Consider the following 183365-nt stretch of genomic DNA (forward strand, 5'->3'; position numbering starts at 1 on the left):
GAGAAACTCGTTCAACTTCAACCACTTGACGCGCTGCGATCTCTCGTCAGCGGGAGGCGAATCATACAGCGTTGAAAACCGCTGTCAACCACCTTTTTCACCGCTGTCGATCTGTCGATCGAAGCCCCCGCTACTGCATCGCTGCGGGAGGCGAATAATACGCCATTCAAATCCTGTGTCAACTCCTGTACCAGAAATAATTACGCCCTCCTTATAAACGTGAGGCAACTAATCGAGAGAGCGTCGATCTGTAGAGAATATCTACCCCACAGCGGATCTGGTCATGAGTGAAACCTCCAACGAGAAGACCCCCGGCCTATCGGTCGACGAAGAACAGGAAGTCAATGAGAACCAGCCACCCCGCGCCGCCGTCCTTCACGAGACCATCCGCGCCCAAGGCGACCAGGAGCTGGAGCGCACCCTCGCTGCACTTTGGTGGTCGGCACTGGCCGCCGGCCTGACCATGGGGCTGTCATTGATGGCCGTAGGGCTGCTGTATGCGCGCCTTCCTGATGGCGAGAGCAGTCAGGTCATTGCCAGTCTTGGCTACAGCGCAGGCTTTCTCGCGGTGATCCTGGCGCGCCAGCAGCTGTTCACGGAGAACACCTTGACCGCTGTTCTCCCTATCATGACCACGCCGACGCTTTCCAACTTCGGCCGATTGTTGCGCTTGTGGTCCGTTGTACTGGCCGGCAACCTGGCAGGCACGCTGCTGGTGGCCTGGGTGATGCTGGAGCTGCCAATCTTCGACGCCAAGACCGATGTCGCTTTCCTCGAAGTGGGTCGCAAGGTCATGGAAAATGACATCAGTCAGATGTTCGCCAAAGGCATCGTTTCGGGTTGGATGATTGCAACGATGGTGTGGATGATCCCCTCGATGGAACATGCCAAGATGTGGATCATCCTGGTGATCACTTACCTGATGGCGCTGGGCGACTTCACTCACATCGTCGTCGGCTCGGTAGAGGTGTCTTACTTGGTATGGGCGGGCGACGAGACGTGGAGTACCTTCTGGCTCGACTTCGCCCTTCCCACGCTCGCCGGTAACATCATTGGCGGAAGTTTCATCTTTGCCTTGATCAGCCATGCGCAGGTGCGCAGTGACAGCGGCAAGTCACCTTCGAAGCTGCTCGAAGATGAAGACAAGGAGTCGCCCCAAACGCACAAGCGCGAGCAATAATGGTGCGCATCTATATAGAAGCGCAGCATTGAGCCCCCCCTTCCGGCCAGAGCCATCGAACTGCGGCAACAAACGTGCTCGACGACTGGCACTGATCCATGTCACGGCGGCCTCGCTCTCGACCGCCTAAGCTGGTCCTTGTATCAGCATGGACTACGCCGCGCGACGATCTCTGGCAGATCCGCGCGGCGCGGGTAGACCCGTAGCGGTTGAAGGACATGCCGCAGCTCGCTTTGAATGCATCACGCCGGATGCCGGAAAAAGGAGTACGCACGCAGGAAGGCTACAGCTGCCTCTGTCGGGCAACGCGCCATGACAGCCTATTGCAGGTCGCGAGCCCCTCGCCAGGGTTTTCTCCAGCCGCCATCATGGCCGCTAGACTGAAGTACCCACCCTGTCCTTTTTGCCGAAGCATGGGAGTCTCATGAGCCATAGAGTCAGCGCCGACATTGCCACCATTGGCCGCATCAACGCCGTTCCGGCCATCCTCCAGGTCATCTGCGAGACCACGGGATTGCGCTTTGCCGCCGTGGCGCGGGTCAATGAAAGCAGCTGGACCGCGTGCGCCGTGCTCGACACCCTCGGCTTTGGCCTGGAGGTGGGCGGCGAACTGGACGTGAATACTACCCTTTGCCATGACATCCGGACCTCGCACAAGACCATCGTGATCGACAAGGCCAGTGAAGACGAGCAGTACTGTCACCATCACAGCCCACGCATATACAAGTTCGAAAGCTATATCTCGGTGCCGGTGTTTCGCACCAATGGCAGCTTTTTCGGCACCATCAGCGCGTTGGACTCACGCCCCGCGTCGCTCAAGGGCAGTGCGATCCAGCCGATGATGGAGTCCTTCGCCCGCCTGCTGGCGATTCAGATCGAAAGCGAAGAAAATGCCCAGAAGACCGAGCAGGCTCTGCAGAAAGAGCGCGCCATGGCAGAAGTGCGCGAACAGTTCATTGCCGTACTGGGTCATGACTTGCGCAACCCGCTCTTTGCCATCACCGCCGGAGCGGAACTGCTGGTCCAGCGTCTGCAGGACGACAAGAGTCGCGCGATCGCGCGCCATATCCACACCTGTGGTCGACGTGCCTCGCAGCTGGTCCGTGACGTACTGGACTTTGCTCGTGGCCGGCTTGGCGCCGGCATCCCCGTCAGCCTACAGCCTTGCTCTGACCTGCACGAAGCCCTCGGGCACGTAGCCTCGGAGCTGCAGCGTGTTCATCCGCATCGACAGATTTGCCTTCATATCGGCAATATCGCGGGAGTCCGCTGCGACCGCGAGCGCATCACCCAGCTAGCCTCCAACCTGATCGCCAATGCCCTGACCCATGGCGCGACGAATGAACCGGTTACTGTCAGCGCGGACATTCACGACGACGTGTTCATCCTAGGCGTGCACAACCTTGGCGATGCCATCGATCCACATACCATGGCTCAGCTGTTCTTGCCCTTTTCCCGCCCACTGGATAGCAAGCCTCAGCAAGGACTGGGCTTGGGATTGTATATCGCCAATCAGATCGCCCTAGCCCATGGCGGACACATGGAAGTCATGTCTACCCTAGAGGCCGGCACGCTCTTCAGCTTTCGCCTGCCGCTGCGCCAGCGCGCAAGCCATGCGGCACCGGGCGACTAAGGAGTTGACTCATCGCGGTCTTCGTGGACCTGCACACTGGCCGTCATGCCCGCGCTCAGGTTCATGCCTACAGGGATTTCATCGAGATGGATACGCACCGGGATCCGCTGGGCCAGGCGTACCCAGTTGAAGGTCGGCTCCACCTCGGCCAGCAATTGCCCATCAGGCGTAGTGTTGCTATCGGTGATACCACGACTGATGCTCTGTACATGACCTTGCAATGGCTCTCCAGCGCTCATCAGCCACACCTTGACCGAGTCGCCGGCATGAATGCGCGGCAGCTTGGTTTCCTCGAAGTAGGCTTGCACATAGAAAGTGGAATCGTCCACCAGAGCCATCACGGCCTCCCCGGCATTGGCGTAGTTACCCTCGGCCAGGCGAAGGTTGGTGATGTGGCCATCGCGAGGCGCACGCACTTCGCTACGTGCCAGGTTGATCCTGGCCACCTGGACATCGGCCTGGGCTTCATGTAACTCCCCTCGAGCGATGGCGGCGTTGATCAGTGAGTTCTCGCGCAGCTCGGCACTGATCGCCTCCGGCCCAAGCGCCACGCGCCGCGCCGCTTCATGCTCGCGCAAACGCACCTGCTGGGCGCGGGTTTCAGCTATCGCGTTGGCCTTGTCCAGCGCAGCCTGGAAGCGATCCTTGTCGATGGACATCAGCAAGTCGCCAGCCTTGACCCGCTGATTGTCATGAACCTTGAGCTCGCGTACCCAGCCGGACACGTCCGGGGCGATGACGACCACATCCGCGCGGATCCGCGCATCTCGGGTCCATGGCGTCAGCATGTAGTACTGCCAAAGACGGTATCCAGCAAAGATCGCCACGGCTACCACGCACAACGTGACTGCAATACGTACGGCTGCACGCATGGTCATACTCCTTACAAAGCCCCCAGCAGGTGCACTACCACGCAGAGGATACATACGAATAAAGCCACGTCGAACAAGGCTTCATGCCATATCCAGCGACCTAACGGAGTGGCTTGCACCAGCAACCGCACCAGGCCCGTGAGCAACAGCGCCATCAATACATAGATCAGAAAGGGACTTAACAGCACCCCGCCCATTGCCCATTCACGCAGTCCCATTGATTTCCTCCTGCCAGCGACACCATTTGCGCCAGCTCTTCTGCAACTGCAACACCGCACCCTCGGCCAAACGCAGTGAATCATTCGAGGGTTCGTTACGCAGGGCCTGGAGGAATTGGGTGCTCGCCACATCCAGGCGGTCGCCGCGTCCAGGCCCCGGCCCTTGCGCAAGCACGGTCTCGAGCTGCCGCAGATATTCACGCTCGGCGCCAGCGAGCGGTCGACGGGCCAAGGCCAGGCACATGCGCAGGTGAACCAGTTCATCGCCAATGTCCAAGCCAAGCAACCCATCGTCCCAGCGTTCACGCTGCGCTGGCGGTAACTGGGCAGCATGTCGCGCAAGCTGTATAAGGCGGTCGGCCATGCGTCCACCGAACCAGCTATCGGCTCCGCGAAGGTCGCGCCTGGTCAGACGCACCAGATCATCCTGTGTCGCGGCACGCAGGCGCCCGCCAAGCCAACCTCGGTGGCCGAAGACCAGCAGCTTGAACGCCATCACCGCCGCCCCTACGCCCACCAGCATGGCCAAGGCGCTGTTGAGCATGTTCGCTACATCGAAGCGCATGGCATTGAGTGGTGCCACCAGAACGATGAAATGCAGACAGTAGGAGGTCGCCGTGGCACCGATGCGTGGATGCGCCATGCCCAGCGCGCCGAAAAACAAGGGCACCCCCATCGCCAGGCAGAGCATGGCGAAACTGTTCCACTGCGGCAAAAGGAGCTGCCCGACCAGAAACGCTGTCGGCACGGCCAGCAGGATGCCGCGCAAGAAGCTCAGGCCGATTTGCGCCCCGTTCTCGCGGCTGGCAAAAAGGCTGCAGACCACGCAGGTCAGCACCAGCCCCCCAAGCGCGGAGGGCCAGGCAGTGGCCAGCCAGAAACCGCTCATGACCAGAAAAGCCAGGGCACTGCGCGAGCCGAACAGCAGGGCGAGCTGCACATCGCGGTGCACCGCCAAGCCCTGAGGGACGTCCTTGGGGGGCGTACCTGTTCCAACATTCTTCAACGCCTGAGTAACAGCCATTGCCATGTCCAGTAGCAAGGCCAGACGCGCCAGGCAGAAATGCTCTTCGGAGCTGAGCTCTTGGTCGTGCGCGGCATCCCAGATGCGTTGGCGCAGCAAGACCAGATTCGGCTCATCAGGCTGTGCCAGTTGCGCGCGCACCTCATCGAGCCAGGGCGCCAGTTGCCTGGCCTGGTCTACATCGAGTTGGCGCCACTGGCGCCCCACTGATCGAGAAATCCGCAACAGCACCATGAGCTTCTGGCTCAAGCCACGTATGGCGCGAGCGCGCTGGCGGCCACGCCTGCCTTCGAACCAGGCATGCTCACGCTGGGTATCTATGGCCACGATGCGCCCGAGGATTTCCAGCAGCCCCTGACGCTCCCCCTCCTCCCCACCGAGCATGGCGCTGGCTGCCTGCAACCCGTGCTGCCAAGCCTGGCGCGCTTGCTCTCCCAGCTGTTGCTCGACCCGCATCGGCCAGAGCAACGCGCTGCTGGCGGTCGCACAGACGATACCCAAGGAAATCTCCGTGCAGCGGGCAATGGCTTGGTCGAACACTTGCAACGGCTGGCCGATGGCCGGTAGCGCGATGATCGCCGCGGTGTAGCCCGCCAATACGAAAGCGTAGGCCCAGGCGCTGCGCAGTTGGGTCGAAGCCGCCGTGCACAACGCCAGCCACAGCGCCAGCGAGAGCAGGAACAACCACGGAGCCTGGGCAAACAGAGCAATGAATACAACCGCCATCAAGGTACCCACCAGGGTACCTGCCAGGCGGGCCAGCCCTTTCTGAAGGACCATGCCGGACAAGGGTTGCGCGACGATGAACGCGGTCATCAAGGCCCATGCAGGTTGCTCGAGTCCCCAGCGCAACGCCAACCACAACGCCAGCCCTGCGCCGAGCAAGGTCTTGATGGCGAATTTGAGGGCAAGGCTGCCGGGCGCGAACAGGGCCTGGAAAGTGATAGGCACGAATCGGACCTTACGGAGGGTGATGATGGAACGATAGACAACACCGGAGAGGATAAAGCGTAAAGGATTAATTAGCTAGCTAATCATCTATTCAGGAATGGACACTTTTCTTGCAAAAGGCCCGAGCACCGCGGCGCGCACAAAAAAAAACGGGCGACCGAAGTCGCCCTAAATGCCTTGCGTGCCCTTGCAATCCAAAAGGATCAGCGCTGTTTGCGCTTGCTTGAATCCCTCCAGATGAAAAATCCGAGGCCGGCAAAGAAGGCAAACATCAATCCGACTGTCATCACACCCGCGATAACCACGTTGTCGAAAAACATGCTGGCCCCCGATTCATCTGCCGTTGTCCGATGGATGCAAGGTAACGAAGATGGGGAACGAGGAAATTGATCGAAATCAATGTTGTCGGAAGCCGCCCCCCGTTGGAAGGAGACTGGTTGACCTGCGTCAAGGATCAACGCTTCTTGGGCTTGCCTTTGGACTTCTTCTTCGGCTTGCCCAACGGCATCGCCTGCTCGAAAGCCTGGCGCATTTCATTCAGGCGCTTGTCGTTGAGGTCATGGACACGCTTGGCGCGTTCGGCGCCGAAGTCGATCAGTTTGTCTTGGCTCATGGAATGGCTCGAGGACTGGCAGTAAGGCTCTCATAATGACGGCAGGCACAACGCCTGACCAGTCCCGGTTCAGACCTCGATGTCTACCAGCAAGCCCTGGCGCGGGTGCTCTCCGATCAACGGCGCCACTGGCACGGTATTGTCCGCGTTGAGCTCGTCTCCGGGCAGGGCACTGTAACGCTCCTCCTGCTCCTGCTGGCGTCTCTGCTGCTGACGGCGCTGCTCACCACTCAGCAACAATGCCTGCTCCTGAGGGTCGCGCTGATGCTTGAGGTCGATGCTACCCTCGCTCGACGCAGGCTGCGCCGGTACTACCGGGGGAACGGGTGGCGTCTGCTTGACCGGATCGTGTTGCGTGGTCACCGGCGCGGCACTGAGTGGAATGATGGGCGGCAGCATGGATATCTCTCCTGTAGCCAGGGTATCGGCCTGTTCTCGATACCCTTGAGCCTGGCTACTCAAATCGGGCGAGAGTTTATCCTGGCACGGCTACCGTCTGGACATCGATCATTCGACTTCGTCACCGCTCGAGTCTTCCGCGGTCGGGCCCGCCTCGCTCCAAGGACGCTTGTAGACCGCTTGCCAGACCACATCCAGATGATCACGCAAAACCTGAGGAGCATTTTTCAACGAGGCGCTGTCTTCACGTCGGCCACCGATAGGCTCTTCGCCGGCTGGAGTGATCAGCGATTCACCCGAGACCGTATAGATGGCCTGGCCCTCGCGCATTTCGATGGCGATGTCGTGGGAGTCAATGCCACCGCCGCAGAAAGCATGGCTAGCGACGGTCATCTCCGCCACGCCATCCTGGTCCAGATCGGTGACATCGCTGACGTCGCCATAGAAGTCGACATCCAGGTCCAGGCCAGGGCACGTGGTCTCCTGCTCGATCTGCCAGCGTGGGGCGAACGCCGCCTTGTCGTCGTTGCGGGCATACAAGGCAGCCTTGAGCTCCACCTTGTCCACTTCCTGCTCGGTTTCCGCATCGGTGGCCTGCCCGTCGACGCGACTGAGCACCAGAAGGCCCTCGCCGTCCCGGTCGCGAAAATGCACGCTCTTGAGCGGCGTCCTCACACCGAGTACCTCGAGCTGCTCCACGGGGATCGGCGACAGTATCTCGAAAGCCTTGCGCTCACAGGCGGCAAGCAAGACGCTGCCCGTTACCAGAACGACGCTCAACCAGTGGTGCTTTGCAGGCATGTCGGATCGAACCCCTCGTTGGCAATGCGGAATTCGTCGATGAAGTGGCTAGACTCTTTGGTCTGCACGGCCTATCCGTTAAGATAGTCCGCTTTTTCATCGCGGGAGTCAGGCAGTATGGCGCAGCAGTATCAACCGGGGCAACGCTGGATCAGCGACAGCGAAGCCGAGCTCGGCCTGGGCACCGTCCTGGCACAAGACGGCCGTTTGCTCACCGTGCTCTACCCGGCAACCGGCGAGACCCGTCAGTATTCCTTGCGCAACGCGCCTCTGACTCGCGTGCGCTTCTCGCCAGGCGATCAGATCACCCATTTCGAAGGCTGGAAATTGACCGTGCGCGAGGTCGAGGACCACGAAGGCCTGCTGGTCTACCATGGCCTCGACGCGCAGAGCCAGCCCCGCACCCTGCCCGAAACCCAACTGTCCAACTTCATCCAGTTCCGCCTGGCCAGCGATCGACTGTTCGCCGGGCAGATCGACCCGCTGTCCTGGTTCTCCCTGCGCTACAACACCCTCGAGCACACCAGCAAGCAGATGCAGTCCGCGCTCTGGGGCCTGGGGGGTTGCCGCGCCCAGCCCATTGCCCACCAATTGCACATCGCCCGGGAAGTGGCCGACCGAATCGCGCCCCGAGTCCTGTTGGCGGACGAAGTGGGTCTGGGCAAGACCATCGAGGCCGGCCTGATCATCCACCGACAACTGCTCTGTGGACGCGCCAATCGCGTGTTGATCCTGGTACCGGAAAACCTCCAGCACCAGTGGCTGGTGGAAATGCGTCGCCGCTTCAACCTGGAAGTCGCCCTGTTCGATGCCGAGCGCTTCATCGAGAGCGACGCCAGCAATCCCTTCGAGGATGCCCAGCTGGCGCTGGTCGCGCTTGAATGGCTGACCGAGGATGAAAAGGCACAGGATGCACTGTTTGCCGCCGGCTGGGACTTGATGGTGGTCGACGAAGCCCATCACCTGGTCTGGCACGAGGAACGCGCAAGCCCCGAATACGCCTTGATCGAGCAGCTCTCCCAAGTGATCCCTGGCGTGCTGCTGCTTACCGCCACGCCCGAGCAGCTGGGGCAGGACAGCCACTTCGCCCGCTTGCGCCTGCTCGACCCCAACCGCTTCCACGACCTGACCGCCTTCCGCGCCGAGAGCGAGCACTATCGCCCCGTCGCGGAAGCGGTACAGGAGCTGCTCGATGAAGGTCGCCTGTCGCCCGAGGCACGAACCACCATAGAAGGCTTCCTGGGTGCCGAAGGCGACGCCTTGCTGGCAGCCGTCAGCGATGGCGATAGCCAGGCCAGCGCACGCCTGATCCGGGAACTGCTCGACCGCCACGGTACCGGTCGCGTGCTGTTCCGTAATACCCGTGCCGCGGTCCGGGGTTTCCCGGAGCGTCACCTGCACCCCTACCCGCTGGCCAATCCGGACCAATACCGCGACCTGCCCGCCGGCGAACACGCGGAGCTCTACCCGGAAGTCACCTTCCAGGCCCAGGGCGAGACCAGCGAAGAAGAACGTTGGTGGCAATTCGACCCTCGCGCGGGCTGGCTCGTCGATACGCTGAAAATGCTCAAGCGCACCAAGGTTCTGGTCATCTGCGCCCACGCCGAGACCGCCATGGACCTTGAAGATGCCCTGCGCGTGCGTTCAGGGATTCCGGCCACGGTGTTCCATGAAGGCATGAGCATTCTCGAACGTGACCGGGCGGCCGCCTACTTCGCCGATGAGGAATTCGGCGCCCAGGTCCTTATCTGTTCGGAAATCGGCAGTGAAGGTCGCAACTTCCAGTTTGCTCATCACCTGGTGTTGTTCGACCTGCCGGCGCATCCCGACCTGCTCGAGCAGCGTATCGGCCGTCTCGACCGGATCGGCCAGAAGCACACGATCGAACTGCACGTGCCCTACCTGCAGGACAGCCCGCAGGAGCGCCTGTTCCAGTGGTACCACCAGGCCTTGAACGCCTTCCTCGCCACTTGCCCCACCGGTAACGCCCTGCAGCATCAGTTCGGCCCTCGTCTGCTCCCACTGCTCGAAGGCACCAAGGCATCCGACTGGGATGCGCTGGTCGAGGAGGCCCGCCAGGAACGCGAGCGTCTGGAAGCGGAACTGCACAGCGGACGCGACCGTCTGCTCGAACTCAATTCCGGCGGTGCCGGCGAGGGCGAGGCACTGGTCGAAGCGATCCACGAGCAGGACGATCAATTCGCGCTTCCGATCTACATGGAAACCCTGTTCGACGCCTTCGGTATCGACAGCGAGGACCATTCGGAAAACGCCCTGATTCTCAAGCCAAGCGAGAAGATGCTCGACGCCAGCTTCCCTCTGGGCGACGACGAAGGGGTGACCATCACCTATGATCGCGCCCAGGCCCTGTCGCGCGAAGACATGCAGTTCATCACCTGGGAACACCCCATGGTACAGGGCGGCATGGACCTGGTCCTGTCCGGCTCGATGGGCAATACCGCCGTGGCACTGATCAAGAACAAGGCGCTCAAGCCCGGTACGGTACTGCTGGAACTGCTCTACGTCAGCGAAGTGGTGGCGCCACGCAGCCTCCAGCTGGGCCGTTACCTGCCACCCGCGGCGCTGCGCTGCCTGCTGGACGCCAACGGCAACGACCTGGCATCTCGAGTATCCTTCGAGACCCTCAATGACCAATTGGAAAGCGTGCCACGGGCAAGCGCCAACAAGTTCATCCAGGCCCAGCGCGACGTGTTGTCGAGGCGCATTGCCGATGGGGAAGCCAAGATCCTGCCCCGCCACACCGAACGGGTCGACGAGGCGCAACGCCGTCTTGCGGCGGAATCCGATGAGGAACTGGCTCGTCTGACCGCTTTGCAGGCAGTCAACTCCAGCGTTCGGGACAGCGAGATAGAAACCCTGCGCAAACATCGCGAAGACGGTCTGGCCATGCTTGGCAAGTCGGCGCTGCGACTCGAGGCAATTCGAGTACTCGTCGCCGGCTAAGCCAATTCGAGCAACGAGACCGCCTGGCCTCGTTGCTCGCGCCAAGGCCGAAACTGCTCGCCAGGCAACCTGCCGCCTTATAGCTATTTGCTATACATCCAATACCCAAATGATTGATCCCAAAGTGCCATTAATCAGGAAGGCTTAACACTCCTTTCCTATACTCCTGCCGAACTGTTTCTCGTCCAGCGGATGGGGGACGCGCGCGGAATCGATGGAGTGGTAAGCAATGGAGTGGTTGGGGCTGCAGCTGTTCGCCGATCTGCCGACATCGGGACAGATCGTCCTTGATCGTCATCATGACCCTTTGCTCATCCTGCTCGCTTACGCAGTAGCATGCGTAGGCTGCTTTGCGACCTTCGATATGGCCGAGCGGCAGCGCCACAGCGAACCGGGGGCCGCGCAGCGCCAATGGCGGCTTTTGGGAGCGTGCTGCCTGGCCAGTGCCATATGGGCCATCCACTTCGTCAACACGCTGGCCTTACAGGCTTCGGTAGAGATTCACTACGATGTCTCACTGACGGCCCTGTCCTTGTTGATCGCATTGCTGGCAGCATGGTTGGCCATGACCCGCCTGGACAATACTGCGACACGGCCTCGGCAGATCCTTCAGGCCGCGCTGTTCCTGGGCCTGGGCATCGTTCTCATGCACTACGTCGGCATGGCTGCCCTGCAGATCGGTGCACACCAGCATTATCAGGGTGGACTGCTACTGGCTTCCGTGATCATCGCCATTGTTACCAGCCTGTTGTCCTTGCTACTTGCCCATTACCTGCGCAGCGGCACCGGCATCTTGCACCTGGTCAAGAAGTGTGGCGCCAGTCTGCTGATGGCAGCCGGCGTTCTTTGCACCCATCTCACGGGCATGTCGGCCATGACCCTGGTAATCCCGGCCGATGCAGCATTGCAGTTGCCTACCGAAGACAACAGCCTGCAATTGAGCCTGACCATCGCCTTCATCACCCTGCTGATCAGCGCCAGCAGCATCAGCGCGGCGCTCGCCGACAAGAAGTTGCAGAGCAAGGAGCATGACCTGCGCCGAGTCAACCTACTGCTCGGCCAGTTGGATCAGGCCCGGATATCCCTGCAGCAGGCGGCTCACTACGATGCGTTGACCAACCTGATCAACCGCCGCGGCTTCAACTTGATCTTCGACGAGCGATTGGCCGAGCAGGCGGCCAACCAAGGCATGCTTGCGGTAATGTTCCTCGACATCGATCACTTCAAACGCATCAATGACAGCCTTGGCCATGCCGCGGGCGACGAACTGCTCAAGGTGATCGCCGGCCATATCATGAGTGCTACCCGCAACGAGGATGTGGTTGCACGTTTCGGTGGCGATGAGTTCTGCATCCTCACCCGTCTCAACAGCCACGACGAAGCGCGGCACCTGGCTCAGCGGATCATGCAGCGCATGAAGGAGCCCATCGACCTTGCGGGGCGCCGCATGGTCATGACTACCAGCATCGGCATCAGTATCTTCCCGGACGACGGCTGCACCAGCGAAGAGCTGCTCAAGCATGCCGATCTTGCCCTTTACCAATCCAAGGGCACCGGGCGCAACAACCTCAACTTTTTCGACAGCGGTCTCAAGATCCGCGCCACTCTGGAATTGCAACTGGAGGAAGAGCTGCGCGCTGCCCTGCTTGAGGAACGCGGTCTGTGCGTGCACTACCAGCCTATCGTGGATCTGCGCACGGGAAAGGTGTCCAAGCTGGAGGCCTTGGTACGCTGGCAGCATCCACAACATGGCCTGCTGGGTCCCGATCGGTTCATCGGCATCGCCCAAGCCAACGGGCTGATCACCGACCTGGACCTGTGGGTACTGCGCCGGGCTTGCAGCGACCTGGCCCAACTCAGCCGCCATGGGCAAGCCGACCTGCGCCTGACGGTCAATTGCTCGGCCCAGACGCTTGGCCGCGAGGAGCTGGCCAGCGAAATCGAGATGGCCCTGCTGCAGCTGGGCCTGGACCCGCACCACCTCGAGCTGGAAGTCACCGAACATGCGCTGATGGGCGATATCCACAGCACCATCGACCTGCTCAGAGCGATCCGCGCCATGGGCGTGGCGCTGTCGATCGACGATTTCGGCACAGGCTATTCGTCCCTGGCCTATCTGAAACGCCTACCGCTGGACATCCTCAAGATAGACCGCTCATTCATCAAAGACGTCCCGACCTGCCAGGAGGATCGTGAAATCGTTCAGGCCATTATCGTCATGGCGCATGCGCTCCACCTGAAGGTAGTGAGCGAGGGCGTCGAAACCGCGGCGCAACGCGAATTCCTCACTGCCCAGGGGTGCGACTACATGCAGGGGTATCTGCTCAGTCATCCGGTTCCGCTGACAGATCTGTACAGGATCCTGGAACGACTCGACACGCCCCTGCGCGAGCTCAATCCTTGCTGCGATATAGCCCTACCAGAGTCGCTGGATCTTGTTGCAGAAAACCTTGGCTTCCATGCAAGCGCATCAATTGCGCGGCAAGCCCACTGACAGGCGTGGCAGTACCCTGCTCCCGGGAAAACTTCACTGCCGCGTCGAGATCCTTGAGGAGTGTGCGCACATGCCACTTGACAGGTTCGAAGCGGCTCTGCGCCATCTGCGGAGCCAGGATTTGCAGTGGCTTGGAATCCGCGAACCCACCAGCCAGGGCCTCGGCGATCAGCCTCGCGTCCACACCCGAACGTTCAGCCAACGCGACAACCTCCGCGATGACCAGGGCGTTGCAGGCAACGATCATCTGATTGCACGCCTTGGTAACCTGCCCGGCACCCACGCTGCCCATATGGGTCACCCGCTGGCCGAGATTCAGCAGTACGGGGCGAGCACGCTCCAGATCCGCCGCGTCTCCCCCCGCCATGATCGCCAGGGTACCCGCCTCGGCCCCTGGGGTCCCGCCGGAAACCGGTGCGTCCAACCAGGCCATGCCGCACAGGGCGGCAAGCTCGGCCGCCATTTCGCGGGTCGCGGTCGGCTCCAGGCTGGAAAGGTCTATCAGCAGCTGTTCGCTACCGCCTCGCTGGGCGATGCCATCTGCCCCAAAGACCACTTCACGAACTACCGCGGTATCGGCCAGACATAGCAAGACCATGTCCGTTCCCTCACACAATTCGGAAGGATCAGCCGCCAACCGCGCGCCCGCAGCGACCAGTTCGGCGCATTTTTCGGGCGAGCGGTTCCAGACGATCAGCGGATAGCCCGCAGTCAACAAGCGTCGGCACATCGGTAGGCCCATCAGACCGATACCGGCAAATCCAAGCGAAGGGAGTGGAAGGTTCATGATGTCTCCTGAGGATGATCCCGGACCGGGATCACCTGGATAGTGGGTGCTCGTGGGCAAGCTCCATAACTGTTACCGGCTCTTCGGATCCTGGCGACAACTGTTACTAAAGAGCCACATGAGCAGAATGCTTCTCGCACCGTTGAGCATCAGGCAAACAATTAACGCACCAAGATGGTGCCTTTTAGGCCGTCTTCTTTTCCTGAATGAGTATGAAGGGCGAAACTACCACTGCCCAGATCTTCGGATCACGCTGCTGAAGGTCTAGCGCCTGCTCTGCGCTAACGGTCGCGACAGTGCCATCATTACGCCACCCGGCAAAGGTTTCGCTATGGTTTTCGGCCATTGCCTGGGCTACGGATATCAGATCAAGACCGGCATCGACCCAAATCAGGTCACCCTTTGCCCAAAAACGCTCCAAAGCTTTCCACTCGATAATCGCCGTCTCACCGAGCAGCTTGGCATAGAGGGTGCTTGTTTGATCAGTCATGGGTTGTCACCAGCGGAAAATCGTCATTTAAAGGGGCGATATTTTTGCAGAAAAACCCGGTTTCAAATACGTAAATGCTTCAAATGCCCCGCAAATACGGGAATCCGAGAGAAATACAGGCACTTTAATGGCGCCTTTCCATATGTTTGTGTCGATCAAGCGACATCCCTGGATCGAGTGAAGTTTGCGGTGCTTTCCAAGCGCGCGAGCGGCGCTCTACACTGTACCGGTACAGTTCCGGGACATGTTCCGGGGGAAGGCGAGGTTACGGTATGGCGTGACCATGCCAGGAATCCCGCCCGGTCTGTAGCCCTGGCCGCCAGGACTATAAGAATTACAACAGAATGAGTGGAGCACTATGATCAAGATTTCCAAGCTGTTCGCCGCAATGGTCCTGGCTGGGGTTGCCAGCCATTCGTTTGCCGCCGACACCATCAAGATCGGCATCGCCGGTCCCAAGACCGGCCCGGTTACCCAGTACGGCGACATGCAGTTCATCGGCGCCAAGCAAGCCATCAAGGACATCAATGCCAAAGGCGGTGTCGACGGCAAGATGCTCGAAGCCAAGGAATACGACGACGCCTGCGATCCTAAACAGGCCGTGGCAGTCGCCAACAAAGTGGTCAACGACGGCGTCAAGTTCGTCATCGGCCATCTGTGCTCCAGCTCTACTCAGCCTGCGTCCGACATCTACGAAGACGAAGGCGTGATCATGATCACGCCCGCCGCCACCAGCCCGGAAATCACCTCGCGTGGTTACAAGCTGATCTTCCGTACCATTGGTCTGGACAGCGCCCAGGGCCCAGCGGCCGGCAACTACATCGCCGACCACGTCAAGCCGAAGGTCGTCGCCGTTCTGCACGACAAGCAGCAGTACGGTGAAGGCATCGCTACCGCGGTCAAGCAGACCCTGGAGAGCAAAGGCACCAAGGTTGCCGTCTTCGAAGGCCTCAACGCTGGTGACAAGGACTTCTCCTCCATCATCCAGAAGCTCAAGCAGAACAACGTGGACTTCGTCTACTATGGCGGCTACCACCCTGAACTGGGCCTGATCCTGCGCCAGGCACAGGAAAAAGGCCTGAGCGCCAAGTTCATGGGGCCAGAGGGTGTCGGCAACGACTCGATCTCGCAGATCGCTCAGAAAGCTTCCGAAGGCCTGCTGGTGACCCTGCCGAAGTCGTTCGACGCCGAACCCGAGAACAAGGCCATCGTTGACGCCATCAAGGCCGACGGCAAAGACCCGAGTGGTCCGTTCGTGTTCCCGGCCTACTCGGCTGTCGCGCTGATCGCCGAAGGCATCAAGGCCGCCAAGTCCGAAGACACCGACAAGGTGGCGGCCGCCATCCACGCCGGTTCCTTCAAGACCCCGACCGGTACCCTCTCGTACGACGAGAAAGGCGACCTGAAGGACTTCAAGTTCGTGGTCTACGAATGGCACTTCGGCAAGCCGAAGACCGAAGTCTCCCCTCAGTAACTGCGTGACTAAATGACCAGAAAGCCCACTGTGCGAGCAGTGGGCTTTGTTTTACGAGGTTCATGGACCTGATTCCCGCGATCCGGGAGCCAGTCCACCTGAAAATCTTAAAACCGTCACCCGCGGTTCTCTGGCCGTGCCCAGGCAAAGTGGCTCCATACCACCATGCCGGGTCGGGGTACCCCCCGCCAGCGAATGCACATCAGGTTTTTAGGAGCGCTGTAAATGCCTGAGATCTACCACTTCTTCCAACAGCTGGTTAATGGCCTGACCATTGGCAGCACCTATGCCTTGATAGCCATTGGCTACACAATGGTTTACGGCATCATTGGAATGATCAACTTCGCCCACGGCGAGGTGTACATGATCGGTTCCTACGTGGCCTTCATCGCCCTTGCCGGGCTGGCCATGATGGGCATCGATTCGCTGCCGATCCTGATGACAGTCGCCTTTGTCGCGACAATCTTCGTGACCAGTGCCTACGGCTACAGCATCGAACGGGTGGCCTACCGTCCCTTGCGCAACAGTAACCGACTGATCCCGCTGATCTCCGCCATCGGCATGTCGATCTTCCTGCAGAACACTGTACTGCTCTCGCAGGATTCCAAGGACAAGTCCATCCCCAACCTGATCCCTGGGAGCATTTCCTTCGGCCCCGGTGGCGCGGAGGAAGTCCTGGTCTCCTACATGCAGATCCTGGTGTTCGTCGTCACCCTGGTGGCGATGACCTGCCTGACGCTGTTCATCTCGCGATCTCGTCTGGGACGCGCCTGCCGCGCCTGTGCCGAGGACATCAAGATGGCCAACCTGCTGGGCATCAACACCAACAACATCATTGCCCTGACCTTTGTCATCGGTGCCGCCCTTGCAGCCGTGGCAGCTGTCCTGCTGAGCATGCAGTACGGCGTGATCAACCCCAACGCGGGCTTCCTGGTGGGCCTGAAGGCCTTTACCGCAGCGGTACTGGGCGGCATCGGCAGCATTCCGGGCGCGATGCTCGGCGGGTTGGTCCTGGGCGTGGCCGAAGCCTTCGGCGCCGACATCTTCGGCGACCAGTACAAGGATGTGGTGGCATTCGGTCTCTTGGTTCTCGTGCTGTTGTTCCGGCCGACCGGCATCCTGGGCCGTCCGGAGGTTGAAAAAGTATGAACAGAAATCTCAAACAGGCGTTCTTCAGCGCCTTGCTGGTCTGGGCCGTGGCCTTCCCGGTACTGGGCCTGAAGCTCAGCATCGATGGCATCAACCTGATCGTTCACACCCAAGGCGCGTACACCATCACCATCATCGCCGTGTGCTCGGTGCTGATGTTCCTGCGCGTCCTGTTCGACCGCCAGTGGAGCGCCATGATGGGCAGCCGCTCCGGACGCAAGCTGGTCTCTCCGGCGGTGAGCAATTTCCTGACCCTGCCCAGGACCCAGCGCTGGATCATCATGGGGCTGATCGTGGTAGCGCTGGTCTGGCCGTTCTTCGGCTCGCGCGGTGCGGTCGATATCGCCACGCTGATCCTGATCTACGTGATGCTCGGCCTGGGCCTGAATATCGTGGTCGGCCTGGCAGGCCTGCTCGATCTGGGTTACGTCGGCTTCTATGCCGTGGGCGCCTACAGCTATGCGTTACTGTCGCACTACTACGGCCTGAGCTTCTGGATCTGTCTGCCGATTGCCGGTCTGATGGCGGCGACCTTCGGCTTCCTGCTGGGCTTCCCGGTATTGCGACTGCGCGGTGACTACCTGGCGATCGTGACCCTGGGCTTCGGCGAGATCATCCGGCTGTTCTTGCGCAACCTCACCGACCTTACAGGCGGTCCGAATGGCATCAGCAACATCGAGAAGCCGACCTTCTTCGGCCTGAGCTTCGAACGCCGCGCCGCCGAGGGCATGCAGACTTTCCACGAATACTTCGGCCTGCCGTACAACTCGATCAACAAGGTCATCTTCCTGTATCTGGTGGCGTTGTTATTGGCATTGCTGGCCCTGTTCGTGATCAATCGACTGCTGCGCATGCCGATCGGACGTGCCTGGGAAGCCTTGCGAGAAGACGAGATCGCCTGCCGCGCGCTGGGGCTCAACCCCACCGTGATCAAGCTTTCGGCGTTCACGCTCGGCGCCGCCTTCGCCGGTTTCGCCGGCAGCTTCTTCGCCGCGCGCCAAGGCCTGGTAACGCCGGAGTCCTTCACTTTCATCGAATCGGCGATCATTCTCGCCATCGTCGTGCTGGGTGGCATGGGCTCGCAGCTCGGGGTGATCCTCGCAGCCATCGTGATGATCCTGCTGCCCGAACTCATGCGTGAGTTCAGCGAGTATCGCATGCTGATGTTCGGCGCATTGATGGTGCTGATGATGATCTGGCGTCCGCAGGGCCTGCTGCCCATGCAACGCCCCCACCTGGAGCTGCGTCGATGAGCCGTGAAATTCTGCAAGTCAGCGGCCTGAGCATGCGCTTCGGCGGCTTGTTGGCGGTCAACGGCGTGGCCTTGACCGTCAAGGAAAAACAGGTGGTCGCGTTGATCGGTCCGAACGGCGCCGGCAAGACCACGGTGTTCAACTGCCTGACCGGCTTCTACAAGCCCACAGGCGGGACCATCCTGCTCGATGGCCAACCGATCCAGGGCCTGGCCGGTCATCAGATTGCCCGCAAGGGTGTGGTGCGCACGTTCCAGAACGTCCGTCTGTTCAAGGAGATGACCGCGCTGGAAAACCTGCTGATCGCCCAGCACCGTCATCTCAATACCAACTTCTTCGCGGGCCTGTTCAAGACCCCGAGCTTCCGTCGCAGCGAGCAGGAAGCCATGGAGCGCGCGCAATACTGGCTCGAAAAGGTCAACCTCACCGAGTTCGCCAACCGCACCGCTGGCACACTCGCCTATGGCCAGCAACGTCGCCTGGAAATCGCCCGCTGCATGATGACGCAGCCGCGCGTCATCATGCTCGACGAACCCGCTGCGGGCCTGAACCCGCGAGAGACAGACGACCTCAAGGCCTTGATCGGCTACCTGCGCCAGGAGCATGACCTCACGGTACTGTTGATCGAGCATGACATGAAACTGGTGATGAGCATTTCCGACCACATCGTGGTGATCAACCAGGGTACGCCCCTGGCCGACGGCACACCCGAGCAGATTCGCGGCAATGCCGATGTGATCAAAGCCTACCTGGGGGAAGCGTAAATGCTGCAGTTCGAGAACGTTTCCACTTTCTACGGCAAGATCCAGGCGCTGCACGGCGTCAGCGTCGAGATCCGCCAGGGCGAGATCGTCACGCTGATCGGCGCCAACGGTGCCGGCAAGTCGACCCTGCTCATGACCCTGTGCGGCTCACCACAAGCACACAGTGGCAGCATCCGCTACCTGGGGGAAGAGTTGGTCGGCCAGCCGTCTTCGCACATCATGCGCAAGAGCATTGCCGTGGTTCCGGAAGGTCGCCGCGTCTTCGCCCGCCTGACGGTCGAGGAAAACCTGGCCATGGGCGGGTTCTTCACCGACAAGGGCGACTATCAGGAGCAACTGGACAAGGTGCTGCAACTGTTCCCGCGGCTCAAGGAGCGGTACAACCAGCGTGGCGGCACCATGTCCGGCGGCGAACAACAGATGCTTGCCATCGGACGCGCACTGATGAGCAAACCCAAGTTGTTGCTGCTCGACGAGCCATCGCTTGGACTTGCGCCCATCATCATCCAGCAGATCTTCGACATCATCGAGCAGTTGCGCCGGGACGGCGTGACGGTGTTCCTGGTCGAGCAGAACGCCAACCAGGCGCTCAAGGCCGCGGACCGTGCATATGTCCTGGAAAACGGGCATGTGGTGATGCAGGGGACTGGTGAGGCATTGCTGAACGATCCCAAGGTACGGGACGCTTACCTGGGCGGTTGAAACCTGCAGTGGATGCACGGGCGGGCCCGGCCGCGATGAGCTCAGGCAGTGCGAATCGAATGCACAGCCTGGGAACATCGCGGTCGGGCCCGCCTGCCTTGCGACGCCCATCGACGGTAACGTCCTTGTGATCACCGCCCAGGCTGGGTAACGTGGCGCTCTTCCATCTGCCGTCCCTTGGAGCTTCTCCGATGCGCCTTACCCCTCCCCTGTTGCTCGCCGCCCTGCTGCCATTGCTCGGAGGTTGCCAGATGCTGGCGGACAAGCCCGTCGATCCACTGGTAGGCACCATCAGGATGCAAGGTGTATTGAGCGCTGCCGGCGGCCAGCTGCTGTTCACGCCTTGCACCGAGAGTCGCCGCTTCGTGGTGAACGATGCAGGCGATACCGGCGTGCTGCAGGAAGCTGCCAACCTCGCCGACAAAGGCGGCGACAGTCTCTTCGCCGACCTGCGTGGCAAGCTGGGCGGCGGCAGCCAGGCAGGTAGCGACGGGCAATTCGATGTGCAGCGGCTGTACCGGATCGAAACGTCCGCCAGCGCCTGCAGCGATCCCAACTTCAAGCAGCTCACCCTGCACGCCAGTGGTCATGGTCCCGATTGGGACGTCAAGGCCAGCGGCAAGGGCATGGTCCTCGAGCGCGCAGGCCAGGCGCCTCTGGCCCTGCCCTTCCTCGAAGAGCAGATGCCCGGCGGCCGCCTGAGCCTGTCCAGCGAAGCCAATGAACAGCGCATCGAATTATGGTTGGCCCCGCAACGCTGCGTCGACTCGGCCAGCGGTGCTGTACACCACCTGCAAGCCGAACTGCGTGTCGACGGCCAGACCTTGCACGGTTGCGGTTATTACGGCGGTTCGCGGGTCGACTGATCACCGGCCGCTTTTCTCCTGCCAGTCCATGCGGCGAAAAGTTTATACTTCGTGGTTTGAGTAAAGCCGCCGGCCGCCCATGGCCGGGATACTGGACCCTGCCATGCTACGAATCAACGAACTGAAGCTGCCACTGGATCATTCCGACGAAGCCCTGCGCGAAGCCATCGTCCAGCGCCTGGGCATCGCCGATGAACAACTGCTCGGCTTCACCCTGTTCAAGCGCAGCTACGACGCCCGCAAGAAGAACACCGAGTTGCTGTTCATCTACACCATCGATCTTGAAACCAGCAACGAAGCAGAACTGCTGAGCAAATTCGCCGAAGACCGCAATATCGGCGTGGCGCCGGACGTCAGCTATCGTTATGTCGGGCAGGCACCGGGAGGTCTGCAAGAACGGCCGATCGTGGTCGGTTTCGGCCCTTGCGGCATCTTTGCCGGCCTGTTGCTGGCGCAGATGGGTTTTCGTCCGATCGTGCTGGAGCGGGGCAAGGAAGTACGCCAACGTACCAAGGACACCTGGGGCCTGTGGCGCAAGAGCGTGCTGAACCCCGAGTCCAACGTGCAGTTCGGCGAAGGCGGTGCCGGTACCTTCTCCGATGGCAAGCTCTACAGCCAGATCAAGGATCCTCTGCACCATGGCCGCAAGGTCCTGCATGAATTCGTCAGGGCAGGGGCACCGGACGAGATCCTCTACATCAACAAGCCGCACATCGGTACCTTCAGGTTGACCGGCATGGTCGAGACCATGCGCAAGGAGATCATCGCGCTCGGAGGCGAGGTGCGTTTCGAGGAGAAGGTCACCGATCTGCTGGTCGATGGCGAACAGCTGCATGGCGTGGTGCTGGCAAGCGGCGAGGAGCTGCACTCGCGCCACGTGGTCCTGGCCTTGGGCCACAGTGCCCGTGACACCTTCCGCATGCTGCATGCCAAGGGCGTTTATATGGAGGCCAAGCCTTTCTCCATCGGCTTCCGCATCGAACACCCGCAAACCCTGATCGACAAGGCACGCCTGGGCAAGTACGCCGGCCACCCCAAACTCGGCGCCGCCGACTACAAGCTGGTCTACCACGCCAAGAACGGCCGCTCGGTCTACAGCTTCTGCATGTGCCCGGGTGGCACCGTGGTCGCGGCCACCAGCGAACCCGGACGCGTCGTCACCAACGGGATGAGCCAATACTCGCGCAACGAGCGCAACGCCAACTCGGGTATCGTCGTGGGCATCGACCCAGAGCGAGATTTCCCGGGTGGACCATTGGCCGGGATCGAGTTGCAGGAGCGCCTGGAGGCCGAGGCCTATGTACTCGGCGGCAGCAACTACCAGGCCCCGGGTCAGTTGGTCGGGGATTTCGTCGCCGGTCGTCCATCGACTGCGCTGGGAAGTGTCGAGCCTTCCTACAAGCCAGGCGTAACGCTCGTCGATCTCGCCCCAAGCCTGCCAGCCTTCGCCATCGAGGCCATCCGTGAGGCGCTTCCCGCATTCGACCGCCAGATCAAAGGCTACAACCTTCCCGATGCTGTTCTGACGGGTATCGAGACTCGAACTTCTTCTCCTTTGCGCATCACCCGCGGTGATGACTTCCAGAGCCTGAACCTCAAAGGCCTGTTCCCGGCCGGTGAAGGCGCAGGGTATGCCGGTGGCATTCTGTCAGCAGGCGTGGACGGCGTACGCATCGCCGAAGCCGTGGCGCGCGACATGCTGGGGCTGAACGCCTGATCACTTGACCCGTGTGACAGCGGAGCAAAAAAAACCCGACCGGCCTGAGCCGTGTCGGGTTTTTTTATCGTTGGGCGAATCAGTGGCTGACGCGACTGGTCCCGTCCACGGTCATGATCCGGACACGCTCGCCGACACGGAACACTTCGTTTTCCTGTACCTGCTGCACATAGGCACGCATGCTGCCATCGTCTTCGCGCACGGTGATTTCAACACCCTGGGTACGGGTGATGCCTTCTTCTGCAGCCGATCCGGCCAGGCCGCCCGCGACCGCGCCGATCACCGCCGCCACGATGCTGCCACGGCCACCGCCGATGGCGCTGCCCGCCACGCCACCGACGACCGCGCCGGTACCGCCGCCGATAGGTGTCTTGGTCCCTTCGATCTTGACCGGGCGCAGGGATTCGATGGTGCCCATACGTACGGTCTGCACACGACGCGCCTCGTCACGGGAGTAGGAATCACCGCTCAGGTTGGATGCACAGCCGCCGAGCAGCAACGTAGAGGTGGTAAAGCAGGCCACCAGCAAAGCAGATTTACGCATGGGGAAATTCTCCATAAGTCAGGTATTCATTAGACGCCTCGCCTTGACGGCTGTCACGACCCAAAAGCCTGGAATCAACATTCATTCAGCATTGGTACAGCCTGTAGGCTGTGACGATTAATGGTTAAGACAAGCGAGGGACGAGGATTGCTGCACTCTCGTTGGGAGAAGGTATTTCGCGAGATGATAGAGAGGGGGCAAAGACCAATGCCGGTCAGTAAAGGAAATGCCTTCGACTTCAAAAGTCGAAGTTTATCTCTTTTGGCCTCTGAGCTCTGTTGTGCACTTGATGCCTCACCTAGAGGAAAGCCCTCTCGCAGAACAGCTTTTTCCACTGGATTCTGAATGGTTTTGGCACCGCCGCCGTCCCTGTGGGAGCGGGTTTACCCGCGAACAAGGGCACAGCCCTTGCCGCACGCAGAGTGTGGCAAGGCGACCTTTTCGCGGGTAAACCCGCTCCCACAGGGACGGCAGCGGCTCCAGGGGCAAAGGACGGCGCATGGCTACCGCCGCTGTCTGTTGTATCAGGGAGCCAGTCGCTCGCGCTGCCACGCGTCAGCGACCAAGCGGTAGTTGAGTCGATCATGCAGGCGACTCGACCGCCCTTGCCAGAACTCGATGCGCTCGGGCAGCAGGCGATAACCTCCCCAGTGTTCCGGGCAATGCGGCTGGGTGGCACTGAATCGGGCTTCGGTGGCCCTGACCATATCCTCGAGTGCTTCGCGATTGGCGATCACCTGGCTCTGTGGTGATGCCCAGGCGCCCAGGCGACTACCCAGGGGCCGTACCTGGTAGTAATCGTCAGACTCCTTGGCCGTCACTTTCTCCACCCGACCTTCGATTCGCACCTGACGTTCGAGCGCGGGCCAGAAGAAGGTCATGGCAGAGAATGGGTTGACCTGCAGTTGCCTGCCCTTGGCGCTCTCGTAATTGCTGAAGAACGTAAAGCCCTTTTCATCGAGCCCCTTGAGCAACAGGACCCGACAATGCGGACGACCCTCACCATCGACCGTGGCAAGGGTCATGGCGTTGGCTTCGACTGGCGCCTGCTCGGTCTTTACCGCGTCCCCGAACCACTGACGAAACAGGGCAAAGGGCTCATCCGGAGCCTGGGCTTCGGCCAGGCCATCGCGGGTATAGTCGCGGCGCATTTCGGCCAGAGTCTGGGTCATCGCTCTTTTCCTTGCCGATCAGTTGGACTTCGAAGTGCTGTTGGCAGCTACTTTCTTGTCAGCCGAAGCGACCTTCTTGGCCGCAGGCTTGGCGGGGGTGGCTTTCTTCTTCGCTGCGGTCTTCACCGGCGCCTTGGCCTTGGCCTTGGCGACAGGCTTCTTCGCAGCCGGCTTGGCAGCGGCCTTGGCGGTGGGCTTGGCGGCAGCGGCAGCGGCAGCGGCAGCGACGACTGGAGCCTTGGCGTCCTGAACAGCGACCATGGCCACTGGCGCCGGAGTAGCCTGCTGGTATTTGGCAAGCAGTGCCATCATGGTGTTCTGCGGTGTCAGCAGCATTTCTACACGGCGGTTCAGGGCGCGTCCCTCGACGCTGTCGTTGGCCGCCCGCGGCATGACCGAACCCATGCCTTTCAGGATCAGCCGGTCACGTTGCAGGCCGCTCAGGCGGAAGATCGCGGAAACCGAAGCGGCACGTTCCAGGCTGAGTTTCTGGTTGACCGCGACCGCACCGCTGCTGTCGGCATGGCCAAGGACCAGTACAGCGGTCTTCGGGTCGACCTCGACAGTCTTGGCCACGCGGGTGATCGGACCCAGGGTCATTGGCAGCAACATGTTCGGTCGGTCAGGGTTATAGGAACCATCCACCGGAATGGTTACTGCCAAGAGGTCTTCCCGACGCTCGAGTTCGAACTGGCTATCCTTGATGGCTTCGCGCAGTTTCGGCTCGTACTCGTCCAGCCAGGCCTGAGTGGCCTTGTGGTCGATCTTGGGTACGGCAGCCACTGGCGCTTTCTTTTCCTCGGTACCAAACGGCCACCACCATTTGCTGCCGCTTTCGGACCTGGCTTCGGCTTTGGCTACCTTCTCGGTGACCGCTTCTTTCACTTCCTTGTCGGCGACCTTGTCCGAACCGAAGGGCCACCAGGCATTGCCGCCATCGTTCGAGGCGTTCTGCGGATGCTGGGCGCAGCCGGTCACGGCCAGGCACAGGGCGAGTGCTAAGGTTTTATGTGAAGACATCAGCGATACACCATGAAATAGAAAGAATTTTGCCCGTTCCAGCCGAGCGTTGTGATCAGAATAGTCAAAGCGTCGGAGCAATACTCGGGTTACCCGATCAAAGGCATCCGGCCAGCACCTTTACCAGCTTCTGAGCGCGCGGGTCCATCAGGATGTAAGGGCCCAGGGTATTGGTCACGAAGCCGAAGGCTACATCGTGTTCCGGATCGGCGAAGCCCACCGAACCGCCTGCTCCCGGGTGGCCGAACGCCTTGGCGCCCAGTCCGAAGGTAGCATTGGCGACGGTAGGCTGGTCCAGCATGCAACCCAGGCCGAAGCGGGTCTGGGTCAGCAAGGTACGGTCCTGACCAAGACTGTGTTCGCGCGTCAGCTCGTCGAGCAGTTCGGATTCGAGCAGGCTGCCATCGAGCAGGCCGGTATAGAAGCCCGCGAGGCTGCGGGCATTGCCATGGCCGTTCGCTGCGGGTTGCTGCATGCGGCGCCACTCAGGCTTGTTGGTACTGGTAAGGATGGCCGGCGGGTTGGTGAACGCGCGGGTGGACAAGGCTTGCGGCTCGCGCAGAGTGACCTGGAGCAAGCGTTGCGCGGCCTCGTCGCCCAGGTTGCCCTTGCCTCGCGCAATGTGCGCCACGCGGTGGAACTCTTCGTCAGGCAAGCCGACATGGAAATCCAGGCCCAAGGGACGTGCGGTACGGGCAACGATCGACTCACCTGGCCCGCGTCCATCGGCGCGCCGAATCAGTTCGCCGACCAGCCAGCCGTAGGTGATGGCGGCGTAGCCGTGTTCGGTACCCGGCGTCCACCAGGGCCGCTCGGCGACCAGGGCGCCGACCATGGTCTCCCAGTCATAGAGTGCTTCAGCGGGCAACAGGTCACGGATGGCCGGCAGGCCGGCACGATGGCTGAGGAGCTGACGCAAGGTCACGCCGTCCTTACCAGCCTGGGCGAACTCGGGCCAGTAGCGGGCCACGGGTACATCCAGCGCCAGCTTGCCCTCGTCCACCAGTTGCAAGGCGGTCACGGCAGTAAAAGTCTTGGTGCAGGAAAAAAGGTTGGCGATGGTATCGCTGTGCCAAGCCTGCTGACCGTCCTTGTCGGCGCTACCGGCCCACAGGTCGATCACGGTTTCCCCGCCAACCTGGATGCACAGCGCAGCGCCACGCTCCTGGGGATCTTCGAACAACGCGGCGAACGCTTCGCGCACCGCCTCGAACTTCAGCTCATAGTGACCCTGGATCTGCACCCCACCGCTCCCCGTCTGACCTGCTTGCAAAGGAAGGCATTGTTTCAGTACCTGAAGGTTTTGCAAACAGATTGTGGCCAGGTGGTCCACCTGAAGCCGCCAAGACAGGCTTCAAGCGGCAGTGTCGGTCAGGGCGCTGGCGTGTTCGGCGTCCTGGCAAGCTGGCCTGTAGCCTCCAGGTTGCTCTTGCGTACCGCTTCGACGAACCCAGCATATGGGACGTCGGTGATGGCCGTAAGGCCCAGGTGACCGTTTTCTCCGTCCAGCAGGCGACCGCTGGCGGGCTGATCGAGGTACTGGAACCAGTGCACGCCGACGATGATCGGCTGGGCCAGCGCCGCCTTCACGAAGGTGGCATAGGCCGGGCCGCGGTCCTCCTCACGAGCGAGTTCCACCGGCCCGGGCCAGAACGGGCCGCGGTCGCGGGAGCCGAACTGGAATTCGGAGACCAGCACCGGTTTGTCCAGTTCGGCCAGGCGCTTGAAGTCTTGCCCGTCCTCGGGCTTGAGCGCATAAAGGTTGAAACTCAGGACGTCGCAGAACTCGGCACAGGCCCTGACTGCTTCCGGCGTCGTGACCGCATAGCGTCCACCCAGGAGCAGATGATTGGGTGCGTGCCATTTCAACGAGTCCGAGATGGTCTTGAAGTAGGTTCGGGCGAAGACCTCCTGGAAATGCCGGAAGTCCTCCTCTATCTGCGGGAATTCGGGGCTTGGCAACGGCGCCTCGAAGCCTGGATCCTCCATCAGCTCCCATGCCTGCAGATCGATCCCCCAGGCCTTGGACAGCCCTTGCTGGTTACGGTACTTGTCGCGCAGTTGCTTGAGGAAGGCACGCTTGGCCGGCACGTCGGTGGTCAGGCGCAGGGTGCCATAGGCCAGGCCGTAACGGGCTCTCGGATCATCGCCGGGCGCGGCCCAGGCCAGTTCGTTGTCGGCAAAGTAGCCGATCAGCCACGGGTCGTCCCGGTGATCGCGAGCAGTGATGGCCACGGCGCGTTCGGTGGCCATGGCGAAGCGCGGGTCGAACGGGTCGGGCATGCGCCCCCACCAGTCCATGCCGGTACTGATGCTGGCATAGTCGCCGACGATCGACAGCGGCAAGGTATAAGCCACCCGTTTGGCCTGGCCGAGCGCCGGGTCACTCCAGTTGCCTACCGTGTTGAAGCCCCAGGCCTGCAGGCGATCGAGGGCATGCGCCCGCCAGCGTGAAGCGTCCGTGACTGGCGCTGGGCAAGGTACTGGAGGCTGGTCCTGCGCGACCGCCGCACAAGGCACGGCGTAGGTACGCTCGAGATTGGCGGCATAGAAATCGAACCAGCGACCCTGCTTGAAGTTGCGTCCGCGCGAGGAAGCATTGCCATCGTCGTTGTTGCCTTCGCCATAGAAGGCGGCCAGCGGCTCACCTTCGGTCGGAAGTGCATTGAACATGCCCTCACGACCGGCGACATAGGTACGGCCGCCATCGGCAGCCACGGCGTTCACGCCCAAAGAGAAGAACGGATGCCCCTCGGGCGTCACCAGGTACCAGCGGCCCTCGCGCTTTTCGGTCCGGAAAAAACCCTTGGCCTCGAAAGTGGGGCCGTCCAACAGCCCGCCATAGGCGTCCAGTGGTTGCTTGCCGCGCTCGGCCAGCCAGCCCTTGAGCTGCTGCTGCTCGTGTTCAGCCGCAGCCTTGAGCTGATCGTCGCTGGCGATCTTCTCCGGCCAGCGTCCACGGGTGGATTGGCCATAGCCGTCGATCAGCCCGGCGTACGCGGCCTTGAAAGCATCGTCGTCATCCTGGATACCGACCTTTTCGATCAACAGACTCTGGGCGACCTTCGGACCGGGAATGCTCAGGCTGATGGACGTGACCTGCCCGAGGTCGACCTCGCCTTCACTCTGGGTAAGCAGAAGGCGCTGACCTTCATGGTTCCAGGGCATCGGCGGTCCCGCGCGCATGCCGTGGCCGAGGGGAGAGCTGGCTTTGAGCGGCACCATGACGGTCTGTGCGGGGCCGGCCGGCAAATCGATGCGACTGGTGAGCGTGCGGCCATCGCTGCTCTGCACCACTACGTCGACGGTAATCGCCCAGTCCATGGCGCTTTGCATACGCAGGGTCAAGGCCTGCCCGCTCGACCAATCCCAAGTATCTGTTTGCGGTGTCAGGCGCAAGGTCGGCCGCTGCGCCGGGTTGAACACTACACGCCGCAGCACTTCGCCTTCGGCCGTCTGCTCTGCGTTGTATTGCGGCAGGTTGCTGTCCTGAGTCACCACATTGACCACGGAAGCTGGTCGCACGAAGCTGAACAGGGTCTGCTGACCGGCGAGCAACGGGGCACTGAACAGCAGGGCGAGTACAGCAGGCAAGGTGCGACGGAACATAGGCAGGTGCTCTCTTCCAGGGTCACCGTGGGCCAGCGACTGGGTGATAGACAACCGCCCGGAGCATTGCTCCGGGCGTCAGGAAATTTCCCGGCGAAACGGTGGCAGCGCATTGAGGATAGCCTTGCCATAACGCTGTGTGACCACGCGCCGGTCGAGCAAGGTGATGGTGCCGCGGTCCTCCTCGGTGCGCAGCAAGCGGCCACAGGCCTGGATCAGACGCAGCGAGGCATCCGGCACGGCGATTTCCATGAATGGATTGCCGCCGCGGGCCTCGATCCATTCGGCCAGGGCCGCCTCCACCGGATCGTCCGGTACGGCGAAGGGTATCTTGGCGATGACCACATGCTCGCAGTAGGCTCCCGGCAAGTCGACGCCCTCGGCAAAGCTGGCCAGGCCGAACAGTACGCTGGACTGCCCGTCATCGACACGCGCCTTGTGCTTGTTGAGGGTTTCCTGCTTGGACAGATTGCCCTGTATGAGCACCAGCTTGCGCCAGTCTCGCTCCAGACCATCGAAGACGTCCTGCATCTGCTTGCGCGAGGAGAACAGCACCAGCGAGCCGCGCGAGCCGTCCACCAGCTGCGGCAGGTCGCGAATGATCGCCGCGGTATGCGCGGCCACGTCGCGAGGGTCCGCACGCAGGTCCGGGACCCGCAGTACCCCGGCATCGACATGATGGAACGGGCTGGGAACCACGGCCGTGACCGCATCGCGTGGCAGACCGGAACGCATGCGGAAGCGATCGAACTTGCCCAGCGCGGTCAAGGTGGCCGAGGTCACCAAGGCACCGTGGGCGACGTTCCAGAGGTTGCGACGGAGCATCTCGGCTGCCAGGATCGGGCTGGCGTTGACCTCGATATCGAACAGCGCGCCGCTTTCGGCGAGGGTCAGCCAGCGTGCCATGGGCGGGCTGTCTTCCGGGTCTTCGGCGGTAAAGGCGGTCCACAGCTCCCAGTTGCCTTCGGCACGGGTCACGAGACTGCCGAACAGTGGATACCACTCTTCGGCCTGATGGCTGGCGATACCGATGTTGACCTCACCATCCATGCCTTCCTTGAGCAGGTCGGTCAGACGGCTGAACAGATCGTTCAGACGGGAGAAGCCTTTCTTCAATTCGATCCCGACCTCACGCATCTCCTGGGGAACCACCCCGCCCTCGAAACGGTAGCGAGGCCGTTCGCGGCCTTCCATGTCTTCGCCAGGGCGGAAATCGGCGACTTGTTCGCACAGGGTGAACATGAATTGCTGCTGCGTCTTGATCTCGCGCGCCAGCTCGGGAACCTGTTCGATGAGCTTGCCCAGGTCACCGGGTAACGGATGCTGCGCCAGCAGCTTGGTCAGGTTCTTGGCGGTCTGCTCCAGCCAGTCGGCGGTGGAACGCAGGCGTGAATAATGAGCGAAGTGACCGATGGCCTTGTCTGGCAGATGATGGCCTTCGTCGAACACGTAAATGGTGTCGCGGGGATCGGGCAACACGGCGCCGCCGCCCAGGGCCAGATCAGCCAGCACCATGTCGTGGTTGGTGACGATCACGTCCACCTTGCCCATGCCTTCGCGGGCCTTGTAGAACACGCATTGCTGGAAATTGGGGCAGTGGCGGCCCGTGCACTGGCTGTGATCGGTGGTCAGCCGTGCCCAGTCCTGATCTTCGATAGCCTGGTGCCAACTGTCACGATCGCCATCCCAGCGGTTGCCCGCGAGCTTTTCGATCATGCTGTTGAAGAGCTTCTGGCTGGCCTCGTCGACCTCTATGTGGAAGCCTTCTTCCTCGAACAGCTGAGCGGTAGCCGATTGCGCGTTGCCCTCCTGCAGCAGCATGTCGAGCTTGGACAGGCACAGATAGCGGCCACGCCCCTTGGCCAGGGCGAAGCTGAAGTTGAGCCCGCTGTTGCGTATCAGGTCGGGCAGGTCCTTGAAGACGATCTGCTCCTGCAGCGCCACGGTCGCGGTCGCGATGACCAGGCGCTTGCCGGCCGCCTTGGCGGCGGGGATCGAGGCCAGGCTGTAGGCCACGGTCTTGCCGGTACCGGTGCCGGCCTCTACCGCGACCACGGCGGGATCGCCCGAGCGGCGGCCCTCGTCGTCGCAGGCGATATCGCCGAGTACCTTCGCCACTTCGGCGATCATCAGTCGCTGGCCATAACGAGGCTTGAGGCTCTTGGCTTCGAGAAAACGCGTGTAGGCGCCCTGGATAGTAGTCTTGAGTTCGTTGCTGATCATGGTCTGCGGGCGCCCGAAGGGCTGGATAAATTTTCAGTGTTTCGCATGGGCGGCTATCATAACCCGCTATTGCCCTTTGCGCCGCATGGAGATCCCGATGCTTGCCTTTGCCCTGCCCTATACCTTGCATGTTCTCGCTTCGCTGATATGGGTCGGCGGCATGTTCTTCGCCTGGCTGGTACTGCGTCCCGCAACGGTTGCGGCGCTTGAAGGGCCAGCTCGATTGAAGCTCTGGGTAGAAGTGTTTCAGCGTTTTTTCACATGGGTCTGGCTCGCTGTCGGGGTCTTGGCGATCACTGGGATCGGCATGCTCCATGTGCGTTTCTCGGGCTTCGAGACGGCACCGCGTTATGTTCAGGTGATGATCGGCGGAGGAATCGTCATGTTTGCCCTGTTCATGCGCGTCCAATCGCTGCTGCTTCCCGAACTGCGCACGGCGGTACAGGCCGAGGACTGGCCAGTCGGCGCCGCTGTACTGGCACGTATTCGACGAATGGTCGGCGCCAACCTGCTGCTGGGTATCGCGGTCGTGGTGGTGGCCAGCTCACGCTGGCTGGTCTGAGCTCAAGCAATCGGTGCCGCTTTCAACGGCCTGGGAATGGACATGACGTGGAAAATGCCGGTCAGCAGGATCTGCAGTCGATCGAACCAGCGATGACTGCGTCCACGCAGGCTGGCATTGAAGAACAGTATCTCGAGCACATGCAGCCCCAGCAACGCGATGCCGGCCGCGTTGATCATCAGGCTGAACGGCATGGGCTGCGGGATCAGCAGGTTGACCACCACTACCCCCCAGAACGCCACGGTCAGTGCCTTGCCCAGGCCCAGGACGAATCTCATGTACGACCTCCGCTTCTGCCCTTCAACCCGATCTCATCATGCCGACCGCGCCGACAGCTCTTCGGTTCAGACGTAACTCTGTCCGAGGATTCGTTTACAGCCCACGTCAGGGCAGCAACGACCTTGCGCCTGTGTCACCGACCACTACCGGTCACACAGGCGCGAAGACCGCTCCCGCGCCAGCTCTCAAGCCGGGTACCGCCCTCAACGCTGGATCTTGATCTCGGTGCGACGGTTCATGGCGCGACCTTCGGCGGTGGCGTTGTCGGCTTCGGGCTGCGTTTCGCCTGCGCCCACGACCGAGACGAAGCTGTTGCGCGGCACACCGCTTTGCACCAGGTAATCGGTCACCGAATGCGCCCGGCGATCCGACAGTTTCTGGTTGTAGACATCGGAGCCGACGCTGTCGGTATGGCCGGTCACGCTCAGGCGCGCCGTGGGGGCTTCGCTCTTCAGCCGCGTGGCTATCGTGTTCAGTCGCTCCTTGTCGGACGCGGTCAGGCGCGCGGAATCGAATTCGAAGTGCACATCACGAATGACGATGACTTCCTCTTTCTCGACCACGACCACCTCTTCCTCGACCACAGCGACCGGCTGTTCTGGCGGGCAGCCGTTGGCATCGACCTGAACCCCGGCCGGCGTGCCCGGGCACTTGTCACGGCTGTCCGGCACGCCGTCACCGTCTTCGTCGCCATCGCCGTGGGCCCAGCAGTAGCCCGCGGCCAGGCTCCCGCCAAGCAGCGCACCCCAGCCGGTCCAGCTGGAACTTTCGATGGCGCCCAAGGCTGCGCCACCAACGCCCCCGACGGCAGCGCATTTGGGCCAGTCGGTTTTCTGCAAACCTGCACAACCAGTCAACACGCTGGTGAGCAGAACCAGGGGTATCGCCGTGCGTACTATGCTCATCTCGTCGCTTCTCCTCAGGGGAACGGTGCAAGACCGATGCTCTGGGAGTAAAGACCGCGCAATCCATCCGTGCCAGCGATAAGCCACGATTGCCGTGCCCTGCCTCTATGCCGACGCCTCGAGGCCCGCTAGTCTTGGACGACCTGAGTGAGGATTGGCAATGACCGACGGTGTCTCCCAACGTACCCCGCAGCAGGCCCTTGCGGCGCTGCTCGAACAATTCACGCCCCGGCGCCTGTTGCTGGTCGGTAGCCGCTTCCCGGCCCTGGACGCGTTCGCCGAGGCCCACCCGGATGTGAGCATCGACGTAGTGGCGCCAGGCCCGTTACCGCGGCAAGTGGCAGCGCAACGTTTCGATCTGGCGTTGCTGGTCGATTGCCTCGAGCACCTGCCCAAACGCGGCGGTCTGGAACTGCTGGGCGGTATCCGCAATCTCAATGCAAGCAGAGTCGCGGTGTTGGCCGACCTGGCGGCCTGCGGCTGGCAGGAAACTGACTTCTTCGCGCTGGCCCTGTCGGCGAGCGAGAAATTCCAACGTGACGAGCAGGTGCTGAGCCTGTTCACCTATGATCTACACGATTACAAGCAAGTCCCTGACTGGCTGAATGCCAGGTTCTGGGCCAATCCGGAAAACTATGGGAAGTACTGGTGGTGAACTCATGAGTGTCTCGGTCTGCCCGTGTGGCAGTGGCAACCTGCTCGATGCCTGCTGCGGGCATTTCCACCAAGGTACACCGGCGCCGGACGCTCAGGCGTTGATGCGCTCACGCTACAGTGCGTATGTGCTGGGGCTGGTGGACTACCTCGTCGAGACTACCCTGCCCGCCCAGCAGAGCGGCTTGGACCGTGCCGCCATGTCGAGCTGGAGCGCCCAGAGCACCTGGCTGGGGCTGGAGGTGGAAGGAGCCGAGGTGCTGGGCGGTCAGCCCGAACATGCCTTCGTCACCTTCACCGCGCGCTGGCACGATCTGGAAGGCGATCATCAACACCGGGAGCGCTCGGCGTTCGTCCAGCACGAGGGCCGTTGGTACTTCATCGATCCCACCGTCGAGCTCAAGGCCGGGCGCAACGACCCCTGCCCTTGCGCCAGCGGGCAGAAATTCAAGAAATGCTGCTCAAGCTATATCGGTAACTGAGCATGACCGCCACAGCCCGCCTTCTCATTCTCAGCGTCGTGCTGACATGGCTGGCGGGCTGCGCCGGCTGGGGCGGTGATGAGTGGCGAGAGCCCCAGGTGCACCTGGTCAAGGTCGAGACCGTCAAGGCACGCCTGCTCCAGCAGGAATTCGTCCTGCACCTGCGCGTGGACAACCCCAACGACAGTCGCCTGTTCATTCGCGGCCTGGTGTATTCGGTGCGCCTCAACGACCTGTTGCTGGTCGATGACGAAGCCAGTATCTGGCGCAGCGTCGGCGGTCATGATCGGCGCACCTTCAAGATCACCGCCCGCACCAACCTGTGGAAGCAGCTCAAGCCCCTGGCCAAGCTGCTCAAGAGCCAGGTGCCGCTGCAGTATCGACTGGAGGGCGAGCTGAATACCGGATTATTCTTTCATGACGACCTGCACTTGATGCGCAGTGGTGAGATAATTCCCGGCGATTACTTACCGGAGTAGACCGAAATGACCCAACAGCCCCATGTCCATGGCCCTGACTGCAACCACGAGCATGAGCATGAGCATGGCCACGTTCACGGCCCGCATTGCAACCACGCCCACCAGGAGCCGGTACGCAACGCCTTGAAGGATGTCGGCCGCAACGATCCCTGCCCCTGTGGAAGCAGCAAGAAGTTCAAGAAGTGCCACGGCGCCTGATGTAACGCTGGCGGCCTTGGCTGTCTCCTGCTGCCAGGATATGAAGGTGCCAATGTTGATTGCGTGATGGCCGCCAGGTGCATGTCGTTGGGTTTTCAGCGTCCTTGAGATCGAGGGCCGCCTGCGCGGCGCTTCGCGCTGTGCCTGTCATGGCATTTTCAGCGCCCTCGAGATCGAGCGCCGCCCGCGCGGCTTCGCGCTGTGTCTGTCATGGCACTTTCAGCGCCCTTGAGATCGAGCGCCGCCCGCGCGGCGCTTCGCGGGTAAACCGCATCGGCGAACCGCCGCTCCCACATTTGTTGCACCGTGCCATGGCCTGTGAGATTGGGGTTGTCAGCCTTGGTGCATGGCTGAAGACTGCATCAAGGCTGTTGTTGGCACCTCATTATCCTTGCCATACAAACAAAGGCTAAGACCTCGGTCTATCAGGCCATGGCACGGTGCAACAAATGTGGGAGCGGCGGTTCGCCGATGCGATTTACTCGCGAAGCGCCGCGCGGGCGGCGCTCGATCTCAAGAGCGCTAAAAATCCAACGACATGCGCCTAGCAGCCCTCATGCAGTTACCAACCCGATACCCCCAATCCGACCAACAGCCAAATAAAGCCGCAAGCTGCCTTGCAAGCGACGGTCGCCCTCACTAACGTAGCGCCTTTCACGATCCCGCCTCGTCTTGCAGGAACCTTGTCATGGCTGCCCCCGCTCTCGTTTCCGTTCGTCCACGTTTCGGTACCGCCGCCGCGCTGCTCGGCCTGCTGGGCCTTGGCGGCTGCCAAGTGGGAGGCCAGGTCGACAATCTATCGCCAAGCACCGGCGTGCAGCCGCTCAAGGGTCTCGCGCAGAATGTCTCGGTGCGCCGCAGTGCCATGGGCGCCCCGTTGATCGAAAGCAGCAGTTTCCACGATGCGCTGTTCAGCCTGGGTTACGTGCATGCAGGCGATCGTATCGAGCAGATGCTGACCATGCGCCTGCTGGCTCAGGGTCGCCTGGCCGAGCTGGTCGGCCCGGATGTGCTAGAGGTCGATCGGCTGATGCGCGCAGCCAATCTCAAACAGCAGGCAGGCCAGCTGTATGCCGACGCCTCGCCTCGCCTCAAGCGTTTCTTCGATGTCTATGCCCGAGGCGTCAACGCCTACCTGTTCCGCTACCGCGACAAGTTGCCCGGCGAGCTGGCACGCAGCGGCTACCGCCCCGAATACTGGAAACCCGAAGACTGCGCGCTGATCTTCAGCCTTTATGCGTTCAACCAGTCGGTCAACCTGCAGGAAGAGCTCGCGGCCCTGGCGTTGGCACAGAAGATCGGCAGCGACAAACTGGCCTGGCTGCTGCCGGGCGCGCCGGACGAACCGCTGGCCGAGGCTGAACTCGACAAGCTCAAGGGCCTGGACCTGTCTCGACAACTGCCCGGACTCGCCCCGCTGGTCGCGGTCAGCCAGCGACTGGCCGATCTGCACCTGCTCGGCACGCCGGGTTCGGCCAACCTGGCACTGTCCCCGCTACGCAGTCGCAGCGGCAAGAGCCTGCTCGCCAGCGATACACGCGCTGCCTGGGCCTTGAGCCCGGTCCAGATTCATACCGGCAAGTATCAGGTGGCGGGCCTCTCGTTGCCTGGCCTGCCGATCGTACTCGCCGGCTATAACGGCAAGCTGGCCTGGAGCAGCAGCGCGGTCATGGCCGATGACCAGGACCTGTACCTGGAACAGTTGCGTCGCCAGGGCAGCCAGTTGACCTACCTGGCCGATGGCAAATGGCAGCCGGCCCGCGGGCGCAGCGAAACCTTCTTCGTACGCGGCCAACGTCCGCTGCGCGAAGTGATGTACGACACTCGACACGGGACCTTGCTGGGCCAGGTCGACGGATCGGGCCTCGGGCTTGCCTTGCATCTGCCCCGGCTCAAGGACGACAAGAGCCTTGACGCGCTGTTCGACCTTACCCGCGCTGGCACTTTGGAGCGGGCCTTCGACAGCACCCGGGAAATCGGCGCCGCCGCTCTCAATTTCGTGTTTGCCGACCCAGGCCACATAGGCTGGCAGGTCAGTGGACGCTACCCCAACCGTCGAGAAGGTCAGGGCCTGCTACCCTCGCCAGGCTGGGAGGGCCGCTATGACTGGGACGGTTTTGCCGATCCGATGCTGCACCCCTATGACCAGGATCCGCCTGCAGGCTGGCTTGGCCATGCCAACCAGCGCAGCCTACCCCGTGGCTACGGCATGCAGCTGTCCAATACCTGGTACTACCCGGAACGGGCCGAGCGCCTGGCTCAGTTGGCCGGCAATGGTCGCCACGACAGTCGCAGCCTGATGGCCCTGCAGAACGACCAGGTCACCCTGTTGGCCGACAAGCTGAAACAGATGTTCGAGGCGCCGGGCATGGCCCAGTCGCTCAAGCAGGCGATCGACGCCTTGCCCGCCGAGCAGCGCGGCAAGGCCAACGAGGCGCTGGCCCGGCTCAAGGCGTTCGACGGTCGCATGAGCCCGGTATCGGCGGATGCAGCGCTGTACGCCCTGTTTCTTCAGGAAGTGGCGCGCCAGACCTTCCTCGACGAACTGGGCCCCGAGTCGAGCCCGACCTGGCAGGCGTTCGTCGGCAACGCCAGACTGTCCTACTCGGCCCAGGCCGACCATCTGCTGGGTCGCGAGGACAGCCCGTTCTGGGATGACCGCAGCACCGCGCAGAAGGAAGACAAACCCGCGATTCTGGCGCGTAGCCTTGCGGCCGCGGTAGACAGCGGTATCGCCCGACTGGGTCCGGACCGTCGCGCCTGGCAATGGGGGCAACTCCACCAGTACCACTGGCCGACGCCGGGGCTGCAAGGCCTGGGCGATGCCATCACCCGTGCCCCCATGGCCGCCGGCGGCGACTTCGCCACTCTGGCGCTGACGCCTTACGCCTGGGGCAGCAATTTCGATACGAGCCTGCCGCCTTCGGCACGCCTGGTGGTGGACTTCGGCCAGGCGGAGCCCTTGCAGGTGCTGACCAGCAACGGGCAGTCCGGCAACTCGGCCAGCCCTCATTACAGCGATGGCCTGGACGCCTGGTTCAAGGCTCGCTTCATGACCCTGCCGATGCAGCCGCAGAATTTCGTCCGCGCCTATGGCAACCAACGGATGACTCTGGTCCCCTCCAAGTAGCGCGCACCGATGAGCGCATGGACGCGCGCCTGTGTCACCCTCATCTGCGCCGCTATCGGTCCAGGACGATGCACTGCCGGCAGGCTCGCCGCTCTACCAGGAGCGACGGCCCTCACCACCGCCCTCGCTTGCCGCGGCATCGAGGCGTCACGGGCGCCTTCGTCGATCCGCTGGCATTTCGCTTCGAACTTCCCCTTCGCGGGCGCGTTCCTAAGGGGTAACTCCCTGCCAGCGCCCATACCATGGATCTTGTCATTGCTCGCCCCGAAGGCTTGTACTGTCCGCCCGGAGACTTCTACATCGATCCGTGGCGGCCGGTAGAGCGCTCGGTCATCACGCACGGTCATGGCGACCACGCACGCACCGGCAACGGTCACTACCTGACGGCAGCACCGGGCGCGGGCATCCTGCGCAGTCGACTGGGCCAGGATATCAATCTGCAGACCTTGCCCTACGGCGAGCGCCTCGTGCACCAAGGCGTGACCTTGAGCTTGCACCCCGCCGGCCATGTGCTCGGTTCGGCCCAGGTGCGGCTGGAGTACCAAGGCGAGGTCTGGGTCGCCTCGGGGGACTACAAGGTCGAACCCGACGGCACGTGCGAGCCGTTCGAGCCGGTACGCTGCCATACCTTCATCACCGAATCGACCTTCGGCCTGCCTATCTACCGCTGGGCACCCCAGGCCGAGATCTTTGCCGAGGTCAACGAGTGGTGGCGCGGCAATCGTGAACAGGGCAAGGCCAGCGTGCTGTTCTGCTATTCCTTCGGCAAGGCCCAGCGCATCCTGCATGGCCTGGATGAGAGCATCGGGCCGATTCTGGTACACGGGGCAGTGGAGCCGTTGAACCGGGTCTATCGCGAAGCTGGCGTGCGCCTGCCCGAAACGCGCTATGCAGGCGAAGTGCCGCGCAACGATCCACTGCTACGCGAAGCGCTCATCCTTGCACCGCCGTCGGCAGGTGGCAGCAGCTGGATGCGTCGCTTCGGCGATTACAGCGACGCCTTTGCCAGTGGATGGATGCGCCTGCGGGGTACGCGTCGCCGGCGGGGCGTGGACCGGGGCTTCGTCCTCTCGGATCACGCCGATTGGTCAGGGTTGCTCTGGGCCATCGCCCAGACCGGCGCCGAGCGAGTCATGGTCACCCATGGTTCGGTCAATGTCCTGGTCCGCTACCTCAATGAACAGGGGCTGGATGCACGCTCCTTCGTCACGGAGTACGGCGATGAGGACGATGCCCCAGCCGAGGTGGAATCATGAGGGCATTCGCCGATCTTTACATGCGCCTGGATGCCACCACATCGAGCAATGCCAAGCTGGCCGCCTTGCAGGCCTATTTCAGCCAGGCACCCGCCGAGGACGCCGCTTGGGCGGTGTATTTCCTGGCGGGCGGTCGTCCTCGGCAATTGGTACCTACGCGTATGCTGCGCGAGCTGGCCATCGCCTTGTCTGGCCTGCCGGAGTGGCTGTTCGAGGAAAGCTATCAATCCGTCGGCGATCTGGCCGAGACCGTGTCGCTGCTCCTTCCCGAGTCCAGCCATGCTACCGACGAAGGGTTGGCGCAGTGGGTCGAGGCGTATCTGCTGCCCTTGCGTGGACAGGCGCCGGAGATGGTGCAGCAGCGCCTGCCGGAGCTCTGGGCACAGCTGGATCGACAAAGCCTGATGCTCTGCCTCAAGCTGATCACCGGCAGCTTCCGTGTCGGGGTATCCAAGCTTCTGGTGACCCGCGCACTGGCCCTGATGTGTGACCTGGATGCCAAGCGGGTGGCTCAGCGCTTGGTTGGCTATACCGATCTCAGCCACCGCCCCACAGCCGCCAGTTACCTCAAACTGATCGCTGCCGAGTCCGCCGACGAGCATGCCCAGCGCGGCGGCCAGCCTTATCCCTTCTTTCTCGCTCACGCCCTGCAGGCCCCGACCGAACAGTTCGACGCCCTGCTCGGCTCGCCCAGTAAATGGCAAGTGGAATGGAAGTGGGATGGCATTCGCGCTCAAGTGGTCAAGCGCGATGGGCAGCTGTGGATCTGGTCTCGTGGCGAGGAACTGGTGACCGACCGTTTCCCCGAATTGCACAGCCTTGCAAATACGCTGCCTGACGGGGTCGTGCTTGATGGCGAGATCCTGGTCTGGAAGACCGATGCCGCTGCCGATGCCCTTGCCGTGCAGCCCTTCGCCCTGCTGCAGCAACGCATCGGGCGCAAGACCTTGGGCAAGAAGCTGCTGGCGGATGCGCCCGTCGTACTGCAGGCATACGACCTGCTCGAATGGCAAGGCGAGGACTGGCGCAGCCGCCCGCAACACGAGCGACGCCGACAACTGGAGCAGGTGCTGGAGGCGTATCCGCTGACGCCGGTGCTGTTATCGCCGCTGGTCGAGGGAGACAGCTGGGAGGATCTGGCCCGTCAACGCGAGGCCTCTCGCAGCCTGGGCGTCGAAGGCATGATGCTCAAGGCACGCGACGCGCTCTATGGCGTGGGCCGGACCAAGGACATGGGGCTGTGGTGGAAATGGAAGATCGACCCCTTCAGTGTCGATGCCGTACTCATCTATGCCCAGCGTGGGCATGGCCGCCGCGCCAGCCTCTACAGCGACTACACCTTCGCGGTCTGGGACAGCCCACCCGGTACGCCGCAACGTACCCTGGTTCCCTTCGCCAAGGCTTATTCAGGACTGAGCGATGCCGAGATGCGCAAGGTGGACACCATTATCCGCAAGACCACGGTGGAGACCTTCGGCCCAGTGCGCAGCGTCACTCCGACCTTGGTGTTCGAGCTCGGTTTCGAAGGCATCGCCTTGTCGAAACGGCACAAGAGCGGTATTGCCGTACGCTTCCCGCGCATGCTGCGCTGGCGCGACGACAAGCCCGTGGAAGAGGCGGATGACCTGGGCACCCTGCAAGCACTCCTGGCCTGACGCCCTGTCGACCTTATCGTGCAGGGCTGCATGATCGGCAAAATTATGCTTGTATCATTGTGCCCTCAAGCCGAAGACAGGCGCCGCCAGGCCAACCAGGACCAGCATGCACCACTCGACCCATGACCTCCTTGCCCCCGTTCCGGGCATCGCCCGCCAGATCCATAGCTTTCACTTTGGTCCTCGAGGTGGCGCCAAGGTCTATATCCAGGCTTCCCTGCATGCCGACGAACTGCCTGGAATGCTGGTCGCATGGCACCTCAAGCAGCAGTTGCTCGCGCTTGAAAGCCAAGGCCGCCTGCGCCGTGAAATCATCCTGGTTCCCATCGCCAATCCCGTTGGCCTGGAGCAGGTGTTGCTGGATGCGCCGCTGGGCCGTTTCGAATTGCAGAGCGGCGAAAACTTCAATCGCAACTTCGTCGACCTGTCGGATTGCATCGGCGATCAGGTCGAAGCCCATCTGACCCAGGACCCGCTGCACAACGTCGAGCTGATCCGTGCATCCCTGCGCCGCGCCCTGGATGCCCATCCCGTGCACACGCCATTGCAGTCGCAACGCCGCGTTCTGCAACGCCTGGCCTGCGATGCCGACATGGTGCTGGACCTGCACTGCGATTTCGAGGCCGTCGAGCATCTCTATACCACGCCGGAAGCCTGGCCTCAGGTCGAGCCCCTGGCCCGTTACCTGGGCGCGCAGGCCAGCCTGCTGGCCACCGATTCGGGCGGTCAGTCGTTCGACGAGTCCTTCACACTGGTCTGGTGGCAACTGCAGCAACGCTTCGGCAAGCGCTTCCCGATTCCGCTTGGCAGCTTTTCGGTGACTGTCGAGCTGCGTGGCCAGGCGGACGTCAGCCATGAGTTGGCGCGACAGGACTGCCAGGCGATCCTCGACTTCCTGACGCGAGCCGACGTGATCGAGGGAGAGCTCACTCCACTTCCGGCTCTGACATATCCCGCCACGCCGCTGGCCGCCGTGGAACTGGTGTCTGCACCGTTGGGCGGGCTGCTGGTGTTTCATGCCAAGCCAGGGCAGTACCTGGAAGCCGGGCAGTTGATCGCCGAAGTGATCGACCCACTGACCGACCGGGTCATTCCCCTGCGCAACGCCCAGGCAGGTCTGCTCTATGCCCGTACATTGAGGCGCATGGCCACGGCTGGCATGGTGGTCGCTCATATCGCGGGCGAGCAGGTCTGTCGCAGCGGTTACCTGCTCGGGGCGTGATTCGGTAAAACCAATAGCGGCGATCGACGGTCTGAGAAGCACGCTTCGTAGACTAACGGTCGTCGCATGCCACCACCCTCCGACCTCGCCAGTTCCTGGTTCGCCGCTCGCGGTTGGGCACCTTTCGCCTTCCAGCGGCGCGTATGGGCCGCTGTCGGGCGGGGAGAATCGGGCCTGCTGCATGCCAGCACCGGGGCAGGCAAGACCTACGCCGTATGGCTGGCAGCCCTGCGCGCGTTCGCCCGTCCGCTCCCGCCCGTGACCTCCAAGCGCGCGCCACCGATGGCCCCGCTGCAGGTGCTATGGATCACCCCCATGCGTGCGCTGGCCGCCGACACCGCCCGTGCCTTGCAAGCCCCGCTCGACGAGTTGGCCCTGGGCTGGAGCGTCGGCGTTCGTAGCGGCGACACCGGCAGTGCCGAACGGGCCCGTCAGGCCAGACGCCTGCCCAGCACCTTGATCACCACGCCGGAGAGTCTGACCCTGCTGCTGACTCGCGAGAACGCCGCGCAGGACTTCGCAGAGCTGCGCATGGTCGTGGTGGACGAATGGCATGAACTGTTGGGCAACAAGCGCGGCGTGCAACTGCAATTGGCCTTGGCACGGCTGCGGCGCTGGCATCCCGGGCTGATCGTCTGGGGGCTGTCGGCCACGCTGGGCAATCTGGAACATGCGCTCAACGTCTTGCTGCCCGAGGGCGGGCTGCAGGTCAAGGGACGCCAGGACAAGCAGATTCTCGTCGACACCCTGCTCCCGGCGCAGATCGAGCGGTTTCCGTGGGCCGGTCACATGGGACTGAAGATGCTTGACCAAGTCCGTGACGAGATCGATGCCAGCCGCAGCAGCCTGGTGTTCACCAACACCCGTGCGCAGGCGGAACTCTGGTACCAGGCCCTTCTGGATGCCCGCCCGGACTGGGCGGGGCTGATTGCCCTGCACCACGCTTCGCTCGCCCGCCATACCCGCGACTGGGTCGAGCGCAGCCTGAAGGAGGGCGCGCTCAAATCGGTCATCTGCACGTCCAGCCTCGACCTGGGCGTGGACTTCCTGCCGGTGGAACGGGTGCTGCAAATCGGCTCGGCAAAGGGCATCGCTCGCCTGCTGCAGCGCGCCGGACGTTCCGGCCATGCGCCGGGGCGCGCGTCTCGCGTTACCCTGGTGCCGACCCATAGCCTGGAGCTGGTGGAAGCGGCAGCCGCTCGGCATGCCCTGCAAGCAGGTCAGATCGAAGCGCGTCGTTCGCCGCAGCTGTGTCTGGATGTGCTGGTTCAACACTTGGTGAGCATGGCCCTGGGCAGCGGTTTCCGACCCGCCGAACTGCTCGCCGAGGTGCGCAGCACCTGGGCCTTCCGCGACCTGCGCGACAGTCAGTGGCAATGGGCCCTGGCATTCGTGCGCCATGGCGGCACCTCGCTTACCGCCTATCCCGACTACCAGCGGGTAGACGAACATCCCGACGGGGTCTGGCGCGTGGCCAACGAACGATTGGCTCGGCGCCATCGCATGGGCATCGGCACGATCGTCAGCGATGCCAGCATTCAGCTCAAGTATTGGAGCAAGGGCGGCGGTGGCAAGAGCCTCGGCAGCGTCGAAGAAGCCTTCATTTCTCGACTTCGGCCCGGTGATACGCTGGTGTTCGCCGGACGGGTACTGGAGCTGGTGCGGGTCGAGAACATGACGGCCTATGTACGCCGCAGCACATCGCGCAAGGCCGCGGTAGCCCGCTGGAACGGTGGACGCATGCCACTTTCCAGCGAGCTGGCCGATGCGCTGGTGACTCAGCTCGATGACGCCGCGCACGGCCGTTTCGAAGGGCCGGAGATGCGTGCCGCGCGTTCGCTGCTGGAGCTGCAGGCCGCCTGGTCGGCCCTACCCACGCGGCACACGCTGCTGGCCGAAACCTTCGTCTCGCGCCAAGGCTCGCACCTGTTCCTTTATCCTTTCGCCGGGAGAATGGCCAATCTGGGATTGGCCAATCTGCTGGCCTGGCGGGTGAGTCGCGAACGACCGATCAGCGTGTCCATTGCCGTCAACGATTATGGATTCGAACTGCTCAGCCCGAGCGACGTGGACTGGGCAACCTACCTGCCCGAGGCGCTGTCGGCCGACGACCTGCTGGAAGATGTGCTGGCCAGCCTCAACGCCGGCGAGATGGCCCTCAGGCGCTTTCGCGAGATCGCGCAGATTTCAGGTCTGGTATTCGGTGGCTATCCCGCCGCGCAGAAAAGCATGCGCCAGATCCAGGCTTCGAGCGGTCTTTTCTATGAAGTCTTTCGCAAACACGACGCCGACAACCTGTTGCTCGGGCAAGCCCGGGACGAAGTGCTGCGCGAGGAGCTTGAAATCGATCGCTTGTATCGGCATCTGTCGAAGATGGCGGATCTACGATTGGACCTGCACGTATTGCGTCGCCCGGGTCCTTTGGCTTTTGCATTATTGGTGGAAGGCATGCGAGAAACCCTGACGACGGAAAAACTGGCGGATCGTATCGCGAGGATGGTGGCCGACCTGGAAAAGGCAGCGACCCGTGGCCGATGAGATGAATGGCGCACTGCCGATCGAACACTGTGGCGAGACCCTGTGGTTGCTGGCCGACAGAGCTGTCTACTGGCCAGCTCGCCGCGCCTTGCTGGTCGCTGACGTGCACATCGGCAAGGCCGCCAGCTATCGCGCTCTGCATCAGCCGGTTCCCAGAGGGACCACTGCGGTTACCCTGGCGCGTCTCGACAGCCTGATCGCTGCCTACCCATGCGATCAACTGATCGTGCTGGGTGATTTCCTGCATGCGCGCACCGGCCGCGCACCGGCGACCCTGGCTCGACTCAAGGCGTGGCGAGAGCACCACCGTGCACTGCGTATCCACCTGATCCGCGGTAACCATGACCTCCATGCGGGGGACCCGCCCGCGGAGCTGATGATCGACGTCGTGGACGAACCCTGGCTCGTAGGACCGTTCGCCCTGCAACACGAACCTACGCCTCATCCGACCCACGCGGTGATCGCCGGGCATGTGCATCCGGTCTTCACCTTGCGCGGCAAGGCGCGTCAGCGCCTGCGCCTGCCGTGTTTTCTGGTCGATGGAAAGGTGAGCCTGCTACCCGCCTTTGGCGAGTTCACAGGTGGCTGGGCCGTGACCCCTGAACCGGGAGCACGGCTGTTCGTAACCGGCGCAGAAAGTGTCTGGCCGGTTCGGCTGTGATCAGGCGACCGGAGCGGGTGGTGGCTCGTCGGGCAAGGTCGGCTCGCCGGGCTCCGTCGGTTGCGGGGTATCGGGATCGGGCTGGCCGGGCACACCGCCCGCCTGCATGGGCACTTGCGGATGCGCCAACAGCGACCAGGCCAGAAGCCCGATCTGGTTGGGTTGCAGCACGGCCAGCTTGGCATTGATTGCGGGATCGATTTTCATAAGCTGCTCCTGACTGGAGCCGGCACGCGTCATGCGCGCCGGTACTGTTCTAATTCTTGGAGTGCTTTTGGCGAAAGTAATTCCCGCGCTTCGTCGTCTCAGGTACGCGGCAAGGTCACGCCACGCTGACCCTGGTACTTGCCGCCGCGGTCCTTGTACGAGACTTCGCACTCTTCATCGGACTCGAGGAAAAGCATCTGCGCCACGCCTTCATTGGCGTAGATCTTGGCCGGCAGGGTGGTCGTGTTGGAGAACTCGAGCGTCACGTGGCCCTCCCACTCGGGTTCGAGCGGCGTCACGTTGACGATGATGCCGCAACGAGCATAGGTGCTCTTGCCCAGGCAAATGGTCAGCACATTGCGCGGAATGCGGAAGTACTCGACGGTGCGAGCGAGGGCGAACGAGTTCGGGGGAATGATGCAGACATCGCTCTTGACATCGACGAAACTGCCGGCATCGAAGTTCTTCGGATCGACGGTCGCCGAATTGATGTTGGTGAACACCTTGAATTCGTCCGCGCAGCGTACGTCATAGCCATAGCTGGACACGCCGAAGGAAATCACCCGGCTGTCCTGCTCGCCGCGCACCTGACGCTCGACGAAGGGTTCGATCATGCCGTGTTCCTGCGCCATGCGGCGAATCCACTTGTCCGATTTGATGCTCATGGCGGGTGTCCTGAGAGTACGAGGTGAAATAAACAGAGCCGCATCTTACCGGTCCCGGAGCCAGCGGCAAAGTTTCATCCTTCAGGTAAGCTGCAATCCGCGCCGGACAAGGCCTGGGACCGCCGTCGATCCGATTTGCGGCAAAGCGCATTCTGGGCATTGGCAGGTACGGGAAAGTGGGGTAAGGTGACGCCACTGTGCTGCACGTGACACCGAGAATCTCTAGTTTGATGCACGATCCTGATCGGCCCATCGCTGAATTTTCCTACTCTTTGCACTCAGTCCCGGCTGGGGTTTTTCCCGTGCCGTAATCAACTTTGTCCAAGGAGACATACCATGTCCAATCGCCAAAACGGCACCGTCAAGTGGTTCAACGATGAGAAAGGCTACGGCTTCATCACCCCTCAATCGGGTGACGACCTGTTCGTGCACTTCAAGGCTATCCAGGCTGACGGCTTCAAAACCCTGAAAGAAGGCCAGGCTGTTACTTTCGTCGCTACCCGCGGCCAGAAAGGCATGCAGGCTGAAGAAGTACAACTGGGCTAAGCCTGGCTGTCTTCACGCTTCACAAGAAACCCGCCTGATGGCGGGTTTTTTGTGCCTGTGCCATGAGCCTGCGGCACAGGCACCGCAGGCATTCACCTGCGGTCCACGGTCGCTTCAGTCTTCGCTGATGGTGATACTCGGCATTGCCGGCGCGGCAGCGGCTTGCAGAACGATACGCGCGCCTACCTGGCGAGCAAGCTCCTGATAGACCATCGCGATCTGGCTTTCAGGCTCGGCGATGGCGGTCGGCTTGCCGCTGTCGGCCTGCTCGCGGATCGACATCGATAGAGGCAGTGAAGCGAGCACCTCTACGCCGTACTGCGTGGCCAACTTCTCGCCACCGCCCTCACCGAACAGATGCTCGGCGTGACCACAGTTCGAGCAGATGTGCACGGCCATGTTTTCCACGACGCCCAGCACCGGAATATTGACCTTGCGGAACATCTCCACGCCTTTTCTCGCGTCCAGCAAGGCCAGGTCCTGGGGTGTGGTGACGATCACCGAACCGACCACGGGCACCTTCTGCGCCAGGGTCAGCTGTATGTCACCGGTTCCGGGCGGCATGTCGATCACCAGGTAATCCAGGTCGTCCCAGGCAGTCTGCGTCACCAACTGCAGCAGCGCTCCGGAAACCATTGGCCCACGCCAGACCATGGGTGTGTTGTCATCGGTCAGGAAGGCCATGGACATCACTTCAACCCCATGGGCCTTGAGCGGCACGAACCATTTCTGCTCGCGCACCTGTGGACGAGTACCTTCAGGGATGCCGAACATCACGCCTTGGCTGGGCCCGTAGATATCGGCGTCGAGAATTCCCACGCGCGCGCCTTCACGGGCCAGGGCCAACGCCAGGTTGGCCGCTGTGGTCGACTTGCCGACGCCGCCCTTGCCCGACGCCACGGCAATGATGTTCTTCACGTTGGCCATGCCCGGCACCTGGGCTTGAGCCTTGTGCGCCGCGATCACGCACTCGATGGCTACCGTCGCGGCAGTGACGCCGTCGATGCCTTCGATGGCTGTCTGCAGCACCTGAGCCCAGCCGTTCTTGAACAGTCCCGCGGCATAACCCAGTCGCAGGCGCACGGTGACTTGTCCGGCCTGGATATCGATGGCCTGTACACAACCAGCGCTGACCGGGTCCTGGTTCAGGTAGGGGTCGGTGTACTGGCGAAGGACAGCTTCGATGGCGGCACGCGTAACGGCACTCATGGACACTCCCATTGACATACTGAGACAAAACGGAGCCTATGCTAACCCGTCAGCCATCCCCTGACGCGCGCATGGGGTGAAATATATTTGCTGGCGCTTTATAGTGGCCGATCACCTTTCTTCACCCATGTAGCGATAAGTAGCCGAGCCACCATGTCCGAGCCACGTCAGATTCTCGTCACCAGCGCCCTGCCCTATGCCAATGGTTCCATTCACCTTGGTCACATGCTCGAGTATATCCAGACGGACATGTGGGTGCGCTTCCAGAAACTGCGCGGCAACCAATGCATCTATGTCTGCGCCGACGATGCCCACGGCTCGGCGATCATGCTGCGCGCCGAAAAGGAAGGCATCACGCCGGAGCAGCTCATCGCCAATGTCCAGACTGAGCACAGCACCGACTTTGCCGATTTTCTTGTGGACTTCGACAACTTCCATTCGACCCATGCCGAAGAAAACCGCGAGCTCGCCAGCCAGATCTACCTGAAACTGCGCGATGCCGGCCATATCGCCAACCGTTCCGTGACCCAGTACTTCGACCCCGAGAAGGGCATGTTCCTGGCGGATCGCTTCATCAAAGGCACGTGCCCCAAATGTGCGGCCGATGACCAGTACGGCGACAACTGCGAAAAATGCGGCGCCACCTACGCGCCGACCGAGCTGAAGAACCCCAAGTCGGCCATTTCAGGCGCGACGCCGGTGCTGCGCGACTCCAAGCACTTCTTCTTCAAGCTGCCGGACTTCCAGGCCATGTTGCAGCAGTGGACCCGTAGCGGCACCCTCCAGGACGCAGTGGCCAACAAGCTGGCCGAGTGGCTGGATTCCGGCCTTCAGGAATGGGACATCTCCCGCGACGCGCCGTACTTCGGCTTCGAGATCCCGGATGAACCAGGCAAGTACTTCTACGTCTGGCTCGATGCGCCCATCGGCTACATGGCCAGTTTCAAGAACCTCTGCGAGCGCCGCCCGGAACTGGATTTCGATGCCTTCTGGAACAAGGACTCCACCACCGAGCTGTACCACTTCATCGGCAAGGACATCGTCAATTTCCATGCCTTGTTCTGGCCAGCCATGCTGGAGGGCGCGGGCTACCGCAAGCCGACCGCCATCAACGTGCACGGCTACCTGACCGTCAACGGCGCCAAGATGTCCAAGTCGCGCGGTACCTTCATCAAGGCCCGCACCTACCTCGATCACCTGGCGCCGGAATACCTGCGTTACTACTATGCAGCCAAGCTGGGCCGCGGGGTCGACGACCTGGACCTGAACCTCGAAGACTTCGTGCAGAAGGTCAACTCCGACCTGGTCGGCAAGGTAGTGAACATCGCCAGCCGCTGCGCAGGCTTCATTCACAAGGGCAATGACGGCGTGCTGGTCGGCGGTGACGCCGCCCCGGAACTGACTCAAGCGTTTCTGGCCGCCGCGCCTTCCATCGCCGATGCCTACGAGGGTCGCGACTTCGCTCGTGCCATGCGCGAGATCATGGCCCTGGCCGACCGCGCCAACGCCTGGATCGCCGACAAAGCACCCTGGTCGCTAGCCAAGCAGGAAGGCAAGCAGGATGAAGTCCAGGCTATCTGCGCCCAGGGCATCAATCTCTTCCGCCAGCTGGTAATTTTCCTCAAGCCGGTCTTGCCACTGCTGGCCGCCGATGCCGAAGCGTTTCTCAATGTCGCGCCACTGGCTTGGAACGACCACCTGACGCGCCTGGAAAACCATCGACTGAACCCGTTCAAGGTACTCATGAGCCGGATCGAACCGGCCAAGGTCGAAGCCATGGTCACCGCCAGCCAGGAAGATCTCGCCGCTGCCCAGGAAACCGCGCCCGCAGGTAACGGCGAGCTGGCGAAGGACCCTCTGTCCGCGGAGATCGAGTTCGATACCTTTGCCGCCGTGGACCTGCGTGTTGCGCTGATCCTCAAGGCCGAAGCCGTCGAAGGCGCCGACAAGCTCCTGCGCCTCACCCTGGACATCGGTGACGAGCAGCGCAATGTCTTCTCGGGCATCAAGTCCGCCTATCCGGATCCGTCCATGCTCGAAGGTCGCCTGACGATGATGGTAGCCAACCTCAAGCCACGGAAAATGCGTTTCGGCGTTTCCGAAGGCATGGTGATGGCGGCTGGCCCCGGCGGCGAGGAAATCTACCTGCTCAGCCCGGACAGCGGTGCCAAGCCAGGCCAGCGCATCAAGTAATGTCTCAGCCTCGTCGGCAATGACGGGGCTGGCTCCTCTCCCCGCACGCCGGATCACTCATCCAGCCTGCGGGGCGCCTTCTGATCTGGCGTCCGAGGCTCGGATGGGTCTCGCCTGTCACGCCTTCTAGGAATGCTCCGACTCATGAACGCCGCCAAACGCCTGGAGATCTTTCGCAGGCTGCATGAAGACAATCCCGAACCCAAGACCGAGCTGGCCTATACCACGCCCTTCGAGCTGCTGATCGCCGTGATTCTCTCGGCCCAGGCCACCGACGTCGGGGTCAACAAGGCCACCGCGCGCCTCTACCCGGTCGCCAATACGCCCGAGGCGATCTACGCGCTAGGGGTCGAGGGGCTCAGCGAGTACATCAAGACCATCGGCCTGTACAACAGCAAGGCCAAGAACGTGATCGAAACCTGTCGATTGCTCATCGAACTGCATGGCAGCCAGGTACCGCAGTCCCGTGAGGCCCTCGAAGCATTGCCGGGCGTAGGCCGCAAGACCGCCAACGTCGTGCTCAACACCGCCTTTCGACAACTGACCATGGCGGTCGATACGCATATTTTCCGAGTCAGCAACCGCACGGGCATAGCCCCAGGCAAGACCGTGCTGGATGTGGAAAAGAAGCTGCTCAAGTTCGTGCCGAAGGATTACCTGCTGGACGCCCACCATTGGCTTATTCTCCACGGCCGCTATGTATGCCAGGCGCGCAGACCTCGTTGCGGCAGTTGTCGGATCGAGGATCTGTGCGAGTATCGGGCAAAAACTTCCGACGATTGATGCAGTAAAGGCAGATGCATCGTTTCGATTGAAAAAATCTTTTTTACCGAATGCATGATTCTCGCTATAAGGACGGCCAATGGCCCTCTTGGCTTGGAGTGACTCATGAGCACCGATAAAGAAGACTTGGTAGTAGACGATGATTTCAGTGCGGACGAGGATGCGGAGCCTCAGGTGGAGGTCGCCAAGACCAATCTGAGCAAACGCCGCACTATCGATAACCTGCTCGAAGAACGCCGCCTGCAACGACAATTGAACGACTACGACTTCGACCTCTAATCGAAGCCCTGCCTGCACGGCTGTCGGCGTCGTGCGCACAGTCGGCTATCGAGACTTCCGATGCCAACACGCTGGCATCGGATCCCAGCAGGCCCTCAAGTATGACGTTGAACTGATCGGCGAGATTTCGGTGATGACGGTGTTCGCCTAGACCAATCCGTGGCGTTGGGCAAGTTCGATGAGGTCTACCAGCGAACGCGCATTGAGCTTGGCGAGAAGGCGAGTCTTGTAGGTGCTGACGGTCTTGTTGCTGAGAAACATGCCATCGGCGATTTCCTTGTTGCTTTTGCCAAGCGCAAGCTGTTGCAGGACCATCATCTCCCGGCCGGACAGACGCTCGACCATCTCGGCCTCGCTGCCACCATTGAGAACGGTACGAGCCTTGTGCAGCGCCTGATTGGGGAAATAGCTGTATCCCGATAGAACCGCCTTGATGGCACTGAGCAGCTCGGTAAGCTCCTGCTGCTTGCACACGTAGCCCGCGGCGCCTGCCTGCATGCAACGCATGGAAAAGTGACCCGGCGCCTGGGATGTCAGGACCAGTACCTTGGTGTTCGCGCTGATACCAGTCAGTCGCGCGATCACTTCCAGGCCATCGAGCTTTGGAATTCCGATGTCAAGGATGACGATATCAGGAAGATGTTCCCGAGCCAGTTGCAAAGCGTCCACTCCGTTGTCCGTTTCTGCCATGACCTCGTACCCATGCCGCTCCATCAGCATGCGTACGGCCAAACGAATAACAGGATGATCATCCACGATCAGCACTCTATTCATGCGATATCCAACTGTCGTTGTTCTAGTTTTAAAGGGCCACAATAACCGACTACAACGTCCCGAGGCGTGATGATTCCCTTAACACTCACACGCCAGGATGGAACCCACATAAGTAGAAGACATTTCCTACAGCTGAGCTTTTTAAGCCTCTGTCTACAGACGGCCTGTGTTCGGCCCAGATGGAAAAATTAGCACTGGAGACACGTACGCTCAAAGTGGTTGAAGGTGATGCGCACTGACGGATAATTCCATTCCGAACCCTGAATGAAAGAATCTCTTGGGCAACACTTCCTCAATGCGAAACAACGCAGATTCCAAGGCGTCGGCAAGTCATGATACATCCGGCCTAACACACAGACAGGCAGCCGCCATGAGCCACGTAGAACCCCGAAGCCCACTGACGATCATCGCCATCTTCGCCGGCATCATCGAAGCTTCCGCCCTCGCCTCCCTGCCATTCCTGAGCGAGGACAGCCAGACTATCTACACCTGGTTCCTGGTCGGCTTTCCGTTCTTCCTCACGATTCTTTTTTTCCTTACCCTGAACTTCAACTACAAGTCGCTCTATTCTCCCTTGACCAGCAGCAAGCACGACCCACCGCCCGGCCAGACGTCAGCCTCACTGCACTCTACCGTGGAGGAACGGGAGCATAACGCCGGGCAACGCGAGGGACATCGCAACACCATGCGGCCCAGGCAAATCGAGGAAAATGAACGAGAGGGCGTCATGATCATCGCGCTGTCTGGTCCTGAAACCCGAAAGATGATCGAGAACCATGTCCTGCGAATAGCGGCCGCGCCCACCGCCAGAGAGCGCCGTTGGATCATTCATAACCTGGACACTCGGACCAGCATCCACCTGGCGATACGTCCCTCGTCCTACTCGGCAGACGCACCCTGAAACCGAGCGACAGGCACGCAAAAAAAACCCCGGCAGCGGGCCGGGGTTTTCCGCAGTCACTACCGATCAGAGCAGGGAGCGGCCCTTGTTGGCAGCGATGCGCATGCGCAGGGCATTGAGCTTGATGAAGCCCGCCGCGTCGGCCTGATCATAGGCGCCGCCATCTTCCTCGAAGGTCGCGATGTTGGCGTCGAACAGCGAGTCGTCGGACTTGCGGCCCACGACCATGACATTGCCCTTGTACAGCTTCAGGCGGACGACACCGTTCACGCTGGCCTGGGAAGCGTCGATCATCTGCTGCAGCATCAGACGCTCCGGGCTCCACCAGTAGCCGGTGTAGATCAGGCTGGCGTACTTGGGCATCAGCTCATCTTTCAGGTGAGCGACTTCGCGGTCCAAGGTGATCGATTCGATGGCGCGGTGACCCTTGAGCATGATGGTGCCGCCCGGGGTTTCGTAGCAGCCCCGGGACTTCATGCCGACGTAGCGGTTCTCGACGATATCCAGGCGACCGATGCCATTCTCGCCGCCGATGCGGTTGAGCGTGGCCAGCACGGTAGCCGGGGACATCTCGACGCCGTCGATGGCAGTGATGTCACCGTTGCGGTAGGACAGCTCGATGTAGGTGGCCTTGTCCGGAGCGTTTTCCGGCGAGACGCTCCAGCGCCACATGTCTTCCTCGTGCTCGGTCCAGGTATCTTCCAGGACACCGCCTTCGTAGGAGATGTGCAGCAGGTTGGCATCCATCGAGTACGGCGACTTCTTCTTGCCGTGGCGCTCGATCGGGATAGCGTGCTTCTCGGCATAGTCCATCAGCTTCTCGCGCGAGAGCAGATCCCACTCGCGCCATGGAGCGATGACCTTGACACCTGGCTTGAGCGCATAGGCACCGAGCTCGAAACGCACCTGATCGTTGCCCTTGCCGGTAGCGCCATGGGAAATGGCATCGGCGCCGGTTTCGTTGGCGATCTCGATCAGACGCTTGGCAATCAACGGGCGGGCGATGGAAGTACCGAGCAGGTACTCACCTTCGTAGACGGTGTTGGCGCGGAACATCGGGAACACGAAATCGCGCACGAACTCTTCGCGCAGATCGTCGATGTAGATTTCTTTCACGCCCAGGGCCTGTGCCTTGGCGCGGGCCGGCTCGACCTCCTCGCCCTGACCCAGATCAGCGGTGAAGGTCACCACTTCGCAGTTGTAGGTATCCTGCAGCCACTTGAGAATCACCGAAGTATCAAGGCCGCCGGAATACGCCAGTACGACCTTTTTTACGTCCGCCATGCCATCACTCCACGGGTTGTACGGAAAGCCGTCGATTCTACCGGGCTTGCTACCAGATTTACAGTGGCGCGACAGCTTGTGACGACAAAGCGACAGGATCTGTCGAGAGGGCGACCATCGGTCGTGCTCAAAGCTGTTTGGGCACAGAGGTCGCAGCCGGTGCGGCAAGTGGTGCTGGAGTAGCGGCGATCCCGGAGGATGTTTCCGGCGGTTTCTCGGCCAATGGTTTCTCGGCCGTTTTTTCTGGGGGTTTTTCGATCGGCGCAACGCGTTCCAATTGCAGACTCACCCGACGATTGCGTGCGCGATTTGCAGGGCTGTTGTTTCTTGCCAGAGGATAACGCTCGCCATGGAAACGCACGGTGATCTGGTCCTCGGCAACACCATGGGCCTTGAGGTAGTCGGCAACGGCCAGGGCCCTGCGCCGTGACAGGTCACGGTTGGTCAACCGGTTGCCGCTGTTGTCGGAATGCCCGTCGAGCTCGATGTGATTGACCGTGGGATCGGCCTTCAGGTAGTCCAGGACCATATCCAGCCGCGCCTTCGCCACGCTGTCCAGATCGATACCGTTCCCCGGGAAGCCAACCTGGGTCTGGCGGATCTGATCGTAATTCATCGGCAGCAGCTTGGCGGCGCAGGCCTGATAATCGTTATAGGCCTTGTTGAAGCTCACGGGCAGTACACGGACTTCCATCACCCGGCCACCCTCGCCGGACTGGTTGCGCACGACGGTACTGCGACCATCGAGCAGACCACTGATCAAGCGGCTGGCCTGGCCCTGGGTGGTGGTGAACAATACCCCGGTACGCGCCAGTCGCACCGCTCCCAGGTTGATATCGCCACGCCCGGGCTGCCACGGCGCCGCGGCCGCCAGCAAGGTGGCCGGGCCCGCACCAAGCAGATTGCCCGCCGAGCGCAGCTGGAAAGTCGCCTGCTCACCGGCGCGGCGCACGAACTCGCCCGCTCCGAAGCCGTCGACAGGCTGGATCAGCCGGCATTCGAACTGATCCCCCTCGATCTTCCACTCGATGTTTTCCACTCGGGTCTGCAAGGTCAATGCCGCCGCCGGGAGGCTGACCAACAGACTGAACAGGGCTAGATAATGCTGGCGCACGGGCGGCTCCACTGATTCTCGCTGCATACCTGCAAGCTATCGGTCCGTTTCGCTAAAACTTGATAGCCAGTGCTCGCCCTCGGCTTTTCCGGTAGCATTCACGCTTGAGTTCGACCCGCCTGGAATCCCCAATGTCCGATCGCCTGACCCTCCTGCGTCCCGATGACTGGCATATCCATCTGCGCGATGGTGCCGTCCTGCCTCACACCGTCGGCGACGTGGCGCGCACCTTCGCCCGCGCCATCATCATGCCCAACCTGGTCCCGCCGGTACGCACCGCCACCGAAGCCGGCGCCTACCGCGAGCGCATCCTTGCCGCGCGCGCGCCCGGCAGCCGCTTCGAGCCGCTGATGGTGCTGTACCTTACTGACCGTACCAGCCCCGAGGACATCCGCGCGGCCAAGGCCAGCGGCATCGTGTACGCGGCCAAGCTCTACCCTGCCGGCGCCACGACCAACTCCGACTCCGGGGTAACCAGCATCGACAACATCTTCCCGGCGCTCGAAGCGCTGGCCGAGACAGGCATGCCGCTGCTGGTACATGGCGAAGTGACGCGCAGCGAGATCGACGTCTTCGATCGCGAGAAACTGTTCATCGACGAGCACCTGCGCCGCGTTGTCGAACGCTTCCCGACACTGAAGGTGGTGTTCGAGCACATCACCACGGCCGATGCCGTGCAGTTCGTCATGCAGGCACCGGCCAACGTCGGCGCGACCATCACCGCGCAGCACCTGCTGTACAACCGCAACCACATGCTGGTCGGCGGGATTCGCCCGCATTTCTACTGCCTGCCGATCCTCAAGCGCAACACGCACCAGGTGGCATTGCTGGATGCCGCAACCAGCGGCAACAAAAAGTTCTTCCTCGGCACCGATTCCGCGCCGCATGCGCGCCACGCCAAGGAAGCCGCCTGCGGCTGCGCGGGTTGCTACACGGCCTATGCCGCGATCGAGCTGTACGCCGAGGCATTCGAGCAACGCAACGCGCTGGACAAGCTCGAAGGCTTTGCCAGCCTGCACGGCCCTGCCTTCTATGGCCTGCCGAGCAACACCGATACCATCACCCTGGTCCGCGAAGAGTGGACCGCCCCTGACAGCCTGCCGTTTGGCGAGCAAAACGTCGTCCCGCTGCGCGCTGGTGAAAAGCTGCGCTGGCGCCTGCTGGAGAACAATGCGTGAGCGAAGACCTTTACGAAGACGACCAGGAAGGTCAGGCGAGCGGCTCTCGTCATCCGATGGCAGAACGCTTTCGTGGTTATCTGCCGGTAGTCGTGGACGTCGAGACGGGTGGATTCAACAGCGCCACCGACGCCCTGCTGGAAATTGCGGCCGTTACCATTGGCATGGACGACAAGGGTTTCCTGTTCCCGGAACACACCTACTTCCATCGGGTCGAACCGTTCGAAGGCGCGAACATCGAACAGGCGGCACTCGAGTTCACCGGCATCAAGCTCGATCATCCGCTACGCATGGCAGTGAGCGAAGAGACTGCTCTCACCGATATCTTCCGCGGCGTGCGCAAGGCGCTCAAGGCCAATGGCTGCAAGCGTGCGGTTCTGGTCGGGCACAACAGCAGTTTCGACCTGAATTTCCTCAATGCAGCGGTAGCGCGCAACGACGTCAAGCGCAATCCGTTCCATCCGTTCTCCAGCTTCGACACGGCTACCCTGGCCGGCCTGGCGTACGGCCAGACCGTCCTGGCCCGTGCCTGCCAGAGTGCCGACATCGACTTCGATGGCCGCGAAGCGCACTCAGCCCGCTACGACACCGAGAAGACCGCCGAGCTGTTCTGCGGCATCGTCAATCGCTGGAAGGAACTGGGCGGCTGGCGAGACTTCGACAATTGAGCCTGACGCGCTAGCGACCTAAAAAAAACCGGCCATGAAGGCCGGTTTTTTTAAGTCTGGCAGATTACAGCTTGCCAGCGTTCTCGCTCAGGTAAGCGGCAACGCCTTCTGGCGAAGCGGTCATGCCCTTGTCGCCTTTCTTCCAGTTGGCAGGGCACACTTCGCCGTGCTCCTCGTGGAACTGCAGGGCATCGACCAGACGCAGCAGCTCGTCCATGTTACGGCCCAGCGGCAGGTCATTGATGATCTGCGAACGGACAACGCCGTTGTGGTCGATCAGGAACGCGCCACGGAAGGCCACGCCGCCTTCGGACTCGACGTCGTAGGCCTTGCAGATCTCGTGCGAGATGTCAGCCGCCAGGGTGTACTTGACCTGGCCGATGCCGCCTTTTTCGACTGGAGTGTTACGCCAGGCATTGTGGGTGAAGTGCGAATCGATCGAAACGCCGATCACTTCAACGTCGCGCGCTTGGAATTCCGGAATGCGGTTGTCCAGTGCGATCAGTTCGGATGGGCAGACGAAGGTGAAGTCCAGTGGATAGAAGAACACCAGGCCGTACTTGCCTTTGATGGCCGAGGCCAGGTTGAAGCTGTCGACGATCTCGCCATTGCCCAGCACGGCAGCGACGGTGAAATCCGGGGCTTTTTTACCAACGAGCACGCTCATTCGATATCTCCTGATGGTGTCAAAACAGTGTCCGGGATGAACGCGTCAGCCCGGGATCACACAAGGCTGCCCACTATACACTGCCCGCACGAACAGGCCGAATTTAACCGCCTGTCGCGCAAAGGCCAGTAGTCCGGCAGGTGGTTTGACAAGCATTCTCATTACCATTAATCTCCAGAACATCTTGCCGCAACCAGCGATGGGCTGACCCTATGTATGTGTGTCTTTGTGTTGGTGTGACCGACGGACAGATCCGCGATGCGATCTATGAAGGATGCTGCAGCTACAAGGAAGTCAGAGCCGCCACCAACGTGGCCAGCCAATGTGGCAAATGTGCATGCCTGGCCAAGGAAGTGGTTCGCGAAACCCTCACCAAATTGCAGGTCAGCCAGCACCCGGCCCTGCCCTATCCCGTGGAATTTTCAGCGGCATAAACTACCTCTTTCGGAGAACCGGACTCAGTGTCCGGTTTTTTTATGCCTGCAATTCAATTAGTTATGGCCTAGACGCGGTTCACAAACATTCTTATTCCTATTAATTTTCATTTATTATTCAATAACTTAGGTTTGACAGGAAAACTTACCGAGCTCAAACTCCTGCTTATTGGCACACTTCTACAAGGCAGGCACCGGTCATGAAAGGCGACATCAGCGTCATCCAGCATCTCAACAAGGTCCTCGGAAACGAGCTGGTCGCGATCAATCAGTACTTCCTGCATGCGCGCATGTATGAAGACTGGGGCCTGAACAAGCTCGGCAAGCACGAGTACAAAGAATCCATCGACGAGATGAAGCACGCTGACAAACTGATCAAGCGGATTCTCTTCCTCGAAGGCATCCCTAACGTGCAGGACCTCGGCAAGCTGCTGATCGGCGAGCACACGCGGGAAATGCTCGAGTGCGACCTGAAGCTTGAACAGAAGGGCCTGGCCGATCTCAAGGCGGCAATCGCACACTGCGAGACTGTCGGTGATTTCGGTAGCCGCGAGATGCTCGAAGACATCCTCGAGGCCGAGGAAGAACACATCGACTGGCTGGAAACCCAGTTGGGCCTGATCGACAAGATCAGCCTGGAAAACTACCTGCAATCGCAGATGGGCGAAGAGTAAATCTCTGCTTAAAAACAAAGCCCCGCATTCGCGGGGCTTTTGTTTTGCAGCATCGGGTACAGCAATTGTGTCAGGCTTCGGAAGCCTTGGCATTGGCTGCGTCCTTGATCAGGGTCTGCAGCTCGCCCTTCTCGAACATTTCCAGAACGATATCGCTACCGCCGACCAATTCGCCGCCGACCCACAGCTGCGGGAACGTCGGCCAGTTGGCGTACTTGGGCAGGTTGGCTCGAATTTCCGGATTCTGCAGGATATCGACATAGGCGAATTTCTCGCCGCACCCCATCACTGCTTGCGAAGCACGCGCCGAGAAGCCGCACTGCGGGGCATTTGGCGAGCCTTTCATGTAAAGCAGAACGGTATTGTTGGCAATCTGCTCTTTGATTGTTTCGATAATATCCATGTCACACACCTCGGCTGGACTTTCCGACCTTATCGTCGGCACGGTGCCGCATTGTATCGGAAAGCCGAGCAGCGTGCTCGGTCTTGCCCGGAGTCAAGCCGCTTCAACTTCCACAGGGACGCCGTTCAACGCCGCGTTACCTGATACGCCATCGCGTAGACACTCGTCGGTCAAGTCGTTGGCGCTGCCCCCTGGCTGGGCATTGGCGACGCCGAGCCGGACGCCCTGGCGCTGGTGGCCGTAGCCATGAGGCAGGCTAACCACGCCTGGCATGACCTCTTCGCTGGCCAGCACCTGCACCTCCAGGCTCCCTACCCGGGAGCGCACGCGCACCTGCTGGCCATCTATCAGCCCGCGGGCCCGCAAGTCCTGGGGGTGCATGAGCAATTGATGGCGGGGCTTGCCTTTGACCAAGCGGTGAAAGTTGTGCATCCATGAATTGTTGCTACGGACATGGCGCCGGCCGATCAACAACAGTTGCGCGGGGTCGGCGGGTGCCTGACCGGCCAGACGCCGCAGGTCGTCGAGCATGCACTGTGGCGCCGCGTCGACAACCTGACCCGGCGTTTTCAGCCGCGCCGCGAGGTTGGCCCGCAAAGGCCCCAGATCGAGGCCATGGGGATGCAGGTCGAGCGTCTCCAGTGAAAGATGCCACGGCGAGCCATCGCCATAACGCCCTGCGCGCAGGCCCAGGTCGATCATCTGCGCAGGAGCGAGGGTCGGTTTCAGCGCTACCTGCGCCCGCGCCGCGAAAGCCTTGGCCAGCCCGACGAAAATCTCCCAGTCATGCAGCGCGCCGGCAGGCCGAGGCAGGAGGGCACGATTGAACCGCGAGACATTACGCACGGCCAGCAGGTTGAAGGTCGTGTCGTAATGGTCGTTTTCCATGGCGCAGGTGGATGGCAGGATCAAGTCGGCGTGACAGGTCGTTTCATTGATATACAGGTCGATGCTGAGCATGAAGTCGAGCCCTTCGAGCGCCTGTTCCAGCTGACCTCCGTTGGGCGTGGAAAGGACCGGATTCCCCGCCACCGTCACCAGCGCTCGGACCTGCCCTTCTCCCGGCACCAGGATCTCTTCGGCCAGCGCGGCCACCGGCAGCTCGCCGCCATATTCCGGTAGGCCGGACACGCGGCTTTGCCAGGCATTGAAATGGCCGCCCGCCGTATTGGCTACCAGATCCACCGCAGGCTCGGTACAGAGTGCACCACCCGGCCGATCGAGATTACCGGTCACCAGATTGATCAGTTGCACCAACCAGTGGCACAGAGTCCCGAACGCTTGCGTGGAGATGCCCATCCGCCCATAGCACACAGCGCGCTCGGCAGCGGCGAAGTCACGGGCCAACTGGCGGATTTCGCGAGCACCGATTCCGCACAAGGGGCTCATGGCTTCGGCACTGAACGAGGAAAGCGCATCGCGAACGGCATCCAGGCCTTGGACGGGCAAGTGGGAAGCTCGACCCAGCTTCTCGTCGAACAGCGTATGCAACAGCCCGCTCAGCAGCGCGGCATCGCCACCAGGACGAATGAACAAGTGCTGGTCGGCCATCGCCGCCGTTTCGGTACGCCGCGGATCCACCACGACCAGCCGACCGCCTCTGGCCTGCAGGGCCTTGAGACGCTTCGTGACGTCCGGGACGGTCATGATGCTGCCGTTCGAGGCAAGCGGATTGGCACCCAGTACCAGCATGAAGTCGGTGTGATCGATATCGGGAATCGGTAACAGCAGGCCGTGGCCATACATCAGGTAGCTGGTCAGGTGCTGCGGTAGCTGATCGACCGATGTGGCGGAGAAACGATTTCGGGTCTTGAGCAGACCGAGAAAATAATTCGCATGAGTCATCAGCCCATAGTTGTGCACGCTCGGGTTGCCCTGGTAGACCGCCACGGCATTGCGCCCGTGGGCCTGCTGCACGGTCCAGAGTCGCTCAGCGGCAAGAGCGAATGCCTCATCCCAACCGATCGGCTCCCAGCGATCGCCAATACGCCGATGAGGTTGACGCAGACGGTCCGGGTCATCCTGGATATCCTGCAGGGCAATTGCCTTGGGACAGATATGGCCACGACTGAACGGATCCTCGGGGTCGCCCTTGATCGAGCTGATCCACTGGCGATCGGGCTCGTGGGTGACTTCGATGGTCAGGCCGCAGATGGCCTCGCACAGGTGACAGGCTCGGTGATGCAAGGTCTTGGTCATGGCCGCCTCTGCCGTGTTCCTTTCCCACCAGACTATGCCCCACCCGAGTTACCAGCTACCTCGCTTCGCAGGATGAATCGCCCGACATCAATGATGGCGATTACGACTCCAGGTTTGCCAGGCAAGGCGCAGGCAGTGTAAAAACGGCCTGTAGCAAATAAAAAACAGCTGTCCCTCAACGAGTTACGACATCCGCTGCTAGAGTCATGCATCGGCCCCTCTTGGTTTCAGGCGACATTTAAATATAGTATTGCGCCTTTCCTATTTTCGTCGCCCCGTGCGGCTTTCGCTGCGGGTCGTCGTCGTTGTCAACAAAAACCATACGGTCAAGCTGCAGTCCGTTGCAGATAAAGGTAGTCAATCATGAGCGCTAGGCACTTTCTCTCCCTGATGGATCTCAACGCTGAAGAATTGCTCGGCGTGATCCGTCGTGGCGTCGAGCTGAAGGACCTGCGTAACCGAGGCGTGCTATTCGAGCCACTGAAGAACCGCGTGCTGGGCATGATCTTCGAGAAATCGTCCACGCGTACCCGAGTGTCGTTCGAGGCGGGCATGATCCAGCTCGGCGGCCAGGCCATCTTCCTGTCGCCACGTGATACCCAGCTGGGTCGCGGCGAACCGATCGGCGACAGCGCCATCGTCATGTCGCGCATGCTCGATGCGGTGATGATCCGGACCTTCGCCCACAGCACATTGACCGACTTTGCCGCGCAATCGCGCGTTCCGGTGATCAACGGCCTGTCCGACGACCTGCACCCCTGCCAGCTGCTGGCCGACATGCAGACCTTCCTCGAGCACCGCGGCTCCATCCAGGGCAAGACAGTGGCCTGGATCGGTGACGGCAACAACATGTGCAACACCTATATAGAAGCGGCCATCCAGTTCGATTTCCAGCTGCGCATCGCCTGCCCGGAAGGCTATGAGCCCGAATCCCGCTTCCTGGCCCAGGCCGGTGACCGTGTACAACTCGTGCGTGATCCAAAGATCGCGGCCCGCGACGCGCACTTGATCAGTACGGATGTCTGGACTTCCATGGGCCAGGAGGAGGAAACTGCACGGCGCCTGGCGCACTTCGCGCCTTATCAGGTCACGCGCGAAATGCTCGACCTGGCGGCACCCGATGCCCTGTTCATGCACTGCCTGCCCGCCCATCGTGGCGAGGAGATCAGCCTGGACCTGCTAGACGACCCCCGATCGGTCGCCTGGGACCAGGCCGAGAACCGCTTGCATGCGCAGAAGGCCCTTCTCGAATTCCTTGTAGATCCGGCTTACCACCACGCATGAGTCAACCCCTACTGCTCAACCTGCGCGACCTGGCCTGCGGCTATGGCGACCAGCGCATCGTCCAGAACCTCAACCTGCACCTCAACGCAGGCGACATCGGTTGCCTGCTGGGTTCCTCGGGCTGCGGCAAGACCACCACCCTGCGCGCCATCGCCGGCTTCGAACCCATCCACGAGGGCGAGATCCAGCTGGCGGGCGAGGTCATTTCCCGCGCAGGGTTCACCCTGTCGCCGGAAAAGCGGCGGATCGGCATGGTCTTTCAGGACTATGCCCTCTTTCCTCACTTGACCGTGGCTCAGAACATCGCTTTCGGTATTGCCAAGCATCCCCGGCAGCAGGCCGTGGTCGAGGAAATGCTCGATCTGGTCAAGCTCGGTGGCCTGGGTGGCCGCTATCCTCACGAGTTGTCCGGAGGCCAGCAGCAACGTGTTGCACTGGCCCGGGCACTGGCGCCGGAGCCGCAACTGCTGTTGCTCGACGAGCCGTTCTCCAACCTGGATGTGGAGCTGCGCCGACGCCTTAGTCATGAGGTACGCGATATCCTCAAGAGCCGTGGCACCAGCGCGATCCTGGTGACCCATGACCAGGAGGAAGCCTTCGCGGTCAGCGACCACGTCGGTGTGTTCAAGGAGGGCCGGCTGGAACAATGGGACACGCCGTACAACCTCTACCACGAGCCGCTGACGCCTTTCGTGGCGAGCTTCATTGGCCAGGGTTATTTCATCCGCGGCCAACTGATCAGTCATGAAGCGGTCAGTACCGAGCTGGGCGAACTGCAAGGCAACCGCGCCTATACCCTGACGCCGGGGAGCGCGGTGGACGTCCTGCTGCGCCCGGACGACATCGTGTACGCCCCGAACAGCGCCCTGCGCGCCCTGATCAACGGCAAGAGCTTCCTGGGCGCTTCGATCCTGTACCGTCTGAAGCTGCCTACCGGCAGCCAGCTGGAGGCCATCTTCCCCAGCCATATCGACCTTCAGATCGGACATGACGTCGGTATCGATGTAGCCGCTGATCACTTGGTCGTGTTTCCGGCGGCTGGAACCGTGGCAGCGCAATTGCCGCATCAGGAGCTTGGGGTCAGGCGTTACGACCAGCAGGCATGAGCCTCGGAGTGTTCTTGAGATCGAACGCCGCACGGGCGGCGCTCGATCCCTAGGCCGCCGAAAACAATCAGCATGCGCCCGGCAGTCATTACGCTACCCCGGTCCACGACCGATCGGGGCGAACTGCCCCTGGGTATGCGCCGCCAACACCGTCGCGGCCAGTTCGACTTCGAGTCCGCGTCGCCCGGCGCTGACATGAATGCTTTCAAATTGCTGCGCCGACTGGTCGATAAAGGTGCGCAGCCGCTTCTTCTGCCCCAAAGGGCTGATCCCGCCCACCAGATAGCCCGTGGCTCGCTGGGCCATGGCAGGATCGGCCATCTCGCACTTCTTGACCTTGGCCGCCTGGGCAAGGGCCTTGAGATCCAAGGTTCCTACCACCGGAACGACAGCTACCAGCAGTTCGCCCTTTTCGCTGGAGGCCAGCAGCGTCTTGAACACACGCAATGGGTCGAGACCAAGCTTTTGCGCCGCTTCCAGCCCATAAGACGCAACGCCGGGATCATGTTCGTAGCTATGGATTCGGTGTTCGGCACGAACCTTCTTCAGCAGATCCAAGGCAGGTGTCATGGGTGCTCCAGTGCGAAATGGTCGGCGGTTACTGTAGGACAAAAGCGCCGACCTCACCAGAAGTGCAGGTGACCGAGAGGTGCAATCACAGGCATAGGCGCCTCCTGGGGTCAGAATGTGGCCAGGCGTTCATTATCGACCTTTGACATCAGCGTTTCTTGTCTATATTTTTTCGTTTATGAATAAATGATGCCCTATAAAGGTTCATTATTCTTCCCGCCTGGCCTCACAGGATCGAAGCCAGGCCTTGCTGTCGAGCGCAACCAGCGCCTTACAACAACAAGAATCGAGGTCATACATGACGAACGCACTACGACAACCTACGCTGGCCGGCCAATGCACGGCCGAGTTTCTTGGTACTGCCCTGCTTATCTTCTTCGGCACCGGTTGTGTCGCGGCGCTCAAGGTCGCCGGCGCCAGTTTCGGTCTCTGGGAGATCAGTATCATCTGGGGTATCGGGGTGAGCATGGCGATCTACTTGACCGCGGGAACCTCCGGAGCTCACCTCAATCCCGCCGTGAGCATCGCCCTGACCCTGTTCGGCGGGTTCGAAAAACGCAAGCTGCCTTTCTATATCATCGCCCAGATCTTCGGCGCCTTTTGTGGAGCGGCACTGGTCTACACCTTGTACAGCAGCCTGTTCTTCGATTTCGAACAAAGCCATTCCATGCTCCGTGGCAGCGAGGCAAGCCTTGAGCTTGCCGCTGTATTCTCGACCTACCCGCATCCGGCGCTCGCCATCGGCCAGGCCTTCCTGGTCGAGATGGTCATCACCGCCATTCTGATGGCCGTGATCATGGCCCTGACCGATGACAACAACGGTCTACCTCGCGGTGCGCTGGCACCTTTGCTGATCGGCTTGCTGATCGCGGTCATCGGCAGTGCCATGGGCCCACTTACCGGATTCGCCATGAACCCTGCCCGCGATTTCGGACCAAAGCTGATGACTTTCCTGGCCGGCTGGGGCGAGATTGCCTTTACCGGCGGCCGGGATATTCCCTATTTCCTGGTTCCAGTATGCGCGCCCATCGTCGGCGCCTGCCTGGGCGCCGGCCTCTATCGTGGAGCGATCGCTCGCCATCTGCCGATCACGCCGGCCGCAGCTCGCCAGACAGACGATAATCCTGAGGGCGACACCCAGATTTCCTGATGCAGGTGTCGAGTCTTGGCTCGACCACGCCCCTGAACTACAGCCAATTTCGCGCAAGGCCACCTCCATGACAGACACCCAGGACAAGAACTACATCATTGCCCTCGACCAAGGCACGACCAGTTCGCGGGCCATCATCTTCGATCGTGACGCCAACGTGGTCGGCACATCCCAGCGTGAGTTCGCCCAGCATTATCCGCAGGCCGGCTGGGTCGAGCACGACCCTATGGAAATCTTCGCCACGCAAAGCGCAACCATGGTCGAAGCCTTGGCGCAGGCAGGCCTTAGCCACGCACAGGTGGCGGCCATCGGCATCACCAACCAGCGCGAGACCACCGTTGTCTGGGACAAGGAAACCGGCCGACCGGTGTACAACGCCATCGTCTGGCAGTGCCGCCGCAGTACCGAAATCTGCGAGCAGCTCAAGCGCGACGGCCACGAAGACTATATTCGCGAAACCACTGGCCTGGTCACCGACCCGTACTTTTCCGGCACCAAGCTCAAATGGATCCTCGACAATGTCGAAGGGTCCCGCGAGCGCGCCGAGCGTGGCGAGCTGCTGTTCGGCACCATCGACACCTGGCTGATCTGGAAATTCTCCGGCGGCAAGGTGCATGTCACCGACTACACCAACGCCTCGCGCACTCTGCTTTTCAACATCCATACCTTGGAATGGGACGAGAAGATGCTCGATGTACTGGGCATTCCTCGACAGATGTTGCCCGAGGTGCGCTCCTCCTCCGAGACATATGGCCATACCAAAAGCGGCATCGCCATCGCTGGTATCGCGGGCGACCAGCAGGCCGCCCTGTTCGGCCAGATGTGCGTGGAGCCAGGCCAGGCGAAGAACACCTATGGGACCGGCTGCTTCCTGTTGATGAACACTGGCGTCCAGGCGGTGAAATCCTCCCACGGCCTGCTGACCACCATCGCTTGCGGACCGCGCGGCGAAGTGGCATATGCCCTGGAAGGCGCGGTGTTCAACGGCGGTTCGACCGTGCAGTGGCTGCGCGACGAGCTGAAGATCGTCAATGACGCCTTGGATACCGAGTATTTCGCCAGCAAGGTCAAGGACAGCAACGGCGTCTACCTGGTACCGGCATTCACCGGCCTGGGCGCGCCCTACTGGGATCCGTATGCTCGCGGCGCACTGTTCGGCCTGACCCGCGGCGTCAAGGTGGATCACATCATTCGTGCGGCCCTGGAGTCGATCGCCTACCAGACCCGTGATGTCCTCGATGCCATGCAACAGGACTGCGGCCAGCGCCTCAGCGAGCTGCGCGTGGATGGTGGCGCGGTAGCCAACAACTTCCTCATGCAGTTCCAGGCAGATATCCTCGGCACTTGCGTGGAGCGCCCGAAGATGCGCGAGACAACGGCGTTGGGCGCAGCCTTCCTGGCCGGCCTGGCGTGCGGTTTCTGGAGCAGCCTGGACGAATTGCGTAACAAGGCGATCATCGAGCGCGAATTCACCCCGCAGCTGGACGAGGCCCAGAAGGAAAAGCTCTACGCCGGCTGGCAGAAGGCAGTCGATCGTACCCGCGATTGGGAGCCGCACGAAGAGTAAACCAAGGCTCCAAGCTACGACTTTCAAGCGGCACTGGCTGGCCAACGCGCAGCAGCATACTGCTTGAAGCTTGTAGCTTGGGCCGCTTTTCAACATCATTGCAGAATTTGTCCGGCAGCCCCTAAGGACCGCCCATGAATCTGCCTCCTCGCCAACAACAAATCATCGAACTGGTGCGTGACCGCGGCTACGTCAGCATCGAAGAAATGGCGCAGCTGTTCGTCGTCACACCGCAAACCATCCGCAGGGACATCAATCAGCTCGCCGAGCTCACCCTGCTGCGCCGCTACCACGGTGGCGCGGCCTACGATTCGAGCATCGAAAACACGGCCTATGCCATGCGTGCCGACCAGATGCGCGACGAGAAGCAGCGTATCGCTGACGCCGTGGCGCGGCAAATACCCGACAGCGCCTCGCTGTTCATCAACATCGGCACCACCACCGAGTCGATTGCCCGCGCGCTGCTCAATCACAGCCACTTGAAGATCATTACCAACAACCTGCACGTCGCATCCATTCTCAGCGCCAAGGACGATTTCGAGGTGCTGGTGGCCGGCGGTACGGTGCGTCGAGACGGGGGAGTGGTCGGCCAGGCAAGCGTCGACTTCATCAATCAGTTCAAGGTCGACTTCGCAGTGGTCGGCATCAGCGGTATCGATGAGGATGGCAGCCTGCTCGACTTCGACTATCAGGAAGTGCGGGTTTCCCAGGCGATCATCGCCAATGCCCGCCAGGTGATCCTTGCCGCGGACTCCAGCAAGTTTGGCCGTAATGCCATGGTTCGCCTGGGCTCGATCAGCTTGGTCGACTGGCTGGTGACCGACCAGGCACCTTCGCCAGGATTGACCCAGCTGTTGAACGACCACAAGGTTCGCCTCGAGGTCGTTTGATCGATCAGGGCCATCGCACCATGGCCCTGATGTTCACTTTAGTTCGATCCATGCCATCTGATCAGTTATTTCTATGAGAACTGACTGGAAAGCAGCGTTTTGTTGCGCTAGTATTTTCGAAAACGAACATCGATGTTCATATTCGATTAGCGCCTTCAGGAGGCCTTGCCGTGACCCAGTCCGTTTCGTCCCAGCCGCCCCTCGCCCAATGCTATGACCTTGCCGTGATCGGCGGTGGCATCAATGGCGTCGGCATTGCCGCCGACGCAGCGGGACGGGGCCTGTCCGTGTTCCTGTGCGAAAAGGACGACCTGGCAAGCCATACCTCTTCGGCCAGCAGCAAGCTTATCCACGGTGGCCTGCGTTACCTCGAACACTACGAATTCCGGCTGGTGCGTGAGGCGCTCGCCGAACGCGAGGTCTTGCTGGCCAAGGCCCCCCATATCGTCAAGCCGATGCGTTTCGTGCTGCCTCACCGTCCGCATTTGCGTCCGGCCTGGATGATCCGCGCGGGGCTGTTCCTCTACGATCACCTGGGCAAGCGCAAGCGCCTGGGCGCTTCGCGCAGCCTGCGCTTCGGCCCAGGCAACCCGCTGAAGCCCGTTATCACACGCGGTTTCGAATATGCCGATTGCGCCGTGGACGACGCCCGCCTGGTGGTGCTCAATGCCATGAATGCCGCTGAGCAAGGCGCTCATATCCGTACTCGTACACGCTGCCTGCGTGCTCGACGCGTCGATGGTCTGTGGGAAGTGGAACTGCAGCATCCGGACGGCAGCCAGCAGAGCATCCGTGCCCGCGCGCTGGTCAATGCGGGTGGCCCATGGGTGGCGAGCTTCATCAAGGACCACCTGCAGCTGGACGCCCCTTACGGCATCCGCCTGATCCAGGGCAGCCACCTGATCGTGCCGCGGCTGTACGAGGGCGAGCACGCCTATATCCTGCAGAATGAAGACCAGCGCATCGTCTTCGCCATCCCCTATCTGGAACGCTTCACGCTGATCGGTACCACCGATCGCGAGTACACCGGCGACCCGGCCAAGGTCGCCATCACCGAGGTGGAGACCGACTACATCCTCAAGGTGGTCAACGCCCATTTCAATCACCAGCTCAGCCGCGCCGATATTCTCCACACCTATTCCGGCGTGCGTCCGCTGTGCAATGACGAATCGGACAATCCGTCGGCCGTGACGCGGGACTACACCCTTGCGCTGTCGGCAAGCGAAGGGCAAGCCCCTTTGCTGTCTGTATTCGGTGGCAAGCTGACGACCTACCGCAAGCTGGCCGAATCGGCCATGGCCGAGCTCAAGCCATTCTTCAAACAGATGCGCGGAAGCTGGACAGCCAGCACACCGCTGCCGGGTGGCGAGCAGATGACCACTGTCACGGCACTGGTCGATGCGCTTCTAGCGCGCCACGGCTGGCTGCCGGTGGATATCGCGCGTCGCTGGGCACAGACCTACGGCACCCGCGCCTGGCGGCTGCTCGAAGGTGTCCAGGGCCCTGCTGACCTTGGCCAGGCCATTGGCGGCGGCCTGTTCACCCGCGAAGTGGATTACCTGCGCAGTGAAGAATGGGCCATCGAAGCGGATGACATCCTCTGGCGTCGCAGCAAGCTTGGACTGTCCACCAGCACAGCGGAGCAGCAGGCGCTGCGGGACTACCTGTCACAGCCCGGGACGGACCGCTTCCAGGCTGCTTGAGACATCTGATTCGGCAACTCCCGTAATGGCACTTAGCCAGAATTTCATTCGGATTTCCGAACAGAGCCTTGACCGCTGTTCGGAAATCCGTTCCAACCTGCCCTTCCCTCACCCGTAAAAAAAGATTAATCCCCAGCTTTTTCACGGCGTTATGATGGTGCGTGAGGCTTGGCACGAGTCATGCTCTACACTCCATCACTCGAATACACCTACTTCTCACTGTGTTCGTTGAACGAAGAGTCCGCCAACGGCTCCATAAAAAAAACAACCGTCGAGGAATTATTGATGCGCATCGTTCGTCATCTGTTGGGCGCCGCCATCGCGGCAGCAGTCATCAGTTCCCCCGTCATGGCCGCGGAACTGACCGGCACTCTGAAGAAGGTCAAGGATTCCGGGACCATCACCCTGGGCCACCGTGACTCATCCATTCCGTTCTCCTACTTCGCCGATGCTTCGGGCAAACCGGTCGGCTACTCGCATGACATCCAAGTGGCCATCGTCGAGCACTTGAAGAAGGAGCTTGGTGCTCCAGATCTCAAGGTCCGCTACAACCTGGTCACTTCGCAGACTCGAATCCCATTGGTGCAGAACGGCACCGTCGACGTGGAATGTGGCTCTACCACCAACAACGTCGAGCGTCAGCAACAGGTCGACTTCTCGGTCGGCATCTTCGAAGTGGGTACTCGCCTGCTGGCCAAGAAGAACTCCGCGTACAAGGACTTCCCTGACCTGAAGGGCAAGAACGTGGTCACCACCGCTGGCACCACGTCCGAGCGTCTGCTCAAGAGCATGAATGCCGACAAGCAGATGGGAATGAATGTCATCTCGGCCAAGGATCATGGCGAATCCTTCAACATGCTTGAATCCGGTCGCGCGGTTGCCTTCATGATGGACGACGCCCTGCTCGCCGGCGAAATGGCCAAGGCCAAGAAGCCCACCGACTGGGAAGTCACCGGCACGCCACAGTCGTACGAGATCTACGGCTGCATGGTGCGAAAGGGCGATGCTCCGTTCAAGAAGGCCGTCGATGACGCCATCGTCGCGCTGTACAAGTCGGGCGAGATCAACAAGATCTACGACAAATGGTTCACCCAGCCTATTCCTCCGAAGGGCCTGAACCTGCAGTTCCCGATGAGCGAAGAACTGAAGGAGCTGATCGCCAACCCTACCGACAAAGCGGCAGACGAAAAGAAGTCCTGACCCTCAAGCCCGTTAGTGTCTAACCTTCCATCCGAGGGCGCTTGCGTCCTCGGGTGCTCGAAGGTGCCTGTGGAACAACCGATCTGAGGGAACATCCCGATGAATTACAACTGGGACTGGGGCGTATTCTTCAAGTCCACCGGCGTGGGTAGCGAAACCTACCTGGACTGGTACATCACCGGTCTGGGCTGGACCATCGCCATTGCCATCGCCGCCTGGATCATCGCCCTGCTGCTGGGCTCGCTGCTCGGCGTCATGCGCACCGTGCCGAACCGCCTGGTATCGGGCATCGCCACCGCTTATGTCGAACTGTTCCGCAACGTGCCGTTGCTGGTGCAGTTGTTCATCTGGTACTTCCTGATTCCCGACCTGCTGCCCGAGGGGCTGCAGGAGTGGTACAAGCAGGACCTCGACCCGACGACTTCGGCACTGATCAGCGTGGTCGTCTGCCTGGGCCTGTTCACCGCCGCACGGGTCTGCGAACAGGTACGTACCGGCATTCAGGCCCTGCCTCGGGGCCAGGAAGCCGCTGCTCGCGCAATGGGCTTCAGCCTGTCGCAGATCTACACCAACGTGCTGCTGCCGCAAGCCTACCGGATCATCATTCCGCCACTCACCTCGGAATTCCTGAACGTGTTCAAGAACTCCTCGGTGGCGTCGCTGATCGGCCTCATGGAGCTGCTGGCCCAGACCAAGCAGACCGCCGAGTTTTCCGCCAACCTGTTCGAGGCTTTTACCTTGGCAACGCTGATCTACTTCACCCTGAACATGGGCCTCATGCTGCTCATGCGCCTGGTCGAGAAGAAAGTGTCGGTGCCAGGCCTGATCTCCGTGGGGGGTAAATGATGGAGCTGGACTTCTCAAGCATCGGCCCTGCACTGCCCGCCTTGTGGAACGGCATGGCCATGACCCTGCAACTGATGGTCATGGGCGTGATCGGCGGCATCGTCCTGGGTACGCTCCTGGCGCTGATGCGACTGTCGTCGAACAAGTTGATGTCCAACGTGGCGGGTGCCTACGTCAACTACTTCCGTTCGATCCCGCTGCTGTTGGTCATCACCTGGTTCTACCTGGCGGTGCCGTTCGTCTTGCGCTGGATCACCGGCGAAGACACCCCGGTGGGGGCCTTCACCTCCTGCGTGGTGGCCTTCATGATGTTCGAGGCCGCGTATTTCTGCGAAATCGTCCGCGCGGGGGTACAGTCGATCTCCAAAGGCCAGATGGGCGCCGCCCAGGCCCTGGGCATGACCTACAGCCAGACCATGCGCCTGATCATCCTGCCACAGGCCTTTCGCAAGATGACTCCGCTGCTGCTGCAACAGAGCATCATCCTGTTCCAGGACACTTCGCTGGTGTACACCGTGGGACTCGTCGATTTCCTCAACTCGGCACGTGCCAGTGGCGACATCATCGGCCGCTCCCATGAATTCCTGCTGTTCGCCGGGGCTGTCTACTTCCTCATCAGCTTCTCCGCTTCCTGGTTGGTCAAGCGCCTGCAAAAAAGGATCACCGTATGATTTCCATCAAGAACGTCAACAAGTGGTACGGGGACTTCCAGGTACTGACCGACTGCAGCACTGAAGTGAAGAAGGGCGAAGTGGTCGTCGTATGTGGTCCGTCGGGCTCGGGCAAGTCCACCCTGATCAAGTGCGTCAATGCCCTGGAGCCTTTCCAGAAAGGTGACATCGTGGTCGACGGTACTTCGATCTCCGATCCCAAGACCAACCTGCCCAAGCTGCGCTCGCGGGTCGGCATGGTGTTCCAGCACTTCGAACTGTTTCCGCACCTGAGCATCACCGAGAACCTGACCATCGCGCAGCGCAAGGTCCTGGGGCGCAGCGAAGCCGAGGCGACCAAGAAAGGCCTGGCCCTGCTCGACCGCGTCGGCCTTGCCGCTCAGGCCAAGAAGCACCCTGGCCAGCTGTCCGGCGGCCAGCAGCAGCGCGTGGCCATTGCCCGCGCCCTGTCGATGGACCCGATCGTCATGCTGTTCGACGAACCGACCTCGGCACTGGACCCGGAGATGGTCAACGAGGTGCTCGACGTCATGGTCGAACTGGCCCATGAAGGCATGACCATGATGTGCGTGACCCACGAGATGGGCTTCGCCCGCAAGGTCGCCAATCGCGTGATCTTCATGGACAAGGGCAACATCATCGAAGACTGCCAGAAGGAGGCCTTCTTCGGCGATCCGAGTGCACGGCACGAGCGTACCCAGCATTTCCTCAGCAAGATCCTGCAACACTAAGCCCTGTCCTGCCCATTGCCCGGTCCACCGGGCAGTGGGCGCTGGTCCAGACAAGGCCACTGTGATGAAATGCGACCCCACGCTCCTTCGCCTTGCCCAGCCTGCCTTCGTGAAATCCACTCTGATCCGCCAATTGCTCCTTCCGCCCCTGATCATCCTTCTGGTGGTGGGCCTGGGCCTGGCCGGTTATCTGGTCAGCGAGAGCAGCGGCATCCGCACGCTGAGTGAAACCGGCGAACGCCAACTCGAACTGCATGCCCGCACGGTCGAGAGCGAAATCAGCAAGTACACCTACCTGCCCAGCCTGCTGGAACTCGAAGACAGTGTCTCGAGCCTGTTGAGCAGTGTCGGCGACGAGCACCGCCAAGGCGTCAACGAATACCTCGAAGGCCTGAATCGACGGAGCCGCAGCCGCGTCATCTTCGTCCTCGACACGACCGGCCGCGTGCAAGCCACCAGCAACTGGCGCGATGCCGACTCTTTTCTGGGTGAAGACCTGTCGTTCCGCGCCTATTTCCAGGACGCCGTGCGCGGTGAACCGGGACGCTTCTATGGCATCGGCAGCACCACCGGCGAGCCTGGCTACTTCCTCGCCCATGGCCTGGAAGAGCACGGCAAGATCATCGGCGTAGCCGTGATCAAGGTCGGTCTGGATACCTTGGAGGAACGGTGGCAGCGCGCGCGACTGGAAGCTTTCGTCAGTGACGAAAACGGCATCATCATTCTCTCCAGCGATCCCGCTCGACGCTTGAAGTCGGTGCGCCCGCTGACGCCGCAGATCAAGGAGCGTCTGGCGCGCAGCCTGCAGTACTACTGGTGGCCGCTGAACGAACTCGAACCCCTGGCCCGCGAAACCCTCGCCGACGGCATGGAGAAGCTGACCTTTCCGGCCAACAGCGAGACCGATCAGGGGCATCAGCATGAGGTCACCTATCTGGCGCAGACCCGGCGCCTGGCCGATACGCCTTGGCACTTCACCCTGCTGACGCCGCTGCAGGACCTGCGCCGCGAAGCCATGGTCCAGGGTGTGCTGGTAGGCGTCGCCTTCTCCCTGCTGGCCATCTTGCTGATCGCCTGGAACGAGCGGCGCAAGGTCATTGCCACGCGCCTGGCCGCCCGCGAGGCCTTGCAAGAAGCCAACAGTCAGCTGGAGCGCAAGATTACCGAGCGCACGGCGGACCTGCGCGCCAGCAATGAGCGGCTCAAGGGCCAGATCCGTGAACGTCGGCATGCCGAGCAGACCCTGCGCCATGCCCAGGACGAATTGGTCCAGGCCGGCAAGCTGGCTGCCATCGGACAGATGTCGACCAGCATTGCCCATGAGCTGAATCAGCCCTTGGCGGCCTTGCGCACCTTGTCCGGCAACACCGTGCGCTTTCTCGAGCGCGGCGCCCTGGAAACGGCCAGTACCAATCTGCGCACCATGAATGACCTGATCGATCGCATGGGCCGCATTACCGCGAGCCTGCGCTCTTTCGCCCGCCGTGGCGACGACAGCGGCCAGGCCTCGCTGGCCAAGGCGGTCGATGCGAGCCTGCAGGTACTGGCCAATCGCATCAGCGAGTGCCAACTGCAACTGCATCGCCAATTCGATGACCAGCAACTGGCCATCGATCAGACCCGCCTGGAACAGATCCTGGTCAACCTGGTCGGTAATGCACTCGATGCCATGGCCAGCGAACCTTTGCCCCAACTCTGGCTGGAAGGCGAACGACAAGGCGACAGGTACCGCCTGCAGGTACGCGACAACGGCCACGGCATCGATGCCGAGACCCGCAAGCACCTGTTCGAACCCTTCTTCACGACCAAGCCAGGAGAGCATGGCCTGGGCTTGGGCCTGACCCTCTCTGCAAGCCTCGCAGCCGCCGCCAAGGGCACTTTGAATGTCGAGCATCCCGCCAATGGCGGAACTGTCTTCATCCTTGTCCTGCCCCTAGCTTTTTCCTCGACAACCACGGCCGACCCCCTATGACCCACGCGCCTCTTACCGTACTCATCGTCGAAGACGACCCGCATGTGCTGCTGGGCTGCCAGCAGGCCCTGGCCCTGGAAGACATCGCATGCGAAGGCGTCGGTAGCGCCGAGCAGGCACTTGAGCGAGTCAATGAAGATTTTCCCGGTATCGTGGTCAGCGACATTCGCCTGCCGGGCATCGATGGTCTGGAACTGCTCAACCGCCTCAAGGCCCGCGATCGCAGCCTGCCGGTGGTGCTGATCACCGGGCACGGTGACATCGACATGGCCGTCGGCGCCATGCGCAACGGCGCCTACGACTTCATGGAAAAGCCCTTCTCCCCGGAACGCCTGGTGGATGTAGTGCGCCGCGCCCTCGAACAGCGCGAGCTGTCCCGCGAGGTGTTCACGCTGCGGCGTCGCCTGGCGGGCCAGAGCACGCTCGAAGGCCGGATCATCGGCCGCTCGCCGGCCATGCACAACCTGCGCGAACTGATCGCCAACGTAGCCGACACCTCGGCCAACGTGTTGATCGAGGGCGAGACCGGGACCGGCAAGGAGCTGGTCGCGCGCTGCCTTCACGACTTCAGCCGACGTCAGGCCGGTCCCTTCGTGGCCTTGAACTGCGGCGGTCTGCCGGAAAACCTGTTCGAGAGCGAAATCTTCGGGCACGAGGCCAATGCGTTCACTGGGGCGGGCAAGCGGCGCATCGGCAAGATCGAGCATGCCAACGGCGGCACGCTGTTCCTCGACGAGGTCGAGAGCATGCCGGTGAACCTGCAGATCAAGCTGCTGCGCGTATTGCAGGAGCGGACCCTCGAACGCCTGGGTTCCAACCAGAACATTCCCGTGGACTGTCGGGTGATCGCTGCCACCAAGTCCGACCTGGGTGCCCTGGGTCAGACAGGTCAGTTCCGCAGCGATCTGTATTACCGGCTCAACGTGGTCACCCTCGAGCTGCCACCCTTGCGCGAGCGCCGGGAGGATATCCTGCAATTATTCGAGCATTTCCTGCAGCAGTCGGCGCTGCGCTTCGATCGCGAAGTTCCAGAGCTGGACAGCCAGACGCTGTCGTTGCTCATGGCTCATGACTGGCCCGGCAATGTGCGAGAACTGCGCAATGTCGCCGAACGCCATGCGCTCGGTCTGCCGGCTTTCAAGAAGAGCGGCAGCAGTGCGGGTCAGGGCCTGGGGTTCGCCGAGGCGGTGGAAGCCTTCGAGCGCAACCTGCTGGGCGATGCCTTGCAGCGCACGGGCGGCAATCTCAGCCAGGCCAGCCAGGAGCTTGGGATGGCCAAGACCACACTGTTCGACAAAGTGAAAAAGTACGGCCTCGGCTGACCCCCAACCTACCTGGAAGATCAAAGTGGACCTGCTATTGAAAGCCAGCCTGGGAGCCGCCGTCGTGGTGCTCCTGGCGATACTCGCCAAGACGCGCAATTACTACATCGCCGGGCTGGTCCCGCTGTTTCCGACCTTTGCCCTGATCGCCCACTACATCGTCGGCAAGGGCCGATCGGTCGCCGACCTGAAGACCACCATCGTCTTCGGCATGTGGTCGATCATCCCCTACTTCGTCTATCTGACGGCGCTCTACCTGCTGGTCGATCGACTTCGCCTGGAGCTCTCGCTGGCCCTGGCCACGGCCGCCTGGCTGGTCGCCGCCACGCTGCTGGTCATGGCGTGGGTGCGTTTTCACTAGAGCCGAGCCAGACGCGCGCCTTCGCCACGATGAGCTTTCAGGTAAGGCAACACAGCGGCCAGCAAGGGTGCCTTGAAGGGCTCCTGGAAACGATGGGCCAGCCCCGGGATCAGCCGCAACTGGCTGCCACGCAAGTGCGCGGCCAGGTGCACGCCATGCATGACCGGCAACAGTGGGTCGGCCGTACCGTGGATCACCAGGCTGGGCAGGCGAAGCCGGTTGAGCAGCTCGACCCGGCTGGGCTCGGCCAGGATGGCCATGATCTGACGCTTGGCGCCTTCGGGATTGAAGGCCCGGTCGTAAGCCGTCGCCGCCTGCTGCAGCAAGGCGGCACGATCATCAGTGACCTGGGGACTTCCCAAGGCGGCCAGCAGATCGGCCTGTTGCTCGAGGGCCACCGCGCGCGTGGGTGCGCTGCGTCGGGCCAGCAGGTCCACCAGGGCGGGACTGGGCGCAGGTAGTCCGGCCGCGCCGGAACTGGACATCACCAAGGTCATGCTTTGCACACGTTGGGGGGCCAGGGCCGCCATATGCTGAGCGATCATGCCGCCCATGCTCACCCCCAGCACATGAAAGCTGTCCACACCCAGTGCATCCATCAGGCGCAAGCCGTCATCGGCCATATCGGTCAGCGTATAAGGCGCTGCCACCGGCAAGCCGATCCGGTAGCGCAGCACTTCCACCGTGAGGTTGGCGGACTCGGGCGCGCGGTTCCAGCGTGACAGTCCGACATCGCGATTGTCATAGCGAACCACTCGAAACCCCTGGCTGCACAAGGCCTCGACTACATCGTCGGGCCAATGGATCAGTTGCCCGCCCAGGCCCATCACTAGCAACAGTGTGGGATCAGAAGGTTTGCCAACACTCTGATACACCAAGCTCAACTCGCCCAGCTCAGCGCGTTGAACAACCGCTTGAGCATTGCAGGAAGCGTCGGCCAAGGCGGCCGGTACATGAAACAGAACAACGAGAAAAATCAGTAAAGCCCGCATGAGCGAAACACCAGAATGCAGATCCCCAATAGAGCGCGAGTCTGATGAAATTGATGCAAGCGCGCTGCCACAGTTACGTGACAATTTGATGAAGTTCGCCGAGCGGTCGCCAGGGCGCAGTCGACATTCGACCCCAACATGAGCGAAACTCACCGCCTTCTGATTTTCATCAAGTCTGATTCATGGAGTTTGCTGTGCTGGAGATCCGCCACCTGAGAACACTTCACGCCCTGCGCGAGGCCGATAGCCTGGTGGAGGCCGCCGAACGCCTGCACCTGACTCAATCGGCCCTGTCGCATCAGTTCAAGGAACTGGAGGAACGGCTGGGCATGCAACTGTTCACGCGCAAGACCAAGCCGATCCGCTTCACCAGCGCCGGACTGCGCCTGTTGCAGTTGGCGGACGCCACGATGCCGCTGTTGCGTGGCGCCGAGCGTGATATCGCACGCCTGGCCGGTGGCACCGCCGGACGGCTGCACATGGCGATCGAATGTCACAGCTGCTTCCAGTGGTTGATGCCGACCATCGACCAGTTCCGCGATGCCTGGCCGGAAGTGGAGCTGGACCTGGCATCGGGCTTTGCCTTCGCTCCGTTGCCCGCGCTGGCGCGTGGCGACCTGGACCTGGTGGTCACCTCGGATCCGCTCGACCTGGCGGGCATCACCTATGTCCCCCTGTTCACTTACGAAGCGATGCTTGCCGTGGCCAACCAGCATCCCTTGGCCAGCAAATCCCACATCGTGCCTCAGGACCTGATCGATCAGACATTGATCACCTACCCGGTCGAACGTGATCGCCTGGATATCTTCACTCGCTTCCTGGAACCTGCCGACATCGAGCCCGCGGCCGTGCGCACGTCAGAGCTGACGGTGATGATGATGCAATTGGTGGCCAGCGGTCGCGGCGTATGCGGCATGCCGCATTGGGCACTACACGAGTACAGCTCGCGCGGCTATGTGAAGGGTAAGCGACTGGGCGAAAAAGGGCTGTTCGCCACGCTTTATGCGGCCGTGCGCACCGACATGCTCGATGCGCCCTACATGCGCGACTTCCTGCTGACCGCCAAGGACACCTCCTTCGCGACGCTCGAGGGTGTCAGCGCCGTGCGTTGAGGCCTTCGCGGTACAGCGGCAGGAGCTGGTCACGTGTCAGCGGCGCCAGGTCCAGATGAGGATGCTCGTCGGCGCTCAGCCAGACGACTTCCTCGATCTCCGCCGCGGGCGCGACGGAGGCATCGGTGCGAACACTGAAGACATGCGCCTGGACCTTGAACCCGGGTTCGTTTGCCGCAGGCGCCTCGAACAGGCCGAGATAGCGGGCCTGGGCCGGGTCCATGCGCAGCCCCAGCTCTTCGTGCAGCTCGCGGGCAAGCGCCTGCAGCGGCGATTCGCCTGTATCGATCTTGCCGCCAGGCTGCATGAAAGCCTTGGTGCCACGCTTGCGCACCAGCAGGGTTCGTCCTTGAGGGTCGAGCAGCAGAGCCGCGGCGATATGGAGGGTCTGAGGCATGGCGGACTCGCTGGCTGGAGAAAGGGCGTAAGGATCACATGCAGGCCGGCGTCCATCAAGGCAAGGTCCTCTTGGCGGAAGCGGGTCATGTCGGACTGCCCCTCAGGCCTGCGTCTATCTTTCGTCTGACGAACGCCCCTTGCCATTCATGGCACTGCCCTCCATAAACACTCCATGAACCTGCCTGCCCAACAACATCCGGTGCTCGACCTGTTCCACTCCGCCGTGGGTGACTGGTTCCGCCAGAGTTTCGCCACGGTTACCAGTGCCCAGGCGCAGGCCTGGCCGTTGATCCATACCGGGCAATCGACGCTGCTTGCCGCGCCCACCGGATCCGGCAAGACCCTGAGCGCCTTCCTCGCCGTGCTCGACGAGCTGTTTCGCCAAGGCCTGGAACATGATGGTGACTTGCCCGCGCAGACTCAGGTGGTCTACGTCTCGCCGCTGAAGGCGTTGTCCAACGATATCCGTATCAATCTCCAGGCACCGCTGGAAGGCATCAGCGACGCTTTGCGCGCACGCGGCCTGAAGCCACCGCGCATCACCACTGCCGTGCGCAGTGGCGATACGCCGCAGAAAGAGCGCGCGGCGATGCGCAAGCTGGCGCCACACATCCTGGTGACCACGCCGGAGTCGCTCTACGTACTGCTGGGCTCGGCGTCCGGCCGACGGGGCCTGGCCACTGTGCACACAGTCATCGTCGATGAGATCCATGCCCTGGCGGGCAACAAGCGCGGCTGCCACCTGGCCTTGAGCCTGGAGCGCCTGCAGGTTCTGTGCGGACGACCTCTGCGGCGTATCGGCCTGTCTGCCACGCAGCGGCCGATCGAGCGTGTGGCGCAGTTCCTGGTCGGCCACCAGCGGCCATGTGCAATCGTCGACGTCGGTCATGCGCGCACCCGTGATCTGGCCATCGAAGTACCCCGGGTGCCGCTGGGCGCGGTGATGGCCACGGATGTATGGAACCTGGTCTACGATCGTCTCGCCGACCTGGCGCGCGAGCATCGCACCACGCTGGTGTTCGTCAATACCCGCAGGCTCGCCGAACGGCTGACCCGCCATCTTGGCGATCGCCTCGGCAAGGAGGCCGTCGCGGCGCACCACGGCAGCCTGGCCAAGGAATACCGCCTCGATGCCGAACAACGCCTCAAGCGCGGTGCGCTTCAGGTGCTCGTGGCTACCGCGTCGCTGGAATTGGGGATCGACATCGGTGATATCGACCTGGTCTGCCAGATCGCTTCACCGGGCTCCATCGCCGCGCTCCTGCAGCGGGTCGGGCGCTCGGGTCACCAGGTCAGCGGGATACCGAAAGGCCGCCTGTTCGCCACTTCTCGTGACGACCTGATCGAATGCGTGGCCTTGCTCGACTGCGTAAGGCGGGGCGAACTCGATACCCTGCACATCCCTCAAGCACCGCTGGATGTACTCGCCCAGCAGATCGTCGCCGAGGTCAGCAACCAACCGTGGCCGGAACAGGCACTGTTCGATTGCCTGCGTCAGGCCGAGCCCTATGCCCGACTCGATGAAGGTCACTACCAGGCTCTGCTGCGCATGCTTGCCGAAGGCTATAACGGTCGCCAAGGCATACGCAGCGCCTATCTGCACCGCGATGCCGTGAGCGGCACCCTGCGCGGGCGGCGCGGCAGCCAGCTGACCGCCCTGACCAGCGGTGGCACCATTCCCGAGAGCGCCGACTATGCGGTCTCGCTCGAGCCGCAGGGCTTGAACATCGGCAGTGTCAACGAGGATTTCGCGGTCGAGAGTATCGCGGGAGATATCTTCCAGCTCGGCAATGCCTCGTATCGAATCCTGCGCGTCGAAGCAGGGCGGGTGCGGGTGGAGGATGCTCACGGGCTACCGCCGACCATCCCGTTCTGGCTCGGCGAGGCACCGGGGCGCAGCGATGAGCTTTCGGCCGGGGTCGCTCGGCTACAAGCGCACATCGACGAGCAGCTGCACATCAGTCAGGGGGATTTCGGGCCGGTCCTGGCCTGGTTGCAAGCGGTCTATTCGCTCGGGGAGGACAGCGCCAGTCAGTTGCTCGATTACCTGGGTCGCACCCGCGCGGTTTTCGGCGCCCTGCCCTCCCAGCAGACACTGGTGATGGAACGGTTCTTCGACGAGTCCGGGGGCACTCAACTGATCGTTCACTCCCCGTTCGGCAGCCGCATCAATCGAGCCTGGGGCCTGGCCTTGCGCAAGCGCTTCTGTCGTACCTTCAATTTCGAACTGCAGGCAGCCGCCAGCGAAGACGCTATCGTGCTGTCGCTGTCGACCAGTCACAGCTTCGAGCTCGATGAAGTCTGGCGGTACCTGTCGAGCCGCACCGCAGAACAGATCCTGATCCAGGCGCTGCTCGATGCTCCGTTGTTCGGCGTGCGCTGGCGCTGGAACGCGGGTGTCGCCATGGCGCTGCCGCGTTTCATCGGCGGGCGCAAGGTGGCGCCCCAGTTGCAACGCATGAAGAGCGAGGACCTGATCGCCGCCGTTTTTCCCGACCAGATCGCATGCCTCGAGAACATTGCCGGGGAACGCCAGGTTCCGGATCACCCCCTGGTAGAGCAGACGATCGATGACTGCCTGCACGAGGCCATGGACAGCGAGGGTTGGCTGGCGCTGCTGCGGCGCATGGAAAAGGGTGAAGTACGCCTGATCAGCCGCGATCTGCCGGCGCCCTCGCCGCTGGCCGCGGCGATCCTGAATGCTCGCCCCTATGCTTTCCTGGACGACGCGCCGCTGGAGGAGCGGCGTACCCAGGCAGTGCTCAACCGTCGCTGGAGCGAGGCGCGGAGCAGTGACGATCTGGGCGCGCTGGATGCGGACGCCATCGCCGCTGTCGAGGCCGAGGCCTGGCCACAGCCGACCAATAGTGACGAGATGCACGAGGCGCTTATGAGCCTTGGGGCCATTACCGAAGACGAAGTAGGGGCCAACGCGGGCTGGAAGGACCTGCTCAAGCCATTGGCCAAGGCAGGACGGGCTTGCCGCCTGCAGACCTCGAGCGCATCCCTCTGGCTGGCACGCGAGCGTATGCCCATGCTCCTGGCGATCCATCCCGATGCCAGGATGCGACCGCCCGTCAAGCCACTGGCAGGCTTCGATCTGCCTGTCGAGCGAGAGGCCGCCGTCCTCGAGGTGCTGCGCGCCCGCCTCAGCGGCTTCGGTCCGCTGAGCATGGCGCAAATCGCCGCGCCGTTGGGTCTGACCGAGCTGGAGGTCGAACAGGCCCTGGCCCGCCTCGAAAGCGAAGGCTATGTGATGCGCGGCCTTTTCAGCCCCGGTGCGGGCTCGCCGCAATGGTGCGAACGTCACCTGCTGGCGCGTATCCACCGCTATACGGTCAAGCGCCTGCGCAGGGAAATCGAGCCGGTGAGCCTGCAGGACTTCATGCGTTTCCTGTTCGACTGGCAGCACGCCTCGAGCGAGGAACGGTTGCGCGGGCCGTTGGCTGTCGGCGAAGTGCTGGACCAGTTGCAAGGTTTTCCAGCGGCAGCCAGCGCCTGGGAAACGGACGTGCTACCGACCCGGATCCTCGACTACAGCGCCCAGTGGCTGGACGAGGCCTGCCGCAGCGGCCTTTGGACCTGGACACGGCTGGCTACCACGGCAGCGGCAAGTACCTTGCCGAGCACACCGCTGGTACTGCTGCCCCGGCAATGGCTGGGGCTGTGGCGCAGCTTGGCCACGGTGCCCGCCACGGACAGCCTCGGCGCGCGCGCGCAGCGGGTGCACGCTGCCCTGCAGACACAAGGGGCGCTTTTCTTCGACGAGCTGACCCGCGAAGCGCACCTGCTGCCCAGCGAGCTGGAAACCGCCCTGCAGGAGCTGGTCGGGGCCGGACTGGTCAACGCCGATAGTTTCACCGGCCTGCGCAGCCTGATCACTCCGGCGACGAAACGCTCGTCCCGCGGCAGCCGCCGTGGCTATCCGCTGTCAAGCGGCATGGCCCATGCCGGACGCTGGGCTTTGCTACGCGGTGGCGCGGACGCAACGGCCCCGGACGCCCGGCTGGAACACGTCGCTCGCAGCCTGCTGCGCCGCTACGGGGTAATGTGCTGGCGCCTGCTGGAGCGTGAAAGCGATGTCCTGCCGCCATGGCGTGAACTGCTGCGTTGCTATCACCGGCTGGAAGCACGCGGCGAGATTCGCGGTGGCCGCTTCATCGCCGGCCTGGCCGGTGAACAGTTCGCCCTGCCCGAGGCGATCGGCCTGCTGCGTCAGGTCCGCCGCCGGCCGCTGGACGGCAGCCTGGTGATGATCAGCGCGAGCGATCCGCTCAATCTCGCGGGAACCCTGCTACCGGGCAGCAAGGTCCCTGCCGTCAGCGGCAACCGCCTGTTGTATCAGGATGGCGTGCCCGTTGCCGCGCGCATTGGCGGGCGCCACCAGTTCTGGGTCGAGACATCGGTGGTCGAACAGCAAGCCTGGCGCCAGCGCCTGCTGCGCGATGTACCCAGGTTCATTTGATCGTGGTGTGTTTGAGCGCAGGGCGTCAGGTTTCTGCTGACCTTGAGATTGAGCGCAGGGCGTTAGGTTTCTGCTGACCTTGAGATCGAGCGCCGCCCGCGCGGCGCTTCGCGAGTAAACTCGCTCCCACATTTGTTGCAGTGTGCCATGGCCTGATAGGCCGAGTTCTTAGCCTTGTGTGTACAACAAAGAGATCGAGGGGGTAGCAACAGCCTTTATGCAATCTTCAGCCAAGCATTAAAGGCTGACAACTCCTCTCTCACAGGCCATGGCGCGTTGCAACAAATGTGGGAGCGAGTTTACTCGCGAAGCGCCGCGCGGGCGGCGCTCGATTTCAAGAGCGCCGAAGATCTACCGACAAGCATCGCGCGAAGCGCCGCGCGGGCAGCGCTTGCTATCAGGGCTCCAAAACCTGGTGGTATGCGCAAGCCCCTTCCCAGCAGCCCAACCATCCCCTAGACAATCCATGAAGACCACCGACCCGTCGCCCCTTGGCAAAGGAACCGTACCGCGGGACGACGATCTGCTGTACATATCCAGGCCCGAGGCCCGTCATCATGATCAACGGTCGTGACCATCGCATCGATTTCTTCCGCGGACTGGCACTGGTGTTCATCTTCTGGGATCACATCCCTGGCAATCCCCTGGCCAACCTTACGGTGCGCAACTTCGGCTTCAGCGACGCAGCGGAGATCTTCGTCTTCCTCGCCGGATACGCGGCTGTCCTGGCCTACGGCAGGATCTCCCGTCGCGATGGCTGGCTGGTGGCAATCGTACGGATCCTGCGCAGGGCTTGGGTGCTGTATGTGGTGCACATTTTTCTGCTGGTGCTGCTGATGGGGATCGTGTTTTTCGCCAATACGCATATCCAGGCCCGCGACATGATCGAGGAAATGGGGCTCTATTATTTCCTCGACCACCCTCAACAGGCTCTGCTCGACGAGTTGCTGTTGCGCTTCAAGCCCAACCTGATGGACCCACTGCCGCTGTATATCCTGCTGTTGCTTGGCCTGCCGCTGGCTTTGCCGCTGTTGCTGCGCCATACCCGGCTGGCGGTCGCTTCGTCGCTAGGCGCGTACCTGCTGGCCCAGCGGTTCGGCTGGAACCTGCCCGCACAGGAAGGCAGCGTATGGTTCTTCAATCCACTGGCCTGGCAATTGCTGTTCATTCTCGGCGGCGCCGCTGCGCTGCAGGCGGATCGTAGCTCCGGCGAGACACGCCAGCCCGTCTGGCGCCAACCTTTGTTCCTGGCCGCCGCAGCGTACGTGCTGGTGTGCACGGCTATCGCTCTGACCTGGCGCTGGCCCGCACTGCACGATGCGCTCATGCCTGCCTCGGTCCGCGAGTGGCTGTATCCGATCAGCAAGACCAACCTGTCACCCGTGCGCCTGCTGCACTTCCTGGCCTTGGCATACTGCACCGCGTGCCTGGTGACCAACGGACCGTGGTTGCGCCACTGGCTGGCTCGGCAAAGCTGTCGAATGGGCCGCTACTCATTGGAGGTGTTCTGCCTGGGCGTGCTTCTGGCACCGCTGGCGGACATGGGCAACGCCTTGAGTGGCGAGCATTGGCTGGTAGAAGTGCTGACGGCCATGCTGGGTCTGGGCCTGATGATGGTGATGGCCGCCTGGCTGGAGTTGAATAAACGGTTGGAGAGACCCCAGGTGCTTCCAGCGACATCATAGATTTCGCCAGGCCAATTGCCGCTCAGGAATGACCACTGGGCCTCAAAAACCGCACATGGCGCACATTTGACAAAAATTTCACCGAACTCGGTCACCGTCTAAGCTTCAGACAAGCAAGACGAGATTATTGGCTGGATTGATGACTATGGGTGCACAGTGGCAATCGGAACCAAGCAGGATGCAAGCTCCCGAAACGACTCCGCCTGAGGCACCCTTGCCGAATGCTCCCCGCCAGCGCCGCCTGTGGTGGCGACTACTGGCCTTGATCCTGGTGGTGGCGATCGTTGCCATCGGGTTTGCCGCCTATGACGAGATGCAGACATCGCAGTTGCAGTCTCGCGAATTCAGCCGCCTGGCCAGTTCCTTGACTTACACGCTCGAACCGGGTCCGAGCGATGCCATCCTCTACCCAGGCGAAGGTCCTTTCGACAAGCGCCTGGGCTACAGCTCCCTGGGCGAGTTCCTGCCGCGCCTGCTCAAGCGCGATTACCTGATCCATGACCAGGTGCGCTTCTCCCCGGCATTGATGAGGTATGTCGATCACGGCCTGTTCGTCCCCTATGTGGAAAAGATCCAGGCCGGCTTGTCGATCACCGATTGTCGTGGCGATTCGTTGTACCAGTACACCTACCCGCAACATATCTATCCCGACTTCTCCTCGATTCCTCCAGTCATGGTCAACAGCCTGCTGTTCATCGAGAACCGTGACCTGCTCGACCCAAACGACCCCCGCAACAATCCGGCAGTGGATTGGCCACGCTTCGCCAAGGCGGCCTACTCGCAGATTGCGAAATATCTGGCCTTGCCCGGGCAATCGGCAGGCGGCAGCACCTTGGCCACCCAGCTGGAAAAATACCGTCATTCGCCCGATGGCCTGACCGTCTCAGGCGCCGAGAAGCTGCGCCAGATGTTTTCCGCCAGCGTGCGTGCCTATCAAGGCGGGCCTGACACTACGGTGGCGCGCCAACGCATCGTGCGCGACTATCTCAACAGCGTGCCGCTTTCGGCAGTTCCAGGGCACGGCGAGGTGCACGGCATGGCCGAAGGCCTGAGGGTCTGGTACGGCGCCGACTTCGATCAGGTCAATCAGGCGCTTTCTTCCACCGCCAACGATCCGGCCAGCATGGCCGCGCGTGGTCTTGCCCTACGCCAGGTGCTGTCGCTGATGATCGCCCAGCGCAGGCCTTCTCATTACCTCTCCAAGGGACGCGTGGAGCTGGCCCAGCTGACCGATGCCCACATTCGCGTCCTGGTCGCCAATCAGGTCATCGACAACTCGCTGGCGCAAGCGGCTTTGGCCAGCAAGGCGGTATACCGCGACTGGGTGGCGCAACCGACTATCCAGCCGATCATCACCAACAAAGGCATCAGCCTGGCGCGTAACCGCCTGGCCGGTATGCTCAACCGCCCGCTGTACGACCTCGACCGGCTCGATCTTTCCGTTACCAGCACCCTGAAAGCCGACCTGCAGACGCAGGTCAGCAAGTACTTGCGGGACTTGTCCGACCCTGCCTATGCCGCTGAAATCGGCCTGATAGGTGAGCGCCTGCTTACCCCCAAGACCACCGATCAGGTGCGCTACAGCTTCACCCTGTTCGAACGCACCGCCGACGGTTCGCGCGTACGGGTGCAGACCGACAGTACCGATCAGCCATTCGATATCAACGAAGGCAGCAAGCTGGAGCTGGGCTCGACCGCCAAGTTGCGGGTACTGACCACTTACCTGCAGATCATCGCCGAGCTGCACGATCAGTACGCAAGCAAATCGGTCAACGAGCTGAGAAAGGTCGAAGTGGCGGAACTCGATCGCCTTTCTCGCTGGTCGCTCGACTGGCTGATACAGAATCCCAAGGATCGAAACCTCGATGCCATGCTCGATGCAGCGCTCGATCGCAAGTATTCGGCAAGCACGGGCGAGGCATTCTTCACCGGCGGTGGCATGCACACCTTCAACAACTTCCGCAAGGAAGACAATGGCCGCAACCCGACACTCAAGGAGGCGCTGCGCGAATCGATCAACCTGCCCTTCATCAGGCTCATGCGCGACGTGGTGCGTTATGTCACCTACCAGCAGCCCTACAATCGCGAGCCCCTGCTGCGCAACGATGCCGACCCGCGCCGCCAGGAGTACCTGGCGCGGTTCGCCGATCGCGAAGGCACCAATTACCTCATGCGGTTCTGGAAGAAGTACCAGCGCAAGACCTCCCAGCAACGCCTGGACACCTTCCTCGACAGCATGCGTGTCACTCCACAACGCCTGGCCGCCGTGCACCGCTACCTGTTCCCCGAAGCCAGCCAGGAAACCTTCAATGCATTCGTGCGCGCGCATGGCTCGAAGGAAAAGGCCGCGATGGCCAAGCTGACCGAAACGCGCCTGGTGAACATGTACGACAGCTATGGCCCCGGCAAATACGACCTGCCGGACCAAGGCTACATCGCCAAGGTCCACCCGCTGGACCTGTGGTTGCTAGGTTATCTGCTGAAAAACCCCAGCGCCTCGCGCAGCGATGCCGTCAACGCCAGTCGCTTCGAGCGCCAGGAGGTCTATGGCTGGCTGTTCAAGAGTCGCCATCAGGGTGCTCGCGACAGCCGGGTCCGCACCATGGTCGAGATCGAAGCCTTCCTCGACATCCATCAGCGCTGGAAGCGCGTAGGCTATCCGTTCGATCACCTGGTGCCTTCGCTGGCCACGGCGATCGGTAGTTCCGGCGACCGTCCGGCTGCCCTGTCCGAGCTGGTCGGGATCATCCAGAACGATGGCGTACGTTTGCCGACCCTGCGAATCGACACCCTGAATTTCGCCACCGATACCCCCTATGAAACTCACTTGGTGAGTGATCCTGACCGTGGACAGCGGATTCTTCAGGTAGAGGTGGCGCGAGCCTTGCGCGGTGCCTTGTCGCAAGTGGTCGAGGCTGGTACGGCGCGTCGTGTGTCCGGCACTTTCAAGCTTAAGGATGGCTCCACGCTGGTGATGGGCGGCAAGACCGGGACCGGTGACAACCGTATCGAAAGCTACGGCGCTGGCGGCCGCCTGCTGGGCTCGCGCTCCTTGAATCGCACGGCGACCTTCGTGTTCTTCCTCGGCGACAACCATTTCGGAACGCTCACCGCCTTCGTACCGGGGCGTGCCGCCGAAGCCTTCAAGTTCACGTCGGCGTTGCCTGTCCAGGTGTTCAAGGGCATGGCGCCTATCCTGTCGCCTTATCTGGAACCGGGGACTGCGACCCAATGCAACGCGCCGCAGACACCGGCGCCTGTCGCATCAGGCGAGGCACGGGCGACTTAGGAGGGTGAGAGCGAGGATGCGGCAAAAATAATGCATCGAAATTCTGGATGATAATCATCACTATTACGGACTTGCCTTAAGATATATCTTGAGTAATATCTCAAGCCATATCGAAAAGGCAGTGCCCATGCGAAACCATGATCCTTTCGAACGCCGCTCCGGCCGGGGCGAACGCGGACCGCGCGTCTTCGCGCCAGGCGATCTCAAGCTCCTGCTGCTGTCCATGCTGGCCGATCAACCTGGCCACGGTTACGACCTGATTCGCCAGATCGAAACCCTCTTCGACGGTAACTACAGCCCAAGCCCTGGAGTGATCTATCCGACGCTCAACTTCCTTGAAGAGGCGGAACTCATCGTCGGACAGGCCCATGGCAGCAAGCGCTTGTACGTCATCACCGAGGCGGGCCGAGCGTCACTTGCGGAACAGGCCGTCGCTCTGGATGGCGTGCGCATGCGTATCGAAGTCAGCAAGCGCGCGCTGCGAGGCCACGATCGGCCACCGGAAATCCACGAGGCTGTCGGCAACCTGCGCCACGCGCTTCACATGCACAGTGGCCACTGGACCCAGGAAGAAATCCTGCGCGTCCGCGACCTGCTCAACGATACCGCCAAGGCCATCGCCTTCGGGCCGGCCACCCCCGTTCAGGAGAACGACCAATGAGCGAGACCATCCACCGCGTCAACCACGAGATCAAGCAGCGTCGCCTGACAGTCTTGCGCGTCACCGACCTGACCCCGCGCATGCGCCGTATCACGCTCGGAGGGCCCGAACTGCAAGGCTTCACCAGCCTGGGCAGCGACGATCACATCAAGCTGCTGTTCGCCTGCTCGCCTGAAGAGCAACAGACCATCGATGCCCGCGGCATGGGTCGGGATGGCGGTGTGCGTCCCACCATGCGCGAGTACACGCCGCGTCGTATCGATCTGGTCGCCAACGAGCTGGACATCGATTTCGTGCTGCACGGCGATGGCCCCGCCTCGACCTGGGCTGCCCAGGCCACGCCCGGCCAGACCCTCGATATCGCCGGTCCCCGTGCGTCGTTGGTCGTACCGGACATCTTCGACAGCTACCTGCTGATCGGCGACGAGACTGCAATTCCAGCCATCGCCCGACGCCTGGAAGAACTACCCGCAGGTCGCCAGGTGGTGGCTGTCATCCAGATCGAGGATGAGCAGGAGCGCCAGCTCTTGTCGAGCCAGGCTGAGCTGGAAGTGATCTGGGTCCAGCGTCATGAGCAGGATCTGCTCGATCTGCTGGGCAACCTGGCGCTGCCGCCAGGCCAGTTGTATGGATGGGTTGCCCTGGAGAAATCCCTGACCCGCCAGGCCAAGGCCCTGCTGCTGGCCAAGGGAGTCAAGGAAGACGCGCTCAAGGCCGCCGCCTACTGGCGTCGGGACGGCGATACCGACGACGAGTGATCGGCGTCAGGGATGCGACCTGGCCGTTGCCAGGCGCCTGCCCTGCCAGTGGTCCAGGCCAAGGACCAGCATGCCGACGCCCAGGAAAGCCGCCAGCATCGCCAAGGCGTTGAGCATGACGCGGGCATGCCCGAGCGAGGCAACGTCGATGAAGGGATAGGGATAAACCCCGATGACATGACCGCGCAGCAGGGAAAAGGCGAAATACGCTATCGGAACCAACGCCCATAGCGGCAGATGACGCCAGCGCAAGGTGCCCTTCGGCACCTGGAACCACCAGTACAGGACGTACAGCAGCGGCATGATGTCGTGCAGCAGGCCATCGGCCAACCGCTGCCAGCCTTGGGGTTGCCATAAGTGGCGCAATAGCAGGCTGTAAGTGATGGCCACCAGCACGATACAAGTGGCGATTCCCGAGCTTGTCGCGGGTGAAAGAAACCAGCGCCTGGCCGCCCCTTCGCGCCCGAAGGCGGCATAGCTGAGCACTGTCGCGACCAGGGTGTTGCTCAACACCGTGAAATAGCTGAAGGCATTGACCAACCCGCCGATCAGGCTGGCCTGCTCCTGCCAGCGCATCAGCAATATCAGGTAGAGCTGCACCGAAAGACCGGCCCATCCAAGCAGTGCGGACAGCGTCAACCAGGGATGACGCATGCCTTCATCCAGCCCGTTGCAGCTTGACGTAAAGCTGCTCCACCTTTTCCCGAGCCCAGGGCGTCTTGCGCAGGAAAGCCAGGCTCGACTTGATGCTCGGATCGCTCTTGAAGCAGCGCACATCGATACGCTCGGCCAGGCCTCCCCACTGGTAATGCTCCACCAGGGTGGTAAGGATCTGTTCCAGGGTCTTGCCATGCAACGCGTCGTGCTTGACCGTGCTCATGCCTGTACTCCAACGAAATGAAACCGCGCACCTTACACGACTTTTCACGGTAATCAGGGCCTTCAGATCAGTCTAGTGGGTAGAAAAGCGCTAGCCGGAGACAATCTAACGTGATGCAATAGTGATGTTATACTGTAACAGTAAATACCTTAATCAAGGAACATCACGCCACATGCATCACTTGCCCTTACCGCTATCTCCCTTGGCCATCGCGCTCTGGCTGGCCTCTTCGCCTACTCAGGCGGTCGAGCTGGAGCCCCAGGTGATCACGGCCAATCCGCTGGCTAACAGCCAACTGGCTACACCCAGCACAGTGCTCGAAGGCGATGACCTGCGCCAGCAACTGCATGGCAGCTTGGGAGAAACCCTCAACAAGCAACCCGGAGTTGCCTCCAGCTGGTTCGGTCCGGGCGCCAGCCGCCCCGTCATCCGTGGTCTCGACGGTGACCGCATACGCATTCTGCGCAACGGCGTAGGTGCCTTGGACGCCTCATCGCTTTCCTATGATCATGCAGTGCCGCTGGACCCCAGTACCGTCGAGCGGATCGAGATCGTTCGTGGCCCCGCTGCGCTGCTCTATGGAGGCAACGCTATCGGCGGAGTGGTCAACACCTTCGACAACCGTATTCCCACCTCCCCTATCGATGGCATTCATGGCGCGGGCGAGCTGCGCTATGGTGGTGCCGATACCACGCGCAGCAGCGCGGGCAAGCTTGAAGCGGGCAACGGCAACTTCGCCTTGCACCTGGACGCCAACAGCCGTCAGTTCAACGACCTGCGTATTCCTGGCTACGCTCGCAGCGCCAAGGTCCGTGATGCCGACGAGCCAGGCGCCCATGGTCGCCTGAAGAACAGCGATGGCCGTCAGGACGGCGCAGCGATCGGTGGCGCCTATCACTGGGATCACGGTTACGCCGGACTTTCCTACAGCCGCTACGACAGTAACTACGGCTCGGTAGCCGAGCCCGGCGTACGCCTGGACATGCAGCAGGATCACTATGCGTTCGCCTCGGAACTGCGCGATCTGCAAGGCCCGTTCACCTCGTTCAAGATCGACGCGGGCTACACCGACTACCAGCACCGCGAGATCGAAGAAGGCGAGGTGAATACCATCTTCAAGAACAAGGGTTACGAAGCCCGGATCGAGGCCCGCCATCAGCCGCTGGGCCCCGTCGAAGGGGTGATCGGCGCACAGGTCAGTCGCAACGAATTCTCCGCCCTTGGGGAAGAAGCCTTCGTTCCCCACACCGATACCGACAGTGCGGCACTGTTCATGCTCGAGCAATGGAAGGCGACCGAGCGCCTGGACCTGAGCCTCGGCGCACGTCTGGAACACACACGTGTCGACCCCGATGCCAAGGGCAACGAAAACTTCATCGATGCGAATAGCGCCAGCAGCTTCACGGCAGCCAGCCTGTCCTCGGGTGCGGTGTACCAGCTCGATCCGGTCTGGTCCCTGGCCGCCAACCTTGGCTACACCGAACGCGCGCCGACCTTCTACGAGCTGTATGCCAATGGCGCGCATGTGGCGACTGGTGCCTATGAAATAGGTGATCCAGGGCTGAACAAGGAGAAAGCCATCTCCGGCGATCTGGCCCTGCGTTTCGACAACACGACCCACAAAGGCAGCATTGGGCTGTTCTACAGCCACTTGCGCAATTACATCGGCCAGACGAACACCGGTAGCTTGCGCGAAGGCGAGGATGGCGATCTCCCCGAATATCTCTATCAAGGTGTGCGGGCGCGCTTCTACGGCATCGAAGCCCAGGATCGCTGGCAGTTGTCCGAGAACCGCCTCGGCAGCTTCGCCCTCGAGTTGTCCGGCGACTACACCCGTGCCAAGAATCTCGACAGCGGCGAGCCTCTGCCGCGCATTTCGCCTTTGCGCCTGAACAGTGCCCTGCTCTGGAAACGAGATCGCTGGCAGGCGCGCATGGATGTCCAGCATGCCGCCTCGCAGCATCGCAAGCCCACCAACGAAACCAGCACCGATGGCTATACCACGCTGGGCGCCAGCCTGGGCTATCGCTTCGATATCGACGCAAGCGAATGGCTGGCATTCGTGCGCGGAGAAAACCTGACCGATCAGAAGGTGCGCTACGCCAGTTCGATCCTGCGTGATGTCGCGCCAGCACCCGGGCGCAGTCTGGAAGTAGGCCTGCGTACGTCATTTTGACACACCCCCTTGCCGGACCATTACGAATCCGGCAAGGGTGACTCTTCATTTACAGCTTTTTTTCTTTACACATCCTGTATATCCTCCCGCCGCAAGCTGAAACGCTTCAGCTCTCGACCTGTCGCCTATCCCATCGCTGAGCCCTGCTCACCGATGCATTCGCGTTTCCCGATCATCAGAAGATAGCGCTATCTCATGCTCCAGTTGCTTTCGCCACGCCCTCTTGCCACGGCCCTCGCTCTCTCGCTTTGCAGCCTGCCCGCCCTCACCTTCGCCAGCGAAATGTTTGCCTCCGACTCACCCTGGATGCTGGGCGACTGGGGCGGCGAGCGAGAGGCTTTGCGCAGCCAGGGCTATGACTTCACCTTTGGCTATACCGGGGAAATGGGCAGCAACCTGCACGGCGGATACGACTCGGACCGTACCGCGCGCTACAGCGACCAGTTCACCTTTGGTAGCCATCTTGACCTGGAAAAGATCCTGGGCTGGCAGGGCACCGAGTTCCAGCTGACCGTCACCGAGCGCCACGGCAGCAATATCAGCAACGACCGTATCAACGACCCGCGCGTCGGCGGTTTCACCTCCGCCCAGGAAGTCTGGGGACGTGGCCAGACATGGCGACTGACGCAACTGTGGATCAAGCAGCAGTACCTCGACGGCGCACTGGACGTGAAAGTCGGTCGCTTCGGCGAGGGCGAAGACTTCAACAGCTTCCCCTGCGACTTCCAGAACCTGGCGTTCTGCGGCTCTCAGGTCGGTAACTGGGTCGGCGGCATCTGGTACAACTGGCCGGTCAGCCAGTGGGCAATGCGTGTCAGATACTTCTTACACGATGACCTGTATGCCCAGATCGGTGTGTTCGAGCAGAACCCTTCGAACCTGGAATCGGGAAATGGCTTCAAACTCAGCGGTAGCGGGACCCAAGGCGCGCTCATGCCGATAGAACTGGTGTGGAGTCCGCGGGTCAATGGCCTGAAGGGGGAATATCGCGCCGGGTACTACTACAGTAATGCCAAGGCACAAGATGTTTACAAGGACGACAGCGGCCAGGCGGCAGCACTGAGCGGTCAAGCGTACCGCAGCAGCTCCAGCAAGCACGGCCTCTGGCTCGGGGCCCAGCAGCAGGTCACTTCGCTGGCTTCGGACCAGTCGCGTGGGCTGAGCCTGTTCGCCAATGCCACATTGCATGACAAAAAGACCAATGCCATCGACAACTACGTACAGGCAGGTGTGGTGTTCAAAGGGCCATTCGATGCCCGCGTCAAGGACGATATCGGTTTCGCCCTCGCGCGCGTGCACGTCAACCCCGCCTACCGCAAGAATGCCCGCCTGGCCAATCAGGCCGCCGGCCTTCATGACTATGACAATCCCGCCTACCTGCCGGTCCAGGACACCGAGTACAGCGCCGAGCTGTATTACGGCATTCACCTGGCCGACTGGCTCACCGTGCGTCCGAACCTGCAGTACATCCGCCACCCCGGTGGCGTCGGGCAGGTCGATGACACCGTGGTCGGCGGGCTCAAGATCCAGAGCAGTTTCTAAACCATCCCTTGAATTGACGGAGAACATACGATGAGCACTGACGGTGCCAAGAATGGAACCCGCTGGCTACCGCGCCTGTTGGGCGTGCTGCTGCTGCTGATGGGCCTGGCCCTGGTAGCGGGCGGCATCAAGCTGAGCCAGCTGGGGGGTTCCTTGTACTACCTGATCGCCGGCCTGGGCTTTGCCCTGTCCGGTGTGCTGTTGCTGTCCCTGCGCCGTATCGGGCTGGGGCTGTATGGCGTGGTGCTGCTGGGCAGCACGGTCTGGGCCCTGTGGGAAGTCGGCCTGGACTGGTGGCAACTGGTTCCGCGCCTGGCCATCTGGTTCGCCATCGGCGTGATTCTGCTGCTGCCGTGGGCGCGGCGTCCGCTGATCGGTCCGGTTTCACGCATCAACACCGCATTGCTGGGTGTCGCAGTCGTTGCATCCGGTGCTACCGCCATTGGCAGCCAGTTCACTCACCCGGGCGAGATCCTGGGTGAAGTGGGTCGCGACAGCAGCGAAATGGCCAGCGCGGCACCGGCCATGCCCGACGGCGAATGGCAGGCCTATGGCCGTACCGAACACGGTGACCGCTACTCGCCGCTACGCCAGATCACCCCGCAAAACGCCTATCGCCTGGAAGAAGCCTGGCGCATTCGGACGGGCGACCTGCCGACCGATAACGACCCGGTGGAGCTAACCAACCAGAACACGCCGCTGAAGGTCAACGGCATGCTGTACGCCTGCACCGCTCACAGCAAGGTGCTGGCTTTGGACCCCGACACCGGCGCCGAAATCTGGCGCTACGATCCGCAGATCAAGAGCCCAGTCGGGTTCAAGGGCTTCGCCCACATGACCTGCCGCGGTGTTTCCTATTATGACGAGAACAACTACGTCAGCCGTGACGGCAGCCCGGCCCCGATTGTCTCGGAGCCTGGGCGAGCCGTGGCGCAAAGCTGCCCGCGTCGCCTGTACCTGCCTACCGCCGATGCCCGCCTGATCGCGCTGAATGCCGACACCGGCAAGGTCTGCGAGGAGTTCGCCAACCAGGGCGTGATCGACCTGAAGACCGGTATCGGCCCGTTCACCGCAGGCGGCTACTACTCCACTTCGCCCGCGGCCATCACCCGCGACCTGATCATCATCGGGGGGCATGTCACCGACAACGAGTCGACCAACGAGCCCTCCGGCGTGATTCGCGCCTACGATGTGCACGATGGTCGCCTGGTATGGAACTGGGACAGCAACAACCCGGACGAAACCGCGCCGCTTGCCCCAGGCAAGACCTACAGCCGCAATTCGGCGAACATGTGGTCGCTGGCCAGCGTCGACGAGAAGCTGGGCATGGTCTACCTGCCGCTGGGCAACCAGACGCCTGACCAATGGGGCGCCGCCCGCACGCCGGGTGCCGAGAAGTTCAGCGCGGGTATCGTTGCCTTGGACCTGGCGACCGGCAAGGTCCGCTGGAACTATCAGTTCACTCACCACGATCTGTGGGACATGGATGTCGGTAGCCAGCCGACTCTGGTCCACCTCAAGACCGACGACGGCATCAAGCCTGCGCTTATCGCGCCGACCAAACAGGGCAGCCTGTACGTGCTCGATCGCCGCGACGGCACCCCGATCGTCCCGATCCGTGAAATCCCGGTTCCACAGGGCGCCGTCAAGGGCGATCACACCGCGCCGACCCAAGCCCGATCGGACCTCAACCTGCTGGGCCCGGACCTGACCGAGCAAGTCATGTGGGGCGCAACGCCGTTCGACCAGATGCTCTGCCGCATCCAGTTCCGCGAACTGCGCTACGAGGGCCAGTACACGCCGCCTTCGGAACAGGGCAGCCTGATCTATCCGGGTAACGTCGGTGTGTTCAACTGGGGCAGCGTCTCGGTCGACCCGGTCCGCCAGCTGCTGTTCACCTCGCCCAACTACATGGCCTTCGTTTCGAAGATGGTGCCGCGTGAGCAGGTCGAAGCGGGCAGCAAGCGCGAGAGCGAGACCAGTGGCGTACAGCCCAACACCGGTGCGCCGTACGCGGTCATCATGCACCCGTTCATGTCGCCACTTGGCGTGCCCTGCCAGGCGCCCGCCTGGGGTTACGTCGCGGCCATCGACCTGTTCACCAACAAGGTCGTCTGGAAACACAAGAACGGCACCACCCGTGACAGCACACCTGTACCGATCGGCCTGCCGGTAGGTGTACCGAGCATGGGCGGCTCGATAGTGACCGCGGGCGGGGTCGGCTTCCTCAGCGGCACTCTCGACCAGTACCTGCGTGCCTACGACACCAACGACGGCAAGGAACTCTGGAAATCCCGCCTCCCCGCGGGCGGCCAGGCTACTCCCATGACCTACACCGGCAAGGATGGCAAGCAGTACGTCCTGGTGACCGCCGGCGGCCACGGTTCGCTGGGTACCAAGATGGGCGACTACATCATCGCTTACAAACTCGCGGACTGAGGCCGCGTGCCCCAGGGGGCTGGAAGGGCCGGCTGATCCCGGTTCCTTCCCGCCGCTTGCGGCCCGAAAGAAAGCGCCCTTGCAGCATGACAAGGGCGCGCGGGTTGAAACCCTTGGCCCCCTGCCCCATCTAAGCACCATAGCCATTCACGCAGGTGCCCCATGAGCGATCAGCAGGATCTTCCGGAACAGCCCGACGAACACAGTGAAGTCGAACACCTCGAAGCTGCTTCGGCCGCCGGACACCACCTGGCGCTGCCCGGCCAACAGTTGCCGGACAAGGTCTATGTGATCCCGATCCACAACCGTCCTTTCTTCCCGGCACAGGTATTGCCCGTCATCGTCAATGAGGAGCCCTGGGCGGAAACCCTCGACCTCGTGGCCAAGACGCCGCATCACTCCCTGGCCCTGTTCTTCATGGACACCCCGGCCGAAGACCACCGACACTTCGACACCTCGGCCTTGCCGCTGTATGGCACCCTGGTCAAGGTACATCATGCCAGCCGTGAAAACGGCAAACTGCAGTTCGTGGCCCAGGGCCTGACCCGGGTACGCATCCGTACCTGGCTCAAGCACCATCGCCCGCCCTATCTGGTCGAGGTCGAATACCCGCGCCAGCCCGCGGATCCGACTGACGAGGTCAAGGCCTATGGCATGGCCCTGATCAACGCGATCAAGGAACTGTTGCCGCTCAACCCGCTGTACAGCGAAGAACTGAAGAATTATCTCAATCGTTTCAGTCCCAACGACCCCTCGCCCCTGACCGATTTCGCCGCGGCGCTGACATCGGCCACAGGTGGCCAGCTGCAGGAAGTGCTGGACTGTGTGCCGATGCTCAAGCGCATGGAAAAAGTTCTGCCGATGTTGCGCAAGGAAGTCGAGGTCGCGCGCTTGCAGAACGAGATTTCCGCCGAGGTCAATCGGCAGATCGGCGAGCACCAGCGCGAGTTCTTCCTCAAGGAACAGCTCAAGGTGATTCAGCAAGAGCTGGGGCTGACCAAGGACGATCGTAGCGCCGACATCGAACAGTTCGAACAACGCTTGAATGGCAAGACCCTGCCCGCCGCCGCGAAGAAGCGGATCAACGACGAAATGGGCAAGCTGGCGATCCTGGAGACCGGCTCGCCCGAATACGCGGTGACCCGCAATTACCTCGAGTGGGCCACGGCGCTGCCATGGGGCCTTTATGGCGAGGACAAGCTGGATCTCAAGCACGCCCGCAAGGTACTGGACCAGCACCATGCCGGGCTCGACGATATCAAGGACCGTATTCTCGAGTTCCTCGCCGTAGGGGCCTGGAAAGGAGAGATCAGCGGCTCCATCATCCTGCTGGTCGGGCCTCCCGGTGTCGGCAAGACCAGCATCGGCAAGTCCATTGCCGAATCACTGGGTCGGCCTTTCTACCGCTTCAGCGTCGGCGGTATGCGCGACGAGGCCGAGATCAAGGGCCATCGCCGGACCTATATTGGCGCGCAGCCCGGCAAGCTCGTGCAGGCACTCAAGGATGTGGAGGTGATGAATCCAGTCATCATGCTCGACGAGATCGACAAGATGGGCCAGAGCTATCAGGGCGATCCGGCATCAGCGCTGCTCGAAACGCTCGACCCGGAGCAGAATGTCGACTTCCTCGACCATTACCTGGACCTGCGCCTGGATCTGTCCAAGGTATTGTTCGTCTGCACCGCCAACACCCTCGACTCTATCCCGAGCGCATTGCTCGACCGCATGGAAGTGATCCGCCTGTCGGGTTACATCACCGAAGAAAAACTGGCCATCGCCAAGCGCCACCTGTGGCCCAAGCAGTTGCAGAAAGCCGGCGTGGCCAAGACCAGCCTGAGTATCAGCGACAGTGCGCTACGTCTGGTCATCGAGGGTTATGCTCGCGAAGCCGGAGTTCGCCAACTGGAGAAACAGTTGGGCAAGCTGGTACGCAAGGCGGTGGTGAAGCTTCTGGAAAACCCCGATAGCAAGATCAGGATCGGTCCCAAGGACCTGGAGGCGTCGCTTGGCACTCCAGTGTTCCGCAGCGAGCAGGTACTGGCTGGCAAGGGCGTGATCACAGGGCTTGCCTGGACCAGCATGGGCGGCGCCACCTTGCCGATCGAAGCCACGCGCATCCATACCCTCAACCGCGGCTTCAAGCTGACCGGCAAGCTGGGCGATGTGATGAAGGAGTCGGCGGAAATCGCTTACAGTTTCGTCAGTTCCAACCTTGCGCAGTACGGTGGCGATCCGAGCTTCTTCAACGAGGCGTTCATTCACCTGCATGTCCCTGAAGGAGCCACGCCGAAAGACGGCCCCAGCGCAGGCATCACCATGGCCAGCGCCTTGCTGTCACTGGCGCGCGACATGGCGCCCAAGAAGGGTGTTGCCATGACTGGCGAATTGACGCTCACCGGTCAGGTGCTGCCGATCGGGGGGGTACGGGAAAAAGTGATAGCCGCACGGCGCCAGAAGATATTCGAACTGGTATTGCCGGAAGCCAATCGAGGCGATTTCGAGGAGCTTCCGGATTACCTGCGCGATGGCCTGACGGTGCATTTCGCCAAGCGTTTCAGTGATGTCGCCAAGGTGCTGTTCAATTGATCGTGTCCGCGGGGTTTCCGACCCGCGGATTTCTCTCCTGGCGCAAGCCTCGTTGCATCTGCAGAGCTTCTTCCCGGATGGAAGTCCATTGGCCGAGGAACTGGTTGAAACGTATGACCAAGGTTCTGAGCTCTTGAGCGGACTTGGCTTTTAACAGCCTGTCGCGCGAGGCATCAATGTATGTTTCGACCGTCTGCCAGGTGCTTTGCAGATGCGCGCACGAAGTGACGACGTCCAGCAATTCCAGTTCCAGCTGCTCTAATTCACCCCGGAGCATCTGTATGCGCCCTTCCAAGGTATAAAAATGAATCAACAGGCGACCTATGCGGATTCGGCGGTCCTCCAAGGCGTGATACTGATTTCGGGCCTCGCGGGCTTTGTTGCTGTAAATGGATCGCTGGATGATCGGGTCGAGCGGACCTCCGGCCCAGGCAACCATCGACAGACTCGCATAACGCTTGTACTGACGGCGCAGCCCCGACAGCTCCGTGTCCAGCCATGAAACTTCCCAGCGCAGATTGTCAGCGTCACCATTGCCTTGATAGCGCTCGGCCGCTCGATTCTTTTCATGTACCTCAGGCACCAGTGTAAAGCGCGCGTGATCACGTAGATATTCGCATTGCGCTCGCACCATGCCGACCTTTTGATCGAAGCGGTCCACGTCCGAGTTCATCCGGTCAAGGCTGTCGGCCATCCGCCTGACGCTCTGTAAATCCTTCTCCCCCAGCGTCGCCTGACCCTGTGACTCGTCCCGCTGTATTCGCAGGCTTTCGAATTGCCCACGAAAGCGTTCGCCGGCCAGTTCGATCGCCGAGCAGGCTGTCGCGAGCTCCCCCGCGAGTGCATGACACTGTTCATGCAAGACGGGCCAGCGCTGGGCATGCTGCCTAAGGTCCATGAACAACAGTCTCATACAGGCAGGTGTCAGTTCAGGCTCGCTGATGGTCTTGTAACCCAGCCAGGCGACAATCTGGTCGAGGTCCGTCGGCAGAGTGCCGACGTAGGCGGCATAGCGGCTAAGTACCCGGACATATTCGGGAGTCAGGACCAACCCGCCAGGCCTTGAACCTTCCCGATGATTCATTGCCTTGATCAATCCCAGTGGGAACGTCGTCGCCTGCTCATGCAGACGCTCGAATGTCAGTCCTTGCGCGATCATGTGGTTTCCTTGCCATGCCTATGTCCATGCTTGAAGGCGTGCGTATCCTCCTGGATACGCACGCTTATCAGGTTCTATCCTCGGACACGTTCCTGGTTCAACAGCTCGTACTCATAGGCAAGCAACTCACGCAGCGATGCATCGAGCTGGCGAACGTGTTCGCGATCCTGGATCCGCTGCTGCTCGAACTGGCCAGCGAAGCTTTCGAGCACCACTCGGACTCGCTCCAACCCGCTTGTCCATTCGTTGCGGCGCTCCAGCAACTCAGGCAATGCGTCGAGGCTTTCGAGGTTGTTCTGGCCTTGCTTGATCGCCCCTGACACCTCGTCCAGTTGCTTGCGCAGGTCACGGACACGGTTGCGCCTCGAGCGTCGCTCTTTCTGCAGTTGGCTATAGCGCATGCCTTCGACAAGATCGCCAAGAAGCGTTTTCAACTCTTCGACTGCCTTGGAAACGGCTTGCGCAGTAACTACGACCTCGCCGCCTGGGGCGGCCAAGGCGCTGAGCTGTTCCAAGCTAGGAACCACCCCTTCGAACCGGGTTTCGATACCGTTGGCTTCGAGTGTCGTGAGCGATTGCTCGAGGGCGGTCAGCTTTTGCTGTTCGTGCTCCAGCAGAAGCGCCACCTGTCGCTGACTCTCGCGCTGAGCGACCAGTCCCCCGGTCAGGTGGGTCTTGCCGGAGGTGGCGTCGTAGAAGGGCAGGCTGGACAACGCACGTTGTTCGCAAGCCAGATGCGCTACTTGCTCCCTCAGCTTCCTGAGTATGCCATCGAGCGTATCCTGCGCGATTCCCAGGATCTCGGGGTCATCGCCCTCCTGCTGCAGAATCTCGAGCAGATCCCGCAAGGGTTCCGACCGCAGTTGCGCGACGACGCGCAGCGCATTGTGCGCCATGTTCTGGCGACAGTTGAGAAACAGTTTCATATGACGCTCGAGGGACTCCTGCAGCACGGGCAGGAATTTGAACGTACCTTGCTGCCACACCTGCGTATAGGCGTTGGTTGCCGCAAGCACCTTGCTCAGGTCCAGGGTTTCAGGTTGTGCATGCAAAAAGGTAACTTTATTAGTCATGATGGCTACTCTCATTGGGCCGAAATGGCTACGTCGAAGATGTGGGTCAGACGCAGGGCGGTCGTTTCGATGTAGGCCCACTGCGAGAGAAACTGGGAAAAATAGAAGATGAACCTGGCCAACTCCTGGCCCGTGGTGATTTTCCCGAGTTTCTCCATCGAGGCTTCGATGTAGCTGCCGACCGTCTGCCAGGCGGTGTGCAAGTGGGAAGCCGCGGTCACGACATCCTGCAACCGCGTATCCAGTTCGCTCATGGAAGTCCCCAGTTCCTCCATGCGCCCTTCCAGGCTCAGCTGATCACGCAACTGCTCGGCAAACGTACGTCGTTGCGCCTGGCACTTCTTGCGCTCCTTGCGTACTTCCTCGGCTTTCGCGCCATAGATGCCGCCCGTGATGGCAACGCCGATAGGGCCTGCGGCAAGCCCGGACAACGCCGCCGTCACATACTGGTCATACTCCTTGCTCAACTGTTCGATTTCTTTATCGACGTCTGCGATCGACTCTCGCAACCGCTCCACGGCACCACTACCCCTGGTTCTGTCGATGGCGACAGCCTTTTGCCTGACCGCTGGAATCAACTTGAAACGTGCCTCGTCGCGGAAGGTCTCGGTTTCCTTGAGCACTGCCGCGACGCGGCCGGCATAGTGATTGACGTCCTCCTTGAGGATCATCATGTAATCCACCAGCGTCGATACCGTTCTCTTGTCTTGCGCATCGAGCGCGACGGGCGCGCCGAACATGATCTGCTCCCACTTCTTCTTGTCGGGTCCCAGCGCACGGACCCTCCGGCATTCGTCAATAATGACCTTGCCACCGGCATTGATGGAGTTGGCCACCGAGGCCAGCTCGATCGACAGGCCCTTGCTCTGGTCGGACAACGAGCCCCAACGGCGCGCGTGCGCGCGCAGGGCACCGAACAACAACAGCATTTCTTCAGGCGTGAGCTCAGCTTCGGCGATGCTCGTGTAGCCCAGCCAGCGCACCATGTTGTCCTGGCCGGCAGGCAGGCTGGTCACGTAATTGGCATACTTGTTGAGCGTGATGATGTGTTCACGCGTCAGGGTCAGCCCGCCTTCATCCGGCCCATCACGCTCGCTCATGCCCTTTAGCAGCGCACTGGGTAAAGTGGCCGCTTGCTCTTGCAACTGGTCATACTCACGGGATTGAATATTCATGATCTTCGTCCTTGGCAACGAGCCCTCGATGGCTCGGCCCGCTGAACTTACGATCAATGGCACACTGACCAGCAGTTGGCAGTGATTCCTCGAAGCCCGGGCCTGCATCGGGCTGTCTACCCGGAGTTAACGTGAAAACCACTCGACTGCTTGTTGCCCTTGGCCTGCCCTTGATAGCTGCCTGCTCGCACACACCTGACGAGCCTATGATGTTGGAGCAGGCCAGCCAGTGCCCGATCGACCTGGTCAGTGGGCAGATCCTTACGCTGCGGCTACCCAGCAACCCCACCACGGGTTACCGCTGGCTGGTTCAGCACCCAGCGGCCAATATCCTGCGCAGCCTGGGGCCGGAGGTGTACACCGACCCCGAAGAGGCCGGGCTGGTCGGCAGCGCCGGGCGGTCACTGTGGAGATTTCAGGCCAAGGCTCCAGGAGAGAGCCACCTGATCCTGGTCTACCAGCAGCCTTGGGCACCGGAGGTAAAGCCTGTGAAGACTTTCGACTGCGCCGTGACCGTGCGTTAGCCGCAAGTTGGCAAGCCGTTCGCGCGGCGCAATCGATGCACGTGAGACCGGGCTGCGTTAAAATGCCGGCTTTTCTTCTCCCCTGCTGGAATTGCCGTGAGCAAAGAACCCGACCGTCTATTCGCCCAAGCCCTGGAGCAGGTTCCCGACTTCGTCTTCAACGAAGACGTGGTGAGGGTCTTCCCGGACATGATCAAACGGTCGGTTCCGGGCTATCCCACTATCGTCGAGAACATTGGCGTACTGGCGGCGCGATTCGCCCAGCCCGGTACTGCCCTCTATGACCTCGGCGCGTCGCTGGGCGCAGTGACCCAGGCCCTGCGTCGACACGTGCGCAGCGAGGAGTGCCGGGTCATTGCCGTTGACAACTCCGCGGCCATGGTCGAGCGATGCCGCCAGTACCTTACGGCCCAGGACTCGATGTTCCAGGAACTGCTCCCGGTGCACGTGCTCGAGGCCGATATCCTGGACCTTGCCCTGGAGCCGGCGTCCGTGGTGGCGATGAACTTCACCTTGCAGTTCGTCGCTCCCGAACAGCGCCTGGCGTTGCTTACCCGCATACGCCAGGCCCTGCTGCCAGGGGGCGCGCTGATATTGTCGGAAAAACTGTGCTTCGAAAATGCGCAGGAACAGGCGTTGCTGACCGAGCTCCACCTGGGCTTCAAGCGCGCCAATGGCTACAGCGACCTGGAGATCGCCCAGAAGCGTAGCGCCATCGAAAACGTGATGAAACCCGATACCCTGGAAACTCACCGCGAGCGCCTGCGCGCCGCCGGCTTCTCCCAGGTCGTGCCCTGGTTCCAATGCCTGAACTTCACTTCGCTGATAGCCTTGCCATGATCGATCTGTCTCCTCTCGTCCGTCGTCTGGCGGCTACCCCTCTGGCCTCCTGGTCCCGGGGCCTGCAAGCACAACTCGAAGCCAAGCTGGAAAAAGGCCATGGCGACCTCGAACGCTGGCAGAGTGCACTCGACGCTCTGCCACCACTGCAGCCCAGCGAAATCGACCTGGTCGAAGGACTGCGCCTGGACACCCCATGTGACGAGGCTACCCGCGTGCAGATGCGCCAGGCCCTCATGGGGCTGTCGCCATGGCGCAAGGGGCCCTTCGATCTGTTCGGCGTGCACGTGGACACCGAATGGCGCTCGGACTGGAAGTGGTCAAGGGTCAGTCCGCATCTGGACCTCAAGGGCAAACGCATCCTCGATGTCGGCTGCGGCAATGGCTATTACCAATGGCGCATGCTCGGCGCCGGAGCCGAGATGGTCATCGGCGTCGATCCCAACTGGCTGTTCTTCTGTCAGTTTCAGGCAGTGCGGCGTTACCTGCCGGACATGCCGGCGTGGCACCTGCCGTTCACCCTGGAAGACTTGCCGGCGGAGCTTGAAGGCTTCGATACGGTGTTTTCGATGGGCGTGTTCTACCACCGTCGTTCGCCCATAGAACATTTGCTGGCGCTCAAGGACTGCCTGGTACGCGGCGGGGAACTGGTGCTGGAAACCCTGGTGATCGAGGGTGACGAGCATCAGGTACTGGTGCCGGAAGACCGCTATGCACAGATGCGCAATATCTGGTTCCTGCCGTCGGTACCCGCATTGGAGCGCTGGCTGCGACGCGCGGGTTTCCGAGACGTGCGGTGCGTCGATGTCAGTGTCACCACTGTCGAAGAACAGCGCAGCACCGAGTGGATGCGTTATCAGTCCCTGAGCGACTTTCTCGATCCAGCGGATCATGACCGTACGATCGAAGGGCTGCCAGCGCCCCGCCGCGCGACACTGGTCGCGCGCAAGTAAAGGCAGTTCTCACCCGGTCGGCACGCGCGCCGCGATGGCGAACGTGCCCGGCAGGGTTTTCAGCGGACAGCGGACGCCAGAATCAGCGCCTTCATTTCCGCCACCGCCGCCTTGAAGCCGACGAACAGGGCATGGGCTACCAGGGCATGGCCGATGTTCAGTTCGTTGATGCCCTTGATCGCCGCCACAGACTGGACGTTGTGATAATGCAGGCCGTGACCTGCATTGACGACAAGGCCCTGCCCAACTCCGAATGCCACGCCATCGACGATGCGCTTGAGCTCATCGGCTACATCGGTCGGACTCTGGGCATCGGCATAACGCCCCGTGTGCAATTCGATGGCCGGGGCACCCACACGACGGGCCGCCTCGATCTGCCGCTCTTCGGCATCGATGAACAACGAGACCTCGGCGCCCGTGCGCGCCAGACGCTCGACCGCCGCCTTGATCCGCGCCTCCTGGCCCGCGACATCGAGGCCACCTTCGGTCGTCAGCTCCTGACGGGTTTCGGGGACCAGGCAGATGTGCGCCGGACGAATCTTCTCGGCGAAACCCATCATTTCCTCGGTGACGCCCATCTCGAAGTTCATGCGTGTCTGGAGGACATCCCTGAGCAGCAGCACGTCGCGATCCTGGATATGCCGACGGTCTTCGCGCAAATGTACGGTGATACCGTCCGCGCCCGCTTCCTCGGCATCCAGCGCAGCCTTGACCGGATCAGGGTAGCGCGTGCCCCTGGCCTGGCGCAGAGTCGCCACGTGATCGATGTTGACGCCTAGAAGCATGCGGTTGCTGTGAGTCACGGAACGCTCTCCTGAAGATTGAGCGCTACAGCATACGTCGTGATCAACGCTTGCGAAACAGCTCGCGACTCACCAGCGGCTTGGGTCCCAGGTGCGCGGCCAAGGCCTGACGCATCAGGCGCTTGGCCGCGAGCAAGGCACCCGGCGCCTGCCAATCGGCCTGGGCCAGTGCCATCAGCTCGACGCCGGTGAACAGCCCAGGCTGCAACAGGTGTACCCGCTCCAGGCCGGCCTCGACCTGCAGACGGTAAAGCCCCTCGGCCTCGAGCGAATCGTCGTTGATGTCCCGATCGAGCGAGAAGGCGTAACCCAGCTCGTCCAGCAGACGCCACTCGAACGCGCGCAGCAGCGGCTCCAGTGCCCGTCCCTCGGCGAGGGCGCGCAGGGTCAGGGTATAGTGCTCGAACATGGCCGGATGCGGAACTTCCGCCGGCAGCAGCCGCATCAGCAGCTCGTTCAGGTAAAGGCCGCTGAACAACGCATCGCCGCTCAACCAGGTAGCGATACCCACGCTGTCGAGACGACCGACGTTCTTCAACTCACCGCGTCCGCGCAGTTCGACTTCGAGTGGCACGAAAGGCCGTACCAGGCTGCCGCCCTTGCCTCGCGCCCGACGCAGTACCGCGCGCACGAGCCCCTGTGGCGTAAGGAAGTCCACCAAGGCACTCGTTTCGCGATAGGCGCGGCTGTGCAGCACAAAGGCTGGCTGGCCGACGGGTTGTTCCATGAGGATGGCCCGGAAGGCAAGGCGGCCCGGAAGATCCGGGCCGCAAGGGGTTACAGGTCGCCGTAGCCCAGGGAACGCAAAGCGCGCTCATCGTCGGACCAGCCGCCCTTGACCTTGACCCAGAGGTTGAGCATGACCTTGGAATCGAACAGCAGCTCCATGTCCTTGCGCGCCTCGGAGCCGATGCGCTTGATGCGCTCGCCCTTGTCGCCAATGATGATCTTCTTCTGGCCATCGCGCTCGACCAGGATCAGCGCATGGATATGCAACACGTGCCCCTGCTGCTTGAACTCCTCGATCTCCACGGTGATCTGGTACGGCAGCTCGGCGCCGAGCTGACGCATGATCTTCTCGCGGACGAGTTCCGCGGCCAGGAAACGGCTGCTGCGATCGGTGATCTGGTCTTCCGGGAAGAAATGCTCGTTCTCGGGAAGCTGCTTGGCGATCAACGCCTCGAGGGCGTCCAGATTATGCCCCTGCTGAGCGGAGATCGGCACGACCTCGGCGTTGGGCAACTGCTCCTGCAGCCACTGCAAGTGCGGTATCAGCTCGGCCTTTTCCTCGATGCGGTCGGTCTTGTTGACCGCGAGGATGACCGGGCCCTGGACGTATTGAACGCGTTCGAGCACCAGTTGATCCTCGTCGGTCCAACGGGTGCGGTCGACCACGAAGATCACCACGTCCACGTCCTTGAGGGCAGCCGAGGCGGTCCTGTTCATGTAGCGGTTCAAGGCCTTGTCATTGGCCTTGTGCATGCCTGGCGTGTCGACATAGATCGCCTGGACATCGCCCTCGGTCTTGATACCGAGCATGTTGTGACGCGTAGTCTGAGGCTTGCGCGAGGTGATCGCCAGCTTCTGGCCGAGGATATGGTTGAGCAAGGTCGACTTGCCGACGTTGGGTCGGCCGACGATGGCCACATAGCCACAGCGGGTCGGATTGTTCTCAGTCATTGCCATTCTCCACGCCCAGGGCGATCAATGCGGCGGCGGCGGCGACCTGCTCGGCGATACGCCGGCTCACGCCCTGGCCACGGCTCTTGTTGTTCAGCAGGACCACTTCGCATTCGACGAAGAAGGTACGGCAATGGGGCTCGCCCTGGATGTCCACCACCTCGTAACGCGGCAGTTCGCAACCACGCGACTGCAGAAACTCCTGCAGGCGGGTCTTGGGGTCCTTGTTGGTGTCGACCAGGGTCAGGCCCTCGAACTCGTCGGTCAGCCAGGCCAGGATACGCTCGCGAGCGGCCTCCATGTCGGCATCCAGATAGATCGCACCGATCAGCGCCTCGAGCGCATCGGCAAGGATCGACTCGCGGCGATAGCCACCGCTCTTGAGCTCGCCCGAGCCCAGACGAAGGTATTCGCCCAGGTCGAAACCGCGCGCCAGGCGTGCAAGTGTCTCACCCTTGACCAGCCGCGCCCGCAGGCGCGACAGCTGGCCTTCGCGCGCTTGCGGGAAGCGCTCGTAAAGGGCCTCGCCGGCGACGAAGTTGAGGATGGCATCGCCCAGGAACTCCAGGCGCTCGTTATTGCGCCCCGCGTAGCTGCGATGGGTCAGGGCCAGCAACATGTGGTCCTGATTCTTGAAGGTGTAGCCGAGCTTGCGCTCCAGGCGGCTCAGGGAAGCACTCATGCACCCACCCGCTCGTTACGCTTGGCCACTCGATGCGGCATCCCACTTGGAGAGACCGCCGAATTCAACACATTATTCAAATCAACATCCTGAAAGACTGTTTGACTGTGTCACGACGCAACGGGTGCGGCGCAATCCTTCGGTCCCTGAAAGCACAGCCTATGTCAGAAAAGCATTCGGCGCTGCCTGGGTGGCAACGCCGTTTGGTTGTTACTGGATCAGGCCAACCCGCGACAGGTTGGGCAGGTGGCTGAGCTTGGGCTCGGGCCAGCTCATCCAGACCGCAAAGGCCTTGCCGACGATGTTCCGGTCCGGAACCATGCCGTGCAGCTCCTTCGGGATGTTCGGATCGTCCCAGTAACGGCTGTCGTTGGAGTTGTCGCGGTTGTCGCCCATCATGAAGTAGTGACCCGCCGGCACGGTCCATTGCTGGTCCGGCGGCATGCGGTAGCGGGCCATCTCCTTGCGGATCAGGTGCTCCACCTCACCGAGTTTTTCCTTGTACAGCTCGGCGCTGCCCAAGGTGCCCGGTTCGGTACCGACCAGTCGCTCGGCAATCGGCTGTCCGTTCACGTACAGGCGCTTGTCGTTGGTGTAGCGGATCTGGTCGCCCGGCAGGCCGATCACCCGCTTGATGTAGTTGACGTTCGGGTCGCTGGGATAGCGGAACACCATGACGTCGCCGCGCTGCGGCTCGCCGACTTCGATGATCTTCTTGTCGATCACTGGCAAGCGAATGCCATAGGAGAACTTGTTCACCAGGATGAAATCACCCACCTCGAGGGTCGGTTTCATCGACCCCGAGGGGATCTGGAACGGCTCGACCAGAAACGAACGCAGTACCAGCACGATGAACAGCACCGGGAAGAACGACTTGCCGTATTCGACCAGCAAGGGCTCCTTGTTCAGGCGTTCGACCACCGCCACTTCGGGCTGGCTGACGCTACCCTGGTAGTTGGTGATCGCCGTCCGCCGGCGAGGCGCCAGGAATAGAAGGTCGACCAGGGCCAACAGACCGCACACGGCAACGGCAATGACGAGCAACAGCGGGAAATTTAGCGACATAGGACCTAGCTATCCAACCTGAGCACGGCAAGGAAGGCTTCCTGTGGAATCTCCACGTTACCCACCTGCTTCATGCGTTTCTTACCGGCCTTCTGTTTCTCCAACAGCTTGCGCTTGCGGCTGACGTCGCCGCCGTAGCATTTGGCCAGTACGTTCTTTCTGAGTGCCTTGACAGTGGTCCGGGCAACGATCTGGCCACCGATGGCGGCCTGGATCGCGACGTCGAACATCTGCCGAGGAATCAGTTCCTTCATCTTCTCGGTCAACGCGCGTCCTTTGTAGTGCGCGTTGTCACGGTGCACGATCAACGCCAGGGCATCGACCTTGTCGCCGTTGATCAGCACATCCAGCTTGACCAGGTTGGCCGACTGGTAGCGATCGAAATGATAGTCCAGCGAAGCGTATCCGCGACTGGTCGACTTCAGGCGATCGAAGAAGTCCAGTACCACTTCGTTCATCGGCAGGTCGTAACGCACCTGCACCTGGGCGCCGAGGAACTGCATGTCGCGCTGGACGCCGCGCTTCTCGATACACAGGGTGATGACGTTGCCCAGGTGCTCCTGTGGCACGAGGATGTTCGCCGAAACGATCGGCTCGCGGAAATCCTCCACCGAGGAGACGTCCGGCAACTTCGAGGGGTTGTCGACGTAAATGGTTTCGCCGGTCTTGAGCTTGACCTCGAAGATTACGCTAGGCGCGGTGGTGATCAGGTCCAGGTCGTATTCGCGCTCCAGGCGCTCCTGGATGATCTCCATGTGCAGCATGCCGAGGAAACCGCAGCGGAAACCGAAACCCAGGGCATCGGAGCTTTCCGGCAGGTATTGCAGCGACGAATCGTTCAGGGTCAGCTTCTGCAGGGCGTCGCGGAAGTCCTCGAAATCCTCGGAGCTGACCGGGAACAGACCGGCGTAGACCTGCGGCTGGATTCTCTTGAAGCCTGGCAGGACCTCGACTTCGGGCGTCGAGCTGAGGGTCAGGGTATCGCCGACGGGGGCGCCAAGGATTTCCTTGATGCTGGCGATGATGAAGCCCACCTCGCCCGCCTTGAGGTCGGCGGTCTGGGTATGCTTTGGAGCGAAGACGCCGACGCTGTCGACCAGGTGCACCTTGCCGGTGGACTTGACCAGGATCTTGTCGCCCTTCTTGACGCGACCATGGCGCACGCGCACCAGGGACACCACGCCAAGGTAGTTGTCGAACCAGGAGTCGATGATCAGCGCTTGCAACGGCGCATCGATATCGCCCGTAGGGGCAGGGATGGTCTGGACCAGGCGCTCGAGCACCTCGTCGACACCCAAGCCGCTCTTGGCGCTGCAGGCCACGGCATCGGTCGCATCGATACCGATGATCTTCTCGATCTCGTCCTTGACGCGGTCCGGGTCGGCCTGGGGCAGGTCCATCTTGTTGAGGACCGGCATGACTTCCAAGCCCTGCTCGATGGCGGTGTAGCAGTTGGCTACCGACTGCGCCTCGACGCCCTGGCCGGCGTCCACGACCAGCAGCGCGCCTTCGCACGCGGCCAGGGAACGGCTGACTTCGTAGGTGAAGTCGACATGGCCTGGGGTGTCGATGAAGTTGAGCTGGTAGGTCTTGCCGTCCCGCGCATTGTAATGGAGCGTGACGCTGTGGGCCTTGATGGTGATCCCGCGCTCGCGCTCAAGGTCCATGGAGTCGAGGACTTGGGCTTCCATTTCGCGCGCGGTCAAGCCACCGCACATCTGGATGAAACGGTCGGCCAGCGTCGACTTGCCATGGTCGATGTGGGCGATGATGGAGAAATTGCGGATATGACTCAAATCACTCACGGGTCAACACTCGAAAAGGCTGCGAGCCGGACGCCCGCCGAAAAATAGCCGGGAATTGTACCTCAAGCAGCAGGGTTATGGGAGATTCCTGATGGGCCGTCGCCCGGCGATTTAGCCCCGGCCCTCATTCCATCACGGCATCGCCGCCACCAGATACGAAAAAGGGCAGCCTGAGCTGCCCTTTCCTACATCACGACGAGCTTACTCCGCGAGCTTGAAGGTAATGAAGCTTGCACGCCCTTGACGCAGCACACGCATGGATACCGAACGATTCTTCGGCAGATCCTTGGCGATCTCGGTGAACTGCTTGGCCGAAACGATCGCCTGATTGTTCAGGTGGCTGATGACATCGCCCGGGCGTAGCCCGATCAGTGCCGCCGGACCATCCTGGACTTCCTTGATGACCACGCCACCCTTGAGCTCGAGACTCTTCTTCTGCTCATCGTTCAGGTCGGCCACGGCAACGCCCAGGCGGTTGCTGCTGCGTTCGACACCCTTGCCAGCACCCGTGCCGATGTCCTGGTCTTCATCCGGCAACGCACCAACAGCGACATCCAGGTTTTGACGCTTGCCGTTGCGAATGATCTCCAGCTTGGCCTTGTCGCCATCCTTGAGGCTGCCGACCAGATGAGGAAGATCGGCCGACATGACGATCGGCTGGCCATTCATGCTGAGGATCACGTCGCCCACCTGCAGACCGCCCTTGGCAGCCGGACCATCTTCAAGCACCTGGGCCACCAGGGCACCTGCGGGCCTGTCGAGACCGAAGGATTCGGCCAGGTCCTTGTTGACCTCCTGAATCACGACGCCCAGGTAGCCACGGCTGACCTTGCCGTCCTTCTTCAGCTGGTTGGAAACATCCAAGGCCACATCGATCGGAATGGCGAAGGACAGGCCCATGAATCCGCCGGAGCGCGTGAAGATCTGCGAGTTGATACCGACCACTTCGCCCTTCATGTTGAACAGCGGACCACCGGAGTTGCCGGGGTTGATGGCCACATCGGTCTGGATGAACGGTACGTAGGTGTCGTTTGGCAGGGTACGCCCCTTGGCACTGACGATCCCTTTGGTGACCGAATGGTCGAAGCCGAACGGGGAACCGATGGCCAGCACCCACTCGCCGACCTTCAGCCGCTCGGAATCACCCAGCTTGACCATTGGCAGGTTCTTGCCCTCAACCTTGAGCAAGGCTACGTCAGTGCGTGGATCGGTACCGACCAGCTTGGCCTGCAACTCGCTTCGATCGGACAGGCGGACGATGATCTCGTCGGCATCGGCGACCACATGGTTGTTGGTCAGCACATAGCCATCATCCGAAATGATGAAACCCGAACCAAGCGACTGCGCCTCGCGCTGGCGATCGCCACGGGGAGAACGCGGCTGCTGCGGGATGTTGCGCTCGAAGAACTCGCGGAACATCGGTGGCAGGCCTTCGAGATCCGGCATCTGGCCTGCGGCGATACGCCGGTCCGGCAGCTTCTGCTTGGTACTGATATTCACCACCGCGGGCGAGGCCTGCTCGACAAGGCTGGTGAAATCCGGCAAGGCTTCTTCAGCCTGCGCGGTGAGCACCTGCCCGAGCATGAGCACGGCGGCGAACATCGACAGATAGGGTTTCAAGCGTGGTATTGACATACGGCTCCCGTCACAACGAGCGTAGTTAGCAGTAAGGTCCCTGCAGACGCAGCAAAGGCCAGACTCCAGGAAGCCTGACCTATAGAAAATTTACGGCGATTTTGCAAATGACAATACTTAAATTTCATTTCAGCCGTTTCGCGCCGACTACCGCGAGAGCGGCATTCCGTCATTGTCGCGCCTGTACATCCTGGGCTCTCATGGAAAGGGCCACGCGTTCGGCGGTGCCCAAGGGAATTTCCCCAACCACGGTAACCATCACCTTGCCCTTGGGCGTGGTGAAATGACGCGACACAGCCACAGTAGGCCCTAATTGGGCGCGTGTGTCAGTGCCTGCGTTATCCTTGACCGGCTCCAGGAAGACTGAAAAGCGTGCCAGGCCATCATCGTACATGAGACTACTGACGGCGCTCTTGCGCTCGGGATCACGCCGGATCGAGCTACCGACCAGTTCGAAACCTGGTGGTAACCAGTCGGAACGCCAGCCGACAACTGCATCCGCAGCACCGACAGGGGAACGCTGGACAGGCTTGCACGCGGCACTGGCCTTGAGGTCAGCATCGGTGGGCAAGTCCTGGGTATCGAGGCGAGTCATCTGGAAACGCTCCAGCAACTGCCCCTTGGCATTGAGCATCAGGGAGCGCAACGGCAAGCCGGTCTGCTTGTCCAGATGCAGTTCGAACGCATAGCGATGCTGGTCACGAGGTGTAAGCGTAACGATCACCGCATTGCGATCGGCGACGCGGGCTTCACCCGCGATCTTCAGATCGTACCAGCTCATCAGCTTCAGAGGATCGAGTACACGCGGCGCGGAATCAGGTGGGGCACCCACTCCGCTGACCAGGGACCGACTTACGCATTGGACCTTGCCATCCACTCGCACTACCTCCTGCGCCACGCCGTCGAGCTGCAAGAGTCGCTCATGGACCTTGCCGCCCTGGACGCGATGCCAGATGTCGTGGGAGGAGAAGCTGCCGTTACGCTCGTAGACGAAAGATCCCTGGTAACTCTGTCCTTGCTCGGCCTGTGCCAGCTTGTTCAACCAATCGGTCGCCTGGGGCGATGAATTGGCTGCCAATGCCGGCACCGTCATGCAGCTGCTTAACAGCAGCGGCAGGAGAGGAAGCGCGCGCATGATCCTCCTTACTCAGCGATTTTCCAGGCTGGCTGCACGTGCGTAAGGCAGAGCGGTTTCAGTGCCCTTGAGCGCCGATTCCTGAGCATGCTGGCGCAGATAGCCAGGCAGACGCTGGTCCCAACCGGCCTGGTTCTGCAAGACACCATTAGCCATCGGGCCAGTCGTTGGCTCGCTGCTTTCGGTGTAGCCCGCCAGCACCGCCGGACCTTGGGTCTGCGGCATGCTCAAGCCTTGCTGAACAGGCTGCTGAACAGCCAGTTCCGCACCGCTGATCTCGTCCTGGTTGTACAGGCGAACACCTGCCAGCACAGCCACGGTCACCGAAGCGGCAACTGCCAGACGTCCCAGGCTGCGCCATGGACCTGCCTTGGCCTTGGCCGGGGCAGCTTCTTCTTCAAGCGCCGCGGAAACGGCCGAGGCGATATCCAGATTCGGCAGCAGCAATTCCTTGTGCATGGCTGCACGGGCTACCTGGTAACGCGACCAGGTAGCACGAGTTTCGGTGTCGTCGATGGCGTTGAGCACTCGACGCAGTTCCAGTTGGTCCGCTTCGTTATCCATCACCGCGGACAGCGATTCCTGCAAAGCTTCACGACTCATGGCGGTTCCTCTTTTGGCTGTCGCCGCTGTCTCAGGTTTCCTGCAACAAAGGTTGCAAGGCTTTATCGATGGCCTCCCGAGCGCGGAAGATTCGAGAGCGCACGGTACCCACCGGACACTGCATGACGCTCGCAATGTCCTCATAACTCAGACCATCGAATTCACGCAAAGTCAGGGCCGTGCGCAAATCTTCTGGCAGTTGCTGGATGGTGCGATGGACGGTGCCCTCGATTTCATCCCGCAACAACGAACGCTCTGGGGACTCGAGATCCTTGAGACCATGATCGCCGTCGTAGAATTCCGCATCCTCGGAACTCACATCACTGTCAGGTGGCCGCCTTCCGCGAGACACCAGATAATTCTTCGCCGTGTTGATGGCGATTCGGTAGAGCCAGGTGTAGAACGCACTGTCCCCGCGAAAATTTCCCAGCGCTCGGTACGCCTTGATAAAGGCTTCCTGCGCTACATCCTGGGCCTCATGGGTGTCGTGTACGAACCGCACGATCAACCCGAGAATCTTGTGCTGATACTTCAACACCAACAGATCAAACGCTCGCCTGTCACCACGCTGCACACGCTCGACAAGCTGCTGATCCTCTTCCTGGGTTAGCATGAACACTCCTCAGTGAGCTCGAAAGAGCGTTGCGAGGGCCATCGTTCAGGCTTGCAACCATAGACTCGGGCTTTGCGCAAAAGTTCTCCCCTCCAAGCAAGTTTCCTGCGGCCATCAAGGTGGGCTCGCACGAAAGATGCTGCGTGGCCATGGCCCGCCGCATCAATAATCTGGTCTCGAATACGTAGGGTCCAGCCCGAATCGAGCTGCCGCCCCGCGTCGCCTTGGCTACTGTGACGTACGGGCAGCCTTCTATTGATTTCCGTGCCACACGGAAAGTTCCCGAAGAATGCGTATACCAGCAAGCGCCATTGGATCAGGCGCCTGAGACTGCTATAAAGACAGTCGGTCTGGTTTCACGATAGTTTCACAATGCCATCTGCGCATGACTATTGTGCCGTTCCCTTTCTCTAGATTACTAGTGTCCTGACATGACCCAACAATTCCAACATGATGTCCTGGTGATCGGCAGCGGTGCCGCCGGTCTCAGTCTGGCACTGAACCTTCCCGACCACCTGCGCATCGCGGTGCTGAGCAAGGGCGACCTGGCCAACGGCTCCACCTACTGGGCGCAGGGTGGCGTTGCTGCCGTGCTGGACAATGCCGATACAGTCCAGTCCCATGTAGAGGATACCCTCAACGCGGGCGGCGGCCTATGCGACGAGGGGGCCGTACGCTTTACCGTCGAACACAGTCGCGAGGCCATCCAGTGGCTGATCGACCAAGGCGTGCCCTTTACCCGTGACGAGCATCATGCCGTGGAAGACGGCGGTTTCGAGTTCCACCTGACCCGCGAGGGCGGGCATAGCCATCGACGGATCATCCACGCCGCCGATGCCACCGGCGCCGCCATCTTCAAGACCCTGCTGGAACAGGCGCGCAAGCGACCGAACATCGAATTGCTCGAGCAACGTGTCGCCGTCGACCTGATCACCCAGCTTCGCCTTGGCCAGGACGGCGAACGCTGCTTGGGGGCCTATGTGCTCAACCGCACGAGCGGCGAAGTAGACACCTACGGCGCGCGCTTCACTGTCCTGGCCACGGGCGGCGCGGCCAAGGTCTATCTCTACACCAGCAATCCGGACGGCGCCTGCGGAGACGGGATCGCAATGGCCTGGCGGGCCGGTTGCCGGGTGGCCAATCTGGAGTTCAACCAGTTCCATCCGACCTGCCTGTACCACCCGCAGGCCAAGAGCTTTCTGATTACCGAAGCGCTGCGCGGTGAAGGCGCCCTGCTGCGCCTGCCCAACGGCGAGCGCTTCATGCCACGCTTCGACCCACGGGAGGAGCTGGCGCCCCGCGATATCGTCGCCAGGGCCATCGACCACGAGATGAAGCGCCTCGGCGTAGACTGTGTGTATCTGGACATCAGCCACAAGCCTAAGGACTTCATTACCAGCCACTTCCCTACCGTCTACGAACGCTGCCTGACCTTCGGCATCGACATTACTCGCCAGCCCATTCCGGTGGTACCGGCCGCGCATTACACCTGCGGCGGCGTCATGGTGGACGATCGTGGCCACACCGACGTGCCGGGCCTGTACGCGATCGGCGAGACCAGCTTCACCGGCCTGCACGGTGCCAATCGCATGGCCAGCAACTCGTTGCTCGAATGCTTCGTCTACGGGCGCTCCGCCGCGGCCGACATCGAAGCGCACCTGGATGAGGTAAGCATGCCCACGGCGCTGCCGAGCTGGGATGCCAGCCAGGTGACCGATTCCGACGAAGACGTGATCATCGCGCACAACTGGGACGAGTTGCGGCGATTCATGTGGGACTATGTGGGTATCGTGCGCACCAGCAAGCGCCTGCAGCGGGCCGAGCATCGAATCCGCCTGCTCCTCGACGAGATCGACGAGTTCTACAGCAACTACAAGGTCAGTCGCGACCTGATCGAACTGCGCAACCTGGCGCAGGTAGCCGAGCTCATGATCCGCTCGGCCATGCAGCGCAAGGAAAGCCGAGGACTGCATTACACGCTCGACTACCCGGGGATGCTGGCGCAAGCCCGTGACACTATCCTGCAGCCGCCCACCTACGCCGACTGAACTTCAGGCGCGCGCGCAGCCGGCGATGCTCGACCGCGGCCAGCGCGTCCCTCGGGATGCACTGGCTCTCCCCCGCCCACTGTTCATCGCGCACGAATCGCAACACCACCAGTCCCGGCAGGGCAACACTGTCTCGGCACAAACGAGCCGTCTGCCAGCCTTCGGCGCGGCAGAACAGTTGCCAGCCGCCAGGATCGCGGCGAAGGCCGGTGACAGCACGAGGATGGGTCAGGAGGATATGCCGAGGGATCGTCCAGCAGCCATGGAGTATGCACGCCGCGAAAAAAACCAGGGCCAGCCATACAGGCAGCGCGCTGACCCACAATGTCGCCAGCGCCAGAACCTGGCAACCGACATAGGCCATCAGCAGCAGGCGCGAGCCTTGCCAACGGCACTCGAAATGCTCACTTGGGCTGGACACGGTCCAGGATGATGCGGACCATGCGCTGCAGCTCCGGATCGGCGGACTCGTTGCGTTCCATGAACCAGCCGAACAGGTCCTGGTCTTCGCATCTCAGTAGGCGCTGGTAGAGTTCGCGATCCGCTTCGCCAAGGTCGGGATAGACCTCCTGCGAGAAAGGCACCAGCAGCACGTCCAGTTCCAGCATGCCGCGGCGACTGTTCCAGAACAGCCGATTGAGTTCAGTTTGTTCGACCATGGGGCCCTCCTCGAATGGTCGGCCAGTATACAGCGCTCCGATCCAAGCGGTACAAGGCGTTGGTCGAGGGACTGTTACCGTGTCCTTCCCATCACCGCCAGCGGGCAAGAATCCTTGCTCACCTACCTATTTTGTTAGCGGCGTTCTATCATGGCCCCCAGTCTCCAACACTTGCGATGACCCATGGCCGATACCGCTTTCTTCTGTTCGCTGTCCCACGAAGGCATTCTTGCCGTTCGGGGCTCCGATGCCGGCAAGTTCCTGCAAGGGCAGCTCACTTGCAACCTCAACTACCTCGACCAGGCGCATGCCGGCCTTGGCGCCCGCTGCATGGTCAAGGGCCGCATGCAATCCAGCTTCCGCATCGTTCCCGAGGACAATGGCTTCCTCCTGGCGATGGCCAGTGAATTGCTCGAGCCGCAACTGGCCGATCTGAAGAAGTACGCGGTCTTTTCCAAGGCCACGCTGACCGATGAAAGCCAGGCCTGGATCCGCTTCGGTCTGCAGCAGGGCGATACGGCGCTGCAGGCCCTGGGACTTTCGGTGCCGCAAGCGGACGGCAACACCTGCCGTCATGAAGGCCTCATCGCCATCCGTGCCTCGGCTGAACGTGTCGAGCTCTGGGCCCCTGTCGAACAGGCCGAGGCCGTGCGCGAGCATCTCGCCGGCCATCTGACCGAAGGCACGCTCAACGATTGGCTGCTTGGCCAGGTACGGGCGGGGATCGGGCAGGTGATGGGGCCGACCCGGGAGCTGTTCATCCCGCAGATGATCAATCTGCAGGCCGTGGGCGGGGTCAGTTTCAAGAAGGGCTGCTATACCGGTCAGGAAATCGTTGCGCGCATGCAGTACCTGGGCAAGCTCAAGCGCCGACAATACCGCCTGTCCCTCGAGCATGACCAGGTACCTGCCCCTGGTAGCGAAATCTTCTCGCCTGTCCACGCCTCGTCGGTTGGTGAAGTGGTCATCGCCGCCAGCACCGGCCAAGGTTGCGAATTGCTTGCCGTGCTCAGCGCCGATGCTGTCGAGGACGACAACCTGCACCTGGGCAGCCTTGAAGGCCCGCGCCTGACGCTGTTGAGCCTGCCTTACGAACTGGACCGCGACCGGGAGATCCAGCGCTGACCAGCCTGCCCCGCCGACATGGCGGGGCTGCCCCACCCTTGCTGTAGAGAATTCCATGAACAAGCTGGCCGAGATGGTCCAAGCGCAGCTGCTCGTTGCCATCGAGAACGACGACCTGGTCCTGCCGACCCTGCCGGAAGTCGCCTTGAGCATTCGCGAGGCAGCCGAAGACAGCGAGATCAGCGTTGCCGATCTGAGCAAGGTGATCGGCCGGGACGCCGCGCTGTCGGCGCGACTGATCAAGGTCGTGAACAGCCCACTGCTGCGCGGCTACGTCGAGGTCACCGACCTGCACACCGCCATTACCCGGCTGGGTGTCAACTACAGTTGCAACCTGGCCATCGGTCTGGTGATCGAACAGATCTTCCATACTCGCTCGCCCGCCGTGGAGCAGACGCTTCGCCAGATATGGGCACACAGCCTGGAAGTGGCGGGCGTCAGCTACGAGCTGACGCGACGCTACACCTCGCTCAAGCCCGATCAAGCCACGCTCGGGGGCCTGGTTCACCAGATCGGCGCCCTCCCCGTGCTGATCTACGCCGAGGAGCACAATGAGCTGCTGTCGGACCCGGTGTGCCTGCATTTCGTGATCGAAAGAATCCAGCCGGTGCTGGGCGACAAGATTCTCAGTGCCTGGGAGTTCCCCGAGCAGTTGGTGATGCTGCCAGGCAAGGTCAAGGATCTGGAGCGGCGAACAGAGAAGGTGGATTACATCGATATCGTGCAGATCGCCAGCCACCTGTGCCAACGCATGCCACAGCAAACCCTGATCGATCTGCCCGCCTACCGCCATCTCAAGCTACCTCACGGCACCCAGCTCGATGCCGTGAACCTGCTCGCAGGCCGGGACATGTTCCGCTAATCGGCGATGAAGCTGACCCGTACCTTGAGTCCGCCACCCTCGCCGTCATGCAGGCTGATCTGTGCAAGATGGGCACGACAGATCTCGCCCACGATGGCCAGGCCGAGCCCTGTGCCCTGCGCACCGCGCCGGTAGAAACGCTCGAATACCCGCTCGCGCTCGTCCTCGGGGATGCCCGGCCCATCGTCCTCGACTTCCAGCACCGCCGGGGCGAGCACCCGCAGGATCACATTACCTCCAATCGGCGTGTGCGCCAGGGCGTTGTCCACCAGGTTGCTCAGCAGCTCGTGAAGCAGCGTCGGCTCGCCTTTGAGCCAGACGGGTGCTTCGGCTTCCAGCGCCAGCGCCACGCCCCGTGCATGAGCCAAAGGCGCCATGGCCATGCCCAGTTCGCGGCTGAGCTGGCTCAGATCGAGGCGCTGCGCACCGCCCTCGGCAATGGCCCGCGCGCCGTTTTCCACCCGCGCCAGCGACAACAATTGATTGGCCAGGTGCGTCAGCCGATCGGTGCCCTGCACGGTGGAGTCCAGGGTCTGGCGCCATTCCTGTGGGTCGTGCGAGCGCATCCCCAGTTCGACCCGCGCCTTGAGGGCGGCCAGCGGCGTGCGCAACTCGTGGGCGGCTTCGGCGATGAATTGCGCCTGGCGCTCGAACTGGCCACGCAGGCGTTCGGTGAAATGGTTCAAGGCTCGTACCAGAGGCCTGAGTTCGCGCTGCACCTGAACCACGGGCAAAGCGCGCAGGTCGTCAGGCTGGCGCTCCTCGACCGCCGTGCGCAGACGCTCGAGTGGACGCAGCGCGGCACTGACCGCGAACCACACCATGAGCAATGCCCCGAGCGCAAGCATCCCCAGGCGCAGCAGCGTGTCGGCCATCAGGCCCTGAGCCATACGCACCCGCGCTTCCTCGGTCTCGGCAACGCGGATCTCGGCCATGCCGTTCATGTTCGGCTCGCTGACCGCCTTCAACAGGCTGACCACACGCACGTCCTGCCCCAGGTAGGTGGCATCGTAGAAGCTCGCCAGGGCTGGATAGTCGTCCGTGCGCGGGGTCCCGGGCGGTGGCGGTGGCAGATGTTCGTAGCCGGAGATCAGTTGCTGATGGATATCCAGGACTTGGTAATAGATCCGTCCCGCACTGTCATAGGCAAAGGTATCCAGCGCCACATAGGGCACCTCGGCGCTGAGCGTGCCATCACGTTGCGAAAGCCCGGCGGCGATGGTCCGCGCCGAGGCCAGCAAGGTGCGGTCGTAGGCTGTGTCGGCCGCTTCCCGGCCATTCCAGTAGGCGCTCAGGCCGCTGGCCAGCATCAGCACCACCAGCAGCACCGCCAGGTTCCACAGCAGCCTGGCGCGCAGACTGCCGTCATCACGCATTGCGGTGCTCGAGCAGGTAACCGAGCCCCCTGAAGGTGACGATGGCCACCGCGTGACCGTCGAGCTTCTTGCGCAGGCGATGGATATAGATTTCGATGGCATCGGGGCTGGCCTCTTCATCCAGACCGAACACCTGGGACGCGAGCTGCTCCTTGCTCATCACCCGGCCAGGCCGAGCGATCAGGGCCTGGAGCACGCTCTGTTCGCGGGAAGTCAGCGCCAGCAGATCCTCGCCCAGGCTGAAGCGTCGGGTATCGAGGTCGTAGACCAGGGTTCCGCAACGCTGCTGGCGCTCCCCGCCCAGCACGCTGCGCCGCAGCAGCGCCTTGACCCGCGCCTCCAGTTCGCTCAGCTCGAACGGCTTGGCCAGGTAATCGTCGGCGCCTAGGTTGAGTCCATGCACGCGATCCTTCACATCGCTACGGGCGGTCAGCATCAGCACCGGCAAGGTCTTGCCCCGGCCACGCAGGCGGGCGAGCACTTCGAAGCCGTCCATGCGCGGCAGGCCCACGTCGAGCACGGCCACGGCATAGTCCTCGCTGGCCAGGGCCAGGTCGGCGGCCACGCCGTCGTGCAGCACATCCACGGTCAAACCTGTGCTTTTCAGGGCCTGGGCCACGCTTTCGGCCAGTTGCAGATGGTCTTCGACCAGCAGCACACGCATCGATTTCTCCCTGCTTGGTTGTGGAACTGTGGCGCGGAGTGTAACGCCGGCAGACGCCCTGTGAAGCCCTCGGCCACATTCCTTTCACATTGAAAGGTTGGCGAAAGGTTCGTTACCTAGCATTTCGCCAAGGCTGCCCCGAGCGCCAGAAATGCACCTCGACGTGCATGACCAATAAGAACAATAACGGAGTCTATCGACGATGCTGTCAAAACAGCCGCAGGCGTTCGTGCCTATTCGATCCTTTTTCACTCGTCCCTCTGCCATTGCCAGCAGTCTTGCCCTGGCCGGCGTCGCTCCGATGAGCCAGGCCGCCTTCCTCGAAGACAGCACGGCCACCTTCGAAACCCGCAACATGTACTTCAATCGCGACTTTCGGGACGGCACCAGCAGCCAGCAGTCCAAGCGCGATGAATGGGCGCAGGGTTTCATGCTCAACCTCGAGTCGGGGTATACCGACGGCACCGTTGGCTTTGGCCTGGATGCCCTGGGCATGCTCGGCATCAAGCTCGACTCCAGCCCGGACCGCACCGACTCCGGCCTGCTGCCGACCCATGACGACGGCCGCGCGGCCGACGAGTACTCCAAGCTCGGCCTGACCGGCAAGGTCAGGATCTCCGCGACCGAGCTGAAGATCGGCACCCTCATCCCGGAACTACCGACACTGCAGCCCAACGACGGCCGCATCTTGCCGCAGACTTTCGAGGGCGCCCTGCTGACTTCCCAGGAGATCAAGGGCCTGACCTTCACAGGTGGGCGCCTGGAGAAAGCCAAGGATCGCAACGATACCGACAAGCAGGATATTGCCCTCAACAACAAGAATAGCCGCTTCCTCGGCACGGTCGCCGGCGAGCATTACGACGTGGCCGGGTTGGACTACAGGTTCACCGACCGCATCACCGGCAGCTATCACTTCGCCCAGCTCGATGAAGTCTATCGCCAGCATTTCGTCGGCATGATCGCCAGCCAACCGTGGGGGCCAGGCACGCTGGGCGCCGACCTGCGACTGTCGATGAGTGACGACCAGGGTCAGGCGCGTGGAGGCAGGATCGACAACACCACCGCCAACGGCATGTTCAGCTATGCGCTCGGTGGTCACAAGTTCAGCGCTGCCTACCAGCATCTGTCCGGCGACAGTGCCTTCCCCTATGTCGACGGCGCCGATCCCTACCTGGTCAACTTCGTGCAGATCAACGACTTCGCCGGTGCCGACGAGCACTCCTGGCAAGTGCGCTACGACTACAACTTCGCCACGCTGGGCATCCCCGGCCTGACATTCATGACCCGCTATTTGAGCGGCGACAACGTCAGCCTGGCCGATGGCGGCGAAGGGAAGGAGTGGGAACGCAACACCGAGTTCAAGTACGTAGTGCAAAGCGGCGCGCTGAAGAACGTCGCCGTGCGCCTGCGTAACGCCACCTTCCGCTCGAATTTTGCCCGCGATGCCGATGAAGTACGGCTGCTGGTGAGCTACAGCGTGGCCCTCTGGTAACCGATAACAACAATACTCACGGAGATAGACGATGAACTTTTCCCTGCGCCGCCTCGTCCTCGCCACCGGCTGCCTGCTGCTGGCCGGTAACGCCCTCGCTGCCGAGCCGAAACGCCCCGAATGTATCGCACCGGCTTCGCCCGGCGGCGGCTTCGACCTGACCTGCAAGCTGGTTCAGAGCGCGTTGGTCAACGAGAAGATCCTCAGCAAGCCCATGCGCGTCACCTATATGCCTGGCGGTGTCGGCGCGGTAGCGTACAACGCCGTGGTCGCCCAGCGTCCGGGCGATGCCGGTACGCTCGTGGCCTGGTCCAGTGGCTCGCTGCTGAACCTGGCGCAAGGCAAGTTCGGTCGCTTCGACGAGAATGCCGTGCGTTGGCTGGCGGCGGTCGGCACCAGCTACGGCGCCATCGCGGTGAAGAACGATTCGCCCTACAAGACCCTCGACGATCTGGTCGCGGCACTGAAGAAAGACCCCAGCAAGGTCGTGATCGGCTCCGGCGGCACGGTCGGCAGCCAGGACTGGATGCAAACCGCCTTGATCGCCAAGGCCGCCGGCATCAACCCGCGCGACCTGCGTTACGTCGCCCTCGAAGGTGGCGGCGAAATCGCCACGGCCCTGCTTGGCGGACACATCCAGGTCGGCTCGACCGACATCTCCGACTCCATGCCGCACATTCAGAGCGGCAACATGCGCATCCTCGCGGTGTTCTCCGAAAGCCGCCTGGACGAGCCCGAGATGAAAGACATCCCGACCGCCAAGGAGCAGGGCTACGACATCGTCTGGCCGGTGGTGCGCGGCTTCTACCTCGGGCCGAAGGTCAGCGATGAAGACTATGCCTGGTGGAAAGGCTCCTTCGACAAGCTGCTGGCCTCCGAAGACTTCGCCAAGCTGCGCGACCAGCGCGAGCTGTTCCCCTTCGCCATGACCGGTGAAGAACTCGATGGCTACGTCAAGAAACAGGTCGCCGACTACAAGGCCCTGGCCAAGGAATTCGGGCTGATCCAATAAGCCCTGGCCACCCTGCAACGGTCCGCGCCGCCACCCCGAGGCACGGGCTTGCCTGACACCATCGCCAGGCAAGCCCGCGCCCGCGAAAAGGGCGGCGCCGCCCTTCCCGAGAGGATTCGCCCCATGATCCTGCAACGCATCTTCGCCCTGCTTCTGCTGGCGGTCTGCGCCGCCCTGGCCGTGATGGCCTGGCCCTACCAGGCGGCTTTCTCCTACGAACCGGTCGGCCCTCGCGCCTACCCGCTGCTGATGCTGGGCCTGATGGGCCTGGCACTGCTCTACCTGGTCGTGCGGCCGACGCCCATCGCGCGCAAGGACGACGAGCCCGAGCTGGACCGCGCGACCCTGACCAAGATCGGTCTTTGCATCGCTCTGCTGCTGGTATTCGCCAGCACCTTCGAGTCGCTGGGCTTCATCCTCAGCAGCATCCTGATCGGCGTGCCGATGGCGCGACTGTATGGCGGACGCTGGCTGCACAGCGTGGTCATCGTCGTGGCCATGAGCCTGTTCCTGTACTGGCTGTTCGACCGCGTGATGGACGTACCCCTGCCCCTTGGCCTGCTTGACGTTCTGGAGAACTGATACATGGATACCTTGAGCTACCTGGGTCAGGGCTTCGGCGTCGCCCTGACCCCTTACAACCTGGTCACGGCCCTCAGCGGCACGCTGATCGGAACCGTGGTCGGCCTGCTGCCAGGCCTTGGCCCCATCAACGGCGTGGCGCTGCTGATCCCCATCGCCTTTGCCCTGGGCCTGCCGCCGGAATCGGCGCTGATCCTGCTGGCGGCGGTCTACCTGGGCTGCGAATACGGCGGGCGGATCAGTTCGATCCTGCTCAACATCCCCGGCGAAGCCTCTACCGTGATGACCACCCTCGACGGCTATCCCATGGCCCGCCAGGGCCTGGCCGGCGTGGCCCTGTCGCTGTCGGCCTGGAGTTCGTTCATCGGTGCCTTCATCGCTACCTGCGGCATGGTGCTGTTCGCGCCACTGTTGGCGAAATGGGCGATTGCCTTCGGTCCCGCGGAATACTTCGTGCTGATGGTGTTTGCCATCGTCTGCCTGGGCGGGATGGCCGGCGACAAGCCACTGAAGACGTTCATCGCGGCGCTGATCGGCCTGTTCCTCTCCAGTGTCGGCATCGATGCCAACAGCGGTGTGTACCGCTTCACTGGCGACAGCGTCCACCTGGCCGACGGTATTCAGTTCGTCGTCCTGGTGCTGGGCCTGTTCTCCATCAGCGAGATCCTGCTGCTGCTAGAGAAGACCCACCATGGCCATCAGGCCGTCAAGGCCACCGGGCGCATGCTGTTCAACTTCAAGGAAGCGGCGTCGGTCTTCGCTGTCAACATCCGCTGCGGGCTGCTCGGCTTCATCATGGGTGTATTGCCCGGGGCCGGCGCGACCCTGGCCAGCGCCGTGGCCTACATGACCGAAAAGCGCATGGCGGGAGCCTCCGGGACCTTCGGCAAAGGCGACAAGCGCGGCCTCGCCGCGCCTGAGACCGCCATCGGCGCTTCCTGCTGCGGAGCCCTGGTGCCGATGCTGACACTCGGCGTACCTGGCTCAGGCACCACGGCCGTGATGATCGGTGCCTTGACCCTGTACAACATCACGCCCGGTCCGATGCTGTTCGAGCAGCAGCCCGACATCGTCTGGGGTCTGATCGCTTCGTTGTTCGTCGCCAACATCATGCTGGTGATCCTCAACATTCCGATGATCCGAATCTTTACTCGTATTCTGGCCGTACCAAACTGGGCTCTCGTGCCGGTAATCGCGATCATCACCGGTATCGGTGTGTACGCGGTACACGCCACCACCTTCGACCTGTTCCTGATGGTCGGTATCGGGATCATGGGTTACATCCTGCGCAAGCTGGACTTCCCGCTGTCTCCCATCCTGCTCGGGTTCATCCTCGGCGGCCTGATGGAGCAGAACCTGCGCCGCGCGCTGTCGATCTCCAACGGTGAGCTGGGTATCCTCTGGTCGAGCCCAATCAGCCTGTCCGTCTGGGCCTTGACGATCTGCATGCTGTGCCTGCCCCTGCTGCGCATCTGGCGTCGTCGCAGCCAGCAACGGCGCGCCCTGGCCGATGTCTGACCGATCCGTGCCGTTGTTCTGGGCGACCGGGCTGGTCGGTCTTGCCGGTGGTTTTCTCGCCAGCAAGGTCGGCTGGCCGCTGCCCTGGATGGTCGGCTCGCTGCTGGCCATCATCCTCGTGCGCTGCCTGACGCCCTGGCAGCTCACGGAGATCCCGGGTGGACGCAAGTGCGGCCAGTGGATCATCGGCATCGGTATCGGCCTGCACTTCACCCCGGCGGTGATCGAGCAGGTCGCCAGTCACTTCGGCCTGATCTTCTTCGGCGCGCTGTTCACCAGCCTCTCGGCCCTCTTCGGCATATGGCTGTTGCGCCGGACCGGTGAAGACCGTGCCACCGCCTTTTTCGCCAGCATGCCCGGCGGATCGGGAGAAATGGTCAACCTCGGCGCTCGCAATGGCGCGGTCCTGAGCCAGGTCGCCGCGGCCCAGAGCCTGCGGGTGCTGGCGGTGGTGCTGTTCGTACCAGTGGTATTCAAGTTCCTGTTGGGTAACGGCGTACCGCTGAACCATGCGGGCAGTGTCGACTGGAGCTGGCTGGCGCTGATTGCACCCTTGGGTGTACTCGTGGCGCTCGGCTGGCAACGTCTGCGCCAGCCCAATCCATGGTTGTTCGGCCCGCTGCTGGTCGCCGCCAGTATCAGCCTGGCGGGCAACCTGCAGATCGCCTTGCCAAATGGCGCCAGTCAGATCGGGCAGTGGCTGATCGGCAGCGGCCTGGCATGCCATTTCAACCGCGCCTTCTTCCGCCGCGCGCCGTCGTTCCTCGGCCGGACATTGTTGGCCACCGCATTGAGCATGCTCATCGCGGCCAGCGCAGCCTGGGTCCTGAGCAGCCTGACTCGGCTGGACCTTCGTTCCTTGACCCTCGGCATGATGCCCGGAGGCATCGCCGAGATGAGCCTGACCGCTGAAACCCTGCAACTGTCGGTACCGCTGGTCACGGCAATGCAGGTGATGCGCTTGTTGTTCGTGCTGTTCCTTGCCGAGCCGTTGTTCCGGTACTGGGTCAAGGCTGGAGAGGAAAACTGAGACCGGGCGGCGCTATCGAATGGCCGCCCTGCCTTGCGAATCAGACCTGCGGCAATTCCCAGTTGATCGGTGTCAAACCACGTTGCTCGAGAAACGCGTTGGCCCGGCTGAAATGCCCACAACCCAGGAAACCACGATAGGCCGACAACGGCGAAGGATGCACCGACTTGAGGATCAGGTGCTTGGTACCGTCGATGAGCTTCTGCTTGCTCTGGGCATGCGCTCCCCACAGCAGGAATACCACGTTCTCGCACTGCTCACTGACCACCTGGATAACGCGATCGGTGAAGAACTGCCAGCCTTTGTTGGCATGGGACGCGGCATTGCCACGCTCCACGGTCAAGGTGGTGTTGAGCAGCAGTACCCCCTGGTCGGCCCAGCTTTGCAGGCACCCGTGTCGCGGAATCGGGATATTGAGGTCGCGCTGCAGTTCCTTGTAGATGTTCACCAGCGACGGCGGCGTCGGGATACCCGGCTGCACCGAGAAACACAGCCCATGGGCCTGCCCCGGGCCGTGGTAGGGATCCTGGCCGAGGATGACCACCTTGACCTTGTCCAGCGGCGTGGAGTTCAGGGCGTTGAAGATCAGCGGCCCTGGCGGATAGATCTCCTTGCCTGCCGCATGTTCGTGACGCAGGAATTCGCGCAGCTCGCGCATGTAGGGCTGTTCGAATTCGGCGCGCAAGGCAGCCTTCCAGCTAGGTTCGAGTTTGATCCGATCGTCGTCAGTCATGAGGTCATCCATAAGCAATATCGCGACACTAGGAAAGCTGCCCAGGCTTGTCAATGATACGACCCGCGACGGGCATGATCGTGCAAGCGGGCCATACTTGTGCGATTGACAGAAGCGAGGTAAACCATGTCCATTCACTGCGAGGTACTCACCGGAGTCGACGGAGCCGGTATCGGCATCGCCACGCTGGATGCCCCCCAGGCACTCAATGCGCTAACCCTGCCGATGATCGAACGACTCGATGAGCAATTACGCGCCTGGGCCGCCGATCCCGGGGTAGTCTGCGTGTTGTTGCGCGGCAATGGAGCCAAGGCGTTCTGTGCCGGCGGCGACGTGCGAGGGCTGGTCGATGCCTGCCGCGAAAACCCTGGCAACGTCCCGCCGCTCGCCGCGGCCTTCTTCGCCAGCGAGTACCGGCTCGACTATCGTCTGCATACCTATCCCAAGCCGGTGCTGTGCTGGGGTCACGGGCACGTGCTCGGCGGTGGCATGGGTCTGCTGCAGGGTGTCGGCGTGCGCATCGTCACGCCGAGCAGTCGCTTGGCCATGCCGGAAATCGGCATCGGCCTGTTCCCCGACGTCGGCGCCAGCTGGTTTCTAAGCCGCCTGCCGGGGAAACTCGGCCTGTTCCTTGGGCTCACCGGCGCTCCGCTCAATGCCCGCGACGCTTTGGACCTGGGCCTGGCGGACCGCTTTCTGGGCGAGGACCAGCAAGACGAGCTGATCAGCGAACTGCTGCAACTCAACTGGCAGGAACAGACCGCCTTGCAATTGAACAGCCTGTTCAAATGCGCGCAGCACCGTGTCCGCGACGAATTGCCCGAAGCCCAGTGGCTACCGCGCAGGGCGGTGATAGACGAATTGCTCGATGTGGCCGATCCGGTCGCTGCCTGGCGCGCCCTCACCGGCCTTATCGACCATACCGACCCACTCCTGGCCGAAGCGGGCCGCCGCCTGCAACAGGGCTGCCCGGTCACTGCCTGGCTGGTCTGGGAGCAGTTGCGCAGGGCTCGTCACCTGTCGTTGTCACAGGTGCTGCAGATGGAATACGCGATGAGCCTGAACTGTTGTCGTCATCCTGATTTCAGCGAAGGAGTGCGCGCACGGCTGATCGACAAGGACAACCATCCACGCTGGCACTGGCCGGACATTGCCCAAGTGCCCTTGGCCGTGGTGGAGGCGCATTTCAGCAAGGCCTGGGAGGGCCGCCATCCATTGGCGGACCTGGCCTGACGAGAACGTGACGGGAAAGAGCGCTAGCGCTGCCAGCTGCCCTGGCGTCGCGGCGCTTCATGACGCGGATGGCGCTGGCTGCGCTGGTCGAGATAGCGGCGATTGTCCTGGAGACGACGCTCATTGCGATAGTCGTTCCGGTCCCTGTCCCTGCCATAGTCGTAGCGCTGGCGGTCCCCATAGTAGCGGTGGTCGTTACGAGGATTGTTGTGCCATTTCGGGTTCAGCCCCGGTGGCTGGTGCGGCCTGAAATGCGGTGCGGGCGCGGCGCGGTGGTAGCGCACGGGTGGGTTGTAATAATAGCGAGGCTGAGGCGCGACCCGATAACCGCGGTCATAGCCGTAATTGCCTGGATAGACCTGGCGATCGGCGCTGTAGTACTCGGTGCGATAATAGCCTCCCCCTCCGTAGGGAACGCACGCGGTGGTCAGCAGGCCTAACAGTGCGACAAGCACGGCACGGCGAAATCTGAATAAGTGCATGGCGGCCTCCTCGACCGCTGGAGTGCCCGGACCAGCGGCGCTGGTGAGCGCCAATCGACAAACGTTGATTGGCATGGATTCAGACCTCGCACCTGACGTGCAGTGCCATTGCCGTAATACCTTGAAACAAGCTGCAACGTGCCAAAAAACATGCGGTCATTTTCTAGCCATCTCACTAGAATGCAGCCCCTTGGCACACATCATGGGAAGATCATGCCGCCACCTTCCGTCCTGTTTTCGCGACGCTCGCTGATCCTGGCCCTGCTGCTGTTACTGGCATGCGGCTTCCTCGCGACCTCGCTGATCAGCTACTTCTCTTCGCGCAGCGCGATTCGCGACGGCATCCTCAATACCGAGCTGCCGCTGACCTCGGACAACGTCTATTCGGAGATCCAGAAAGACCTGATCCGGCCAGTATTGATCTCCTCGATGATGGCCCAGGATATCTTTCTGCGCGACTGGGTCCTGGCAGGCGAACGCGACACGCAACAGATCACCCGTTATCTCGACGAGGTGATGGGCAGGCAGGAGACCTTCACCGCCTTCTTCGTCTCAGACCGCACTCGTACCTATTACCAGGCCAAGGGCAAGCTCAAGCAGGTCGAGCCTCATGAATGGCGTGACGAATGGTTCTTCCGCCTTCGTGAGTTGAACACGCCCTACGAGATCAACGTCGACCTGGACATGGCCAATCAGGACAAGCTGGCGGTGTTCATCAACTATCGGGTCGTGGACTACCAGCAACGTTTCCTGGGTGCGACCGGGGTCGGCCTGAGTGTCGAGGCGGTGGTCCGCCTGATCGACGAGTATCAGCGCCGCTACCACCGCACGGTGTATTTCACCGACACGCAGGGCAAGGTCCTGCTCACCGGCTCCAAGGGCGGGCCCCAGGGCGTGCGCGTGGGCGAACGCCTGGCCGATCGTGAACACCTGCGCGAGCTCCTGGCCGACAGGCCGACGCCAAGCGAAGGCAGCCATGAGTACCGCGACAGCGAAGGTCGCAGCCATTTCCTCAATGCACGGGCCATACCCGAACTGGACTGGATGCTACTGGTCGACAAGCGCGAAGATGGCGCCCTGGACCGGGTCCGCCAGTCGCTGTACCTCAACCTGGCGATCTGCGCCATGATCACCCTGGTGGTGCTGTCGCTGCTCAACGCCATGATCAAGCGCCACCAGGACAACACCGAAGCGTTGGCGACACTCGACAGCCTTACCGGCCTGCCCAACCGGCGCAGCTTCGATCTGCTTGCCGGCCAGGCGCTGCACGAAGCCCCGCGCAGCACGGCGGCACTGGTTGCCCTGCTGATCGACCTGGACCATTTCAAGTCGCTCAATGACACCCATGGTCACCTGGCGGGTGACGAGGTACTGCGTCAGTTCGCCGAAGTGCTGCGAGGCAGTCTGCGTCAGTCCGATATACTCTGCCGCTGGGGCGGCGAAGAGTTCATCGTCCTGCTACGCGAAGCCGATGCCCAGGGAGCGCTGGAGGTGGCCGAGAAGATCCGTCGTCGGACCGAGCAGAAAGTCTTCAACTTCGATGGACGAGCCTTGCGCCTGACCACCAGTATCGGGCTAAGCACCCTGCGGTCCGGAGATACCTTGGATGGCCTGCTGACGCGGGCCGACCATGCGCTCTACCGCGCCAAACAGGGAGGCCGCAACCGCGTCTGTGCGCAGACGCCTGGAAACGATCATGACTGACACCTTGCACTGCCCCGCCTGTGGGGCGCTCAACCACTGCAGCCTGGCCGACCCCCGCACTGCCACTCAAGACTGCTGGTGCTACGGCGTGAGCATCGACCCGGCCGTGCTGCAGGCATTGCCCGAAGCATTGCGTGACTTGGCCTGCCTGTGCCCGCGTTGCGCGGCGGTGGAAGATCAACTGCGCGCCGCGGGCAACTCGCCGATCCGCTAGACTGCCCGCCCCTGCCGCCAATGACCTTTCCATGCGCCTCGATCGATTCCTCGGTAACCTGCCCCGTTACAACCGCCTGCAAGTACGTCTGCTGCTCGTGGAGCGGCGAGTGCGCGTCGATGGCCGGGTCGTGACCGATCCGCGCCACGAAGTTCGCGTCTTCAGTCATATCGAGGTCGATGCAGAGGTCCTGCAAGCCGGGCGGCCGGCGTGTTACCTGATGCTGCACAAGCCGACCGGCTGCGTGAGCGCTACCCAAGATCCGCAGCACCCCACCGTACTCGACCTGCTGCCGCCGCCGCTGCGTGAAGACCTGCACATCGCTGGACGTCTGGACTACAACACCACGGGCCTGATGATCCTGACCAACGACGGCCAATGGTCACGTCGCCTGACCCAGCCGAGCACCAAGCTGCCCAAGTACTACCTCGTCGAGACCGAAGACGAGATCGGCGCGCATTACATCGAAAAGTTTCGCCAAGGCTTCTACTTCGCCTTCGAGGACCTAACCACCCTGCCCGCCGAGCTCACGCTCCTGGGCCCGCGTCAGGCGCGGCTGGGCATCGTCGAAGGCCGCTATCACCAGGTCAAGCGCATGTTCGGCCACTTCGACAACAAGGTCGTGGGCTTGCACCGGGAAAGCATGGGACCGATCCGCCTGGATCCGACCCTGGCGCCGGGCGAGTACCGGCTGCTGACCGAGCAGGAAGTCGCCCTGGTCTGACGCAAGCGCTCCCCTTTTTTTCCTTCGCTGATCACCCACTGCGGAAAAGACCACTTCGGCGCTGCGTCTTTTTACCCAACGGCACTTGCGGGTTGTCCATCCCACTGCTTGAATCCAATTCATAAGTCTGCATGTGACTCATCGGTCACACTTGTGGGCTGGATGCATTCACTGGCCACCCAAGACCCAGAATCATGGGATCCGGCGGATCGTCCATCGATAACAATACCCGTCGACCATCGTCGTCAAGGATCGACAAAGGGCACCGGTTTCTCTTCAGGCGTATGCCTACCTGTCATACAGAACGCGCACCCTTGGTGCCGCGAACGCCCTTTTTTTTTGCGCCAGGAGTCGAAAGATGAGGCCAGAAATAGCTGTGCTTGATATCCAAGGTCAGTATCGGGTTTACACGGAGATGCATCGGTCAGAGGTCGCGGACAAGACCATCATCATGGTCAACGGCTCACTGGCCACCACCGCCTCGTTTGCCCAGACGGTGCGCAGCCTGCATCCCCAGTTCAATGTCGTCCTCTACGATCAGCCCTATGCGGGCAAATCCAAGCCGCACAACCATCCGGAGCGTTTGCTGACCGAGGAAACGGAGGCGCATATCCTGCTGGAGCTGATCGAGCACTTCGGTGCGGACCACGTCATGTCGTTTTCCTGGGGGGGCGCCTGCACGCTGCTGGCGTTGGGGTACAAGCCACGGCATGTGAAGAAAGCTATCGTCAGCTCTTTCTCGCCGGTGATCAACCAGCCCATGCGCGATTATCTCGAGCGCGGCTGCGAGTACCTGGCAGCCTGGGACCGCTATCAGATGGGCAATCTGGTCAACGACACCATCGGCAAGCATCTGCCTTCGCTGTTCAAGCGTTTCAACTATCGACATGTGAGCAGTCTTGACAGCCATGAATACGCGCAGATGCTGCTCAACATCCAACAGGTGCTGCGAAACGGCATCGACCGGGCGCTCGAGAATGCCCGCAACATCGACATTCCGATCCTGTTCATGAACGGCCATCGCGACGAATACACCACGGTCGAGGACGCTCGCCAGTTCGGCAGGCATGTGCGCAACAGCCACTTCACGACGATCGACGATGCCGGGCACTTCCTCGACATGGAGCACAAGAACGCTTGCGCTGCCACCCGCGCGGCCTTGCTGAACTTCCTCAAGCCTCATGGCCGCGATGCCCGGCCACGCAGTCATTTCATACAGGGCCACCATGCACTGGCCATCTGAAGCATCGGCGGCCTGCCAATGCTGCAATGCGCAGCCACAGGCCGCCGATCAGGCTTTTTTCGACACTAGGGTTTCCATCCGAGAGGGGTTCTGGTAAAACATCGGGCTGCAAAGCGGGTGTCGTATAATGGCATTACTCCAGCTTCCCAAGCTGATAACGAGGGTTCGATTCCCTTCACCCGCTCCACTTCCGCTTCACTGGATACTCCCCCGTCCAGCAGCCGCTGAAACAGGATTCTCCCACCTTTCAGTTCGGCACCTTTCATTCAAAGCTGATGATGTGAGCGGCTCCACTTCTGGACGTCCGTGACTGGCTCCATGCTTGATGCTGAATCAGATAATGACATTGATAGCTTCCCTCAACGACCTGAAGGTCGCCCTTGCCCGTAGAGCATGAGGCGATGGGCAGCCTGCCGCTCCCTTTCAAGAAACCGGTCTTGATACAGTCAATACGTATCACGAAGCACCGAAAGGTTCTGGCACGCCTACTTCAATTCGCCTGGCACCAGAATCGAACGGCGCCTCGATTTCCTGGCGAGCAGTACAGGCCGCACCAAAGCGTATACCTGCGCGAATTCATTGACCAAGGTCTCACCGACCTGGAGGCCTACTATCTCGCGGCAGAAGTCCTGGAGCGAGTACGTAAAGGACAGGAATCCGTGCATTCGGCGGCCGAGGTAAGGAAAGACCTTGGCCTGGACGATTGAGTCCACCAACACAGCTGTAAGCCAGTTACGCAAGCTCGACAGACAAGCAGCCAAACGCATCCTGGATTTCATGGATGAGCGGACTGGTAAACGGAAAGATCCTCGCAGTATTGGAAAGGCGCTTGGCGGACCGCAAGGTGGGCTCTGGCGTTATCGAGTGGGGGATTTCCGGGTCATTTACGACATTCAGGACGGGGCATTACGGGTACTTGTAGTGCAGCCAGGTCATCGTAGTGAGATCTACAGATGATGGCTGAGAACAATATAGAAACCGGTTCTACCGCCAAGAGTCATGACCTTGGCGGTAGAACACCCATGATTGCCGAGCGAAATGCCCGGCGCGCTACAAGACTCACTCCTGGGTCGTCCTGAGCCAGTGCTGCCGCCATCGAACGCCTCCCTCTCTGCAAACCCCGCTCGCGAAAAAACCTTCGCGCTACCCGATCCTGCGCGGCATTCGGAATTCGCGCACGTGTTGAACCAATTGGTCGCTTAAACGCTCTGCTAGCACGCAGATGTCGCGCCTTGGGACAAAACATCTGCGCAGGATGAGCATTGACGGGAGAAACCATCGCCAGCTTTCGTTCATTCGAGAGGTTCGATGGCGTGACTCGAATACCTGCGACGTTGCGGGTTTCGCGGCAAGGTTTGCTAGGATAGGACCACACTCATCTCGTTTTACCATAGGAACAGCGGGGCTAAACACCACTGCACGCTACCGTGCCAGCATCCAGGAGGCACCAATGGGTAAAAAACCCACGGACGATCTGTCAGCCAATACTCAACCTGTCAGCGAAGATGGCATTCCCGCGCCAAGTGGAGCAGCCAACCTGATCGACACTGATTACGTCATCGGGCAAGACAACATCAAAGGCGAGTTTTCATTCTCGCTCGATATCCATGGCAAGGTCTTCATCATCTCGGCGGCGACCATTCTGCTGTTCGTCATCCTGACGCTGGCGCTCCAGAATGAAGTCGAACCACTCTTCAGTTCGATCCGCACCTGGCTGACCAGCAACCTCGCCTGGTTCTTCATGAGCGTGGCCAACATCTTCGTCGTGCTATGCCTGGTGCTGATCGTCTCGCCGCTGGGCAAGGTGCGTCTGGGTGGCAGGGACGCCACGCCCGACCATACCTATCTTGGCTGGTTCTCGATGCTGTTCGCCGCGGGCATGGGCATCGGCCTGATGTTCTACGGCGTGGCGGAACCCATGTCGCACTATGCCGCCTCGATGGGTGGCGTGACCGTCGATCCCAGCGGAGTGCGCACCGATTGGGCGCCGCTTGGCGGCGCGGCTGGCGACATGAAGACATCCGCCGACCTGGCGATGGCCTCGACGATCTTCCATTGGGGCCTGCACCCTTGGGCGATCTACGCCATTGTCGCCTTGTCCCTGGCGCTGTTTTCGTTCAACAAAGGCTTGCCGCTTTCGATACGCTCGATCTTTCATCCACTGTTGGGCGAGCGTGTCTGGGGATGGCCTGGGCACATCATCGATATTCTGGCCGTATTCGCCACCTTGTTCGGGTTGGCGACTTCTCTAGGGATCGGTGCGGAGCAAGCCGCCGCCGGGATCGAATACCTGTTTGGCATAGAGTCGAATAACCTGAGCAAAGTAGTGCTGATCATCGGCATCACACTGGTTGCTCTATGGTCCGTCGTGGCGGGCCTGGAAAAGGGTGTCAAGTTTCTGTCCCAGGTCAACATGGGGCTCGCCCTGCTCCTGCTGGTGTTCATCATCGTCGTAGGGCCCACCCTGGCGATCTTCACCGGATTCTTCAAGAATCTGGTGACTTACGCCGAATATCTGCCCTCCCTGTCCAATCCGTTCGGACGAACCGATGTCGAGTTCATCCAGGGTTGGACGGCGTTCTACTGGGCCTGGTGGATCAGCTGGTCCCCCTTTGTCGGGATGTTCATCGCCCGGGTCAGCCGGGGCCGAACCGTGCGAGAGTTCCTGATCTCCGTCCTGCTGGTGCCTTCCCTGGTTTCGGTCCTGTGGATGACGACCTTCGGCGGTACTGCCATTGATCAGGCGACGGTTCAAGGCCTGATCGGCGTCAAGGATGCCGTCCTGGAGCTCAAGCTGTTTGCCATGTTGAGCGAACTGCCGCTGAAGGAGATTTCTTCCTTCCTGGGAATCGTTCTGGTTGCCGTCTTCTTCATCACTTCGTCGGATTCCGGCTCCCTGGTAATCGATACGATCACAGCGGGCGGCAAAGTCGACGCGCCGGTGCCACAACGAGTGTTCTGGGCCGTGATCGAAGGCGTCATTGCGATCGCCTTGCTGCTCGGGGGCGGCCTGATAGCGTTGCAGGCGATGGCGGTTTCCACTGGTTTGCCTTTCGCCATAGTCCTGTTGCTAGGCTGCATTTCCCTGGTGAAAGGGCTGATGTCCGAGCCGCGATCCTGAGACGCTGCGCATAGACAGGCCGACTACGCCTGTCGGCCTTGGTGGGTATTCAGCTGTACCCACCAAGGCCAACCTCCGGAACGACTTCAATCGCCGATCAGTCCCATAACGCCGCGATTGGGGTGGACGGTAGATAGTGGCTGGCAATCTGCGCTTGCAACAATTCGGCGGTAGCCAGTGCATCGGTCAGCGCGTGGTGGGCATGGTAAGGAGGAAGGTTATAGCGGGCGCGACTGTCCGCCAGTCTTATCGACAGCTGAGGCCGACGCAGCAACCTGTCGAGCCAGCTCCGCTTCTGCCTGTGCATGCGCGCTTCCAGTTGCATGGTGTCGATCACCGGAAACTGCAGCCCCTCTCCCAAGTGACGATGAAACGCCCGGTCCAGGAAACCCCGCTCGATGTTCCGGTAGTGTACGACCATCACCCTCCCCGCCATGGCGTCCAGCAGCGCCTCCACCACCTCGGTCAGCGCGGGAGCGTTCCGGATATCCGTGTGGGTGATGTGGTGAAAGGTCACCGACTTTTCATTCAATTCCGACTGCGGTTTCACCACCCAGTACAAGGCCTGGCCACAGCGTATCCGCTGCAAGGTGAACGGTATCAGGCCGATGCTGACGATGCTGTGAGCCTGGGCGTCGAGGCCGGTGGTTTCCACGTCCATTGCCAGTAATTGAACCTGTTCGATAGGCGTCTGCGCTGCAATGACCCCGGCTCGATAGAACTTTTGCAGCGCAGGATGTCTGGCCTCTTTCGCCAGCGCCTCGAACCTGGCTGCCCATTCCGATTTGCCCGCCATGCGCTCTGTGCCGGCGCCCTTCATGGCAATTGCCGCGCCTTGGCGGGATAGCGAAATCGCAGGAAGTTCTGAGCGTTGCTCAAGACCTGGAACGCTTCCTTGAGGTTATGCCGCTCACTGGTAGAAAAACGCTCCGGCTCGATGTAGTTGTCCGGACTCATGCCCTGCTCCAGGGCATCTGCCTGATGCCGAATCCGCACCATCGAGAGGAACTCGAGCGCATACCTCAGGTGCTTCAACGCTTCAGGCTGCATGAGTTTGGTGTTGCTGATCGCGTCCAGGCGATCGAAGGAGTTTTGCGCGGTACTGGCACAGGCCAGGGCGTGAATGCGGATCAGGTCGGTCAGTGGCGCGGTGCCACGGCCCTTGAGGTTGATGATGCGTTTCTGTCGGCCATCCGTCTCCACCACGAACGTACGGAAGAAGCCCAGAGGGGGTGTCCGATTGAGCGCGATTCGCGCCATGGCATTGAGGAACCCAGGGTTGGCGCTGGATTTGCGCGCGCACAACGTCTTGAGCTCCTGCACCAGCTCGAGCTGTCCATAGACCCCATCCAGGTCGAAAAAGATGCAGCTGTTGAGCAGGGTCGCGGCATTCGGCTTTTCGATCCAGTCATTGAAATAGCCCCGCCATACCCGCAAAGGCTGACGCCACTGATCGTTGGTCGCCATGATGCCGCCCTTGCAGTAGCTGTACCCGCACGCGGCGAGACCATCGCTGACAAAGGTCGCCAGACTGCGGAAGTAGTCATCGTGCAGGGTCGGGTCGAACGCGTCGTCCAATACCAGGGCATTGTCCTGATCGGTGAGCAGCAACTGCTCGTCCCGCGCCATCGACCCCAGCGCCATGAAACAGTAAGGCACCGGAGGCGGACCCAGTTTCTTCTCCGCCAGCTCGAGCAGACGCTGGGTGAACGCGCGACCGATGCCCGAGATCGCGCTACCGATCATGTGCGCCGTCGCACCCTCGCGAACCATGCGGATGTAGGTTCCACGCAGATCACGAAGCAAAGCCCGCAGGCCCTCGACCGAAGTCTGGTTGGAGATGCGATTGACCAGGTACAGGCTGCTCTGGGACTCGTAGCGAATGATGTCCGACAGGTTGATCAGCCCGACCGTCCGACCTTTGTACATGACCGGCAGATGATGAATATTGCGGCGCAACATCACCAGCATGGCCTCGAAGAGCGAGTCATCCGCCTCGATCGCCACTGGATCGACCGACATGATCTGGCCGATGGTCGTCGCGCTGTCGCTGCGCCCGGCGGCGACGACCCGGGTACGCAGATCCCTGTCGGTCACGATCCCTACCATTCTGTGCGCGGGCCGCGGCTCCGGGTCCATGACCACGACGCACGAGACGCTCTGCTCGGTCATCACCTTGGCGGCTTCATGCACCGAGGTATCGGAGGTCACCCAGACCAGCGAGCGCGAGACCAGTACGCGACATTTGAGCTGGATCAGCTCGCTCGCCCGGCCCTGTGCCTCTACGGCCGACTTGAGCCTGGAATGGCCTTCGGCTTCGACGAACTCGGCGAAGGCGTCATGTTGCGCGCACAGTTCGGCGAAGACCTCGGCGGGGATGAAATAGATCAGGCTGTCTTCCAGGGCCTTGGCCGGAAAGCGGACCTTGTTGCTGCGCAACAGACCGGCCTGGCCGAAGATATCGCCCTCGACCAGCCGGTTGTAAAGCTCGCCGTTGCGCCGATAGATTTCCACGGCGCCGCTGCGCACATAGTGCAGGTCCCGGATCACCGCGCCTGCCTCGAGGATATCGCTGCCGGCCTTGAAATAACTGACCTCGACCCGTTGGGCTATCCCATCCAGCGTCTCCAGTGGCAACGCATCGAAGGGGGGGAAACGATGGAGGTGATCACGAATCTCCTGTAACTCGATCTGCATGGAACCTCGAATGCGATGGCTGGCGAGAATGGCAGGCTGATGGCCAATGCCAGCCAGTTAAGGAAGAACATTCGATCCAAATACTTGTGCTTAGCCTTCGGCTTTTGCAACTTCTGCGCTGCTGCCGGCCTATCGCGGGACAAGCCCGCTCGCCACCAGGTGCGCGGGGAGCACGGTACAGGTGGCGAGCGGGCTTGTCCCGCGATAGGCCGTCAGCTTCACAAAGCTCTAGAGCTGCCATACAAGCTCAGCATGCGAAATCGACTATTTCCTTAACTGACCGGCATTAGGCCGATGGCCGGGTTCTGAGCGAGCCACGGGAGGAATTTGCATCCCCCGTCGCGGGCTCTTATCATCCGGCCTGGGTGTACTGTTGCATAAAGCGCGGTGCAGGTTAAATCTTGAGCGTTGGTCGGGCCGCCAACGGAGAGAATTTGTGCCCGAAAACAAGTCAGCCCCGCCGTCCATTCCACGTCCTCAAGTACTGACCGAGCGGGCGCTCTCTGCCCTGGAGCGGTTTTCGCATATCGAAGCCGTCAGTGGCATCGCCCTTCTGATAGCGGCGCTGGCAGCTCTGGCATGGGCCAACAGCCCTTACGCCGAAAGCTACGAGCATCTCTGGCACACGCGTATCACCCTTGGCGTCGGAGCGTTCAGCGTTTCCCAGTCCCTTCACTTCCTGGTGAACGACGGCTTGATGACGATCTTCTTCCTGGTGGTGGGGGCCGAGATACGTCAGGAAATACACGACGGGGCACTGTCCAGCTTCAAGATGGCCCTGCTGCCGCTGGGGGCAGCCCTGGGTGGCGTGATGATGCCGGCGTTGATCTACCTGGCCATCAACCATGGCACCGTGGCCAGCAACGGCTGGGCCGTGCCGACCGCCACGGATATCGCCTTCGCCGTAGGCGTCCTGGCGCTGCTGGGCAGATCGATACCGGGAGGCGTCAGGGTCCTGCTGCTTGCGCTGGCGATCATCGACGACATCGTGGCCATCCTGATCATCGCCTTGTTCTATACCTCCAGCCTCGACTACACCGGCCTAGCGATTGCGCTTGGCGGCGTCCTGCTGATCTTCATGTTCCAACGCATGGGGATCGGCAAGATGGCGCTGTACATCATCCCGGGGGCAATCATCTGGTATGGCCTGTTCAAGACCGGCGTGCACCCGACCCTGGCCGGCGTGCTTCTCGGCCTGCTGAGCCCGGTACGTTCCATTCCCATGCGCGAACGACCGCTGGAAACCATCCAGCGAAGCTTTCACGAGCTGGTGGAGCGGTATGCTTCGAAAGGCAACGACGGGCACTCGGTGACCAAACCGTTGAAGCAGATACGCAAGGCCGAGAGGGAGATGCTCTCGCCCGTGCAACGCATCCAGGCCGCGCTTCATCCATGGGTCGCTTTCGCCATCATGCCGCTCTTCGCCCTGGCCAACGCAGGCGTGAGCCTGGCTGGCGCGAACCTTGAAAATGCCTTGTCCCTGCATGTGTTCGTGGCCGTGATCCTGGCATTGGTCCTGGGCAAGCCCGTGGGGGTGATCCTCGCCTGCTTCGTCCTGGTCAAGACGAAGGTATGCGAGCTGCCCAGTGGCGTGACCTGGGGTGGAGTGAGTCTGGTCGGTTTGCTGGCGGGGATCGGCTTTACCATGTCGATCTTTATCGCATCGCTTGCATTCGACGACGCCAGCCTGCTGTCCGCGGCAAAACTGAGCGTGCTCTGTGCGTCAGGGATCGCAGCGGTCGTGGGATTGACCTGGGGTTGGGTCCACCTGGCATCGACACGCAAGTCGCTCACTGCCGATTGACGAGCTAGCGGGGCCACCGGGATACGTCCCCGACAGCCGCTAGCCACAAGAAAGCCCCGGGGTTCACGCCCCGGGGCTTTTCGCTGTATCGCTTGGCTTAACTGGACGTGGGCACGCACGCCTGCGGCACTGCCTGCGTCCCCTTGCCGATCAGGCTGATCAACCCGCATGGCAAGCTGCCACGCCATTGCAGGTAGTCATGCCCGGCCGGGTATTCCACCTGTTCCAGTTCGTACCCCTTCGCCTGCAAGACATCGCGCAGGTGCCGAGTGGTGTCGAGGATCTTCGGCCCTTCGAACAGCCCCGAGTGCAGGTAGAAATGCAGCGGCTGGCGCGGCGCCTTGACGTATTCCCGGGTCAGCCAGCCAGGTTCGACGCCTTCCGGCGACCACCAGTAGGAACCCGACAGGCTGAGTACGTTGCCGAACAGCTCCGGGTGCCTGAGGCCCAGGTACGCCGAGGCCAGGCCGCCGTAGCTGGAGCCGGCGATCACCGTTCGCGAGGCTGGCGCGGCAAGGCCCTGTTGGCGGGCCCAAGGCATCAGCTCTTCGGCCATGAAGCGCGCGAACAGCGGATTGGGCGGCAGCTCCTGCTGACGACTGAGGTCGGTCGGATTGGCGATGATCAGCGCGGCGGTAGGCGGAATCAGTCCATCGGCGATCAGGTTATCGAGAATCGTCGGCGTCGGCACCTGGCGTGTATAGGCGTGGGCATCGAACAGAACCAGCAGATCCTGTCCGGCCTTGCCCGCTTGCCAGCCTGCTGGGCGATACAGATACACGTCCCGCTCGTTACCCAGCAATCGGCTTGCCACACGCTGGCGCTCGAGGGCGCCGCGGGCGACGTTTTCGCGCCTGGCAATCCAAGGTTGCGGCGCGGCATCGGGCAGCTCAAGGCTCGAACGTGACAGCCATGGATCACCGCTGGCGTCGGCGAAGGCGTGAGGATTGAGTGGGTTGCTCCTGGAAGTGGCAAGGAGTACGCGGCGGTCGCTGGACGCGGGCACGTCCGGGGCGATCTGGTAGCTCAGGCGGGCGCTGGAAGGCACCCCGAAGCTGCGGTACCAGACGTCGCTGTCGCCGAGCCGGTGCAGCGGATCGTGATTGCCCGATGGGGCGCCGAAGACCCGTACATTGTCCTTGGCGCCTTGCCAGAGGAAGGTCACCAGCCGCCGATCGGGCTTGCCTGGTATGAGCTCCACCAAGGGAGTGCCCTGCTCTGCGCGGGCTTTCCAGAAGGCTTGGGTATCCTTGCCCACCGCCAGCTGGCCGGCCAGCTCTCGCAATACCGGGCTTGCCAGGGGCTCGGCACGGCGGCGTTGCTCGCCAACAGGCTGGATCTGGTTCAGGCTCAGTTTGAAACCGGCTCCCGGCCGCGTGTCGATGGCCTCGGCACGCAAAGCGTAGCGGCCATCTTGCGGGGCAACGAACATGAAGTCCCGCACTTGATCCAGGCCATCGACCAACAGCCGTAACGGTCGCCCGCTCTCATCGAGCAGACGCAGGCTGATGTCTCCCTCGATGCGGCCACGGACGAAGTCTCCTGCCTTGAGCGTCAGGCGCCAGGTTGGCTGGCTTGCCTGGGCAAGGCTGCCTTCCACGGTCTGGCCCAGGGGCAACGCCGGAACACCGGCCGCCATGGCGCCACCGATACAGGCGGCGGCCATGAGCAAGGCGCAGCTCAAACGTGTGAGTCGATGCATGGTCACCTCAGAAATCGACACTGGCGGAGAGCTTCAGGGTGCGTGGTTCGCTGACGGTCGCGAAGCCGGTGTTGAACACCCCGGTCCAGTAAGCGCGGTTCTCGACGTGTTCCAGGCTGGCGCGCAAGGTCACGTCCTTGCTCATCCGGGTCGAATAGCGAGCGCCCAGGTCGTAACGCGTCCATTGCAACTGCTGCAACTGCGCGCGCGATCATGATTTCTTCCACGCTCAGGCTCAGCAGGTCAGCCCGTGCCAGCCAATCCTCGAGCGCCGCCAGCTCGGTGCTGCGCCGACGATATTGATCGATGCACAGGTTGCGCGCGGCCTGAAACAGTAACGTGCGGGCGTTGATGACCGGGCCGTCGAGCGCGTGCGCATAGGCCTGGGCGAAGCTGGACTGAGCGATATCGGTGGCATCGTCCGGGTTGCGCAAACGGCCACACAGGTAACGACGCAGGTCGCTGTAGTGGGCCAGCAGATCATGGACGGCCGCCTGGAAGGCCGGCGCGGTGCCGGTCCAAGGCGTGAAAAGGGATGTCATTGCGCGTGGACTGCATAGGAAATCATTAATAGGAATTCCTATCATTCTCACACAGGTCATCCCGCCGCGACCAGTGCCTCAATAGCCATGCGCATGCAGCAACTGCTCCTCGCTCTGTCCGGGAGGCCGCCCGTAGTAGCGCAGCAGCGCGCCGGCGCGGTTGGTGAAGATACCGTCGACGCCCGCCGACATGGCCTTGCGAAAGTCCACCGGGCTGTCGAGGGTATAGACATGCACCAGCAGGCCACGGTCGTGACTGAGCCGGTTCATCCAAGGTCGGATCAGATCGGCGTAACTCTGCTCGTCTCTGGCGCTTCGAGCGGCAGAGGGTCCGATCCCGATGGCGCCACCTTCGCGGGCATGGTCCAGCCAGCGGCTGAATTCATCACGATCCCTGGGCTGCTGCCTGGCGTAGAAAGCCGCCCTGTCGTGCTCGCCGGATTCGGCGAAGGTCTGGCCGGAGGCCGGCTCGATGCTGCCCTTGCCTACCCAGAGCAAGAGGATCTTCGGCACCTGCGGCATGGCCTTGTGCAGCAGCGCGAGGCTACCGCGATCGAAGGTCTGCAGCACGACCCTGCCCGGCCGGTCGAGCCAACCGCGCGCTTGCAGTCGTGCCTGCAGGTCCGCTTCGATCCCTGGGAACTGATGGGGTACCTTGGTCTCGATGTACAGCCCCAGATTGCGCTCGGGATTGCCTTCGGCAATGTCGATGACCTCGTCCAGGGTGAGTATCTGCAGTTTCCTGAAGGATGCGCGAGCGCGATCCGGGTAAGCCTTGTTGAACCAGCTGCCGGCATCCAACGATTTCAGCTCTGCCAGACTAAAGGCGCTCACCGGGCTGTCGTGCCGCTGCGGAAAGCGTTGCGCGACATCGCTGGTTCGCGACAGCTCGTCATCGTGGACCACTACCAGCACGCCATCGCGGGTACGTTGCACATCCAGCTCCAGGTAGTCGGCGCCCAGATCGCGGGCCAACAGGTAGGCGGGCGTGGTGGATTCCGGAGCGTCATGGGACGCGCCGCGGTGAGCGATGACAGCCGGATGGGGAATACCCTGAGCGCTGGCGAGGGCACGCCCGTCGCTGGCCTGGGATGAAACGGTCGACAACAGCGTGATCAGGCCAAGTGCCTGAACGATCCATGAATGCATTCGATCTCCTCCGAACTGAGCGTGTGTCATTGCCGACGTCCAGCCTCGCACACAGGCCATGACATGCTAAAGTCGCGGCGTTCTTGCCTTATCCACGGATCGCCCGATGCCCCACGCCACTCTCGACGCCAGCCTGCTCACTTGGACAGCGCTGAACGACCGCCACCCCTGCGATGCTTTGGTCCTGGGCAACGGCGCCAGCCGCGCGCTGTGGAAGCCGTTCGGCTATTTTTCCCTGTTCGAAGAAGCCCAGCGGGTCCGCTACAAGGCACTGGGCGTCAGCGACCAGGCGCTGTTCAAGTCCCTGGGAACCGAACTGTTCGAACCCGTGCTCAGCGCGCTCAACACGACAGTACGCGCCAATGCCGCCTTGGCGATCGGCTCGACCGCGCCGCTGAACCGCTACTATTCGATCAAGGAAGCGCTGATCCATGCCATGCGCGCGGTGCACGTGCCCCATGCGCTGCTGCCGACCGCCACGCTGAACGTCATCAACCAGGAGTTGCGCCGCTACCGCAGCGTCTACACCAGCAACTATGACCTGATCTGCCCCTGGGCTGTCGAGCACGCGCCGCAAGGCTTCGCCGACCTCTTCGACGAGCAGGGCTTCTTCGACATCCGCCGCACCCGCGCCGAGGGCACCCGCATCCTTCACCTGCACGGCGGCCTGCACCTGCTCAAGCTCGCCGATGGCACTACCCGCTCGCGCCGCGCCGAAGGCAGCGAACTGCTCGACGGGTTCGCCGTCAACAACCCGGGAGAAGTGCCGCTGTTCATCAACGAAAGCCGTAGCGAAGACAAGCTGCGCGCTATTCGCGCGTCCGACTACCTGTCCTGGTGCCTGGGCGAGCTCGCGCGCGAGCGCCAAGGGCTTTGCCTGCTGGGGCAGCATCTGGATGCCAGTGATGGGCATTTGCTCGAGGCGATCAAGCAGGCGCGTCCGGCGTATCTGGCGGTCGGGATTCGGCCGCTGGGTGAAGCGTCGGTGATCAGTCAGAAGCGCCGGTATGTGGAGCTGTTTGCCGATACGCAGGACATCCCGCTGCATTTCTTCGATGCCAGCAGCCATCCGCTGGGACGTGCGGATTTGGGTATTGCAGTGCCGGCTGGGCATGGGGTGAGGCGCTGACAGGCTTGCAAATACGTGAGATCAGGGCAGCTCTCCATCGTTATCGGGTGACGTTTACGGGGGTTGTCTGATGTCGCCGAGCTGGTTCGATTAAACGAAGTGTTCCTCTGTTGGGGTAGTTGCAAATCAGCAATTACCGAGGAACCCCTCTCGACAAAGACCTATAACCACCAAATTTCTAGTGCGTTTATTTAAATCGCTAATTGTAAGACTCATCCTACAGAAACAGAGGTTTTACCCGATGGGACACGCGATATCCTGGGGCTCTGGATCGAGAGTACCGAGGGTGCGAAGTTTTGGATGAAGGTGTTCAACGACCTCAAGACGCGCGGCGTCGAAGGTATCCTGATCGCCGTGACCGACGGCCTTAAAGGCATGCCGAAGGCCCTCAGCGCGGTGTTTCCGGACACGACCCTGCAGACCTGCATTTTTCACCTGATTCGCAACAGCCGTGAGTATGCGGCCTGGGACAAATGCCGAGAGCTGGCCAAGGTTCTGAAGCCGGACTATCAGGCGGTTAACGCCGAAGCGGCTGAACAGGCATCGGATACACAAAAAAACTGACAGTCCCTGTGAAGCTGATGGCCTATCGCGGGACAAGCCCGCTCACCACCAGTGCGCGAGGCAGGAAGGCACGTCCTCCAAAACCGGCTGCACGCACCTGGAGGCCATTGCTCAATTCGCCCTACCCGCCAATCAACCCATCCCCGCGCAACAACGTCTCCAGGCAATGCTCCTTCACCCCATAGAACGCCTTCAACGCCTCGATCTTCTCCAACAGCGCCGCAGGATCGATCGCCTGGCTGCGTTTCACCGCCAATATCATCTTGTTCTTGTTGGTGTGCTCCAACGAGATGAACTCGAAGACCTTGGTCTCATAACCGCACGCGTCCAGGTAAAGGGCGCGCAGGCTGTCGGTGAGCATTTCGGCCTGTTGGCCGAGGTGCAGGCCGTATTGCAGCATGGGCTGCAGCAGGCCCGGGCTGTGCAGTTGCGGGCGAACCTGCTTGTGGCAGCATGGGGAACACATGATGATCGCCGCGCCGCAGCGGATACCGGTGTGGATGGCGTAGTCGGTGGCGACATCGCAGGCATGCAGGGCGATCATCACGTCGATGGCATCGGGCACGACGCTGCGCACGTCGCCGCATTGGAATTCCAGGCCAGGATGTTCCAGGCGCGCGGCCGCGGTGTTGCACAGGTCGACCATGTCCTGGCGTAGCTCGACACCAGTGACCTGTGCCTCGCGCCCCAGGCTGTTGCGCAGATAGTCGTGCATGGCGAAGGTCAGATAGCCCTTGCCCGAGCCGAAATCGGCGACACGCAAGGTTTGCTCGGCTGCGACGGGCGCACCGCCCAAGGCATGGTCGAACACTTCGATGAACTTGTTGATCTGCTTCCACTTGCGCGACATGGACGGAATCAACGCGCCGTGCTGATCGGTGACGCCCAGGTCTTGCAGGAAAGGCCGCGACAGCTCCAGGTAGCGTTTCTTCTCCCGATCATGTCCGGCCGGCTGGGCCTCTCGCACGGGCTGCGCGGCGTGGCGCTGGAGCATGGGCTTGCCTTTCTTGCTGAAGCTCAGCTGCACTTCCCCGTCCTGGCTGAACAGGTGGGCATTGCGGAAAGCCTCCGGCAGCAATTCGGCGACCAGCGCCTGGGCCTGGTCCACGGGCAGGTTACGGGTGATGTCGCGGGTCTGGTGGCGATAGACCAGCGACAGGCAGGGCTGCCCCTTGACCTTCAGCGGCTTGGCGATGATGCGCTGCAGGGTCTCGTCGCTGCCGACGTGACGCGCCAGGACCAGCTTGACCAGCGTTTCGGTCTGCAAGGTCTCGGCCAGCAGGCCCAGGAACTGGGCACGCGCATCGGGCGTGGTGGAAGCAGAAGGAGTAGCGGACATGGGGAGTTCGGGTGCCTCGGGTGACGGAAGCGCTGGTGCGCAATGCCGGGCATTCTACGTCCATGCCCGGCCCGGGCGAAGGATTTATCGATGGCCGTGGGTCAGTCGAGAATCACCAGGCGGTTCGGCAGCTCGTTGCGCGCATGGGTCACCGGGACATGGGCGCCAAGCAATTCTCCACAAGCTTCGATGCAGGTGATGAACCCTTGCAGCGTCTGGCCTTGGTGGACCTGTTCGGTAAAGCGCGCGACGATCTCGCCCCAGACCTGGTTGTCCAGCCGCCTGGCGATGCCTTCGTCGACCAGGATCTCCACGTAGCGCTCGGCCTCGCTGACGAAGATCAATACACCGGTACCTCCTGCCGTATGGTGCAGGTTCTGTTCGAGGAACTGACGTCGCGCCAGGTTGGAGGCGCGCCAGTGGCGCACCGCGCGAGGGATCAGGCGGGTGGTCAGTTGCGGAATCCGAAACACCAGGCACAGGACGATGAACGTCGACCATTGGGCCAGCAGCAGGCCGTTGATGCTGAGCCAGCCAACTACATAATGCAGCAGACCAGGTACCAGCAACGCCACCAGGCTGGCCCAGAGCAAAGGGATGTAGGCGTAGTCGTCGGCGCGTCGCGCGAGGACGGTCACCAGCTCGGCGTCGGTGTGCCGTTCGACCTCGGCGATCGCCTGCGCGACCTGGCGCTGTTCGTATTCACTGAGCAATGTCATGCAATCGGATCTCGTTCGTTATCGTTCTACCAGCCACCCGATGAGCCTCCGCCACCGAATCCGCCACCGCCGCCGCCAAAACCACCGCCGCCGCCACCGCCGAAGCCGCCTCCTCCGAAACCACCGCCCAGGCCACCACCAAAGCCGCCGCCCATTCCACGGCCACCTCGCCCCCGACCACCCAAGCCGAGCCCCTGGAGGACGAAGACTGCGATCACCATCAGCACGAACAGGCCGAACGCCCAGGCGGGCATGTGCTCCTCGCCGCGCCCTCCTGCCGCGCGCTGGGGTTCGGCCAGTGGTTCGCCGCCCAGCACCTGCAGCATGGCGCTGACGCCCGCGACTATGCCTTCGCCGTAGGCGCCGCGGCGGAACGCCGGGGTGATGACGCTGTTGATGATGACCGCTGACTGGGCATCGGTCAGACGGTCTTCCAGGCCATAGCCCACTTCGATTCTCAGGCGCCGCTCCGAAGGGACCACGATCAGCAGGGCACCGTTATCCTTGCCCTTCTGGCCGATGCCCCAATGTCGCCCGAGCTGGTAGCCGAAATCTTCGATGGCCTGGCCCTGCAGGTCCGGCAGGGTGACGACCACGATCTGGTCGGTGGTGGCCTGCTCATGGGCGGTGAGCAACCGCTCGAGCTGCTGCCGACTGGAAGCGTCGAGCAGGTTGGCATTGTCGACCACCCGCCCCGTCAATGCCGGGAATGCCGGTTCGGCGTGGGCGGGACCGCTGGCCAGCCCGAGGGCCAACCAGAAGACCAGGATCAACGCACGCATCAGAATTTCACTTCAGGCGCCCGGTCGGCGTTCTCGCTGGTGGCCTCGAAGTTTTCGCGCACCTTGAGGTCGCTGTACATCACGCTGTGCCAGAGCCGACCGGGGAAGGTGCGGATCTCGGTGTTGTAGCGCTGGACAGCGGCGATGAAGTCCTTGCGCGCCACGGCGATACGGTTCTCGGTGCCTTCGAGTTGAGACTGCAAGGCCAGGAAGTTCTGGTTGGACTTGAGGTCCGGATAACGCTCGGAAACCACCATCAGACGACTCAAGGCACCGGTCAGCTGGCTTTGCGCCTGCTGAAATTGTTGCAATTTTTGTGGGTCATCGAGCGTGCTGGCATCCACCTGGATGGACGTGGCCTTGGCCCGCGCCTCGATCACCGCGGTCAGCGTCTCCTGCTCCTGGCGAGCGTAACCCTTGACCGTTTCCACCAGGTTGGGAATCAGGTCCGCGCGGCGCTGGTACTGGTTCTGGACCTGGCCCCAGGCCGCCTTGACCTGCTCGTCATACTGGGGAATGTTGTTGATCCCGCACCCTGCCAGGAGGCTGCCAAGCATCAACAGCATCCACAGCCGTACTGCCCTGAACTCGATCACCTGCATGTTCAACGTGCTCCCTGTTCTCTCTCGGATAGGTCTGGATAAGGCATAATCCGCGCAGTCGCTGGATCGAGCGAGCCTGATGGGCCAGTCGACGCTCCAGCGAACTCTACAACAATAGTCGTTCCCTTACTTCGGCCTGCGCGTATCGATTGTGATACCGACAGCGGCCTAGAGACAGAATTCATGAAGAAGCTGTGTTTGCTGGGTCTCGCGATCGGCCTGATCAGTCAGACGGTACTTGCCGCCGCCCCTCCCTTGCAGGACAAGCAGGCATTCATCGAGCACCTGATCGGCCAGATGAGCGTCGAGGAAAAGATCGGTCAGTTGCGGCTGATCAGCATCAGTCCGGAGATGCCCCGCGAGACCATCCGCGAGGAAATCGCCGCCGGGCGCATCGGCGGTACCTTCAATTCCATCACCCGCGACGAGAACCGGCCGATGCAGGACGCCGCCCAGCGCAGTCGTCTGAAGATTCCGATGTTCTTTGCCTACGACGTGATCCACGGCCATCGTACGATCTTCCCGATCAGCCTCGGCCTCGCCGCGACCTGGGACATGGACGCGATCGCCAAGGTAGGACGTATCTCGGCCATCGAAGCGGCCGCCGACAGTATCGACATGACCTTCGCGCCCATGGTCGACATCGCCCGGGATCCGCGCTGGGGCAGGACCAGCGAAGGTTTTGGCGAAGACACCTACCTGACCTCGCGCATTTCCGACGTCATGGTCCGCTCGCTCCAGGGCGGCGACCCGGCCAAGGCCGACAGCATCATGGCCATCGTCAAGCATTTCGCCCTGTATGGCGCGGTGGAAGGGGGACGCGACTACAACACGGTCGATATGAGCCCCGTGAAGATGTACAACGATTACCTGCCGCCCTATCGCAGCGGCCTCGACGCCGGGGCCGGCGGGGTAATGGTCGCGCTCAACTCGATCAATGGCGTCCCAGCCACCTCCAATACCTGGCTGATGAACGACCTGCTGCGCAAGGAGTGGGGCTTCAAGGGGGTGACCATCAGCGACCACGGCGCCATCAAGGAGCTGATTCGTCACGGTGTCGCGCGTGACGGTCGCGGGGCTGCCAAGCTGGCAATCAAGGCCGGCATCGACATGAGCATGAACGACTCGCTCTATGGCAAGGAGCTTCCCGGACTGCTCGCCTCCGGCGAGGTCAGCCAGGCGGAAGTGGACCAGGCGGTCCGCGAAGTCCTGGGCGCGAAATACGACATGGGTCTGTTCAAGGACCCCTACCTGCGCATCGGCAAGGCCGAGGACGATCCACAGGATGTCTATGCACCGGAACGCCTGCACCGCGAGGCCGCTCGCGATGTGGCACGGCGCAGCCTGGTGCTGCTGGAAAACCGCAATCAGGTCCTGCCGCTGAAGAAGGCCGGGACCATTGCGCTGGTCGGTCCGCTGGCCGATGCGCCGGTAGACATAATGGGCAGTTGGGAGGCCGCGGGGCGTCCGCAGCACTCCGTCACTGTTCGCGAGGGCATGCGTCGCGCGCTCGGTGATCAAGCCAGGCTGGTGTATGCCAAGGGCTCCAATGTCATCGATGACCAGGTGATCGTCGATTATCTGAATTTCTTCAACTCCGAAGCGCTGCGAATCGTCAAAGATCCACGTCCGCCGGCGGTCCTGATCGACGAGGCGGTCAAGGCGGCCGAGGCCGCGGATGTGGTGGTCGCCGTGGTCGGCGAATCACGCGGCATGTCCCATGAGTCATCCAGCCGCACGACATTGGAGATTCCGGCCAATCAGCGCGCGCTGATCAAGGCGCTCAAGGCCACCGGCAAGCCGCTGGTTCTGGTTCTGATGAATGGACGCCCGCTGTCGCTGGCGTGGGAGCGCGAACAGGCCGACGCCATCCTCGAGACCTGGTTCAGTGGTACCGAGGGCGGCAATGCCATCGCTGACGTACTGTTCGGAGACTACAATCCCTCCGGCAAGCTGGCCATTACCTTCCCGCGTTCGGTCGGGCAGATTCCCCTGTACTACAACCACCTGAGCATCGGTCGCCCCTATACACCGGGCAAGCCGGGCAACTACACCTCGCAGTACTTCGAAGAGCCCAACGGCCCGTTGTATCCCTTCGGTCATGGCTTGAGCTATACCCGCTTCGAACTCTCGGGACTGAAGCTGTCCACCCCCGAGCTCAAGCGCGGCGAGACCCTGCAGGCCGAGGTAAACGTGAAGAATACCGGTCAGCGCGACGGCGAGACCGTGGTCCAGCTGTACGTGCAGGATGTCAGCGCGAGCATGAGCCGCCCGATCAAGGAGCTGAAGCGGTTCCAGAAGATCATGCTCAAGGCGGGCGAGGCACGGACCCTGACCCTGGCCCTCGGCGAAGACGATCTCAAGTTCTACAACGCACAACTGCAACAAGTGGCCGAACCGGGTGAGTTCAACGTCCAGGTCGGCCTCGACTCCCAGACTGTCCAAGAGCAGCGCTTCGAGCTGCGTTGATCAAGTGTCCACCGGAGGGCCCGTCCGGCCCTCCTCGCTCGTCAGGATCCGCTGCATGCCAAAATCCATTCGCGCCTTGCGCCTGGGGTCGATCGTCCTGCTGATCCTGCTTGGCACCGCGCTCAGCGCGGGCTGGGCCATGCACCAGGCCAAGCGGCAATCTATGGAAACCGATGCGCAGCGGGCCAGCCAGAAGTTGGGCTTGTATGCCAACTCGCTGCACACCCTCATCGAACGTTACCGAGCCCTTCCCGCTGTACTGGCGTTGGACCCGCAGCTGATCGAGGCACTACGCAACCCTGTCACTCCTCGGGTGCAGGATGATCTCAACCGCAAGCTCGAGCGCATCAATGACGCCGCCAGCTCCTCTACCCTGGAGCTGCTCGACCGCACCGGCCTGGCGATCGCTGCCAGCAACTGGCGCCAACCCACCAGCTACGTAGGCTCCAACTACGGCTTTCGGCCTTATTTCAAGCAGACCCGCAGCCTTGGCAGTGGACGCTTCTATGCAATCGGTGTCACCAGCGGCGTGCCGGGCTACTTCCTTTCCAGCGCGGTCAATGACGAGCAAGGGCGCTTTCTCGGCGCCATGGTGGTCAAGCTGGAATTTCCCGAGCTGGAGCGTGAATGGCGCCAGGGCAACGATACCCTGCTGATCAGCGACGCGCGCGGCATCATTTTCTTCGCCAACCAGAAGGGCTGGCGCTATCGCGAATTGCGTCCTTTGACCGACGCTGATCGCGCCGTGCTTGCCGAGACCCGCCAGTACGACAAACAGACGCTGACTCCCTTGCAGCATCGCACGCTCATCGAATTCGCCACCCATAGTCGACTCAGTCGCGTGCAGGGACCCGGCGGTACGCTCGACTATCTTTGGGAGAGCCTGCCATTGGAGACCGAAGGATGGACGCTGCATCTGCTACGCAGGCCGCAGGTCGAAGACGACAGCCGCAATGCTGCCCTGGCTGCCGCGGCCCTGTGGCTGACCCTGGTGTTTGCCGCGCTGTTCGTCAGCCAACGCTTGCGCCTGGCACGTTTGCGCCAGCGCAGCCGCGTACAGTTGAAGCGCCTGGTCGAAGAGCGCACCCGTGAGTTGCGAACCGCGCAAGAAAGCCTGGTGCAGGCGGCCAAGCTGGCGGCGCTGGGGCAGATGTCGGCGGCCCTGGCTCACGAGATCAACCAGCCTCTGACCACCCAGCGTATGCAGATCGAAACCTTGCGCCTGTTGCTCGACAACGACCGCGTGGCCGAGGCTCGGCAGGCTCTGGAGCCTTTGGAGCAGATGCTCACGCGCATGGCGGCGCTGACCGGTCATCTCAAGACCTTCGCCCGCAATAGCCCAAGCGGCCTGCGCGAACGGCTCGACCTGGCCACGGTGGTCGAGCATGCATTACACCTGCTCGACACTAGAATCCGTAACGAAGGCATCAGCGTCGCTCTTTATCTGGCGCGTCCCGCGTGGGTACGTGGCGATGCGATCAGGCTGGAGCAGGTGTTGATCAACCTGCTGCACAATGCGCTCGATGCCATGGCCGCGAAGTCCTACAAACGTCTGGAAATCCGTATCGAAAGTGACCAGGCGCAGTGGCGACTCAGCGTGCTGGACAGCGGTGGCGGAATCGCCGAAGACGTGTTGGCCAAGGTCTTCGACCCCTTCTTTACCACCAAGCCCGTGGGCGAAGGGCTGGGGCTGGGCCTGGCGATTTCCTACGGTATCGTCCATGAGGCGGGTGGCCAGCTGCAGGTCGAGAACCTGCCTGGCGGGGCCCGCTTTACCCTTACCTTGCCTCGCGATCTGGAGCCTGTATGTTGAATTCGGTGATCGTCATCGATGATGAAGCCAGTATCCGCACGGCGATAGAGCAGTGGTTGAGCCTCTCGGGCTTCGACGTCCAGCTGTTCAGCCGCGCGGACGAATGCCTGGCGAAGCTGCCGAGGGATTTTCCCGGCGTGATCATCAGTGACGTGCGCATGCCCGGCATGGACGGCCTGCAGCTGCTCGGCCAGCTACAGGCAAGCGATCGAGAGCTGCCGGTGATCCTACTGACCGGCCATGGCGATGTGCCTATGGCCGTGGATGCCATGCGCCAAGGTGCCTACGATTTCCTGGAGAAGCCGTTCAGCCCGCGGAGCCTGCTCGACAGTCTGCGCCGAGCCCTGGAAAAACGTCGGCTGGTATTGGAGAACCGACGCCTGCACGAGCAGGCCGACCTCAAGGCGCGGCTGCAGGACACCTTGCTGGGGATGTCGCAAGGCCTGCAGCAGCTGCGGCGGCAGGTGATGGACCTGGCCAACCTGCCAGTCAATGTGCTCCTGCGTGGCGAGACGGGCAGCGGCAAGGAGCGTGTGGCGCGCTGTCTGCACGATTTCGGCCCCCGCGCGGCCAAGCCCTTCGTCGCGCTCAACTGTGCCGCCATCCCCGAGTCGCTGTTCGAGGCCGAGCTGTTCGGGCATGAGAGCGGGGCCTTCACGGGCGCTCAAGGCAAACGCATCGGCAAGCTCGAATACGCCAACGGCGGCACGGTGTTTCTCGATGAAATCGAAAGCATGCCGCTGGCCCAGCAGGCCAAGCTGTTGCGGGTGATCCAAGAGCAGAAACTCGAAAGGCTCGGCGCCAACCAGAGCATCAGCGTCGATCTGCGGATCATCGCCGCCACCAAGCCCGACCTGCTGGAGGAGGCCCGCGCCGGGCGCTTTCGCGAGGACCTCGCCTATCGCCTGAACGTGGCCGAGCTGCGTCTCTCGCCCTTGCGTGAGCGACGCGAGGACATCCCTCTCCTGTTCGAGCACTTCGCGCGTGCCGCGGCCGAACGCCTGGGGCGCGAGGTTGCGCCTCTGACCGGCGCGCAGCTGGCGCGGCTACTGGCCCATGACTGGCCTGGCAATGTCCGTGAACTGGCCAATGCCGCCGAACGCCATGCCCTGGGTCTCGATTCGCCAGGCATCGAGACGTCTCCCGCTGGGCAATCGCTGGTCGAGCAGATGGAGGCCTTCGAAGCCCAATGCCTGCGCACTGCCCTGCGCCAGCACCGCGGAGAGATCAAGGCCGTGATGGAAACCCTGCAACTGCCTCGTCGGACCTTGAACGAGAAGATGCAGCGGCATGGCTTGGCACGTGAAGATTTCACGGATCGCCAATAAGCGAGTATTCGCTCATCTTTATCCATAGATAGGCGGATTTCCGCTTATTTCCAGAGCTTGACCTCTCTATTTAGGGCGTTTGCGGGTTGGCACATCTCCTGCAAAAGCCCTGGCAAGCTGCGCTCTGGCGCGCTCCACAAAAACAACGAGAAGGTTACCTCCGATGGATAACGCCACTTCCCTGCCTGCCGGGGCGGCCTCTGCGCCCGCCACCGGGAAAACGACCGCCAGCCGCCTGAAGTCGATCTTCAGTGGCTCGATCGGCAACATGGTCGAATGGTACGACTGGTACGTCTACGCTGCATTTTCACTCTATTTCGCCAAGGCCTTCTTCCCGGCCGGCGACACCACCGCGCAATTGCTCAACACGGCCGCTATCTTCGCGGTGGGCTTCCTGATGCGTCCGATTGGTGGCTGGCTCATGGGCCTGTACGCCGACCGCAAGGGACGCAAGGCGGCACTGATGGCTTCGGTGCTGCTGATGTGCGCCGGCTCCCTGGTCATTGCCCTGACGCCGGGCTATGAGACCATCGGCGTTGCCGCGCCCATTCTGCTGGTGTTGGCGCGCCTGCTGCAGGGGCTGTCGGTCGGTGGCGAATACGGCACCTCGGCGACCTATCTCAGCGAGATGGCCAGCAAGGAACGTCGCGGGTTCTTCTCCAGCTTCCAGTATGTGACCCTGATTTCCGGCCAGCTCATTGCCTTGGCGGTATTGATCGTTCTGCAGAACGTTCTTACCACCGAGCAGCTGTATAGCTGGGGCTGGCGCGTACCTTTCGTGATCGGGGCGCTGTGTGCCGTGGTCGCGCTGTACCTGCGTCGCGGCATGGAAGAGACCACTTCCTTCACCAAGAAGGAAAAGGCCAAGGAAAGCCTGATGCGCACCCTGATGCGCCATCCGAAAGAGCTGATGACCGTTGTCGGCCTGACCATGGGCGGCACCCTGGCCTTCTACACCTACACCACCTACATGCAGAAGTATCTGGTCAACACCGTGGGCATGAGCATCACCGACTCGACCAGCATCTCGGCGGCCACGCTGTTCCTGTTCATGTGCTTGCAACCCGTGATCGGCGCCCTGTCCGACAAGATCGGTCGACGCCCGATCCTGATTGCCTTCGGCGTATTGGGAACCGTGTTCACCGTACCGATCCTCACCACTCTGCATACCATCGAAAGCTGGTGGGGTGCTTTCTTCCTGATCATGGCCGCGCTGATCATCGTCAGCGGTTACACCTCGATCAACGCCGTGGTAAAAGCCGAGCTCTTCCCCACCGAAATCCGCGCCTTGGGTGTCGGCCTGCCCTATGCATTGACCGTGTCGATCTTCGGCGGCACCGCCGAATATGTCGCGCTGTGGTTCAAGAGCGCGGGGATGGAGACAGGTTACTACTGGTACGTGACTGCCTGCATCGCCTGCTCGCTGCTGGTATACGTCACCATGAAGGACACGCGTACACACTCGCGCATCACTACCGACTGATCGGACTTCAGGAAAGTGCAGGAGGGGCGACCGCCAGGCGGTCGCCCCTTTTTCTTGGGTGTGCGAAAGGCATGCAAGGGATAGAGCATCCGGGTCGTGATCATCGCAACCCACGTAACCCGGCAGTAATCCAATTGCAGCACGCTGCCAGGGCAATGAACCCAGCTTGTGCAGTCTCGATCTGCTGCGTCAATCCCAGGTCCTGCCGAACTCCGAGAAAAGCTCTCGAGCAAATATATCTAAAAATACGATTTATATACCCGGATAATTGCGCTTTTTAATCGGATTTATCGGAGTAGCATCTAGCCTATGCAAGCACTATTCACCTCCTCAGGAACCACGACCATGAAAAGCACAATCGCCCTCACCCTCGCCCTTTCGATAATCGCTACCGGCGCCCTCGCTGAAGATGGCTTCGATCGCACCAACGCTCACGCGCTTACCAGTACACCTACCCAGTCGGCTTATGCAGAAGACGGCTTCGATCGCACCAATGGCGCCCGCTTCGCCGAGGATGGCTTCGACCGCACTCAGGCTCACTCTATCGGCTGATCACGTGTACAGGGCGAATCGGTCTGGCAACGACGCCAATCGTTTCCACCGAGCTCGAGCCTTGGCACACTAGGCACCTTTCCCACTGTCGAGGAAGGCCATCCGGCCAGCGAAGATGTATTACTACGAACCCGCGAAGGGCCACGGCCTGCCCCATGATCCCTTCAACGCCATCGTCGGGCCTCGGCCCATCGGCTGGATCTCTTCTCACGACAGGGAAGGCCGTCTCAACCTGGCGCCATACAGCTTCTTCAACGCCTTCAACTACATCCCGCCGATCATCGGCTTCTGCAGTGTTGGCCGTAAAGACAGCCTGAACAACATCGAGCAGACCGGCGAGTTCGTCTGGAATCTGGCTACTCGCCCCTTGGCCGAAGCGATGAACCAGAGCTGCGCCGCAGTGCCGGCCCAAGTGGATGAGTTCGAGTTGAGCGGCCTGACGCCGTCTCCCTCGCGCGTGATCGGCGTGCCGCGCGTAGGCGAGAGCCCGGTGTCGTTCGAATGCAAGGTGAGCGAGATCGTTCAGCTCAAGCGCGCCGACCAGGAACTGGTTCCGAGCTGGCTGATACTGGGCGAGGTAGTGGCCGTGCACATCGCCGAGCATCTGCTCAAGGACGGTATCTATGACACGGCCGCGGCAGAGCCCATCCTGCGTGGCGGCGGCCCGGCAGACTATTTCGAACTGGGAACCCTGTTCAAGATGGCGCGTCCCAAGGCGGACGGCTGATCACCAGACCAGCTCACCCTCGTCGCCGATATCTTTCAGACGTTGCAACTCACCACTGGCGGCTTCATCGGCCGCCAGCGCGCTTGCGTAGACCTGCCCCTCCAGCACGGTGTGGAAGCGCGGCGCACCTGGAGCGCCCAGGGCTTTCACGGCCAAGGCGGCATTGTAGCCGCCCTCGACCGGGACCACGGCTGAAACTGCCTCGAAGCGGGGGAATTCTCTACGTGCCATCGTTGATGCCAGCTGTCGGAAAAGGGCCGGCATTGTAACCCGTCCTTACCCGCCAAACGTATGCAGATCGCGACCCGCAGCTGCTGGACGCGTTGCTGCGACTGACCCGCCTGCTGGATACGCCCAGGGACATCCCGGTATTGACGCCCTTGATTCGCAGAGAGATTCTTTATCGCCTGCTGCAAGGCCCCCAAGGCTATCGTCTGTACGAAATCACCTTGGCCAACAGCCAGACTCATCGCGTAAGTCAGGCCATTATCTGGCTCAACCAACATTTCAACCAGCCTCTGCGCATCGAGGATCTGGCCCGTGAAGTCCACCTCAGCACTTCATCCCTGCATCACCGATTCAAGGCCATGACCTCCATGAGCCCGCTGCAGTATCAGAAACAACTGCGTCTGCAGGAGGTGCGTCGGCTGATGCTCAACGAAGGACTGGAGGCGGCGATGGCGGGCTACCGGGTCGGCTATGAAAGCCCCTCGCAGTTCAGCCGAGAATACAGCCGCCTGTACGGCGCCCCGCCGGTCCGAGACCTGGTGCGGCTACGGGAAACCGTGCTCTGATCTTGCAAGCTGGACAGCTGAATTTCATTACGCCAGGCAGGACGCCGCGGACTGGCCTAAGCTCTAGTGAACACCTCGATAAGAGGTTCGGAGGCAGGCATCATGAATATAAGATCAAGAAAATGCGCCATCGTCTGTGGTCTGGCCGCAGTGGTCGGGCTCTACGCGACAGCGGCCTGGCGGGTCGAACTGTTGCGCAGCCAACCCAGCAGCGCTGCCATTTGCGCCTGGGCCCACTGTGTTCCGCACAGTGCGACCCTGAGTGCCGTCAGGTAGAGCGACCACCCGGTCGATCACTCCTCGACGCTCATGAATTCCTTGGCCCAGCGGATGTAGTCCTCGGGTTGGGTGTAGGTGTGCGACAGTTCGGTAGCGCTGAGTCCCTCGGACTTGTTCTGCCGGCCACGCTGCTCGCGCAGGCAATCGTAGGTGGCCTTGATCGCTGCGAAGTAGGCGCCATGGCCGTCGACAGCGATTCGTGCGCCAAGGCTGGCCAGACGCGCGTCGTCATGCAGTTTGGGATTGCCATAGGTCACCAGCATCAACGGCACCGTCAGGTGTTCGGCGATCCTTTCCAGTTGCTCGAAATCCTTGATTCCGACCATGCAGATGCCATCGGCGCCCGCACGCTGGTAACTCTGAGTGCGCACGATGATTTCTTCGGTGGACAACACGCCCGCATGGGTCCGCGCAATGATCGACAGCGCCGAATCGACCCGCGCCTCGAGCGCCGCGCGTATCTTGCCGACACCCTCCTCGACGGAGATCAGGTCGGTGGACTTGCGCCCGAACTGTGCGGGCAACAGCGTATCTTCGATGGTAAGCGCTGCTACCCCTGCACGCTCCAGTTCGACCACCGTGCGCATGACGTTCAGAGCATTGCCATAGCCGTGGTCGGCATCGGCGATGACGGGTAATTGGGCGACGCGACCGATGCGAGTCGCCTGCTCGACGAACTCGCTGAGGGTGATCAAGGCGAAATCAGGGGCGGCAAGCACCTGCAACGAGGCTACCGAGCCGCCGAGGATACCCACTTCGAAGCCCAGGTCTGCCGCGATGCGCGCGGACATGGGGTCGAAGACGGAGGCGGTGTGATAGCACGAATCTGAAGCCAGAAGTTCGCGAAAGGCAATACGCAGATCGTGGTGGGAAGCCTTGGGCATGATCACTCCGCAATAACAGTAGATTTGAACGGGCTGACTACCGACCCCTGAATCGGGTCTGCTTGCGCGCATCAAGTCATCGCCAACAGGCGCCATGCTCAATATGCAGGCAGAGGAATATTAGGTGTGGGAAACAGCGACAAAAAATCCCGTGGCATACCAATGCACCATGCTAGTGCAAACCCCGGGATTACGCCTCTGTGGCTTGAACACGATAACATGTTGCCCCTTGCGACAGGCCTGAACGCCTTATGCCGATGCTGCATAGGTGATGCACGTTTTACATAGGAAGCTACCTAAACTCGCTACACTGCAGGCTTTCGACTGAAGGTATCGTTGTGAGCGCCGCCCTGACCCCTGTCGCTTTGCGTAACGTTCTGATCGCCTTGATGCTGGCGATTTTCCTGGGCGCACTTGACCAGACCATCGTTGCAATTTCATTACCCGCCATCTCGACACAGTTCAATGACGTCGGCCTGCTTGCCTGGGTGATTTCGGGATACCTGGTGGCGATGACGGTCGCTGTGCCTATCTATGGCAAGCTGGGCGACCTTTACGGTCGGCGTCGGATGATTCTCATCGGCATTGCCTTGTTCACCTTTGCTTCCATGGGCTGTGCCCTGGCTCAGAACATGCAGCAGTTGGTGTTCGCCAGGGTCCTTCAGGGTATTGGTGCGGGCGGCATGGTGTCGGTAAGCCAGGCAATCATCGGCGACCTGGTGCCACCGCGAGAGCGCGGACGTTATCAAGGCTACTTCAGCAGCATGTACGCGCTGGCCAGCGTTGCCGGGCCGGTGCTGGGTGGATGGCTCACGGCCTATCTGTCATGGCACTGGGTTTTCTGGATCAACCTGCCGCTTGGTCTGTGTGCCTGGTGGGTTGCCTATCGCGTCTTGGGTGGCCTGCCGGTCGTTCGCCGCCAAGCACGGGTGGACTATCTCGGTGCCCTGCTGTTGGTCCTGGGTCTGGGCAGCCTGATGCTGGGCATCACCTTGGTCGGCCAGGGTCATGACTGGGGGTCGCTGGTGGTGACCGGCCTGCTGAGCGGTGGGCTGCTGGGCCTGATCGCTTTCATCGGCCATGAACGCCGGGCCCTGGAGCCACTCTTGCCGCTCGACCTGTTCGGCAATCGCGTCGCGGTGCTGTGCTGGTGCGTGATCTTCTGCGCCAGCTTCCAGTCGATGTCCTTGACCATGCTGATGCCGCTACGTTTTCAGGGCATTACCGGAAGCGGTGCGGACAGTGCCGCGCTGCACCTGCTGCCATTGGCCATGGGCCTGCCGATCGGCGCTTTCACCGGCGGACGCCTGACAAGCCACACCGCTCGCTACAAGCCGCAGATTCTCGCTGGAGCGGTCCTGATGCCTATCGCCATACTGGGCATGGCCTTGTCACCTCCCCAAGCCGGCCTCGCCAGCGCCGTGTTCATGCTGCTGACCGGCATAGCTTGCGGCTTGCAATTTCCGACCACGCTGGTCGCCACGCAGAGCGCGGTCGACAAGCGGGATATCGGTGTGGCGACCAGCACCACCAACCTGTTCCGCTCGATGGGCGGGGCCGTGGGCGTTGCCTGCATGTCGAGCCTGCTACTGGGGATGCTGCAGCACAATGGTCTTGGAACCCCTGCAAACCCCTTATTGGGCAGTCTTTCGACAGGTGGTTCCACTACCGGCGCCCAATCCTTGCAAGAAACCTTCGGTCAGTTGTTAATGATCAGTGCCGGTTTTGCCGGGCTTGCCATAGTAGCCGCCTGGCTGCTGCCGGATCGACAGTTACGAGGGCGGGAATGAGGGGGGAGGAAACACTCCCTCACAAAGCTTCACAAAGTCTCATTTGCGCAAGGCAGGGCTCAGGCGCAGCATATCGAGCCCTGTATCGACCCATTTGCACGCATCGCCAAGCAGGTCAAAGCCGTCCGGCAATAACAGCCAGCGTCCGATCAGCCCATCGATGTAGGCGAATAACGCGAGCGCGGCGCGTTCGGTGTTCAGGTCTGCAGGTAGCTGTTCACGCCGTACAGCATTGTTCATGGCCAGCAGAATGCCGTTGTGGCATTCAAGGGTTGAACTCTGCCGCTGCTGGCGTATCTCGCACATATCATCGGTAAATTCGCACTTGTGATGCAGAATTTCATTGATTCGCCGCGTTCGCGGATCCAGCACCAGTTGATGCACCAGCTGCATCAGCAATTGGCGCATGCAACCCAACGGGTCGAGCTCATCTTCGTTCTCAGTGGCGCGCGCCAGGGGGTCAAGGCCTTCATGCAGGGTATCGAGCAACGCCTGTACCAACTCGGCCTTGTTGTTGAAGTGCCAGTAGATCGCCCCACGGGTCACACCCGCCAGTTCAGCGATATCCGCCAGGGTGGTACGCGCCACTCCACGCTTGTGGAATGCCCTTTCGGCGGCCTCGATGATCTGGGCACGCGTTTCCTGGGCTTCCTCTTTGGTTCGACGGACCATGGCAGTAAAACCTCATCGGGGGCCACACGCATTTATCGCATGCGTGGATCAGGCCGGGCACCTCTATCAGGATGCTTCCGGATAACGGATTCAGTGCGGAGGGGATAACCGACCTGCCCTCTGCGGTATTTACAAACAGACGCGAATGTAAGTATATTCGTTAGTAAGCTACTTATCCACTCGATGACATTTTTTTGTCAGAACATTTTCATTACTCTTGAGCATCTCCCAGCTCTCGCGACCCGAGGATCCTCATGCAACTCAAGCCAGCTGTTACCGCTCTGGTTTCCGCCGTCGCCCTGGCCACTCTGCTAAGCGGCTGCAAGAAAGAAGAAACTGCCCCAGCGGCGCAGGCTCCTCAGGTCGGCGTTGTCACCCTGCAGCCGCAAGCCTTCACGCTGACCTCGGAGCTGCCCGGCCGCACCAGCGCCTACCGTGTCGCCGAGGTGCGCCCGCAGGTCAATGGCATCATTCTCAAGCGCCTGTTCAAGGAAGGCAGCGACGTCAAGGCGGGCCAGCAGCTCTATCAGATCGACCCTGCCGTCTATGAAGCCGCCCTGGCCAACGCCCAGGCGACCCTGCAAGCCAGCCGTTCCCTGGCCGGGCGTTACAAGCAACTGATCGAGGAGCAGGCCGTCAGCAAACAGGAATACGACGATGCCAATGCCAAGCGCCTGCAGGCCGAGGCGGCGCTGCAGACCGCGCAGATCGACTTGCGCTATACTAAGGTCCTGGCACCGATCAGTGGCCGGATCGGGCGCTCCAATGTCACCGAAGGCGCGCTGGTCAGCAACGGCCAGAACAACGCCATGGCAACCATCCAGCAACTCGACCCGATCTATGTCGACGTGACCCAATCTTCCGCCGAGCTGCTCAAGCTGCGCCGCGACCTGGCCAGCGGAAACCTGCAGAAAGTCGGCGACAATGCCGCCAAGGTCCAACTGATTCTCGAGGACGGCAGCACCTTTGGCCAAGAGGGCCGCCTGGAATTCTCCGAAGTGTCCGTGGACGAGACGACCGGATCCGTGACCCTGCGTGCCGTATTCCCCAACCCTGAGCACACGCTCCTGCCGGGCATGTTCGTTCATGCTCGCCTGCAGGCTGGCGTCAATGCCAACGCCATACTGGCACCGCAGCAAGGCGTGACCCGCGACCTCAAGGGCGCACCGACCGCCCTGGTGGTCAATCAGGAGAACAAGGTCGAGCTGCGCCAGCTCAAGGCCAACCGTACCCTGGGCAACGACTGGCTCATCGAGGAAGGCTTGAACCCTGGCGACCGCCTGATCACCGAAGGCCTGCAGTACGTGCGTCCAGGCGTCGAGGTCAAGGTCAGCGAGGCGACCAACATCAAGAAGCCGGCCGATCCAACCCAGGCCAATGCAGTGAAAGCAGACGCCAAAGCGGAGTAAACCATGTCGAAGTTCTTTATTGATCGCCCGATCTTCGCGTGGGTGATCGCTCTGGTGATCATGCTGGTCGGCGCCTTGTCGATCCTGAAGCTGCCGATCAACCAGTACCCCAGCATCGCGCCGCCGGCCATTGCCATCGCCGTGAGCTACCCAGGTGCCTCGGCGCAGACCGTGCAGGACACCGTAGTGCAGGTCATCGAGCAACAGCTCAACGGTATCGACAACCTGCGCTATGTCTCCTCGGAGAGCAACTCCGACGGCAGCATGACCATCACCGCCACCTTCGAGCAGGGCACCAACCCCGATACCGCCCAGGTCCAGGTCCAGAACAAGCTGAACCTGGCGACCCCGTTGCTGCCGCAAGAAGTGCAGCAACAGGGCATCCGCGTGACCAAGGCGGTGAAGAACTTCCTGATGGTGATCGGCCTGGTGTCGGAAGACGGCAGCATGACCAAGGACGACCTGGCCAACTACATCGTCTCCAACATGCAGGATCCGGTTTCCCGGACCGCGGGCGTGGGTGACTTCCAGGTCTTCGGCGCTCAGTACGCCATGCGCATCTGGCTCGATCCGGCCAAGCTGAACAAGTTCCAGCTGACGCCCGTCGATGTGCGTACCGCGGTCACCGCGCAGAACGTCCAGGTATCCTCCGGTCAGCTCGGCGGCCTGCCTGCCGTGCCGGGCACCCAGCTCAACGCCACCATCATCGGCAAGACCCGTCTGCAGACCGCCGAGCAGTTCGAGAAGATACTGCTCAAGGTCAACAATGACGGTTCGCAAGTGCGTCTGGGTGACGTCGCCGAGGTCGGTCTGGGTGGCGAAAACTACGCAATCAGTGCGCAGTTCAACGGCAAGCCGGCCTCGGGCCTGGCGGTCAAGCTGGCAACCGGTGCCAACGCCCTGGATACCGCCAAGGCGCTACGCCAGACCATCAGCGACCTGGAGCCGTTCTTCCCGCCGGGCATGAAGGCGGTGTTCCCTTACGACACCACGCCTGTGGTTACCGAATCGATCAGCGGAGTCGTTCATACCCTGATCGAGGCGGTCGTCCTGGTGTTCCTGGTGATGTACCTGTTCCTGCAGAACTTCCGCGCCACGGTGATCACCACCATGACGGTGCCGGTGGTACTGCTCGGGACCTTCGGCATCCTCGCCGCGTTCGGCTTCAGCATCAACACCCTGACCATGTTCGCCATGGTCCTGGCCATCGGCCTGCTGGTGGACGATGCCATCGTCGTGGTGGAAAACGTCGAGCGGGTAATGGCCGAGGATGGGCTCCCGCCCAAGGAAGCGACAAAACGGTCCATGGAGCAGATCCAGGGTGCGTTGGTCGGTATCGCCCTCGTGCTTTCGGCGGTACTGTTGCCGATGGCCTTCTTCGGTGGCTCCACTGGCGTGATCTACCGGCAGTTCTCGATCACCATCGTCTCGGCGATGGGCCTGTCGGTTCTCGTTGCGCTGATCTTCACCCCGGCACTGTGCGCCACCATGCTCAAGCCGATCACCAAGGGACAGCATCACGAGCCCAAGCGCGGCTTCTTCGGCTGGTTCAACCGCAGCTTCGACCGTAGCGTGCGTGGTTACGAGCGCAGCGTCGGCAGCATCTTGCGCAACAAGGCCCCGTTCCTGCTGGCCTATGCCCTGATCATCGTAGGCATGATCTGGCTGTTCATGCGCATCCCTACCGCGTTCCTGCCTGAAGAAGACCAGGGGGTACTGTTCGCCCAGGTCCAGACGCCTGCCGGATCGAGCGCCGAGCGCACCCAGACAGTGGTCGATCAGATGCGCGAATACCTGCTCAAGGACGAAGCCGATACTGTCTCTTCGGTATTCACCGTCACCGGCTTCAACTTCGCCGGCCGTGGCCAGAGTTCGGGCATGGCGTTCATCATGCTCAAGCCCTGGGAGGAGCGTACCGCGGAAAACAGCGTCTTCAGCTTGGCTACCCGCGCCCAGCAGCACTTCTTCAGCTTCCGCGACGCGATGGTGTTCGCCTTCGCCCCGCCGGCGGTACTGGAACTGGGTAACGCCACCGGTTTCGATGTGTTCCTTCAGGACCGCGCCGGTGTCGGCCATGAAAAGCTGATGGAAGCGCGTGGTGAGTTTCTTGCCAAGGCTTCGCAGAGCAAGATCCTCGCCGGTGTACGTCCGAACGGTCTGAACGACGAGCCGCAGTACCAGTTGATCGTCGATGACGAACGTGCGAGTGCTCTGGGCGTGACCATCGCCGACATCAACAACACCTTGTCGATCGCACTGGGTGGCAGCTACGTCAACGACTTCATCGATCGTGGTCGAGTCAAGAAGGTCTATATCCAGGGTGAATCGAGTGCCCGGATGAGCCCTGAAGACCTGCAGAAGTGGTATGTGCGCAACGGTGCGGGCGAAATGGTTCCGTTCTCTTCGTTCGCCCGTGGCGAGTGGACGTACGGATCGCCGAAGCTGTCGCGTTACAACGGCGTCGAGGCGGTCGAAATCCTGGGTGCTCCGGCGCCTGGCTACAGTACCGGTGAAGCCATGGCCGAAGTCGAGCGTATCGCTGGCGAACTGCCGGACGGTATCGGCTATGCCTGGACCGGCATGTCGTACGAGGAAAAGCTCTCCGGCTCGCAGATGCCGGCGCTGTTCGCCCTCTCGCTGCTGTTCGTGTTCCTGTGCCTGGCGGCGCTGTACGAAAGCTGGTCGATCCCGATCGCGGTCGTACTGGTCGTGCCACTGGGTATCATCGGTGCCCTGATCGCGGCCAGCATGCGTGGCCTGTCCAACGACGTATACTTCCTGGTCGGCCTGTTGACCACCATCGGCCTGGCGGCGAAGAACGCGATCCTGATCGTCGAATTCGCCAAGGAACTGCACGAGCAGGGCCGCAGCCTGGCCGACGCGGCCATCGAGGCCTGTCGCATGCGTCTGCGTCCGATCATCATGACCTCGCTTGCCTTCATTCTCGGCGTGGTACCGTTGACTATCGCTACTGGCGCGGGCTCGGGCAGCCAGCATGCCATCGGTACCGGCGTGATCGGCGGGATGATCACGGCGACCGTGCTGGCCATCTTCTGGGTTCCACTGTTCTTCGTAGTCGTGTCGTCACTGTTCACCAGCAAGAAGCCGGAAACCGACGCCACCCCTGACACTCCACGCTATGAGGCTGGGCAATGAGTAAGTCCCTGTTAACCCTGGCGGTAACCGCGTTCATTCTTGGCGGCTGCTCGCTGATTCCCGACTACCAGACACCCGAAGCGCCGGTGGCTGCGCAGTGGCCGCAAGGCCCTGCGTACTCGCCCGCCGAGTCGGCCGCCGTTGCCGCTGCCGAGCAAGGCTGGCGCCAGGTCTTCAACGATCCTGCCTTGCAGCAGCTGATCCAGACGTCGCTGGTGAATAACCGCGACCTGCGGGTCGCCGCGCTGAACATCGAGGCCTATCGGGCGCAATACCGCATCCAGCGCGCCGACCTGTTCCCGGCGGTCTCGGCGACTGGCAGCGGTACCCGCCAGCGTGTGCCTGCCGACCTGTCCCAAACCGGCGAGTCGGGCATCACCAGCCAGTATTCGGCCACCGTCGGCGTGAGCGCCTACGAGCTCGACCTGTTCGGTCGCGTTCGCAGCCTGAGTCAGCAGGCGCTGGAAATCTACCTGTCCAGCGAGGAAGCACGTCGCTCCACGCAGATCAGCCTGGTCGCCAGCGTCGCCAACGCTTACTACACCTGGCAGGCCGACCAGTCGCTGCTCAAGCTGACCGAGGACACCCTCGAGACGTACGAGCAGAGCTTCGCGCTGACGCGCCGTAGCAACGAGGTCGGGGTCTCTTCGGCGCTCGACCTGAGCCAGGCCCGCACCGCCGTCGAAGGTGCTCGAGTCAAGCTGTCGCAGTATCAGCGTCTGGTCGCCCAGGACCTCAACAACCTGACCGTGCTGCTCGGCACCGGCATTCCGGCCGACCTGCCGGCCTCCCTCAAGCTCGACGCCGACCAACTGGCCGAAGTACCGGCCGGCCTGCCCTCCGACCTGCTGCAGCGGCGTCCGGACATCGTCGAGGCCGAGCACCTGCTCAAGGCAGCCAACGCCAACATCGGCGCCGCGCGGGCCGCGTTCTTCCCAAGCATCAGCCTGACCGCCAATGCCGGGACCCTGAGCCCGGACATGGACGGGCTGTTCAAGGGCGGTTCCGGCACCTGGCTGTTCCAGCCGCAGATCAATCTGCCGATCTTCACCGCGGGCAGCCTGAAGGCCAGCCTGGATTACTCGAAGATTCAGAAAGACATCAACGTCGCCCAGTACGAAAAGACCATCCAGACCGCCTTCCAGGAAGTCTCCGATGGCCTTGCCGCACGCAAGACGTTCAAGGAGCAGCTGCAGGCGCAACGTGACCTGGTGGCCGCCAACCAGGATTACCATCGCCTCGCGGAGCGCCGCTACCGTATCGGTATCGACAGCAACCTGACCTTCCTCGACGCCCAGCGCAACCTGTTCAGTGCCCAGCAGGCCCTGATCAGCGATCGCCTGTCGCAGTTGGTCAGCGAGGTCAACCTGTACAGGGCCCTCGGAGGCGGCTGGTACGAGCGCACCGGTCAAGCCAACCAACAGGCTGCGGTAGACACGCCCAAAGGCTGATCCTGCCGTGCATGCCAAGCCCACCCTTCGCGGTGGGCTTTTTATTGCCCCGTACTTTTCGTTCGATTAACGCCCTGTTCCGCGCTCCGCGAATTGTCTTGGGACTTCCCTCCCCCGCACCATCGACGCGCGATCTTTCTTGCATAGATCCATCCAGCAATCGGACCTTGCTGCGCTGCTATTCGCGTGGCGAACCGGCTCGCCAATAAAAACAAGAGATCCACCTTAGATGAGCACTTTGCAATCCGCCCGATCCCTGCTGCCTGGCCTATTGGCCGCGACATTCGCGTTACCCGTCGTGGCCGCCGAACAAGGTTTCCTAGAAGACGGCAAAGCTACCCTCAACCTGCGCAATTTCTATTTCAACCGCAACTTCGTCGACCCGGCCAATGCCCAGGGCAAGGCCGAAGAATGGACTCAGAGCCTGATTCTCGATGCGCGTTCCGGCTTTACCCAAGGCGCCGTGGGTTTTGGCGTGGATATCCTGGGCCTGTACTCGGTCAAGCTCGATGGCGGTCGGGGAACGGCTGGTACCCAACTGCTGCCGGTACACGACGATGGTCGCCCGGCGCAGGACTTCGGTCGTCTCGGCGTTGCCTTCAAGGCCCGCGTTTCGCAAACCGAACTCAAGGTAGGCGAATGGATGCCCCTGCTGCCGATACTTCGAGCAGACGATGGCCGCTCGCTGCCGCAGACTTTTCGCGGCGGCCAGTTGACTTCACGCCAGATCGAGGGCCTGACCCTGTATGCCGGCCAGTTTCGCGCCAACAGTCCGCGCAATGATGCCAGCATGCAGGACATGTCACTCAACGGGCGCGCGGCCTTTACTTCGGACCGCTTCAACTTTGCCGGCGGCGAGTACAGTTTCAACGACAAGCGCACCCTGATCGGCTTGTGGGACGCGCAACTCAAGGACATCTATCGCCAGCAGTACGTCAACCTGATACACAGCCAGCCTGTGGGCGCATGGACCCTGGGGGCCAACCTCGGTTACTTCATCGGCAAGGAGGACGGCGCCGAACGAGCCGGCGAGCTGGACAACCGCACCGCCTCGGCCATGCTCTCGGCGCGTTTCCAGGGCAACACGTTCTACATCGGCTTGCAGAAGGTCAGCGGCGATGATGCCTGGCTACGGGTCAATGGCACCAGCGGTGGCACGCTGGCCAACGACAGCTACAACGCAAGCTTCGATAATGCGGGCGAGCGCTCCTGGCAGTTGCGACATGACTTCAACTTCGTCAACTTGGGCGTACCTGGTTTGACGCTGATGAACCGCTATATCAAGGGCGACAACGTCCACACCGGCGGCCGTACCGATGGACGAGAGTGGGCGCGTGAATCGGAGTTGGCCTACGTAATACAGAGCGGCACCTTCAAGGATTTGTCGATCAGATGGCGGAACTCGACCATGCGCCGGGATTTCAGCAGCAACGCCTTCGACGAGAATCGTCTTATCGTCAACTATCCGTTGAACCTGTTGTAAGGTCGGCAAGCGTCAGCAAGCGCAATAGCCGCTGGCGCACAGCTGATGCCGATCAGTTAAGGCCAATGGGGCTTGGACCCGTGTAGGAGCTGGCTTGGCGCGCGATTTGGTCAGCCAGTGGCATCCAACCGAGTAAAGGTGCGCTGCACAGCGACGAGCGCATACGGCTCTGCCGCGTTCGAACAGCTATCCTGCTTTGTACGGACGGTCGCGAACCCGAGCCCCAATGGAGGAACAACCATGAAGAGCCTCGTCGAACAGCTGAGCCAATACGCCACTTATCACCGTGACCCCCGGAACATCGCCACGCATTTCGTAGGGATCCCGTTGATCGTGCTGGCAGTGAGCATTCTGCTTTCACGCCCCGGCTGGAGCGTCGGGGGCATGTGGTTGTCGCCCGCGCTGTTGGTCGCGGCAGCCTCCACCTGGTACTACCTGCGCCTGGACCAGCGATTCGGCCTGATCATGGGCGCGCTGCTGGGCCTGTGCCTGTGGGTCGGGCAGATAATGGCAGTCCAGGACACCGGTCTGTGGCTCAGTGCCGGACTGGGAACGTTCGTGATCGGCTGGGTCATCCAGTTCGTCGGTCACTTCTATGAGGGTCGCAAGCCGGCGTTCGTCGATGACATCAGCGGGCTGATCATCGGCCCGCTGTTCGTCGTGGCTGAGCTGGCCTTTCTACTGGGGCTGTGCCCTGCCTTGAAGCGGGCCGTGGAGGCCCACGCCGGTCCTGTCGCGACCCGTAACAGGAAGGTCATGCCCTAGCGCTTGCCAGGGCAGTGGTCGATGTTCAGGCCCGCGATTCCACGCCCAGTTCGTCCCAGACCGACTCGGCCAGGTGGAAGGTCGCGTTGGCAGCCGGAATGCCGCAGTAGATCGCGCTTTGCATGAGCACTTCCTTGATCTCGTCACGCGTCACGCCATTGCTGGCGGCGGCGCGCAGGTGCAGCTTGAGTTCATCGGTGCGGTTCATGCCGATCAGCATGGCGATGGTGATCAGGCTGCGAGTGTGCCGCGGCAGACCGGGACGGGTCCAGATATCGCCCCAGGCGTGACGCGTGATCATCTCCTGGAATTCGCCATTGAAGTCGTTGAGCTTTTCCACGCTGCGGTCCACGTGAGCATCACCGAGCACGGCGCGACGCACCTGCATGCCGGCTTCGTAACGTTGTTTCTCGTCCATGTAGCCTCCTCAGCGCGCCATCAGGAAATCGAGAACGCGACGGCTGAACGGCTCGCCGACCTCGACGTTGGACAAGTGTGCCGCCTGGAACTCGGCATATTCCGCGCCCGACACGCGCTCCTGGACGAACAGCCCACCCGCGGGTGGGGTGACCGCGTCGGCGCTGCCGCTGATGACCAGCAGCGGCACTTGGATCTGGCCGAGCTGGTCACGGAAATCAGCGTCGCGAACCGCGCCACAGTTGGCCGCGTAGCCTTCGGGCGAGGTCGTGGCGAGCATGTCGGTGATGCGCTTGACCTGCTCGGTATGGACCGTCGAGAAACCGGGGGTGAACCAGCGCTCCACGGAGGCGTCGCACAGCTCGCGCATGGCCTCGGCACCGTCGCGCAGGACTGTCTCGATACGCGGGTTCCAAGTATCGGGCGAACCGATCTTGGCGGCGGTGTTGCAGATGACCAGACGCTCCAGGCGCGACCCGGCATTGATACCCAGCCACTGACCGATAAGGCCACCCATCGACAGGCCGCAGAAGTGGGCGCGGGCGATGCCCAGTGCGTCAAGCAGGGCCAGGACATCCTTGCCCAGTTGTTCGATGCTGTAGGGGCCTTCGCTGACCAGCGATTCGCCGTGGCCGCGTGTGTCGTAGCGCAACACCCGGAAATGCTGGGTCCACATCGGAATCTGGGTATCCCACATATGCAGGTTGGTACCCAGAGAGTTGGAGAGGATCAGGACCGGAGCGTGTTCCGGGCCGTCGAGTCGATAATTCAGCACGCCATCGGCCAGTTGCAGTTGAGCCACGGTGATCTCCTTTCAGGAAGTGAAACGTTGATGTTCGGCGACCGCGCGCGCGACCCAGACTCGCGCCTGGCCCAAGTAATGAGCGGGGTCGAGCAGGCGATCGAGTTCTTCCGTGCCCAGTTCGGCGCTGACCTGAGGGTCCTCGCCCAGCACGGTACGCAGGTGGCGCTGTTCGGCGACGGCGCGTTGGCAGCATTGCTCCAGCAAATGATGGGCACGATCGCGCCCCAGGCGCTGGGCCAGGACGATGCTCACGGCTTCAGCGAGCACAAGCCCCTGGGTCAGGTCGAGGTTGCGGCGCATGCGCTCGCTGTCCACTTCCAGCCCCTCGGCAATGATCTGTGCCTGGCGCAAGGCGCCGGAGACCAGGCAGCAGATGTCTGGCAGGGTTTCCCATTCGGCGTGCCACAGGCCAAGACTGCGCTCGTGCTCTTGGGGCATGGCGGCAAACAGTGTGGCTACCAGGCCCGGTACGCGCGTCGCGGCGCTGATCAACACCGCGGCACCTACCGGGTTACGCTTGTGCGGCATGGTCGAGGAGCCACCCTTGCCTGGCGCAGAAGGCTCGAACACCTCCGCGGCCTCGGTCTGCATCAGCAGGCTCATGTCACGGCCTATCTTGCCCAGACTGCCGGCGACCATGCCCAACACCGAGGCGAACTCCACCAACCGATCACGCTGGGTATGCCAAGGTTGCTCCGGCAGTGTGAGGGACAAGTGGCCCGCCAATGCTTCCGCCACGGGCATGGCCTTGCTGCCTAGCGCCGCGAGACTGCCCGAGGCGCCGCCGAACTGCAGGCACAACAGGCGCGGACGCAGTTCTCGCAAGCGTTGGCGATGGCGCGTGAGGGCGCCCAGCCAGCCGGCGAACTTCATGCCCAGTGTCACCGGCGTGGCGTGCTGTAACCAGGTCCGCCCCACCATGGGGGTGTCGGCATGCTGCAAGGCCTGGCGTGCCAATGTGTCGGCCAGACGAGTCAGATCGGCTTCGACCAGGGCAAGCGCATCGCGCAGCTGGAGGACCAGTCCGGTATCCATCGCATCCTGGCTGGTCGCCCCCAGGTGGACGTAGCGTTCCGCCTCGGGCACACCGCTGGCGACGACCTTGCCCAATGCCTTGACCAGCGGAATCGCCGAGTTGCCGGCGATGCTGATGGCCTCGGCCAGTGCCCCAGTGTCGTAGCGCTCGGCGCGACAGGCGGCTTCGATGGCGGGGACCACGCCGTGCGGTACCAACCCCGCATCGGCTTCGGCACGCGCCAGCGCGGCTTCGAAGTCGAGCATGCCTTGCAACCGGCCACGGTCGGAGAAGATCTCGCGCATGGCCGGCGCGGTGAAGTAGGCATCGAACAACTGGTTGTCCGCTCGTTGCGTCATTGCAGCTCCTCAGTGATCGTGGTGCAGGTAGGCTGCCTGTTTCGGCAGGCGCAGGCTGAACAGGAAAGCGACCGCCATCATGACAGTGACATACCAATAGAACGTGTTTTCCATGCCCAGGGTCTTCAGACCCAGGGCGACATACTCGGCCGAGCCGCCAAACATTGCGTTGGCCACCGCGTAGGCCAGCCCGACCCCGAGCGCACGCACCTGCGGCGGGAACATCTCGGCTTTCACCAGGCCGCTGATGGAGGTATAGAGGCTGACGATGCACAGTGCCAAGGTAATCAGCACGAATGCCATGAACGGGCTCTCCACGGTTTTCAGCGCCATCAACAGGGGCACGGTGAACAGCGTACCCAAGGCGCCGAACAACAACATCGAGGTGCGTCGACCGATGCGATCGGAGAGCATGCCGAACAGCGGCTGCAGGCACATGAACACGAACAGCGCACCGGTCATGACATAGCTGGCGTTTTTGGCGTGCATGCCCGCCGTGTTGACCAGGTATTTCTGCATGTAGGTGGTGAAGGTGTAGAAGATCAGCGAGCCGCCCGCGGTGTAGCCCAATACTGTTATGAAAGCCGCCGTGTGATGACGGAACAGACCGCGGATGGTGCCGGCCTCCTTGTCCTGGCGGGTCTCGGCGCTGCTGGTCTCTTCCAGCGAACGACGCAACATCAGCGAGATCAGCGCGGCCACGGCACCGACCACGAAGGGAATGCGCCAGCCCCAGGCCCGCAGCTCTTCCTCGGTCAGTATCTGCTGGAGGATCACGACCACCAGCACCGCCAGCAACTGACCGCCGATCAACGTCACATACTGGAACGATGCGAAGAAGCCGCGCTGGCCGCGCAGTGCCACTTCACTCATGTAGGTCGCCGTGGTGCCGTATTCACCGCCCACCGACAGGCCCTGGATCAGCCGTGCCAAAAGCAGCAATGCCGGTGCCCAGGCCCCGATGCTGGCGTAGGTCGGCAGGCAAGCGATGATCAGGGAACCGAAGCACATCATCAGGACCGAGATCATCAGCGAGTTCTTGCGGCCCCGCCGGTCGGCCAGGCGGCCGAAGATCCAGCCGCCGATCGGGCGCATGAGAAAGCCCGCCGCAAATACCCCTGCGGTATTGAGCAGTTGCACCGTGGGATCGTCGGACGGGAAAAAGGCCGGGGCGAAGTAGATGGCGCAGAAGGCGTAGACATAGAAGTCGAACCATTCCACAAGGTTGCCCGAAGAGGCGCCGACGATGGCGAAGATGCGCTTGCTGCGCTCCTCGCCTGTGTAGTGGATAGAGGTCATGCGATGTGCTCCTGGAGGGATACTGAAGGTCTAATGGCCTGTATTCGAGTTAATCCTACAGGCCACTAGACATACCCAGTAACACTCCCGTTCAACCATTGCCAGCCTGACGGACATTGTTGCCCGCCAGAACTACGGCTCAAACGCGTTCGATAGCCAGTGCCAGGCCTTGTCCGACGCCTACGCACATGGTTGCCAAGCCTTTACGTCCTCCGCTCTTCTCGAGCTGATGCAGGGCGGTCAGTACCAGTCGAGCGCCGCTCATGCCCAGCGGGTGCCCCAAGGCAATCGCGCCACCGTTGGGATTGACCTGCGGGGCATCGTCGGCCACGCCAAGCTCGCGCAGTACGGCCAGACCCTGGCTGGCAAAAGCCTCGTTGAGCTCGATGACATCGAAATCGCTCACCGCCACGCCCAGGCGCTCGGTCAGCTTGCGCACTGCAGGTACCGGGCCGATACCCATCACCCGCGGGGATACCCCGGCGCTGGCCATGCCCAATACACGAGCGCGTGCGGTCAGGCCATGCTTGCGAACGGCGTCCGCGGACGCCAGGATCAGCGCCGCGGCGCCGTCGTTGACACCCGAGGCATTGCCGGCGGTGACAGTCTTGTCTGCGCCGTTGACCGGCTTGAGCCGGGCCAACGCTTCCAGCGTCGTGTCACCACGCGGATGCTCGTCCTGCTCGACCACGGTCTCGCCCTTCTTGTGCGCAATGCGCACCGGGACGATCTCTTCGGCGAAGTAGCCAGCTGCCTGGGCCGCCGCTGTCCGCTGCTGGCTGCGCAGGGCAAACGCGTCCTGGTCGGCTCGCGATACCTGATAGTCATCGGCCACGTTGTCGGCGGTCTGCGGCATGGCATCCACGCCGTATTGCGCCTTCATCAACGGGTTGACGAAACGCCAGCCGATCGTGGTGTCTTCCAGCTTCATGTTGCGCGAGTAGGCATTGTCGGCCTTGCCCATGACAAAGGGCGCACGCGACATCGACTCCACGCCGCCAGCGATGGCCAGTTCCATCTCGCCGCTGGCGATGGCGCGGAACGCCGTGCCGATCGCATCCATGCCCGAGGCACACAGGCGATTGAGTGTCACGCCCGGGACGCTCTCCGGCAGGCCGGCCAGCAACAGCGCCATGCGCGCCACGTTACGGTTGTCCTCGCCTGCCTGGTTGGCGCAGCCGAGGAACACCTCATCGAGCTGATCCCACTGCACCGATGGGTTGCGCTCGATCAATGCCTTGAGCGGCACTGCCGCCAGGTCGTCGGCGCGGACACCGGCCAGGGCTCCACCGAAGCGCCCGATCGGGGTCCGGATGGCGTCGCAGATAAAGACTTCACGCATCATGCTTCTCCAGGTGTCTGGCCATGGGCGACGGCGGTACGGGCTTCAAGGTCGCGCAGGGCAGTCAATTCGACTTCGTTCGGCTCGGCAGTGACCTGGACATCTTCGGCGAAGCGAATCGCCCACCCGGTGGCGGCCACGATCTGTTCGCGAGTGACGCCCGGATGGATGGAGGTGACCACGAATTCGTGGGTATCGGCTTCCGGCTCCATGATGCACAGGTCGGTGATGATTCCTACCGGCCCTTCGCCGGGCAGGCCCAGGCGCTTGCGCGAGTCGCCGCCTTCGCCATGCCCCACCGACGTGATGAAATCGAGTTTATCGACGAACGCTCGTGGCGACTGCTTGAGGATGATCAGTACCTGCTTGGCGGAGCCGGCGATTTCCGGCGCGCCGCCGGCACCTGGCAAGCGGGTGCGGGGCGCGTGGTAATCGCCGACCACGGTGGTGTTGATATTGCCGAAGCGGTCGACCTGAGCGGCGCCGAGGAAGCCCACGTCGATACGCCCCCCTTGCAGCCAGTAGCGGAAGATCTCGCCGGTAGGCACGACGGTATCGGCGGTTTCGGCCAGCTCGCCGTCACCGATCGACAACGGCAGCACGCTCGGTTTGGCGCCGATCGGACCTGATTCGTAGATCAGCACCACATCCGGAGACGAGGTCAGGCGTGCCAGGTTGGCGGCCTTGGACGGCAGGCCGATGCCGACGAAGCAGACAGCGCCGTTGCGCAGGCGACGGGCAGCGGCGACGGTCATCATTTCATTGGTGGAGTAGCTCATTGTGCGGCCTCCGCAGCGCTGGCCAGCTTGGCCTTGAATTCGTTGAAGTCGGCGGTGCCACGAATGAAGGTGTCGATCCAGGCAGTGAACGACTCGCGGCTGCGGGCAATCGGGTCCCATTGTTGATAGAACCGGTTGTCCCGCTCGTAGTAGCCGTGCGCATACGAAGGATGGGCACCGCCCGGCACCAGGCACACGGCACTGAGCGCCCATGTCGGCAGGACGCACGCATTCATCGGAGCCTGCAGGTCGTCGACGATTTCCTCGACGGTGACGATGCAGCGCTTGGCCGCCAGCGCCGCTTCCTTCTGCACACCAAGAATGCCCCAGAGCAGAACGTTGCCCTTGCGATCGGCCTTCTGAGCATGGATCACCGTGACGTCCGGTCGGACCGACGGGACGGCGGCGAGCACTTCACCCGTGAATGGGCAGGTGACCGTCTTGATCAACGGGTTGACCTTCGGCAAGTCGGAACCGGCATAGGCGCGCAGCACGGCAAACGGCAGACCCGAAGCGCCGGCGACATAGGCATTGGCCAGGTCGGCATGGCTGTGCTCTTCGATCTCGATCGAATGGGGCCACTGCTTTTCCACAGCATCGCGCAGGCGATGCAGCGAGCCGACACCAGGATTGCCACCCCAGGAGAAGATCAGTCTGCGGGCGCAACCGGCGCCGATCAGCTGGTCGTAGATCAGGTCCGGCGTCATCCGTACCAAGGTCAGGTCTTTCTTGCCTTGACGGATGATCTCGTGCCCGGCGGCCGTCGGAATCAGGTGGGTAAAACCTTCGAGGGCGACGCTGTCGCCATCCTGGATGAATTGCTTCACGGCGTCGTGAAGCGAAAGGATTGCTGCCATTGAAGACTCCTGGTCAGGCTGAGCCGTGCTCGGAATGCAGGGCCGTGGGTCGCTGCGATGCGCTCAGATTAGAGAATCTGGCGCACCTCGTACAATCCGATAATCGAATACTTGTTCGATAATCGAACGATTGTTGCAGAGCGAAAAGGGCTTCTTTCGAGAGGCCGGAACGGCCTCGCAAGCGATCCTGGTTCGCCTGGGAGCGCTTGCGAGCATGATGTTTCCTATTCAGGTCGCATCGGCATGGCTGACCCAGCCCTTGATGAGCACACCGATTGTCGCCAGGGCCGCGGGAACCACCAACGCTGTCAGCACTTGCTCGAAATTCCACCCTAGTCCCAACAGGGTCGCGCCGATCCAGGCACCCAAGATGGCACCGAAACGGCCGATGCCGAGCATCCATGACACCCCCGTGGCTCGACCTTGAGTGGGATAGAAGCGTGCGGCCAGGGACGGCATGGCCGATTGCGCGCCGTTGACGCACATGCCTGCGATCAGGACCAGAGTCGCCAGTACGGTGATGTTGCCCAGGCTTTGGCCCACCGCATAGGCGAACACGCCAGCCAGCAAATAGAAGATGCCGATGACCTTGTGCGGGTTGAAGCGATCCATGGCCCATCCCACGGCTACGGCACTGAGTACCCCACCAAACTGGAACAAGGCGCCGATGAATGCGGCCTGTTCCATGCTGGCGCCACTGTCGCGCATCAGCGTCGGCAGCCAGCTGGTCAACAGGTAGACGATCACCAGGCCCATGAAATAGGTCAGCCAGAGGAGCAAGGTACCGACGCCATAGGTCCCGGAGAAGATCACGGCGAAGACGCTGCGCGCGGCTACCCCTTTCTGCTCCGGCACACTGAAGCTGTTGGCCTGGGCGACTATGTGCGGCGCAATGGGAGCCAGGGTCTTGCGGACCTTTTCGGTACCTCGATTGCGTACCACCAGATAGCGAGCCGATTCCGGCAGCCAGAGCAACAGCACCACGGCGAGCACCAGAGGCAGCACACCGCCTATCAACAGCAGGCTGTGCCAGCCATAGGCAGGTATGAGCTTGGCGGAGATGAAGCCGCCGCCGGCCATGCCCAGGTTGAAGCCGCAGAACATGCTGGTGACCAGCAGCGACTTGAGGCGCTCGGGGGTGTATTCGGACAGCAGGGTGGTGGCATTGGGCATGCCCGCACCCAGCCCGAGCCCGGTGAGAAAGCGCAATATCATCAGTTCGTTGACATTGCTGGCATAGGCGGATGCCAGACTGAAGCCGCCAAAGAGAATGACAGCACCTATCAGCACCCCTCTGCGACCGAAGCGATCGGCCAGCGGCCCGGAGCCAAGCGCGCCAAATACCATGCCGATCAACGCGGCGCTCATGACCGGACCCAGGCTGGCTCGATCGATGCCCCAGTCCTGGGCCAGCGCCGGCGCGATAAAGCCCATGGCCGCGGTATCGAGGCCATCGAGAAAGACGATCAGGAAACACAGGATGACCACTCGCCACTGAAAGCGTGACAAAGGCTGATCATTGATGAAGGACTGGACGTCGAGGCAGTTTCCGATAACGGTTTGAGGTGTGTTCATTGTTGTCATCCAGAGTGAAGCGCGCAGGCAAGCCCCGTACCCGTGGCGGCACAGGAATCGGCAAACAGTGATTGCTAAGCTGGCGTCAGCCTGAATGCGGCTGCGCGGCGTACGGCCGCAGCAGCGAAGTGATGGAACTCATGGGCAGTGCCTCGTGCGTATTGTTCTTGTCCGGTCGAAAGAGCCGACCGCTTGAAGGACATTAATCAGCAAGGGCACTTGGTGCAATTCAACAAACGCGACACTGTGCGTTTATCGAACAGGAAACCGCGCCGTGTCAGGCGAACAACTGGGTACACAGGTCACGACTGGCCGCGAGCAGGATCGGCAGGAAACGCTGTTCCAGCTCACCTCGGCTGACCCGTCCGACATGAGTGCTCACATTGAGCGCCGCCAGCACTTGGCCCGACGCGTCATAGACAGGCACCGCGATGGACCGCAGTCCTTGCTCGAGTTCCTGGTCGACCACGCACCAGCCTTGCTCGCGCACTTGCTGGATACAGGCAAGCAACGCCACGGGCTCGTGCAACGTACGACTGGTCCGTGGTTTCAGGTCGGCTCGATCCAGATACTCATGAAGACTGGCGTCATCGAGGGCGGCGAGCAGGATCCGTCCCATGGACGTGCAGTAGGCCGGTAGCCGTCCCCCGACGGACAGGTCGACCGAGATCAGCCGCTCGACCGTTGCCGAACGCGCTATATAAAGGATGTCATCGCCTTCCAAGGTCGCCATGTTGGCCGCCTCATGCAATTGATCGCTGATCCGGTCAAGGTAGGGCTGCGACGAGATGGCCAAAGGCGTTGACGAGAGATAGGCGTGGCCCAGGGTCAGCACCTTCGGCAACAAGGAGTACGTACGACCATTGGTCGTCGCATAGCCCAGCTTCATCAACGTATGCAGACAACGTCGCACCGCTGCCCGAGGGATTTCGGTGCGATGACTGATCTGGGCGATGGTCAGGTGGCGCTTGCGTTCCTGAAAGGCCTGGATGACCGCCAGCCCGCGTGCGAGCGAGGTCATGAAATCCGGGTCTCCGGTAAACGCCTGGATGCGCTTTGCCGGGGACGCCACGATCGGCGGCGCCAGCCCGGCAAAACCCGAGCGCTCGGGCTCAGCGGATTCGGGTTCCTTGTGTAGTGTTTCGTCGTTCATGGATCACCTCAAGACAGTCACTTGTGCGATTATCGAACTAACGGCCGATAATCGCAATTGACCGATCGCACATTTGCTTATACCTTTCTCCTGCCACATGTGGCTTCTTTGGAGAGACTGGTCAGGTACCCACCGTAGAAGTCCCTAGGTACGGCCTTGCGAACCAGCGAGGCCGTTTTAATTTCCTTCCGCAGATAGTGAATTTTCACACCCGGTCACTCTCAAACAGTTTAGTTACCGCAGCTGTGAATGCGCTTGTATCAAGACGAACTTCACAGTTCTACCTCGGCAAACTGAAACAGGCGATAGCCAGGCATAAAGCGATTGCTATACTCGTACTTGCTGGCTCGCACTTGATAGTGATGCATGGATCCAATGTCTATCCCTGCGGGCTGCGATTTCAGCTTCATGCGAGCCGCTGAAGTCTATCGGTCGTATCCGAAACATACTGCTCGATTCGAACTGTTGCCACGACAGACCCATCGTCTGGTTGTGTAGCCGTATGCATTCATGTGCGTACCGATACCAGACCAAACTTCGACTGACAGGTATTACTGTGACGAAAGAAGAACTGCGCGCTGAACTGGAGCGCCAGGCTGAACGTTACAAAGACGTTTACGGTGGCGAAGTGACCACATACGCCGCCCAGCCCGACCCTGAACGCAAACCTTGGCGTAAACGCGCCAGCATTCTCGATCAGGCTTTCACTCAGGAACTCGAAAAGATGGAGAAGGACCTGCACAGCGAGAAGCTTTGAGGCTGCGGGAGGAGGCGCCAGCTGTTGATGAAATGGAAATACACAAATTTCATACAGTCGTTTGAAAAGCGTAAAAATCGTTATTTTTGGATCAAGCCTGCACGATCGCGTATTTTCTCTGATTCTGGCGGATTTTACTTTTGGAAGCTCGGCCCACCGTCCCCTCGCATACTCGTCCATCTCGCGCCACCCGTCAGCAGCGGGTGCATCGATTGCCATGGTTTTCTGGCATAATCGCGCCCCCTTATGACCGGGTCAGAAAACCTTCATGATCGATTTATTCAGCGGACTGGATGCCTGGGTGGTCGTGAGCCTTTTGCTCGCCTTGACCTTCGTCCTTGCATTCGAGTTCATCAATGGCTTTCATGACACCGCGAACGCGGTAGCTACAGTCATCTATACCAAAGCCATGCCGCCGCACCTGGCCGTGTTCTTCTCCGGGGTGTTCAATTTCCTGGGAGTGCTGCTCGGTGGTGTCGGGGTGGCTTATGCCATCGTCCACCTGCTGCCGGTCGAACTGCTGATCAATGTGAATACCGGGCATGGCCTGGCCATGGTCTTCTCCCTGCTGGCGGCCGCCATCACCTGGAACCTGGGTACCTGGTATTTCGGGATCCCGGCATCGAGCTCGCACACCCTGATCGGATCGATCCTCGGCGTCGGCCTGGCCAATGCCCTGATCAACGACATTCCGCTGGGCGACGGGGTCAATTGGCAGAAAGCGATCGATATCGCCATGTCCCTGGTGTTCTCGCCCATGGCGGGCTTCGCCGTGGCGGCATTGGTGCTGCTCGGCCTGAAGTGGTGGCGCCCGCTGTCGAAGATGCACAAGACGCCGGAACAGCGCCGCAAGCTCGACGACAAGAAGCACCCACCGTTCTGGAACCGCCTGGTACTGGTGATTTCGGCGATGGGCGTCAGCTTCGTGCATGGCTCCAACGATGGCCAGAAAGGCATCGGTCTGATCATGCTGGTACTGATCGGTATCGTCCCGGCGCAGTTCGTCCTCGACCTGAGCAGCACCACCTACCAGATCGAGCGCACCCGCGACGCGACCTTGCACTTGAGCCAGTTCTACCAGCGCAACGAAGCCACGCTCGGCGAATTCCTGGCGCTTGGCAAAGCCCAGCCGGGCGATCTGCCGGAGCAGTTCAGCTGCAACGCCCAGCAGACCGAGCCGACCATCGCGGCCCTGCAGAAATCGCTCAGGGGTGTTGTCGACTATCACAAGCTGCCTTCGGAAACGCGTGTCGAAGTCCGTCGCTACCTGCTCTGCCTGGATGACACGGCGAAGAAGGTCGGCAAGCTGGCAGGCCTGGACGCCCGTGAAAAGGCTGACCTGGATAAGCTGCGCAAGGACCTCACCGCCACGACCGAATACGCGCCTTTCTGGGTGATCCTGGCGGTCGCGCTGGCCCTCGGCCTGGGTACCATGGTGGGCTGGAAGCGCGTCGTCCTGACCATCGGCGAGAAGATCGGCAAGCAAGGCATGACCTACGCTCAAGGGATGTCGGCGCAGATCACCGCGGCGTGCGCCATCGGCATGGCGAACATCTTCAGCTTGCCGGTCTCGACCACCCACGTCCTGTCTTCCGGTGTCGCCGGTACCATGGTGGCCAACAAGAGCGGTCTGCAGGGCGGTACCGTCAAGACCATCCTGCTCGCCTGGGTCCTGACGCTGCCCGCGTCGATGGGCCTGGCTGCCGGCTTGTTCTGGCTGGCTTCCACGGTCATTGGCTGAGTTGTCGCTCCTACCTGAAAAGGCGCCTTCGGGCTAATGCTGGTCAGTTAAGGCCAATGGGGCTGCTTCGCACCCCTTCGCGGGCAAGCCCGCTCCCACAAGAAGTGCGCAGCTTCTGAATTCAGCGCTCAACTTGTGGG

Annotated in this window: 160 protein-coding genes, 1 tRNA gene and 3 pseudogenes; 93 read left to right on the forward strand and 71 right to left on the reverse strand. The window is 61.8% G+C overall.

All coding sequences use genetic code 11. The features are described from left to right. The first annotated feature begins 283 nt into the window (after positions 1-283). Together G7009_RS16460 and G7009_RS16465 are read left to right on the forward strand one after the other, a co-directional pair. Entirely contained in the window at positions 284-1180 is an 897-nt protein-coding gene (locus G7009_RS16460) for a formate/nitrite transporter family protein (protein ID WP_181131119.1), read from the forward strand. Between the two features lie 424 nt (positions 1181-1604). After that, the gene (locus tag G7009_RS16465; RefSeq protein WP_181131120.1) at positions 1605-2813 is read left to right on the forward strand and encodes a GAF domain-containing sensor histidine kinase; all 1209 of its coding nucleotides are present in this window, start codon (positions 1605-1607) and stop codon (positions 2811-2813) included. Here the strand turns inward: G7009_RS16465 and G7009_RS16470 are convergent. The 7 genes from G7009_RS16470 to G7009_RS16495 all read right to left on the reverse strand — a co-directional run bounded on the left by G7009_RS16470 (position 2810) and on the right by G7009_RS16495 (position 7691). Beyond that, positions 2810-3685 carry an efflux RND transporter periplasmic adaptor subunit gene (locus G7009_RS16470; protein ID WP_181131121.1) on the reverse strand — a complete coding sequence of 292 codons (876 nt, stop codon included), beginning with the start codon at positions 3683-3685 and terminating at the stop codon, positions 2810-2812. The genes G7009_RS16465 and G7009_RS16470 overlap by 4 nt on opposite strands. Positions 3686-3696: 11 nt before the next feature. Continuing rightward, complete coding sequence (locus G7009_RS16475; RefSeq protein WP_181131122.1) at positions 3697-3903, reverse strand: DUF1656 domain-containing protein; 207 nt, start codon at positions 3901-3903, stop codon at positions 3697-3699. Further along, entirely contained in the window at positions 3890-5878 is a 1989-nt protein-coding gene (locus G7009_RS16480) for an FUSC family protein (protein ID WP_181131123.1), read from the reverse strand. The genes G7009_RS16475 and G7009_RS16480 overlap by 14 nt, the downstream gene beginning before the upstream one ends. A gap of 203 nt (positions 5879-6081) precedes the next feature. Continuing rightward, a complete protein-coding gene (gene ccoM, locus G7009_RS28045) occupies positions 6082-6198 on the reverse strand; it encodes a cytochrome c oxidase subunit CcoM (protein WP_308813332.1) in 117 nt (38 codons plus the stop codon). A 134-nt stretch (positions 6199-6332) separates the two neighbouring features. After that, on the reverse strand, positions 6333-6491 hold the full coding sequence (locus tag G7009_RS16485) for a hypothetical protein (protein ID WP_181131124.1): 159 nt from the start codon (positions 6489-6491) through the stop codon (positions 6333-6335). 69 nt (positions 6492-6560) lie between these two features. Next, positions 6561-6890: an aspartate-semialdehyde dehydrogenase gene (locus G7009_RS16490; protein WP_181131125.1), complete on the reverse strand. Its 330-nt coding sequence runs from the start codon at positions 6888-6890 to the stop codon at positions 6561-6563. Positions 6891-6998: 108 nt separating this feature from the next. Beyond that, positions 6999-7691, reverse strand: coding sequence for a M949_RS01915 family surface polysaccharide biosynthesis protein (locus G7009_RS16495; RefSeq protein ID WP_181131126.1), 693 nt, complete (start codon positions 7689-7691; stop codon positions 6999-7001). Positions 7692-7808: 117 nt separating this feature from the next. Here G7009_RS16495 and rapA point away from each other — a divergent pair, with 117 nt between their 5' ends. Together rapA and G7009_RS16505 are read left to right on the forward strand one after the other, a co-directional pair. Then, positions 7809-10655: an RNA polymerase-associated protein RapA gene (gene rapA, locus G7009_RS16500; RefSeq protein WP_181131127.1), complete on the forward strand. Its 2847-nt coding sequence runs from the start codon at positions 7809-7811 to the stop codon at positions 10653-10655. Between the two features lie 229 nt (positions 10656-10884). Continuing rightward, positions 10885-13149, forward strand: coding sequence for a putative bifunctional diguanylate cyclase/phosphodiesterase (locus G7009_RS16505; RefSeq protein ID WP_181131128.1), 2265 nt, complete (start codon positions 10885-10887; stop codon positions 13147-13149). Here G7009_RS16505 and G7009_RS16510 read toward each other — a convergent pair. Both G7009_RS16510 and G7009_RS16515 read right to left on the reverse strand, forming a co-directional pair. Continuing rightward, a complete protein-coding gene (locus G7009_RS16510; RefSeq protein ID WP_181131129.1) occupies positions 13049-13936 on the reverse strand; it encodes an NAD(P)-dependent oxidoreductase in 888 nt (295 codons plus the stop codon). The two genes, G7009_RS16505 and G7009_RS16510, sit on opposite strands and share 101 nt — an antisense overlap. Positions 13937-14120: 184 nt before the next feature. Continuing rightward, a complete protein-coding gene (locus G7009_RS16515; protein WP_181131130.1) occupies positions 14121-14426 on the reverse strand; it encodes a DUF2288 domain-containing protein in 306 nt (101 codons plus the stop codon). Positions 14427-14784: 358 nt separating this feature from the next. Between G7009_RS16515 and G7009_RS16520 the strand changes: the two genes are divergently transcribed. From G7009_RS16520 to G7009_RS16550, 7 genes are all read left to right on the forward strand, one after another. Further along, positions 14785-15900 (forward strand): branched-chain amino acid ABC transporter substrate-binding protein, encoded by a 1116-nt coding sequence (locus tag G7009_RS16520; RefSeq protein ID WP_181131131.1) that lies wholly within the window; start codon positions 14785-14787, stop codon positions 15898-15900. A 225-nt stretch (positions 15901-16125) separates the two neighbouring features. After that, positions 16126-17049: a high-affinity branched-chain amino acid ABC transporter permease LivH gene (livH, locus tag G7009_RS16525; protein WP_181131132.1), complete on the forward strand. Its 924-nt coding sequence runs from the start codon at positions 16126-16128 to the stop codon at positions 17047-17049. Further along, positions 17046-18302 carry a high-affinity branched-chain amino acid ABC transporter permease LivM gene (locus tag G7009_RS16530; RefSeq protein ID WP_181131133.1) on the forward strand — a complete coding sequence of 419 codons (1257 nt, stop codon included), beginning with the start codon at positions 17046-17048 and terminating at the stop codon, positions 18300-18302. Before livH ends, G7009_RS16530 begins: the two co-directional genes overlap by 4 nt. Continuing rightward, positions 18299-19066, forward strand: a complete 768-nt coding sequence (gene livG, locus G7009_RS16535) for a high-affinity branched-chain amino acid ABC transporter ATP-binding protein LivG (protein WP_181131134.1) — start codon at positions 18299-18301, stop codon at positions 19064-19066. The genes G7009_RS16530 and livG overlap by 4 nt, the downstream gene beginning before the upstream one ends. Then, positions 19067-19768, forward strand: coding sequence for an ABC transporter ATP-binding protein (locus G7009_RS16540; protein WP_181131135.1), 702 nt, complete (start codon positions 19067-19069; stop codon positions 19766-19768). Positions 19769-19959: 191 nt separating this feature from the next. Further along, positions 19960-20634, forward strand: a complete 675-nt coding sequence (locus tag G7009_RS16545; protein WP_181131136.1) for a COG3650 family protein — start codon at positions 19960-19962, stop codon at positions 20632-20634. A 103-nt stretch (positions 20635-20737) separates the two neighbouring features. Further along, positions 20738-22351 carry an NAD(P)/FAD-dependent oxidoreductase gene (locus G7009_RS16550; protein ID WP_181131137.1) on the forward strand — a complete coding sequence of 538 codons (1614 nt, stop codon included), beginning with the start codon at positions 20738-20740 and terminating at the stop codon, positions 22349-22351. Between the two features lie 79 nt (positions 22352-22430). Here the strand turns inward: G7009_RS16550 and G7009_RS16555 are convergent, their stop codons facing one another. The 6 genes from G7009_RS16555 to dinG form a co-directional block, all read right to left on the reverse strand. Further along, on the reverse strand, positions 22431-22895 hold the full coding sequence (locus tag G7009_RS16555) for an outer membrane lipoprotein (RefSeq protein ID WP_181131138.1): 465 nt from the start codon (positions 22893-22895) through the stop codon (positions 22431-22433). 524 nt (positions 22896-23419) lie between these two features. Next, positions 23420-24067: a pyridoxamine 5'-phosphate oxidase gene (gene pdxH, locus G7009_RS16560; protein WP_181131139.1), complete on the reverse strand. Its 648-nt coding sequence runs from the start codon at positions 24065-24067 to the stop codon at positions 23420-23422. A gap of 18 nt (positions 24068-24085) precedes the next feature. Next, complete coding sequence (locus G7009_RS16565) at positions 24086-25087, reverse strand: OmpA family protein (protein WP_181131140.1); 1002 nt, start codon at positions 25085-25087, stop codon at positions 24086-24088. Positions 25088-25184: 97 nt separating this feature from the next. Then, positions 25185-26330 carry a serine hydrolase domain-containing protein gene (locus G7009_RS16570; RefSeq protein ID WP_181131141.1) on the reverse strand — a complete coding sequence of 382 codons (1146 nt, stop codon included), beginning with the start codon at positions 26328-26330 and terminating at the stop codon, positions 25185-25187. Positions 26331-26458: 128 nt separating this feature from the next. Next, positions 26459-28696, reverse strand: coding sequence for a beta-galactosidase (locus G7009_RS16575; RefSeq protein WP_181131142.1), 2238 nt, complete (start codon positions 28694-28696; stop codon positions 26459-26461). Between the two features lie 78 nt (positions 28697-28774). Beyond that, positions 28775-30919, reverse strand: coding sequence for an ATP-dependent DNA helicase DinG (dinG, locus tag G7009_RS16580; RefSeq protein ID WP_181131143.1), 2145 nt, complete (start codon positions 30917-30919; stop codon positions 28775-28777). Positions 30920-31016: 97 nt separating this feature from the next. Between dinG and G7009_RS16585 the strand changes: the two genes are divergently transcribed. Then, positions 31017-31481, forward strand: a complete 465-nt coding sequence (locus G7009_RS16585; protein WP_181131144.1) for a CopD family protein — start codon at positions 31017-31019, stop codon at positions 31479-31481. 2 nt (positions 31482-31483) lie between these two features. On the opposite strand, the gene G7009_RS16590 is transcribed toward G7009_RS16585, so the two are convergent. Both G7009_RS16590 and G7009_RS16595 read right to left on the reverse strand, forming a co-directional pair. Beyond that, positions 31484-31759: a DUF1145 domain-containing protein gene (locus G7009_RS16590; protein ID WP_181131145.1), complete on the reverse strand. Its 276-nt coding sequence runs from the start codon at positions 31757-31759 to the stop codon at positions 31484-31486. A gap of 204 nt (positions 31760-31963) precedes the next feature. After that, on the reverse strand, positions 31964-32665 hold the full coding sequence (locus G7009_RS16595; protein WP_181131146.1) for an OmpA family protein: 702 nt from the start codon (positions 32663-32665) through the stop codon (positions 31964-31966). A gap of 160 nt (positions 32666-32825) precedes the next feature. Between G7009_RS16595 and G7009_RS16600 the strand changes: the two genes are divergently transcribed. The 10 genes from G7009_RS16600 to pdeM all read left to right on the forward strand — a co-directional run bounded on the left by G7009_RS16600 (position 32826) and on the right by pdeM (position 44940). Beyond that, positions 32826-33320, forward strand: coding sequence for a DUF6231 family protein (locus tag G7009_RS16600; RefSeq protein WP_181131147.1), 495 nt, complete (start codon positions 32826-32828; stop codon positions 33318-33320). A gap of 4 nt (positions 33321-33324) precedes the next feature. After that, complete coding sequence (locus G7009_RS16605) at positions 33325-33801, forward strand: YchJ family protein (RefSeq protein ID WP_181131148.1); 477 nt, start codon at positions 33325-33327, stop codon at positions 33799-33801. Positions 33802-33803: 2 nt separating this feature from the next. Further along, complete coding sequence (locus G7009_RS16610; RefSeq protein ID WP_181131149.1) at positions 33804-34280, forward strand: LEA type 2 family protein; 477 nt, start codon at positions 33804-33806, stop codon at positions 34278-34280. Between the two features lie 6 nt (positions 34281-34286). Beyond that, on the forward strand, positions 34287-34478 hold the full coding sequence (locus tag G7009_RS16615; protein ID WP_181131150.1) for an SEC-C metal-binding domain-containing protein: 192 nt from the start codon (positions 34287-34289) through the stop codon (positions 34476-34478). A gap of 688 nt (positions 34479-35166) precedes the next feature. Beyond that, positions 35167-37608: a penicillin acylase family protein gene (locus G7009_RS16620; protein ID WP_181131151.1), complete on the forward strand. Its 2442-nt coding sequence runs from the start codon at positions 35167-35169 to the stop codon at positions 37606-37608. A 242-nt stretch (positions 37609-37850) separates the two neighbouring features. Then, positions 37851-38864, forward strand: coding sequence for a ligase-associated DNA damage response exonuclease (locus G7009_RS16625; RefSeq protein WP_181131152.1), 1014 nt, complete (start codon positions 37851-37853; stop codon positions 38862-38864). Continuing rightward, complete coding sequence (locus G7009_RS16630) at positions 38861-40519, forward strand: ATP-dependent DNA ligase (RefSeq protein WP_181131153.1); 1659 nt, start codon at positions 38861-38863, stop codon at positions 40517-40519. Before G7009_RS16625 ends, G7009_RS16630 begins: the two co-directional genes overlap by 4 nt. Before the next feature lie 106 nt (positions 40520-40625). After that, positions 40626-41741, forward strand: coding sequence for a succinylglutamate desuccinylase/aspartoacylase family protein (locus G7009_RS16635; protein WP_181131154.1), 1116 nt, complete (start codon positions 40626-40628; stop codon positions 41739-41741). 66 nt (positions 41742-41807) lie between these two features. Continuing rightward, complete coding sequence (locus tag G7009_RS16640) at positions 41808-44279, forward strand: ligase-associated DNA damage response DEXH box helicase (RefSeq protein WP_181131155.1); 2472 nt, start codon at positions 41808-41810, stop codon at positions 44277-44279. 1 nt (position 44280) lies between these two features. Continuing rightward, positions 44281-44940 (forward strand): ligase-associated DNA damage response endonuclease PdeM, encoded by a 660-nt coding sequence (gene pdeM / locus G7009_RS16645; protein ID WP_181131267.1) that lies wholly within the window; start codon positions 44281-44283, stop codon positions 44938-44940. On the opposite strand, the gene G7009_RS16650 is transcribed toward pdeM, so the two are convergent. Beyond that, a complete protein-coding gene (locus tag G7009_RS16650; protein WP_181131156.1) occupies positions 44941-45147 on the reverse strand; it encodes a hypothetical protein in 207 nt (68 codons plus the stop codon). Between the two features lie 98 nt (positions 45148-45245). Continuing rightward, on the reverse strand, positions 45246-45812 hold the full coding sequence (gene dcd, locus G7009_RS16655) for a dCTP deaminase (RefSeq protein ID WP_008096785.1): 567 nt from the start codon (positions 45810-45812) through the stop codon (positions 45246-45248). A 336-nt stretch (positions 45813-46148) separates the two neighbouring features. Between dcd and G7009_RS16660 the strand changes: the two genes are divergently transcribed. Continuing rightward, positions 46149-46358 (forward strand): cold-shock protein, encoded by a 210-nt coding sequence (locus tag G7009_RS16660; protein WP_101321828.1) that lies wholly within the window; start codon positions 46149-46151, stop codon positions 46356-46358. A 114-nt stretch (positions 46359-46472) separates the two neighbouring features. Here the strand turns inward: G7009_RS16660 and apbC are convergent, their stop codons facing one another. Next, positions 46473-47567, reverse strand: coding sequence for an iron-sulfur cluster carrier protein ApbC (gene apbC / locus G7009_RS16665; RefSeq protein WP_181131157.1), 1095 nt, complete (start codon positions 47565-47567; stop codon positions 46473-46475). Between the two features lie 153 nt (positions 47568-47720). On the opposite strand from apbC, the gene metG reads away from it, so the two are divergent. From metG to G7009_RS16680, 3 genes are all read left to right on the forward strand, one after another. Then, positions 47721-49760, forward strand: coding sequence for a methionine--tRNA ligase (gene metG, locus G7009_RS16670; RefSeq protein ID WP_181131158.1), 2040 nt, complete (start codon positions 47721-47723; stop codon positions 49758-49760). Between the two features lie 144 nt (positions 49761-49904). Beyond that, positions 49905-50543 carry an endonuclease III gene (gene nth / locus G7009_RS16675; RefSeq protein ID WP_181131159.1) on the forward strand — a complete coding sequence of 213 codons (639 nt, stop codon included), beginning with the start codon at positions 49905-49907 and terminating at the stop codon, positions 50541-50543. Between the two features lie 105 nt (positions 50544-50648). Beyond that, on the forward strand, positions 50649-50822 hold the full coding sequence (locus G7009_RS16680; protein WP_181131160.1) for a PA3496 family putative envelope integrity protein: 174 nt from the start codon (positions 50649-50651) through the stop codon (positions 50820-50822). A gap of 147 nt (positions 50823-50969) precedes the next feature. On the opposite strand, the gene G7009_RS16685 is transcribed toward G7009_RS16680, so the two are convergent. Further along, the gene (locus tag G7009_RS16685; protein WP_181131161.1) at positions 50970-51596 is read right to left on the reverse strand and encodes a response regulator transcription factor; all 627 of its coding nucleotides are present in this window, start codon (positions 51594-51596) and stop codon (positions 50970-50972) included. Between the two features lie 370 nt (positions 51597-51966). On the opposite strand from G7009_RS16685, the gene G7009_RS16690 reads away from it, so the two are divergent. Next, entirely contained in the window at positions 51967-52497 is a 531-nt protein-coding gene (locus tag G7009_RS16690) for a hypothetical protein (RefSeq protein WP_181131162.1), read from the forward strand. A 66-nt stretch (positions 52498-52563) separates the two neighbouring features. Here the strand turns inward: G7009_RS16690 and G7009_RS16695 are convergent, their stop codons facing one another. Both G7009_RS16695 and G7009_RS16700 read right to left on the reverse strand, forming a co-directional pair. Continuing rightward, a complete protein-coding gene (locus G7009_RS16695; RefSeq protein ID WP_181131163.1) occupies positions 52564-53781 on the reverse strand; it encodes an argininosuccinate synthase in 1218 nt (405 codons plus the stop codon). A 127-nt stretch (positions 53782-53908) separates the two neighbouring features. After that, entirely contained in the window at positions 53909-54895 is a 987-nt protein-coding gene (locus G7009_RS16700) for a flagellar protein MotY (protein WP_181131164.1), read from the reverse strand. A 131-nt stretch (positions 54896-55026) separates the two neighbouring features. Between G7009_RS16700 and pyrC the strand changes: the two genes are divergently transcribed. After that, the gene (gene pyrC, locus G7009_RS16705) at positions 55027-56073 is read left to right on the forward strand and encodes a dihydroorotase (RefSeq protein ID WP_181131165.1); all 1047 of its coding nucleotides are present in this window, start codon (positions 55027-55029) and stop codon (positions 56071-56073) included. Positions 56074-56129: 56 nt separating this feature from the next. Next, positions 56130-56741: a ribonuclease T gene (gene rnt / locus G7009_RS16710; protein ID WP_219856629.1), complete on the forward strand. Its 612-nt coding sequence runs from the start codon at positions 56130-56132 to the stop codon at positions 56739-56741. A gap of 64 nt (positions 56742-56805) precedes the next feature. Here the strand turns inward: rnt and G7009_RS16715 are convergent, their stop codons facing one another. After that, positions 56806-57408 carry a peroxiredoxin gene (locus tag G7009_RS16715; protein WP_181131167.1) on the reverse strand — a complete coding sequence of 201 codons (603 nt, stop codon included), beginning with the start codon at positions 57406-57408 and terminating at the stop codon, positions 56806-56808. A 212-nt stretch (positions 57409-57620) separates the two neighbouring features. On the opposite strand from G7009_RS16715, the gene G7009_RS16720 reads away from it, so the two are divergent. Together G7009_RS16720 and bfr are read left to right on the forward strand one after the other, a co-directional pair. Next, positions 57621-57842 carry a bacterioferritin-associated ferredoxin gene (locus G7009_RS16720; protein ID WP_181131168.1) on the forward strand — a complete coding sequence of 74 codons (222 nt, stop codon included), beginning with the start codon at positions 57621-57623 and terminating at the stop codon, positions 57840-57842. Between the two features lie 200 nt (positions 57843-58042). Beyond that, entirely contained in the window at positions 58043-58516 is a 474-nt protein-coding gene (gene bfr / locus G7009_RS16725; protein ID WP_181131169.1) for a bacterioferritin, read from the forward strand. Positions 58517-58586: 70 nt separating this feature from the next. Here bfr and grxD read toward each other — a convergent pair whose 3' ends face one another. Continuing rightward, positions 58587-58919: a Grx4 family monothiol glutaredoxin gene (grxD, locus tag G7009_RS16730; RefSeq protein ID WP_181131170.1), complete on the reverse strand. Its 333-nt coding sequence runs from the start codon at positions 58917-58919 to the stop codon at positions 58587-58589. A gap of 93 nt (positions 58920-59012) precedes the next feature. After that, positions 59013-61118, reverse strand: coding sequence for a molybdopterin oxidoreductase family protein (locus tag G7009_RS16735; RefSeq protein WP_181131171.1), 2106 nt, complete (start codon positions 61116-61118; stop codon positions 59013-59015). Positions 61119-61481: 363 nt separating this feature from the next. On the opposite strand from G7009_RS16735, the gene argF reads away from it, so the two are divergent. Together argF and G7009_RS16745 are read left to right on the forward strand one after the other, a co-directional pair. Beyond that, complete coding sequence (argF, locus tag G7009_RS16740) at positions 61482-62402, forward strand: ornithine carbamoyltransferase (RefSeq protein ID WP_181131172.1); 921 nt, start codon at positions 61482-61484, stop codon at positions 62400-62402. Beyond that, positions 62399-63508, forward strand: coding sequence for an ABC transporter ATP-binding protein (locus tag G7009_RS16745; protein WP_181131173.1), 1110 nt, complete (start codon positions 62399-62401; stop codon positions 63506-63508). Before argF ends, G7009_RS16745 begins: the two co-directional genes overlap by 4 nt. 93 nt (positions 63509-63601) lie before the next feature. On the opposite strand, the gene ybaK is transcribed toward G7009_RS16745, so the two are convergent. Beyond that, entirely contained in the window at positions 63602-64078 is a 477-nt protein-coding gene (gene ybaK / locus G7009_RS16750) for a Cys-tRNA(Pro) deacylase (protein WP_181131174.1), read from the reverse strand. Positions 64079-64376: 298 nt separating this feature from the next. Between ybaK and G7009_RS16755 the strand changes: the two genes are divergently transcribed. The 11 genes from G7009_RS16755 (at position 64377) to G7009_RS16805 (ending at position 76491) form a co-directional block, all read left to right on the forward strand. Beyond that, positions 64377-65228, forward strand: a complete 852-nt coding sequence (locus tag G7009_RS16755; protein WP_181131175.1) for an MIP/aquaporin family protein — start codon at positions 64377-64379, stop codon at positions 65226-65228. Positions 65229-65295: 67 nt separating this feature from the next. Further along, positions 65296-66795, forward strand: coding sequence for a glycerol kinase GlpK (gene glpK / locus G7009_RS16760; RefSeq protein ID WP_181131176.1), 1500 nt, complete (start codon positions 65296-65298; stop codon positions 66793-66795). A 134-nt stretch (positions 66796-66929) separates the two neighbouring features. Beyond that, positions 66930-67685: a DeoR/GlpR family transcriptional regulator gene (locus G7009_RS16765; protein ID WP_181131177.1), complete on the forward strand. Its 756-nt coding sequence runs from the start codon at positions 66930-66932 to the stop codon at positions 67683-67685. 170 nt (positions 67686-67855) lie between these two features. Then, a complete protein-coding gene (gene glpD / locus G7009_RS16770) occupies positions 67856-69388 on the forward strand; it encodes a glycerol-3-phosphate dehydrogenase (RefSeq protein ID WP_181131178.1) in 1533 nt (510 codons plus the stop codon). Between the two features lie 285 nt (positions 69389-69673). Further along, positions 69674-70588 (forward strand): glutamate/aspartate ABC transporter substrate-binding protein, encoded by a 915-nt coding sequence (locus tag G7009_RS16775; protein WP_181131179.1) that lies wholly within the window; start codon positions 69674-69676, stop codon positions 70586-70588. Between the two features lie 99 nt (positions 70589-70687). Continuing rightward, on the forward strand, positions 70688-71434 hold the full coding sequence (locus G7009_RS16780) for an amino acid ABC transporter permease (RefSeq protein WP_181131180.1): 747 nt from the start codon (positions 70688-70690) through the stop codon (positions 71432-71434). After that, positions 71434-72105, forward strand: coding sequence for an amino acid ABC transporter permease (locus G7009_RS16785; RefSeq protein WP_181131268.1), 672 nt, complete (start codon positions 71434-71436; stop codon positions 72103-72105). Before G7009_RS16780 ends, G7009_RS16785 begins: the two co-directional genes overlap by 1 nt. After that, positions 72102-72836, forward strand: coding sequence for an amino acid ABC transporter ATP-binding protein (locus G7009_RS16790; protein WP_181131181.1), 735 nt, complete (start codon positions 72102-72104; stop codon positions 72834-72836). Before G7009_RS16785 ends, G7009_RS16790 begins: the two co-directional genes overlap by 4 nt. Before the next feature lie 64 nt (positions 72837-72900). Beyond that, complete coding sequence (locus G7009_RS16795) at positions 72901-74808, forward strand: sensor histidine kinase (RefSeq protein WP_181131182.1); 1908 nt, start codon at positions 72901-72903, stop codon at positions 74806-74808. Then, positions 74805-76130 (forward strand): sigma-54-dependent transcriptional regulator, encoded by a 1326-nt coding sequence (locus tag G7009_RS16800; protein WP_181131183.1) that lies wholly within the window; start codon positions 74805-74807, stop codon positions 76128-76130. Before G7009_RS16795 ends, G7009_RS16800 begins: the two co-directional genes overlap by 4 nt. 25 nt (positions 76131-76155) lie before the next feature. Beyond that, positions 76156-76491, forward strand: coding sequence for a GlpM family protein (locus tag G7009_RS16805; protein WP_181131184.1), 336 nt, complete (start codon positions 76156-76158; stop codon positions 76489-76491). On the opposite strand, the gene G7009_RS16810 is transcribed toward G7009_RS16805, so the two are convergent. Further along, positions 76488-77483 carry an alpha/beta fold hydrolase gene (locus tag G7009_RS16810; RefSeq protein WP_181131185.1) on the reverse strand — a complete coding sequence of 332 codons (996 nt, stop codon included), beginning with the start codon at positions 77481-77483 and terminating at the stop codon, positions 76488-76490. The genes G7009_RS16805 and G7009_RS16810 overlap by 4 nt on opposite strands. A gap of 194 nt (positions 77484-77677) precedes the next feature. On the opposite strand from G7009_RS16810, the gene metR reads away from it, so the two are divergent. After that, a complete protein-coding gene (gene metR, locus G7009_RS16815; RefSeq protein WP_181131269.1) occupies positions 77678-78595 on the forward strand; it encodes a transcriptional regulator MetR in 918 nt (305 codons plus the stop codon). Here metR and G7009_RS16820 read toward each other — a convergent pair. Then, on the reverse strand, positions 78579-78992 hold the full coding sequence (locus tag G7009_RS16820; protein WP_181131186.1) for an NUDIX hydrolase: 414 nt from the start codon (positions 78990-78992) through the stop codon (positions 78579-78581). The two genes, metR and G7009_RS16820, sit on opposite strands and share 17 nt — an antisense overlap. Before the next feature lie 174 nt (positions 78993-79166). Between G7009_RS16820 and G7009_RS16825 the strand changes: the two genes are divergently transcribed. The 5 genes from G7009_RS16825 (at position 79167) to G7009_RS16845 (ending at position 89852) form a co-directional block, all read left to right on the forward strand. Beyond that, on the forward strand, positions 79167-83459 hold the full coding sequence (locus G7009_RS16825; protein WP_181131187.1) for a DEAD/DEAH box helicase: 4293 nt from the start codon (positions 79167-79169) through the stop codon (positions 83457-83459). A gap of 557 nt (positions 83460-84016) precedes the next feature. Continuing rightward, positions 84017-85144, forward strand: a complete 1128-nt coding sequence (locus tag G7009_RS16830) for an OpgC family protein (RefSeq protein WP_181131188.1) — start codon at positions 84017-84019, stop codon at positions 85142-85144. 145 nt (positions 85145-85289) lie between these two features. Beyond that, complete coding sequence (locus G7009_RS16835) at positions 85290-88433, forward strand: transglycosylase domain-containing protein (RefSeq protein ID WP_181131270.1); 3144 nt, start codon at positions 85290-85292, stop codon at positions 88431-88433. 127 nt (positions 88434-88560) lie between these two features. Then, positions 88561-89094 carry a PadR family transcriptional regulator gene (locus G7009_RS16840; RefSeq protein WP_181131189.1) on the forward strand — a complete coding sequence of 178 codons (534 nt, stop codon included), beginning with the start codon at positions 88561-88563 and terminating at the stop codon, positions 89092-89094. Then, positions 89091-89852 (forward strand): siderophore-interacting protein, encoded by a 762-nt coding sequence (locus G7009_RS16845; protein WP_181131190.1) that lies wholly within the window; start codon positions 89091-89093, stop codon positions 89850-89852. Before G7009_RS16840 ends, G7009_RS16845 begins: the two co-directional genes overlap by 4 nt. Positions 89853-89858: 6 nt before the next feature. Here G7009_RS16845 and G7009_RS16850 read toward each other — a convergent pair whose 3' ends face one another. After that, entirely contained in the window at positions 89859-90506 is a 648-nt protein-coding gene (locus tag G7009_RS16850) for a Pr6Pr family membrane protein (protein ID WP_181131191.1), read from the reverse strand. A 4-nt stretch (positions 90507-90510) separates the two neighbouring features. Next, positions 90511-90732 carry a VF530 family protein gene (locus G7009_RS16855; RefSeq protein WP_181131192.1) on the reverse strand — a complete coding sequence of 74 codons (222 nt, stop codon included), beginning with the start codon at positions 90730-90732 and terminating at the stop codon, positions 90511-90513. A 172-nt stretch (positions 90733-90904) separates the two neighbouring features. Here G7009_RS16855 and G7009_RS16860 point away from each other — a divergent pair, with 172 nt between their 5' ends. The 4 genes from G7009_RS16860 to lon all read left to right on the forward strand — a co-directional run bounded on the left by G7009_RS16860 (position 90905) and on the right by lon (position 99475). Continuing rightward, positions 90905-92908 (forward strand): TonB-dependent receptor, encoded by a 2004-nt coding sequence (locus tag G7009_RS16860; RefSeq protein WP_181131193.1) that lies wholly within the window; start codon positions 90905-90907, stop codon positions 92906-92908. Positions 92909-93103: 195 nt separating this feature from the next. Further along, a complete protein-coding gene (locus tag G7009_RS16865; RefSeq protein WP_181131194.1) occupies positions 93104-94450 on the forward strand; it encodes a carbohydrate porin in 1347 nt (448 codons plus the stop codon). A 30-nt stretch (positions 94451-94480) separates the two neighbouring features. Beyond that, positions 94481-96889 (forward strand): glucose/quinate/shikimate family membrane-bound PQQ-dependent dehydrogenase, encoded by a 2409-nt coding sequence (locus G7009_RS16870; protein ID WP_181131195.1) that lies wholly within the window; start codon positions 94481-94483, stop codon positions 96887-96889. Between the two features lie 162 nt (positions 96890-97051). Next, the gene (gene lon / locus G7009_RS16875) at positions 97052-99475 is read left to right on the forward strand and encodes an endopeptidase La (RefSeq protein WP_181131196.1); all 2424 of its coding nucleotides are present in this window, start codon (positions 97052-97054) and stop codon (positions 99473-99475) included. On the opposite strand, the gene G7009_RS16880 is transcribed toward lon, so the two are convergent. From G7009_RS16880 to G7009_RS16890, 3 genes are all read right to left on the reverse strand, one after another. Next, positions 99468-100634: an alpha-xenorhabdolysin family binary toxin subunit A gene (locus tag G7009_RS16880; protein WP_181131197.1), complete on the reverse strand. Its 1167-nt coding sequence runs from the start codon at positions 100632-100634 to the stop codon at positions 99468-99470. The two genes, lon and G7009_RS16880, sit on opposite strands and share 8 nt — an antisense overlap. Positions 100635-100708: 74 nt before the next feature. Then, positions 100709-101707 (reverse strand): alpha-xenorhabdolysin family binary toxin subunit B, encoded by a 999-nt coding sequence (locus G7009_RS16885; RefSeq protein WP_181131198.1) that lies wholly within the window; start codon positions 101705-101707, stop codon positions 100709-100711. 11 nt (positions 101708-101718) lie between these two features. Next, on the reverse strand, positions 101719-102882 hold the full coding sequence (locus G7009_RS16890) for an alpha-xenorhabdolysin family binary toxin subunit A (RefSeq protein ID WP_181131199.1): 1164 nt from the start codon (positions 102880-102882) through the stop codon (positions 101719-101721). A gap of 131 nt (positions 102883-103013) precedes the next feature. Here G7009_RS16890 and G7009_RS16895 point away from each other — a divergent pair, with 131 nt between their 5' ends. The 3 genes from G7009_RS16895 to cmoB all read left to right on the forward strand — a co-directional run bounded on the left by G7009_RS16895 (position 103014) and on the right by cmoB (position 105199). Continuing rightward, the gene (locus G7009_RS16895; protein ID WP_181131200.1) at positions 103014-103406 is read left to right on the forward strand and encodes a protease inhibitor I42 family protein; all 393 of its coding nucleotides are present in this window, start codon (positions 103014-103016) and stop codon (positions 103404-103406) included. Positions 103407-103502: 96 nt separating this feature from the next. Beyond that, positions 103503-104246 carry a carboxy-S-adenosyl-L-methionine synthase CmoA gene (gene cmoA, locus G7009_RS16900; RefSeq protein WP_181131201.1) on the forward strand — a complete coding sequence of 248 codons (744 nt, stop codon included), beginning with the start codon at positions 103503-103505 and terminating at the stop codon, positions 104244-104246. Beyond that, positions 104243-105199 (forward strand): tRNA 5-methoxyuridine(34)/uridine 5-oxyacetic acid(34) synthase CmoB, encoded by a 957-nt coding sequence (gene cmoB / locus G7009_RS16905; protein WP_181131202.1) that lies wholly within the window; start codon positions 104243-104245, stop codon positions 105197-105199. Before cmoA ends, cmoB begins: the two co-directional genes overlap by 4 nt. 59 nt (positions 105200-105258) lie before the next feature. Here the strand turns inward: cmoB and pdxJ are convergent, their stop codons facing one another. From pdxJ to rpoE, 10 genes are all read right to left on the reverse strand, one after another. After that, positions 105259-105984, reverse strand: a complete 726-nt coding sequence (pdxJ, locus tag G7009_RS16910) for a pyridoxine 5'-phosphate synthase (protein WP_219856636.1) — start codon at positions 105982-105984, stop codon at positions 105259-105261. A 61-nt stretch (positions 105985-106045) separates the two neighbouring features. Next, complete coding sequence (recO, locus tag G7009_RS16915) at positions 106046-106729, reverse strand: DNA repair protein RecO (protein ID WP_181131204.1); 684 nt, start codon at positions 106727-106729, stop codon at positions 106046-106048. Between the two features lie 50 nt (positions 106730-106779). Beyond that, the gene (gene era, locus G7009_RS16920) at positions 106780-107682 is read right to left on the reverse strand and encodes a GTPase Era (RefSeq protein ID WP_181131205.1); all 903 of its coding nucleotides are present in this window, start codon (positions 107680-107682) and stop codon (positions 106780-106782) included. Further along, positions 107675-108364: a ribonuclease III gene (rnc, locus tag G7009_RS16925; protein WP_181131206.1), complete on the reverse strand. Its 690-nt coding sequence runs from the start codon at positions 108362-108364 to the stop codon at positions 107675-107677. Before rnc ends, era begins: the two co-directional genes overlap by 8 nt. Positions 108365-108574: 210 nt before the next feature. Beyond that, positions 108575-109429, reverse strand: coding sequence for a signal peptidase I (gene lepB / locus G7009_RS16930; RefSeq protein WP_181131207.1), 855 nt, complete (start codon positions 109427-109429; stop codon positions 108575-108577). Between the two features lie 5 nt (positions 109430-109434). Continuing rightward, entirely contained in the window at positions 109435-111234 is a 1800-nt protein-coding gene (gene lepA / locus G7009_RS16935) for a translation elongation factor 4 (RefSeq protein ID WP_181131208.1), read from the reverse strand. A gap of 201 nt (positions 111235-111435) precedes the next feature. Continuing rightward, the gene (locus G7009_RS16940; protein ID WP_375139563.1) at positions 111436-112836 is read right to left on the reverse strand and encodes a DegQ family serine endoprotease; all 1401 of its coding nucleotides are present in this window, start codon (positions 112834-112836) and stop codon (positions 111436-111438) included. Positions 112837-113038: 202 nt separating this feature from the next. Beyond that, positions 113039-114004, reverse strand: coding sequence for a MucB/RseB C-terminal domain-containing protein (locus G7009_RS16945; RefSeq protein WP_181131210.1), 966 nt, complete (start codon positions 114002-114004; stop codon positions 113039-113041). Positions 114005-114016: 12 nt separating this feature from the next. Then, positions 114017-114607 carry an RseA family anti-sigma factor gene (locus tag G7009_RS16950; RefSeq protein WP_181131211.1) on the reverse strand — a complete coding sequence of 197 codons (591 nt, stop codon included), beginning with the start codon at positions 114605-114607 and terminating at the stop codon, positions 114017-114019. 31 nt (positions 114608-114638) lie between these two features. Beyond that, on the reverse strand, positions 114639-115220 hold the full coding sequence (gene rpoE, locus G7009_RS16955; protein ID WP_003252049.1) for an RNA polymerase sigma factor RpoE: 582 nt from the start codon (positions 115218-115220) through the stop codon (positions 114639-114641). A gap of 431 nt (positions 115221-115651) precedes the next feature. Here rpoE and nadB point away from each other — a divergent pair, with 431 nt between their 5' ends. Next, positions 115652-117268: an L-aspartate oxidase gene (gene nadB / locus G7009_RS16960; RefSeq protein ID WP_181131212.1), complete on the forward strand. Its 1617-nt coding sequence runs from the start codon at positions 115652-115654 to the stop codon at positions 117266-117268. Here the strand turns inward: nadB and G7009_RS16965 are convergent. Both G7009_RS16965 and G7009_RS16970 read right to left on the reverse strand, forming a co-directional pair. Further along, entirely contained in the window at positions 117237-117689 is a 453-nt protein-coding gene (locus G7009_RS16965; protein ID WP_181131213.1) for a protein YgfX, read from the reverse strand. The genes nadB and G7009_RS16965 overlap by 32 nt on opposite strands. Next, the gene (locus tag G7009_RS16970) at positions 117673-117927 is read right to left on the reverse strand and encodes an FAD assembly factor SdhE (protein WP_181131214.1); all 255 of its coding nucleotides are present in this window, start codon (positions 117925-117927) and stop codon (positions 117673-117675) included. Before G7009_RS16970 ends, G7009_RS16965 begins: the two co-directional genes overlap by 17 nt. A 183-nt stretch (positions 117928-118110) precedes the next feature. On the opposite strand from G7009_RS16970, the gene ygfZ reads away from it, so the two are divergent. Together ygfZ and G7009_RS16980 are read left to right on the forward strand one after the other, a co-directional pair. Next, entirely contained in the window at positions 118111-119052 is a 942-nt protein-coding gene (gene ygfZ / locus G7009_RS16975; protein WP_181131215.1) for a CAF17-like 4Fe-4S cluster assembly/insertion protein YgfZ, read from the forward strand. A 55-nt stretch (positions 119053-119107) separates the two neighbouring features. Then, positions 119108-119914, forward strand: coding sequence for an HDOD domain-containing protein (locus G7009_RS16980; RefSeq protein ID WP_181131216.1), 807 nt, complete (start codon positions 119108-119110; stop codon positions 119912-119914). On the opposite strand, the gene G7009_RS16985 is transcribed toward G7009_RS16980, so the two are convergent. Then, a complete protein-coding gene (locus tag G7009_RS16985) occupies positions 119911-121290 on the reverse strand; it encodes a sensor histidine kinase (RefSeq protein WP_181131217.1) in 1380 nt (459 codons plus the stop codon). The genes G7009_RS16980 and G7009_RS16985 overlap by 4 nt on opposite strands. Further along, positions 121283-121954, reverse strand: a complete 672-nt coding sequence (locus G7009_RS16990) for a response regulator (RefSeq protein ID WP_181131218.1) — start codon at positions 121952-121954, stop codon at positions 121283-121285. Before G7009_RS16990 ends, G7009_RS16985 begins: the two co-directional genes overlap by 8 nt. A 202-nt stretch (positions 121955-122156) precedes the next feature. Here G7009_RS16990 and G7009_RS16995 point away from each other — a divergent pair, with 202 nt between their 5' ends. The 5 genes from G7009_RS16995 (at position 122157) to G7009_RS17015 (ending at position 127588) form a co-directional block, all read left to right on the forward strand. After that, positions 122157-123446 (forward strand): OprD family porin, encoded by a 1290-nt coding sequence (locus tag G7009_RS16995; protein ID WP_181131219.1) that lies wholly within the window; start codon positions 122157-122159, stop codon positions 123444-123446. Between the two features lie 31 nt (positions 123447-123477). After that, complete coding sequence (locus tag G7009_RS17000) at positions 123478-124458, forward strand: Bug family tripartite tricarboxylate transporter substrate binding protein (RefSeq protein ID WP_181131220.1); 981 nt, start codon at positions 123478-123480, stop codon at positions 124456-124458. A 123-nt stretch (positions 124459-124581) separates the two neighbouring features. Further along, positions 124582-125040, forward strand: coding sequence for a tripartite tricarboxylate transporter TctB family protein (locus tag G7009_RS17005; RefSeq protein WP_181131221.1), 459 nt, complete (start codon positions 124582-124584; stop codon positions 125038-125040). Positions 125041-125043: 3 nt separating this feature from the next. Further along, positions 125044-126558, forward strand: a complete 1515-nt coding sequence (locus tag G7009_RS17010) for a tripartite tricarboxylate transporter permease (RefSeq protein ID WP_181131222.1) — start codon at positions 125044-125046, stop codon at positions 126556-126558. Continuing rightward, on the forward strand, positions 126551-127588 hold the full coding sequence (locus G7009_RS17015; protein ID WP_181131223.1) for an AbrB family transcriptional regulator: 1038 nt from the start codon (positions 126551-126553) through the stop codon (positions 127586-127588). Before G7009_RS17010 ends, G7009_RS17015 begins: the two co-directional genes overlap by 8 nt. A gap of 40 nt (positions 127589-127628) precedes the next feature. Here G7009_RS17015 and ung read toward each other — a convergent pair whose 3' ends face one another. Further along, positions 127629-128321 carry a uracil-DNA glycosylase gene (gene ung, locus G7009_RS17020; RefSeq protein WP_181131224.1) on the reverse strand — a complete coding sequence of 231 codons (693 nt, stop codon included), beginning with the start codon at positions 128319-128321 and terminating at the stop codon, positions 127629-127631. Positions 128322-128447: 126 nt separating this feature from the next. On the opposite strand from ung, the gene G7009_RS17025 reads away from it, so the two are divergent. Then, a complete protein-coding gene (locus G7009_RS17025; protein ID WP_181131225.1) occupies positions 128448-129554 on the forward strand; it encodes an enoyl-CoA hydratase/isomerase family protein in 1107 nt (368 codons plus the stop codon). A gap of 23 nt (positions 129555-129577) precedes the next feature. On the opposite strand, the gene G7009_RS17030 is transcribed toward G7009_RS17025, so the two are convergent. Continuing rightward, complete coding sequence (locus G7009_RS17030) at positions 129578-130036, reverse strand: hypothetical protein (protein ID WP_181131226.1); 459 nt, start codon at positions 130034-130036, stop codon at positions 129578-129580. Positions 130037-130249: 213 nt separating this feature from the next. Between G7009_RS17030 and G7009_RS17035 the strand changes: the two genes are divergently transcribed. The 8 genes from G7009_RS17035 to G7009_RS17065 all read left to right on the forward strand — a co-directional run bounded on the left by G7009_RS17035 (position 130250) and on the right by G7009_RS17065 (position 137042). Then, a complete protein-coding gene (locus tag G7009_RS17035) occupies positions 130250-131740 on the forward strand; it encodes a sensor domain-containing diguanylate cyclase (protein ID WP_181131227.1) in 1491 nt (496 codons plus the stop codon). Further along, positions 131733-131954, forward strand: coding sequence for a cysteine-rich CWC family protein (locus G7009_RS17040; protein ID WP_181131228.1), 222 nt, complete (start codon positions 131733-131735; stop codon positions 131952-131954). Before G7009_RS17035 ends, G7009_RS17040 begins: the two co-directional genes overlap by 8 nt. 31 nt (positions 131955-131985) lie before the next feature. Then, positions 131986-132678, forward strand: coding sequence for a 16S rRNA pseudouridine(516) synthase (locus G7009_RS17045; RefSeq protein ID WP_181131229.1), 693 nt, complete (start codon positions 131986-131988; stop codon positions 132676-132678). A 358-nt stretch (positions 132679-133036) separates the two neighbouring features. Beyond that, positions 133037-133921 carry an alpha/beta fold hydrolase gene (locus G7009_RS17050; protein ID WP_181131230.1) on the forward strand — a complete coding sequence of 295 codons (885 nt, stop codon included), beginning with the start codon at positions 133037-133039 and terminating at the stop codon, positions 133919-133921. Positions 133922-134034: 113 nt separating this feature from the next. Further along, positions 134035-134108, forward strand: a tRNA-Gly gene (locus tag G7009_RS17055). Positions 134109-134322: 214 nt separating this feature from the next. Continuing rightward, a complete protein-coding gene (gene relB / locus G7009_RS28350; protein WP_445677162.1) occupies positions 134323-134628 on the forward strand; it encodes a type II toxin-antitoxin system RelB family antitoxin in 306 nt (101 codons plus the stop codon). Further along, positions 134612-134878: a type II toxin-antitoxin system RelE family toxin gene (locus tag G7009_RS17060; protein WP_181131231.1), complete on the forward strand. Its 267-nt coding sequence runs from the start codon at positions 134612-134614 to the stop codon at positions 134876-134878. Before relB ends, G7009_RS17060 begins: the two co-directional genes overlap by 17 nt. A 493-nt stretch (positions 134879-135371) precedes the next feature. Continuing rightward, the gene (locus tag G7009_RS17065) at positions 135372-137042 is read left to right on the forward strand and encodes a BCCT family transporter (protein WP_181131232.1); all 1671 of its coding nucleotides are present in this window, start codon (positions 135372-135374) and stop codon (positions 137040-137042) included. A gap of 97 nt (positions 137043-137139) precedes the next feature. Here the strand turns inward: G7009_RS17065 and G7009_RS17070 are convergent, their stop codons facing one another. After that, positions 137140-137862 carry a 3'-5' exonuclease gene (locus G7009_RS17070; RefSeq protein WP_258197962.1) on the reverse strand — a complete coding sequence of 241 codons (723 nt, stop codon included), beginning with the start codon at positions 137860-137862 and terminating at the stop codon, positions 137140-137142. Continuing rightward, positions 137859-139739: a DUF294 nucleotidyltransferase-like domain-containing protein gene (locus G7009_RS17075; protein ID WP_181131233.1), complete on the reverse strand. Its 1881-nt coding sequence runs from the start codon at positions 139737-139739 to the stop codon at positions 137859-137861. The genes G7009_RS17070 and G7009_RS17075 overlap by 4 nt, the downstream gene beginning before the upstream one ends. 436 nt (positions 139740-140175) lie before the next feature. Here G7009_RS17075 and nhaA point away from each other — a divergent pair, with 436 nt between their 5' ends. Further along, a complete protein-coding gene (gene nhaA, locus G7009_RS17080) occupies positions 140176-141543 on the forward strand; it encodes a Na+/H+ antiporter NhaA (protein ID WP_181131234.1) in 1368 nt (455 codons plus the stop codon). Positions 141544-141640: 97 nt separating this feature from the next. Here the strand turns inward: nhaA and G7009_RS17085 are convergent, their stop codons facing one another. The 3 genes from G7009_RS17085 to G7009_RS17095 all read right to left on the reverse strand — a co-directional run bounded on the left by G7009_RS17085 (position 141641) and on the right by G7009_RS17095 (position 144936). Next, positions 141641-143245, reverse strand: coding sequence for an alpha/beta hydrolase (locus G7009_RS17085; RefSeq protein ID WP_258197963.1), 1605 nt, complete (start codon positions 143243-143245; stop codon positions 141641-141643). Positions 143246-143247: 2 nt separating this feature from the next. Then, positions 143248-143787, reverse strand: coding sequence for an RNA polymerase sigma factor (locus G7009_RS27510; protein WP_219856625.1), 540 nt, complete (start codon positions 143785-143787; stop codon positions 143248-143250). A 78-nt stretch (positions 143788-143865) separates the two neighbouring features. Beyond that, positions 143866-144936, reverse strand: a complete 1071-nt coding sequence (locus G7009_RS17095) for a glycerophosphodiester phosphodiesterase (protein WP_181131235.1) — start codon at positions 144934-144936, stop codon at positions 143866-143868. A gap of 106 nt (positions 144937-145042) precedes the next feature. Here G7009_RS17095 and G7009_RS17100 point away from each other — a divergent pair, with 106 nt between their 5' ends. Both G7009_RS17100 and G7009_RS17105 read left to right on the forward strand, forming a co-directional pair. Further along, complete coding sequence (locus G7009_RS17100; RefSeq protein ID WP_181131236.1) at positions 145043-146065, forward strand: DUF4917 family protein; 1023 nt, start codon at positions 145043-145045, stop codon at positions 146063-146065. Positions 146066-146296: 231 nt separating this feature from the next. Then, positions 146297-146608, forward strand: a pseudogene (locus tag G7009_RS17105) (transposase); the annotation flags it as partial. A gap of 142 nt (positions 146609-146750) precedes the next feature. Here G7009_RS17105 and G7009_RS17110 read toward each other — a convergent pair. The 4 genes from G7009_RS17110 to G7009_RS17125 all read right to left on the reverse strand — a co-directional run bounded on the left by G7009_RS17110 (position 146751) and on the right by G7009_RS17125 (position 150071). After that, on the reverse strand, positions 146751-147968 hold the full coding sequence (locus G7009_RS17110) for a class I SAM-dependent methyltransferase (protein ID WP_181131237.1): 1218 nt from the start codon (positions 147966-147968) through the stop codon (positions 146751-146753). Between the two features lie 101 nt (positions 147969-148069). After that, the gene (locus G7009_RS17115) at positions 148070-148687 is read right to left on the reverse strand and encodes a TPM domain-containing protein (RefSeq protein WP_181131238.1); all 618 of its coding nucleotides are present in this window, start codon (positions 148685-148687) and stop codon (positions 148070-148072) included. 26 nt (positions 148688-148713) lie between these two features. Beyond that, positions 148714-149469: a TPM domain-containing protein gene (locus G7009_RS17120; RefSeq protein WP_181131239.1), complete on the reverse strand. Its 756-nt coding sequence runs from the start codon at positions 149467-149469 to the stop codon at positions 148714-148716. Then, positions 149469-150071 (reverse strand): LemA family protein, encoded by a 603-nt coding sequence (locus G7009_RS17125; RefSeq protein ID WP_181131240.1) that lies wholly within the window; start codon positions 150069-150071, stop codon positions 149469-149471. The genes G7009_RS17120 and G7009_RS17125 overlap by 1 nt, the downstream gene beginning before the upstream one ends. A 183-nt stretch (positions 150072-150254) precedes the next feature. On the opposite strand from G7009_RS17125, the gene bglX reads away from it, so the two are divergent. The 6 genes and pseudogenes from bglX (at position 150255) to G7009_RS17155 (ending at position 158443) form a co-directional block, all read left to right on the forward strand. Continuing rightward, entirely contained in the window at positions 150255-152540 is a 2286-nt protein-coding gene (gene bglX, locus G7009_RS17130) for a beta-glucosidase BglX (RefSeq protein WP_181131241.1), read from the forward strand. A gap of 55 nt (positions 152541-152595) precedes the next feature. Further along, entirely contained in the window at positions 152596-154353 is a 1758-nt protein-coding gene (locus tag G7009_RS17135; RefSeq protein WP_181131242.1) for a sensor histidine kinase, read from the forward strand. Next, positions 154347-155681, forward strand: a complete 1335-nt coding sequence (locus tag G7009_RS17140) for a sigma-54-dependent transcriptional regulator (RefSeq protein ID WP_181131243.1) — start codon at positions 154347-154349, stop codon at positions 155679-155681. The genes G7009_RS17135 and G7009_RS17140 overlap by 7 nt, the downstream gene beginning before the upstream one ends. Positions 155682-155844: 163 nt before the next feature. Continuing rightward, positions 155845-157164 carry an MFS transporter gene (locus tag G7009_RS17145; protein ID WP_181131244.1) on the forward strand — a complete coding sequence of 440 codons (1320 nt, stop codon included), beginning with the start codon at positions 155845-155847 and terminating at the stop codon, positions 157162-157164. Between the two features lie 345 nt (positions 157165-157509). Beyond that, positions 157510-157695 (forward strand): annotated as a pseudogene (locus G7009_RS17150) (heme utilization protein); the annotation flags it as partial. Positions 157696-157831: 136 nt separating this feature from the next. Then, entirely contained in the window at positions 157832-158443 is a 612-nt protein-coding gene (locus G7009_RS17155; RefSeq protein WP_181131246.1) for a flavin reductase family protein, read from the forward strand. Here G7009_RS17155 and G7009_RS17160 read toward each other — a convergent pair whose 3' ends face one another. After that, positions 158444-158674: a hypothetical protein gene (locus tag G7009_RS17160; protein ID WP_258197964.1), complete on the reverse strand. Its 231-nt coding sequence runs from the start codon at positions 158672-158674 to the stop codon at positions 158444-158446. It lies immediately after the preceding gene. A gap of 71 nt (positions 158675-158745) precedes the next feature. On the opposite strand from G7009_RS17160, the pseudogene G7009_RS17165 reads away from it, so the two are divergent. Next, positions 158746-159237: pseudogene (locus G7009_RS17165) on the forward strand (helix-turn-helix domain-containing protein); the annotation flags it as partial. Between the two features lie 102 nt (positions 159238-159339). After that, complete coding sequence (locus G7009_RS17170) at positions 159340-159513, forward strand: hypothetical protein (RefSeq protein ID WP_181131248.1); 174 nt, start codon at positions 159340-159342, stop codon at positions 159511-159513. A gap of 17 nt (positions 159514-159530) precedes the next feature. Here G7009_RS17170 and G7009_RS17175 read toward each other — a convergent pair whose 3' ends face one another. Further along, positions 159531-160400, reverse strand: a complete 870-nt coding sequence (locus G7009_RS17175; protein WP_181131249.1) for an isocitrate lyase/PEP mutase family protein — start codon at positions 160398-160400, stop codon at positions 159531-159533. A gap of 338 nt (positions 160401-160738) precedes the next feature. On the opposite strand from G7009_RS17175, the gene G7009_RS17180 reads away from it, so the two are divergent. Then, complete coding sequence (locus G7009_RS17180; protein ID WP_181131250.1) at positions 160739-162190, forward strand: MDR family MFS transporter; 1452 nt, start codon at positions 160739-160741, stop codon at positions 162188-162190. Between the two features lie 39 nt (positions 162191-162229). Here G7009_RS17180 and G7009_RS17185 read toward each other — a convergent pair whose 3' ends face one another. Then, a complete protein-coding gene (locus G7009_RS17185) occupies positions 162230-162862 on the reverse strand; it encodes a TetR family transcriptional regulator (protein ID WP_181131251.1) in 633 nt (210 codons plus the stop codon). 254 nt (positions 162863-163116) lie between these two features. Here G7009_RS17185 and G7009_RS17190 point away from each other — a divergent pair, with 254 nt between their 5' ends. The 5 genes from G7009_RS17190 to G7009_RS17210 all read left to right on the forward strand — a co-directional run bounded on the left by G7009_RS17190 (position 163117) and on the right by G7009_RS17210 (position 171126). Then, entirely contained in the window at positions 163117-164271 is a 1155-nt protein-coding gene (locus G7009_RS17190) for an efflux RND transporter periplasmic adaptor subunit (protein ID WP_181131252.1), read from the forward strand. Between the two features lie 3 nt (positions 164272-164274). Further along, positions 164275-167427, forward strand: coding sequence for a multidrug efflux RND transporter permease subunit TtgB (ttgB, locus tag G7009_RS17195; protein WP_181131253.1), 3153 nt, complete (start codon positions 164275-164277; stop codon positions 167425-167427). Then, a complete protein-coding gene (locus G7009_RS17200; RefSeq protein ID WP_181131254.1) occupies positions 167424-168878 on the forward strand; it encodes an AdeC/AdeK/OprM family multidrug efflux complex outer membrane factor in 1455 nt (484 codons plus the stop codon). Before ttgB ends, G7009_RS17200 begins: the two co-directional genes overlap by 4 nt. Positions 168879-169107: 229 nt before the next feature. Then, a complete protein-coding gene (locus G7009_RS17205) occupies positions 169108-170361 on the forward strand; it encodes an OprD family porin (protein WP_181131255.1) in 1254 nt (417 codons plus the stop codon). Positions 170362-170601: 240 nt separating this feature from the next. After that, on the forward strand, positions 170602-171126 hold the full coding sequence (locus tag G7009_RS17210; RefSeq protein WP_181131256.1) for an Mpo1 family 2-hydroxy fatty acid dioxygenase: 525 nt from the start codon (positions 170602-170604) through the stop codon (positions 171124-171126). A 25-nt stretch (positions 171127-171151) separates the two neighbouring features. Here G7009_RS17210 and pcaC read toward each other — a convergent pair whose 3' ends face one another. The 9 genes from pcaC to pcaR all read right to left on the reverse strand — a co-directional run bounded on the left by pcaC (position 171152) and on the right by pcaR (position 180727). After that, positions 171152-171544 carry a 4-carboxymuconolactone decarboxylase gene (pcaC, locus tag G7009_RS17215; RefSeq protein WP_181131257.1) on the reverse strand — a complete coding sequence of 131 codons (393 nt, stop codon included), beginning with the start codon at positions 171542-171544 and terminating at the stop codon, positions 171152-171154. 9 nt (positions 171545-171553) lie between these two features. Further along, positions 171554-172345 (reverse strand): 3-oxoadipate enol-lactonase, encoded by a 792-nt coding sequence (gene pcaD / locus G7009_RS17220; RefSeq protein ID WP_181131258.1) that lies wholly within the window; start codon positions 172343-172345, stop codon positions 171554-171556. Positions 172346-172357: 12 nt separating this feature from the next. Continuing rightward, positions 172358-173722 carry a 3-carboxy-cis,cis-muconate cycloisomerase gene (locus G7009_RS17225; protein ID WP_181131259.1) on the reverse strand — a complete coding sequence of 455 codons (1365 nt, stop codon included), beginning with the start codon at positions 173720-173722 and terminating at the stop codon, positions 172358-172360. 9 nt (positions 173723-173731) lie between these two features. Continuing rightward, a complete protein-coding gene (locus G7009_RS17230) occupies positions 173732-175021 on the reverse strand; it encodes an MFS family transporter (protein ID WP_181131260.1) in 1290 nt (429 codons plus the stop codon). Between the two features lie 139 nt (positions 175022-175160). Continuing rightward, positions 175161-176366 carry a 3-oxoadipyl-CoA thiolase gene (gene pcaF, locus G7009_RS17235; RefSeq protein ID WP_181131261.1) on the reverse strand — a complete coding sequence of 402 codons (1206 nt, stop codon included), beginning with the start codon at positions 176364-176366 and terminating at the stop codon, positions 175161-175163. Next, positions 176363-177142: a CoA-transferase subunit beta gene (locus G7009_RS17240; RefSeq protein WP_181131262.1), complete on the reverse strand. Its 780-nt coding sequence runs from the start codon at positions 177140-177142 to the stop codon at positions 176363-176365. Before G7009_RS17240 ends, pcaF begins: the two co-directional genes overlap by 4 nt. Further along, positions 177139-177999, reverse strand: coding sequence for a CoA transferase subunit A (locus G7009_RS17245; RefSeq protein ID WP_181131263.1), 861 nt, complete (start codon positions 177997-177999; stop codon positions 177139-177141). The genes G7009_RS17240 and G7009_RS17245 overlap by 4 nt, the downstream gene beginning before the upstream one ends. A gap of 228 nt (positions 178000-178227) precedes the next feature. After that, positions 178228-179574: an MFS transporter gene (locus G7009_RS17250; protein ID WP_181131264.1), complete on the reverse strand. Its 1347-nt coding sequence runs from the start codon at positions 179572-179574 to the stop codon at positions 178228-178230. 277 nt (positions 179575-179851) lie between these two features. Continuing rightward, entirely contained in the window at positions 179852-180727 is an 876-nt protein-coding gene (gene pcaR / locus G7009_RS17255; RefSeq protein WP_219856626.1) for a pca regulon transcriptional regulator PcaR, read from the reverse strand. 556 nt (positions 180728-181283) lie between these two features. On the opposite strand from pcaR, the gene G7009_RS17260 reads away from it, so the two are divergent. Together G7009_RS17260 and G7009_RS17265 are read left to right on the forward strand one after the other, a co-directional pair. Further along, positions 181284-181484 carry a hypothetical protein gene (locus G7009_RS17260; protein ID WP_181131265.1) on the forward strand — a complete coding sequence of 67 codons (201 nt, stop codon included), beginning with the start codon at positions 181284-181286 and terminating at the stop codon, positions 181482-181484. Positions 181485-181752: 268 nt separating this feature from the next. After that, entirely contained in the window at positions 181753-183225 is a 1473-nt protein-coding gene (locus G7009_RS17265) for an inorganic phosphate transporter (protein WP_181131266.1), read from the forward strand. The last annotated feature ends 140 nt before the right edge of the window (positions 183226-183365 follow it).

This window comes from Pseudomonas capeferrum, from assembly GCF_013523055.1.
GTDB lineage: Bacteria > Pseudomonadota > Gammaproteobacteria > Pseudomonadales > Pseudomonadaceae > Aquipseudomonas > Aquipseudomonas capeferrum_A.

Coding starts and splice junctions, on each gene's coding strand:
- G7009_RS16460 (WP_181131119.1), top strand. CDS start 284: ATGAGTGAAACCTCCAACGAGAAGACCCCCGGCCTATCGGTCGACGAA.
- G7009_RS16465 (WP_181131120.1), top strand. CDS start 1,605: ATGAGCCATAGAGTCAGCGCCGACATTGCCACCATTGGCCGCATCAAC.
- G7009_RS16470 (WP_181131121.1), bottom strand. CDS start 3,685: ATGCGTGCAGCCGTACGTATTGCAGTCACGTTGTGCGTGGTAGCCGTG.
- G7009_RS16475 (WP_181131122.1), bottom strand. CDS start 3,903: ATGGGACTGCGTGAATGGGCAATGGGCGGGGTGCTGTTAAGTCCCTTT.
- ccoM (WP_308813332.1), bottom strand. CDS start 6,198: ATGTTTTTCGACAACGTGGTTATCGCGGGTGTGATGACAGTCGGATTG.
- G7009_RS16485 (WP_181131124.1), bottom strand. CDS start 6,491: ATGAGCCAAGACAAACTGATCGACTTCGGCGCCGAACGCGCCAAGCGT.
- G7009_RS16490 (WP_181131125.1), bottom strand. CDS start 6,890: ATGCTGCCGCCCATCATTCCACTCAGTGCCGCGCCGGTGACCACGCAA.
- G7009_RS16495 (WP_181131126.1), bottom strand. CDS start 7,691: ATGCCTGCAAAGCACCACTGGTTGAGCGTCGTTCTGGTAACGGGCAGC.
- rapA (WP_181131127.1), top strand. CDS start 7,809: ATGGCGCAGCAGTATCAACCGGGGCAACGCTGGATCAGCGACAGCGAA.
- G7009_RS16505 (WP_181131128.1), top strand. CDS start 10,885: ATGGAGTGGTTGGGGCTGCAGCTGTTCGCCGATCTGCCGACATCGGGA.
- G7009_RS16510 (WP_181131129.1), bottom strand. CDS start 13,936: ATGAACCTTCCACTCCCTTCGCTTGGATTTGCCGGTATCGGTCTGATG.
- G7009_RS16515 (WP_181131130.1), bottom strand. CDS start 14,426: ATGACTGATCAAACAAGCACCCTCTATGCCAAGCTGCTCGGTGAGACG.
- G7009_RS16520 (WP_181131131.1), top strand. CDS start 14,785: ATGATCAAGATTTCCAAGCTGTTCGCCGCAATGGTCCTGGCTGGGGTT.
- livH (WP_181131132.1), top strand. CDS start 16,126: ATGCCTGAGATCTACCACTTCTTCCAACAGCTGGTTAATGGCCTGACC.
- G7009_RS16530 (WP_181131133.1), top strand. CDS start 17,046: ATGAACAGAAATCTCAAACAGGCGTTCTTCAGCGCCTTGCTGGTCTGG.
- livG (WP_181131134.1), top strand. CDS start 18,299: ATGAGCCGTGAAATTCTGCAAGTCAGCGGCCTGAGCATGCGCTTCGGC.
- G7009_RS16540 (WP_181131135.1), top strand. CDS start 19,067: ATGCTGCAGTTCGAGAACGTTTCCACTTTCTACGGCAAGATCCAGGCG.
- G7009_RS16545 (WP_181131136.1), top strand. CDS start 19,960: ATGCGCCTTACCCCTCCCCTGTTGCTCGCCGCCCTGCTGCCATTGCTC.
- G7009_RS16550 (WP_181131137.1), top strand. CDS start 20,738: ATGCTACGAATCAACGAACTGAAGCTGCCACTGGATCATTCCGACGAA.
- G7009_RS16555 (WP_181131138.1), bottom strand. CDS start 22,895: ATGCGTAAATCTGCTTTGCTGGTGGCCTGCTTTACCACCTCTACGTTG.
- pdxH (WP_181131139.1), bottom strand. CDS start 24,067: ATGACCCAGACTCTGGCCGAAATGCGCCGCGACTATACCCGCGATGGC.
- G7009_RS16565 (WP_181131140.1), bottom strand. CDS start 25,087: ATGTCTTCACATAAAACCTTAGCACTCGCCCTGTGCCTGGCCGTGACC.
- G7009_RS16575 (WP_181131142.1), bottom strand. CDS start 28,696: ATGTTCCGTCGCACCTTGCCTGCTGTACTCGCCCTGCTGTTCAGTGCC.
- dinG (WP_181131143.1), bottom strand. CDS start 30,919: ATGATCAGCAACGAACTCAAGACTACTATCCAGGGCGCCTACACGCGT.
- G7009_RS16585 (WP_181131144.1), top strand. CDS start 31,017: ATGCTTGCCTTTGCCCTGCCCTATACCTTGCATGTTCTCGCTTCGCTG.
- G7009_RS16590 (WP_181131145.1), bottom strand. CDS start 31,759: ATGAGATTCGTCCTGGGCCTGGGCAAGGCACTGACCGTGGCGTTCTGG.
- G7009_RS16595 (WP_181131146.1), bottom strand. CDS start 32,665: ATGAGCATAGTACGCACGGCGATACCCCTGGTTCTGCTCACCAGCGTG.
- G7009_RS16600 (WP_181131147.1), top strand. CDS start 32,826: ATGACCGACGGTGTCTCCCAACGTACCCCGCAGCAGGCCCTTGCGGCG.
- G7009_RS16605 (WP_181131148.1), top strand. CDS start 33,325: ATGAGTGTCTCGGTCTGCCCGTGTGGCAGTGGCAACCTGCTCGATGCC.
- G7009_RS16610 (WP_181131149.1), top strand. CDS start 33,804: ATGACCGCCACAGCCCGCCTTCTCATTCTCAGCGTCGTGCTGACATGG.
- G7009_RS16615 (WP_181131150.1), top strand. CDS start 34,287: ATGACCCAACAGCCCCATGTCCATGGCCCTGACTGCAACCACGAGCAT.
- G7009_RS16620 (WP_181131151.1), top strand. CDS start 35,167: ATGGCTGCCCCCGCTCTCGTTTCCGTTCGTCCACGTTTCGGTACCGCC.
- G7009_RS16625 (WP_181131152.1), top strand. CDS start 37,851: ATGGATCTTGTCATTGCTCGCCCCGAAGGCTTGTACTGTCCGCCCGGA.
- G7009_RS16630 (WP_181131153.1), top strand. CDS start 38,861: ATGAGGGCATTCGCCGATCTTTACATGCGCCTGGATGCCACCACATCG.
- G7009_RS16635 (WP_181131154.1), top strand. CDS start 40,626: ATGCACCACTCGACCCATGACCTCCTTGCCCCCGTTCCGGGCATCGCC.
- G7009_RS16640 (WP_181131155.1), top strand. CDS start 41,808: ATGCCACCACCCTCCGACCTCGCCAGTTCCTGGTTCGCCGCTCGCGGT.
- pdeM (WP_181131267.1), top strand. CDS start 44,281: ATGAATGGCGCACTGCCGATCGAACACTGTGGCGAGACCCTGTGGTTG.
- G7009_RS16650 (WP_181131156.1), bottom strand. CDS start 45,147: ATGAAAATCGATCCCGCAATCAATGCCAAGCTGGCCGTGCTGCAACCC.
- dcd (WP_008096785.1), bottom strand. CDS start 45,812: ATGAGCATCAAATCGGACAAGTGGATTCGCCGCATGGCGCAGGAACAC.
- G7009_RS16660 (WP_101321828.1), top strand. CDS start 46,149: ATGTCCAATCGCCAAAACGGCACCGTCAAGTGGTTCAACGATGAGAAA.
- apbC (WP_181131157.1), bottom strand. CDS start 47,567: ATGAGTGCCGTTACGCGTGCCGCCATCGAAGCTGTCCTTCGCCAGTAC.
- metG (WP_181131158.1), top strand. CDS start 47,721: ATGTCCGAGCCACGTCAGATTCTCGTCACCAGCGCCCTGCCCTATGCC.
- nth (WP_181131159.1), top strand. CDS start 49,905: ATGAACGCCGCCAAACGCCTGGAGATCTTTCGCAGGCTGCATGAAGAC.
- G7009_RS16680 (WP_181131160.1), top strand. CDS start 50,649: ATGAGCACCGATAAAGAAGACTTGGTAGTAGACGATGATTTCAGTGCG.
- G7009_RS16685 (WP_181131161.1), bottom strand. CDS start 51,596: ATGAATAGAGTGCTGATCGTGGATGATCATCCTGTTATTCGTTTGGCC.
- G7009_RS16690 (WP_181131162.1), top strand. CDS start 51,967: ATGAGCCACGTAGAACCCCGAAGCCCACTGACGATCATCGCCATCTTC.
- G7009_RS16695 (WP_181131163.1), bottom strand. CDS start 53,781: ATGGCGGACGTAAAAAAGGTCGTACTGGCGTATTCCGGCGGCCTTGAT.
- pyrC (WP_181131165.1), top strand. CDS start 55,027: ATGTCCGATCGCCTGACCCTCCTGCGTCCCGATGACTGGCATATCCAT.
- rnt (WP_219856629.1), top strand. CDS start 56,130: ATGGCAGAACGCTTTCGTGGTTATCTGCCGGTAGTCGTGGACGTCGAG.
- G7009_RS16715 (WP_181131167.1), bottom strand. CDS start 57,408: ATGAGCGTGCTCGTTGGTAAAAAAGCCCCGGATTTCACCGTCGCTGCC.
- G7009_RS16720 (WP_181131168.1), top strand. CDS start 57,621: ATGTATGTGTGTCTTTGTGTTGGTGTGACCGACGGACAGATCCGCGAT.
- bfr (WP_181131169.1), top strand. CDS start 58,043: ATGAAAGGCGACATCAGCGTCATCCAGCATCTCAACAAGGTCCTCGGA.
- grxD (WP_181131170.1), bottom strand. CDS start 58,919: ATGGATATTATCGAAACAATCAAAGAGCAGATTGCCAACAATACCGTT.
- G7009_RS16735 (WP_181131171.1), bottom strand. CDS start 61,118: ATGACCAAGACCTTGCATCACCGAGCCTGTCACCTGTGCGAGGCCATC.
- argF (WP_181131172.1), top strand. CDS start 61,482: ATGAGCGCTAGGCACTTTCTCTCCCTGATGGATCTCAACGCTGAAGAA.
- G7009_RS16745 (WP_181131173.1), top strand. CDS start 62,399: ATGAGTCAACCCCTACTGCTCAACCTGCGCGACCTGGCCTGCGGCTAT.
- ybaK (WP_181131174.1), bottom strand. CDS start 64,078: ATGACACCTGCCTTGGATCTGCTGAAGAAGGTTCGTGCCGAACACCGA.
- G7009_RS16755 (WP_181131175.1), top strand. CDS start 64,377: ATGACGAACGCACTACGACAACCTACGCTGGCCGGCCAATGCACGGCC.
- glpK (WP_181131176.1), top strand. CDS start 65,296: ATGACAGACACCCAGGACAAGAACTACATCATTGCCCTCGACCAAGGC.
- G7009_RS16765 (WP_181131177.1), top strand. CDS start 66,930: ATGAATCTGCCTCCTCGCCAACAACAAATCATCGAACTGGTGCGTGAC.
- G7009_RS16775 (WP_181131179.1), top strand. CDS start 69,674: ATGCGCATCGTTCGTCATCTGTTGGGCGCCGCCATCGCGGCAGCAGTC.
- G7009_RS16780 (WP_181131180.1), top strand. CDS start 70,688: ATGAATTACAACTGGGACTGGGGCGTATTCTTCAAGTCCACCGGCGTG.
- G7009_RS16785 (WP_181131268.1), top strand. CDS start 71,434: ATGGAGCTGGACTTCTCAAGCATCGGCCCTGCACTGCCCGCCTTGTGG.
- G7009_RS16790 (WP_181131181.1), top strand. CDS start 72,102: ATGATTTCCATCAAGAACGTCAACAAGTGGTACGGGGACTTCCAGGTA.
- G7009_RS16795 (WP_181131182.1), top strand. CDS start 72,901: ATGAAATGCGACCCCACGCTCCTTCGCCTTGCCCAGCCTGCCTTCGTG.
- G7009_RS16800 (WP_181131183.1), top strand. CDS start 74,805: ATGACCCACGCGCCTCTTACCGTACTCATCGTCGAAGACGACCCGCAT.
- G7009_RS16810 (WP_181131185.1), bottom strand. CDS start 77,483: ATGCGGGCTTTACTGATTTTTCTCGTTGTTCTGTTTCATGTACCGGCC.
- G7009_RS16820 (WP_181131186.1), bottom strand. CDS start 78,992: ATGCCTCAGACCCTCCATATCGCCGCGGCTCTGCTGCTCGACCCTCAA.
- G7009_RS16825 (WP_181131187.1), top strand. CDS start 79,167: ATGAACCTGCCTGCCCAACAACATCCGGTGCTCGACCTGTTCCACTCC.
- G7009_RS16830 (WP_181131188.1), top strand. CDS start 84,017: ATGATCAACGGTCGTGACCATCGCATCGATTTCTTCCGCGGACTGGCA.
- G7009_RS16835 (WP_181131270.1), top strand. CDS start 85,290: ATGGGTGCACAGTGGCAATCGGAACCAAGCAGGATGCAAGCTCCCGAA.
- G7009_RS16840 (WP_181131189.1), top strand. CDS start 88,561: ATGCGAAACCATGATCCTTTCGAACGCCGCTCCGGCCGGGGCGAACGC.
- G7009_RS16845 (WP_181131190.1), top strand. CDS start 89,091: ATGAGCGAGACCATCCACCGCGTCAACCACGAGATCAAGCAGCGTCGC.
- G7009_RS16850 (WP_181131191.1), bottom strand. CDS start 90,506: ATGCGTCATCCCTGGTTGACGCTGTCCGCACTGCTTGGATGGGCCGGT.
- G7009_RS16855 (WP_181131192.1), bottom strand. CDS start 90,732: ATGAGCACGGTCAAGCACGACGCGTTGCATGGCAAGACCCTGGAACAG.
- G7009_RS16860 (WP_181131193.1), top strand. CDS start 90,905: ATGCATCACTTGCCCTTACCGCTATCTCCCTTGGCCATCGCGCTCTGG.
- G7009_RS16865 (WP_181131194.1), top strand. CDS start 93,104: ATGCTCCAGTTGCTTTCGCCACGCCCTCTTGCCACGGCCCTCGCTCTC.
- G7009_RS16870 (WP_181131195.1), top strand. CDS start 94,481: ATGAGCACTGACGGTGCCAAGAATGGAACCCGCTGGCTACCGCGCCTG.
- lon (WP_181131196.1), top strand. CDS start 97,052: ATGAGCGATCAGCAGGATCTTCCGGAACAGCCCGACGAACACAGTGAA.
- G7009_RS16880 (WP_181131197.1), bottom strand. CDS start 100,634: ATGATCGCGCAAGGACTGACATTCGAGCGTCTGCATGAGCAGGCGACG.
- G7009_RS16885 (WP_181131198.1), bottom strand. CDS start 101,707: ATGACTAATAAAGTTACCTTTTTGCATGCACAACCTGAAACCCTGGAC.
- G7009_RS16890 (WP_181131199.1), bottom strand. CDS start 102,882: ATGAATATTCAATCCCGTGAGTATGACCAGTTGCAAGAGCAAGCGGCC.
- cmoB (WP_181131202.1), top strand. CDS start 104,243: ATGATCGATCTGTCTCCTCTCGTCCGTCGTCTGGCGGCTACCCCTCTG.
- pdxJ (WP_219856636.1), bottom strand. CDS start 105,984: ATGCTTCTAGGCGTCAACATCGATCACGTGGCGACTCTGCGCCAGGCC.
- recO (WP_181131204.1), bottom strand. CDS start 106,729: ATGGAACAACCCGTCGGCCAGCCAGCCTTTGTGCTGCACAGCCGCGCC.
- era (WP_181131205.1), bottom strand. CDS start 107,682: ATGACTGAGAACAATCCGACCCGCTGTGGCTATGTGGCCATCGTCGGC.
- rnc (WP_181131206.1), bottom strand. CDS start 108,364: ATGAGTGCTTCCCTGAGCCGCCTGGAGCGCAAGCTCGGCTACACCTTC.
- lepB (WP_181131207.1), bottom strand. CDS start 109,429: ATGTCGCTAAATTTCCCGCTGTTGCTCGTCATTGCCGTTGCCGTGTGC.
- G7009_RS16940 (WP_375139563.1), bottom strand. CDS start 112,836: ATGTTCGCCGCCGTGCTCATGCTCGGGCAGGTGCTCACCGCGCAGGCT.
- G7009_RS16945 (WP_181131210.1), bottom strand. CDS start 114,004: ATGCGCGCGCTTCCTCTCCTGCCGCTGCTGTTAAGCAGCTGCATGACG.
- G7009_RS16950 (WP_181131211.1), bottom strand. CDS start 114,607: ATGAGTCGTGAAGCTTTGCAGGAATCGCTGTCCGCGGTGATGGATAAC.
- rpoE (WP_003252049.1), bottom strand. CDS start 115,220: ATGCTAACCCAGGAAGAGGATCAGCAGCTTGTCGAGCGTGTGCAGCGT.
- nadB (WP_181131212.1), top strand. CDS start 115,652: ATGACCCAACAATTCCAACATGATGTCCTGGTGATCGGCAGCGGTGCC.
- G7009_RS16970 (WP_181131214.1), bottom strand. CDS start 117,927: ATGGTCGAACAAACTGAACTCAATCGGCTGTTCTGGAACAGTCGCCGC.
- ygfZ (WP_181131215.1), top strand. CDS start 118,111: ATGGCCGATACCGCTTTCTTCTGTTCGCTGTCCCACGAAGGCATTCTT.
- G7009_RS16980 (WP_181131216.1), top strand. CDS start 119,108: ATGAACAAGCTGGCCGAGATGGTCCAAGCGCAGCTGCTCGTTGCCATC.
- G7009_RS16985 (WP_181131217.1), bottom strand. CDS start 121,290: ATGCGTGATGACGGCAGTCTGCGCGCCAGGCTGCTGTGGAACCTGGCG.
- G7009_RS16990 (WP_181131218.1), bottom strand. CDS start 121,954: ATGCGTGTGCTGCTGGTCGAAGACCATCTGCAACTGGCCGAAAGCGTG.
- G7009_RS16995 (WP_181131219.1), top strand. CDS start 122,157: ATGCTGTCAAAACAGCCGCAGGCGTTCGTGCCTATTCGATCCTTTTTC.
- G7009_RS17000 (WP_181131220.1), top strand. CDS start 123,478: ATGAACTTTTCCCTGCGCCGCCTCGTCCTCGCCACCGGCTGCCTGCTG.
- G7009_RS17005 (WP_181131221.1), top strand. CDS start 124,582: ATGATCCTGCAACGCATCTTCGCCCTGCTTCTGCTGGCGGTCTGCGCC.
- G7009_RS17010 (WP_181131222.1), top strand. CDS start 125,044: ATGGATACCTTGAGCTACCTGGGTCAGGGCTTCGGCGTCGCCCTGACC.
- G7009_RS17015 (WP_181131223.1), top strand. CDS start 126,551: ATGTCTGACCGATCCGTGCCGTTGTTCTGGGCGACCGGGCTGGTCGGT.
- ung (WP_181131224.1), bottom strand. CDS start 128,321: ATGACTGACGACGATCGGATCAAACTCGAACCTAGCTGGAAGGCTGCC.
- G7009_RS17025 (WP_181131225.1), top strand. CDS start 128,448: ATGTCCATTCACTGCGAGGTACTCACCGGAGTCGACGGAGCCGGTATC.
- G7009_RS17030 (WP_181131226.1), bottom strand. CDS start 130,036: ATGCACTTATTCAGATTTCGCCGTGCCGTGCTTGTCGCACTGTTAGGC.
- G7009_RS17035 (WP_181131227.1), top strand. CDS start 130,250: ATGCCGCCACCTTCCGTCCTGTTTTCGCGACGCTCGCTGATCCTGGCC.
- G7009_RS17040 (WP_181131228.1), top strand. CDS start 131,733: ATGACTGACACCTTGCACTGCCCCGCCTGTGGGGCGCTCAACCACTGC.
- G7009_RS17045 (WP_181131229.1), top strand. CDS start 131,986: ATGCGCCTCGATCGATTCCTCGGTAACCTGCCCCGTTACAACCGCCTG.
- G7009_RS17050 (WP_181131230.1), top strand. CDS start 133,037: ATGAGGCCAGAAATAGCTGTGCTTGATATCCAAGGTCAGTATCGGGTT.
- relB (WP_445677162.1), top strand. CDS start 134,323: ATGGGCAGCCTGCCGCTCCCTTTCAAGAAACCGGTCTTGATACAGTCA.
- G7009_RS17065 (WP_181131232.1), top strand. CDS start 135,372: ATGGGTAAAAAACCCACGGACGATCTGTCAGCCAATACTCAACCTGTC.
- G7009_RS17070 (WP_258197962.1), bottom strand. CDS start 137,862: ATGAAGGGCGCCGGCACAGAGCGCATGGCGGGCAAATCGGAATGGGCA.
- G7009_RS17075 (WP_181131233.1), bottom strand. CDS start 139,739: ATGCAGATCGAGTTACAGGAGATTCGTGATCACCTCCATCGTTTCCCC.
- G7009_RS17085 (WP_258197963.1), bottom strand. CDS start 143,245: ATGCATCGACTCACACGTTTGAGCTGCGCCTTGCTCATGGCCGCCGCC.
- G7009_RS27510 (WP_219856625.1), bottom strand. CDS start 143,787: ATGACATCCCTTTTCACGCCTTGGACCGGCACCGCGCCGGCCTTCCAG.
- G7009_RS17095 (WP_181131235.1), bottom strand. CDS start 144,936: ATGCATTCATGGATCGTTCAGGCACTTGGCCTGATCACGCTGTTGTCG.
- G7009_RS17100 (WP_181131236.1), top strand. CDS start 145,043: ATGCCCCACGCCACTCTCGACGCCAGCCTGCTCACTTGGACAGCGCTG.
- G7009_RS17110 (WP_181131237.1), bottom strand. CDS start 147,968: ATGTCCGCTACTCCTTCTGCTTCCACCACGCCCGATGCGCGTGCCCAG.
- G7009_RS17115 (WP_181131238.1), bottom strand. CDS start 148,687: ATGACATTGCTCAGTGAATACGAACAGCGCCAGGTCGCGCAGGCGATC.
- G7009_RS17120 (WP_181131239.1), bottom strand. CDS start 149,469: ATGCGTGCGTTGATCCTGGTCTTCTGGTTGGCCCTCGGGCTGGCCAGC.
- G7009_RS17125 (WP_181131240.1), bottom strand. CDS start 150,071: ATGCAGGTGATCGAGTTCAGGGCAGTACGGCTGTGGATGCTGTTGATG.
- bglX (WP_181131241.1), top strand. CDS start 150,255: ATGAAGAAGCTGTGTTTGCTGGGTCTCGCGATCGGCCTGATCAGTCAG.
- G7009_RS17135 (WP_181131242.1), top strand. CDS start 152,596: ATGCCAAAATCCATTCGCGCCTTGCGCCTGGGGTCGATCGTCCTGCTG.
- G7009_RS17140 (WP_181131243.1), top strand. CDS start 154,347: ATGTTGAATTCGGTGATCGTCATCGATGATGAAGCCAGTATCCGCACG.
- G7009_RS17145 (WP_181131244.1), top strand. CDS start 155,845: ATGGATAACGCCACTTCCCTGCCTGCCGGGGCGGCCTCTGCGCCCGCC.
- G7009_RS17155 (WP_181131246.1), top strand. CDS start 157,832: ATGTATTACTACGAACCCGCGAAGGGCCACGGCCTGCCCCATGATCCC.
- G7009_RS17160 (WP_258197964.1), bottom strand. CDS start 158,674: ATGGCACGTAGAGAATTCCCCCGCTTCGAGGCAGTTTCAGCCGTGGTC.
- G7009_RS17170 (WP_181131248.1), top strand. CDS start 159,340: ATGAATATAAGATCAAGAAAATGCGCCATCGTCTGTGGTCTGGCCGCA.
- G7009_RS17175 (WP_181131249.1), bottom strand. CDS start 160,400: ATGCCCAAGGCTTCCCACCACGATCTGCGTATTGCCTTTCGCGAACTT.
- G7009_RS17185 (WP_181131251.1), bottom strand. CDS start 162,862: ATGGTCCGTCGAACCAAAGAGGAAGCCCAGGAAACGCGTGCCCAGATC.
- G7009_RS17190 (WP_181131252.1), top strand. CDS start 163,117: ATGCAACTCAAGCCAGCTGTTACCGCTCTGGTTTCCGCCGTCGCCCTG.
- ttgB (WP_181131253.1), top strand. CDS start 164,275: ATGTCGAAGTTCTTTATTGATCGCCCGATCTTCGCGTGGGTGATCGCT.
- G7009_RS17200 (WP_181131254.1), top strand. CDS start 167,424: ATGAGTAAGTCCCTGTTAACCCTGGCGGTAACCGCGTTCATTCTTGGC.
- G7009_RS17205 (WP_181131255.1), top strand. CDS start 169,108: ATGAGCACTTTGCAATCCGCCCGATCCCTGCTGCCTGGCCTATTGGCC.
- G7009_RS17210 (WP_181131256.1), top strand. CDS start 170,602: ATGAAGAGCCTCGTCGAACAGCTGAGCCAATACGCCACTTATCACCGT.
- pcaC (WP_181131257.1), bottom strand. CDS start 171,544: ATGGACGAGAAACAACGTTACGAAGCCGGCATGCAGGTGCGTCGCGCC.
- G7009_RS17225 (WP_181131259.1), bottom strand. CDS start 173,722: ATGACGCAACGAGCGGACAACCAGTTGTTCGATGCCTACTTCACCGCG.
- G7009_RS17230 (WP_181131260.1), bottom strand. CDS start 175,021: ATGACCTCTATCCACTACACAGGCGAGGAGCGCAGCAAGCGCATCTTC.
- pcaF (WP_181131261.1), bottom strand. CDS start 176,366: ATGATGCGTGAAGTCTTTATCTGCGACGCCATCCGGACCCCGATCGGG.
- G7009_RS17240 (WP_181131262.1), bottom strand. CDS start 177,142: ATGAGCTACTCCACCAATGAAATGATGACCGTCGCCGCTGCCCGTCGC.
- G7009_RS17245 (WP_181131263.1), bottom strand. CDS start 177,999: ATGGCAGCAATCCTTTCGCTTCACGACGCCGTGAAGCAATTCATCCAG.
- G7009_RS17250 (WP_181131264.1), bottom strand. CDS start 179,574: ATGAACACACCTCAAACCGTTATCGGAAACTGCCTCGACGTCCAGTCC.
- pcaR (WP_219856626.1), bottom strand. CDS start 180,727: ATGAACGACGAAACACTACACAAGGAACCCGAATCCGCTGAGCCCGAG.
- G7009_RS17265 (WP_181131266.1), top strand. CDS start 181,753: ATGATCGATTTATTCAGCGGACTGGATGCCTGGGTGGTCGTGAGCCTT.